Raw genomic sequence first — 230,686 nt, 5'->3', positions numbered from 1 at the left:
TCCGGGAGATGAGTGCCTGACATATCGGTTACAGCGCCTTGGGGGTTTTGATTCCGTTGAACATCGCTGTGGTATATCCCTCAAGACCGGGGGGCGGAAGGCCGGGAGACCATTCGCCGGTGATCCAGTCCGGACGGCCGCGCGTACACAGTCCGGAAATCGCCGAATATCGCCCGTCTGGTCCTGCCTGGAGGTCTTGTGTCAAAATCCGCCCCTGCAATTGTCTGGTTCCGGGAAGACCTCCGTCTGACCGACAATCCGGCACTGCATGCTGCCGTGGCCTCCCACCGGCCGCTGGTCCTGCTCTTCATCCATGACGAGGCCACAGACGGCCTGCGCCCCCATGGCGGCGCCTCGAAATGGTGGCTCGACAAGTCGCTACGGGCGCTTGCAAAGACCATCGACGCCGCTGGCGCACGCCTCACCTTTCGGTCCGGAAAATCGGCCGATGTGCTGGATGACATTATCCGCGAAACCGGCGCCGAAGCCGTGTTCTGGAACCGGCGCTATGACAAGCCCGAACGCGATCTCGACGCCCGCATCAAGGAAGACCTCACCGGCCGCGGCATCGACGTGTCCAGCTACAATGCCCGCCTGCTCAACGAGCCCTGGGCTGTCGAAACCAATGCGGGCGGCTATTACAAGGTCTTCACACCCTACTGGAAACAGGCCCGCCAATGCGTCGATGCGCGCGACACCTATGGCCGACACAAGACGCTGAGCGGCCCGAAGGTCGACAGCGAGTCCCTAGACGATTGGGGCCTGCACCCGACCAGGCCCGACTGGTCGGCCGGCTTTGGAGACTGGACGCCCGGCGAAGACGGCGCCCTCGCCCGGCTGGAAGAGTTCCTCGACGGTCCGATCAATGGCTACAAGGACAACCGCAACCGGCCCGACATGGACTGGTCCACATCCGGCCTGTCGCCGCATCTGCGCTTCGGCGAGATCGGCCCGCTGCAGATCTGGCGCGCCGTCCATGCCGGCATGGAAGCGGGCAGCATCCACGAAAAGGACGGCTTGCATTTCCTGTCCGAGATCGGCTGGCGGGAATTCTCCCACACGCTTCTGTTCTACAATCCGGACCTTGCGACCGAGAACTACAACGACTCCTTCCGGCACATGCCCTGGCGCACCGACAAGGCAGCGCTCAAGGCCTGGCAGACCGGCCAGACCGGCTACCCGATGGTCGATGCGGGCATGCGCCAGCTCTGGCAGACCGGCTGGATGCACAACCGGGTACGGATGATCGTTGCCTCCTTCCTGACCAAGCACCTCCTCCTGCCCTGGCAGGAGGGCGAGACCTGGTTCTGGGACACGCTGGTCGATGCCGACCCGGCCAACAATGCGGCCAGCTGGCAATGGACGGCCGGCTCCGGCGCCGATGCGGCCCCCTATTTCCGCGTCTTCAATCCGATCAGCCAGGGCACCAAGTTCGACGAGACCGGCGATTATGTCCGCCGCTTCTGTCCGGAACTGAAAGACCTGCCGGACAAATATCTGCACGCCCCATGGGAAGCTGATGCAGCCACGCTGAAGAAAGCCGGCATCACGCTCGGCAAGACCTATCCGAACCCCATCGTGGATCATTCCGTCGGCCGCCAGCGCGCGCTCGACGCCTATGACACATTGAAAGAGAAAAGAGACGCCGCATGAAGAAGATCGCTGTCATCGGATCCGGCATCTCGGGGCTCGGCGCCGCTTGGGCGCTGCGCAATTCCGCACACGTAACAGTTTTTGAACAAGCAGGCCGGGCCGGGGGGCACGCATGCACGCATGCGTTCGATTATGACGGTCACCAGACGCGGGTCGATCTCGGCTTCATCGTCTACAATGCACTGAACTATCCGAACCTGATCGGCTTCTTCGAGGCCCTCGGTGTCGAGACCCAGGCCTCGGACATGAGCTTTTCCGTTTCGGATCCGGATGGCTGGGAATGGGCCTCCACCCTGAACGGCATCTTTGCCCAGCGCAAGAACCTGTTCAGCCCGCGCTTCCACCGGTTCTGGCGCACCATCCTGCGCTTCAACGACATTGCCCGGGAGGAACTCGCCGCCGGCCGCATCAATGACACGACGCTTGGCGCCTGGCTCGACCGGCACGGCTTCGACGCGGATTTCCGCAGCAACTACATCCTGCCCATGGGCGCTGCCATCTGGTCGACCTGCGAAGACAGGATGCTGGACTATCCCGCCATCAGCTTCTTCCAGTTCTTCGACAATCACCGCCTGATGCACAAGGAACGCCCGAAATGGCGCACCGTCTCCGGCGGCAGCGAACACTATGTCCGCCGCGTTGCGGACGCGCTCGGCGACCGTATCCGCCTCAATACGGGCGTCGAGCGCCTTTTCCCGTTCGGTCACCAGACCGCGCTGGTCACATCGGATGGCCGCCGGGAAGTCTTTGACGAGATCATCCTCGCCACGCATTCCGACCAGGCCTTGCGCCTGACCGAAGACAATTACGAAGACCAGGCCTTCCTGCTCCGCTCGGTCCGCTACCGTCCGAACCGCATCTATCTCCACCGCGACCCTGCCCTGATGCCGGCCCGCAAGGCCGCCTGGGCCAGCTGGAACGTGCTGAAGCAGGACAGCGGCGACATCTGCCTGACCTACTGGATGAACCGCCTGCAGGGCCTGCCGGACGAGCGCCCGCTGTTCATCACGCTGAACCCGGATACGCCGCCCCGTGACGATCTGATCTTCCATGAGTACGAGTTCGACCATCCCCAGTTCGACGCAGCCGCCGAAGCGGCCGTGCGCGGACTGAAACGCATCCAGGGCCGGGACGGCCTGTGGATCGCAGGCGCATGGATGGGGCGTGGCTTCCATGAAGACGGGCTGAAATCCGGCCTCTCGGCGGCGCTCTCCCTCGGCGGGTCGGTGCCATGGACCCCGGAAGGCGTGGACATTGTCCAGCCAATGCGCAAGCTTCGCCTGGTGGAAGCTGTTGCCGAGGTGTCCGTTTGACCGATCCGCGCGCCCTGCCTGCCCTGACGCTGTGGACAGGCCAGACCGTTCATGTGCGCTACACGCCCTTTGAACGCCGGTTCGCCTACAGGCTGGTCCTGATCGATCTGGACATTGACCGCCTCGACGAGGCAGCCGCCGGCTCGTCCCTGTTCAACGTCAACGCCCCGGGTCTGTTCTCCTTCCGCACGCAGGATCACGGACCGAAACAGGCCGGCGCGCCCTTGCGCCCCTGGGCCGAAGCCCAACTCGCCAGCGCCGGTGTCAGCCTGGATGGCGGGGCCATTCGCCTTGTCACCTTCCCGCGCCACCTGTTCTACAAATTCGCGCCACTGTCGCTCTGGTATGGCTACGGGCCGGAGGGGGATCTGCGCGGCATCATCTATGAGGTCAACAACACGTTCGGCGAACGCCATTGCTATGTCGCGGCCACGAGCGCCGGCCGCAGCAGGCACAGCGCGCCGAAATCCTTTCATGTCTCGCCCTTCTTCGACGTCACCGGAACCTATCGTTTCACCCTGCGTTCGCCGGAGAACAAACTGGGAGTGGTCGTGGAAAGCCTGAAGGACGGAGCCTGCCTGCACATGGCCAACATCACGGCGCGGCGCCTGCCCGCAACGCCCGGCAACCTTCTGCGGCTCGCCCTGTCCAATCCGCTTTCGACGCTTGGCGTTACCGTCGGCATTCACTGGCAGGCCCTGAAAATCTGGCTGCGCGGCGCCGGCTATCGGCGCAAGCCGTCGCCACCGGATTCCGGCACAACGATTGCTTTACCTGAAAAGATACGCAATTCTGAAAAGCGGAAGGACGCCGCATGACCGAGGTCATCAAAGCCAGCAGCCAGTCCATCCGGAACCTGAAGGATGTTCCGGCAAGTTTCCGACTGGCAGCCTTTGCCCTGCTGAACACGCGCGAGGGCAGCATTTCCTTTGTTCTGCCGGATGACCGTGTCCTCGAATACCGGCACGATTCAGATGGTCCGCACGCGACCCTGATCGTGCATGATTATGACTTCGTGAAACGGGCCCTGGCCGGCGGCGATGTCGGCTTTGCCGAGGCCTATATGGACGGTCAGTGGTCCACGCCGAACCTGACCGAAGTGCTCCGCTTCTTCTCGGCCAATTTCGACAATATCGGCAAGCTCGCGGTCGGCGGAGCGCTGGTGCGCTGGATCAACATGGTCCGTCACATGTTCAACCGCAATTCCCGCGAGGGCGCGAAAAAGAACATCATGGCCCATTATGATCTGGGCAATGATTTCTACAGCCTCTGGCTGGACCCCAGCATGACCTATTCCTCGGCCATCTTCGACAATCCGAACATGAGCCTCGAACAGGGCCAGCACAACAAGTACCGGAACATTTGTGACCGGATCAATGCCGGGCCGTCCTCGGAGATCCTCGAGATCGGCTGCGGCTGGGGCGGATTTGCCGAATACGCCGCCAGGCAACGCGGCTCGAAAGTCACCTGTCTGACCATCTCGCCCTCCCAGCGCGACTTCGCCATGCAGCGCATGCAGAAACAGGGCCTCAGCGAGCGCGTCGAGATCCGGCTGGAAGACTATCGCGACCACAAGGGTACCTATGATGGCGTGGCTTCGATCGAGATGTTCGAGGCGGTCGGGGAATCCTACTGGCCGAGCTATTTCGCGAAAATCTTCGAGAGCCTGAAACAGGGCGGCAAGGCTGCGCTCCAGATCATCACGATTGATGACGATCTGTTCCCCAGATACCGCAAGCGCGTCGACTTCATTCAGCGCCACATCTTTCCGGGCGGCATGCTGCCCAGTGAAAAGGCCCTGAAAGGCCAGTTCCAGTCGGCCGGCCTGCGCCATGACGGCGTCACCTATTTCGGCCAGGACTATGCCCGCACCTGCCGCGAATGGGCCCGCGATTTCAACGCCAATTGGGACACGATCTCGAAACTCGATTTCGACGAGCCCTTCCGCCGCATGTGGAATTTCTACCTCTCCTATTGCGAAGCCGGCTTCACCGATGGCCGCATCAATGTCGGCCAGTTCCAGGTTTCAAAGGCCTAGAATCCCTCACCTCCCACGCCTTCGGCGCGCGCCCCTCCTCTTCCGCAAGCGGGAGAGAGATTTGTCCGTGCTCCGCGTCTGACCCCTCTCCCTCCGGGAGAGGAAGGCCCCATTGCGTCAGCAATGGGAGGTGAGGGCCTCGCCTATCCCCGTCTTCCCAATATTTTTCCCAACGAAAACAACACCTCGCGGAATCCCAATCCGCCAGCATTCTGCCGCCCGCATCCTGCCCTCATGTCAGGATTGCACTACACACCTCCCGTCGAAATCCGCTCAGCGGTCTGGGTGATGCTGAATACGCTCAGCCTCGCGGTGATCTCGCTGCGTGACCGGTTCGGCATTGCCGCCTGCACGCCTTTCCTGCCCCGACACGTGTTGACCCGCCTGTCACGTTTCCTCGCCCAGGCCGAACCGGCCCTGCGCCGGTGCCTCTATCTCAGCGCGGCCGAACTCGGCGCCCTGCCCGCGCCAGCGCCCGCCCGGCCCGTGCCGGCGGGAACGCAGCCCGTCAATCGCCCCGCCGGGCGCGCCGCTGCGCCGATGTTCCGCCTGTTCGAAACCGGCACCGGCCGGGCCGGCTCCACGCCGCCACCAAAGACCTTTCGGACAGGCCCCCGCATTCGCTTTCTGGATACGAACGAAATTCCCGACATCCGGGAATATGCGTCTGACCCGGACGATATCCTGCCGGCCCGAACACTGGTGCGCCGCCTGTTTGCACTCGATCACGCACTCGATCATCGCGACCGCTATATCCGCAAGCTGCGCCGGGGGCTGGCCGCGCCCCGAAAAATCCTGAAGCCGCTTGGCCGTCGCCTCTATCGTCGCGGCCCCCTGTCACCCCTTCAGGGCGACACCGCCAGGACCCTCGACATTGAGGCACAGACGATTCAGCCCTGGTTCAATTCTTCCTGATCCGGACAATACGGAAACGCCCTGCACCGGCCGGAGCCCCTCCGCGCCGGGCACGGGTGCTGGTCGCCCCGCCGCGTCACACCCGATGAGCGCAGCTCATCTGGGTGCCCATCTCCCGATCGGGCTGCTGGCGCATGATATAAATGCAGGAGATGGGCCCTCAGACCGCTGCGCGGTCGAGGGTGACGCCACTTCGGAACGTCCCGGAGTACTCATCCCGTACATTTGCTGCGCAAATTCCGGGATGACAGGAGAGGGGCAACTCCTAAACCAGCCGGCTCTGTTTCACCGCTGCACCAATAAAGCTCGCAAACAGCGGATGCGGCTCGAACGGGCGGGATTTGAGTTCCGGGTGATATTGCACGCCAATGAACCAGGGGTGAGACGGGATCTCGAAGATTTCCGGCAACTGGCCGTCCGGCGACAGGCCGGAGAACAGGCCGCCAGCCTTTTCCAGCGCCTCGATATACCCGGCATTCACCTCATAGCGGTGGCGATGGCGTTCGGAAATGTCCAGCGAGCCATAGATTTCGGCCACCTTGCTGCCCGGCTTCAGGCGCGCCGGATAGGCGCCGAGGCGCATCGTGCCGCCCTTGTCGGTATTGGCATCGCGCAGGACCTTTTCATTGCCCTTGGTCCACTCTTCCATCAGGCCGACCAGCGGCGCATCGGTCTCGGGATCATTCTCGGTCGTGTTCGCGTCCTCGATGCCGGCCATGTTGCGGGCCGCCTCGATCACGGACATCTGCATGCCATAGCAGATGCCGAAACACGGCACCTCGCGCTCGCGGGCAAACCGCGCCGCCCGCATCTTGCCATGCGCGCCCCGTTCGCCGAAGCCGCCCGGCAGGATGATGCCGTGCACGCCTTCCAGAATGTCCAGCGGCCGCGCCTCGTCATCGAATTCCTCGGAATTGATCAGGCGGATGTCGACCTTCACCTTGTTGGCCAGGCCCCCATGCGCCAGCGCCTCGGCAACGGATTTGTAGGCATCCGGCACATCGGTGTACTTGCCCACAAGGCCGATACAGACATGGCCATCGGGATGATGGGTCGTGTGGGCAATCTGGTGCCAGCCGGTCAGGTCTGGCTCGGGCGCATCCTTGATGCCGAAATGGGAGAGGACTTCCTTGTCCAGCCCCTCGGCATGATAGGCTTCCGGCACATCATAGATATGGCCCACATCGCGCGCCTCGATGACGCTCGACGGGCGCACATTGCAGAAGCTGGCAATCTTGCCCTTCTCGTTTTCGGGAATCGGCCGGTCGCACCGGCACAGCAGCACTTGCGGCTGAATACCGATGGAGCGCAGCTCCTTCACCGAGTGCTGGGTCGGCTTGGTTTTCATCTCGCCGGCCGCCGGGATATAGGGCAGCAGCGTCAAATGGATGAAGCAGGCGCGCTCCGGACCGAGTTCCTGGCCGAGTTGGCGGATTGCCTCGAAGAAGGGCAGGCCTTCAATGTCGCCCACCGTGCCGCCGATCTCGCACAGGACGAACTCCACATCCTCGCCCGGATCGGACAGGACGAAATCCTTGATCTCGTTGGTGACGTGCGGGATCACCTGGATCGTCGCGCCCAGATAGTCGCCGCGGCGTTCCTTCTCGATGATGTGCTTGTAGATGCGGCCCGTCGTGATGTTGTCCGACTGGCGCGCCGAGACACCGGTGAAACGCTCATAATGGCCGAGGTCCAGATCGGTCTCTGCGCCGTCATCGGTGACATAGACCTCACCATGCTGGCGGGGGCTCATCGTGCCGGGATCGACATTCAGATAGGGGTCAAGCTTGCGCAGGCGGACCTTGTAGCCACGCGCCTGAAGCAATGCGCCGAGTGCGGCGGAAGCGATACCCTTGCCAAGGGAGGACACCACGCCGCCTGTAATGAAAATATAGCGGATCATGGGATCACCCTGATGCCGTGATTCGGTTGGGTTTGGCGCAGGGAAAACACCCGCGCCGCTCATTTACTGGGGATTGCCCTCGGTCGGGGCAGGCTCCTCTGCCGGGTCCGCCGTCGGCAGGTCGGCCGTCGGATCGACCAGTTCGGCCGGGGCATCGGTCGCCGGGGCCGGAGTCGGGGTTGTGCCCAGACCGTCCTGGCCTTCCAGCAGCGGCGCCGTCGGATCCAGCAGGTCGACCGGTCCGCTCGCACCCTCCTCGTCGGCGCCCAGCGCGCGCTCGACTTCGGTGCGCGTGTCATTGTTGCGATTGGCCAGCGTGGTCAGGCCCAGGCTGGTCAGAAAGAAGATGCCGCCAAACATGATGGTCGACCGCACCAGCGCGCCGGCTGCACCGCGTCCGGACATCAACGATCCGGCGCCGCCACCGCCGCCCCCGCCAATGCCGAGGCCGCCGCCTTCGGATTTCTGGATCAGGACCAGGCCCGTCATGACAAGACAGGCAATGATGTGGACGACGAGAATGACATTCTGCATGGCTGGTGGGTTTCCAGTGAAATTCAAGCGGCCCGCATATCGCCATTGGGCACGGACGCCAAGCCTTCGGATTCAGTCTTTGGTTACTTTGCTTGGGCGTAAATGGCGAGGAAATCCTCTGCCTTCAAGCTTGCACCGCCAATCAGGCCGCCATTCACATCCGCCACGTCCAGGATTTCAGCCGCATTTCCGGGCTTCATGCTGCCCCCGTAGAGCAGCGGGATCCGGCTCGCCGCGTCGGCGCCGAACCGGTCTGCCAGACGCGCGCGAATCGCCGTGTGCACTTCATCAATCTGCGCCGGGCTGGCCACTTCGCCGGTCCCGATGGCCCAGATTGGCTCATAGGCCAGCACGATCTGGTCCGCTTCGGCGCCGTCCGGGATAGACCCGGCAATCTGGCTGGCCACGAAATCCAGCGTCTCGCCGGCCTTGCGCTGGTCCAGGCTCTCGCCAATGCAGATGATCGGGGTCAGGCCGGCCCGCAGCGCGGCTTCCGCCTGCGCGGCCACGATCTCATTGGTCTCGCCATGATCGGTGCGCCGCTCCGAATGGCCGACAATCACATGGCTCGCCCCTGCATCGGCCAGCATTTCCGCGGAAATGTCGCCCGTATGCGCGCCGCTTTCGGCGGGATGGCAGGTCTCGCCCCCAATTTTCAGCGCAGAACCGTGGACCGCCTCGGCTGCCAGCGCCAGCAGCGTCGCCGGCACACATAGCAGGGCCTCGACCCCGGCCTTGCCCTGACCCACGCCTGCAGCAGCATCGCGGATTTCCCCCAGGCTGGCCTTCAGGCCGTTCATCTTCCAATTCCCTGCAATAAGTGTTCTGGTCATAAGCTGTCCCTATCTTGAAAGACCTAGCGGGGTCGCCTAGCAAGCACTGGACCATCGCTCAACTGCCAGAAAGACGCTGCCGACATGCTAGCCCTGATGAAAAGCCTGATGAATTCCTTCGTCGGCAAGATTATTATCATGATCATCATCGCGGGGATGGCCTTCTGGGGCGTGGACCAGATGTTTGCCCAGCTGCGCGGCGGACTGGGCTCCGACATGGCCAAGGCCGGCAGCCGCGGCTTCGATGCCGCCGTGTTTGACCGCCGCGTCGAAACCGTGCTGCGGAACATCAATGCCGAGGCCGATGAGCCGATGACCAAGCCGGAATTGCTCGAGGACGGCCTGATCGACCAGATCTTCCAGCTCGAATCCGCCAAGCTGACCCTGCTCGGCTATGCCGATTCGATCGGCGTACGCCCGTCCACCGATGCCGTGGTGGAGGAACTGCGCAACACGGACGCCTTTAAGAACCCGCTGACCGGCTCGCTCGATCTCGATACGTATCGCCAGGCGCTCTACAATGCCCGGATCAGCCAGCAGGAATACGAGCAGCAGCTCTCCGACGATCTCGCCCTCAAGGCGATGCGCGAAGGCACGATCGCGGCCATCAATCCGCCGAGCGCCCTGACCGCGCTGCAGGCGCGTTACCTCACTGAACAGCGCAATGTCGCCTGGTTCGTCCTCGACACGACCAGCCTGCCGGAACCGGCCGCGCCGACCGAGGAGGATGTCCGCGCCTATTATGACGAGAACCTCGAAGCCCTGAAGCAACCGGAACGCCGGATGATCGACGTGCTGCGCATGTCGGCCGAGGATTTCCTGTCCGAGGTCACCGTCACCGACCAGGAAGTGGCCACGGTCTACGAGGCCAGCAAGTCAGAGCGCTATTCCGAGCCCGATACCCGCACCTTTGTCGAACTGCTCTTCTCGACCCGCGAAGCGGCCCGCACGGCCTTTGGCCTGCTGGCAGGTGGCGCAGACCCGGCCAGCCTCGAAGGCGTTGTCTCCCGCGAGACCCGCACAGGCCGCCGGGAAAGCGTCTCCGACCCCATTCTCGCCGAAGCCATGTTCGGCGCCGGCAAGCAGAGCGGCGCCCTGTTCGGCCCCAGCGAGCGCGGGGACCAATGGCTGGTCGCCCGGCTCGTCTCGGTCCAGCCAGGCGCGGTCTTCCCCCTGGAACAGGTTGAAGAGGAAATCCGTGACCAACTCGCCCGCGAGCGGGCCGGCGTGGTCCTCTACGAAAAGATGGAAGCCCTCGATCGCGCCATCGGCGCCGGCTATCCGCTCAGCCAGATTGCCGAGGAAGTCGGCGTCCCGCTGATCACCTATGCCCCGGTCGATCAGTCCGGTCGCACCCGTGAGGGCGTCCTGATGGCAGGCCTCGTCCAGGCAGGCGAAGCGTTCCAGCAGGCCTTCGAAGTGCCGGTTGGCGAAACCAGCAACCGGTTCGACATTGGCGAAGCGAGCTATCTCGTGTCACCCCGCAAGATCATCGAAAGCTACACCCCGGAATTCGAGGAGCTGCGCGAGGAAGTCCGCGAAGGCTTGGTCTTCCAGCGCCAGCAGGATGGCGTGCAATCCGCGCTCGACGATCTGAAGAGACGGATCGAGTCCGGCGAGACCACACTCGAGGCCGAGGCCCGCGCCGCCGGCGAAGTGGTGGAAACGCCCCTCGCGCCGGTCACCCGCCGCACGGCCGGAGAAGCCGGCCTGCCCAATGCCGCGCTCGGTCCGATCTTCACCGGCAAGCAGGGTGACGTCTTCACGCTGCCCAGCCGGGACGGCAATGCCGTCATGGTCATGCAGCTGACGGACATCACCGAACCGAGCGACGAGGAGATGACGGCGCTCTCGTCCATCGCCCGCGCCAGTCTCACCTCGGACCTGTCCTCCGACCTGGCGCAGGCCGTCGATGCCGAAATCGCTGCCGCGATGAAGCTGCGCACCAATCAGGGCGCCCTGAACGCCTACAAGGCCTCGATCTCGTCGGACCAATGAGCACGGCAAGACTGATCGTCCGGCGTCGGATCGGCGACATCGAAACGCCGGTCGCGGCGATGCTGAAACTCGGCGCGGAAGCGCCCGGCAGTTTTCTGTTTGAATCCATCGCCGGCGGCGAGCGTCTCGGCCGCTATTCCTTTATCGGGCTGGAGCCGGACCGCTGGTTCCGCATCCTCGATGGCAAGGCACAGACCGCCAGCAATGCAGGTTTCTCCGACGCCCGGACGCTGGACGGCGAACCGGTCGAGGCCCTGAAAGCCTTCGCCCGTGACGCCCGTGCCGAGGCCGATGAGGCACTGCCGCCCATGGCGTCCGGCGCCTTCGGCTATGTCGGCTATGACATGATCCAGTATGTCGAGCCGGTGGAAATCACCAAGCCGGACATGCTCGGCGTGCCGGAGGCACTGCTGGTCATTCCGCGCATCGTCATCGTGTTCGATCACATCTATCAGGAGATCCTGCTGATCGGCCGCATCGAAGGCGGCAACGAGGCAGAGATCAACGCCCTACTCGATGATGTGGAAACGCGACTGGAGCGCCTGCCCCAGATGCCGCCCAAGGATCAGGAACCGGCCCCGGTCGACCTGCAATCCAACACGTCGAAAGAGCGCTATTTCGAGATCGTTGATCGCTGCAAGGAGTACATTCGCGCAGGCGACATCTTTCAGGTTGTGCCGAGCCAGCGTTTCTCCGCGCCCTTCCCGCGCCAGTCGATCAGCTATTATCGCGCGCTGCGCCGGCTGAACCCGTCAGCCTTCATGTTCCACATGAACCTCGGCACGGTCAGCCTTGTCGGCTCCAGCCCGGAAATTCTGGTCCGTGTCCGCGATGGCCGAGTGGCCATTCGCCCGATCGCCGGCACCCGCCCGCGCAGTGGCAATGACGAGGAAGATGCCCGCCGCGCCGCGAGCCTTCTGGCCGATCCGAAGGAGATCGCCGAACACCTCATGCTGCTGGATCTTGGCCGCAATGATGTGGGCCGCGTTGCCGCCTATGGCAGTGTGACGGTGACGGAGCAATTCATCGTCGAACGCTACTCCCATGTCATGCACATTGTCAGCCATGTCGAAGGCGACCTGCGCGAAGGGCTCGACAGTGTCGACGCCTTGTTCGCAGGCTTCCCGGCAGGTACTGTTTCCGGCGCACCAAAGATCCGCGCCATGCAGATCATCAACGAAATGGAATCCCATCGCCGCGGCATCTATGGCGGCGCTGTGGGGTATTTCGGCTGGAATGGCGATCTCGACACCTGTATCGCGCTGCGCACCGCTGTGCTGAAGGACGGCCAGCTGCACATTCAGGCCGGCGGCGGGGTCGTGCTCGATTCCGACCCCCAGTACGAATATGACGAGACCGTCCACAAGGCAGGCGCCCTTAAGCGCGCAGCCGAACTGGCAGCAGCCTATGAGTTCGACCAATGAGCCGGAAGAAAATCCTCGTCATCGACAATTATGACAGCTTCACCTGGAATCTTGTCCATTACCTGGAAGAGCTGGGCGCCCAGACACGCGTTGTCCGCAATGATGAGCTGACCGTGGAGGAGGCGCTTGCCAGCGGCGCGGACGGCATCCTCCTGTCTCCTGGCCCATGCTCCCCGAACGAAGCCGGCATCTGCGTGGCCCTGATCCAGCAGGCTCCGGACGACCTGCCGATCCTCGGCGTATGCCTTGGCCACCAATCCATCGGCCAGGCCTTTGGTGGCAAGGTCATCACCGCGCGCGAAATCCGTCATGGCAAGCTGTCAGAGATCCGTCAGACCGGCGGAGACCTGTTCGAGGGGCTTCCGGACACCTATCAGGTGGTTCGCTACCATTCCCTCGCCGTCAAGCCGGATGACCTGCCGGACGCGCTGGTCGCAGACGCCTTCACCGAGGATGGCGAAGTCATGGCCCTGCACCACAGGACGCGGCCGGTCTACGGGGTGCAATTCCATCCGGAAAGCATCCTCACCGAACACGGCCACGCCTTGCTGAAGAACTGGCTGGACCGGCTCTAGAAACGCACTTCGAAATGCTCACCAATGTCCGGTTTCTCATCGGTCAGATTGGCCTTGGCAATTTCATACACGAACTTCGCGCCGCCCTTCGACGTCCAGACTTCTCCATGATCGAGTGACAGTTTCAGCAACAGCACGTCCGGGTCCTGCTTGCCGTCTTCGTACCAGCTGGCGGCAATGAAGCTCCAATATTCGTCGAGCTTTTCCTTGTTGATCTCCGGCGTCAGGCGGCCGGACAGGCTGGCATAGAGGCCCTCCTTGTCATTGCACAGGACATAATGCGCCTGCCCGCCCTTGGCGTGTTCGGCCATGTAAGTGCCCTTGGCGGTGATGAACCAGAGTTCGCGCTGGCTCTCATCCACATAGTGGGACATCGGCACCGCCCGGCCATCGATCACGAGCATGCCGGTGCGGCAGTCTTCGAGACGGTCCCAGAAGGTTTCTGTCAGGTCCTTGTCGGCGAGTTGGGTCATTGGGGAAGCTCCATGTGGGGTTTCCTGTCCAACGCCTGCCTGCCTGCGCGGTTCCGCATGCCCGCGGCACCTCATACAGAAAAAGGGCCCCGAAGGGCCCTCTCCCGATACGGATGAAACCGGGCCTATTCGGGCTTGCGGAAGCGCAGTGTCATACGGTCGGATTCGCCAATGGCCGCCATGGCCTCGCGTTCGGGCGTGCCTTCCTCGGTCGTTGCGAAGGACGGCGCCAGACGCCAGACAATGTCTCCCGGTCCGGCATCATCGGCGGGATTGGCGTTGATCTCGCTCGACTCCTCCAGAACGAACCCGGCCGTTTCGAAGGCGTCAACGACGAAGCTGGTCTTCAGATAGCCCGCATTGCCATCGGCCCACTCATCCGGCGTGTCCTCGGACGCCCGGTGCTGGACCACACCCACAATGCCGCCCGGTTTCAGGATCCGGTACGTCTCGTCAATTGTCTGGGACAGCGTCCTCAACTCACCCTCGGTACGGTTCAGATTGTGCAGCGCCCGGATGAACAGGACCGCGTCAGCCGCCTCCTTCTTTTCCGGAGACATGTGAGTCATCTTGTAGTCGAACACCGACGCTCCGGCGTCGCCGAACCAGCCTTGAGCCGTTTCCTTCCACGTTTCCAGGCGTTTGAGAATGCCGTCGACCCGTTCTTCGGTCGCATTTGGCAGGATCAGCATCCAGATCTCGTCCGGATAGTGCGCGCCGATCAGGGTGCCTTCCGGGCCGAGATACGGGATCAGGATCTTGGAATACCACCCGCCCCCCGGCAGGGCCTCGATCACCGTCATGCCGGGCTCGATTTCGAAGAATTCGAGTGTCTCGCCCGGGTGACGCCATTCATAACGCGCCTTCACCTCGTCTGGCTGCATGTCGAGCGCGGTGGCCAGCGCATCGGCCGCAGACGTGTCCATCTCCTCATCGCTGGACTCGGCCGTTTCCGACATTTCGGCTTCAGCGGTCCGGTCAGCCTCGCGAGTCGCTTCAGCGACCAGAACACCAACTTCTTCCTCGATTGTCTCCTCGGCCGCAGCGGCGTCGGCCGGCTCATCGGCTGGCAGCATCTGGCAGGCGCCCAGAAGCGCGAGACCTGCCACGCCGGCAAACATCAGGGATCGTTTCATTGCTCGTCCTCCATCAGGTGTTATTTCTCTCGGAAATTCCCCACTGAGGTGAGCCTACCCCAACATGACCGCCATGGCGACTGCAGGCCGGGCAAATCGGGATGACGGCTTTGTGAACGCGACCGGTGCGGCGAAGACGGGCTTGATCTGGACCGGCCGGACACCCTATTCAGGCCCGGCCCCAAAGACGGATGACGACGCATGACGCCAGACAGCCTTACCCTTGCCCTGCAGGCGATCGCGCGCCGCCAGCCCCTCGCGCCCGATCTGCTTGAGGGCGCCTTTGACGATTTGCTGTCAGGCGAAGCAGCCCCCGAAGAGATCGGCGCCCTGCTGATGGGCCTCGCCGTGCGCGGGGAAACGGCGGATGAACTGGCCGCCGGCGCGCGCATCATGCGCCGCCATGCGCGCAAGGTACATGTCGAGGGACCTGTCCTCGACACTTGCGGCACGGGCGGCCTGCCCTGGAAAAGTCTCAACACATCCACCGCCAGCGCGCTGGTCATCGCCGCCTCCGGTGGCCGGGTTGCCAAGCATGGCAATCGCTCGGTTCCGCCCAAGACGGGCTCCGCAGACGTGCTGGAGGCGCTTGGCGTCAATCTCGACGTCGATGAGGACACATTCCTCGCCTGCCTCAACGGAGCCGGTGTCGCCTTCCTGTTCGCGCGCAGCCATCACAGCGCCATGCGCCATGTCGCCCCCGTCCGCGCGACGCTGGGCATCCGCACCATCTTCAATTTGCTCGGACCGCTCAGCAATCCCGCCGGCGCCGAATACCAGGTGCTGGGTGTGTTCGCGCCGGAATGGGTCCGGCCGATGGCAGAGACCCTGTCGCGCCTCGGCACCAGGCGGGCCTGGGTTGTCCACGGGATGGACGGGATCGACGAGATTTCCATCGCCGGCACGACCCGCGTCTGCGAGGTGGCTGGCGATGATCTGCACGAATTCGAGCTGACCCCTGCAGATGCCGGTCTGGAGACCAGTCCGCTCTCCACGCTTGAAGGCAGCAGCGTCGAGGACAATGCCCGCGCGATCACCGACCTTCTGGACGGGCAGGAAGGCCCCTTCCGGGATGTGGTCCTGCTGAATGCCGCCGCCGGCCTGCACGTCTTCGGCAAGGCCGACAATCTGAAACAGGGGGTCGCCATGGCCGCCGAGGCCATCGACAGCGGTAAGGCCCGCCAGACGCTGCGCACCCTGTCCGCCCTTTCCAACGGGCAGGTCCCGGAATGAGCACCGCGCTGGATCGTATCGTCGCCTACAAGGCCGAAGAAGTCGCCGCGGCCCGTCGGGCGGTGCCACTGGCCGAACTGGAAGCCCGTCTAGCGGAGGCGAGCCCGCCTCGCGGCTTTGCCCGCGCCATGGCCATGGTCAGCGCGCTGGATGAGAATGCGCTGATCTGCGAGTTGAAGCGCAAGAGCCCGTCGGCGGGCGACATCCTGCCGGGCGCCGACCCGGTGGAAATAGCCCGTGAGTACGAAGCCGGCGGCGCAGCCTGCCTGTCCGTCCTGACGGACGGTCCGAGTTTCGGCGGCAGCCTTGAGGATTTCGCGGCCATCCGGTCGGCCGTCGCCCTGCCCATGCTGCGCAAGGATTTCATGATCGACCCCTATCAGGTGGTGGAGTCGCGGGTGCATGGCGCCGATTGTGTCCTGGTCATCATGGCCTGCCTCAGCGACGCGCAGGCCCAGGAACTGACCGACCTCGCCATGCGGCTCGGCATGGATGTGCTCCTCGAGACCCACAATGAGGAAGAGCTGGAGCGAGCCCTTCAACTGCCCTCGCCCCTGATCGGGATCAACAATCGGGACCTCAAACGCATGGTCACCGACCTGTCCACGACGGAGCGGCTCGCCCCGCACGTTCCCGGGGATCGTGTTCTGGTGTCGGAAAGCGGCATATCAACCCCGGACCATATCCGGCGCCTGCGCGCCACCGACGCCCGGCGCTACCTGATCGGCGAAAGTCTTATGAAAATGGGCGCAAACCGTCAGAGCAGCGTTACACAATTGAGGTTGGCCGGCACGAATTGACCCGAAGCATGAACACATGTAGAACATAAGTGAACACAGATTCGCTTCAAGGGAGCCCCCCGTGCTGACTAGTAAACAAAAGGAATTGCTGCTCTTCATCAATGAGCGCATTCAGAAAACCGGCGTTTCGCCCTCCTTCGACGAGATGAAGGATGCGCTGAACCTCGCCTCCAAATCCGGCATTCACCGCCTCATCACGGCCCTGGAAGAGCGCGGCTTCATCCGCCGGCTGGCTCATCGGGCACGTGCCCTGGAAGTGTTGAAACTGCCCGAAGCGGTCTCCTCGGGCGCGCCCCGTGGCCGCAAGGAATTCAAGCCGGCCCTGGTCTCCACCGGTCAGCCCGCCCCCGCGCCCAGCGCCCATACGGTGCCGCTGATCGGGCGCATCGCGGCCGGCCTGCCCATCTCCGCGATCCAGCAGGACAATGGCCAGGTCAACGCCCCGGACGGCCTGTCTGAGGGGGATGAGCATTTCGCCCTCGAAGTCCAGGGCGACTCCATGATCGACGCCGGCATTCTGGAAGGCGACATCGTGATCTGCCGCCGCACCGACACCGCCAATACGGGTGACATTGTCGTCGCGCTGATCGATGGCGAGGAGGCAACGCTGAAACGGCTGCGCCGCAAGGGGGCCTCCGTAGCGCTGGAAGCGGCCAACCCGGCCTTTGAAACCCGCATCTTCGGACCCGACCGGGTTCAGGTACAGGGCCGTCTCGTGGCCCTGATCCGCCGCTACGACTGATCCATCTCCCGAACACAGGGCTTCCAGGGCCGCGCCTGACAGGGTGCGGCCCCTTGTATTGGCGCCCCGTCCACTTTGAGGGTCAGGCCGCCTTGCCGCAGCACATCGCCCCAATCAATGCCTGCGGCGCAAGCTGACGGCCCTTGGGCCGGGCGGTGATGCTCTCCGGGCAACAACACCCAGTCCGCTTCGGATGCCGGCATGCAGACCGGCGTCGTACTGTCCGGCGCCAGCAGGACGATCCGCCCCATCTCCGTTTCCAGCCTGCACGGCCAGGCCTCACACAGGCCGGATGGCTCCAATTCGCTGAAGCGCATCGGCGACAGACCGTCCCCCTCGATATAGCGGATCCGTTCCACCTCGCCGCCCGCCATGCGCACGAACACATCGCCGGAGGGGGACCAGTGCACCCCCATCGCCGGCACTGCCCACCACAGCCAGAGTGCCGGCCCGCTGATCAATGCCGCCAGGATCCACCGCCACAGCCCTCGCGCGAGAATGGCCACTGCCAGCGCTGCGCTGAACAGGACCAGCGCGGCTTCGGGCATCTGCTTGCCCGGTGACAGACCGTCTGGAGCCTGCGCCGTACAGGTCTCGGCAATCCAGAGGATCGCTTCCAGGGAATAGCCGAACACGCGCAGGCCGATATCGCCATAGCCGAATGGCGCTAGGATCAGCGCCGCCGCCGCAGCTGGCGCGCTGACAAAGGTGATGACCGGCATCGCCGCCAGATTGGCGATCAGGCCGAGGCCGGCCAGACGGTCGAAATGGTAAAGCGCATAGGGCGCGGTTGCTGTCCCCGCCACCAGCGATGTCACGGCAAGCGAGGCCCAGCTATAGCTGACGCTGCCCATGATCCGTTCGGACCGGGCCCGTTTCGCGGTCCAGGCCTCATAGGTGGCGATCAGCGCACCGGATGCCGCGAACGACATCTGGAAGCCCGGTGTCATCACGCTTTCCGGCTGCAGCAGGACGACCAGGATCATCGCGATGGCGAAAGAGCGCAGGCTCAACGCGGCCCGGTCGAACAGCACGGCACCAAACACAACCGCCAGCATGATGAAGGCCCGCTGGGTTGAAACGCCTGCACCCGATATCACGAGATAGGCAAGACTGGCGGCCAGGGCGATGATCGCGGCCGGTTTCTGCACGGGCACGCGCAGCGCCAGCGGTTCGACCAGCGCCAGCGCGCGCCGCATCAGATAGAACACCAGGCCCCCGACAATCGCCATGTGCAAACCGGATATGGCCAGCAAATGAGCCAGCCCCGAATTGCGCAGCGCTGTCTGGTCCTCGGTCCGCATATAGCTGCGGTCTCCCGACACCAGCGCCGCCGCAAATCCTCCGGCCCGGTCTCCGGCGGCCAGATTGACATGCGCAGCCAGTTGCCGCCGGAACGCCGCCACCTTCATGCGCAGATCGGCCAGTACCCCGCCGGGTGCCCCCAGCGCCCCGCCCCGGCACCGGCCCTGAACATATCCAACCGCGCCCAATTGCTCGAACCAGGCCTGCCGCCGAAAGTCATACTCCCCCGGCATGGACGGCGAAGGCGGCGGGCGCAGCACGGCCCAGCAGCGCACAAACCGTCCCGACGAGACTTCCAGGCGGGATCGATGGGTCAGGCGCACCGAGTGCGGGGTTGCGTCCGGCGCCAGCCCCGCCACAGCGTGAACATCGATCCGCAGGCGCGGCCCCTTGGTTCCGGTCTCGACATCAGCCAGCCAGCCTTCGACCATTACAGGGCCGGTCTGGCCCGCAATCACGGGCGCGGCCACGCTATGGGCCCGCAGCATGGCAGAGCCAAGGCCGAGCCCCGCCCCAAACAGGACCCAGACCACAATCTGCAGGATTGCCGGCCAGGCAAACCGCCGGGCCACAATGAGTGCAGACACGCCCCCGGAAGGCGCGGCCAGCGCCAGCCAGACCGGTGGTTCGGCCGAGGCAGAGAAATAGGCAGCTGCGCCTGCAGTCATGGCCAGGGCCAGCAACAGGGGCTGTGCATCAATGGCTGACATGGACAGGATATGCGGCCAGCGCACTGCATCCGGAAGGGTCGCCCCCTTGCCATCTGCAAGGGAGTTGTGTTTGTGCGGCGCAAGATCAAATTCCGCAGACATCAACCGGAGCCTGCCTGTCCCATGAGCGTCATCACGCGATTTGCCCCTTCTCCCACCGGCATGCTGCACATTGGGGGGGCTCGGACAGCGCTTTTCAACTACCTTTTCGCGAAAAGATACAACGGGAAGTTTCTTTTGCGGATCGAGGACACTGATCGCGCGCGCTCCACGGACGAAGCCACGGCAGCGATTCTCGAAGGGATGGACTGGCTCGGCCTGACGCCGGACGCCGCACCGGTGATGCAGTTCGACCAGGCTGCCCGCCACACCGAAGTGGCGCTGCAGATGATCGAAAGAGGCACCGCCTTTCGCTGCTATGCCACACCGGAGGAGCTGCAGGCGCGGCGCGACCTTGGCGAGGAGAAACGCCAGGCCGCCAAGGCTGACGGCATTTCCGATGCAGACAGAACAGCGCTTCTGGCCGAAGCCAATGAACTGCTGGCGCCTTACCGGTCCCCCTGGCGCGATGGCGCCCCGGCACCCTCCCCGGATGCCCCCTTCACGGTCCGCCTCCGCGCGCCGGACGGCGGTGACCGGGTTCTCGAAGATGGCGTGCAGGGCCGCGTGACGATCCAGGCCAGCGAGCTCGATGACATGATCCTGCTGCGCGCCGATGGTACCCCCACCTACATGCTGGCCGTCGTGGTCGACGATCACGATATGGGCATCACGCATGTCATTCGCGGTGACGATCATCTGCGCAACGCCTTCCGGCAGATTCCGATCTACGAAGCCATGGGCTGGGACATTCCCGAATTCGCGCACGTCCCGCTAATCCACGGATCGGACGGAGCGAAGCTCTCGAAACGCCACGGCGCGCTGTCCACGCTCGCCTATCGCGACATGGGCTATCTCCCGGAAGCCATGAAGGCCTACCTTCTGCGTCTCGGCTGGAGCCATGGCGATCAGGAAATCTTCACCGAGTCAGAGGCCGTCGCCCTGTTCGACATTGGCGGCATCAACAAGGCCCCCGCCCGTCTGGACCTCGAAAAACTGGGACAGATCAACTCGCACTTCATGCGCCTGGCAGACGATGATCGCCTGTTCGGACTGCTGAAACCGATCCTGGAGCGCGCCGCCCCCCTGACGGACGCCGAAACGGCCCGTATCCGGGCCGCACTGCCGGCCATGAAGGATCGCGGCACGACCCTGCCGGAGCTTGCCGAAGCGTTTGCATTCCTGCGCGACATACGGCCGATCGAGCTCAACAAGAAAGCCCGCAAGGCCCTGTCCGAAGAAGGGCTTGACCGGCTCGCCGGTCTGCGCGACGAACTGCAGCAATTGCGCCAATGGACCGCAGAAACTATATCGCTCGTCATAAGCTCCTATTGCGCTGACCGCGACCTCTCGATGGGACAGGTCGGTCAGCCACTTCGGGCTGCGCTTACGGGCGGACTGCCCGCGCCAGACATCGCTCCAGTCCTTGAATGGCTCGGGCAGGATGAGGCGCTGGGACGAATTGAAGATCAAACGGCGAAGGCCGGGACCTAATCCCGAGCCACGCCGGGTGGAAACATGACTTGGAAGGGCTAGAGCTGATGGAAAACAAGACCAAAGACGCCGGTACGGCGAAGATCGAGATTGACGGGAAGACCTATGACATGCCGGTCCTGTCCGGCACCCATGGACCGAACGTCGTGGATGTGCGCAAATTCTACGCGCAATCCGGCCAGTTCACATTCGACCCGGGCTTTACCTCCACAGCGAGCTGCGAAAGCCAGATCACGTTCATCAACGGCGAAGAAGGCGTCCTGCTGCACCGCGGCTATCCCATCGGCCAGCTGGCAGCGCAGGCAACCTTCCCGGAAGTTTGCTACCTGATCCTGAACGGCGAATTGCCGTCCAAGTCCGAGCTCAAATCGTTTGACGACGAGATCAAGCAGCACACCCTGCTGCACACCCAGATGGACCGCTTCTTTGACGGCTTCCGTCGTGACAGCCACCCGATGGCGATGCTGACCGGCACAGTCGGCGCGATGGCGTCCTTCTATCCGGGCGCCATGGACAGCGAAGACCCGGAGGAGCGCCGCCTCGCCTCGATCCGCCTGATCGCCAAGATGCCGACGCTCTGCGCCCGCATCCTGAAGTACAATCTCGGCCAGAAATTTGTCGATCCGCGCAACGACCTGACCTATGCCGAGAACTTCCTGAACATGTGTTTCTCGGTCACCGCCGAGGATTACAAGGTCGATCCGAAGATCGCCAAGGCGATGGACCGTTTCTTCATCCTGCACGCAGACCACGAGCAGAACGCGTCGACTTCGACCGTGCGCCTTGCAGGGTCTTCGGGCGCGCACCCGTTTGCCGCCGTCGCCGCTGGCGTGGCCTGTCTCTGGGGCCCGAGCCATGGCGGTGCGAACGAGGCCTGTCTCAACATGCTGCACGAAATCGGCACGGTGGACCGCATCCCGGAATTCATCGAGAAGGCCAAGGACAAGTCGGATCCGTTCCGCCTCATGGGCTTCGGTCACCGCGTCTACAAGAACTACGATCCGCGCGCGACCGTGATGCGCGAGTCCGCCCACGAAGTGCTGGACCTGCTCGGCCTGAAGGATCAGCCGATCCTGAAAGTTGCCATGGAACTGGAGCGGATCGCCCTGGAAGACGAATACTTCGCAGAGAAGAAGCTCTACCCGAATGTCGACTTCTATTCCGGCATCATCCTCGATGCGATCGGCTTCCCGAAGCAGATGTTCACCGTGCTGTTCTCGCTGGCCCGCACCGTTGGCTGGATTGCCCAGCTGAACGAGATGCTGGTCGACCCGACCCAGCGCATCGGTCGTCCGCGCCAGATCTATACTGGCGCCGCCATGCGCGACTATGTGCCGATGGACCAGCGCTAGCCGCACATCGGTATCCCGAACAGGAAAGGCCCCGACTTTGCGTCGGGGCCTTTTGCGTTCTGAAGGACTGAAAGGCGAAGGTCGAACCTATTTCGACATCTTCTCCTTCACGTCCCGTGCGGTTTCGGACACGACTTCACCGCCTGCCTGAACATCGCGGCCCACACCTTCGACCGTGTTGCATGCTGTCGCCAGCGGCAGAAGTGTCAGGGCGAGCGCGGCGGCCATCAGTTTCTTCATCTGGTTACTCCCATGAAAGTTGGCAGGCGGGAGAATGTGCCTGAAGCGATCTGCCCGCAAGATACAAGGCGCCGGCAGGTGCATTTTGCCTGCCCGGAACCAGCCCAGCGGCAAATGCCTGTTCCCTTTTGCCCCGACTCCCTGCTAAAGGCCTGCGCATGAAAACCGCTGTGATTGTCTTCCCCGGATCGAATTGTGACCGCGACGCGCATGACGCGCTGGCCAAGGTCACCGGCACGCCACCCGCCATGGTCTGGCACAAGGACGGAACCATTCCGGACGGCACGGATCTGGTCATGGTCCCCGGCGGCTTCTCCTATGGTGACTATCTGCGCTGCGGCGCGATGGCGGGCAATTCGCCGGTGATCTCCCAGCTGCACGCCCATGCAGAGCGGGGCGGCTATGTGCTCGGCGTGTGCAACGGGTTCCAGATCCTGTGCGAAACCGGTCTCCTGCCCGGCGCCTTGATGCGCAATGCCTCGCTCCACTTTGTCTGCCGCCCGCAGGCCCTGAGCGTCGAATCCGCAAACACGGCCTATACCAGCGCCTATTCCGGTACGCCGGAAGTCATCATTCCTGTCGCGCACCATGACGGCAATTATTTCGCCGATGATGCCACGCTCGACACGCTGGAAGGGGAAGGCCGCGTCGCCTTCCGTTACAGCAAGGGCCAGAACCCGAACGGCTCGGCCCGCGACATTGCCGGCATCCTCAGCGAGAATGGCCGCATCCTCGGCATGATGCCTCACCCCGAGCGCGCCATTGGCGGGCATGAGGGGGGCACGGATGGCCTCGGCGTGTTCGAAAGCTTGCTCTCGGCAGCCTGATTGGGCTCTATGGGCCGACCAGTCAGGAGGCCTCTGCATGTCCGCCCATTCCGATCTCATCGCCCGCCTACCCAAGGCGGAACTGCACCTGCACATCGAAGGCAGTTTCGAGCCGGAAATGATGATGCAGCTGGCCGAGCGCAACCGGATCGAAATCCCGTTCAGGACATTGGACGAAGCCAAGGCCGCCTACGATTTCAACAATCTGCAGGAATTCCTCGACGTCTACTATCAGGGCATGAATGTCCTGCGAACCGAACAGGATTTCCACGACATGACCTTCGCCTATCTGCAGCGCGCAAAGGCGGACAATGTCGTGCATGTCGAGATGTTCTTTGATCCGCAGGCCCACACGGAGCGCGGCGTGCCTTTCGGTGCCGTGGCCGACGGCATCCTGTCAGCCCTGGAACGCGGCGAGAAAGAGCTGGGCATCACATCAGAGCTCATCATGAGCTTTCTGCGTCATCTCACCGAGGAGGATGGATTTGTCCTGCTCGATGAGTCGACGCCTTGGCACGAACACTTTGTTGGCGTCGGCCTCGACAGTTCCGAAGTCGGCCACCCGCCCCTGAAATTCCAGCGCCTGTTCGAGCGCTGCCGGGAGCTGGGCTTCAAACTGTGCATGCATGCCGGCGAGGAAGGCCCGCCGGACTATGTCCGCGAGGCCCTGCTGGATATTGGCGTCGACCGGATCGACCATGGCAACCGCTCAATGGAGGACCCGGCACTCATCCAGGTGCTGAAGGACACGCAGACCCCGCTGACCAATTGCCCGCTGTCCAATCTGTCGCTTTGCGTTCTCGGAGATCTCAAGGACAGCCCCGTGAAGGCGCAATTGGAGCAAGGCCTGCTGGTCTGCGTGAATTCCGACGACCCGGCCTATTTCGGCGGCTATATCGGCAAGAACTACGAAGCGATCACCGATGCCCTGGACCTGTCAGCCGATCAGATCATCCAGCTGGCCCGGAACGGCTTCACGGGCAGCTTCCTGCCAGAGGCCGACAAGGCGAGGCATCTGGCCGCAATCGAGGATGTCGCGGCCAGCCTCGCATAACCTATCACGAGCCGCCCGGAGTCTCGGGCGCGCCGCCTGACTCCGCCTCTTCGCCGTCCGGCGCGTCCTCGGCCGCGTTCAACTCCTTGACGACATCCTCAATCGGCGGGCGGCACGCCTCGACAAGGCTCGCGACCTTGGCATCCGTCGGCACGACGTATTCGCTCAGACCCACAACGACCCTCAGGTCGCCGCGCCCGTTCGCCAGCGAACGCGCCGCCTGCGAGCGCGTGTCAAACATGCCGGTCACCGCACCTTCCTCTTCCAGGACCCGGGCCTGTATTGCCCCATTGCCGGCCGAGGTCAGCAGCCCGATCTGTGTCGGGGCCTCATCTCCCTCATAGGGCCGGCTCAGCACCAGCGCCTTCGGGGCGCCTTCCCCCGCAAACGCGTCGGGGTCCTGGCACGTCAGCGAAATGACGTCCTCACCCGATTCCGAGGTAAAAACGATCCGCTGACCATTGGTCGCCTCGGCATCAGACCAGCTTCCCGCAAACTGGGTCACCTGCTTCTCCGGGGCCGGTTCGGCCTTCTCGGCCTTGTCGGAGGCGGCAATCGGTGACGGTGCGGGCATCGCATCCCCGGATGCCTGGGTAACATCTGCCCCACAGGCCACGAGCGCCAGGGGCGCAGCAAGGATCAGAAACTCTTTCATGGTCGCATTCCTTTCAAAAAGCGTCGCAACTGCCGGAAGAAACGCCGTCATGGCGCGGAGGGTTTCCGTTAAATCCTGTTCACGAACCGAAAACCGGTGGGTTCGGCCATCTCAACCGCAATAGAGTCTGGCGACTCGTGGCAATTGCGGCTAAAGCGCCGGGCATGACTGACACATCCGCGATCCTCGCCCACCTCACCGCCGAGCAGGACGATGCTGCCGGCCTGGAACATGGCATCAAGGCCGATGAATGGGAGCGGCTCGTCTCCCGGCTCGGACGCAAGCCGAACCTGGTCGAACTCGGGATCTATTCGGTGATGTGGTCAGAGCATTGCTCGTACAAATCCTCCCGTCGTCACCTGTCCAAATTCCCGACCAAGAATGACCGCGTCATCCAGGGTCCCGGCGAAAATGCGGGCGTCATCGATATCGGCGATGGTCAGGCCGCCATCTTCAAGATGGAGAGCCATAACCACCCATCCTATATCGAGCCCTATCAGGGTGCGGCGACGGGTGTGGGCGGCATCCTGCGTGACGTGTTCACCATGGGCGCGCGGCCGATCGCGCTGGTCAACGCCCTGCGCTTCGGCAGCCCGGACCACCCCAAGACCCGAAGCCTCGTGGCGGGCGTCGTTGCAGGCATTGGCGGCTATGGCAACTGTGTCGGCGTGCCGACGGTCGCGGGCGAGACCCAGTTCGACGAAGGCTATAATGGCAACATCCTCGTCAATGCGATGGCCGTGGGCCTCGCCGATCAGGACAAGATCTTCTATGCGCGCGGCGCAACGCCCGGCAACCCGATCTTTTATGTCGGCTCCAAGACCGGCCGTGACGGCATCCATGGCGCAACCATGGCCTCAGCCGAATTCTCCGAGGGCGACGAGGAAAAGCGCCCAACGGTTCAAGTCGGCGACCCGTTCACCGAGAAGCTTCTGATCGAAGCCTGTCTCGAGCTGATGGCGACAGATGCCATTCAGGCAATCCAGGACATGGGCGCAGCCGGCCTGACCTCCTCCTCCGTCGAGATGGCCGCAAGCGGCGGCGAGAATGGCGAAGGCATTGGCGTGATCATGGATCTTGACAAGGTGCCACAGCGCGAAGACGGCATGACGGCCTATGAGATCATGTTGTCTGAAAGCCAGGAGCGCATGCTCATGGTGCTCTATCCGGACAAGATCGACGTCGCGAAGGCCATCTTCGAGAAATACGACCTCGACGCCGAAGTGATCGGCGAGACAACCGACAATGGCCACCTCGTGTTGAGACAGTTTGGCGAAACGGTTTGCGACATTCCCGTCGCGCCTCTGGCAGACGACGCACCGAATTATGACCGCCCATGGACCGAGCCACCAAAGCGCGCGCCGTTGGATATTTCGAAATATCCCGAGCCGGAAGACTATGGCGAAGTCCTGCTGAAGCTGATGTCCTCGCCCGACATGGCCTCCAAACGCTGGATCTGGGAACAATATGACCGCCACGTGATGGGCGACACGGTCGATTCCTCGCAAAGCCAGGGCGACGCAGCCATTGTGCGTATCCACGGCACGAACAAGGCGCTCGCCATCTGTTCCGACTGCAACCCGCATTATGTGGCCGCAGACCCCTATGAGGGCGGCAAGGCGGCTGTGGCCGAGGCCTATCGCAACCTGTCTGCCGTCGGCGCGACGCCTATTGCGATCACGGACAATCTCAATTTCGGCAATCCGGAAAAGCCCGCCACAATGGGCTATATCGTGAAAGCCATCGAGGGCATGGCCGAGGCCTGCCGCGCGCTCGACTTCCCGGTCGTGTCCGGCAATGTGAGCCTCTACAATGAGACCGACGGCGTGGCGATCCCGCCGACGCCCGTTGTCGGCGGCGTCGGCCTGATCGAGGATGTCAGCAAGATCGCGACGCTGAAAGGCGCACAGGCCGGTGACGTGCTCATCCTGATCGGCGAAACCAAATGCCATATGGGCGCATCGCTGTATGCACGGGAGTGGCTCGGCCTGAAGGACGAGGCGCTTGGCGCTCCGCCGCCGGTTGATCTTGAACTAGAGAAGAAAAATGCAGATTTCGTACGCCGCCTTGTTGAGCTGGGGCTCGTCAACGCCGTCCATGACGTCAGCGACGGCGGTATCGCCTGTGCCGCGGCGGAGATGGCTCTGGCGAGTGGGATTGGCGTACTCATTAATCCTGACTCATCACTCTATGTAGCGACGGGGCAAACTCCGCCAAATGGAGCGGGTGCGGTTCGGCTGCTTTTTGGTGAAACTCAAGGCCGTTACGCAATTGCGTTACCAAAATCGAATCAACAATCCTTCGAACAATTAGTCCAACAGCATAACGTCACGGCGTCCCTACCCAATTTTTCAACAGAGTTCTTTGGAGAGACCATACAGTTGGATTTGGACGAAAGAGGATATTTTGAACTCCCTCTCTCCCGCCTCCGCGAAGCGCATGAAGGCTGGCTGCCGACCTACATGAACTCCGTCGACTGAACGAGAAACACCCCTCCTGCATTCTGCAGAAGGGGTGCTCGCTCTGGTGATCAAGTGTCACGCTAGAATTTGTAGCCAACACCCAGCATCACACCATTCGTGTCAGTGTCTTCGAACGAATAGTAGGTGTAGTCACCGCGCAGCTGCCAGTTCTCGGTGAGGTCGTAAGTCACACCTGCGCCAACAGCCGGGCCTTCCTCGGAATCCTCTACCGTGATGGGAGCGCCACCCGGCGTGGCCAGAGAGGCATCAAGGTCGATATAGGCATAACCAGCACGTGCGAACAGGTCCATGCGCTCCGTCACCGGAAGATCGGCGCGGCCGTACAGGCCCACAAGGTAGTTCAGGCCGATGTCGCCCGAAGCAGCGATCAGGTCATTGAAGTCGCCGTCATTGTTGTCATCGAGATTGAACTCGTCCTCATCGACATTGTAGTCGAATTCGCCATCATCAATACCGGAGGCCAGTTCGCCTTCCAGGCTGAAGACATTGTTGAATTTGTAGCCGAGACGCGCGGCGATACCGTTTGTATCAACACCCTGTTCGGCACCATCCGGTTCGATTTCCAGATACTGATAGCCGCCATCCAGATAGAAGCCGGTGTCGCTGTCATAGGATTGGGCCTGTGCGCCCATGGCCAGACCTGTAGCCGTCGATGCGATCAGAAAATACTTAAACATGTGGTCTCCTTCAAAGACGTGTTCAGCTCCCGCCAGAGCGGCGAGACCACAAGGAAACCGTGTCTGAAGTTTGTCCGTTCCAATGACAAATCCGCAACCTGCACACGTTGCCCGAATGCCACACATTCCTAATGCGGATTAACCACCATTACTGTTGTTTTAGTTGCAGTTTCCGGAGCCCGGTCCTGCTTCAGGCAACGGCGCTGAAGGCCACTCTGCAGTTGTCCCGGAACCCTTCACCCTGACCGGCGTTCGCGCGCCCACATCCTCATTGAAGGGATCAATCAGCCGGGCGTTCCGACAGGCCGATCCAGCCATCGGCGGCCTTCACCGCCATGGCCAGCGTGTCCCCCGACCGCACAAAGAAATCATGGGTGAGGTCGGCATAATCATCCGACGGCTGGTGATAGCCGGGATGATCCTCCACCCCGAAATACAGGAAGGGAATACCCACTTCATGAAAGGCGACATGGTCGGACTGGCTGGTCCAGTCATCTGGCCCGAGCTCCGGCGAGTCGTGCCCGGTCAGCAGGGTTACCGGCGCGGCGGCAGCGACCTCCGCGACCAGGGGCTTCAGCTGCGGCCACGGAGTCGTGCCAGCCGCATACAATTCCCCTGCCTCGGACCGGCTGATCATGTCGAAATTGATGTTCAGTGCCACGCGCCCGAGATCGATCAGGCCGGACTCGACCAGGGCCCGCGCGCCCAGCATGCCCTTCTCTTCCGCATCCAGTGCAGCAAACATGATATCGTGGGTCGGCGGATTGCGGCGGAAATAATCTGCCACGCCGACCAGCGCAGCGACACCGCCTGCATTGTCATCGGCGCCATTGTAGATCTCCCCGTCCCGCACTCCGAGATGGTCATAGTGGGCCGTTACCACGATCATCGGTCCCTTGCCCGGCGTCTTGCCCGCTACCCAGCCGAGCAGGTTCACACCTTCCGGCGGCAGCGACACCTGACCGGCTTCATAGGGTATGATCGCGAATTCGTGCGCATAGGTGCCACCGATGCGGCGCAGGCCCAGGGTTTCAAACCGCTTCAGGATGAAGCCCCGCGCGGCAGCATTCCCCTCGGTCCCGGTCTCGCGTCCCTCAAGGGCGTCGGATGAGAGCGTCTCGGTCAGGTTCAGCATCGCCGGCCCGTCCACATAAAGCGTCTGATATCCGCTCAGACCGTCCACCGCTCCGTCCCCGCGGTTCATGTAAAGGATCACGCCGCCGAGAAAGGTCAGAACCAGCAGGATCTCGGCAAGGATGAAGGCACGCATCTTGGTCATGGCAGGGGTCCGGTAGTCATGTGGGATCAGAACCTTAGAGCGCGGCCGCACAGCCGACAATCGGTTCAGCCGGATGCTTGACGTCGCAGGCAGGACACGCCACCTCTGCCGCGAAACTGGAAGGAACTGCCCATGGCCATGTCACGCGACACTCTGCTCGGCTATCTAACCGATGCATTTCCGGACGCCGAGATCACGCTGACGGACCTGGCCGGCGACGACAATCACTGGCAGGCTGAAATCGTGAGTCCGCAATTTGCCGGCCTGTCCCGCGTGAAACAGCACCAGCTGGTCTACGCGGCCCTGAAAGGCACGATGGGCGGAGAACTGCATGCGCTGGCGCTCAAGACAAAGGCACCGGATTCCTGACGCTCGGGCGTTGACGCCGAAGGCAGTTCGATATTGTTTCATCCGAAACCAAGGATGAGGAACTGCCCCATGAAACGCCTGACCCTAACGACCAGCGCCATTGCGCTCGGCTTCATGGTCGCCGCCTGTGCGGCCCCGGAGGCCGCCGAGACCGCAACCGCCAGCCCGGCTGACACGACCGTCGAGACGGCTGCAACGCCCGATCATTCCGAAGAGATCGCCGCCGCCCGCGCCTTCATGGAACGCGCAGAGGCCGAACTTGCCGCCCAGAGCCACATTGCCGCGCAGGCCTACTGGAACCAGGCCACCAACATCACGCCGGAAACCAATGCCGCCGCCGCCGAGGCAGGCGCCGCCTCGACGAAGCTCGCCGTCTCGCTGGCCAACGAGTCGAAGCAGTATGATGTCAGCGTCCTGCCGGCAGACCTCGCCCGCAAATTCAACATGCTGCGCACGGGCATCACCATTCCGGCCCCGTCGACACAGGGCGCGGCCGAGGAATTGTCACAAATCACGACGCGGCTGGACGCGACCTACAGCACTGGCCGTTACAAGCTCAAGGAAAACACCGATTCCGTCCTGAAACTGCTTGGTGACCTCAGCGAAGCCGAACGGGACGACATCGTCGAGAAAGGTCTCACACTCGACCAGCTGTCCACGCTGATCGAACAGAGCCGCGACCCGGAAGTGCTTCAGCAGGTCTGGGAAGGCTGGCGCACCATCTCGCCGCCCATGAAGGATGACTATGCCCGCATGGTCGACATCGCCAATGAGGGCGCAAACGAGCTTGGCTTTGAAAGTCTCGACCAGATGTGGCTGTCCGGCTACGATATGCCCCCGGAAGAGATGGAAGCGGAAGTCCAGCGCCTCTGGGGCCAGGTGGAGCCCCTCTACAAGGAGCTGCATTGCTACACCCGCGCGAAACTCAATGACCAGTATGGCGACGAGGTCCAGCCGCGCACCGGCCCGATCCGCGCGGATTTGCTCGGCAATATGTGGGCCCAGCAATGGTCATCCATCTATGACATCGTCGAGCCGGAAAATACCGGCGAGATCCCTTATGACCTCACAAAGCGCCTGAACGAGCGTGGCTATGACGCCATCAAGATGGTGGAGACCGGCGAAGCCTTCTTCACCTCGCTCGGCCTCGAGCCGCTACCGGAAACCTTCTGGGACCGCTCCATGATCGTGCGGCCGGAAGGCAAGGAAGTGGTGTGCCACGCGTCTGCCTGGAATCTGGACGATGAGGAAGACGTGCGCATCAAGATGTGCACCGAGGTGAACTCGGAAGACTTCTACACGGTCCACCACGAGTTGGGGCACAATTTCTATCAGCGCGCCTACAAGGATCAGGATTATCTCTACAAGACGGGCGCCCATGACGGGTTCCACGAAGCCATTGGTGACTTCGTGGCCCTGTCCATCACGCCGGAATATCTGGAACAGATTGGCCTGATCTCGGAAGACGAAAAGCCGGGCGCCGATGCCGACACGGCCCTGCTGATGCAGACCGCGCTCGACAAGATCGCCTTCCTGCCCTTCGCCATCACGGTCGATGGCTGGCGCTGGGGCGTGCTGTCGGGCGAAACCGCCCCGGACGCCTACAATACGGCCTGGTGGGATCTGCGCCTGAAGAATCAGGGCCTTGTGCCGCCGGCCCCGCGCCCGGCCGACGCGTTCGATCCCGGCGCGAAATACCACATTCCGGGCAACACGCCGTATCTGCGCTACTTCCTCAGCTTCGTGATGCAGTTTCAGTTCCACAAGGCCGCCTGTGAACAGGCTGGCTGGGACGGTCCGCTGCACCGCTGCTCGATCTACAACAACAAGGAAGTGGGCGAGCGCTTCAATGCCATGATGGAAGCCGGCGCGTCGCAGCCCTGGCCGGACACGCTGGAAGAGTTCACCGGCACCCGCGAGATGGATGGCAGCGCCATCATCGAGTATTTCGACCCGCTGATGCTCTACCTGAAGGACGAGAACGCCACGGAAAGCTGTGGCTGGTAGGACTTTCCCACACTCGGCAGCGTCAGAGCTTGACGCTGCCGGGTATCCACCACACATGCTGAGGCAACAGCGGAGATACCAGTATGACCGACCAAGCCACGCTCGACGCCATCGACAAAGCCGTCAAATCCAATGACGTCGTGCTTTTCATGAAGGGCACACCGACCTTCCCGCAATGCGGGTTCTCGTCGGTCGTGGTGCAGGTGCTGGATTATCTTGGCGTTGATTATGTCTCGACCAACGTCCTCGAAGATCAGGATGTTCGCGAAGGCATCAAGGCCTATTCCGACTGGCCGACCATCCCGCAGCTCTATGTGAAGGGCGAGTTCGTCGGCGGGTGTGACATCGTGAAAGAGATGTTCGAGAGCGGCGAACTGCGTGACTTCATGAAAGACAAGGGCATCGCGCTGGAAGACGCCTGATCTCAGGCAGACAGGATCCCCGCAAGTCCGGCTTCCTGAATGATCACATCCGCATGCACCACGGCCGGGGCCGCAACGAACAGGGCGCTGACGGCCAGACCGGTCATGTAGCTCTTGCGGCGGCGAAACGGCATGGGATGGCAGGCACGCGCCGCGCGGCGCCATTTCTTCAACGTGTAGGCCACCAGAAACAGGCCGAGCATCGCTGCCGACCAGGCCGCTATCATTGCAATCATGTCCGTCATCGCGCTCTCCCCTGGGCGACCGGCATACACTCTACATCCGGCAGCGTTTCCACCCGGCAAAACCGGGCTGTGAATATCGCAAGGTGCCGGAAAGACTTCGCTAACCGCCCTGCCTGTTCATCCGAGTGACAGCCAGGTGTCTTCGCGGCGCATCAGGAACAAGGCCGCGAGCGCGCCCAGAACCGGTATCGCCGCTACAAACAGATGATTGCCGCCCTCATAGGGGGTGATCAGGACTTGCCAGGTCGACAGGGTCCCCAGCGCGTGGATCGTCAGCAAGAAGCCATAGGTCCAGGTCTTGAACAGGCCGAGCGCGAACAGGATCACGACAAGCAACTGGATCGCCCCAATCAGATAGGACATCTCGTGCGGCAGGCCGTCGACGAGATAGAATTTGGACCAGATGGCTGCGGTCGTTTCCGGTTTGACGAATTTCTCAATTGCCCAGACAGCAAAGAAGATGGCGATCGAGGCGCGAAGCGCAAACAGGGCGCGCGGAAGATTGACATGCATGGCGGTAACGTCCTTCATATTTTTGTCTGCGCTGCTGCTATGCGAGGTTCGGAACAACTGCCAATCACGCCTGCGTCAGAAACATTCCCTTCTAGGCAGCTGTGCCTGTTTCCTGTAGCTGACCGCCCATGACCACCTCATCCCTTGCCCCGGCACCCATTCGGCCCGCAAAGACGCCCAAAGTCGGCATCGTGTCCCTCGGTTGCCCGAAGGCCCTCGTCGATTCCGAACGCATCGTCACCCGGTTGCGGGCGGAAGGATACCAGATCGCGCCTGACTATGCCGGCGCAGACCTCGTCCTGGTGAACACGTGCGGATTCCTGGACTCGGCCCGCGACGAAAGCCTGGGGGCGATCGGCGAAGCCATCGAGGCCAATGGCAAGGTCATCGTCACCGGCTGCCTCGGCGCCGAGCCGGACGTGATTGAAAAGGCTCACCCGAAAGTGCTCGCCATTACCGGGCCGCATCAATACGAAGCAGTCATGGAGGCGGTCCACACACACCTGACCCCGCCACACAATCCGCATATGGATCTGGTCCCAGAAAGCGGGCTACGCCTGACTCCGCGCCATTATGCCTATCTGAAGATTTCAGAAGGCTGCAACAATCGCTGCAGCTTCTGCATCATTCCGAAACTGCGCGGCGATCTGGTGTCGCGCCCCATCCATCATGTCCTGACCGAGGGAGAGCAACTCGTCCGCGCCGGCGTGAAGGAACTTCTTGTCATCAGTCAGGACACATCGGCCTATGGCCTCGATGTCCGCTACAAGCCGGAAGTGTGGCGCGGCACCGAATATCAGACCCGCTTCCTGGATCTCGCCAGGGGCCTCGGCAGCCTCGGCGTGTGGACCCGGATGCACTATGTCTATCCCTATCCGCATGTTGACGACGTGATACCGCTGATGGCGGACGGGCTGATCACGCCCTATCTGGATATCCCGTTCCAGCACGCCTCGGCCAATGTGCTCAAGGCCATGAAGCGCCCGGCCAAACAGGACAAAGTGCTCGAACGCATCCTGCAATGGCGCCGCGACGTGCCGGACCTCGCCATCCGTTCCACCTTCATTGTCGGGTTTCCGGGCGAGACCGAAGAAGACTTCGAAATCCTGCTCGACTTCATCCGCGAGGCGAAGATCGACCGGGCGGGGTGCTTCCGGTACGAAAACGTGGCCCATGCGGACAGCCGTGGCCTCCCCGGCCACGTGCCGGATGAGGTCAAGGAAGACCGCTGGCACCGGTTCATGGAGGTGCAGGCTGACATCTCGGCAGCCCGTGCGGCCGCCCAGGTGGGCAGCGTGCAGGACGTCATCATTGACGGTCCGGCAGACACGCCTGGCGAGATGGTCGCCCGCACGAAGGCAGACGCTCCCGAGGTCGATGCCGTGGTCTACCTTCAGGATGCGGCTCACCTGAAACCCGGTGACATTGTTTCGGCTTCGATTGAAGACGCCGACGAATATGACCTCTACGGACGGCCCGCCTGAGCGCGCATTCGCGCACCGGCTTGCTTCGCCTCGGCACGGCGCACCTCCATCAGCCCTTCCATACGGGCATGATAGGCCGCTAGCACTTCAGGCTCCGCCAGTTCCGGACGGCCGCCCGGATAGGGCGGTGACGGCGCATATTCATAGCCGAGCGTCAACGCCTTCGCGTAGGCGTCCCCGGCGATCTCGGCGACCATGGTCAGCGCGAAATCGATCCCGGCCGTGACGCCGCCCCCAGTAAAGATATTCCCGTCACGAACGACACGCTCCTCATCAAGGATCGCGCCGAATTCGGACAGCAGGTCCCGCCAGGCCCAGTGACAGGCCGCCCGCTTGTCCTGCAACAGGCCTGCCGCCCCCAGGATGAGCGATCCCGTACACACCGACGTCACATAAGTTGCGCGCTCTCCAAGCCGCCGAATTTCCTCGACGAACGCCTCATCCAGCGCCCATTGCGTTGCTGTGACGCCGCCCGGCACACACAACAGATCACACCGGTCAATCGACGCGAGAGTCTCAGTCCGCCCAATGACGAGATTGCCCTCAGCGATCACGTCTCCTCCGTCGCGGCTGGCGACCACTGTCTCCGAATTCGGCAACCGGCACAGCACCTGATGCGGTCCGGTAAAATCGAGATGGGTCATGTCATCATAGATGGCGAAAACGGTCCTGAACGGTTTGGACATGGCGACCTCCTTGTCTGCCCTGCCAGTTTTGCCTAGGAGGGATTTGGCTGAAAGGACAGATTTCCGTTGTTTTCCGACAAACCGCCCTCCCGCGAGATTGGCCTGCTGGTGTTCGAGGATTTCCAGCTGCTGGACATGGCCGGCCCGTCGACCGTGTTCGAAATGCCGATGCGCGGCATCGCCCCACCGCCCTATGCCCTGACAGTCTACTCACGGGAGGGCGGGCAAGTGCGCGCCTCCTGCGGCATTCTCGTCCAGACAGCGCCCATCCCGAACAGGCTGGCCTTGGACACGCTGATCGTGTCCGGCGGCGAGGGCACGCGCGCCGCCATGCACGATGAAACCCTGCTCGCAGACATCCGTGCCCTGTCAGATCGCACGCGGCGCACGACTTCGGTGTGTTCCGGCGCGATCCTGCTCGCTGCCGCGGGGTTGCTGGACGGCCGCCGGGCCACGACCCATTGGCGGCGTTGCCCGGACATGGCCCGGCATTTTCCCGCCGTTCAGGTTGAAGCCGACCGGATCTATGTGCGGGATGGCAAATTCTGGACCTCTGCCGGCATCTCGGCGGGGATCGATCTTGCGCTGGCCCTGGTCGAGGACGATCTCGGCGAAGACATTGCCGGGGCGGCAGCCCGCGAACTGGTTGTCCACCAGAGGCGCCATGGCGGGCAGAGCCAATTCTCCGTGATGCAGGAAGTCAGACTCGCCTCGGGCAGGTTCGACACTCTCCTCACCTGGGTCCAAACCCATTTGGATGAAGACCTTGGCGTGGACGCCCTGGCCCGGCGCTGCGGCATGAGCCCGCGGAACTTCACCCGCGTGTTCAAGGCCGAGACGGGCACATCACCTGCCCGCCTGATCGGGAAGTTGCGGCTCGAATCTGCTCGCCACCGGGTGGAAACCTCCACCGCATCGCTGCAGGAAATCGCCAAAGCCACCGGATTTGGCGATCCGGACCGGATGAGACTGGCCTTTTTGCGGGCGTATGGGCAGCCCCCCATGGTGCTGCGCCGTCAAAGGCAGTCCTGACACCGGACGGTGCAGGCACCTGAATTTTATCGAAAAACAACGATTGACATATCGTATTTCGATAATTCATAGTGGCCTTAACGCTTTTGGAGGCTCACATGCACCGCGCACTGATATCCCTTTCCGCCCTGTCCCTCGCCGCTCTGCCAGCCTTGGCGGAAACCCGGGATTATCCAGCCGATACCTTCACCAGACTGGATGTGAGCGAGGCCATCATGGTCGTTTTCGAAACTGGATCCGACACCCGCGTGACCGTCGACCAGGCCGAAGGCGACTTTTCCGACATCCAGATCGAGACCCGTGACGATACGCTTTGGATCGATCGCAAGAGCGCTGGCCGCGGCTGGCGGTCCAACCTCTCGACCGATTTCGACAAGGGCATCCTGCGTGCCAAGGTCAATGGCAAGCGCGTGCCCTCCTACACTGTCCGCATCACGGCACCGTCTCTCGCTGCCATTGATGTATCCCGTTCCGCCATGGTCACGGCCTCGGGTCTCGCGTCCGACAACCTCGACCTCGCGGCCTCGTCCAGCGCGGACCTGTCCGTCTCCGGACGTGCGGGCCGTGTCGACATCGACGCCTCCTCATCGGCCGACATCGACGCGGAAAATCTGGAAGCCACCCGCCTGACCATTGATGCCGCGTCGAGTTCTGATGTGAAGGCGCGCGCCATCTCAGCTGATCAGGTCCGCATCAGCGCCTCCTCCAGCGCGGATGTCGAACTGGACCTGCAGCAGACTGGCGAAGTCTATCTGGAGGCCTCCTCCAGCGCCGATCTCGAGCTCAGCGGCACCTGCGAGCGCATCAAACTGTTCGCCTCCTCCTCCGCCGATATCGAGGGCCGTGACCTGACCTGCAACAGCGCCGACATCAAGGCGTCCAGCAGTGCCGACATCGCCCTGAGCGTGACCGAGTCGGTCAAGGCCTCGGCGTCGAGTGGCGGTGACATCACCATTCGTGGCAACCCTGCCGATCGCGACGTCCGCGAATCCAGCGGCGGCGACATTTCCATCAAATCCTGATCCCCCGAAGGAGCCCGACCATGACAAAGCCCGTCATCCTTGCAACAAGCCTCGCCGCATTGGCGCTGTCCGCCACCCTGTTCACGGCCTCCGCAGACACGACGCAGGTCTACCAGCTGTCCGGCTTCGACGAACTGGACGTGGCCGCCGGTGTGGAAGTCAAGTTCATCCGCGCGCCGGAATATTCGATCACTGCCGACTTTGATCGCGGTGGGCCCGACGATGTGAAAGTCCGCCTTGATGGCGATCGTCTTTATCTGTCCCGCAAGTCGACCAAGGGCTGGGGCAACAAGGTCCGGGTCAAGTTTACCGTCACCGCACCGGAGCTGACCGAGATCGAAGCGAGTTCCGGCTCCTCCCTCCTGGCCGAAGGCGTCGCTGCCGGTGCCATGAAGATCGACGTGTCCAGTGGCGCAGCCGTGTCCGTGCACGGCGAGTGCGACAGCCTGACCATCAAGGCGTCATCCGGTGGCAGCGCCAATGCCAAGGGGCTCGCCTGCGACACGGTCAAGGCGAAGGCCAGCAGTGGCGGATCCGTTTCAGCCCGCGCCAGCGAATCCGCCAGCAGCCGGACCTCGAGCGGCGGCAGCGTGGACATCTACGGCAATCCGTCCGATCGCTCGGCCAACAAGTCGATCAGTGGCGGCTCCACACAATTCCATGGCAGCTAGCCGGGCCGGTTCCCCGACCTAGCCGATGTCGAAATCTTCCGGCTTGAATCCGGGATTCGGCCAGTCGAGATTCATGTCCTCCAGCGCACCACGCACCAGCCGGGCAATCATTGCGTTCCGGCGGGTGCGGCTGTCCGAGGGCACGACATACCAGGGCGCGTGCGGCGTCGAACACCGCTCAACGGCGGTCTCGTAAGCGGCCATGAACTTGTCCCAGTCCCGCCGGTCGTCCAGATCGCCGGGATTGAACTTCCACAGCTTGTGCGGCTCGACGAGGCGTTCGGCCAGGCGCACCCCCTGTTCCTCATAGCCGACATTCAGCATGCATTTCACGATGACCACGCCATTTTCGGTCAGATGCTTCTCGAAGGCGTTGATCTGGTCGTAGCGGCGCTCGACATCCTCGGGGCTGGCAAAGCCGCGCACCTTTACCACCAGAACATCCTCATAGTGCGAGCGGTCGAAAATGCCGACATGACCCTTCTTCGGCACGGCATTGTGCACGCGCCAGAGATAGTCCCGGGCCAGTTCATTCTTGCTGGGGGCCTTGAACGCCTTCACCTCCATGCCCAGAGGCGTCGTGTCTGCGAACACATTGCGGATCGTACCGGACTTGCCAGCCGTATCCATGCCCTGGAGCACAACCAGAACGGATTGTTTCTTGTGGGCGTAGAGCATGTCCTTCAGCTCATTGATGACCGCCGCATCCTTCTTCAGGCTGGTCTTTGCGTCCGCCTTGTCATCGAACAGGACGGGATCGCGCGTGGGCCGGGCCGCCAGGGAAAAGGGGTCACCGGGACGCGCCATCAGGCGGTCGCGGACATCGGCAATCTCGGGAATGTTCATGCAGGCAGAATCTCCAATGAAAAAAGCCGCACCAGTCTGGCGCGGCTTTTCGGAAAGAACAAGAAATCCGGAACTCTTAGGAAGAGTAGAATTCGACCACCTGGGCCGGTTCCATCTGGACCGGATACGGCACGTCAGCCAGTTCCGGAACGCGAACATAAGTGGCCGACATCGCCTTCGGATCGACATCCACATATTCCGGAATGTCGCGCTCGGCGCTGCCGAGAGCTTCCAGGACCAGCGCCATGTTGCGGGACTTTTCTCGAACCTGGACAACGTCACCCGGCTTCAGACGGGCGGACCCGATATTGCAGCGGCGGCCATTGACCATGACGTGGCCGTGATTGACGAACTGACGGGCCGCAAAGATCGTCGGCACGAATTTCGCGCGATAGACGATGGCGTCGAGACGCGATTCCAGCAGGCCGATCAGATTCTCGGACGTGTTGCCCTTCATGCGGTTCGCTTCTTCATAGGTGCGAAGGAACTGCTTTTCCGTGATGTCGCCGTAATAAGCCTTCAGCTTCTGCTTGGCCATCAGCTGCAGACCGAAGTCGGACGTCTTGCCGCGACGGTTCTGGCCATGCTGGCCCGGCTTGTAATTGCGCTTGTTGACGGGGGACTTCGGACGGCCCCAGATGTTTTCACCGACGCGACGGTCGATCTTGTACTTCGCACTATGGCGACGAGACATGGTAGTACCTCATTGTCGACGCAGGCCGGTGGGTGACGCTCATTCGCACCCACGATTTCAACGGCGGCTCTGCACCATCCCGTATCAAGGCGGCGGGTAAACCCCAAAACCGGTGGCAGGTCAAGCCGGTCTGCTGCTACACCTGCTGCATATATAGGGAGGAATGACTATGGGACAGATCGACGGCAAGGTGGCCATCATCACCGGAGCGGGCAGCGGCATCGGACGGGCCTGTGCCCAGGTGCTGGCGCGCGAGGGCGCGGCCATCATGGCGACCGATATCGACACCGACGGCCTGACGGAGACCGCACGTCTCGTCGACAGCGCCGGCGGGCGCATCACGACCCGGCATCAGGACGTGGTGGATGAAGCCGCCTGGGACACGGTCTTTGCCGAAACAGAAGCCGCATTCGGCGCGCCATCCATTCTCGTCAACAATGCCGGCATCGCCATCGCTGGCGCCCTGGCCGACTATTCGCTCGAAGACTGGCGCTTGCAGATGGCGGTCAATGTCGACAGCGTGTTTCTCGGCACGCGGGCCGCCATGCGCGCCATGTCCGGACGGGGCGGATCCATCATCAACATCTCGTCCGTTGCCGGCCTGCGGGGCGCCGCCGGCGCCAGCGCCTATTGCACATCCAAGGGAGCCGTACGCCTGTTCACCAAGGCCGCCGCGGTCGAGTGCGCGCAACTTGGCACCGGCATTCGCGTGAATTCGGTCCATCCGGGAATCATCGACACGCCCATCTGGCAGAAATCCATCACCCGCATGACCGAAGCCATGGACGCTGACCGGATCGCAGCGCTGACCGCACATTCAGGTGCCAATCAGATGGACGCCGACATGATCGCCGCCCAGTCCAGTCCGATGGGGCGGGCCGGCCGACCGGAGGAAGTGGCCGAACTCGTCCTGTTCCTCGCCTCTGACGCTTCCAGCTATATAAGCGGTCAGGAACATGTGGTGGATGGCGCCATGACCGCGCGCTGACGCGAGGGGTGGCGACCGGCGCGTCTCAGTCTGGCCGGATTGTCGTGCGGTATTCGCGGCTCGCATAGATCAGCGAATTGCCGCTGTCGCCCAGCACGGCGTCCACCACCTCGCCGAAGCATACATGGTGCGTGCCGACCTGATTGTGCGAGACCAGCTTGCACTCGAAGGCCACCAGCGCGCCGGCAATGACCGGCTGCCCGAAACGGCCCGGAGCCCAGTCGGTGCAATCGAACTTGTCGGGATACGTGTCACGCATCCGGCTGGCGAACACATCGGCGATCAGCGCCTGGTCATCTTTCAGGACATTGACGCAGAAAGTGCCATTGCCCAGCAGGATCGGCGTCAGTGAGGACATCTCGTTGATGCAGACAAGGAGTGTGGGATTCGGCGTATCGGCACTGACAGAGGACATCGCCGTGGCCGTTGTGCCTGCGCGCCCCTGCGGACCATTGGTCGTGATGACCGTCACCGTGGCAGCCACCTGACTCATCCCCTCCAGGAAGCGCTGGCGCAGGGGCGCCGCGTCGGGGGCGGGTCGGGTCTCGTCAGTCATCATCAATTCTTTCATCCTTGCCGGGTCAGCCACATCGGCCTGCCGGGCAGACCAATAGTAGAATGTGCACGGCGCGCGGCAATGGTCTTGTCTGTGAGCGCACAGTATCGGTCAATCCCATGGCGGAATGACGCGTCGAAACGAGGCTGGCTTTGCACTGAAAATTGGAGCGGGCGATGAGATTCGAACTCACGACCCCAACCTTGGCAAGGTTGTGCTCTACCCCTGAGCTACGCCCGCATCCTTATTGGGGTATTCACGGCGTCTCCGCCGAGAGGCGTGATAAAGCGCATCAGCCCGGCCTTTGCAAGCCGGAAAAACGGCGAAACTGCACAATTTCTTCTGCGGCGGCGAGAGACCTGTGAATACCTATCCGCGCAGCACGGCGCGGATCTGGTCCGGACGCACTTCCCGGCCCTCGACATCGACAAAAGCGGCCCGGATCGCGCTCTTGGATCCGGCCTTGGTGAAGCTGATGGGCGGGGCCTCTCCCTGACCCAGCCAGGCGTCGCCCCATTGTGTCAGGCCGATCAGGATGGGCCGCAAAGACAGCCCCGTCGCAGACAGGACATATTCCGGCCGGGCACGCTTGCCGGGCGCCTTGTAGGACTTCCTGGTGAGCAGGCCGGCATCGACCAGCTTTTTCAACCGGCCGGACAGGACCGTTCTCGGACATCCCAGTTCGGACTGGAAATCGTCGAATCGGCGCACACCGTAGAGCGCCGAACGCAGGATCAGCAGCGTCCAGCGGTCGCCGATCAAATCGATCGCGCGTGCCAGATTGCAGGCTTCGGTCGGAACGGGTGAGCGGCGGACGAGAGGAATCTGGGACATGTTTCCTGTCTGGATGGGTTCGCTTTCTAAATCCAGACCCTTCCCTATTCCTGCCGCAAAATTTCGCTCAAAAGAGACTTCCACCTTCAAGCGGCGAGACCAATTCATGCGGACCTTACTTCAAGTATCTTTTCTCGCGCTGACAGCGGGCGCGCTGGCGGCTTGTACGGCGCCCCGCAAGGCCGCGGACGCGATGAATTCTGCGCAGACCACCGCGCCCGCCTCAGCCCTGCCCGCACCGGACAGGCTGAGCGCGCTGTCCTGCCCGCCAGGCACGCAGCACATTGCGCCGAAACGTATCCAGATCACGGCCGAACCGGTCGCCCTGTCCGACCGGGCCGGCCAGGGCCGGCTTCCGCCCGGAGTACGCTTTGTCGGCGGGTGGGCCCTGACTTCAGATCATGCGGGCTTTGGCGGGCTGTCCGGGCTGGAACACCTTGAAGATGGATCCCTGCTGGCGATCACCGACATGGGTGCCTTTGTCCGGATCGGCCTGACGGATGACGCGCCGGACGGGACCGGAGCGTTCAGCTACATGCTGGGTCCGGACGGGTCCCAATTGAGCGGCAAACGCGATGGCGATTCCGAAGGCCTCGCCGTCAAGCACGGTCTCGCCTTTGTCAGCTTCGAACGCCGCCACCGCATTGCGGCCTTCGATCTCGACAAATGCGGCGCTGCCGCGCGCGCTGCCCCGGTGGCCGACCTTCCGGACCGGATCGACGACACCGAGATCAGGGAGAATTCCGGCGCCGAGGCCCTGTCAGCCGGTGAGGGCCTGCTGGCGGGCTATGAACAGCTTGTCGAAGGACGGTCCCCGCTGGTGAACCTCTCGGCGGAGGCACCGGTCATCTCGTTTCGCGAAGCCATCAAGCCCGGCTTTGGTGGCCCGCTGGTCGGCATGACCAACCGGATCACGCTGGGAGATGCCGCAACGGCCGGCTCGGTGGTCTACAGCCTCCGGCGCGACTACAATCCCGTCTTCGGCAACCGGCTGTCGGTCGAGGCCGAGTACACCGATGCCGGCGGCTCGAGCCGCCGCGGCCTGTTTCGCCTGGCCGCCCCAATGACGGTCGACAATTTCGAGGGCATCACCGTCGAGACGCTGGCAGACGCCACGCACCGGCTCTGGCTGGTCTCGGATGACAATTTCTCAGGCCGCCAGAGAACCCTGCTCTACGCCTTCGACCTGGTGGGAGAAGCCCACTGACGCGAATCCACATCTGACTGCGCGCTCCCCCCTTACAATTGCAGGGGCAGCAGATTACATCTCGATCCAGCATGAAGGCTGTGGCGTTTGCGACGGACTGATCTCCGGCGACCTTAATTTCCGTCAGGGAGCTGGCATTCTGGTTCGGACCGTGGTCCGGGCTCACCCGGCGCCCACCTAGTCTCTAGGTTGACGGGAGTGAATATGCCCCGCGGCGCTCGCGGTCTTCATGCGCGAATTTCCAGGTGCCGCTGCCTGGCGCCGACCCAAATCCGGCATGGGGCCCTGCGATGGACAAGACCGACCTGCGACACCGAATGCGAACCCTGCGCGCTGAAGCGGCCGCGCGGGATCCGGATGCCGCCGACTCGCTGGCCGACCAATTTCCGATGAAGCTGCTGGAGCGCTACGGGCCCGTCGTGGCAGGCTATGTCGCCATCAATGAAGAGCTGGACCCTGCACCGCTCATGAAGCGCCTTGCGCAGGCCGGTGCCGAACTCTGCCTGCCGCGCATCGAGGACTCCGGAGAGCTGACCTGGCGGTCATGGCATTTCGGCGAACCGCTGGAGCGCCGGCCCTTCGGCCTGTCGGAACCCTCCGCCGATGCGCCCCTGGCAGAGCCGACCCTGATCCTGACGCCCCTGCTGGCCTTTGACGGGATGGGCAACCGGCTGGGTTACGGCAAGGGCCATTATGACAAGGCGTTCGAGAAACTGCGCGCCAGGGGCCGGGCCTTTGCCTGCGCGCTGGCCTATCCGGCCCAGCAGATCGAAACCGTGCCCAGCGAACCGCACGATCAGCCGCTCGACTGGGCGGTGACACCTATCGGCTCGGTCCCCCTCTTCATGATGCGAAACATGAAAAGCCTGACAGATACCAGTTCCAGCAGCTGAAACCGGCTTGGCTCTTGCGAATTTGCCTGCGAAGGTAAACGCAAGGTAAAGAAATGTCTCGTTCTGGGTTAGTCAGGTTAATCAAAGGCGCAGGAACTGTCTCAGTTCTGGACGCCATACCCGTTTTTACCGTTTCTGCAGCAGTCCTTGCAGGCCTGGCATGTTGGGCAAGCGGCGGCCAGTCGGTCAGCCCGCCTGACTCCGAAGCGCGCGCGATTTACTATCCCGTCACCGAAGCATCGGTCTCGCTGCGTGGTCGCACGGAGATCGCACCGATTGAAGTCCGGCCGACGCGCCCTGCCGGCAATCCGCCGCCGGTGGCGCAACTGGCGCAGTCCGGCCAGGGCTTCCTCACCAACACTGCCGTATCCGGCATCCAGCGCGAGTTCTGGGCGTCTGAATCGCAGGGGGGACATGATTTCTATGGCGGCCGCTGGGCCCCGGAAAACGTCCGCGAGACATCGGACGGTACCCATCTGGCCGTCGAACGCGGCAATGGGGACGTGTCGAATGCGGAAGTGCGGTCCCGCCAGCGTCTGGGATATGGCCGCTATGAAGCCGTGATGCAGGTCGGCAAGGGGTCCGGCCTCGTATCGGCCTTCTTCACCTATACCGGCCCCTATGAAGGCAATCCGCACGACGAAATCGACATCGAATTCCTCGGCAAGGACACGTCAAAGGTACATTTCAACTATTGGCGCAATGGCCGGAAGGGGCACCACGCCACGTTCGACCTGCCCTTCGATGCCTCGGCCGCGCCGCATCTCTATGCGTTTGACTGGCAGCCCGACCGCATCACCTGGTATGTGGATGGCAAGGCCTATTACACGACCGAACTGGACGATCCGCACATCCCCCAGCATGCCGGCCGCCTGTATTTCAGCCACTGGACCGGCACCCAGAAAATGCAGGCCTGGCATGGCAAACCCGACTTCGCGTCCGGCACGTCAACCATCGTGGAGTGTGCGTCGTTCACACCGGTCAATGAGGATGGCCCGGCCTGTCACGACAGTTTCCGCCCGACCGCAAAGCCGGGCGGCATGGGTCTGGCCCTGCTTACTTTAAGTCCTTGAGGACCTGTTCGCGGGCGACCGGCAGCAATTCCGCCATCTGCTCGCGAATGCGGGCATCCGTGCGGTCAATGCCCGCCGTGTCGAAATCCGCGCGCACCTTGCGGAACACGTCATCATCGCCCGGCTCTTCCAGGTCCGACAGGACAACCGTCTTCGCATAGGCTTCGGCGTCCGAGCCCGTCAGGCCCATCAGGTCTGCCGCCCACAGGCCGAGCAGCTTGTTGCGGCGGGCCATGACCTTGAACTGGGTTTCCTGGTCCAGAGCGTAGCGGGCCTCTTCTGCGCGCTCGCGATCATCAAATGTGCTCATGGTGAAATGGCCTTTCTGAACGGTGGTCTTCGATTCGTGCATATAGGCGCTGACCTGAGGTGTGCGCAATAATTGTTTCTTTGAGCGGATTGGCGTAACAGACTGCGTTTTCCGGGGTGGCTGAAAACGATTCCTGTTGCCGCGATCCCGATTCAGCAGGAGGCCTGTCCGCATGAGCAAGAAGCGCGTAATCTACGAGGGCAAGGCGAAGATCCTCTATGAAGGACCGGAGCCGGGCACACTCATCCAGTACTTCAAGGATGACGCGACCGCCTTCAATGCCCAGAAGCGCGCCGTTCTGGATGGCAAAGGTGTGCTGAACAATCGCATCAGCGAGTTCATGATGACCCGGCTGTCAGCCGTCGGCATCCCGACCCATTTCATCCGCCGGCTCAACATGCGCGAGCAATTGGTCAAGAAGGTCGACATCATCCCGCTGGAAGTGGTCGTGCGGAATGTCGCCGCCGGCACGCTGTCGAAACGGCTTGGCATCGAGGAAGGCCAGGTCCTGCCGCGCCCGATGGTGGAATTCTACCTCAAGGACGATGCGCTCGGCGACCCGCTGGTCACCGAAGAACATATCGCCGCATTCGGCTGGGCTGCGGCGCAGGAATATGAGGACCTGATCTCCCTGTCGCTGCGCGTCAATGATTTCATGTCCGGCCTGTTCGCCGCAGTCGGCATTCGGCTGGTCGACTTCAAGCTGGAATTCGGCCGCCACTATGAGGGCGACAGCGAAGTGCCCCGCATTCTCCTGGCCGACGAAATCAGCCCCGACAGCTGCCGCCTCTGGGATTTCGAGACCGGAGACAAGCTGGACAAGGACCGGTTCCGCCGCGATCTCGGCGGTGTGACCGAAGCCTATGCAGAAGTGGCCCGCCGTCTTGGCATCCTCAAGGAGTCCGGAGAGACCGACAATGTGGTCAGCTTCAATGGCGGCAAATAGCTGTTCGCTGACACAGCATATTCCGGAAGACATGCAGATGCCCAAAGCCCCCCGATCCCGGACCGGCAGCCGACCGCGCCTGATGCCGGTACTGGCGGCCATTTGTGTGCTTATCGCGATGGCATACGCCGTCAGCTTGTTTCAATCGGTCTGAAACCGGGCTAAAGGGGCCCGGTCCAGACTGCGCAGGAGATTCTCATGAAAGCCATTGTCCACGTCGCCCTGAAGAATGGTGTCCTGGACCCGCAGGGCAAGGCCGTTGCGGATACGCTGGCACGCATGGGCTACAAGGAAGTTGAAGCCGCGCGCATCGGCAAGGTGATCGAGCTGGATCTGGAGGACGGATTGTCTTCCGATCAGGCCGAAACCCGCGTCAAGGAAATGTGCGAGAAACTGCTCGCGAACACGGTGATCGAAAGCTATCGGTTCGAACTGGTCGGCTGACCACTCCCCTGAACTTCCGGCCTTCTGGCCGGATCGACCGGACTTCCTGCAGGATACGGCACTCCGAAGATAGTGAGCAAGTAATCACTTGCAAATTCCCGTGGAATTACGTATATTGCCTCCATACTCATGGAGAGCCGAATGCCGAGACCGTCAAGCACCGATCAGTCGAAACCGCGCCCGCGCGCCCGAAATGCCCGGCCGAAGATCGAGCGTGCCGCCCTCAAACTGTTCATTCATGAAGGCGTCGACGCCGCCACGACCCGCGAGATCGCAGAAAAGGCAGGCGTGTCGGAAGGCGCACTCTACCGGCACTACAAGGGCAAGGACGAACTGGCGCTCTCCCTCTTCATGGAGACCCACAATCGTCTCGGGACGATGATGGCCGAAGCCCTGTCGGGCGAGGGCACGCTGGAGCAGAAGGTTCACGCCGCCGTGGCGGCCTATTGCGAGCTGGCCGATGAGGATTTTCTCCTCTTCTCATTCCATCTCGTGTCGCTGAACCGCTTCCTGCCCTATGACAAGCGCCGCGACGACGACCCGGTCACGATCACGGAAAAGATCATCGCCGGGCTCATGTCCGATGGGCACATTCCCCGCGGTGATCCCGCCCTCAAGGCCGCCATGGCGCTGGGCGTGGTCATGCAGGCTGGCCAGAACAAGATCTACAACCGCCTGCCCGGCCCGCTGTCCCAACACGCCGAGGCGCTATCACGCGCCGTGCTGTGTGTCCTGAATTCGTAGAACATCCGGGAAAGGAATTCGCCCATGCGCGGAGTCGTCTTCACCTTCGTCTACTACACCCTGTCCGTCATCTACGTTTTGGCGTCCCTGCCATTTCTCGCGCTGCCCGGCCGTGGCCCGGTGCGCGGGATCATCCGCAGCTACACACGCGCCATGAACCTCAATCTGCGGTTTGTCGCTGGCATCCGCAAGGAAGTCCGTGGGCGGCACAATCTTCCGGAGGGCCCCTTCATTCTCGCGGCCAAGCATCAAAGCTGGGGCGACGGGTTTCTGGTCTATCCGGAAGTGAGGAACCTCGCCTTTGTAACAGGGGACCATCTTGAGAAATTTCCTCTGGTCGGCGGTATTCTGCGCAAGCTTGGCGCCATCGTCATCGACACGTGCGGCGGCGGCGAACGAAAGGCTGCATCACTGAAGGAAGGCATGACGCGCGCCCGCGAGGACGGCCAGCGCGTGCTGATCTATCCGGAAGGCCATCTTGCACCTGTCGGCTACCATTTCCGCTACAAGCCGGGCGTGTGGCACATGGCGCAGGCGATGAACGTGCCGGTCATCCCGGTCGCCACCAATATCGGCCTGTTCTGGCGCCAGCAGGAGCGGGACAAGACCCCCGGCACCGCCATCATCGAATTTCTGCCGGCACTTGATCCTGCGCTGCCGAAACAGGATTTCATGGCCAAGCTGACCGAAACGGTGGAACGCCGGACAGCAGACCTGGTGGCGGAGGCAACCGGCCAGCCGGCGAAACTCGCAACCCTTATTCCCGACCCCCCCAAGGGCATGGAGGCCAAACCCACGGTCGAAGACCTCGCCGCGTACGGCCGCCCGTGAACGAACAGGCGAATTGCGGCTTTACAAAAACGGCAATTATTGATAATCGATAATTTCTCAGGTGATCCCGGGGGCAAATCGGGATTGAGCATTATGACTATCAAGAAACTCGCTGTTGTCGGTATGATCGCGGGCGCTGCAGCAACCGCCGTACTTCCTGCTTCGGCAACAGGCTGGAAGGTCTGGAAAGGTCTGGATGAAGCGTCGCCACGCGCCGTGCTGACAGACACGGATGATCGAGCAGGCGCCGTGCTGGTGTGCGACAAGTCCGGCAAATTGTCGGCAATCCTGTCGCTGAAAGCGGGCAACATTTCGGATCAGCTGGATATGCACGCGACCTACAAGCGCGGCGAAACCGCAACCATTTCAACCGGCCAGGCCGATCCGGTCGAGACCACAGTCCGGTACTCGCCCGCCAACAAGGTCGTTGAAATCGGTGCCCACACGCCTGCTGCCCGCATCTACAATTCAGTGATCAGGGGCGAAGCCGTAACCGTGGCGGTCGACCATGCAGAAGATGTCACGACAACGCTTCCGGAGCCCGATGACATATTCAAGGCGTTTGCCAAAACCTGCATGAAGGCACGCGCAGCCACCAGCGAATAATCCCCGCTTTCCGTGCAGAAGCGTTCGTTTAAGGGTTGACGCCCGATCAAGGGTCGTGCCCTCTTCGAGTCAACAAACTCGAGGAATGGCAACATGTTCAAACACCTGATCCCCGCAGCCGTCATGATCGTGACGGCTGCCTCGGGGCACGCGGATACTCCCGATCGGATATGGGTCCAGCAACCGGACCAATTGATCAGCGTCGACAGTTCCGACGCAGGAAATGATCCAAATTTCAAGAGCCTCATCCGCATCATCAAGGCCGAAGGTGGTGGACACCCGACGATACAGCTAAGCTGTCAAATGACGACCACGGGGGTCAAGGCGTTGAATTTCAGTGTACAGCTGGATCCGGACAACACGTATGAAGACAATGCCGACCGGAGCCCCCGGTTCCACCACATTTCCGGAATCATGGAGATTGACGGCAAGAAATATCCCGAGCGTTACGCTTACCACGCGAAATCGACAAAACTGGTGCCACTGAACCGTGAAGTGCCAAATCGAATCTACAACTCCGTCGTTCGGGGTGATGCCGTTTCCCTGAAAGTAAAAGGCAAGCGCCGCGACCTGGCTTTGCCGGTCGTAGATGACACCTTTGTTGCATTCGCCAAGTTCTGTCCGGTCACCAATGGTGGAAAATTTGATCCGTCCGCGTTCGAATCTCTTAAAAACACTCATCTTGAGCCAAATCTCTGATGTGAGTCTTTATTCCACGGCAAACCCGGACGCATCAGCTGACCAATGCGGTCAATAGACATCTTCCCTGACGCACAAAGGTCACATGGTCCTCGTGATACATGAGCTTCCGGGAAATGCGCGCCCCCAGACGTGTCAAAAGCAATGGGAGTCAGGCTACATGTCTAAAAGAGCCGCCCGCCAGCGACCGAGCTTCTCCTCAAACCGCATCGCAGCGTAGGCGGGGCTCGTTGATGGCACAAGGACGGTCGCCAGACCTGGACGAAGTGAACCGGCATACTTCTTGTAGCAGCGCGCCGCCGTGCCACCATTCAGCAGGACGCGCGAGATGCCCGGATGCATTTCGAAGAGCTTCCTGAAATCATTCGGGATCTCGTCCCGAATTTTCGAATCCAGACTGCCTTCCCGGCGACAATGTTTCAGCACATCCCAGACCGCCACGCCCTGATCGATCAGGATCGACCGTCGTGTCTCATATGGCAGGCCCGGGTGGGCGCCGAACAGGTCACCCATGATCTGCCAGAATGCGTTTCGGGGATGAGCATAATATTGGCCAGCCTCCAGCGATGCGACTCCCGGCATGCTGCCAAGAATCAGCACCCGGGCACCCGGACCGACAATCGGGTCGAAGCTTTGAATTATTCCTTCAGCGCCCACCAGACGATCAGGCAGTCGCGGGAATGATTGTCACGCTCTCGCCGCAGCCGCAGGCATCGGTCTGGTTGGGATTCCTGAATACGAATTTCTCGTGCAGCGGCGTCACCTCGTAGTCGACTTCGCTGCCAAGCAGGAACAGGACGGCTTTCGCGTCGATCAGGATGGTGACGCCATTGTCCTCGACCACCTCATCCAGCGCCTCGGGGGCGGTGGCATAGTCCATGACATATTCCATGCCGGCGCAGCCGCCATTCTTCACGCCGACCCGAAGATATCCGGCGCCTTTCTCTTCCATGATCTCCTTGACGCGCGCTGCTGCGGCGTCGGAGAGTTTCACGGGTTTGGGTCTGGGTCGTCTGGCCATGTCACCAAGATAGGAACGAAAGCGTTCCTGTTCAATTAAAGCATGTTCAGCGCAAGGCGGGCTTCATCAGACATGCGCGACGGGTCCCAGGGGGGATCGAAGGTCAGGCGCACCTCGACATCTTCGACGCCGTCGACCGTGCGCGCGGCGTTTTCCACCCAGCCCGGCATGTCCCCCGCCACAGGACAGCCCGGCGCGGTGAGAGTCATGTCGATGTCCACCTTGCGGTCATCATCAATGTCGACCTTGTAGATCAGGCCGAGTTCATAGATGTCGACCGGGATTTCCGGGTCAAACACCGTCTTGAACGCGGTGATCAGATCGTCGGTAATCCGGTTGAGCTCGTCCTGAGGGATCTTGGACGGCTCTGCTTCACCGGACACGTCGATCATGTCGTGAGAGGTCATGTCATCTGCCATGCCGACACCTATACCAGCATTTCCCGTGCCTTGGCGAGCGCTGCAATGAATGCGTCCACCTCGTCGGCCGTGTTGTAAATCGCGAAACTTGCCCGCGCCGTGGCGCTGACTCCCAGATGCTCCATCAGGGGTTGTGCACAGTGATGCCCGGCCCGAATGGCAATGCCGTACCGGTCCAGGATCTGGGCCAGGTCATGTGGATGCGCCCCCTGCAGGCTGAAGGCCAGCACCGCCCCCTTGTCCGGCGTATCGCCATGAATGGTCAATCCATTGACGCCGCGCAGGCCATCATGTGCGCGCCGGTAGAGCGCCGTCTCGTGCGCCACCACATCCGCATGGTCAAAGGCGCTCATCCAGTCCAGCGCCGCCCCCAGGCCGATGGCCTCAAGAATGGGCGGGGTGCCGGCCTCGAATTTGTGCGGAGCCGTATTGTAGGTGACCCGGTCGCGGGTCACGATCTCGATCATCTCGCCGCCACCCTGATACGGCCGTGCCCGGTCCAGGGCCTCCGCCGTGCCATACAGCGCGCCGATGCCCGTCGGTCCGTACAGCTTGTGCCCGGTCATGACATACCAATCACAGCCAAGCGCCTGGACATCGACCTTCAGATGCACGGCAGCCTGACTGCCATCAGCCAGAACTTCCGCGCCAACCTCATGGGCCAACCGGCAGATTTCCGCCATGTCCGTCACCGTGCCAAGCACATTGCTCATATGGGTCAGGGCAACCATGCGCGTCTTCGGACCGATGGCCCGCGCCAGGTCTTCCATGTCCAGCGAACCATCCGCATTCAGGCCAACCCATTTCAGCACGGCCCCATGGCGCTCCCGCAGAAAATGCCAGGGCACGATGTTGGAGTGATGCTCCATCACGGACAGGACGATCTCATCGCCTGGCTCGATACGCCCTGCCAGCGCGGAGGCAACAAGGTTGATGCCTTCGGTCGAGCCCTTGGTGAAAACTATGTTCTCCGTACTCGGCGCATTCAGGAATGCGCGAACCTTTTCTCGCGCCGCTTCATAGGCCTCGGTGGTCTCGTTCGACAGCGTATGAATGCCCCGATGGACATTGGCATAGGCCGTGCGCGACTGGTCCGCGATCCGGTCAATGACGGCGTTCGGCTTCTGCGCGCTGGCCGCATTGTCCAGATAGACCAGCGGCTTGCCGTTGACTTCCCGCGACAGGATCGGAAATTCAGCCCGAATGGCACCAATGTCGAACGCCCTGCTCATGCGCTTGCCAGCCATGTTTCCGCTTCACCGCGCAGCAATTCCTCAAGCGCGCCAGCCTCTTCCAGGGCCTCGGCCACAAAGGCCTGCGTCAGCAAGGCCCGCGCCGTCTTTTCCGGAATTCCGCGCTGGCGCATGTAGAACAGCTGGTCCTCGTCCAGCGCGCCACTTGTATTGCCGTGCGCGCATTCGACATCGTCCGCATAGATCTCCAGCTCAGGCTTGGCAAAGACAACCGCGCCATCCTCCAGCAGCAGCGCCTTGTGCTGCATGTCGGCATCGGTGTACTGCCCGGCCGTACGCGGTACGAAGAACTTGCCCTGGAACACGCCGGTGCCGCCATCCAGCACCGCACCCTTCGTCAATTGGCGGGTGATACAAGAATTCGCCCCATGGCGCACATGGGTCGTAATATCCGTGTGCAGACCCTTTCCGATCAGATAAGCGGCATTGAGCGTTGCCTTGGCCGTCGGCTCCTGATGCGTGACCCGGGTTTCCAGCCGCGCCAGTTTGGCGCCGAAGGACAGGGTTGTCTGCGTAAACTCCGCCTCTGCATCGAGGTGCACCAGCGCCGTCGAGGCGATCGTCTCCTCGGGCGTACCACGCTGGTAGACAGTGCGGTTGGCCAACGCGCCCGACTGCAGTCCGAATTCGATCACAGAGGCCGCAAGGCCGGCGCCGCCAAGATGGCTTTCAGATACGGTCAGCGACACGCCCGGCCGCACGACAATCACGATACGGGCGAAACTCGCTTCGCCTTCGCCGCTGAACTCGAAATGCAGCCGCGGCAAGTCGCTCGACGTCACTTCCAGCAACAGGGTGGCAGGGCGCGCCTTGCCGCCGGCCAAGGCGGCTGCCAGCGCTCCGAGCGGAACATCCTCCGCCGCGCCCATCGCCTGCGCCTCTTCCTTGGCAAACACGTTCAGACCATCCGGAACATGATCCGGGGGGAAATAGCCGCCCGGCGAGAGTTTGAACACCAGCGCGCCTTCATGCGGAATCGGGTCCTTGGCCGATGGCGCAGCCGGCCGGTCCAGCGCCTTCAGCGCGGCCTTGAAATCAGTCCATTTCCACGCTTCAAGCCGGCGATGCGGCAAGCCGGTCTGCGCGAACGCGCCGAACAGGCGTTTGCGGCGCTCATCTTCCGGCTGCATGCCGTAGCGCGCGATCAGTTCCAGTTCGGCCGCATTCGGATCGGCAATCAATTCCCGCAGGGCTGTGGTCACGCCACCTCCCCGAGGATGCCTTCATATCCTTCCTTCTCGAGCCGCAGGGCCAGTTCAGGGCCACCCGTCGCCACGATCCGCCCCTTGGACAGGACATGCACCTTGTCAGGCTGGATATGGTCCAGCAGGCGCTGATAGTGCGTGATGACCAGCATGCCCCGGTCCGGCGACCGCATGGCATTCACGCCGTCGGCCACCGTCTTCAGCGCGTCGATGTCGAGCCCCGAATCCGTTTCATCCAGGATCAGGAAATTCGGCTCCAGCATCATCATCTGATAGATTTCGAGCCGCTTCTTCTCGCCGCCGGAAAAGCCGACATTCAGCGCGCGCTTCAGCATCTCCGCATCCAGTTTCAGCGCCTTGCCGATCTCGCGGGATTTCTTGATGAAGTCAGGTGCAGAAATCTCGTCCTCGCCGCGCGTCTTGCGCTGCGCGTTCATCGCCGCGCGAACAAAGGTCATCACCGGCACGCCGGGGATCTCGACCGGATACTGGAAGGACAGGAACAGACCCTTGGCAGCGCGCTCTTCCGGATCCATGTCCAGGATGTCGTCGCCGTTCAGCGTCGCGGTTCCGCCGGTGACCTCATATCCGTCCCGGCCGGTCAGCACATAGGACAGGGTGGACTTGCCGGCGCCGTTCGGCCCCATGATCGCGTGGACCTCGCCTTTCGGCACTTCCAGCGACAGACCATTGATGATGGTCTTGGCGTCGTCTTCATCGCCGACAGTGGCGGTCAGGTTCTCAATCTTCAACATGCTGCGCATGTAAGCCCGCTGGGCCTGTGCGAAAAGCCCCGGATGCAGGAAATGCCGTCCGGAATGGCCGGAAAGCCGCTCCGCGGCGCGATTCTCCGAATTTGCCGCACATGTCGCGCCGGTCAGGCGTCCCTTTGGGCCAGCATGTCTGCCTCCCGCACGGACAGCCGCTCGGTCCAGAAAGTCAGGGAGCTGCACCGCCCCTCATCGTCCAGATCCGCTTTCAGGATGCCATTCGACCGCTGCGGCTCGTCGAGCGCCTCGATGATGGCGCCAGACGTCCAGTGCGCCCATCCGTCGGAAATCTTCTCGATCTCGAATGACACATCTGTCAGCCGCGCCCAGACAGCGGCAAACACGTCACTTATGGCCTCGCGCCCCTCAATGGGCGCATGAAACGGGGTTTCGAAGAATTTGGCATTGTCGCTGAACAGCGACCCGAGCAGCGCCACATCGCCGCCATCCTGCGCCCTCGCATAGGCCGCAAGCCAGGCGTCGAAAGCACCGGCCTCAGCCAACACTGCCCTCAAGGCTGACTTTCAGCAGGCTCTGGGCCTCGACGGCAAACTCCATCGGCAGCTCCTGCAGCACTTCGCGGACAAAGCCATTCACCAGAAGGGCGACCGCCTCTTCCTCGCCCATACCGCGCTGGCGGACATAGAACATCTGGTCGTCTGAAAGCTTGGTCGTCGTCGCCTCATGCTCCAGCTGTGCATCGGCCCGGCGGTTCTCCACATAGGGCACGGTGTGCGCGCCGCAGCGATCTCCGATCAGCAAACTGTCACACTGGGTGAAATTGCGCGCCTTGTCGGCCTTGCGGTTGATCGAGACGAGCCCGCGATAGGTATTGTTCGACTTGCCGGCCGAGATGCCCTTGGAGATGATCCGGCTGCGCGTCCGTTTGCCCAGATGGATCATCTTCGTGCCGGTATCGGCCTGCTGTCGGCCATTGGTGACGGCGATGGAGTAGAACTCGCCGACACTGTCATCGCCGCGCAGGATGCAGCTCGGATATTTCCAGGTCACGGCAGACCCCGTCTCGACCTGCGTCCAGCTGATCTTCGACCGGTCGCCCCGGCAGTCGCCGCGCTTGGTCACGAAATTGTAGATGCCGCCCTTGCCGTTCTCGTCGCCCGGCCACCAGTTCTGCACGGTGGAATACTTGATCTCGGCATCTTCCAGCGCGACCAGCTCCACAACCGCGGCGTGCAGCTGATTCTCGTCGCGCATCGGCGCCGTACAACCTTCCAGATAGGACACATACGCGCCTTCATCAGCAATGATGAGCGTGCGCTCGAACTGGCCGGTATTCTCGGCATTCATGCGGAAATAGGTCGACAGTTCCATCGGGCAGCGCACGCCCTTGGGCACATAGACAAAGGTCCCGTCCGAGAAGACGGCGCTGTTCAGCGTCGCAAAGAAATTGTCCGATTGCGGCACCACCGTGCCGAGATATTTCTTCACCAGGTCCGGATATTCATGCACGGCTTCCGAGATCGACATGAAGATCACGCCGGCCTTTTCCAGCTCCTTGCGGAACGTGGTGGCGACGGACACGGAGTCGAACACGGCATCGACGGCCACGCGCGGCGCCTCGCGCGCAGCCGCAGCGGTCTCCGCCGCACCTTCGACGCCCAGCAGGACTTCCGCCTCGCGCAGCGGGATGCCCAGCTTTTCGTAGGTTTCCAGGATTTCCTTCGGGACGTCGTCAATCGACTCATACTTTGCGCCGGTCTTGGGCGCGGCATAGTAGTAATAGTCTTGGTAGTTGATGGTCGGATAATCAACCATCGCCCAGGTCGGCTCTTTCATGGTCAGCCAGCGCCGATAGGCCGCCAGGCGCCATTCAAGCAGCCATTCCGGCTCTTCCTTCTTGGCTGAGATGAAACGGATCGTATCTTCGGACAGGCCCTTCGGCGCCATGTCCATTTCAATGTCCGTGACAAAGCCTGCGGAATAGTTTTCCGACTCGAGCGCCTTCGCGGCCTCGACCGTTTCCTGGTCGATGCTGTCCTTCACCTTCACCTCGGTGCAGTCATCATCATGGTCTTCGATGCCGCCGCAGCAATCCATCAGGCTGTTTCCTTCAATACCGTCCGCCGGGCCGCGTCGAGCCAGGCATCTGCCACACCGGTGAAATCCTCCGGCGTGCTGTTCCATCCAAAGCTGGTGCGGATTGCCGATTCCGCAAGGGCGTCAGATGCGCCCATCGCCAGCAATACGAGCGACCGCTTCACCTTGCCAGACGAACATGCAGACCCGGCCGATATGCACACACCCGCCAGATCCATCGCCATGACCTGCGTTTCTGCCGCAAAGCCCGCTTTGGCGAAGTTCGAAGTGCCGGCCAGCCGCTCGGCGGCCTTGCCCATGATCACCACGCCCGCCTCGCGCTCGAGACGCGCCTCCATATCATTTCGATATCCTGCCAGCATAGCATATTTCGGCAATTCCTTCACGGCGGCCTCCACCGCCGCGCCAAATCCGGCCTGCGCGGCGACATTTTCGGTTCCGGACCGCAATCCGCGCTCCTGCCCCCCGCCATGCGTCACGGCCTTCAGGGGCGCGCCTGCCCGGTGCCACAAGGCTCCGGCGCCCTGCGGGCCGCCAATCTTGTGCGCCGACAGGCTGAGATAGTCGACGCCGAGCAGGCCGACATTCACAGAGATCTTGCCGAGGCCCTGCACCGCATCACAGATCGTCACCCCCCCCGCTTCGCGCACGATGCGGGCTGCTTCCGCGACAGGCTGGATCACGCCGGTCTCATTATTGGCCAGCATCAGGCACAGGACCGGCGTGCCGAGTGTTTCGTGATCCCAGTCCGCAACCTGATCCGACAATTGCTCCAGGTCCAGAAGGCCATCCGGCGTCACATAGGCTGTTTGAACCCTTGCGCCCGAATGCGCCGCCGCCTTGGTCACCGCTTCATGCTCAATGGCCGAGACGAGGAAGGTGCAGTTTCCGTCCAGCGCCGCGACCACACCATGAATGGCCAGATTGTCTGCCTCGGTTCCGCCGCCCGTCAGCACAATATCCTCGGCCCGGCTGCCAATGGCACCACCAATCGCCGTGCGCGCGCGTTCCAGCACGCCGCGCGCCGCCCGGCCGGACGTGTGCACGGAGGACGGATTGGTCGCGCCCATGTCCCAGACGTCCAGCATGGCCTGACGCGCTTCCGGCCTCAGCGGCGAGGTTGCATTGTGGTCGGCATAGATCATGGGGGGGATATACTCGTTTCGCGGCGTTTTTGCAGGTGTAGAAAAATTTGCTTTTCACAGCTCAAATGGCTTATGACCGCGCCCTTCCCCCGTGACCAGCGAGTATGACATGGCAGAACTCATCATTCCGGGCCCGCAGGGCCGCATCGAAGCCCGTTACACAGAGCCGCCGGTTCCCGGCGCACCGATCGCCCTGATCCTGCACCCACACCCCAAGGCGGGCGGCACGATGCAGGATCCCATCTCGATCCTGCTCTATCAGATGTTCGAACGTCACGGCTTCGGCGTCCTGCGCTACAATTCGCGCGGCGTTGGCCGCAGCCAGGGCCAGTATGACCAGGGCATCGGCGAACTGGAAGATGCCGCCTTTGTGCTCGACTATGTCGAGAATTTGGCTGAGAGCCCGCGCTATGTCTGGTGTGCCGGCTACAGCTTTGGCGCCTGGATCACGCTGCAGCTGCTGATGCGCCGTCCGGAGATCGATGGCTTCCTCGCCATCTCGCCGCCAGCCAATCACTACGACCTGTCCTTCCTTGCGCCCTGCCCGGCCTCCGGCCTGATCGTGTCTGGCGACACTGACTCCATCTCGTCTCCGGAAGACGTCGAACGTGCGCTGACCAAGGTGCGCGTCCAGAAGGGCGAGCAGATCGACCGGGCCACCGTGAAGGGTGCCAATCACTTCTATCAGGACAAGCGCGACGAGCTGATCGGGCTTTGTGAAGACTATTTGCTGCAGCGTCTGGCGGACGCCGAGGAAAAGCTGCGCCTTGAAGCTGAAGAAGACTAATCCAGGAGTTTCCCGCCTCCCATGGGGGCGGGAACGCCGGTCGTCGAGGGCCAGCTGATCGGCAGGCCACGAGCCGTCCGCGCGGCCAGAAACGCAAACGCCTCCGCCTCGATGGAATCCCCGCGCCAGTCAACGGCCTCCGCCGAGCGCACCTCACAGGCCACAGACTCTGACAGGGCCCGCATCAGCGCCGGATTGTGGCGCCCGCCGCCGCACACGATCATGCGGGCAGGATATTCCGGCAAATGCGCCACGCCCCGCGCCACCGCGCGCGCACTAAATGCGGTCAGTGTTGCCGCGCCATCCTCGACCGACAAGCCGCGGACCATGCTGGCATTGAAGTCGTAGCGGTCCAGGGATTTCGGCGGGGCCTGATCGAACCAGTCATGATCAAGCAACTGCGCCAGCAAGCCCTCATGGGCGCGCCCGGCAGAGGCGAGCCGGCCGCCTGCATCGTGGGTTCCGAGCCCGTGTCCCTCGACCCATTCGTCTATCGGCCCGTTTGCCGGGCCGGTGTCGAACGCGATCAGCGTGCCATCCCGCATCCGCGCGGTGATGTTTGCGACGCCCCCAAGATTGAGGACACAGGCCGCCTCGTCTCCCAGCCGGTCCAGCAGGGCGGCATGATAGGCCGGCGCCAATGGCGCGCCCTGGCCGCCCGCCGCCACGTCTCGGGTGCGGAAGTCACAGGCCACCGGCACGCCCAGCGCGGCCCGCATCCCCGGCGCGTCAATCAATTGCAGGGTCGCCCCGGGTGCAGCGCCTTTCGGGGCCCTGTGCAACACGGTCTGGCCGTGCACACCGGCCAGTCGGGGCATCGGCCCGGACCAGTCATCCTGTAATTGCGCCCAGGCGGCAGCATGGGTCTGTGTGATCACGCGCCGCGCCGCGTCGAATTCGGTCTCCGGGGCTGGCCCCGTCCAGTTCCAGGCGCGGGCCGCATCGGTCGCGCGCTGCAGGACGACGCGCTCCCCGGCTGTGTATTTCCGTTCTGCCGTCGCGCCAAACTCCAGCACACGGGCGCCATCGGTCAGGATCAGCGCCGCGTCCACCGCGTCCAGCGATGTGCCCGACATGAAGCCGGCGACCCAGAACGGTTCAGAATTTTCACTGATGGAGTTCAAGATGTCTGCTTTCCATGTTACGCGCGGGCGCTTCACGGAGACACGAGAAGATGAGCGAATACAAGTCGGAATTCCTGAAAACCCTGTCCGACAGGGGTTTCATCAAACAGGTCACGCATCCAGCGGAAATGGATGCCTACTGCCAGACGGGCATTCCGACGGCCTATATCGGCTATGACGCAACAGCTGACAGCCTTCATGTCGGCCACCTGATGCAGATCATGATGCTGCGCCACCTGCAAAAGGCGGGCGGCAAACCGATTGTGCTGATCGGTGGCGGCACCACCAAGGTCGGTGACCCGACGGACAAGGAAAAGTCCCGCCCGCTTCTTACCGACGCGCAGATCACCGAAAACATGGAAGGCATCAAGAAGGCCTTCCTGCCTTTCCTCAGCTTCGGTGACGGCCCGACCGATGCGATCATGGTCAACAATGACGACTGGCTCGGCAAGCTCGGATACATCGAGATGCTGCGCAGCGTGGGCACCTATTTCACCATCAACACGATGGTGAAGCAGGACACCGTTGCCCGCAGGCTGGCAGCCGAGCAGCCCTACACCTTCCTCGAATTCAACTACCTGCTGATGCAGTCCTATGACTTCCTGGAACTCTTCCGCCGCCACAATTGCCGCATGCAGATCGGTGGCTCGGACCAGTGGGGCAACATTGTCGGCGGCGTCGACCTGATCCACAAGGCGATCAGCGGCGAGGCCTTCGGCCTGACGGCCCACCTGATCACCACCGCGTCCGGCGGCAAGATGGGCAAGACAGCCGATGGCGCAGTCTGGCTCAATGCCGACCGCAAGAGCCCGTACGAATACTGGCAGTTCTGGCGCAACACGGAAGACGCCGATGTCGGCCGCTTCCTGCGCCTGTTCACAGAACTGCCGCTGGACGAGATCGCCCGGCTGGAAGCCCTTGAAGGCGCAGAGATCAACACGGCGAAAATCGTGCTGGCCAACGAAGCGACGCGAATGCTGCATGGCGACGCGGCGGCAAGGGAATCCGAAGCCGCCGCGGCTGCAGTCTTCGCCGCCGGCGGATCCGCAGAGGCGCTGCCGACGGTGGATGTGGCGACGGCCGATCTTGAAACCGGCATGCTGGTGGCCGCTGCCTTTACCGCCGCAGGCCTGACGGACTCCAATGGGGAGGCCCGCCGCCTGATCAAGCAGGGCGCCGCCAGGGTGAACGATGTTCAGGTGAAGGACCAGAACGCCTCGCTGGCCGCAGCAGACCTTGTCGACGGCACCATCAAGCTGTCAGCCGGCAAGAAGCGTCACGCCCTGATCCGCGCTGTCTAGAATTCCTCTTCGGGAATCGGTGGCAGTTCCGACGGGATCGGCACGTCTTCCGGCCGGGTTTCGGCTTCAGGAATATTCGTCTCCGCCGGGTTCTCGAAGATCCGGCGGATGACCCCCGGCGCAAGCGCCGAGAGCGGATTGACCGAGACATTCGCCTTTTCCAGGCTGCCGCGCACGCTGTAGGTCAGCGAGAAGACGCCCTCGCCGTCCCGCCCGACCACCAGATCCCCGATGATCGGAATTCCTCCGAGGGCGGAGTTCATGCCGAAGCTGGGCACCAGCACGCCGTCGACACTGATATCATTGTCCGCGCCGAGATAGCCATTCACCGTCAGGCCGAGGGCCGGTCCCTGCGCCTTGCCGCCGGTCACCACATACCGGTCCCCGGCAATCGTCAGCGGAATGTCGATGCGCGAGAACAACACGCCGTCCCCGCCCAGCGTGTCGGCCAGCCCGCGCAGCGAGGCGAGCGACAGGATCTGCGTCAGGAACGGCGCATTGTGCAGGCGGCCATTCGTGATCGCGATGTCAAAGCGCGAGGGCTGCCCGTCGCGTGCCAGCAGCCCGTCGAGGTCCAGCCGCCCGCCCTCCAGAAAGTCCAGTTCCAGGAACGCGCTGGCAATGAAGCCCGCATCACTGCTGACCACCTTGATCCGCGTGCCTTCCGGTGACGAGCCATCCAGATCGATATTGAATTCGGAGCCGTCATCGGTCTTGCCGGTCGCCGACAGCTTCTGCATGCCGTTCACGGTCGACAGCCAGGACACATCGGCATTGCGCACATACATGCCCGCGCCCAGCGTCAGCGTGTCGACATCCGCCTCGACGCTCAGCGGCGCGCCGCCTCGCTCATTGGCATCGCCCAGCGCCCCGATGCCCGGCAGCGCGCCGGAAAGATCTAGATAGGCGCCGGTCAGCGCGACCTGCAGATTGCCGTCATCGCTGCGCGTGATCTGGCCAGCCACATCGGCTGTATCAGCCAGGAAGGCGCGGCGCAGGTCCGCCGATACCAGCCGGGAGTCGCCGCCCAGCGTGAACTTGCCGTCGAGATACGCATCCTCGCTGGTGAACAATATGTCGGAGGAAAACCCGTCCGCCACGCGTTCATAATGGACCGACACGTCTCCGCCGGTGCCAGCCGGTTTCATCCAGCCGATCTCTGACAGATCAAGCCGGGCCTCGCCGAGATCCATTTCCACATTGGCGACCGACACTTCCTCATCCTCAATGGAGGCCTGGATTTTTGCCGGCACTTCTCCCGTCAGGTAGGCCCGGCCAGGCAGCCCGAACCGGTTGAGCACGTCCGGCGTCACGATGGCGGTCGCTTCCAGGGCCGAAGGCGCGTCGCCATCCCGGAACCCGTCCGTCCAGGTGAACTGGACGGGAGACGGCCCCAGATCGCCGGTGCCGGTCACGGTCAGGCCGTCCTGCGTCACCTTCACCTGCGCGTCGGCGTTGACCAGATTGATGCCCAGCGCCGCCCGTTTCAGGCCGCCCTCCGTCACCCTGCCAATGGCCGTGAACCGCACATCCTCGTCCGGCACATTGTCCAGCGCCGGGCGGAACATCTCGAAGGTCGCTTCGGCCTCGCCGGTCAGGCGCGTTTCATCAAAGCCGAGCTGCAGCCGCGACTCGTTCAGCGTGGTGATGACATTCGCAGCCGGGCCATGTCCCCGCGCGAAAACCCGGAAATCCTCGCCCTTCGGATTGAAGGCCGGAAAATCGACCAGCGCTTCATCGACCGCCCAGCCGCCATAATCGCCGCGATTCACAATGACCCGGAAACTGTTGCCGGTCAGGCGGCCGCGTCCGACGGCATTGCGGGCCGCCGGCAGGTCATCCAGAAATTTCACATCCGCGGAATTGATGTCGAAGGTCAGGTTGAGATCCTCATCCCGCAGATAGCCCTCGGCAAAGCTGTCCCGCGCCAGCGTCAGCTGCGCCTGCAGTCCGGTGATGTCGGTATTGGTGATGCGTTTGCGCGTGAAGGAGCGCGCGCCGGTGCCGAGCGTTACCGGCCACAGCGCCAGCACGGTCTCCCGGGACACAACCCCCTCCGTTGCCAGTTCCAGCGTGCCGGTAAAGGGAGGCTCGCCCGGCTGACGATCGGCCAGCATCGCGATATCGGCATCCAGCGTGTACACGGCCTCCTCGGACGTGAATTGCAACCGCGTATCGCTGAGACGCCGGGATTCGAAATCCGCCATTCCGCTCATTCGCACATCCAGGAAGGACACCGGCGCCTCCAGCACGGGCGTGACATCCAGGCCGAGCGCAGGACTGGTCAGGCGGAACCGCCGCGCGCCGGAGCCCTTGAGCGCGTCGAAAATCTCCAAATTCAGCTGGCCGGACACGGGCCCAAACCGGCTCGACTGCCAGTCGACCTGCAAATCGTCCTGCGCGGCGGCATAGGTCAGGGCGAGGTCCAGGTCCGACACCGGCGTGCCCGACTCGCCGAACGGCAGGATGCCCTCTTCCAGCTTCGCCTTGATGATGATTTCCTCGACGCCCTGCGCCGCAGACGTGTCGAATTCCACAGTGATGTCTGCCGGCACGCCGGACAGCGACTCTCCGCGCGCACCGAGCCGCGCTGACAGGTCTGCCAGAGACCATTGGGCGGCAGCCAGCGAGGCCTGCATGCGGCTGCTCAGCTCGCTTGTCCGGATGTCCAGGGCCATGCCGCCGGGCAGACCGGTTCCAACCCCGCTGCCGGACATCGACAAGGCCAGCCCGTCCTCGGTGACCGACAGGGCCCCGCGCGACTCGGCCAGCTTGAAGAGCGGTGCGCCGTCCGCGCCGAACACCCGCATCTCGAATTCTTCGTAGGACAGCCGCTCCAGGCTGAACTCCTGCTGCTCTTCCCGCAGCACGGTCAGGATCATCGGCAGGACGACATTGACCCGCTCAAGCCATTCGCCCGGCGTCTGCGGCATCTGCCCGGCCGGGATGTCGGGCAAGGGGTCCCCGGCAATGTACCATTTGCCCTCGTCGGTCTGGGTGACATCGACCCAGCCTTCCGCGAGGCTCAGTCCCAGTACTTCGACATCCCCGAGCACCAGCGCCGACCCGGACAGCACGATCCGCGCCCGCTCCGCCTCGGCGGCCACATTGCCCTCCTCGTCGAGCATCCGGATATCATATCCAGTGACCAGGACCCGGCGATCCTCTGCCGACCATTCCAGAAAGACATCATCCACGGTGACCGGCCGGCCATCCCGCGAATTGGTCAGGGCGCGCTCGATATCGTCCCGGAACATTTCCAGTTCGATCGGGCCGCTGGACAGGCGGAAGACAAGAAGCCCTGCCAGGAGCAGCACCACAAGTATCAATCCGCCGAGTATTTCAAGGATGATGAGGGCAGCTGGCTGGCGGACCAATTCGGAAACTCCGGAAATCGACTAAAAATTGCGTTCCATAGTGATATATGCACACGGACCTGACCGCACCATAGGAGGAAAACATGGCGAAATCCCTGCAGGAAGGTGACAAGGCCCCCGACTTTTCCATGCCGTCAACCGATGGCCCGATCCAGCTCAAGGATTTCAAGGGCAGCTATCTCGTCCTCTACTTCTATCCGAAGGACGACACGCCCGGCTGCACCACGGAAGCCAAGGACTTCACATCTCTGGCTGCCGAGTTCGCCAAGCGGAATGCCAAAATCGTGGGCGTCTCCCGCGATCCGATGGCCAAGCATGAAAAATTCGCGGCCAAGCATGAACTCGACGTGATCCTGGCCAGCGACGAATCCGGCGAGACCACCGAATCTTATGGCACATGGGTCGAGAAAAACATGTACGGCAAACGTTATATGGGCGTCGCACGGGCCACATTCCTGATCGACCCCTCGGGCACAATCATTAAATCTTGGAAAAAAGTCCGCGTGAAAGGGCATGCAGAGGCCGTTCTGGAAGAACTCCCCGCCTGAATAAAAGCCTTGAATGACAAGGTTTAGCCCCCCGGAAGTTATTGTTAACGGCAGGTTTACCCTGTTGAGCGAATTATTTCAGGAATTGTGCGCGTTAGGGGTTTCGTCCCTTAGTGTTTCCGGTATTAATTCCCTACGGGTTTGGGAACTTGCTGTAGGTGGTGTTGCAGTAAGCGGTGTGATTCCAGTCGACGGGTGGCGTGAATGGCGAAATGGAGTGCGAATCTCAAAGCGACGTTTGATCGCGCATTTCCCGAACGGCAAATCTATCATCGCAGCGGCGGCACGGTCCGCTACATATCCATTTCTCCCTGGCAGCAGGCCATCTTCGCCGTCGGCGCAACCGCGCTTGCCGGCTGGACCCTTTTCCTGACCGGAACCTTTGCGCTTGGCGGCTCGTCAGGCTCCCTCACGGGCAGCTCGGATGATCGCGAACTCGCCAAGTATGAGCGCTGGGTTCAGGATCTGCGCGCAAAGGATGCCCTGTCCCGCTCGCTGCTCGAGGAGCGCACCGATGCGTTCCAGCGCGAGACCGCCGAATGGGAAGATCGCCAGAAGGCGCTTGAGGAATTGTTCGAGCAGCTCAAGGGCGATGAAGACCTCGAAGTTTCCGCCCTCAAGGGCGATGGCGCCGACCTGCTGGTTCAGGCCTCGATCGAAGAGGCAGATGACCGTCAGTCGCGCGACGGCTTCCGCATGACGGCGTCGCTGGATGCGAGCGGCAACCGCGTCAGCGTCAGAAAGCTGAAATACAATCAGGAGCGCATGCTGGATGAGGCCGAGGATCTGGCCATCGAGCGCGCCGAACGCGCCCGCAGCGTGATCCAGCTGACCACAATCGGCAGCGACCGGATCATGGAGAGCGCCGAAATGGGCGGCCCGCTTGTGTCCATGGCCAATCTGACCTCCGGCACCGGCAACGGCCTGTCGGATCAGGATGCCAGCTTCTACAACCGCCTGACGGAAACACAGGCCCGCGTGGCCGAAATGCAGTATTATGAACAGATTGTTGAAAGCCTGCCGCTTGGCGCGCCCGTCGGCGTGCCTTTCCGCTACACCAGTCCGTACGGAATTCGCGTAGATCCTTTCATCAAGCGCCCGCGCTGGCACAATGGCATTGATGTGGCCGCCTATGGCGGAGCACCGATCATTGCGTCCGGTCCGGGCAAAGTGAGCTTTGCCGGCGCACGCTCCGGCTACGGTCGTGTGGTCGAGATCGACCATGGCTACGGGTTCAAGTCGCGCTATGGCCACCTTCGGTCCATCACGGTATCAAAAGGCGATACAGTGGAAGTTGGTGACCTTGTGGGGAAAATGGGCACGACCGGACGGAGCACCGGATATCACCTCCATTTCGAGGTGCTGTTCAACGGCAAAGCATATGATCCAGTAAAGTTTTTGAAAGCAGGCCGCCATGTTCACGAAGAATAACAAATCCAGTGACACCACCCCCACCCCGTCGGAACCCATGAAAGCCGCACCGGCCCAGGACGCCATCCGTGGCGCGTCGTCCAAACCGGCAGCCCGTGCCGCCTCCATCATTTGTGCCGACATGAAGATCAACGGCTCCGTGTCGTCCGAAGGCGCGCTGCAGATTGACGGAACCGTCGATGGCGACGTTGCTGCCAGCGACATCACGATCGGCGCCAGCGGCCACATCACCGGCGAAGTGAAGGCAGAAGTCGTTCGCGTGAAGGGCCGTATCAAGGGCTCCATTCGCGCGCGCAAGGTCGAACTGGAGACCGGCGCCCATGTGAAGGGCGACATCGTCCATTCGTCGCTGCAGATCCAGTCGAATGCGGTCTTCGAGGGCCAGGTCAAGCATGCCGACGATCCGCTGAAAGACACGGCACCCAAGGCTGCGGCTGCCGCCAATGAGAGCAAGCCACTGGCCTCGTCCGGGCCGGCAGGCTACGGCATCTCGCCATCCGCCTCCTGAGGCCGGCGCCACACGCCCATCAGAAAAGCCGGTTCCGAAGGGAACCGGCTTTTTCATTTCAGGCATGGAAACAAGTGCGTCATGCGGTGGCGCGGCGGACAAGGGCCGTCGTCATCCGGGCCCCTTCGACAACCACCGTATCCCCGGTCCGGATCATTTCGCCTTCTACGGCTTCGGCGCGCCAGACCGTATCCCCGATACGGACCTGACCAGACCCGGAGAGGAAATCTCCCATGGCCATGCCGCGTTCACCGATCAGGGCCGCCATCCGCCGATTGAGCGTCGGATGGTCCGGCGAACTCTTGCGGATACCGGACAGGACCGTACGTCCAAAAACGATCAGCGCCGTGGAGGCGATGCCGAAGATCACCATCTGCCACTGCCACACCGTCCAGGCATCGGGCGCGAAATAGGCGAAACCGGCGGTCAGCCAGGCGGCGATCGCGACCATGAGCAGGTCGAAGGTCCCGGTCATCATCTCGATCCCGAACAGGATCAGTCCAAGGACCAGCCAGTGCCAGAAGGTCAGTTCGGAAAAGACCTGTTCCATCTGATCAGCTTCCTTTCTTGTCGCTCAGCCCCTTGATGCCCTCAATGGTGCCGATGATGCTCGAGAATTCTGCCGGAATGATGACCGTCTTCTGCTGCTCGGACGAAGCCAGCTTCGCAAAGGCGTCGACATAGGCCTGGCCGAGGAAGTAGTTGACGGCATTCACGTCGCCACGGGCGATCGCCTCGGACACCATGGCAGTGGCCTTGGCCTCGGCCTCGGCTTCACGCTCACGGGCCTCGGCATCGCGGAAGGCAGCCTCGCGGCGGCCTTCAGCCTCCAGGATCTGCGCCTGCTTCTGGCCTTCCGCCTTGAGAATGGCAGACTGCTTGTCGCCTTCGGCCGTCAGGATTTCCGCACGCTTCAGGCGCTCGGCTTTCATCTGCCGGGCCATGGCTTCGGTGATGTCGGCCGGCGGGCTGAGATCGGCGATCTCGATCCGCGTGACTTTCACACCCCAGGGATTGGTGGCCGAGTCGATCACGGTCAGCAGGCGGGCATTGATGTCGTCGCGATTGGACAGGACCTCGTCCAGATCCATGGAACCGACCACGGTCCGGATATTCGTCAGGGCGAGATTGGTAATGGCGTGATGGAGATTGTTGACCTCATAGGCCGCCGCCACGGCGTCCACCACCTGGATGAAGACCACGGCGTCACACGACACCATGGCGTTGTCCTTGGTGATGACTTCCTGCTGCGGCACGTCCAGCACGGTTTCCATCATGTTCATCTTCCGGCCGACCCGGTCGACAAATGGCGTGATGATGGACATGCCGGGATTCAGGGTCCGCGTGTAACGGCCAAACCGCTCAACCGTGAAATTGTAGCCCTGTGGGACGAACTTGAACGCAGACATCAGCCCGATCAGGCCGACCACGGCGATCAGTATGAAAGCGGCAAAACTCGGATCCATATATTCCTCTCCTTCTGTTACCCAGAATTAATGTGGGAGAGGTTTTCCGTTTTTCAATAAGAATTTAATGAAAAACGGCGCGCCCAGCCCCACCAGACGCGCCGTAGATCGCACAACTTGCTTAAGAAACCTTCTCAGGATTAAAGTTGATTCAGCATGTAGTCGGCGCTGGACACCTTGAATTCTCCGCCATCTTCCACGTTGAGTTCGGAAACCGTACCGTCCTTGACGATCATGGAATAGCGCTGCGAGCGCTGGCCCATGCCGAATCCGCTGGCATCCATTTCCAGGCCGATCGCCTTGGCGAAAGCGCCATTGCCGTCTGCCAGCATGCGCACGGTCTCGCCCGCGCCGGCATCCTTGCCCCAGGCGCCCATGACGAAGACGTCATTCACGGACGTGCAGACAATCTCGTCCACCCCCTTCGACTTCAGGTCGCCGGCCTTGTCGACAAAGCCCGGCAGGTGGCGGGCCGAACAGGTCGGCGTATAGGCGCCGGGCACGGCAAACAGCGCGATCGTCTTGCCGCCGAACACCTGGTCCGTCGTGCGCGGCTGGGGGCCGTCGGCGGTCATTTCCATGAAGGTGGCGTCCGGAAGCTTGTCTCCGACTTTGATGCTCATCAGCTGGTCTCCTTGATGCTGTCCTGCCCAATTAGACCGCCAGCGGCCCGGCGACAAGCGGGCACGCCCTTGCCAAGCCCCGGGATTTCGCCCAGCATCGGTCTGGAAAGGTAGCCCTCATGGATGTCGACCTGACAGGCAAATTGCTGATCGCCTTGCCCGGCATAGGCGATCCCAGATTTACCCGGTCTGTCATCCTGGTCTGCGCGCATTCCCCCGAATTCGCGATGGGCATCGTCCTCAACAAGCCCATGCAGGGCCTGACCCTGCCCCAATTGCTCGATCAGCTGGACGTGCCGGTCGAGATCGACATTCCCGAAGACCTCGTGCTGGATGGCGGACCGGTCAGCAGCGACCGGGGCTTCGTACTGCACACGGATGATGTCATCAGCGAGGGCGCGACGCTCGAGATTGATGGCACATTCTGCATGACGGCCACACGGGACATCCTGACCGCGATCGCCTCTGCCCATCGGCCGGCCCGGTCGGTGCTCGCGCTGGGCTATTCCGGCTGGGGCGCCGGCCAGATCGAATATGAACTGGCGGAAAATGCCTGGCTGGTCGCCGATCCCAGCCCGGACCTCGTCTTCGGCGCAGACCATGATGACAAATGGGACGCCGCGCTGCACCAGCTCGGCATCGACAGCGGACGCCTGCAGATTCACCCCGGCACAGCCTGATCAGGACGTCAGGAAGGCAATCGCATTGGCCTCTTCCATCGGGCGGGCGAACGCAAAGCCCTGCGCATAGTCGAATCCCAGGCTGCGCAGGCGGGCCGCATCATCCTTGTGCTCGACTCCTTCGGCCGTCGTGGTCATGCCGAGGCGCGCTGCCAGCAGGGTCAGGGTGCCCAGAATGGTGTCGGTGCGCTGCTGGCCCAGCCGCCGGGTCAGGCCGTGATCGATCTTCAGACTGTCCGCCGGGAAATCGGCCAGCCAGGCAAAGGAGGAATGCCCCGTGCCGAAATCATCCAGCACCAGGCCCGCCCCCACGGCCTTCAACGCCATCACGGCGGCCAGCGCGTCGGTCTCGTCCCGGAGGGCGGCCTGCTCGGTCAATTCGATGCGCAGCGCCTTCTCCGGCAGGTCATAGCCCTGCATCAGCGCCTCCACCAGCGCCGGCAGCGTGCTGCGCGCCAGATCCCGCGCCGTCAAATTCACATGCATGAACAGGTCCGCCCGGCCGGACGCTTCGCGCAGCTTCGACAGGGTCTCCGCCGACCGGATCAGCATGTTCGAGGCCAGCGCCTCGTCCTCATAGCGGCTGGGCGGATTGCGATGGGCGCCATCATCCCAACGGGCCAACGCCTCAAATCCCGCCACATGGCCATTGCCCAGCGAAACGATGGGCTGGAAGACGGGATAGAGATCCGGACCGGGCTGCAGGTCCGATGGATCGATATCGGCAAAATCGCTGCCGGCCAGCACCATGCCATGTGCTTCGTCTTCCCCGACAAAGGCTCCAACCAGATGAATGTCCTGCCCGCTCGACAGGGTGAGATTGCACCGCACGGGCCCGTCGGCGGTGTCGAACGCCTTGTCCAGCCGCCCTCGGCTGAGCCCCTCGAACATCTGCTCCAGCGCGGCAATCGACCAGTCGCCGTTCAGGTCCGACAGGGCGCTGCCCCGCGGTGTGTCGATCACCAGGTGCCGGTTGCTGGCGGTCCAGTGCCAGCTTCCCTGCGGCTGGCTCGCCTCGTCTGGCAGCATTTTGCGAACCTCCTGCAATCGGTCAGGACCGGGTAAGGGCGAAGAGGACATGATCGCGGCGAACGCCGGCAATCTCAAGGTATTCCTTCGCATGTCCTTCCTCCAGGAAGCCGCACGCCTCCAGCACTTTCCGCGAACGCAGGTTTGATGCCAGAATGCCGGCCTCGACCCTGTGCAGCTGCAGTTCGGACAGCGCCCAGTCACACACCGCCTTCACGCTCTCCTGCATGAAGCCATGGCCCTGATAGTCCTCGCCCAGCCAGTAGCCGAGGCTGGCACTGTTGGCGGGCCAGGCCCGCACATTGGTCAGCGACACGCCCCCCACCAGCCGGCCGTCCTTCAGCCGGCGAACCAGGAAGACATAGGCCCGCCCCCGTTTCCAACCGGCTTTCCAGGCATGCAGGCGCCGGGCCCAGTCCGCCCGGGAATTGGCATCCTTCGGCCAGCTCGGCTCCCAGGGCTGGAGATGTTTCCGGCTGCGCCGGCGCAGGCTGGACCAGTCCTCGAAATCCTTCTTCCGCGCCGGTTCGATCACCAGCCGGCGGGAGACGATAACCGTGTCCTTGCGCGAGACAGCCATGACCTAGCGGGCCAGCTTCCCGACCCGTTCGTGCACGGCGCCCAGGCTCGGCTCGATCCGCTCGAAGATTTCCGAAGCCGCCAGCACGTCCGAGGCATGGTCCGGCAGGCCGGCATCGCGGCCGGTCGCTTCGCGCACCGTCTCCGGGAATTTCGCGGGCGACGCCGTGGCCAATACCACCGTCGTGACGCCGTCGTCTGCCACCGTGTTGCGCGCGACATGCGTACCGACAGCCGTATGCGGACAGATCAGCCAGCCTGTTTCGCGCTCGAACCGGCGCATCTCTTCCATCGTGTCGCCATTGCTGACGCTGATGGCGCGGATGCCGGAGCAGGACAGACGGCTGGTCGCCGCATCCGGCAAGTCGGCCTCTCCGGACTGGGCGAACCGGTCATATACGCTGCGCACCGCGTCACTGTCCCGTCCGGACATCTCGAACAAGAGCCGTTCGAAATTGGACGGGATGGAAATGTCCATGGCCGGGCTGGGCGTGGCCACCGTCGGACGGCGGGACATCACACCGGTCGTGAACAGGCGCATCAGCGCGTCGTTTTCGTTCACGGCACAGATGATCTCCAGTCCCCCCGGCAACAGGCCGCAACGGGCCGCCACATAGCCTGCCAGGGCATCGCCCATATTACCACTCGGCACGATGAACCGGATCTTCTGCCCGGCAAGCGCCGCCTGCGACGTTGCATAGTACACCATCTGCGCCGCAATCCGGGCCCAGTTGATGGAATTGACCCCGGACAAGCCGACCCGTCCGACAAACTCACGGTCGGCGAACAGGGATTTGACGATGGACTGGCACTGGTCGAAATCCGTATCGAGCGCGAGGTTCAGGACATTGGACGCGCCCGTCGTCGTCATGAACAGGCGCTGGATCGGAGACACACGCTCGAACGGGTGCAGGATCACCAGGTCGGCATGGCGGGCCCCGGCAAAGGCCGCCGCCGCCGCGCCGCCCGTATCGCCGGATGTGGCGCACATGATCGTCATGTGCCGGCCCGTCTTGCCCAGCACCAGATCATAGAGCTGGCCGATCAGCTGCATGGCCACATCCTTGAAGGCCAGTGTCGGCCCGTGATGCAGTTCCAGCAACCAGTTGGCAGGTCCGGTCTGGGTCAGCGGCGTGACGGATTGGTGGGCAAAACGGGCATAGGCCCGGTCACACAGGCCCTGAACCTCCTCCTCCGTCAGCGTGTCCCCGGCAAAGGCGGAGATCACGCGCGCGGCCACCCGGGCATAGGGCTCATCCGGACGGGCCGGTGCAATCGCGGGAAAGGTTTCCGGCACATACAGCCCGCCATCCGGCGCGAGCCCGGCAAGGCATGCGCCCAGGAAATCGACCGGCTCCGCCTGTCCCCGTGTGGAAATATACTTCATGCCCCGTTCCTTCCGCGCAGCCGCAACCGGCCCTTCTGATAGTGAAAGGCCAGATACACACCGAGCAGCGCAATGGCGAGCCCCCACCACGTGATCGCATAGCCAAAATGCCTCTGCGGCGGCAAATCATCATCCATTCTCAGCCGCGCGAACGGGTTTGGCCCCGCCTGGGCCCGGCCATTCTCTGACAGGCGCAGGGTCTGCGGTTCGAACACGTCGGGCGCAACGCGTGCGGCCACATCCGCCGCCAGCAGGCCAGCCAGATCATTCGGGCTGTAGGCATAGAATACGCCTTCGGCAGGCCGATCCTCGCTGGCAAAGGCGTTGCGGTTGCCCGGCTGCTTGTAGAGACCGCGCGCCTCAAATTTCAGGCCGGCGCCACAGCTTGGCCCCTGACACGGCACCGGAGGCTCGACCTGATAGATCAGTTCGATTGTGGTGAAGAAAACCCGGGTCCCGTCATCGATGGCCACAACCCGCCGCCAGGACGCTGCGCCATCGGCATAGGCATACACCATCGCCTCGCTGCCCGGCACGACCCGGCCGTCCAGTTGCTGCCAGGCCGGTTCCGTCTCGTCCAGCGCCATTTTCTCGCTGAAACGTCCATATTGCCAATTGCCCAGCATCACCAGAATGGCCAGCGAAACCAGCGTGAACAAGGTCAGGACGGGATAGGGGCGAAAGCGCATGGCGTCTCATCTGGTCCTTGAAAAAAGGCCCGCCAGGCATGCGCCGGCGGGCCCGAAACAATTCGCACCAATGGCAGGTGCCGGTCTATCCGCCGTAAACCAGGTGCGGCACGACATAGACGAAGGCGAACAGGAACAGCCACACCACGTCCACAAAGTGCCAGTACCAGGCCGCAAATTCGAAGCCGAGATGCTTCTCGGACGACATGCCGCCCATCAACAGGCGGATCAGGCAAACCGCCAGGAAGATCGTACCGATCACGACGTGCGCGCCATGGAAGCCGGTCGCCATGAAGAAGGCCGACCCGTACAGCGTGCCGTCGAAGGTGAACTGCGCGTGGCTGTACTCATAGGCCTGCAGCAGGGTGAACACGAAGCCGAGGATCACGGTCAGGACGAGGCCGAGCTTCGCACCGGAACGGTCATCGTGCTGCAGCGCATGGTGGGCCCAGGTCACGGTGGTGCCGGACAGCAGCAGGATCAGCGTGTTGATCAGCGGCAGGTGGAACGGATCGAAGGTCTCGACGCCAACCGGCGGCCAGTCCGCAAAACGCGACAGGCCTTCGGCATAGAGCGCATTCGCCGAATCCCAGGTCGAACCGACACGGGCGCTCTCATAGATCGCGAATTCGAAGAAGCTCCAGAACCAGCCGACGAAGAACATGACTTCGGAGGCAATGAACAGGATCATGCCATAGCGCAGGCCGATCTGGACAACCGGCGTGTGGTCGCCAACCTGGCCTTCCTTGATGACTTCACGCCACCAGCCGAACATCACCCACATGACCATGGCCAGGCCAACGGCAAGCAGCCACCAGGTGCCCTGTTCCATGCCGAACAGGCCCTTCATGTAGGTCACTCCGCCCAGCGCGGTGACGACCACAGCGATGGACCCCAGCAGCGGCCAGGGTGACGGATTAACGAGATGGAAATCGTGTTTGACTTCGTCGTGAGCCATGGCCCTTTTGACCCCTCTAAAAAATCACTTGAATCAGACCGCTGTTTAGACCGCTCCGGCCTGCAAACGCAACTCTGTCAGCCTGCATTGGCTGAATTCGCCGCACCCTTTTCCGCCGCCTTCTTCTCGCCGGTATAGCTCGAACTGTCGAAGAAGGTGTAGCTGAGCGTGATGGTCTCCAGCGATTTGGCGACTCGATCCTCGATCATGTCGGCGGAAACGAAATAGACAATCGGCAGTTTCTTGGTCTCTCCGGGCGCGATGACCCGCTCCTCGAAACAGAAACATTCCAGCTTGTTGAAGTACGGCCCCGCATAGTGCGGCGTCACATTGTAGCTGGCGATCACCCGGATTTCCTGGTCGGTCGGGTTGGTCACCTCGTAAAAGGCCAGGCCGTGCTGCCCCAGATTCAGATCCTGCTCGGTCTGCAAAGGCCGGAACTGAAGCGGCGTATCGGCCACATTCGCGTCGAACCGCACGGTGACGGCCTGGTCAATCATCTTGTCGGGGGCCGCCGTGGCGATACGGGTTGTGCCGCCAAATCCGGTCACCTTGCAAAACGTGTCGTAAAGCGGGTCTGCCGCAAAGCCGAGGCCCAGCATGCCGGTGAACACGCCAAGGGACAAAAGCGCAACTTTCGTGTTGGACAGTTTCATGGCGTTTCGCCTTCGGTCGGCGCGTCTTCCACCGGGGTCAGGTTCGGCGGCGGCGCGGCCTGCTCCGGGCTCATCCCCTCCGGCAGGGTCTGCACCTTTTCGCCCTTGTCATCCATTGTGTAATAGAAACCGCTCTCGCTGAGATCAGACGAGGACAGGCGAATGAAGGTGATCACGCCGACCAGGATAACAAACACGGCCAGCGCCACGCCCAGCCAGCGATTGCGGCTGTTGCGCGCCTTCACCTCTGCGGGGTCGGGCGTGTAGGCCTGCGCGAACTGGCCGGCATACTTTTCCTTGTCGTCCGACATGTCAGCCTCCGGTGACCGGGAAGTGAAGCCCCGCCGCATGTTCCACGATCAGCGCGGCGAAGACGAGGAACAGGTACAGGATCGAAAAGAAGAACATGCCGCGCGCGAGTTTCATGTCCGCAGCGCTGGCGCCGGCATCCCCGGCGCTGGAGCGCCAGACCCGCACGGCATAGGACAGGAAGACAAGGCCAAGCGCCAACGCCGTGGCACCATAGATCCAGCCGCCAAGTCCCGTCAGCAGCGGCGTCAGCGCCAGCGGCACCAGCAGGACGGTGTAAAGCAGGATCTGGTTGCGCGTGGTCTTTGCACCGTGCGTCACCGGCAGCATCGGCACGCCCGCCTTTTCATATTCACCATGCGCCAGCAGGCTGAGCGCCCAGAAATGCGGCGGGGTCCAGAAGAAGATGATCGCGAACAGGATCCAGGCGTCCAGCGGCGTGTTGCCCGTCACCGCGGCCCAGCCGATCACCGGCGGGAATGCCCCGGCCCCACCCCCGATCACGATGTTCTGCGGCGTCGAACGCTTCAGCCACATCGTGTAGATCACGCCATAATAGAAGATCGAAAAGGCCAGCAGCGCAGCGGCGAGCCAGTTGGAGGCCAGCCACATCAGCATCACGGACACGCCGCTCATGATCAGGCCCATGGCCAGCGCCTCGTCCTTCGGCACAGCGCCGGACGGAATCGGGCGCGTGGAGGTCCGGCTCATGATCTGGTCGATATCGGCATCATACCACATATTGATCGCGCCGGCCGCGCCGGAGCCGAGCGCGATGGCCAGCGTCGCGATGGCCGCCATGACCGGATTGATCGCCATGCCGGTCACGCCGACAGCCGCGATCAGGCCGGCCACGGCCGTGAACACGACCAGCATCATGATGCGCGGCTTCAGCAGCTGCACATAATCGCCAGCAGTGGCGTAGCGCTTCGGCGCCATGTCAGAAGTGGCGGACGGCTCGGTCATGCGTCTCCGGGGGCTCCTTGCCCGTCTTGATGCGGCGGTAAATAGCTTCTCCAATGCATATGGCAAAGGCCAGCACTGAGATCAGCGTGACAAAATACCCGATCAATTGCAGCGTCTGAAGCCGGGCAAACACCTCGTCATACGCTGCGTAGCGTTGTGGCATGCCGGCCTCCAGCGACAGGCCCGGCCAGATCAGCAGCGCCACACTGGCTGACCAGGCGATCCAGTGGATCACGCCCAGCCACCGATTATACCTCACGCCGATGATCGCCCTGAACCAGCGATACAGCGCCCAGAAGACCAGCGTGATGCCCAGCAGCGCGGCGAGAAACCGGTTGCGCGCGGCGATGTAATAGGTGTCGTGATACAGGGTTGCGGAATCCATCGCCTGCCCCAGGCCGGCAATCATCAGGGCGCCCGCCACCGACAGGAACAGGAAAAGCACCGAGACAGGGTCGCGCACAAATCTCCGGCGTGCCACCAGGAACAGGCTCGCCAGAAGCAGGCCGGCCACAACCATCATCACTTCCGGTTGGCCCGCCATCCAGATGGCATGCTGTGCCCAGAGCGGCAGGGCCGCGTCGGATGGTTCATTCATGATCGCCTCCCCTGATCATCGCGCCGGGTCCTGACAGAGCCTCTACGAAAATGGCCCCGCGACACGTCGCAGGGCCATTCTTCAGGTCAGGCAGGTGCCAGTCTAGTGGCCGCCCTTGTTGGTAACATGCGGCAGTTCGTTGAACTGGTGGAATGGCGGCGGCGACGGCAGCGTCCATTCCAGCGTCGTGGCACCTTCGCCCCACGGATTCGCTGCGCCCTTGCGGCGGCGGATCATCGCTTCCACCAGGCCGACGAAGAAGATCAGCGTGGCAACCAGCGTGATGGCATAGCCGATCGAGGACCACATGTGCCAGGTGGCGAAGCCGTCCGCATAGTCGATATAGCGGCGCGGCATGCCCTGCAGGCCCAGGAAGTGCTGCGGGAAGAACAGCACGTTCGACCCGATGAACATCAGCCAGAAATGCAGGCCGCCGATCATGCCGTTGTACTTGATGCCGAACATCTTCTCGAACCAGTAATACCAGCCGGCGAACAGGCCGAACACGGCGCCGAGCGACAGCACATAGTGGAAATGCGCGACGACGTAATAGGTGTCGTGCAGGGCATGGTCGATACCGGCATTGGCCAGAACGACGCCCGTCACACCGCCGACGGTGAACAGGAAGATGAAGCCGATGGCCCAAAGCATCGGCACCTTGAACTCGATCGAGCCGCCCCACATGGTCGCGATCCAGGAGAAGATCTTGATGCCGGTCGGCACCGCGATCACCATCGTGGCGGCCACGAAATAGGCCTTCAGGTCCACGTCCATACCGACCGTATACATGTGGTGCGCCCACACGACGAAGCCGATGACACCGATGGAGACCATGGCATAGGCCATGCCGAGATAGCCGAAGATCGGTTTCTTCGAGAAGGTCGACACGATGTGGCTGATGATGCCGAAGGCCGGCAGGATCATGATGTAGACTTCCGGGTGGCCGAAGAACCAGAACAGGTGCTGGAACATGATCGGGTCACCACCGCCGCCCGGCACGAAGAATTGCGAGCCGAAATTGCGGTCGGTCAGCAGCATGGTCAGCGCAGCGGCCAGAACCGGCAGCGACAGCAGCAGCAGCACGGCCGTGATCAGGACGCCCCAGGCGAACAGCGGCATCTTGTGCAGCGTCATGCCCGGTGCGCGCATGTTCAGGATGGTCACGATGAAGTTGATGGCGCCCAGGATGGAAGCGATACCGGCCGTGTGCAGCGACAGGATCAGCACGTCCATGGCCGGTCCGGCATGGCCCGTCGTCGACGAGAGCGGCGGGTACAGCACCCAGCCTCCGCCGAAGCCATTGCCCGGTCCGCCCGGCACGGTCATCGAGATACAGGCAAGCACGAATGCCGCCACGGTCAGCCACAGCGAGATATTGTTCATCCGCGGGAAGGCCATGTCCGGCGCGCCGATCATCAGCGGCACGAACCAGTTGCCGAAGCCGCCGATCAGGGCCGGCATGACCATGAAGAAGATCATGATCAGGCCGTGATAGGTGATCACCGTATTGTAGAAATGCTTGGCATTCTGGATCGCCACATCGCCTTCACCGGCAACGAAGCGCGTCAGGACGCCGATGCCCGGCTCGGCCAGTTCCCAGCGGATCAGGCCGGACAGGGTGTAGCCCACGATTCCCGCGATCAGCGCGAAGATCAGGTAGAGCGTCCCGATATCCTTGTGGTTGGTCGAAAACAGCCAGCGCGTAAAGAAGCCCGGCTTGTGATCGTGTGCGTCATGATGGTCGATGGCGACTTCATCCATAGGCATGGCGATTCACTCTCTCTTGATTATTGCTTGGCGGCGAACTGGGTCGCCTGCTCATTGGATGCAAACACGTCGACGGCGGCATAGGCAGCTTCATAGTCCCCGGCGAGCATAAGTTCGCCCCAGGTCTGGTACTGTTCTTCGCTGACCACGCGCACCTCGATCGGCATGAAAGCGTGGTTCACACCACACAGTTCGGAACACTGGCCGTAATAGATGCCCGGCTCCTCCACCAGGAACCAGCCCTCGTTCAGGCGGCCCGGCACCGCATCCGTCTTCACGCCAAAGGCCGGCACGGTCCAGGAATGGATCACGTCGGCGGCGGCCGTGTAATAGCGGATGTAGCGGTCTTCGGGGATCACCATCGGATAGTCGACGGCCAGATTGCGCGGCTTGGCGGCATAGTCCGAACGGCCCGTGGCGCCGGCATAGTTTTCCGCATCGGTCGACACGCCAACATGGACCGGATTGGACACGAATTCCAGCGCATAGCCCGCATCATCCACGAGGTCCGGATAGGTGTAGGTCCAGTTCCACTGGTTGCCCTGTGCCTTGACGTTCACGAAGCCCTTCTCGGCAGCGTCCGGAAAATAGTCTTTCGCGAAGCGCTCATGCTGGGCCGTCTTGCCGTCCGCGACCAGCTTGTCCGATTTCTCGGTGATCTGCTGCAGATTCGGCACAACGTCCTGATAGTACAAATTCGGGAAGGACTGGCTGGCAATCGCCACCAGGATCAGCGCGGGCACGACGGTCCAGATGACCTCGATCAGCGTGTTGTGGCTGAACTTCTTCGGCACCGGATTGGCCTTGCGATTGTGGCGCACGATGATCCACAGCAGCAGGCCCAGCACCAGAAGCGTGATCAGGGTGATGATGACCAGCACGAAATCATGGAAGACATGAATGCGCTCGGCAATGCGCGTAGCAGCCGGCTGGAAGCCCAGCGCACCATCGGTCGGTTCAAAGGCCAGCGCCGGTCCGGCCATAACGGCGGCGCACATGGCGGCAAGAAGGTGTCGCACGAAGTTATCCTCGTCTCATTGGAATCTGTGTCCCTGTATCTACAATACGTACTAGCCGCAACCTACCACTTTCCGCGCTCAATATTGTCGCAGGTTGTCGGTGCCATGCCGCTTCCATGGTATGTCTGAGTGCAATTGCAGAGGAATCCGAAAGGCCGAATCCCATGAAGAACACGATATGTATGGCGTCCCTGCTGCTGGGCCTCACCCTGGGCACGGCGGAAGCGCAGGTCATGGTCCTCGGGGGCGGAATCGCCAAGGACTGCTACGAAGCCGCCCGATTCGAGACCGTCTCGCCGCGCCAGGGCGCCGAAACCTGCACCCGCGCCATCGAACTGGAAGCCATGAATGCCGGCAACCGCGCTGCCACCTACACGAATCGCGGCGTGCTGCGGATGCGCGCAGGCGACTATGATGCTGCCCTGTCCGACTATGAAAAGGCCAAGCGCATCCGTCCGGAAACCGGAGAGACCTGGCTCAATGAAGGCGCGGCCTACATCTTCCTGAAAGACTATCCCAGCGCCATGGCATCGCTCGACCAGGCCATATCGCTGGACTCCAGCGACCTGCACGCCGCCTATTACAACCGCGCCATCGCGAAGGAAAAGCTCGGCGATGTCGAAGGCGCCTATTACGACTTTCGCAAGGCGCTGGAGCTGAAACCCGACTGGGACCTGGCCGAATGGCAGCTGTCGCGCTTCGAGGTCACCACGAACTAGACCATCCGGAGCGATTTGTGCGGGCGCGCCCTTGCAGCCGGCGAGGGCGTCACGCATCTAGGAATCATGACCCAGACTTCCCTGCCCTTCGATCTCGCCAAGACCTCCGAAATCCTCGCCAATGCCGCGAAAGGCGCCGATGATGGCGACCTGTTCGTCGAGCGGTCGCGCTCCGAAAGCTTCGTCTTCGATGATGGCCGGCTGAAATCGGCAGCCTTCGACACCGATCAGGGCTTCGGCCTGCGGGTCGTGGCCGGTGAGACCACGGGATCGGGCTACGCGTCCGAACTGTCGCTGGATGCCATCGGGCGCGCCGCAGAAACCGCCGCCCAGGCCAAGCGTGGCTATTCCGGTCACCTCGCCACCGGCCCGACGCCGACAAATCGCCGCCTCTACGATCCCATCGATCCGACCTCCGCGCCGGACTTCACGATGAAAACGGGCCTTCTGGCCGAAATCGACGCTTGGGCACGCGCCTGTGATCCGCGTGTGGTGCAGGTATCCGTCTCGCTGGCCGGCAGTCACAAGGAAATCGACATTGTCCGCCCCGATGGCGCGGTCTTTTCTGAAATCCGTCCTCTGGTGCGCCTGAACGTGTCGGTCACGCTGGAAGAGAATGGCCGGCGCGAATCGGCCGGCGCCGGGGCCGGTGGCCGCGCCGCTTATGAAGACTGGATCCAGCCGGACCGCTGGCAGGCCATGGTCAGGCGCGCGATCAAGAAGGCCTCCGTCAATCTCCAGTCCATCCCGACCCCGGCAGGCCAGATGGAAGTCGTGCTCGGGCCGGGCTGGCCGGCCGTGCTTCTTCACGAAGCCGTGGGGCATGGCCTTGAAGGTGACTTCAACCGCAAGGGCACCAGCGTCTATTCCGGCCGCATCGGCGACCAGGTCGCCGCAAAGGGCGTCACGGTCATTGATGATGGCAGCATCGAACGCCGCCGCGGCTCCCTCTCCTTCGATGATGAAGGCACACCCACCCAGCGCACGGTCCTGATCGAGGACGGCATCCTGAAAGGCTACATGCAGGACCGGATGAATGCCCGCCTGATGGGTCAGGCCCCGACCGGCAATGGCCGCCGCGAGAGCTATGAATCCGCCACCATGCCGCGCATGACCAATACGGTGATGCTCGGCGGCGACAAGGATCCTGACGAAATCGTCGGGTCCATCAAGCGTGGCCTGTGGGCAGTCGATTTCGGCGGCGGCCAGGTCGACATCACGTCCGGCAATTTCGTGTTCCAGTGCACAGAGGCCTATCTGGTTGAAAACGGGAAGGTCGTCGCGCCGGTCAAGAATGCCACCCTGATCGGGCATGGCCCCACCGTGCTGCAGGATGTGACCATGATCGGCAATGACTTCGCCATGGATGACGGCGTCGGCGTGTGCGGCAAGGCTGGCCAGTCCGTGCCTGTCGGCGTCGGACAACCCACCCTGAAAGTGGGTGCCCTGACCGTGGGCGGTGCCGGCTAAATTTGTTGTCATCGTGGTTAACCGCCCTTGCAGTGACTCGCTCGCTTTGACACTTTGTCGCCACAATCGGGCTCCGGCCCGATGCGATGAAGCAGAAGTCGAGTATTCCAATGGCCCGTTTTGCCACCGCTTTCGCCGCCACGGCCCTGGCCGCCTTGGCGTTCACCCTGCCCGCCACCGCTGATGTCAAAACCCTGTCGGCCGATGCGGCCCATTCCCTGGTGCAGCGCGGCGAACTGATCCTGCTGGATGTGCGCACTCCGTCCGAATGGGCCATGACCGGCATGCCGCGCGACAGCGTCGGCGCGAATGTTCAGGATGTGGACTTTCTGGCCCAGGCGCGCGGCGCCGTGTTGGGGGATCTGCACTATCCCGTCGCCGTCATCTGCCGCACAGGCAATCGCTCGGCCATGGCAGCAGAGAAACTCGACTCTGCCGGCTTTGCGGAGATCTATCTGATCGCCGAAGGCATGATCGGGCTGGACGGGATCGGGGATGGCTGGATCAAGCGCGGCCTGCCGACAGACCAGTTCCTGCCGCCTGACCGGTAAGCCCCCGACGCACCCGAAATGAAAAAGGGGCGGCCTCCCATGGAGCCGCCCCTTCTGATTGGATCAGGGATGATCGTGTCAGAACATCTCGTCGGAAACCATCGAGGATTCGGCCGGCAATTGCTCGCTGCCCTTCATCCAGTGTTTGATGATCGGCGAGATGATCAGCATCAGGACGCCAATGCCCATCGCCACATAGCCGACATTGGAATAGACGCTGACATAGGTCGCCTTGGCGGCTGCCACATCGGTAATCTGTCCACCAATCGTTTCTGCGCCGGTTGTGCGGGCAATCACGCCTGCCAGATAGTTCGACAGACCGGAATACAGGAACCAGGCGCCCATCGTCATGCCGACCACGCGGGCCGGGGCCAGCTTGGTCACCGCCGACAGGCCGACCGGCGACACCATGAGTTCCCCCATCGTGTGCACCCAGTAGATCAGGAAGATGAAGCCGACGGCGGTCATGCCCGCTCCGGACATGCCAATGCCACCCACCAGCGACAGGAAGCCAAGTCCTGCCAGGAAGACGCCGATGGCAAATTTCACCGGGGTTGAGGGCTCCATGTTCCGCTTGGACAGGGCAATCCACATCCAGGCAAAGATCGGCGCGAAGATGACGATGTAACCCGCATTCAGGAACTGGAAGACCGGCGTCGGCACGTTCATGCCAAACATTTCCTTGTCCACCAGACGGTCTGTGAACAGGGTCAGCGACGAACCGGCCTGTTCGAACAGCGCCCAGAACGGGATCTGCGCCAGCACGAAATAGATTGCCGCAAACATCCGGTTGCGCTCCGTGCCCTTCAGCTGGATGAAGGCATAAAGCAGCAAGCCGATGAAGATGGCGATGCCGAGCGAGCCCACGAACCAGTCCGGGATCACTTCCGCATTCATCACCAGCAGCATGGCCACGGCGATCACGATCGCACCTGCCAGATAGCAGGCCATCTCGACATTGATCGGGCCGAGGAAGGATTTCTTCAGCGTTTCCGGATTTGGCGGCTCGGCCTTTCCTTCCAGGAATTTCTGTCCCCACAGGAACACGGCAAGCCCTGCAAACATGCCGATGCCCGCCAAGCCAAACCCGTATTTCCAGCCCCAGACAATGCCGATGATGCCGCAGGTCAGCGACGACAGGAGTGAGCCGAGATTGATGCCCATATAGAACAGGCTGAAGCCCGAATCCCGGCGCGGATCGTCAAAGTCGTAGATCGCCCCGACAATCGTGGAGATGTTGGCCTTGAGATAACCGACCCCGGCAATGATGAAGGCCAGCGAAAGGAACAGGATGTTTGTGTAAAGCTCCTGCTGTTCGATGCGCGTCGTATAGTCGGCCTTGGCGATCTGCTGGTAGACCGGCGCTGTCGGTTCCTTCGCATCATCTGCGCTTTCCAGGATCTGAAGGTCTCCGCTGCCCTGTTCGAACACGACGCGGCGGGTCTCGCCATCCACATCGACAAACAGCTGGCGATTGTCGCCGCGGCCTTCATGCGCAATCTCGATTTCCGCGCCATTGGTCACCAGGTATTCCTTGGACCCGGATCCTTCGAAGGCCATGCCGAAATGGCCAAGACAGAGCAGGATCGCCCCGAAGGTCACGGCCTTGCGCTGGCCAAGATACCGGTCGGCCAGCGTGCCGCCGATGATCGTCATGACGTAAACGAGCGCCGTATAGGCGCCGTACATGATCGATGACTTCTCGTCCGAGAACAGGAAATGCTGGGTCAGGTACAGCACCAGCAGGCCGCGCATGCCGTAATACGAAAAGCGCTCCCACATCTCGGTAAAGAACAGGATGGCCAATCCTTTTGGATGGCCGAAAAATGACGTGTCACGAGGCTTGCCCGTTTCACCCGTCGCAGTGATATCCGTCACGCGTTCAACTCCCCGGAAATTCTTACGAACCGGTACTTTGATCACGCAAACGCAATTGCCTCAAGGCAGCTTGTGCCAAATCCGAACGCGGTGGCAAGGAGAATTTTGCCCCTAATAGGCCTGGTCGGCAAAAATGTGACTCAGGTCGCGCTGCCAGGCCCCATGATACTTTTCCAGAAGCCGCTCGGCGGGGGTCAGGCCCGTCCGGGCAATCTCGTCCAGTTCGGTGAGATAGCCGGTCTCGTCATCACCGGCGACCGACAGGTTTGCCCGGCGTTTCAAACCGGCGCGGGAAATGTCCAGCACGTCGATGGCCAGATCCTGCATTGAGCGGCCACCAGGCACCGGCGTTTTCAGGCCCAGCGTGCGAACACCCTGGCGCATCGCTTCGCGATCGGCCGCCGACCAGTCCTTCACCAGATCCCAGGCCGCCTCAAGACTGTCGCCGCAATACAGCAGCCCCGTCCAGAAGGCTGAGAAGGCACAGAGATGACTCCACGGCCCGCCATCAGAGCCGCGCATCTCCAGGAATTGCTTCAGCCGCACTTCCGGGAAAATCGTCGACAGATGGTCTGCGAAATCGTCCATGGCCGGCTTTTCGCCCGGCAGGATCGGCAATTTGCCCTCCAGGAAGTCGCGGAAGGACAGGCCGCTGGCATCAAGATATTTTCCGCCACGCCGCACGAAATACATCGGCACGTCCAGCGCATAGTCGACATAGCGCTCAAAGCCGAACCCGTCCTCGAACACGAAGGGCAACATGCCCGTCCGGTCGGGATCGGTGTCGGTCCAGATCTGCGAGCGATAGGACAGGAAGCCGTTCGGACGCCCGTCCATGAAGGGCGAATTGGCAAACAGCGCCGTGCCCAGCGGCTGCAGCGCCAGCGACACGCGGAACTTCTTCACCATGTCGGCCTCGGATTCGAAATCCAGGTTCGACTGCACGGTGCAGGTGCGGAACATCATCTGACGGCCCAGCCGCCCGACCTTGTCCATATAGTCCATCATGATCTTGTAGCGGCCCTTGGGCATGACCGGGGTCTCGGCCATGCTCCAGACCGGGCTGGCGCCCAGACCCATGAAGGCCACGCCCAGCGGATCGGCAATCTCGCGGACTTCGCGCAGATGGCTGCCCACCTCATTGCAGGTCTCGTGCATGGTGCGCAGCGGCGCGCCCGATAGTTCAAACTGGCCGCCCGGCTCCAGCGAGACGCTCGCGCCATCCTTTTTCAGGCCGATCAGCTTGCCCGCCTCGAGGATGGGCTGCCAGTCGAACCGGTCGCGCAGGCCCTCGAGTATCGCAAGAACGGATGCCTCGCCTTCATAGGGCAGCGGCCGCAGCCCCTCGCGCAGGAACCCGAACTTTTCATGCTCGGTGCCCACGCGCCACTGGTCGCGGGGCTTGTTGCCGGCTTCGAAATATTCGATCAGCTCGGATTTGGAGGCGATACGACGGGAAGTCTCGTCGATGTCCGACGTCGGCGTGGTCAAAACAGAGGCTCCCTCAATCTCTTCGTGCCTGTGCACATAGGGATGTTTCTCTTGAGCGCCAACCGGGTTATTCTCACAAGTTCGTTTATTCACTCAGGCAAGACCGATGACGCGATTTACAACAGAAGAACGCGACGACCTGAAAGTCTGGGCCCGCATCCATGTGCGCGGCGGCTATGAACCGGTCGACGAGATCGAGGACATCCTGCTCGACATGACCGAGGAATTCGACTCCCGGATTTCCGAACGCGACCGCCAGTCCGAAGTCCGCTCCGCCGTGATCCAGGAGATCGAATCCCTGCGCGCCGACCAGACCGGCTGGCCGATCCTGACCGATTTCGACCGGCTGGAACTGGCCTTCGACATGCTGGAGGATGCCGACATCGTCGCGCGCCAGAACTTCACCTGCTGCGGCACGTGCGGGGCGGCGGAGATCAGCGTCGAGATCGAGGACTTCGAAACCCTCGGCCGCCGGGCCCGGGGCTACGTCTTCTTCCACCAGCAGGACACCGAAAGTGCGGTCGAGACCGGAGAGCTCTATCTCAGCTATGGCGCCGCCAACAACACGGCCGACGCCGTGTTTCTCCAGATCGGACAGGAAATCGCCGACACGCTCGCCGCGGTCGGACTGAAAGTGCACTGGGATGGCAAGCTGGAGCGCCGCATCGGCGTCACGCTGAACTGGCAGCGCCGCTGGGAAGGCGCCGTGCCGACGCCGATGAAGCGCTGGCCGTTCTAGGTCCAGTCCCCGCACACGGCCTGCCACAGGGTCAGCGCTGATATCGCTGCCGTCTCGGCGCGCAGGATCCGCGGCCCCAGACTGACCGGATAGGTCTCGTCCCGCCCGCGCAGGAAAGCCCGCTCCTCCGGGCTGAAGCCGCCTTCGGGCCCGATCAGCACCGCCGCCGCGCGGCCTTTCAGCCCCGTCAGCACGTCCAGCGCTGCGGCCGCCCGGCCGGTCTGCCCGCCCCAGGGCTGGGACTCATCCTCGCCCGCCTCATCGCAGAAGATCACCGCCGTCCCGCCCGGCAGGGCCGCCAGCGCCGCGTCCAGGCTGGCCAGGTCTGCAATGACCGGCAGGTCCAGCCGTTCGGTCTGCTCGGCAGCCTCCAGCGCAATCTTCTCGAACCGGTCGCGCCGCACGGTGCGCGTCTGGGTGAACTGCGTCAGCACGGGCTGGATCACCCGCGCGCCCAGTTCGGTCGCCTTCTCGACGATGAAATCCGTTTCCGACTTCTTCACCGGCGCAAACAGCAGGATCAGCTCCGGCGCGCCCGCCTCCGCCTGCGCCCGCATCTGTTCAGCCGGCACAATCACGGCGATCTTTCCGTCCGGCGCATCCAGATGGCACAGCCATTCGCCGTCCCGGCCATTGAAGACCCGCACCGCGTCGCCTTCGCCGAGCCGCATCACCCGCATCAGGTATTTCGAGGCATCCGCGTCCAGCCGGACCGGCTCGGATGCGGCGAGCGTGGAACGAACATAAAGTCTTGGTATTGAACTCATGCGACCGACATACCCTGTAACAGCGACCACTCAGCAAGAGGCGAACATGGCCGACCAGACCATCAAATCCGTGAATCCGGCGAATGGCACACTCATCGAGGAATTCAAACCCCATACAGCCGGAGAGGTGGACAGCGCCATCGCCCGCGCCGATGCCGCCTTTGCCTCATGGCGCAAGACCGGTTTCGACGCCCGCGCCCGGCTGATGCAGGCCGCCGCCGGTGTGCTCGAGGCCAATTCGGACCGTTATGCCGCCACCATGACCGCCGAAATGGGCAAGCCGCTGAACCAGGCAAGGGCCGAAATCCGCAAATGCGCTTGGGTCTGCCGCCATTATGCCGAACATGCCGCCACCTATCTGGCCGACGAAGAATTGCAGAGCGACGGCCGCAGGGCCTTCGCGCGCCACCTTCCCCTCGGCGTCATCCTGGCCGTGATGCCATGGAATTTTCCGTTCTGGCAGGTGTTCCGCTTTGCCGCCCCCACACTGATGGCGGGCAACACCGCCCTTCTGAAACACGCTTCCAACGTGTTCCGCTCGGCGCTCAACATCGAGGAAGTCTTTCGCGAGGCCGGATTCCCCGACGGAGCCTTCCAGACGCTGCTGATCGGGTCGAACCAGGTCGAGCACGTGATCAAGGACGAGCGCGTCCGGGCCGTCTCGCTGACCGGGTCAGGTCCCGCCGGCGGCGCCGTCGCCGCCACGGCCGGCAAGGCCCTGAAACCCTCCCTGCTGGAACTCGGCGGATCGGACGCCTTCATCGTCATGCCCTCGGCAGATCTCGACTCGGCGCTCGATACGGCGCTCACCGCCCGCACGCAGAACACTGGCCAGTCCTGCATCGCCGCGAAGCGGTTCTTCGTCCACGAAGACGTGTTCGATGCCTTCCGGCAAGGCTTCGAGACCCGGTTCCGCCAGCTCAAACTCGGCGACCCGATGCAGCCAGACACCGATATCGGGCCGCTTGCCACGCCCGATATACGCGATGATCTCGTGGCCCAAATCGACGCGTCCGTCGCGGCCGGCGCACATCTGTTCAAGGCGGGCAATGCATTGCCGGACACCGGCAGCTGGTTCGATCCCTGCATTCTGACAGGGGCCCCGGACGGCACCCCCTCCACTGATGAGGAAATGTTCGGCCCGGTCGCCAATCTCTGGAAAGTGTCCGGCCTCGACGATGCGATTCGCCGCGCCAATGCCAGCGTGTTCGGGCTCGGCTCCGTGATCTTCACAAAGGATCCTGGCGAAATGGAGCAGGCAGTGAATGATTTGCAGGCCGGAGCCACGTTCATCAATGCCATGGTGGCGTCAGACCCGCGCCTGCCCTTTGGCGGCATCAAACAGTCGGGCTATGGCCGCGAACTGGCAGCCGACGGCATCCGCGCCTTCGTCAACCGCAAGACCGTTTTCCAGGCCTGATCCGACCGGTCGCATCCCGTCAAATTCCCCCAATGCTTGTCTCCGGCTGTTGGAAACAGGGAAATTCGGTATAAGCCCCAGCGATGGACGACACACGCAGAATCCCGGCGGACAGCGCCCTGCCCGGCTGGCTGGCCAGTTTGCCGCCCGGCTGGCAGCCCTATGCCATGCTGGCGCGGTGGGACCGGCCGGTCGGCATCTGGCTGCTATACCTGCCCTGCCTGATCGGCCTGATGTTCCAGCGCCTGATCACCGGCGTCTATGTCATGGATCTGGTCTGGGCCGTGCTGTTCCTGCTCGGCGCCACCGCCATGCGCGGGGCCGGATGCACCTGGAATGACATCACCGACCGGGACATCGATGCCAGCGTCAGCCGGACGGCCTTGCGCCCGATCCCGTCCGGCGCGGTCACGCTGCGCCAGGCCTATCTGTTCCTGGGCGCCCAGCTGGTCGTCGGCTTCGGCGTCTGGCTGGCCCTGCCGCTGGACGCCAAACTCATTGCCCTCCTGTCGGTGCCGCTGGTCGCAGCCTATCCCTTCATGAAGCGGGTCACCTGGTGGCCACAGGCCTGGCTCGGGCTCACCTTCAATTGGGGTGTGCTCGTCGGCGCAGCCGTTGCCACAACGATCACCCTGCCGGTGCTCGTGCTCTATGCCGGCCTGATCCTGTGGACCATCGCCTATGACACGATCTATGCGCTGCAGGACCGGGAGGATGACGCCCTGATCGGCGTGCGCTCGACCGCGCGCCTGTTCGGCCAGCGCGCTGTCCTGATCAGCTTCTGCTTCCATATGGGCGCCACCGCGCTGATCGCGCTCGCCGCGGCCCTGAACGAGGCCGGACGGATCGGCGCATTGACCGCCATCCTCTTCCTCGCCCATGGCATCTGGCAGGCTGCCCGCCTCAAATCCAGCCGCGAACAGGCCGCCCTCGCCGTCTTCAAGTCAAATGTCTGGGCCGGCCTGATTGTCGTGCTCGGCTTCGCCCTCTCCGCCATGGCCCCGGAACCGAAAAGCCGGTCCCTGTTCGCCCATCACGAAATCGTCCTCGACACGCCGCCCTCGACGCTGGACCTGCCCTTCGGCTTCAAGGTGAAACGCCCCGGCCCGTCCCCCGCAGACCCCGGCGAAACCTGGTTCGCCAGCGCCGCCATGCGCGCCCTCCAGCGCGAAGGCATCATCGGTCCGTCCCCGGATGACATCACCGCCTCCGACACCCCCTAGGTCAGCCCCGCCCCTACGCTCCGCTCACCCCGGCCTCCGCCGGGGACACGGTGTTGGAGGCAACGGACACGCCCTCTCCTCCTGACGTCACCCCCGACGCGCAGCGTCTGGGGGCCCATCACGGAACGATGCGGCAAGTACGTCATGCGCAATCGGAGGACCACCCCCAATCGTCCCCTTTCTCCGCATCTCCGGCGTACGCCGGAGCCTCCCTCGGCTGGCTCCGCGCTCTAACGGCAGGAGACCCCGGCATCCGCCGGGGACACGGTGTTGGAGGATGAAGATCATGCTCTCCCCCCGCAGGCCCCTGCGCAGGCAGGGGCCCATCTCTGGCTGTATCCTCAGGCGCTTCAGGTGATGGCGGGAGATGGATACCTGCCTCCGCAGGTATCTTCGGAACAAACGAATCCGGCGCACAGCCCCTCATGCGATGATGGTGACCTGCCCTTCCGGGAGCCGGATCAGGTACCGTTCTGGTCGGGAGTGCAGGGACAGGAGGGTGCAGGCCGGAGCAGCGGTCCGGTCCGCACCTAGGCAGGTCAGGCCAGGGTGAGCCTGCGAAAGCAGGTAGGGAACCCGCCTCGTCCGGCAGCCCGGGAGACATCCCCGGATGGACTTCCCGTGTGAAAAGCACGGAAGACCCGTTCGTGCGGCGCCGGTAACGAAGACCCGGGACCATGGGCCCCCATGAGGGTGTCCCGCCGAAGACCCTGTCCGGCGCGGCGGGCGGTAACGCTCCATTCCGTAGCCTTGTTCAGTTCCAGGCGGAGCGCCACGGCGCCCGCCGCGCCCGGCTCTTTGAGCCGACTATGAGATCCCCGGATGGCGAAAGCCAGTCCGGCTGTGTGTGCAGGAGGAACCCCCGCAGACCCCCACCTGTCCTCCCCCTTGCAGGGGGAGGAACGCAGACAGCAGCCGCCTTGCTTGAGGGGCCGTTCTCCCCCTTGCAAAGGGGGAGTTAGAGGGGGATCGCGATGGCATGGCCATCGCCCTTCGCCAGCTCAGGCGGGGGAGGAGTGCCTCCTCCGCATCTCCGGCGCTGCGGAGGGACAAAGCGACTGCACGGCATTCGCCCCGCTTCGAGGGACAAGCGAATGCACTGCATTCGCCCCGAGAAGGCCCAAGCGCAAGCACAAGGCGCCGGAGCCTCCCTCGGCTGGCTGCATGGAGAAACCGCACGAGACCCCGGCATCCCCCGGGGACAAGGGGGGGGGGACAAGGCAAGGGTGCGACCGAAGCGCTCGATTGGCACGGGGCTGATTGCAGTCGGCGCCAAAAGACCGGATCGATAGATATGCTTTCACATGATCCCGACACGTCGCCCCGGACCGCCCTCTCCCTTGATCCGGAAGACTGGGCTGCCTTTCGCGCACGCGCCCATGCCATGCTGGATGCCGCCATCGACAAGATGGCCACCGCCCGGGAGGGCCGCGTCTGGACCCCGTTTCCGGACGAGGTAAGGGACCGCTTCGCGCTGGAGGAGACCGGCCTGTCGCCGGACGAGGTCGACGAGACGCTGCGCGCCCTGCTGCCCTATGGTGTGGGCAACACGCATCCCCGCTTCTTCGGTTGGGTGCATGGCTCCGGCACGCCGTCCAATCTGCTCGCAGACATCACGGCCGCCGCCCTCAACGCCAATACAGGCGGGCGCAATCACGCGGCGATCGAGGTCGAGCGGCTCCTGGTCGACTGGTGCCGGCGCCTGTTCTCCTTTCCCGATGCGGCCAGCGGCCTGATCGTGTCCGGCACGTCGATGGCCACGATCATTGCCCTGAAGACGGCGCGGGATGCGCGGCTGGGCTTTGCCAGCCGGACCGACGGCGTGTGTGGCCGCAAACTGGTCGGCTACACTTCCGCCGAGGCGCATGCCTGTATCGCGCGCGCCTTCGACATGATCGGCCTCGGCACGGACGCCTTGCGCAAGGTTCCGGTCACCCGGGACCATCGCATGGACATCGCCCTCCTGACGCAGGCCATTGCCGAGGACCGGGCTGCAGGCTTCGACCCCTTCCTGGTCGCCGGAACGTGCGGATCGGTGAATGCCGGCACAATTGACGACCTGGAGGCCCTGGCAGACCTGGCGCGCGCCCAGCAGCTCTGGTTCCATGTGGACGGGGCCTTCGGCGCGCTGGGCATGCTCAGCGACCGGTTGCGCCCGCGCCTGAAGGGGCTGGAGCGGGCCGATTCCCTTGCCTTCGATTTCCACAAATGGCTGCACGTGAACTATGATGCCGGCTGTATCCTGACCCGGTCGGAACGCGACCATCTCGGCGCCTTTTCCGACCGGCCGGACTATCTCAAATCCGCTGACCGGGGCCTTGCTGCCGGGGGTACCTGGCCCGTCGAACTAGGGCCCGAATTGTCGCGCGGATTTCGCGCCCTGAAGGTCTGGGCGCAAATCGCCGAACATGGCGCGGACAAGCTGGGCGCGCTGATCACCCGCAATTGCGATCAGGCGGCCTATCTGGCTGATCGCATCGTGGAGACGCCCGCGCTGGAACTGCTCCTGCCGGTCTCCATGCAGATCTGCTGTTTCCGGCTGGTGCGCGACGGACTGAGCGCGACTGACCTCGACCGCCTGAATGCGGAAATTGTCGTGCAACTCCAGCTGCAGGGCATCGCCGCACCGTCCACGACCCGGATCGACGGCAAACTGGCCATCCGGGTGAACATCACGAACCATCGCACGCGCCGGGAAGATCTGGACCTTCTGCTGCGCGAAACGCTCCGGATCGGGGCAGAGCTTTGACCGCCTCACTGAGGGTTTATTTGCACCGGAGGCAAAGCCTTCCTAGGTTGGGATCATGACACTCGTAATCGAAATGGTATCGGACCTGGTTTGCCCCTGGTGTTGGCTTGGCAAGCGCAGGATGGACGACGCAATCAAACTGGTCCCGGACCTGGAGGTGGAACTCATCTTCCGCCCGTTCGAGCTGGACCCGACGATCCCCGCCGAGGGCGTCGACTACAAGGCGCACATGAAGGAGAAATTCGGCTCCGATGCCGGCAAGGACCGCGCCAATGCGATGCGTCAGGCGCTGATCGACTATGGCGAGGCGGAAGGCATTCCCTACCGGTTCGACCAGATCACGCGCCGTCCCAACAGTTTCAACGCCCATCGCCTCGTCCGCTGGGCGCAGGGCCAGCAAAAGGGCGCAGCCGCCAAGGAAGCCCTGTTCAAGGCCTATTTCAGTGACGGACGGGACATTGGCGAAACCGATATCCTCGTCGACATTGCGCGCGAGATCGATCTCGATCCGACCATCGTCGCCGAATTGCTGCCGACCGATGCCGACGTCCAGAATGTCCGCAATGAGGAAGCCCTCTTCCAGCAGATGGGAATCAGCGGCGTGCCGACCTATATCGCCAACCGCCGGGTGGCCGTGCAGGGCGCCGAGACCGCCGAAAAGCTTGCCCGCTTCCTGCGCGATGCCGCCGCCCGCCTGCCCGAGGAACGCCCGGCCGAAGGCTGAGTCTGGCCCGAAAGAAAAGCGCCGCCCTGGATCAGGGCGGCGCGTTCGGGTCCGGACTATGTCGGGCGCACTAGTGCATCATCGCGGCCTTGAGGCTTTCGAGATAGTCATAATGCTCCTGAAGCGTGATCCGCGTCGCATCGCCCTTGTCGAGCGACTGGATCTTCAGATGCGTTTCCTCGAGCTCTTTCTGGACGTCCTCAACCTTGAGCTTGTCCAGCATGCGGGCTTCTTCCGCCAAGATGGTCAGGCCTTCCGGCGTGACGTCCGCAAAACCGCCGCGCACAAAGATGCGCATCTTGACGTCGCTGCCTTCCAGCACGCGCACAACGCCATTCTTCAGCGTTGTCATGAACGGAGCATGGTTTGCCAGCACGCCGAACTCACCTTCCGAGCCGGGGGCGATCACATGGTCCACCTCGCCAGAGAACAGCTCCCTGGCGGGTGACACGAGTGAGAAGTGGAGTTTATCGGCCATTCGTCCCTGTCCGTTCTCGCTTAGGCGTCAGCCAGCATCTTTTCGGCTTTGGCTTTCGCCTCTTCCATGTTGCCGACCATGTAGAAGGCCTGCTCCGGAAGGTGGTCATACTCACCGGCGATCAGACCCTTGAAGCCCTTGATCGTGTCTTCGAGCTTGACCTGAACGCCCGGAGACCCGGTGAAGACTTCTGCCACGTCGAAGGGCTGGGACAGGAAGCGCTCGACCTTGCGGGCGCGGGCCACGGCCAGTTTGTCTTCTTCCGACAGCTCGTCCATGCCGAGAATGGCGATGATGTCCTGAAGTTCCTTGTAGCGCTGCAGGATTTCCTGCACGCCACGGGCAACATTGTAGTGGTCTTCGCCAACGATCATCGGGTCCAGGATACGGCTGGTGGAGTCCAGCGGGTCCACGGCCGGATAGATGCCCTTCTCGGCGATCGAACGGTTCAGAACCGTCGTGGCGTCAAGGTGGGCAAACGAGGTGGCCGGGGCCGGGTCGGTCAGGTCGTCCGCTGGAACGTACACGGCCTGAACCGAGGTGATGGAGCCCTTGGTCGTGGAGGTAATGCGCTCCTGCAGGCCGCCCATGTCGGTGGCCAGAGTCGGCTGGTAGCCCACAGCCGACGGAATACGGCCGAGCAGAGCGGACACTTCGGCACCCGCCTGGGTGAAGCGGAAGATGTTGTCGACGAAGAACAGAACGTCCTTGCCTTCTTCATCCCGGAAGTATTCTGCCTGGGCCAGACCGGTCAGGGCGACGCGGGCACGGGCGCCCGGAGGCTCGTTCATCTGGCCATAGACCAGCGCGATGCGGCTCTCGCCGTCGAGGTCGATCACCTTGGATTCGATCATCTCGTGATAGAGGTCGTTGCCCTCACGCGTCCGCTCGCCAACGCCGGCGAACACGGAGTAGCCGCCGAACAGTTTCGCGATGTTGTTGATCAGCTCCATGATCAGAACGGTCTTGCCAACGCCGGCACCGCCGAACAGGCCGATCTTGCCGCCCTTCACATACGGGCAGAGGAGGTCGACGACCTTGATCCCCGTGACAAGCACTTCGGATTCGGTCGACTGATCGACGAATTCCGGAGCTTCGGCATGGATCGGACGGCGCATGTCGGTATCGACCGGGCCGCGCTCGTCGATCGGCTCGCCGATGACGTTCATGATGCGACCAAGGGTGGCCGGGCCAACCGGAACCGTGATCGGTGCGCCGGTGTCGCTGACGGACTGACCGCGGACCAGACCTTCGGTGGAGTCCATGGCGATCGTGCGGACCGTGTTCTCACCGAGGTGCTGGGCAACTTCCAGCAGGAGGCGGTTGCCATTGTTGTCTGTTTCAAGCGCGTTCAGAATGGCGGGCAGTTCGCCGTCGAATTCGACGTCGACAACAGCACCGATCACCTGGGACACGCGGCCATTTGCGTTTGCGGGAGTGCTCATGCGGGTCGTCTCCTTTGGAGCGGGAATTTGAATACGGTCTGGGCCATCACAGCGCCTCTGCACCGGAGATGATCTCGATCAGCTCCTTGGTGATCTGGGCCTGACGGGCACGGTTGTACTGAAGGGACAGCGAGTCGATCATCTCGCCGGCATTGTTGGTGGCGTTGTCCATCGCGGTCATGCGGCTGGCCTGTTCACCGGCGGCGCTTTCAAGCATCGCGGACAGGATCTGCGTGTTGATGTAACGCGGCAGCAGCACTTCCAGGATGCCTTCCTCGGACGGCTCGTAGATGTAGAGCGCATTGCCGAGATCGACAGTTTCGGCCTCTTCCGGCGCGGAGGCCGGGATCAGCTGCTGGGCCGTCGGCACCTGGCTGAGCACGTTCTTGAACTGCGAATAGATCAGTGTGGCGACATCGAACTCACCGGCGTCGAACCGGCGCGTCAACATCTTGCCGAGGGCGATTGCGGACTCGGAGAAGTCGCCGCCCTTCACGCCGGACAGATCGACATGTTCGACGAACAGATCGCCATATTCGCGGGACAGTTGCTCGCGGCCCTTCTTGCCGACGGTGATGATCTGGACCGTCTTGCCTTCAGCCCGAAGCTCACCGATCTTCTGCTTGGCCAGCTTCACCACATAGGAGTTGAAGCCCCCTGCCAGACCGCGCTCGGCAGTCAGCACAACAATCAGATGGGCCTTGTCCTCGCCGGTGCCGGTGAGGAGTTTCGGGCCGCCAGCCCCGGCAGAAGCGGAAAGATTGGCCAGAACCGAGGCCATGCGTTCGGCATAGGGCCGCGCAGCCGTTGCGGCGTCCTGCGCGCGCTTCAGCTTCGCCGCCGCGACCATCTGCATGGCCTTGGTGATCTTCCGCGTGGATTTCACGCTTCCGATCCGGTTCTTGAGGTCCTTCAAGCTGGGCATGTCAGGCCTTCTGGTTCATCAGTCTCAATGTCGGGCGAAATCAGGCGAATTTCGCCGTGAAATCGTCGAGCGTCTTCTTGATCTCTGCTTCGATATCGTCCGTGAGGGCTTTCTCCTCGCGGATTTTCTTCAGCAAGTCCGCCTTGGCGCCACGCACATGAGCCAGCAATTCCTTCTCGTAGCGGGTGACATCCTTCAGATCGACCTTGTCGAGGTAACCCCGCGTACCGGCATAGATCACGATGACCTGCTCTTCCATCAGAAGCGGCGAGTATTGCGGTTGCTTCAGGAGTTCCGTGAGACGGGCACCCCGGTTCAGCAGGCGCTGTGTGGCGGCGTCGAGATCGGAACCGAATTTCGCAAAGGCAGCCATTTCGCGATACTGGGCAAGTTCGCCTTTCATCGAGCCGGCAACCTTTTTCATCGCCTTGGTCTGGGCTGCGGAGCCCACACGGGACACCGACAGGCCAACGTTCACGGCCGGGCGGATGCCTTGGTAGAACAGGTCGGTTTCGAGGAAGATCTGACCATCCGTGATCGAGATCACATTGGTCGGAATGTAGGCCGACACGTCATTGGCCTGAGTTTCGATGATCGGCAGGGCCGTCAGCGAGCCATTGCCGGCCGCATCGCCCATTTTCGCCGCGCGCTCGAGCAGGCGGGAGTGCAGGTAGAACACGTCACCCGGATAGGCTTCGCGGCCCGGCGGACGGCGCAGCAGCAGGGACATCTGGCGATAGGCCACAGCCTGCTTGGACAGGTCATCATAGATGATCAGGGCATGCATGCCGTTATCACGGAACCACTCACCCATGGCGCAGCCCGTGAACGGCGCGAGGTATTGCATCGGGGCTGGCTCGGACGCAGTCGCAGAGACGACGATGGTGTAGTCAAGCGCGCCGCGCTCTTCGAGCGTCTTGACGACCTGGGCCACGGTGGACCGCTTCTGGCCGATGGCGACATAGACGCAGAACAGCTTCTCGCTGTCGCTCTTGGCGGCGTCATTGGTCGGCTTCTGGTTGAGGATCGTGTCGACGCAGACAGCGGTCTTGCCGGTCTGACGGTCGCCGATGACGAGTTCGCGCTGGCCACGGCCAACCGGGATCATGCCGTCGATGGCCTTGATGCCGGTCATCATCGGCTCGTGGACCGATTTGCGGGGAATAATGCCCGGCGCCTTGACGTCCACACGGGCACGCTCAGCGATGTCGGCGATCGGGCCCTTGCCGTCGATCGGCTCGCCCAGCGGGTTGACGACGCGGCCCAGCAGGCCCTTGCCAACCGGCGCAGCAACAATCTCGTCCAGGCGCTTGACGGTGTCGCCTTCCTTGATCGAGCGGTCATCGCCGAAGATCACGACGCCGACATTGTCGTTCTCGAGGTTCAGGGCCATGCCCTTGATGCCGCCATCGAATTCGACCATTTCGCCAGCCTGAACGCTGTCGAGACCGTAGATGCGGGCGATACCGTCGCCGACTGACAGAACCTGGCCGACATCGGAGACTTCGGCTTCAGCGCCGAAATTCTCGATCTGCGACTTCAGGATGCCCGAAATTTCTGCTGGTGAGATGTCCATCGAGCTACTCATGCTCCCTTCATGGCGGTGTTCATGCGATCCAGTTTGGCGGCGAGACTGGCGTCAACGAGCTTGGAGCCGATGCGCAGCTGAATGCCGCCGATCAGCGAGGGGTCAACCTCGCTGGACAATTCGACCTCGCCGCCAACGGCCTTGGCGAGGATTGATTCGATGCGCTGACGCTCTGCGCCAGACATTTCCTTCGCGGTACGAACCACGGCGCGCTTCACGCCGCGTTGCTTCGCGTACAATTCATCAAAGGCGACCTGAGCGCCGAGAATGTCATCTGCGCGGCCGTTGCGCGCCATCACGCCGACGAAATTCGCCAGCAGGCCGGACACGCCGGCCTTCTTCATCACTTCGGCCAGGCCGGCCATTTTTTGCTCTGCCGAAAAGGCCGGGGATGCCAGCAGGATCGCCAGATCCTTCGACTGTTTCGGCAGTTCTGCAAAAGCCTGAAAATCCTTGTGGACGTCCGCGAGTTCGCCCTTGTCCTGGGCAAGCTCGAACAGGGCGCTGGCATAGCGCCGGGCAGCTTCACTCGCCTGTGTCACTTTAGTTGCAGCCAAGGTGGTATCGTCCATCATTGAGCGGGCCAAATCGGCCGGAAATACAAAGCAAGGCGGCATGCCTCGATGCACGCGCCCTTACAAAACTGTGCGCCGCTTAGCATCAGTCTTTCGGCCTGACAACACAGCCAAAGAAGCAATGTATGCGGCGAAATGGCATTCACTGCAAAACCACAGGCCTACAGGAATGAGTATGGATCGATGTCGACTGACATCCGGACAGGGTTCGGCAGCTTCAACCGGGCGGTCCATGCTGCCATATAGGCCGAAAGATCAATGTTCTTGGGGGATTTTACAAGGAATCGCCGGCGATGCCGCCCCCGCAGCACGGTGATGGGGGCCGGCGCCGGGCCGAACACCTCGATTCCCTCCCCGTTCGGGGCGTTCCGGATGATGTCCTGCGCGGCCTCGTCAACCATCTGGGCGGAGGGGGCAGACAGAATCATTGCGGCCAGACGGCCGAAAGGCGGCAGACCCAGCTCGGCCCTCACATCCCGCTCGATCTGGAGGAAACCGTCACGATTGTTGTCCGCCAGCGCCATCATGGCCGGATTGTCCGGCGCATAGGTCTGGACGAGCGCCCGGCCCGGCCGCTCTGCCCGCCCGGCCCGGCCCGCCACCTGACTGAGCAATTGGTAGGTGCGCTCGCCTGCCCGCAGATCCCCACCCTTCATGCCGCTATCGGCATCGACGACCCCGACCAGCGTCAAATTCGGGAAATTGTGCCCCTTCGCCACGATCTGCGTGCCGATCAGCACATCGATCTCGCCACGCTCCATGCGATCGACAATGCCGCGCGTGGCTTCACCGCCCTGCGCGGTGTCGGACGAGAAAATCTCGATCCGGGCCTCCGGCATCAGCACGCGCACTTCTTCCGCCACGCGCTCCACTCCGGGCCCCACCCCCATGAGGGAATCGGCTGCGCCACACTGCGGGCAGGTCTTCGGCTTCGGTATGGAATACCCTGTCACATGGCAGACCAGGCGCCCTGTATAGCGATGCTCGGTCAGCCAGTTTTCGGTCCCGGGCGTCTTGAGCCGTTCGCCGCATGATTTGCAGATGACCAGCGGCGCATATCCGCGCCGGTTGAGAAACAGCAGCGTCTGCTCCCCGGCGGCCAGGGTCTCCTGCATGGCGTGTATCAAATGGGGTGACAGCCAGTGATTGCGTTCCGGCGGTGCCTTGCGCAGGTCGACCAGATCGACATCCGGCAGCCTTGACGCGCCCGGACGCGCTGACAATTGCAGACGCTGATACCGGCCGGTCTCGGCATTCACCACCGTTTCCAGGGCTGGGGTAGCCGATGCAAGCACGACGATGGCATCTTCCAGCTTGGCGCGCATCACTGCCATGTCGCGCGCATGATAGGTAACGCCGTCTTCCTGCTTGTAGCTGCCATCATGCTCTTCATCGATGATGATCAGCTTCAGCTTGAGGAAGGGCAGGAACAGGGCAGACCGCGCCCCGATCACAATTCGCGCCCGGCCATTGGCCACTTCCCGCCAGGTACGGCGGCGCTCCCTGTCTGACAGGCCAGAATGCCAGGGCGCCGGCGTCGCTCCAAAACGCGCCTCGAACCGTGACAGGATTGCCTGGGTCAGCGCAATTTCAGGCAGGAGAACAAGGATCTGCGAATCAGGATCCGCGCGCAGCGCCTCCGCGATGGCTTCGAAATACACTTCCGTCTTGCCGGAACCGGTCACGCCATCAATCAGGAATGTGGCAAACGCGCCGGCCGCAACCGACTGCTTCAGGGCGTCTGCAGCCTCGGCCTGCTCTGCGGTCAGCACAGCGCCCTTCCGGTCGGGATCCGGCGGATCGAAAGGCAAATCCGTTGCCACGGATCGGGCGCGCAAGGCACCCGCATCCGCCAGCCCCTTCACGACGCCAGCGGAGACACCCGCTGCTTCCGACAGCACGGACGCGCTCTGTGGTCCGAGCCGGCGCGAGGCTTCGAGTAGTTTTGTCCGCGCCTCCGTAATCCGGGCAGGCGCGGCATCTGTTGCCTCATAGACGGTTTCGGTCGGCGAAGGTGACAATCCCCCGCGCGAGCGCAACGCCATGCCCAGGACGTGTCCGGGATGGGACACGGTGTATCTGGCAGCCCAGAGGATGAAATCGCGCATCGCCGACGACATGGGCGGCGTCGGATACACCGCGGCCACCTCCTTGAGCGTCCGGCCCTCTCCGGCACTGTCTGGCAGCAATTCCAGCACGACACCCAGCCGTTCATGCTTTCCCAGAGGCGCAGAAACGTAAGACCCTGCCTGCACATCCAGTCCCGGCGGAACCGCATAGTCAAAGGGTTCCGGCAAAGGCAGGGGAAAGAGAATCCGCGCAACGGGCATGCCGGAATCCCTACCGTTTCGTACCGGACGTGTCGAACCTTTCAGGCATCGCGTCGTCCCATGGCCGTTCAGTTTTGTTCAGAACGTCTCAGGGCGTTTCAACCCCGTTTCCAAACGCCGGATGGCCGCCTCGATTTCCTGCATCTGTGCCGCCGTGCTCGGACCGGTCATGCCCTCATCATCTGCCACTTCCAGCGCCTTCACATCATACTCCCAGCGCTTGAGCAGTTCGAGCTTCACGGCATCGTCGCAATCGGAAGAGAGGAGATGACCAACGGTCGGGAACACATCTGCCGGGTCAAGCAGGGCGGCATCCAGGTCCACGTCCAGAGACCGGCCTGCCCTGTAGAGGCTGTCGAGATAGTGCTGACGCTCGAGATACGCTTCCGCGGTGGCCCTGTCCGGAAACATCTTGCCGGAAGTGTAGAAGACTTCGCCGTCCCTGCCCGATATGTCATCAGACCCTGACGCGTCGGCGCCAACCGACATGACGGGCCGGGCCGGCGCATAGGCATGGTCGGCAAGTCCATGCACATGGACGTCCTTTCCGGAATGCGCTTTCAGGATCTGCACCGCCCGCCGTTCATCGCCCGCATTCCAGGTGCGCACCCAGAGCGCCAGCCCGCCATGCGCGATCTGGTCGGCAATATAGTCGCCATGATCCTTGCCGATCAGACGGGCCAGGGCCGCCCCGAGTGCAGCGCCGCCGCTTCCGCCAAGCACCAGCCCGGCCAGAGCCGCCGCGAGCGCGCCGCCGGACGCGACCACAGGTACCAGTCCCGCCAATGCGCCGACATAGATCAATCCGCCAATGACCGCCCCTTCCGCAGCGCCGACATCTTCTTCGGCCACATAGGCGATCCGCGGTGCGGACATGTCATCCTCGACCTCGGCGACCTTTCGATAGGCATGACCGAGCACGCGTTCGACGCTGTCTGATGCGGCAAGCAGGGAAATCTCTGCCCTGTCGAACCCGTTGCTCAGCAAATCATCAATGGCTGCCTGCAGCGCGTCTTCCGAGGCGAACACACCTACAGCTTCCCTCACTTGAACCGACGCCTGATCCGTCATGCTGTGCCTCCTCGAGATTTCCGGCAGTCTAACCGGTCACCGGAGGCCGCACCAATTCGGCAAACTACGTAAGCCGTGTCCTGCCCCGGCGATACGGCTTGCCAGCCTCCGCCGGCCGCCCTACCCCTTGTGGGGATGACTCAGACACTTCTTACCGGCTACGAGCCCATGACGTCGATCGACGCGATCACGTCGGGCCTTGAATCTGTTGGCTATATTTCGACCCGCCAGATATCGACCGCCGTCTTCCTGGCGCTCGGCCTGCGCAAGCCCATCCTGATCGAAGGCCCGGCTGGCGTCGGCAAGACAGACCTCGCAGCCTCCCTGTCGCGCTGGCTTGATGTGCCATTGCTGCGCCTGCAATGCTATGAGGGCCTCGATGAGGGCAAGGCGCTCTATGAATGGAAATACGGCAAGCAGCTGCTCTACACGCAGCTGTTGAAGGAAAAGCTGAACGAAGTGGTAGGGGACGAGCAATCCCTGGAATCCTCCCTCGGAAAGCTTGGCTCGTTCGAGGACCTCTTCTTCTCGGAGCAATTCCTGGAAGCCCGTCCGCTGCTGACAGCGATGCGGCAGGCGGCGGGCAGTGTCTTGCTGGTCGACGAAATCGACAAGTCGGACGAGGAATTCGAAGCCTTCCTTCTGGAAGTCCTGTCGGACTATCAGGTGACCGTGCCTGAAATCGGCACGATCAAGGCGAATGTCCCGCCCATTGTCATTTTGACATCCAACAATGTGCGCGAACTCGGCGACGCGCTGAAGCGGCGCTGCCTGCACCTCCATATCGGCTTCCCGGATCACAAGCGCGAACAGCGCATTGTTCAGGCCCGCGTGGATGGCATCTCCGAGGATTTGCTGAACCAGTTGGTCAGTTTCGTTCAGTCCGTACGCGACATGGACATCAAGAAGCGCCCGTCCATTGCCGAAACCGTCGATTGGGCGAAGACGCTTCTGCTGCTGCACGCCAATGCGCTGGATGAAGCCTTTGTGCGGGACACATTGAACGTGTTGCTGAAACATGAAAGCGACATCGCCGCCGTGTCCGGGGACGTGCCGAAACTTGTGCGGCAAGCCACCGACGGCAAGCCCGCCCTTTCAGGACATATGGCACGCTGACCGAGGCAGGCATGGACCGTCAGATCACCAGCTTCATCCGTGCCCTGCGCGCATCTGATGTGCGGGTGTCCACGGGCGAGGCGCTGGACGCCACACGCGCCGTTTCCGTGACGGGTTATTCGGACCGCACACTGATGAAGGATGCCCTGCGGTGCACGCTGGCCAAGTCCCCGGAAGAGAAAATCACGTTCGACGATCTGTTCGACGCCTTCTTTGCCAGCCGCGACATACCTGGCGAGGCGGCTCAGCAGGACAGCGACGCCCCGGATGCGGCATCAGGCGGCCAGGATACGGACCCCGTGGCGCTGATGGAATCCGGCGATGAGGCCGCCCTCGCCGCCGCCCTCGAACAGGCAGCAGACGCTGCGGACATCGACGACATCCGGTTTTCGACGCAAATCGCCTATTATGCGCAGCAAATGGTTCGCCAGATGGGCGGCGACCAATTGCAGCAACGCCTGATGCAGGCCTTCGAGGCACGAAGCGAGGAAGGCGACGCCGAAGCCGAGCGCCTGATCGAATTGCGCCGGGACCTGACAATGCGGGCCCGCGAGCGGGTCCAGCGCAGCTATGACATTTTCGGCAAGGGAGAGACCGAACAGTTCCGCAACGAGTTTGCCGAAAGCAAGAAACTCTCCGCCATCGAACTCGGCGACATGGCACGCATGAAGATTCTCGTGGCACGCATTGCCAAGCGGCTGGCCGTGAAACATTCCCGCCGTCGCCGCAAGAAGAATCGCGGCCAGTTGGACGTGCGGCGGACCATGCGCGCGAATGCCGGTGTGGACGGCGTGCCCTTCAATGTTGTCTGGCGGCAGAAACGCCGCGAGCGACCCAAGATCGTCGTGGTGTGCGACGTGTCCGGATCAGTGGCGCGCTATGTCCGCTTCCTGCTGTTGCTGCTCTGGTCGATGAAGGACGTTGTCCCGGACCTGCACGCCTTCGCCTTCTCGAACAAGCTTGTCTCTGTCGATGGCTTTCTGGAAGACCTGCCCTTCGATCAGGCCATGGACACCATCCTCCGCGAGGCAGGCATGGGGTCAACCGATTACGGACAGGCCCTGGCCGATCTGAAGCGCGAGCATGAGGCCTTGATCGACCGGCGCACCACGCTGATCATTCTGGGCGATGGCCGCTCCAATTATGACGATCCGCGAACAGATTTGTTCAGGGACTTTGCGGCCCGCGCCAAGCGCACCATCTGGCTGAACCCCGAACCCATGGCGGCCTGGGGCTCGGGGGACAGTGAAATTCCGCGCTACCGCCCCTATTGCTCCACGCTCAGCCATGTCGCCACGCTGAAGGATCTGGAACGCGCTGTGGATGACGTGCTCAGCGCTTATGGCTGAATCAAAAAGCCCCGGCACGCCGGCCGGGGCTTTCCTTGAAATTTCAAAGATCCGTTACGACCGCTGGGCGCGGCATTCCGGCGTGCTGTTGAACTTCTCTTCGGCAGCCTTCAGGCGCTCCGGCACCGTCTTGCAGCTTTCCGGCACGTTCTCTTCGCCGAGAACCGCGAGGCGCTTACAGATCTTCGCTTCGTTCTCGATGTTCAGATAGGCAGACTGGACTTCGAAGCAGACCAGGGCATCGGCTGTTGCCTCTTCGGAGTCCATGAACTGCAGCCAGCCGCGGCCACCGCGATTGTTTGCCTGACGGAAGGCTTCGCGGGCACCGGCACGATCGCCACGCTCATAGCGGGACTGGCCGATCATGACATAGGCCGTGCCGCGATCCTTGATACCGCCTGCATTCAGGGCCTGGGTGAGTGCACTCTCGGTCTCTTCCCATTTCTGCAGGTCAGCATAGGACCGGCCAAGACGCTCGAGCATCGCACCGCCGCCACCGGCCGCTGCAGCCTGCTGGATCACTGGAATGGCTTTCTCGTGCTCACGGGCAACCTGATACAAGTTGGCCAGCAGTTCGAGGTTCTTCAGCGACTTGCTGATGCGCCCGGCATTCATTTCCTTCTCGAGGATCTGGGCGGCGTGATAGGGCGCGTTGAAGCGGTTGTAGAAGTTCACAACCCGCATCAGCTCGTCTTCCTTGGTCAGGAGACCGGCCAGATACATGGCTTTCTGGACCTCAAACGCCTTGCGCTCTTCATTGGCGGCAAAATAGTTGCCGGCAATGGCGTCCCAATACTTCCGCTCGGTGGGATTGCGGACCAGGACTTCTTCCAGGATCTGGGCCAGCTTCGCCTTGTCGTCGACCTGATTGTACAGGTAGATCAGCAGGTCGTAGACTTCCTGCTTGTAATTGCTGCCATCGTCGCGCTTGACCTCTTCGGCCCATCTGATGGCGGTGCGGAAATCATCCACGCGCTGATACAGAACGGCCAGCTGCCATTTCTGCTGGCGGTCCGGCTTGCCACCGGCTTCCTGCCATTTCTTCATGAATTCGAGTGCCTTCTCGACATTCTCTTCCTGAAGATAGATCTGGGCGATGTTGTAATAGGTCTGCGGCGCATCCTTCGGCGGAATATAACCCTTGTTGAGGGCTTCCATCAGATCGCGGACAGCGCCCTGGCGGTCGCCGCGCTCAATATTGATGTAAGCCGACAGTTTCAGCACAGCGCCTTCTTCATAGCAGTTCAGGCCGGCTGCCTTCAGCTGGCTCATGAACTGGGCGGCCTTGCCGAAATCCTTGTCGGTCATCGCGGCCTGTTCGGCCTTGAGGTAGATCTCACCCGTTTTCGACGAGAACTGCGTTTCTTCACAAGCGGCCTGCGCCATCGCGGCACCGGCACCGAAAACTGCCATCATGCCGGCGACAACCGCGCCTTTCAGGGTAGCTTTAAATCCCATAATTCCTCTCCTGTCCGCATGGACCGCGGGGTTCAGCTCTTTCAACCGGAATTGACCGGACGGATCAAGGACTTCCACACGCTTTATGAGGCTTTTTCTGCGCGCGGGCCGCCCCAGTGTAAATCTGTTACGTTTCGTGCCGAATATGGGTGCAAGCGACACGTTGCGTCAACGATGTACTACAGGGTTTTAATCATTATCCCTCCTCGCTGAGCCGGAATTCAAGCGGGTAGCTCAGCCCGTGACTTTCCATGGCCTGTCCTTCGACAATGCGTGGCAGGAATTCAGCTTTGCTGACCGCGCGGCGCGCCTCCGATTCGAAACCACGATGGCTGCATTCGGCCGTGACATCAAAGGGAAGGCCGCGTGCCGTGAGGCTGAACCTGACAAGACAATCCCCCTCGACATTCCGGGACGCCATCGCCGACGGATAAACCGGGATCGGCGGTCGCACAGGTGTAGCAATCCGGTCGCCGACCGGCTGCGCGGTGGTCATGACCATGCTGAGTTCCCCGACGGGTGTCTGGGCCGGGACCTGACCAAGATCCGTGATGACAGGAAATCCAACCTCCTGGCCCGATATCCGGATCGCGGGGGGTGGCGGAGGCGTTTCGGAGGAAATCGGCTCGAAGACCGGACGCTCGTTCTGCACCGGTGAAGACGTCTCTTCCTCATATACGATCGTTTCCAGGATTCGCTCTATCGGCGCGGCAAGGGTGACTTCCTCGACCTTCACCAATTCGGTCATCATCAGGAACAGACCGGTGGTTACAGCCGCGGCCGGAAGGAAAGCCATGGCGAACCGCCGAGAGTCCGAAGCCAGCACTGAATGGGCGGCAGCGGCGCCTGCATCGTCCGGACCGGTGGCGTGGGAAAGCTTGAACATCATGTGGTTTCCTCCTATTTATTGTTATTTTATATCATAACCTTTACGTAGGGGCAAGACCACAGGTATCCATCCACGTTCAACGCAAAAAGGGCGCTCCGAAGAGCGCCCTTTTCGATTGTTCCGCACGGAAGTCGGCCTAGTCGGCCAGCTTGAATTCCAGCGGATAGACCACGTTCTTACGCTCGGCGGCCTGGCCCCGAATGATCTTCGGCGCGAACTCCACCTTGCTGACAGCCCGTTCCGCTTCACGTCTGAACACATTATCCGTGCACGTTGCGCTGATATTGTACGGGCGACCGCGGGTGTCCACGTCGAAGCGAACCTCGCAGGAGCCTTCCGTGCCCCGCTCTGCCGCGCGTTGCGGATAGGACGGGGTCGGCGGACGGATCGGCTGGGCGTCACGGTCGGAAATGGCGACCGGATCGATGGCCAGCGAGTCCATCCGGCCAAGGTTCAGGTCGGTCGGCGCGGCACCCTCGATACGGGGGGTCGGCAGATCGATCTGCGACTTGGTCGCGGACACTTTCGGCGGCGGCGGCGGCTTTTGCGCAGAGTCGAGGCGTTTCGGCTTCGAACGCTGGCGCACCCGGACGTCTGAATCCTGCTGTTGCGGCGTGATCGCCGACAGGACGCGCTGCTCGCTCTGGTCGAGCTTCACTTCCTTCACGCTGATGAGATAGTTCATCAGCATGAACAGGGCATAGACGATCGGAACCGCGATCCCGAGCGCAATGACGAGGCGAAGAAGGGGATTATTGAGCATATGTCTGTCTCCTAGTCTCTCTTCGCCGACACATCGATCACCGTCGTGCCATCAAGCTTGTTGATGGTCTCCATCAGGTCCACCAGCACTTCGGCCTCTGATGCAACATCGGCCTGAATGACGATCTTACCACGGGGATTGTCTTCGCGCATCTGTTTGATGGTGAAGGCAACCTCGTCGGAAGCGACTTCCTTCTTGTCGATGAAGACCCGGCTCTCTGCATCAATGGCGACCAGGATGGCCAGCGGCTTCGCAGCCGCCTTGTTGTCCACCTCGGGGCGGACAATGTCCACGCCCGGCTCCTTGATGAACTGTGCCGTCACGATGAAGAAGATGAGCAGGATGAAGACCACGTCGAGCATCGGGGTGAGGTTGACATCATCCTCTGCCCCACTGCCACCGGCGGCCGATTGACGTTTTCTGCGTGCCATGTGGTGCTCCTCTACTCGGACTGGGACAGGACAAGGTTCACCCCTGTCGTGTAGCCAGCGCTATAGGCTGCGTCCCGGATGAGGACGATGACGCCGTTTCTCGACTTCGGATGCGCCTGGATCACAACCTGGCTTTCCGGGTTCTCGGCCCGCACACGCTCGATATTGGCGCGGACGGATCCGATGTCGGTGACACGACCATTGACCGTGATCAGGTTGGATTCATCGACATAAATCAGAATGGCGGGAACCTGCTGCTGCTGCTGGTCCTGCGGAGCAGGCGGCGGCGGCGGTTCAAGACCAATCGTCTCTTCCTGGGCGAAGGTCGACGTCACGATGAAGAAGATGAGCAGGATGAAGACCACGTCCAGCATGGGCGTGAGGTCGACATTCGCCTCTTCGGGGGCTCTGTGGGTACGTCCTCGCATCAGCTAATCTCCATCGCATCTTCGACCTGCTGGACCGAGCGGTTGACCCGGCGGTCCATGCCGGAGGTGAACAGAATGCCTGAGAGCGAGGCGACCATGCCTGCCATCGTCGGGATCGTGGCGCGGGACACACCGGCCGACATGGCCTTGGCATCCGCACCGCTGGTGATCGCCATGATGTCGAACACGGCGACCATGCCGGTCACGGTGCCGAGCAGGCCGAGCAGCGGCGCGAGCGCCACCATGGCCTTGGTCAGCTGGACATTCTGTTCCGCTTTCATGCGGACTTCGGAGACCAGCTTGTCTTTTACCCAGTGCGCGAGTGTGGATTTCCGGTCGGAGCGCGAACGCCACTCCGCAATCGCATCGGCAGCGACCTGCTTATGTGCGAACCTGAAATAGAACACGCGTTCCAAAATCAGGCCCCACATGAAGAATGTTGCGAGCATAATCACCAGCAACACTGGTCCGCCACGATCGAGGAAAGCCTGTAAGTCTGCAAAACCCATATCGGGTTACTCCTCGGGTGTACGAGGGGGGTGGCTTACGCCACCACCCCGCGCGTGGATTCCGCTTTCTCGGCGACCAGGCCGGCAGCCTGTTCGTCAAGCATCTGCTGGTTGCCGCGTGCCATTGCGGACACGACTGCGTGGACCAGAAGAAGCGGGATAGCCGCGACCAGACCGAACACGGTGGTCATAAGGGCAACGGAGATACCACCAGCCATCAGCTTCGGATCGCCGGCACCGTAGATGGTGATCGACGTAAAGGTGATGATCATACCGATAACGGTACCGAGCAGACCCAGCAGCGGTGCGACAGCGGCCAGAACCTTGATGATGTCGTTGAAACGCTCGATGCGCGGGCTCTCGCGGAGGATCTGTTCGTCCAGCTTGAGTTCCAGCGTCTCGATGTCGTTCTGCTTGTTCTGCTCATAGGCTTCGAACACGCGAGCCAGCGGGTTGCCGTCGCCAGCCTGACGGGTTTTCGCCGTCTTGCGCATGGCACCACCCATCGTGAACAGGGTGAAGATCTTGTACAGACCGAGCAGCAGGCCGACAGCCAGCAGGAACATGATGACGGCGCCAACCGGGCCGCCCTGCTTCAGGCGGTCGCTGAATTCCGGCAGATCGCCGAGAATGCCGAACAGGTTACCCTTGGACGGATCGACCGGGGCGCGGACGATCTGGTCCGGACCGGCATTGACCAGGCTGCGCATGGAGGATGCGAAGGCACCGCTCGGCTGCTTCGTGAAGGCCTGGAGGAAGGTTTCGCCATCGTCCTTCTTGCGGACTTCGACGAACTTGGTGCCATCGACCGTTGCTGCGGTGAACACGCCAACGCGCATCACTTCAGCTTCAGCGTTCGAGCCATTGTCACCAATGCCGTCGACGGTGGCGGTGAAGGTCTTCACTTCGGACTGGGCAATCATTTCCTGCAGCATGGCTTTCGGAAGACGCTCCAGCTGGGCGCGGTTCGGAAGCGTGCGGGCTTCGGCGATTTCGGCAATACCTTCCACGCGGCCCTGATAGTCGAAGTTCGCGAAGGAGTTCGCGATTTCCGGCATGGTTTCGCCGGCTGCGGTCCGGAACTGGCCGAGCAGCTCCTGGAAGTCGCCTGCCTGTTCGGAAACCTGAGCTTCCAGATCAGCCAGCGTGGCTTCATTCGCATCGAACTGCGCGCTCAGGGCGCGACCACGGGCTTCTGCCGCAGCGAGGGCGCCGCGGGCATCTGCCATTCTCTGTTCCTGGGCCGCCGTGTCGGACTGGAACTCACGCAGGCGCTGCTGGTCTTCAGCAGACATCTGGTTTGCGTCCTGACGCACTTTGGCGAGAACATCCTGGAGCGATTGCGCGGAGGCCGGAGCGGACACCGCGATTGCGCCGAGGCCGAGCAGCGTTGCTGCACCGAGAGCCTTCAGCGAGGAATTGAATTTCAACATCTATACTACCTCTTTAATCCCTGGTGCGTGCCGCTTACTGCACGGAGAATTTCTGGACCGGGGCGAACAGAACGTCTTGCTGGGCCTTGGCCTGGGCAACACGGATCGCCTTGTCGATGTCAGCGACATAGCCGCCTTTCAGGGCTTCCCACTCGCCGGTTGCGCGGTTGTAGCGGGCAGCCTTGCCGTTCGGCGTCGTGTAGACGAGGGCGACGCGGCCATAGAGGAACATGTCGACCGTGGTCGGGTTGCCGTCGACGGTGATCTCTTCCTGCCAGGTGCTGATCGTGCGGCCGTATTCCATTTCAGCCTGGTAGGCATCCATGATGAGGCGGTATTGTTCGGCCGGCGTCACGTTCGGCGTTTCCATGACGGCGTCGAGACCGTCGAGGCGGGCCTGACGCTCTTCTGCCTTGAACGGCAGGTCGGCAGCCACGAAGGCCTTCAGGTCTTCGATCATGCCGAGCAGCATCGGGACCGTTTGGGCGGTGATGTCATCGATCGAACCGAGCTGTTCGGTCAGCGACTCGATTTCCTGCTCCTGGCTCTGCACGACCAGTTCCTGCTGCTTGGCATACAGGTCGGCGGCGTCGCGGCGCTGCAGAAGCGTGCGGTACTCGCGCACCATGTCCGTGCGCTGGTCGTCCAGCTGGTTGATTTGCTCTTGAACCTGCTCGGCGCGCCGGGTGGCCTGCTCGCCGGTGTTGAGCGCTTCGCGCAACTGGGCCTGGGCCGGCACGGCCAGGCTCACAATCAGCGCAGCGGCGAGCACGCCGCGAGCTGGTGACAGAAGTTTCATCATGAGGTTTGCCTCTCACTCTCCAAACGGTCGCGCAGGAATTGCGCGTAAGAATTCGACAGTCAGGCGCCCTGCTCTTGAGGACGTCCCGGTTTCAATGCCACGGCCACACACACAATTGGCCTGGAAGTTCTGACTGGAAGCCGAAAGGCGCGTGAGACGCCCGACCTCTCCCCTGAGCTTTGGAGCGTGGGCCGCTCTCTGATTATACCCTTTGCCACTCAGACGCCGGGTACGCAACGCCCTTACTTTTGATCCCCAAGGCTTAACAACCCTCAATTCGGGATTCAATAAGTTGCTTTACGATTCCGTTAGGAAAATATCCGGCGCATGCCCGAACGCAACCGGGGTGATACAGTAACGAGAGTCTTTTTGTCTTTCGTTGTCGTCCCGCGTGGCGAGTGATCCGGGAGACGGTGGCTGGGGTGCCAGGATTCGAACCTGGGAATGCCGGTACCAAAAACCGGTGCCTTACCACTTGGCGACACCCCAATGAAGGCGCCGAGATAGCCACTCTTGCGGTTGCTGGCAACACCCGATCTCATCCTTTGCACCGGGTTTGTGCAGGTAATGCGACGAACGCGCGCATTTTCACACGCCCTGATATGCCCGCCTTTGCTTTTTATCGATAATCGGCAATATCGAATTTCATAAAACCGAGTCCCGACCCGTGCGCATGGAGACCGCTCCTAAATGAAGACCTTCTTTCTATCCATGGCTGGCGCACTTGCCGCCATGTTCATATTCATCCTTCTCATGTTCGGATTTCTCATGATGCTCATCATGGGTGCCGCCAGTTCCGCGCCCGAGCGCCCGGACAATGTCGTGCTCTCGCTCGACCTCAACGCGGAAATGACCGACCAGGCCCCGACCGGCGGCTTTGCGGCCCTGTCCTCATCGCCGGGATTCATCGACCTGCTGACCAAGTTGAAAGCTGCGGAATCTGACGAGCATGTGAAAGGCCTCTTTATTCGCGGCGCCTTCATCGGCACCGGCAGCTCCCGCGCCGAGGAATTGCGCCAGGCGCTGCACAGCTTCCGGGATTCCGGAAAATTCGTCATTGCCCATTCCCAGGGCACGCTGGGCGTGCGCGGCCCGTCTGCCTACTGGTCGATCGCCGCCGCCGATGAAATCTGGATGCAGCCGGGGTCCGACCTCGTCGTCCCGGGACTGACCTTCGAAACGGAATTCTTCAAGGGACTGTTCGAGAAGATCGACGTCACTCCGGAAATCTACCCGTTCTACGAATACAAGAACGCACCCAATTCCTACAAGGAGACCTCCTATACCGAGCCACACAAGGAAGCCCTGCTGACCCTGGCAGAATCCGTCTGGTCGACCGGCATCGACGCCATCGCGGAAGATCGCGGCCTGAAGGCGGCCGATGTGCGCACAGCCCTTGAGAGCGGGCCGCTGCCGGCCGAAACCGCCATATCGATGAAGCTGCTCGACAAGACTGGCTATCCTGAAGAGGCATCGGCCGCCGCGCTGGAACGGGCCGGCGAAGACGCCGAACTGGTTGATCTGGCTTATTATGACGCGCCAACCCCTGGCCTGCGTGCGCCGCAGATTGCCGTGGTCGGCGGCGAGGGTGCAGTCGTGACCGGCGGCGGCGAAAGCGACTCGCCCTTCTCCTCTCCGCCCGGCTTTGCATCCGACACGATTGCACGCGCCATTCTGGACGCAGGCAAGAACGACAAGATCAAGGCCATCATCTTCCGCGTCGACAGCCCCGGTGGCTCGCCGGTCGCGGCCGACCAGATCTGGAACGCCATTGAACGCGTCCAGGCCGATGGCAAGCCCGTTGTCGTTTCCATGGGCTCGCTCGCGGCGTCGGGCGGCTATTATGTCTCTGCGGGCGCCGACTACATCATCGCCAACCGCGCCACCATCACCGGCTCGATCGGCATCTATGGCGGCAAATTCGCCGTCGAAGGCGGCTTCAACAAGCTCGGCATCACCTTTGACCGGGTGAGTGTGGGCGGTGAGTTCGCCGATGCCTATGGCGCGGACACGTTCACCGACACACAGGCCGAAGCCGTGAAGGACATGCTGAAGCGTGGCTATGACCGCTTCCTCGGCATCGTCGCCGAGGGCCGTGGCATGACCTATGACGAAGTCCACGAAATCGCCCGCGGCCGTATCTGGAGTGGTGAAGATGCTCTGGAAGTGGGACTTGTCGATGAGGTCGGCACATTCATCGACGCCATCGAAAAGGCCAAGGAACTGGCCGGCATCGAGGCTGATGAGACACCGCGCCTCGTCTACTATCCGCACCGCCCCACCGGACTGGAAGCGCTGGAAGCCCTGTTCGGCGTGTCCGCCGAAGGGGCCGAGGCGGCCATCACCCTGAACCGTCTGGCTTCCGATGACCGCGTGCAGGTCCTGATGGAACAGCTGGCAGCCATGGAAGCAGTGAATTCCGGCCAGACGCAGGCCATCGTCCCGCGGTTCCGTGAACGCTGATCTCCGGCGAAACTGTCAAATGTCAAAAGCCCTCCGGAAACGGAGGGCTTTTTCTATGGCTGGACGGAAACATCCAGATCGAGTTCGCCGGCCAATGCCAGGAATTCGGAAGGCACAGGGGCCGTGAACTGGCGCCGCCCGCCTCCCGGCACTCCAATCTCCAGCGACTGGGCGTGCAGCATCAGCCTGTCTGCTGACGTCCGACCGGTCCCATAGAGATGATCCCCGAGAATGGGACAGCGCGCCGACATCAGATGCGCCCGAATCTGGTGCATGCGGCCCGTTTCGGGTTTCATCTCCATCAGCGCATACCCGCCTGATCTGGAAAGGATGCGCCACCCGGTGACGGCCTGCTGGCTGCCCTTGCGCCCCGGACGCGCGGCCAGCATGCGGGGCCGCCCGCCCTCTTCCACCTTGACCAGTGGCTGGTCGAATACGCCCTCCCCGGCTTCAGGCAGGGTTCCCTGAACCAGAGCGAGATAGGTCTTCATCGCGCGACGGGCTGAAAACTCTTCCGACAGGAACGCCGCTGCGGGCCGGGTCCGCGCGACAATCAGCACGCCCGATGTGCCGCGATCCAGGCGATGCACCAGTCGTGGCTTCTTGCCGTTCGACTTGGCAAAGGCGACGAGAAGGTCATCCAGGGATTTCGTCACGCCGCCGCCGCCCTGCACGGCCAGGCCGGACGGCTTGTCGAACACGATGATGTCTGAATCCTCGTACAGGACCAGGCTTTCGGCGAAGGCACGATCTTCGTTGCTGATGGGTGGCAGGGGCCGGTTTCGCATGGTGTCAGCGCTGAGTCCGCTTCCGGATATCGGACACATGCCTCATCCGCTCCAGCACGGCACGTTCGCGGCCATGTCCCTTGGGATCATAGAATACCGGCCGGTCCATCTCATCGGGAAAATAGTTCTGTCCGGACACGCCCTCCTCCGTGTCATGATCATAGATGTACCCCTCGCCATAGCCCTGCGCCTTCATCATCCCGGTGGGCGCGTTGAGGATTGTCTTGGGCGGCATCAGGCTGCCGGTGGCCCGTGCCGCTGCGCGCGCCCTCTTCAGCGCCATGTAGGCAGCATTGGATTTCGGCGCCGTGGCCAGGTGCACAACACAATGCGCCAAGGGGATCAGCCCCTCCGGCTCGCCCAGGCGCTCGAATGCCCGCGCGGCCTCTCCGGCCACCAGCATCGCGGTCGGGTCCGCCAGCCCGATATCTTCACTGGCCATCACCACCAGGCGGCGCGCGATGAAGCGGGGATCCTCTCCGCCTTCGAGCATGCGCGCGAACCAGTACATCGCCGCGTCCGGATCCGATCCGCGCACGGACTTGTGAAGGGCGGAAATCAGGTTGTAGTGCCCGTCACCAGTCTTGTCATAGGCAGGGGCGCGTTTCTGCAGGGCAGCAGACATGGCCTCCACGGTGAGCGGCACGCCCGTACCGGCGAACGTGTAGACCTGCTCGACCAGATTCAGAAGATAACGCCCGTCGCCATCGGCCATGTCGATCAGGGCGTCCCGCGCGGCCGGCTCCAGAGGCAGATCCTTTTTCTCCAGAGTTTCCGCCCGCGCAATCAGCCGGCCAAGACCGTCCTCGTCCAGCCGTTTCAGCACCATGACCTGGCAGCGGGACAAAAGGGCCCCATTGATCTCGAAGCTCGGATTCTCGGTTGTCGCCCCGACCAGGGTCACGACGCCGCCTTCCACGAAAGGGAGGAACCCATCCTGCTGCGCCTTGTTGAACCGGTGGATCTCGTCGACGAAGAGCAATGTGCCCTTCCCTGTTGAACGCCTTGCCTCAGCCCGGTCAAACGCCGCGCGCAAATCCTTCACACCGGAGAAGATGGCACTGATCGCTTCGAATTCGAGATCGGTCTCGGCCGCCAGCAAGCGCGCGATCGTGGTCTTGCCCACGCCCGGCGGGCCCCAAAGGATGATCGACGACAAGCGACCGGCATCGAGCATCCGGCGCAATGGCCCGTCCGGCCCGAGCAGGTGGTCCTGGCCGACGACTTCGGACAGGCTTTTCGGGCGCAGACGGTCCGCGAGGGGCTGCGGCGCCCCTTCAGACAGGCCGGAAGCGGAAAACAGGTCATTCATGCGCACGTTCTAGGCGCGATTGCGTGGCGTGATAAGGTGCCAAGTGGAGGAGACACATATAATGACACTGGAGATCATACCGACCGGTCAGGCTTGCGGCGCAGAAATCCGCGGCGTGGACCTGACAAGCGAGCTGGACACTGACACGGTGGCAGCCATTCGCGCTGCCTGGCTGGACCATCAGGTCCTGTCCTTTCCGGACCAGAAGATGAGCGATGAGGACCTGGAACGGTTCACGCAATATTTCGGCCCGTTTGGCGACGATCCATTCATCGCGCCCATTCCCGGCCATGAACATATCATCGCGGTCCAGCGCGCGGCCGACGAAACCGCGCCGATCTTCGCTGAAAGCTGGCACACGGACTGGAGCTTTCAATCGTCCCCGCCCAGCGGTACGTGCCTGTTCGGAATCACGATCCCGCCCATGGGCGGCGACACGCTGTTTGCAAACCAGTATCTGGCATACGAGCGGATGCCGGATGATCTGAAAGCCCGGCTCGATGGCCGCCGCGCCATCCATTCGGCCCGGAACGCCTATGCCCCGGACGGCATGTACGGGGACGCCGACAAGGCCAGCGGCCGCAGCATGACCATCATCGCCTCGAATGAAGCGCAAGCGAGCCAGACCCATGACATCATCCGGGTGCATCCGGAAACAGGCCGCAAGGCGGTGTTTGGCTCCGCTGGATATATCACCGGGTTTGAAGGCATGAGCGCGGAAGATGGATGGGATTTGCTGACCGAACTCTATCGCTGGCAGACCCGTCCTGAATTCCAGTATCGCCACACCTGGCAGCCGAACATGTTGCTTATGTGGGACAATCGCTGCCTGCTTCACATGGCAACCGGAGGGTATCCCGGCCACGCACGCCTGTTGCACCGCACAACAATTGGCTCTGCCTGACCGCTAGCCCGCCACCAGTTTCGCACGTACAGTGAAAGAAAAAACGGGAGGAAAGCATGGCCGATACTGAGTATGAGGCGGAAGGCACGATTCCAGATCCCTGGAGCCTGCCGCTGGACACGTTCGATGTGTCGAAAGCAGAGATATTCCTGAACAACCGGCAGGGCGAATACTTCCGCCGATTGCGGCAGGACGCTCCGGTGCACTACTGCCCCGAAAGCGCGGTTGGGGCCTATTGGTCCGTCACGAAGTATCACGACATCATTGCCGTGGACTCCAATCACAAGACGTTCTCGTCAGAACCCAGCATCGTCATCGGCGACCCGAGCGATAACTTCCAGCCGCCCATGTTCATCGCGATGGACCCGCCAATCCATGACATCCAGCGCAAGGTCGCGCAGCCTGCCGTTGCGCCGTCCCAATTATCGGAACTCGAAGACCTGATCCGGCAGCGCGTCTGCACCATTCTGGACAGCCTGCCGGTTGGCGAGGAATTCAACTGGGTCGACAAGGTCTCGATCGAGCTGACCACCCAGATGCTGGCAACCCTGTTCGACTTCCCCTTCGAGGACCGCCACAAGCTGCCTTTCTGGTCTGATGTGGCCACCACCAGCGATGCGGTGGGGGTCGTCGGCACGGACATGGAATGGCGGATGAAACACCTCAATGAGTGCGTCGCCTATTTCACCCAGCTCTGGCATGAACGCGCCGCCCAGCCGCGCAAATTCGATTTCATCTCCCTGCTGGCCCACAGCGACGACACAAAGCACATGGTGGACAATCCGATCGAGCTGCTCGGCAATCTCATGCTGCTGATTGTCGGCGGCAATGACACGACACGGAACTCGATATCCGGCGGTGTGTACTTCCTGAACAAGTTCCCCGCCGAGTATGACAAGCTGCGGGCCGACCCGTCCCTGATCCCGAACATGGTGTCGGAAATCATCCGCTATCAGACGCCGCTGGCGCACATGCGCCGGATCGCCACCGAAGACACAGAACTCGGCGGCCAGAAGATCCGCAAGGGCGACAAGGTCGTCATGTGGTACGTCTCCGGAAACCGGGATGAGGACGTGATCGAGGACCCCGATGAATTCCGCATAGATCGGGACAATGCACGGCGGCATCTATCCTTTGGTTTCGGTATCCATCGCTGCATGGGCAACCGGGTCGCGGAAATGCAGTTGCGCATCCTCTGGGAGGAGATCCTGAAACGGTTTGACCGGATTGAAGTCACCGGTGAACCGAAACGGGTCCTGTCCAATTTCGTGCTGGGATATGAACAGCTGCCGGTAATCCTTCACCCGAAACACCCGGCCTGACCGCCCACGCAACGCGCAAGCCTGCCAGCGATCCTTCACCTGTCCTCTCGCAGCTGCTGAGGGCGGCCTGCGCAATCGACATATGGCCCGTTTCATGCATTAAATCGGCGATCAGCGCAGAAGGCGCCTGGTCGCGAGGGGACATTGGACAATGACGTCAGATTACAAGACAGGACCCATTCTCGTTCTGGAACTGAATGAGCTATGCCCGCCCATCCTGAACCGCATGATGGACGCCGGCGACCTGCCGAATTTCAGGAAGCTGCATGACAGCGCCGACGTCTATGTCACTCATACCGACGATCCGACCCTTGAGCCCTGGGTCCAGTGGCCCAGCTTCCACACGGGCCAGCCCGAAAGCGTGCATGGCGCCCAGGAACTCGACGAAGGCCATATCATCCAGACGCCGCGCATCTGGGACCGACTGGCCGAAACCGGAGTGGACAGCATTGTCTTCGGATCGATGAACGCCGACTCTGCGCACAAGGACACTGTCTTTCTCGTTCCGGATCCCTGGTCCGCAGGTGTCCGCCCAAGCGACCCGGCCTATGACGCGTTTCACAAATTCATCAGCTTCCATGTCGCCGAACACACCAATCCGAACGCCCGGCCGACGCGGGCAGATGCCCTCAACTTCGTGAAGTTCATGCTGGGCCACGGCTTGTCCCTGAAGACGATCACAACCGCCATGAGTCAGATTGCCGGCGAAAAGACCTCGTCCGGAGACCGCAAGTGGCGCCGCGCGCTTGTGCTGGACTGGATGCTCTGGGACGTGTTTGCCAATACCTGGTCATCGCGCCGCCCGAAATTTGCGACCTTCTTCGCGAACTCGACAGCGTTCCTGCAGCACCGTTACTGGCGCCATATGGAACCGGATGCCTATCAGGTGAAACCCTCTGAACGGGAAATGGTGGACTTCGGGGACGCGGTTGAAGACTCCTATCGCCATATGGACACGATCGTGGGCAAGGCGTTCGATCTCGTCGGGCCGAGCGGCCGCATCGTTCTGGCCACGGCGCTCAGCCAGGAAGCCAATACACGCTACGAACATATCGGCGGCAAATTCGTCTACCGGCCCCACAGCTTCAAGGATTTGTTCGCCTGGGCCGGCGGCCCGCAACCGACCAGTTTCGAGCCCGTGATGACCCATCAGGCCTGGGCCAGTTTTGACAGCGAAGACGCAGCCATCGAGGCCGAAGCGACCCTCGACGCCCTGCAGTCAAACGGCAAGACGATCATGGAATGGCGCCGCACCGGAAATCGCGTGATGTTCTGGTGCGGGTTGATCTCAAGGACAGAGCCCGGCTTCGAACTCACGCACGCCAAGACGGGCAAATCCATCGCCTTCGACGATCTGTTCATGCTGGTCGGTCAGGTGAACAATTCCCAGCACTGCCGCGACGGGGCCTTCTGGGTGCAATCCCGTGACGGCAGCAGCCGTGTCCATGCGGACAAACTTCCACTGGAACATGCCTATGGGATCATGATGGACATGTTCGACGAAGCACCTCCGGCGGGCACGCGGGTGGCTGCGGAATAAGCAGGTCGCCGCTTAAAGGCGAACGGTGCCCCGCACCACGCGGCCGTTGCGCTCGATTTCGATATCCCAGCTGCTGGAATCCTGCGCCAGTGCGTTTTCCAGATCCTTGACGGTCTTCGTCTGAACGCCGTTTACCGTCCGGATGATGTCACCGGGCCGGAAGAAATTCCGTGCGATCGACCGGCGCATGACCGAATAAACATATATGCCCGACCCTTTCTGGAACGGGTCCAGCCCGTTTTCCTCGGCCAGACGCGGAGACAGTTCGACCACGCGCGCGCCGGAAAACGCGGTGCGCCCTTCCAGCAGGACCACATCGGCTTCACGCGCGCCCGGAGGCGGCTCAACGGTGACGCCGATATTTTGCGTCTTGCCGCCGCGCAGCACGGTCAGCATCGCCTCTTCTCCGGGATTGCGGACGGCGGCGAGGAATTTCAGGCCCCTCTCGTCATACACTTCGCGCCCGTCAATGGCCGTAACGAGGTCGCCGCGGCGCAAGCCGGACTGGTCCGCCGGACCGTCATCGTAGACTTCCGTGACCATGACGCCGACCGGCCTGTCCAGCCCTTGCGCCTTGGCGATATCATAGCTGACCGATTGGGCGGCAAGCCCAAGCCAGGGCCGAACGAAAGTTCCCTCATTCATGGCCGCATCGACCACGCGTTTGACCATTTCGGCAGGAATGGCAAAGCCGATTCCGTTCGAACCACCCGACCGCGAGAAGATCGCAGTGTTCACACCGACAAGCTCGCCCCTGGTGTTCACCAAGGCACCACCGGAGTTTCCGGGGTTCACTGCGGCGTCCGTTTGCAGGAAAAACGCATAGTCGGTAATGCCCACATCGGTCCGGGCGGTTGCGGAAATAATGCCGCTCGTGACGGTCTGGCCCACGCCAAACGGATTGCCGATCGCCAGGACGAGGTCGCCAACCTGCGCCGCCCGCGTGTCTGCATAGGGCAGCGTGGGCAAGACAACGCCTTCCGGATCAATCTTCAGAACTGCCAGATCGGTGCGCTCGTCCGCCAGGACAAGTTCAGCCGGAAATTCGCGCCGGTCATTCAGGACAACGCGGAAGGAGTCGGCTCCGTCGATGACGTGATTGTTGGTGACGATCACGCCATCGGGCGAGACGATCACACCGGACCCGAGCGAATTCTGACGCCGCTGCTTCGGGATCATGTCTCCAAAGAACAATTGCTCCATCGGCGAGACACGATTGGACACCATGCGCTCGGTGAACACGTTTACCACGGCGGGAGAGGCCTCCCGGACAAGCGGGGCGAAACTGAGATCTATTTCCGTCTGCGACTGCGGCAGGCGCTGGGCCTGTGCGAACAGTGGCATCATGGCCAGCGCAAGCAGCGCCAGCACCGAAAGCCCGGCGAGAACCAGGAGTTTCGAAACGTGTTTTGTCATGCGGAGTGTATGGGCCATGACTATGGCTCTATTGCGGCGCGCAGATGGGCGCAATTCCTCACTTCATGAAAAATCAGTGAGATTTTTCAGGGCGTTGTCTCTGTCCCGTCCCGCGCGGCCAGCGCCGCCAGATTGGCCTCGTGGCTCTCCCGGCTGATCCGGTAAAACGAAACACACAACAGCATCAGCGTCCAGGCGGTCAGCAGGCTCGCGGCGTAACCAATTCCCAGCTGCCGGATCGACTCGCTGGAGGGCGCCTGCGCCGCGACGCCCTGGCTGAGGCCGGCAACCGCGAGCACGAAGGAGGCCGTGACCACACCTGCCCCTTGCGACAGTTTCCGGATGAAGCTGATCCCGGCGAAGAATATGCCTTCCGACCGCCGACCTGTCTGAAGTTCGCTGTCCTCCACGATGTCGGCAACCATGGCGCCCATCAACATCTGAGTGGCGATGATCAGCGCGACATCGAACACGGTGATGACCAGTATGATTGTATAGAGCGCCTCGGTGCCGTTTGGAGGCAGCAGACCGAACAGACGCAGAATGACCGGCAATGGCGCTATCGTGAATGCGAATATGCCAATCAGGATCGCGGCGCGCTTCTTGCCCAGAACTCGCCCCGCCAAGGGCGCCACGACCAGGGCGAGGATGGCGGAAACATAGACGCCGACCGTCAGCCCAGCGATCTGTTTCGGCGAAAAGCCCCAGAAGATGGTGTTGATATACTGGTTCAGCGTGGCCGAAATTCCGGTCGCCAGCAATCCGAACAGGGTCGCGAGAAACAGGGCCCGAAAAGACCGGTTTGAAACGGTCTCGAAGATTTCCCGGAAGATCCGGGTCAGGGTGAGGTTGCGCGCCTGGGGCGGTGCTTTCAGATGCTTGATGTGACGATGCGTGCCGCCCGCGCAGACGGCGACCGCTATCAGGATGCAGACCGCCGCGACGAGGCCATAGGTATGCCAGCCCTGAAGGTTGAAGAAGCCATTCGGCACCTCTTCGGTGGGGGTCAGCAGGAAGAACAGGAGAAGGATCTGGATCGAGAGCCCGCCCATCCAGGCGAAGAAATAGCGGAATGACATCAACCCGGTCCGGGCGTCATAGTCGGAGGTCAGCTCCGCCGCCAGCGCATTGCTGGGCACCTCATAGAAGGTAAATCCCAGCCTCACGGCGATGGTCACACCCACTAGCCAGGGAAAAAGCTCATTACCTGTCAGGTCACCGGGCGGGTTCCAGGCGAGGAAATACGCGACCGCGACCGGTATCAGCGCGCCGTACATGAATGGATGGCGCCGCCCCAGCCGGGTTCGCAGATTGTCCGACCAGTAGCCGACGACCGGGTCCGAGATCGCATCGACCACCAGCGCCACGAGCAAAGCCAGTCCGACCTGGCCAGCATGCACACCCAGAATGTTGCTGTAGAAGAACAGCAGGAAATAGTCGAACCCGTTATTCTTGATGCCTTCGGCGGTTCCCCCGAAGCCATAGGCCAGCTGTGTCAGCAGGCCGGGCCGGCGAGTCGCGGGAACCGCCGCAGAGGTCACAGACCCAGCACCATCTTGGCCATGATGTTGCGCTGGATCTCATTCGATCCGGCATAAATGGATGTCTTGCGGTAATTGAAATAGCTCGGCGCAACGGGAACGGCGTACTCCGGCATGGGCAGGTTTGCATTCGCGCCAGCCCGGGCCACGGCAAAACTGTCCTGGATGAAGGGCGCCGCATAGGCTCCGGTCGCTTCCAGAACCAGTTCCGTGATTGCCTGTTGCGTGTCGGACCCTTCGCATTTCAGCATCGAGCTTTCCGGGCCGACAGCCTGACCGGCCGACAAGGCAGAGAAAATCCGCTGTTCGGTGGCATCCAGGCTGTCCACCTTGATTTCCAGATTGGCCATTTTCCGCGAGAAGTCGTGGTCTCGGATCAGGGCCGCTCCATCATTTTGTTCCACGCTGGCAATCTTGCGGGCCTTGCGCAGCATGTTGCGCAGTCCGGGCGCGTAGGCATTTCCCCGCTCGAACTGCAGCAGGTACTTGGCGTAGGTCCAGCCCTTGTTCTCCTCGCCCACCAGCGCTTCGGCCACCGGCACACGCACATTCTCGAAGAAGACCTGATTGATTTCCTGCTGGCCTTCGAGCGGACCATCCAGGGTCGGCAGCGCGGACACCGTGATGCCGGGCAATGTCATCGGAAACACGATGAAGCTGATGCCTTCCTGTGGCTTACCTTCCTTCGAGGTGCGCACAAGGCAGAAGATCATGTCCGCCCATTGGGCGTGCGTCGTCCAGATCTTGGAACCGTTCAGCACGTAGTCGTCACCGTCCCGCACCGCGCTCATCTGGAGGGAGGCGAGGTCCGACCCGGCACCCGGTTCGGAATAGCCCTGACACCACCACACATCGGACCTGAGGATGGGAGGAAGGTATTTTTCCTTCTGCTCTTCGGACCCGAATGCCATCAGAACGGGCGCAACCATGGAAATGCCCATCGGGCTGACCGTCGGCGTTCCGGCCGCCGACAATTCCATGTTCAGGATATAGCGCTGGGACGGGGACAGGCCCGGTCCGCCATGCTTTTCGGGCCAGTTCGGAGCGACCCAACCTTTTTCATATAGCTTTTTCTGCCATTCAACCTGGCCTTCCTTGTCGAGATAACCATTCTTCGACATGGCCATTTTTGCACGCAATTCAGGCGTGTAGGCTTCAGCGATCCAGTCTCGCACTTCCTGCTGGAAGTCGAGATCTTCCCGGGTAAATGAAAGATCCATTGACCAGTCCCCGCTCAGTCGATGCTGTCAAAGTAGGAAATTTCCGGTGCCCCCGCGAGACAGGCGCCCAGCTTCGGGCCGGCGGCGGCGAAATACTCGGTCTTGCCGTGAGAATCGAGATCAGCCTGGCTCGCATACTGTTCCATGAAGATATAGGTGTTCGCCTCTTTCTTGGACTTGTAGAGCTGGTAGGTCAGGCAGCCCGGCTCATTGGCCTTCACCTTCGCCATCAAATCCTTGGCGACCTGCTCGAATTCCGCTTCCTTGCCATCGCGGATGGCCAGTTTGGCAATCACACCAATCATGTCGTTTTCCTCCTGTGTCGGCATCATCCTTAGGACTTTCGGAGCCCACGGCAAGATTTACGTTAGGTCGGGTCCGGGTGTGTCGTATACCGTTTCTGCCGGGCTCCGGCAGGCAGGCGGGGAAGTGGAACGCTTCTTGCTGAAACACTTGCGATCAATGGTTCCAGAGGCCCCTATGTTTGGCGATGTCATGGAAAAACGTGCCGACCGTCCGGTGAGAGAGGCTGCAGCACATACAGTGCTGGCAGTGATTCCCACATTGAACGAGGAACGCCACATAGAGACATGTATCCGCTCCCTGATGCATGGAGACGCCCGCCTGCGCGAAATTCCGCTGACCGTTGCGGATGGCGGAAGTTCGGATCGCACGGTCGAGATCGTCAGGGGCTTGATGGCGGAGTTCCCGAACCTGCGGGTCCTGCACAATCCGAAGCGCCTGCAATCGGCAGCGCTCAATCTGGCCGCCGACCGGCATGCCGATGAAAGCACCCGCTATCTGATCCGGTGTGACGCACACTCGATCTATCCCCGGAACTTCATTCTGGACGTCGCAGACTCCCTGGAATCGACCAAGGCCGCCTCGGTCGTCGTTCCAATGGATGCAATCGGCCAGACCTGCTTCGAGAAAGCGAACGCCTGGATTGTCGACACGCCGCTCGGATCGGGCGGATCGGCCCATCGCGGCGGCCGCAAGTCGACCTATGTCGATCATGGGCACCATGCCGGCTTCGACATCGATGTCTTTCGCATGGTGGGCGGCTATGACGAGACGTTTTCCCATAACGAAGACGCTGAATATGACCAGCGGGTGGTCCAGGCAGACGGACGCATCTTCCTGAATGCCGACATCCGCATCCAGTACATCCCGCGGGGCAGCGTGCGCGCGCTGGCCCGACAATACTTCAATTACGGCAAGGGACGGGCGCGAACCGTCAGAAAGCACCGTCACAAGCTGAAAATCCGGCAGGCTTTGCCCATTCTGGCCCTCTTGGGCAGTACATCGGGCCTGTTGGCAGCTCCTATATTCTGGCCTGCACTGATCCTGCCTGCGGGCTATCTGGGCGTCCTTTTTGCTGCCTCGCTGGGCGTTGCAGGCTGGAAGCGCTCGCCCTGCGGACTTCTGGCAGGTCTTGCATCGGGGACGATGCACATGAGCTGGGCGGCAGGATTCTTGCGTGAGACCTTGTTTCCGACGTCCGGAAAACGCGCGTTCCCGTTGGTTTCTGGGCAAAAATCACTATAAACGAGTCATTAATTACAGAGCCGCAATGACGAAACTGCCGCAACAGATCCAGAAGTCCTTCATTGCGAGACTGGGCCAATTGACCCGCTCGGCGACTTCCCTGCGCGCGCGCATGCGGAAGAATTTCGAGCGCGGCCCTGTTCAGGTCGAGACACCGACCCGCTCCGAAGCCGCTCCAATTGTCGACCGGGTTACCCACGCCCCGGAAGGCGAATGCCTTTATGCCATCGGCGATATTCACGGCCGCCGGGACCTTCTGGAACGCCTCATCGAGCAGATCGAGGAAGACAGCGCCTCGCTGCCCGAAGGCACGAAGCGGACGCTCGTCTTCCTGGGAGACTACATTGATCGCGGTTTGCAGTCCCGGGATGTGATCGACCTTCTGGTCAGCGACCGGCTGAAGGATTTCGAGACCGTATTCCTGATGGGCAATCATGAAGAAGCGTTGCTGCGCTTCCTTCAGGACGCCAGCTTCGGCAAGCAATGGGTCCGCTATGGCGGCGGCGAGACGCTTTACTCATATGGCTTCCAGCCCCCGAATACGCGCACCAGCCTGACATCGCACGAGGCAATGCAGGCTGCGCAAAAGGCCTGGGAAAAGGTCTGGCAGGAGTTTCGCGCCCGCCTGCCGCAGGAACATCTGGCATTCTACAGCTCGCTTCTGCCCTATCACGTGGCCGGAGACTACATGTTCGTCCATGCCGGCATGCGTCCGAACGTGCCGCTGGATCAGCAATCCGAACGGGACATGCTGTGGATCCGCGACGAGTTTCTCGACGACACGCAACCCTTTGAACATCTGGTTGTTCACGGGCACACGCCGGCTGATGGCATTTTCCGGGACAATCGCCGCATCGGCCTTGATACTGGCGCCTTTATCAGCGGCCGCCTGTCCGCTGCGAAACTTTTCAAATCGGAAATCAGCTTTCTGGAAACCAGTCCCGTCTAGGGATCACCCTGAATGGCGGCCCAACCGCCCAACTACGGAGAATATGGGGACATGATGACTCTTCGCACACTCGGCACGGTCCTGCTTGCCGCTGCATTCCTGGCCTTGTCGGCCTGCCAGAGCGGTACCGGCGTTCAGAGATCGGACGCGCCGGACGCCTCCTTTCAGCAACGGTCCGCGCCTGCCTATGTCCTTGGCAATGGCGACCGCTTGCGCGTCACCGTTTTCGGCCATCCCGATCTTTCCGGCGAATTCGATGTGGACGGCACCGGCGCGATCTCCCTGCCTCTGGTCGGCCAGGTCGAGGCCCTTGGCCTGACCACACCCGAACTGGAATCCAAGATCGTTGAAACACTGGATGGCGACTACATCCTGAACCCGCGAGTGAGCGCCGAAGTGATCAACTACCGGCCCTATTACATTCTCGGCGAAGTCGGCTCTCCGGGCGAATATCCCTACACGTCCGGCCTGACCGTGCTGAATGCGGTTGCCGCTGCCGGGGGATTCACCTACCGGGCCAACAAGAAAGTGGTCTACATCAAGAGCGTCGAAGCCGGCGATGAGCAAACCTATACGCTCGACACGAATACGGCCGTGAAGCCAGGCGACACGATCCGCATCGGCGAACGCATTTTCTAAACGAAGTTTATAAGAGAATCACCCAAGGGCGGCGTTAACCAGACGTCGCCCTTTTGCTATTCTGGGTGTCCCGGCGTGGCACGCGCCTGTGCAAAAATCGGTCACCTTCGAACGTCGCGGCAAAAATTGCCTCGAACCTGCCAGTTTTGTGTAGCGAAAGGCCGATTATTTGCTCTTTACTTTCCCCAACGGCGCGAAATTTGAGCCCAACCGTTAATTATTTTAAGAATTCGCGGTACAGAGATTGCAAACGTCCCCGAAAGAAATAAACATCCAAGCAATCTTCCGAGTTAACCGCTCGTTAGCAATTGCACTGGGTGAGGCAGTAAGCCCTTTGCAAGAGTGTAGATTCTAGGGGACGAAAATGGGTTTGAGACTTTCTAAAGAGTCACGAGAAGTGGAGATGTCGACGTACGCCACGCTCCGACGCCAGCCTGATCATTCGGGCACGGAACAAGTCGCGAAGCGTCTGTTCGACGTCGTAGTGGCGAGCTGCGCTCTGGTCTTCACCGCACCGCTGATCCTGGTCGTTGCCCTGCTCATTCGTCTTCAGGACGGCGCCCCGGCTGTCTTCGCACAGACCCGCCAGGGCAAGGACGGCAAGACCTTTGCCTGCTTCAAGCTGCGTTCGATGGTGCCCGACGCCGCTGAACGTCTGCAGGTCCTGCTGGCGACGGATCCCGATGCCCGGCGCGAATGGGCAGAAACGCAGAAGCTGACGCACGATCCCCGCATCACGCCTCTGGGCCAGTTCCTCCGCAAGAGCTCCATCGACGAGCTGCCGCAGCTGATCAATGTCATTCGCGGGGACATGTCCCTCGTCGGCCCGCGCCCGATTGTCGAGACCGAGATCGCCAAATATGGCGAGCACTACAAACATTATTGTGCTGTTCGTCCGGGCCTGACAGGCCTGTGGCAGGTCCGCGGACGCAGCGACACGTCCTATGAGACCCGTGTGGCGATGGATGTGGAATATGCCCGCACCCGGTCCTTCCTGACCGACGTCAAGATCCTGTTCTTGACCGTGCCGGCTGTGCTCAATTCGAAGGGTGCCCGCTAGAAGCCGCCGCCCTGACGGCCGAGTGCCGGGAAGGACTTCAAAAGTCTCCGCAAAAGAAAAAAGGCCGGGCAAGAAATGCCCGGCCTTCTCCTGTTTGTTTGCAAAGCCATGCCCTTGCCTATGAGGCCCTCAGGCGTTGGCGCGAAACCAGTCGATCGTATCAGCAACGCCCGATTCCAGCGTGAAGCGCGGGGCCCAGTCCAGTCCGGATGCCCGCGTCTTCGCCATGTCGGCAACGATCAGCGGCGGCTCATGGGCGGGCGCTTCCCGAGCACCCAGTTTCACGAGTTCCGGACGACCGATCGCCTTGGCGATCTCCAGGATGACATCCTTTACCCGAACAGCTTCCCCGGTTGCGATATTGTACTCGCCCGCCAGATTGCTGGCAGCAAGCGCAGCCATGCCCCGGCCAACATCGGCCACATGGCTGTAGTCGCGCAGCTGCATTCCGTGCGAACAGGCTGCCTCTTCGCCTCTCATCAGGCACTGAATCACATAGGCTGTCAGACGGCTTTCATGCTCTCTGGGCCCGTAGATGAAGAAGGGACGACCCGTGGCCAGCGTTGCGCCGGCCGTCTGGCACATGGCCGAGAGGCCGTGCATGACGGACACTTTGGCGGTTCCATAGATCGTGTTGGGGCGTAGCGGAGTCTGGTCCTCGATGCACATGCCGGACGTCCAGTCATATTCGCCACACGACCCGCAGAGCGTGATCCGCTGGCCGCCCGCATCCAGAAAGGCCCGGCCAAGTGCCAGGCTGGACTGGAGCCAGTCAATATTCTCTGGAGCGCCCCACAAACCGCTGACGGCGGCGCGCCAGGCAATGTGCAGAAGGCCGGAGGCATTGGCCTCGCCGATCAGCTTATCCCGGTCTGCCGCATCGGTCAGATCACAGGTAAGATAGGTGGCCCCGTCGACTCCATCCGTAATGTCACGGCTGGTGGGAACGATGACCTTGAAGCCGCGCGCCACGAGGTCTTCAACTGCGTGCCGCCCGATGAATCCGGTTCCGCCGGTAACAATAATGGTTTCAGCCATGTTCAATTCCGTTCATCTGGTTTCAGGTCAGATCACGAGATCTGGCCAATTGCGGTCTTTCTCGGACACATCGGTCACCGGCCCCGGGGGTCAGAGCCAGATAGGCATGCGCGAACAGGGGGGGAATCAGAATGGCTTTCCGGTTCTCGGCGGTCAGTTCGACGCCGAACCATTTGTGCCGGGTTGGCGAGTCGGGGCGCATGTCGACGATGACATCGAAGATCGCCCCGGTAATGCAGCGCAGAAGCTTGGCTTCGGGCGCGGTCTCGTCCTGATAGTGCAGTCCGCGAAGCGTGCCGGCGGCGACGTTTCCGGACATGTTGGCCTGTACGAAATCGTAGTCCGCCCCCACGCCGGCGAGTTCGTCCTTGCAATAGGCGCGGGCAAAATAGCCGCGCGCATCGGAAAATGGCTCCTGCTCTACCACGAACGCGCCTTTCAATGGCGTCTCGACAAATTTCATGTCAGTCCCCTGAAGTGATGTGCAATTACTGGATTCCGGTACACGGCTTGCAAATGGCATTCCGAGATTAACAATCTTTTCCTTGCGGTTTCATCGTATCGAAACTTCCAGATTCTAAGGGCTGCGCTGACAGGCGGGGCCAACCGGCCCCGAAACCGGGACAAGACACGGAGATCCTCATGAGCGACGGCAATCACACCGACAGCGGCGTACGCATCCTGGGTGCTGGATGCGCCGGCTTCGGCGCCGCCCACCAATTGCATTCCCAGGGCGTCAAGCCGGTCATCTATGAGGCCCGCGACCATATTGGCGGCCACACGGCCAGCTTTGATTACAAGGACGGGTTCATCTTCGACGAGGGCCCGCACATCTCCTTCACCAAGAATGAGCGCATCAAGACCCTGTTCGCCGAAAGCGTCGGCCAGGATTTTCAGGCATTTCCGTCCCGCGTGAACAATTACTGGCAGGGCCACTGGATCAAGCACCCGGCTCAGGTGAACCTGGCCGGCCTGCCCCGTCAGTTGATCGTCGATTGCATCAAGGATTTCGTCCACGCCCAGAACAATGAGTATGGCGAGATCCGGAATTATCAGGACTGGCTGCACGCCGCATTCGGCCCGACCTTCGGCGACACGTTTCCGGGCGAGTACACCAAGAAGTACCACACGACTGAAGCAAAGAACCTGACCACCGACTGGCTGGGCCCGCGGCTTTACCAGCCGGACCTTGAAGAGGTGCTTCACGGCGCGCTCGACAAGGATACGCAGGATGTCCACTACATCCCCGATTTCCGCTATCCCACCAATGGCGGCTTCGTGTCCTATCTGGACATGTTCGCGCAGCGCTCCGAGGTTCATCTCAATCATCGCGTGACCGTGATCGACACGAAGGAAAAGATGCTGACCTTCTCGCATGGCGGACAGGCCCCGTACGAGAAGCTGATCTCGTCCATTCCGCTGCCTGCCCTGATCCCGCTGATCAAAGACGCCCCGGCTGAAGTGCGCGAGGCGGCCGCGCTGCTCTCCTGCAGCCAGGTTGTGCTGATCAATATCGGCGTGAACCGGGCGAACGTGTCCGATTGTCACTGGACCTATTTCTACGACGCGGACATTCCGTTCTCGCGCCTGTCCTTCCCGCACATGTTCTCGCCCCACGTTGCGCCGGACGGGTGTGGTGCGATCCAGGCCGAGATCTATTTTTCAGACAAATGGAAGCCGATGACCGGCACGCTGGAAGACTGGATCGAGCCCACGATCCAGAGCCTGATGAAGATCGGCTATATCCAGGACCGCGAGGAAATCATCCACACCTCCACTCTTTATGCGCCATGGGGCAATGTGATCTTCGATCATGACCGGCCGAAATGCCTGAAACTGGTGCATGACTATCTCAAGGATGTCGGTGTGGCCTATTGCGGCCGGTACGGCGACTGGGCCTATATCTGGACCGATGAAAGCTTCATCTCCGGCGAACGCGCCGCCAACATGGTCATGAACTACGCGGCTGAAGCCTAGCGCAGCATCGCCTCGACTGCCCCGGCTATGGCCAGACTGGACGTCAGGCCGGGGCTTTCGATGCCGAACAGGTGCACTTGCCCGTCGAGGCCATGCGTCTCGGGTCCCATCAGGCAGAAATCGGCATTCGGCTCGCCCGGTCCGGCAATCTTCGGACGGATGCCGGCATAGGCCGGCGCAAGGGATTCGTCCGGCAGACCCGGCCAATACCTGCGAATGGCGGCGTAGAAGCCGAGCGCGCGCGCCGGATCCACTTCATAATCCATCCGCTCAATCCATTCGACATCCGGCCCGAAGCGGGCCTGCCCACCCATGTCCAGGGTCAGGTGAACCCCCAGGCCGCCGGGTTCCGGCACCGGATAGATGAGGCGGGAAAAGGGCGTCCTGCCGACAAGAGAGAAGTAATTGCCCTTGGCGAGATAGGCTTTCGGCACATGCACCTTCGGGAAGCCCTCCATCCCGGCGGCCAGCGCGGGTGCCGCCAGCCCCGCCGAATTGACCAGAAGGCGGGTCGTGATCTCGCTTGTCTCGTCTCCCTCGCAGACCAGACGGCAGCGGCCATCCGGCAGGATTTCGCTGGACACGATTTCCGTCTTGAACGCGATCATGGCGCCATGATCCTCGGCCTCGCCGCGCAGGCTGACCATGTAGGCGTGGCTGTCCAGAATGCCGGTCGACGGCGAATGCAGGGCCCGCATGGCGTTCAACGCGGGCTCCAGCTGGCGCGCCTGCGCGCCGTCGATGATGCCAAGGTCCTCCACGCCATTTTTCCAGGCATGGCGGGCAATGCGTTCGAGATCCTCCGCCTGGGCCTCACTGGTGGCAACGATCAGCTTGCCGCATTTGCGATAGGGCAGCGAGCGGGAGTCCAGATAGGCGTACAGATCATGCCGGCCTTCCACGCAGGCCTTCGCCTTCATGGATCCTTCGGGATAGTAAATGCCCGCATGGATGACTTCGGAGTTCCGGGAACTCGTTTCCATCCCGATATCGGCCGCCTTTTCAATGATGAGGACATCACGTCCGGCGCGCGCCAGCGCCCGGGCACAGGCCAGTCCGACCACGCCTGCCCCCACAATGACGCATTCGATTTCAAATCCTGATTCCATATGGGCTAGTTAAAACAAAACAATCGACCACGCTAACCGGGATTCCGTTTTATTTGCGGCCCGGATATTGCTACTTGGCCCCTATATTCAAGCCAATTGCGGCAGGATCGCGTGTCTGGGTCAAAACAGAACACTCCCGCCAAGGTTGGAGCCACAGATTATCCTAGGGGACTCTCATATGCGTGTTTTGTTTACTGGAGCGGATGGCTATATCGGCGCCCTGCTCGGTCCGTACCTCCTGAGCCGCGGCATCGATGCGGTCGGCCTGGATACCGGCTTCTACCGTGAAGGCTGGCTATGCGGCGGAAGACCTGCAGGGCTTTGACGCCATCGCGCACCTTGCAGAATTGTCCAATGACCCGCTCGGCCAGCAAAATCCGGAACTGACCTTCCAGATCAACCATCAGGGCTCTGTTCGCCTCGCCAATGAAGCCCGCAAGGCTGGCGTGAAGCGCTTCGTCTACATGTCATCCTGCTCCGTCTACGGAGTCGGGAAGAATGACGAAGTGCTGGATGAAACCAGCGAAGTGAACCCGCAGACCGCGTATGCGGAATGCAAGGTGAAGGTCGAGAATGACCTGACGCCGATGAATGATGCAAACTTCACCACCTGCTTCATGCGCAACGCCACCGCCTATGGTGCAAGCCCGCGCCAGCGTTTCGACATCGTTCTTAACGATCTGTGCGGTCTCGCCTGGACAACGAAGGAAATCAAGCTGCTGTCCGACGGCAAGCCCTGGCGTCCGCTCGTCCACGCGCTCGACATGTGTCAGGCGGTATATTGCGCCCTCAAGGCCGATCAGGACAAGATTGCCGGCCAACGCATGAATGTCGGTTCCACCGACCAGAATTATCGCGTGATCGACATTGCGAAGATCGTTGCCGCAGAATTCCCGGACTGCAAACTGACCGTGGGCGAGCCGTCCGCAGACAATCGGTCCTATCGCGTGAATTTCGACAAGATCCGCAAGCTGATGCCGGATTTCGAGTGTCAGTGGACCGCCGAAAAGGGCGCCGCGCAGTTGCACAAGGTCTTCAAGGCCATCGACATGACTCCGGAAGTATTCCAGGCACCTCCCTATACCCGCCTCAAAATGTTGATGAAATATAAGGCAAATGGACTGTTGAGCGACGATTTGTACTGGTCCGCGCCTGATCTTTGAGGAATTATACTCGGGGGGATAAGTAACCGAGATGTTCATCGAGCATGCACCTGCAGACAACACCTATGATCTCGTCGTGGTCGGCACGGGCTTTGGCTCGCTGTTCTATCTGCAAAAATACCGGGAGCTGAATCCCCGCGCCCGCATTCTGGTTCTGGAATGGGGCAAGCACCATACGCGCGACTGGCAGATGGAGCATGGTCACAATTCCGACGTCGGATACACGGATTCCTATGTCCGCGTGTCCGACGACCAGAAGACCTGGCGCACCACGATCGGTCTTGGCGGCGGCACAAATTGCTGGTGGGGCCTCACGCCGCGCATGGGGCCGAACGATTTCAAGATGAAGTCCCGCTATGGTGTCGGGGTCGACTGGCCGGTGACCTATGAGGATCTGATCTCCCACTATCGGGAAGCCGAAGACATCATGCGGATTTCCGGCCCAAGCGACCTGGAATATCGCTACAGCGGCACAGCGCCCTATCCGCAGCCGTCGCATCGTCTGTCCACACCGGACGAGATAATCAAGGCGGCAAACCCGGACAGGCATTTCGCCATTCCATCCGCCCGTCTGCGCATTGCCGAGAATGGTCGCGGACCCTGCTGCTCGACCAGCCGGTGCAATCTGTGCCCGGTGGATGCCAAGTTCACCGCCCTCAATTCGATGATGCATCTACTTGAGGCGGACAACACTTTCGTGATGGTCGAAGCGCGGGTCACCCATTTCGACATCGAAGGCAACACGGTCAAGGCCGTGCACTACACTCATGGCGGACAGGATCACACAGCCATCGGCGACCAGGTAATCCTCGGCGCCAATGCCATTCAGAGTCCGCACATCCTCATGAAGTCGGGCATGGACCACCCCGCACTCGGCCGCTACCTGCATGAAAAGCTGCCGGCTGTGTACGAACTCCTTCTGGACGGCGTGGACTCGTTTGACGGCGGGCAGGCCTCCACCGGGATCAATTATACCCTCTACGACTCGGCAGACCGGTCACGGCACGGCGCAGCGGCCATCTTCACGGAGAACCGCTGGACCACCGGTTTGCGTACAGAGTATGGCCGATGGCGACAGGTCCTGCCGGTCCTGGTCGTGGTCGAAGACATTCCGCAGAGCACCAATCGGGTGGCGCTGGGCGAAGGCGACTTGCCACTGGTCGATCATCCGGACTGGTCCCCCTATGCCTATGAAGGCTTGAAAATCGTGGAGAGCCAGCTGGAAGCGGCGCTTGCGCCCCTGCCGATCGAGGGCATCAATCTGGTGCGCAAGGGCGGCACGAATGCGCATATCCAGGGAACGCTGAGAATGGGTGATGATCCGGCTCAATCCATTGTCGACAAGGATCTCGTCCACCATTCCGTGAGAAACCTGACCTGCGTCGGCACCTCTGTCTGGGCCAGCTGCAGCGTGTCCAATCCCAGCCTGACGGCTGCCGCCCTGTCCCTGAAGGCGGCACAAGCCGCCCATGCCAATCTGGGAGTTCTGTGATGTTCGAACTGTCGAGACGCAATTTCCTGAGAGCCGGCGCTGGGGCCGGAGGCGTTGCCGTGGTCGGAGGGGGCTGGGCCCTGTTCCGCACACGAGAGCAATTGCTGGAAGATGTGCTGAGACGTGCCCTGCCCGGCGTCAGCTTCGACCCGGATGGTCTCGAACTCTTCAAGCAGGATTTCTTCCGGCTGCAGTTTTCCGACCTCAAGGCGGACATCAAGCTGCGCGCAACCTCCATCCTGAGCGGCCTGATCGGCGTCAAGCGGGTCATGGGCATCGGGGCGTTCCGCCAGAAGCTGGCCGACATTGAAGACCTGGCCGTGACACAATTCCTGACCTATTCCGACTTCTTTCTCTTCGACGACCCCCGCGAAGACACCATTACCTATTGGGGCATCGACCCCGAACGTCCCTGCCCGAACCCGTTCGCCCGGTTCGGATTTGATTGACCCCCCCATTCTGATCCCAGGATTTCCATGTCTACAGAAACTTCAGAGACTGTCGCGGCGACGCCGCCAAAAGTTGCCATCATCACCCCCGTCTACAATGGCGCGGAGTTCATCCGCGAAACGCTGGATTGCGTCCAGGCACAGGACTATCCAAACCTCGTCCATGTCGTACTCGACAATTGCAGCACGGATGGAACGGCTGAAATCCTGGCTGCGTACGAAGCCAGGAATGTGCCCATCATCCTGCACAGGAATGACGAGGTGCTGCCGCTCTACTCCAACTGGAACACGGCGATGAGCCACGCACCGGCGGACGCCAAATATGTCCGCCTGCTGTGTGCGGACGATACGATGTCGATCACCTGCACCAGCAAGATGGTCGAGATTGCCGAGTCCGATGACGATATCCTTCTCGTCGGCACCAACATCTCCAAGAATGACGATCCGATCCCCTTCGTCTGGCCGGAAGGACAGAAGGTCATGGAAGGCAATGAAGTCGTGCGGCGTTTCTTCCTCAATGAAATGGGATTCTTCGCGGTGCACATGCTGATGCGCCGGGATGTGATGGACTGGCGCAATCCGGTTTATGATGACCGCTACACCGGCGCGGATTTCGAATCCGTGCTGGCCATTCTGAAACGTGGAAAGTTCGGGATGGTGCATGAGCGGCTGGGATGGGTCCGCATTCATGAAGGCTCCCAGACGGCTGCAACCATCGTGAAGAAGAACACCCATTTCGTCGACTGGCTGAACACGCTGTACGAACATGGCCCGGACGTGTTGTCGAACGAGGAATTCGACCGCGTGTCCCGTCGCTATTGCCGTCATTATTTCCGCCGCGCCCTGCGCTGGAAGAAGGAATATGGTCCGGAAGCGGTCGAGCGGCATTTCGAAGCCCTGGAGCAACAGAGAGGCCCGACCAATCTGCTGACCTATGCCGATGCCTGGATTGACTGGGCCCTGATCCGGCTGGGCGTGCGCAAATACTGGTCCGGCTGGCCCAGCTAAACCGAGCAGGATCGAGACATGCCCTCCTCCCCCCCGCAACCGCCCGGCAAGCCCCTGAATATCGGATTCCGTGTCGGGACTTTTCCGAAACTGTCCGAGACCTTTGTCCTGAGTCAGATCGAGGGCATGATTGCGCGCGGCCACAATGTCTCCATTCTGGCGGACCAGAGATCCGGGCCGGAAGAGATCGGCGCCGCACCGGAGGGACTGGCGGGGCTGGACTATGTGCTGCCCGCGTCGCCGGTTCTGGCCGGACTGCGCGCAAAATTGCCGTATCGGGTACGGAGATTTCTGACACGCCGGCATGAACGGGCGCTGTGCGGGGACAATGACGTCGTCATCTGCAATTTCGGCTGGTTCGGGGCACAAGTCCTGGCCAGCGCCCGCGACATGCCGGACCGCGCCCGTATCCTGACCATCTTCCATGGCGATGACATGTCCCGCAGCCTGCTGCGCAATGATGTCCATCAATATGACGAGCTTATTGCGTCAGGTGAATTGCTGATGCCGGTCAGTGACTTCTGGGCCGGACGCCTGAAGGAGTTCGGCGCCACGCCGGACACAATTCATGTCCACAGGATGGGGGTAAAGGTCGACGAATTCCGCTTTCAGCCTCGCACACGGGAAGCTGACGCGCCGTTGAATCTCGTGACTGTGTGCCGGTTTGTCGAGAAAAAGGGACTCGAATACGCCATTCGCGGCGTAGGCCGGGCGCTTGAGCGCATGCCCGACGCGCCGATCCGGTTTGAACTCATCGGGTCCGGTCCGCTGGAACAGCCGCTGGCGGACCTTGTCCGGGATCTCGGCCTCGAAGACCGGGTCCTGTTTTCCGGCGCCCTGCCCCACAAGGATGTGGTCAGCGCGCTTGAGCGCTCCGACGCCCTGATCCTGCCCAGCGTCGTATCCTCCGACGGGGATATGGAGGGAATTCCGCTGTCCCTGATGGAAGCCATGGCCAGCGGTGTCAGCGTGATCTCGACCTATCATAGCGGCATTCCGGAATTGATCGAGCACGGCGTCTCCGGCCTCCTGTCGGAAGAGCGCAATGTCGACCAGGTCGCCGACAATATCCTCACGCTGCTGCAAAATCCGGAAGACGCCGCAAAAATGGCGCAGCAGGCCAGGCTGGTCATAGAATCTAAATTCAATTCGGACATGCTGAACGATCAGTTGGAGAAGCTTTGCCGGGAGGCGGCGGACCGGTCGCAGCCGGCTGCGGAACCGGGCGCATAAGAGGTCCGGATGAGCAACGGCGTTTCCGTCATCATTCCCACTTACAATAGGGCGGCTCTGCTTCGCGAGACGCTGGACTCCGTGTTGCAGCAAAGCCGCCCGGCCGAGGAGATCCTCGTCGTTGACGATTGCTCGCCGGATGAAACCGTGCAGGTCGTGGCGCAGTACGCAGACCGGGTCCGGCTGATCCGGAAAACCGAAAACCGGGGCAAGGCCCATTCAATCAATCTTGCCCTGGCCGAATGCACCCAGCCGCTGGTCTGGATCGTGGATGATGACGACCTGATCGACCCGACCGCCCTGGAAACGCTGGTGGGCCTTCTGGCCGACAAGCCGGAAGCCGGCTTTGCCTATGGGCGCCACGCCCGGTTCTCGATTGATCCGGAGGGCAACCGGACGGACATGGGCACCGGTTACTGGACCGCGTGCAGCGAGGATGACTTCTTTGTGCGCACGCTGGAAGATTTCTTTGTCCACCAGCCGGGCATGATCGTCCGGCGGTCTGTCATCGACAAGGCTGGCGCACTGGATGAGAGTCTGGTGCGGTCGCAGGATTATGACTTTCTCGTCCGCATCGCCCGCCTGTCCGATTGTGCGAAAACGGAGAATGTCGTGTTCTTCCAGCGCCAGCATGACGGCATGCGCGGCACGAAGGACACCAGCTTCTCGGCCGCCCAGCGCGACGAAAAATGGATCGCCTATGACCAGAAGATCTTTTCCGGCCTGCGAGACAGTCTGACACTGGATGAGTACCTGCCGGGACAGGGTGACATTCAGTCGGACCAGGACAGGCGCCGGGCGCTGCTGCAGCGCGGCGTGATCATGGGCCGGAAGAAGATGTGGAGCCTTGCTGCCGAGGATTTCATGGCCGCAGCCCGAATTGCCCCCTCACAGCTCACATCGGATGAGCTCGCCATCCTGAAACGGGCCTTCGGTTCCAAATATGGCTGTGGCGAAGTGCTAGCAGCGCCCTTCCCCAGAAAGGCGTTTCGTCAGCTGTACCGTACATCTCCGTCCGGCCGGACGATCTCGCGGGCGCTTGCCGCCGGCCTCAAATGGCGGATCCGCCAGGCCGCCCGGAATGGCGCCTACCGGGACGCCGTCGGATATGCCCGACAGGTCTTCAATCTGCATTTCGGCCTTTAGGAAATTCGCGTGTCACGGGTGCTCGCTGGCGTGCTTCTTGCTATGGGTAGAGCGGATTCACTAATCACTCTGACGGGACAGAACCGATGAAAGTAGTATTGCTCGCGGGCGGATTTGGCACACGCATCAGCGAAGAAACCAGCATTCGCCCGAAGCCGATGGTCGAAATCGGCGGCAACCCGATCCTGTGGCACATTATGCGCCAATATGCGGCGCACGGCCTGACGGATTTCGTGATCTGCGCCGGATACAAGTCTGATTATATTAGAAATTATTTCCTGAACTATCGGAACACACGGTCCGATTTCACGATGAACCTGCGTTCCGGAAAGGTCGAATTCCACGAAACCGAGGCGGAAGACTGGAATGTGACGGTGGTGGATACAGGTCTGAACACGATGACCGGCGGCCGGATCAAGGCTGCACGCCAGTATATCGGCGACGAGCCCTTCTGCGTGACCTATGGCGACGGCGTTTCAAATGTGAACATCACCGACCTGATCCAGAAGCACAAGGAATCCGAGGCCTATGCCACGCTGACCGCTGTGGTACAGCCGGGCCGTTTTGGTGGGCTCAGCCTGGACTCGAATACGGGCGCTGTGCGCTCCTTCCGGGAAAAGGCGGCCGAAGACGGCAATGTCATCAATGGCGGATTCTTCGTGTGCGAACCTGAAGTGTTCGATTATATTGACGGACCGGAGACGATCTGGGAACGCGATCCGCTCGAACGCCTCGTGGCCGACAACAAGCTGAACGCATACCGCCATTTCGGTTTCTGGCAGCCCATGGATACGCTGCGCGACAGGAACTATCTGGAAGGCCTCTGGGAAAAAGGCGATGCCCCCTGGGCCCCCGAGCAACTGAAGCGAGACGCCTGAACCGCCGGAGCCAATCCGGCTTCCTGAATGCCCCCGGCGCGCAGCCATTGAAAGACCGCGCGCCGGAAACCCGGTCCGCCGGCAAAGTCGAGATGAGTGAATGTCGCCACGCGCAATGATGAGTTCAGCTGGAAAGGCGGCCGCATGGAGCGCCATGGGCAGCTGGTTCGGCCTTGCCGGCAGCATGATTTCGCTGGTCGTGCTGGCGCGCCTGCTCGACCCGACGGATTTCGGCATCTACGGCTTTGTCCTGGTCACGCTGGCGATCCCCGAGGCCATTGCCTGCAACAGCCTGAATGAATCGCTGATCCAGCGCGCCGACCTCAGCCGCGGGCATTCCAATTCCGTATTCGGACTCTCCCTGTTCTTCGCGGTCATATTCTTTACCGCCATCATATTCGGGGCGCCCTATATCGAGACCTTCTTCAACCAGGATGGCCTCGCCCCCTATCTCTGGGTGATGTCTGCCGGGCTGTTCGTGGGCGCGTTGACGGCCGTCCCGGCCGCCCACCTGCAAAGACGCCTGGCCTTCAAGCAGATAGCCATGGTCGACATCATCGGCACTGTCACAGCCGCAATAGTTGGCGTGGCACTGGCATTGTGGCTCAAGAACGCCTGGGCATTGCTGATCATGGAATTGTCCCGGCGGGTGGTCAGGATGCTGGCATTCAGCTGGATGGATCGCTGGCTGCCCTCACTGAAATTTTCCCTTGGCAACCTGAAAGACCTCGCAGCTTTCAACATTGCCTCTGTCGGCATCCGCTTGGTCACGGTTCTCGAGCTGAACATCCCCCGCGCCGCGGTCGGCATCTTTCTGGGCCCGGCGGCGCTCGGCATGTTCAATCTGGCGCTGCGCGTGCAGGACCAGGCAGGTGCGGCCTTGATCTCTCCTTTCGGTGCCATCGCCCTGCCCTTTGCATCGAAATCCCAGTCGAACCGCGAATTGCTGCACAAGATGTTGCGCGGCGCGATCACGGTTGCGACCTTCATTGCCTATCCGGCCTTTCTTGGCGCCGTCGCGATTGCGCCGCTGGCCGTACCAATCGTGTTCGGGGAAAAGTGGGTGGGCGCCGTTGCGGCCATCCAGATTTCCCTCCTGATCGGCATCCGCAAGCCAACTGCCACATTCGATGCAGGCGTGCTGAAAGGGGTCGGACGGCCGGACCTTGTCCTGAAAATCGCTCTCTTGTGCCTGCTGCCGCTTGCGGCCCTGCCTCTTGCCGCCAATCAGAGCCTCGAAGCAGTGATGTGGCTGACCTGGTTCCAGAAAATGCTTGGATGGGTGCTCGGGGCCCTGGCCGTTCAGAAAGTGGTGGGTTTCCAGATCCGTCAGCAGGTATTTGCGGGCGCCTCTGCCCTGCTGGCATCCATCATCATGGCTCTGGCCGTCTTCTTCGCCTCGCCCCGGCTGCCGGCCGAATATAGCGATATCACCAAGCTGCTGATGATGATCGGCCTTGGCGGGATCGTGTATCCGCTGGTCCTGTTCATTGTGTCGCCGAAGACCACCTATCGCCGGATCCGTGCCCTGATCCTGCTGTTCTCAGGCAAAAAGGAACAGGCGATCCGCACAATGGTTGCCAGCACGTCACCAGATGCGCCGCCAGCCGCCGATGCACCGGAGGTGACCCATGCCGCGAAGCCTTGACCCCCACAAGATCGCCATCGTCATTCCGCTCTACAATGACGCCCCGAACATCGAGCGAGCGATCACCAGTGCCCTGGCCCAGACATTGCCGGCGCCTTACACGCGGGAAGTCTTTGTCGTGGACGATTGCTCGACCGACAATGGATGTGATCTTGCCGAGCGCATGGCAGAAACCCATCCCGACCTGACCATTATCCGCCAGCCGGTCAATCAGGGGCCGTCTGCCGCCCGAAACGCAGCGCTGGCCCTGACAGACGCCGGCTGGTTCACACCGCAGGACAGTGACGACTTCGTTGAACCTGACCGGCTGTCAAAACTCCTGACAATCGCTCTCGACAATGAGCTCGACTGGGTCGCGGACAATCTCCTGATCTCGATGCAGGCGACGCCGCAACAGGTGGAGCGTCCCCTCTGGCCGGAAAAGCCGGACGGACCGGTCGTGCTGACGGCACCATTCTTTGTCCGTCGCTCTTTCGACAATGAGACCGCGCGATCCGAACTCGGATTTCTGAAGCCCCTGTTCAACCGGCAGGCCCTTGCCGGCGGGCCTGAACCCTATCGAAATGATCTGCGGTTTGGCGAGGATTTCGAACTCTATACACGGCTGTTGCTGGACGGCACGACGGCGTGGCTGGTTGACCCTTGCGGTTACTATCTTGTGCAGCGTGAGAATTCCGCGTCCCACTCCCAGGCCGGGCGCGATCACCGTCGCCTGGCCCGGATCTCCAGTGACATGTCGAAACTGCCGGGCCTGCCACAGGATACGCGGCGCGCCCTGCGCGACCATGCCGAATATTCCCGCAAGGAAGCCGCAATGTGGTCTCTCATTGATGGCGTACGCGCCAGGAATCCACGGCTTGCCCTGTCGGCATTCGGCTTTTCTCCGGGCGCATCCCTCCATGTGCTGCGCGAACTCACCACCACCGCGTGGCGCCGGCTGACTGCCAGCTAGAATACCTCGAAATGCGCACACTCTTGCCAGATTCCCCCGTAGGATGAGTGGATCAGGGAACGCATGTTTTGGAGCCTGTTTTTAAACCGGTCTTAAGGTTTGACGCGGCTATATGCACTCCATGAACGAGGTGAATACGTCTCTTGCGAGGACACGGCCCATGATGAATCTGGCCACCGAAACCGGTGTTATCCGGAACTTTCAAGACGACACGAATGCCGACATCGAGAATTTCGGCAAATGGCCCGTCTGGCTGCGCATTGTTCTGATTGTCGGGCTCAGCTCGGCCCTCTGGGCCGGCATTATCCTGGCGATTTCCGCCATTCTCTAGGCTCACCGCGCCGACCTGATCCAGCCATTGCGCGGCTCTCAGGCCTTCACATATCCCATACCTGAATTCACATAGACCGGCGCCTGCCCGACCAGCTTCCTGCGGACCGGAGACAGGGTTGCCAGCGCGCCCAGATACAGCAGGTTCAGGGGTGTATTGAAGGTCGACCAAGCGAAGGATTCCGTGAAGGTGGAGATGAACACGATTCCCCCGAAGACCAGCATGGCCGACATTTCCAGAGACGACTTGCGGAAGAACTGGCTAAACAGCCGGTAGCCGCACCACGCCCACATCAACAGGTACAAGGCGAGACCGATATAGCCGAGGTGCACACGCACTTCGAGATAGGCATTGTGGAAGGTCAGCTTGGTGCCATAGGGCTTGTAGTCCAGCTCGTTGATCGACTGGGCTGCCCCGTTCGAAATGTTCCAGAATCCCTCCAGGCCAGTCCCCAGAATGGGGCTCTGTTCGGCCGCGTGCCGGCCGGCAGCCCAGATCGTCGTGCGCCCGGTAAAGGTCGTGTCCTTGCCCAGTGCGGCCAGGAAGTCGGTCAGATAATTCTGGTTGGTCTCATTGACCACGATCATGCCCCCAAGCAGGACCAGCCCGCCGACCATGATCAGCAGCAGGGATCGCAAGTGCCGCACGCGGCTGATGGATCCCCACACGAATTTGACTCCGAGCAGACCGGTGATGCCGACGGCGGCAAACACGATGGCGGTGGCCGAGGGGGCCCGCAACATGAACAGCAACGCCACAGGAAAGGCCACCGCGGCCAGTGCACGGGTCCAGGGCCAGGATTTCTCGTTCAGGAGTGTGGTGAAACTGAGCAAGGCTGCAAACAGCATTTGCTGGGCAAAATAGTTCTTCTGCGGGAATGGTCCGCCCCAATACATCGTGCTGTAGTAAGGCGCACAGATGACCAGCGCCAGAACGCTTGCGAAGAACAGGCATCGCAGCACGGTCGAGATATCGAACCTTGAAATGATGATCACCGCCACAAGCGGCGTCAGCATCAGCAGGACACCCGCCCGGACCGCCGCGCCAAAATAGGGCGCCCAGACGACAGAGGCCAATCCGAATATCGGCAACAGGAACAGAGGCCACGCTTTCAGAACGACCGGAATGATCTGTTCCTTGAACAGGACAAACTGGTAGAGAAACCACAGCACGATGAGATAGCGCAGCGGCGTTTCCAGCGGCAACGGCACGAACGTGTTGAGGAACCAGACCGACAACAGGGCCTGTTCCCAATAGGCCGGCTTGCGCGGCTCCTCGTACACATTGGCCATGACGAGGGCGGAATCCTTGTCGGTGGGAATGCGGCTGATGATGTTCATGCGGCGACCTCCCGGCCGAGGCTGTTGGCAATCATCTCCCGCATGAAACCGGCAGGCTGGATAAAGAGGTCCGAAGGCAGGTCTGCCAGACGGGCTGAATACGTCGCGATGGGACGCCGATCGGCCAGCAGGCCCGAGATCAGGTCCGGCAGGCTCTGTTCCAGCGGCTCGTCAATCACGAACCCGCATTCATGCCGGGCGATCCAGGCGGCTGTCTCCGTGCCTGCCGGGGCTATGGACGGCGTGGCATAATAGCCGCCTTCATAGATCCGGTTCGGCAAAAGCCAGACCGAATTGTAGCCAGCCTCCATGAAGTCTCCGGCCCAGACCACATCGAGGGATGCGTAAATGCCGGCAAGGTCTTCCGGTGAACGGAACCGGCCAAAGAAGTGCATGTTGGCCCGGCGGTCGATCTCGGGTTCGAACACCTCGATCTCGGTGCGCGCCGGTATGCCATGAAGGTGAATCTCCAGCGTGTCCGGGAACCGGTCCGCCAGGGCACAGAGCAGATCGAACGAGCGCTGGCACCTCAACATGCCGACCCAGCCAAGGACCAGTTTTCCGTCCGCTTCCATCTCGACGGCACTCTCGGCCATCGGACGCGGCCCGAAATCACTGTCCGCACACAACCGGTTTTCGACAAGGAACGCCCTGAAGTCGCCGTCATAATGGCGGTTGAAGTGATTTTTCAGGAAGCCCGGCGAGCTGACCACGAGCGCCCGGCTACGCTTGAGAAGGGTCCGTTCCAGGCGGCGCAGCAGCTTGCCGACCAGGTCTTCCCGAGTCAGGAGACGATGCACGTCCAGGCTTTCATAGATTACGGGCGTGTCCAGCCTGGCATGGCGCTTGGCCAGAAACGCGCAGGCCAGCATGTCCAGATTACGGGCATAGATCACGTCGGCTTTCGCAAGCAGCTTGCGATGGGCGGCGGCTTTTCTGGCCCCGGCAAAGACTTGCCGGATGCGCTGAATGAAGGCGCCATCCCGGGTCATGCCCAGATCGACATTCTGCCATTCAGGGTCCACATCCCGGCGACGCATCATGAAGCCGACCACATCGAGCCCGTCCCCCGCAAAGGACTTGACCCGACGGCGCACGGCCGCGTCAGCCGCGTCGTGTCCGAAGAAGGCAATCGTGGTCATGCGTGCGTCCCTATCGAGTTCGCCGGAGCGCCGCAGGGGTGCAGCGCTCCGATACCGGGATCAGTTCGCGTCCATCTTCTCAGGCTCGTCCGAACTGTGCTCAGCGAGGCTTGGCGGCGTCTGGATGGCCGTCGGGCGGATTTCGCCTGGCTTGGTCTTGTCCGAATTACGACGCAGGAAGCCGAACAGGGAGGGTTTGGTCTCCATCTGGTAGTACTTCCGATAGGCATCATAGCCTGCGCCGGGATCGCTGTAATGACGGCGACGGTTCAGGTTCACCATGTTCAGCGTCACGCCCAGCAGGTCTGCCTTGAAAGATTTCAGCAGCGCGAGTGACTGGCGGGCGGCCGACCGGGTCGTATGACGCCAGCGGACGACAAGAATGGTCTTGTCGGTCTTGCCGGCAACGACCCGCGCCTCTGCCATCAGCAGCAACGGACCGGTATCGATCAGGATGAGGTCATACATCGACCGCAGACGGACCAGCAGGTCATCGAAGGCACGCGTCCCGAACACGTCATGCGGCGTGTGCCCGGTCAGGGACAGCGGCAGGATGTCCAGCATGCTCTTCGGATCCTTGGTGATGGCGTCCGACAGCTGACCGGCTCCGAACAGGTATTCGATGAAGCCGATTTCCGGCTTCAGGCCAGCAGCATCCGTCAGCTGGCGGCGGCGGAAATCTCCGTCGATGACCAGGGTACGGGCACCGGACATGGCCGACATCCGTCCCAGGGCCAGGGTCAGGCTGGTCTTGCCTTCATCCGGAAGGGACGATGTGATCGCCACGGTCTTGGTTTCGCTGTCGAGATCCGAGAACGCAATCGCCGCGCGCAAGTATCGAATACTCTCCGCAAAGGCCGACAATGGATTCTCTATCAGATATTCGGCGGGGTTGGTCTGGGTGAAGCCGAGTGCATTCGTCGTGCGGATCAGCGGTACCGATCCGAGTGCGTTCTGGCCCAGCTTCTTCTCGATATCCTCCGAAGAGGAAATCTTCATGTCGAACATCTCGGCCAGCAAGGCCAGCGCCCCGCCCAGCATGCCGCCCAGAATGGCACCAATGAAGAGATTCAGCTTGGTACGTGGGGAGCTCGGGAATTTCGGGACCGATGCCTTGGACAGGATCACGGCGTCCGGCTGAACCAGACCATCCTGTTCACGGGTCTCCTTGGAGCGGGAAATGAACTCCTCATACAGCACACGGCTGGTCTCGGCGTCCCGCTCAAGCTCGCGCAGGCGCACCATGGCCAGGCTGTTGCCGCGGAGTTTGGCGTTCGAATTGTTGATCTGGGATTGCAGTCGGCTGACCTGGTCCTGGCGTACACGCACCTCATTCTCGAGATTGGACGCAATCCGGTTCATCTCATTCTCGATCTGGCGCTCGATATCGGCCTGTTCCGCCCGCGCACCGATCAGCTCCGGGTGCTGGGGACCGAGCCGCGTCTCGAGATCTCCCACTCGTCCGCGGATGGTCGACAATTGCTGTTTCAGGCTCGTGATCAGCGGAGATTCCAGAACTTCGGAAATACCGTCGACGCCCGACCCGCTGGAAATCTGGCGACGCATGCTGTCATAGCGCGAGCGCACCCGGTTGAGTTCAACCTCAGCCTGGGTCTTCTGCGTGGTGAGATAGGCAATGTTCTGCTCTGTGAGCGTGTTGCCCATCGCCGTTTCCATGTCGTTGTCGGCAATGAACTTCGCGACCCGGTTTTCCTTTTCCTCGACTTCCTCGCGCAGGGCGAAGACGCGGTCGGACAACCATTCGGTGGCACGGCGGGTCGCATCCAGCTTGGTTTCCAATTGCTGGACCCGGTACTGGTCCGCAATGGCATTTGCCAGACGTGCCGCAGTTTCCGGCGACTCGCTGGTAACCTGAACGTCGATCAGATAGGTCGTGCCGACGCGAGAGACGCCTACCCGGCCCATCAGCGTGCCGACAACGCCATCCAGAATGGCCGCGTCACGCTCGTCCACGCTCATCCCTTCGAACGGGTCAACCTGCCGGGTGTCCATCCCCAGCATCGACTTGACGGATTTCTTCACGCCTCCGAGCAGGCTCGGCTGCGGCTCGCGCAGGGTCCAATTGAATTCCGGATCCTCCACCAGCTTCTGCTTCACAGCCACCTTTGTCAGCAGCGACTTCGATTTCATGATCATCACTTCCGTGTCGATCACGGCCGTGCTGACAGCCAGTCCGCTGAGAACGCTGCCAAGGTCGATAACGTTCTGCTGTTCGGTATCGAGCTGAACCACCGAACTCGCCTTGTAGAGCGGAGTCTGGTTGAAGGTCATGTACGCAACCAGCGTGAACACACCGAGGAAGCTGAGCGCGATCAACCAGAAGCGCCGATACACGGTGCCCAGCAGCGACTTCAGATCCGTCGGCATGGCATTGCCGTCGGATTCCGCTTCTGCGGGTACCTGGGACGGGAGTTCGAAACTGAATGTCTTGGTCAAGTTACTATACCGCTGGCTTGGGTTGCGAGGGAACTGGCGGCCGGACAAACCGGCCGCCATTCAGATCAGGGGAAAATGCGGACAGAAACGCCGAGCAGGTCGGCTTCGAAATTCTGGTCGCCGATGATGGCGGCGCCGCTCCGGTCACGCTCGACATGGCGAGCAAAGGCATTCAGATGGACGCGCTTGTTCATCTTGTAGGTGCCCATGACGCCGAATTCGGTGACGTCGTCATCGCGATCAATCTCGTCATACTCGTAGGAGGTAAGCTCTCCGTATCCAGACAGGATGATGTTGCGATAGAGTTCGTGATCGACCCGCGCGCCATACTGCGTCTGGATCGAGCCGGCACTGTTGCGAATGCCGCTGTCGACCGTCTGGCGTCCAGCATTGAAGGACACCGTGGTCAGCCGGGTCGGGAACCACTGCACGTTCGCATCCACTGCGAGGCCGTCAGACCCCTCATAGAAGCTGTCATCCTGGTCTTCGGACAGATAGCCAATGGCAATATCACCGCGGATCAATGTGGTCAGTTCGAAATCCACACCACCATATACAGCGTAGTTGTCGGAGTCGCGGGACCGCGGCGCTCCATCGACCACAACGAGATTGTCATATTCACGCTGCTCGATCTGGCCTTGACCAAACACTGCCACATTCGGGGTCAGGGCATAGCTCAAACGGGAGAAGAAACGCGTATCCGTGCGGTCGCGGAAATCCTCATCAATGGGCGTTCCGTCAAGCGCGACGGAATCGTCATAGTCGATCTCGGCGATGGTGACGGTGTTGTACCAGCGCACGCGATCATTGGTGTAGTTTGCGTTCAAATCCACGCCCGAACGGGTGAACTGGATCGGCTCACCCAGCCCGTTGGCGTTCGACGGATCAGACTGCTTGTCGGTGGACTGCTGATAGAAAGCAGCGGCGCCCAGTGAAAAATCGCGGCGAACATCGAGACGACCGCGCAGGCGCGTGCGGAATTCCGTCGAGGACTGGTCGCTGAAGTCCTGATACTCGTCACGTGCTGCAGAGACATCCAGTCCGACTTCGTGCACACTCCAGTTTGTGCGGGCAGACACATCTGCGCCGATGCGCGCCAACGTGTCCGCTTCCTCGTTCGTGCTCGTGCCAAACGCGTTGCTGGTGTAGCCCAGCCCGGCGAACAGGCTGGAGTTCACCACAAAAGCCCCCAACCGGACCGGTTCCGGATCGAACTCCGGCTGCTGACGCTCGGTCACGGCCTCGTACTTGTCGCGGCTGTAATAATCGCTCGTTTGCGCCAGTGCCGTTCCCGACACCGCCGTCATGAGGGCTCCCGTTGCGACACTCGCAAGGCTCACCCGCTTCAATTCCAACATGTCCACCTCTTCCCAGGATTATGAATTCCGGCGCGTCCCGCCGTCATGTTTACCAAAACACTCAAGCAAGACCCATACCACTTTTATTGCCAAGAGTGAGGGCCTGTTTAGCGAAATACGATGTGAATCAAGTAATCAAACTCCGGCAAATTCGATTGAATTCGTACGGAGTTTGAATTGGTCCTGCCAAACCTGCCCGTCCCAGGGCCATAATCCCCCAAGAATTCAAGCCACAAGAAGAAGCCCGGAACGCCAACGAGACGTTCCGGGCCACTCCGGCAGGTCCTGCCTGCCCGCGTGATGCATTTTCGGACAGGCCGACCCGCAACAGGCCTGCCTGTGCCTTTTCGGGGGCTATTCCGCGGCGGCCGGCAAATCGGCTTCCGACAGGGCCGTGTAACGCTTCAAATGATGATCCACATTGCCGAATTCGGCATCGATCATCGTCAGGCGCTTGAAGTAATGCCCCACGGCCAGTTCGTCCGTCATGCCCATGCCACCATGGATCTGGATGGATTCCTGGCCGACAAACCGCCCAGCCTGGCCGATCCGGACCTTGGCAGCAGATGCTGCCTTCTTCCGGGTCACTTCGTCCTCATCGAGTTTCAGCGTGGCCATATAGGTCATCGAAATGGACTGCTCATGCTCCATGAACATGTCGACCATGCGGTGCTGCAGCACCTGGAACTTGCCGATGGCAACCCCGAACTGCTTGCGCTGACGGGAATATTCCACCGTCATGTCATGCGCCACCTTCATGGCACCACACGCTTCAGCGCAGAGTGCGGCGATGGCCTCGTCCGAAACCAGCTCCACCAGTGGAAGGCCATTGTCGACATCGCCAATGACGGATTCAGCGCCGACGGCAACATTCTCGAAATAGACTTCCGAAGCTCGGCGACCATCGACCGTGGGATAGTCGCGCGTAGAAACGCCCTGAGCATCCTTTGCAACAACGAAGACCGTCACGCCATTGCGGTCGCGGCGGTCACCGGACGTGCGTGCAGTCACGATGAAATGGGTCGCCCATGGCGCACCGATCACAACAGCCTTGTGGCCGTTCAGGACAAAGCCTGCTCCGTCACGCTTCGCTGTTGTTTCCAGATCGGCAAGATTGTACCGGCCACGCGGTTCAGCGTAAGCGAATGCGAAGATCGCTTCGCCGGACATAATACCGCTGAGATATTCTTCCTTCTGGGCATCGGAACCGCGCTTCAGGAAGCCTCCGCCGCACACGACGCTCGGCACGTAGGGCTCGACGACAAGCCCCTTGCCAAATTCTTCCATCACAACCATGGCGTCGATCGGTCCGCCACCGAGGCCGCCATCCTCTTCGCTGAACGGTGCCATCAGCAGGCCGAGCTCGGCGAATTGCGCCCACATTTCCGGACGCCAGCCCGCCTCGGACTCAACGACCTTGCGGCGCGTGTCGAAGTCGTACTGCTCCCGGATCAGCCTCGAAAGGCTGTCGCGGATCATTGTCTGTTCTTCTGTGAAATTAAAGTCCATCTTGGTCCTCCCTGCCTCGTTCGCCTTACAGGCCGAGGATCATCTTGGTGATAATGTTGCGCTGAATTTCGTTCGAACCGCCATAGATCGACGTCTTCCGCATGTTGAAATACGTCTCGGCAGCGAAATTCGCATGGTCCGGGCCGACGCCGAAGCCTTCATTTCCTGTGGCTTCCATGCCGTATCCGTACGGCGCGCCATAATAGCCAACCGCTTCGAGCGTCAGTTCCGTCAGACGCTGCTGGATTTCGGTACCCTTGACCTTCAGGATCGAACTTTCCGGTCCCGGTCCCTTGCCGGCCGCTTCCGACGCGAGGGTCCGGAGTTCGGTGAACTCAAGCGCCGTCAGATCGATTTCGAGCTGGCTGATCTTGCGGGCGAAATCCTGAGATTCCAGAAGCGGCTTGCCGTCGACCAGTTCTTCGGACGCGATATTGCGCAGGCGCTCCACGCCGCGCTTGGACCGGGCCACGCCTGCAATGCCGGAACGCTCGTGCGCCAGCAGGAACTTGGCATAGGTCCAGCCTTCATTCTCCTTGCCAACGAGGTTTTCCACGGGCACGCGGACATCGGTCAGCCACGTCTCGTTGACTTCATGCGTCCCGTCGATCAGCTTGATCGGCTTCACTTCGATGCCCGGCGTGTTCATGTCGACGAGAATGAAGCTGATGCCTTCCTGCGGCTTTTTCGCATTGGGATCGGTACGGCAGAGGAAGAAGCCCCAGTCGGCATGCTGCGCGAGCGTCGTCCAGGTCTTCTGGCCATTGATGACATAATGGTCGCCATCGCGAACGGCCGTTGTCTTCAGGCTGGCCAGATCGGACCCGGCGCCCGGCTCGGAATAGCCCTGACACCACCAGACTTCACCCGACCGGATACCCGGAAGGTGACGGGCCTTCTGTTCCTCATTGCCGAACGTGTAGATGACCGGTCCAACCATGGACACGCCAAACGGCAGCGGCATCAGGGCATCGACACGGGCATTTTCCTCGGACCAGATATAGCGCTGGGTCGAGGTCCAGCCGGTGCCGCCATATTCCTTCGGCCAGGCCGGCGTGGACCAGCCCTTCTTGCCGAGCACCTTGTGCCAGGCCAGGAATTCTTCGCGCGTGAGATCCTCCCGCGTTCCAATTCCTTCCAGTTCCTTGGGATAGTTCTCGCGAATGAATTCGCGAACCTCATTGCGGAAGGCAATTTCTTCCGGCGAAAAATCGAGATTCATGACGGCTCCTCACTGTGCGCTCCCTGCGCATCATTCTTGCCCCCTCTATTTCCGCCATTTTCCGGCAAAGGCAAGGTGACGTGAGCGTAAACGTCAGGTTCTCGTCGCGTCAGGTCGCAGTGCCGTCTGCCGGCTCGGCAATGAAGGGGGCGCAGGCGGTTTTCAATAGACCGATGGCGGTGGCAGAGCCCAGTCCGCCCCCGGTCTGGAATTCAAGCTGGAGCAGCGGCTGCAAGCCCAGCCGCTCAATGGCCGCCTCGTGCGCCGGGCGGCGCGTCACATGCGAAGCGATGCAGTGGCTGATCGCTTTCGGCTCGATGGCATGAACGATTGCAGCCGCAATCGTGGTCGCAAATCCGTCCAGCACGACCGGAATGCCCTGATGGCGCGCGGCGATGATGGCCCCGACGCATGCGGCAAGTTCACGACCACCAAGATTGCGAAGTGCCTGCAGCGGGTCGGACAAATGGCCACGATGCAGGGTCAGGGCCCGCGTGACGACTTCCACGCGACGACTGACCAGATCGGCGGTTTTCTGGTTGTTCGGTCGCACCCAATAGTCCGGAGCGCCACCATAAAGCGCACACGCCACAGCCGCCGCAGCGGTGCCGACACCGGCGCCGGACACAGCAAGCGCCAGAAGATCGGGCTTCTCCTCTGTTGCTTCAAAACCGTACGCGATCGTCGCAGCACATTCCCGTTCAGACATGGCCGCATCTTCGGCAATGCTGGGCGTGGGACTGTCGATCGCAAGGTCGAACACGCGAATGGCAGCGCCCGCCTGTGTGGCGATGGCAGAAAGCGGCGCCCGGCCAGCCCGCAATGCCTCGACATGCGCCTTCGTATCGCCGGAACTCGACAGGGATACCCCTTCGGTCTGGACGCCGTGCGAACTGGCGAAAACGGCAAGGGTCGGAGACTCGATGCGTGGCGGGAACCGGCCCTGCCATTCCGCCAGCCAGGCCGCGGCTTCGCCAAGACGTCCGAAATCGCCCTCCCGCCCCATTTGCAGCAGGGCCTCACGCACTTTCTGCGCCGGCGCCGGATCGCGCTCGACCGCGGTCCGGATCAAGGACCGGGCGTCTTCCAGGGGGGATACTTTCTGGGCCGACTCGCTCAAATCCTGCGCTCCTTCTCCATCGCTTGATGCCTATACCTTATATCAGACAACCTTGTGTCACTGCGACAAGGTTTTGTTACCTCGTTCATGAGACAACTTGCGCACTGTGCTGCGCTGATTAACCTAAAACAATGACCACTCAAGCCATAAAGTCCCCATGCATTAAAGTGTGCGCCGTTGATGCCTCGACCGGCCTGTGCCTCGGCTGTGGCCGCTCGCTCAAGGAAATCGGCGGCTGGGTCAAAATGGGCCCGGATGCCCGGGATCTGGTCATCGCCGAACTGCCGGAGCGCATCGCGCGCCTGGAAAAGCTTGGCAAGCGATAGGAAGGACATCCATGTCGGTTGGAAAGATCTTCGCATCGGGCCTTGGGACGGCGGTCCTGATTTCCGCAACCGTGGTGTTCTTTCTCGTGCCGCGCGTCGAACGCTACCAGGCAGAGGCTGCGATGGTCGAAGGCCGGCCTGCGCCGGCTCCGACAGAGAAACGAACATCGGTGAACTTCGCCAGCGCCGCGATCATCGACCGGGAGTCCGACGGACACTACTGGACACGAGCCGATGTCGACGGCACCGCCGTGAAGTTCATGGTCGACACCGGTGCCAGCACTGTCGCCCTCACCTACAGGGATGCCCAGAGGATCGGGTTGAATCCGGAGACCCTGGACTATCGATGGGAAATCCGTACGGCCGGGGGCATCACGCATGGCGCGGCCACCACGCTGCAGAGTATTCGCATCGGGCAGGTCGAAGTGGAACACGTCGATGCCATGATCCTGAAGGACGGGCTCGAACAGTCGCTGCTCGGCATGACCTTTCTCGGCGAACTCTATTCGTATGAGTTCAAGCAGAGCCAATTGATCATACGCCGGTGATCTTCTCGCCATTCGGCCCCTTGCCGATTCCAACTTCCCAGGCGAACCGTTCAGAGTCGCCAGCCCAGCGCGCATAGGCGACGCGGCCCTCCAGCCCGGCGGCGTCCATCAAATCCCTGTACCAGTAATCCGCGCCGGCGTTCAGCCGCTGGGGATGCACGCCCCAGAGCAGGCAGGCCGTGCGCAAACGCTGATCGTCAAGTGATCCGTAGATAATGGGTGCCTTGCCGCGCACCCGGGCAAACCGCGCGAGACGCTCAAATGCGCCGGTCCGCAACGCCAGAGCCGTCGCACCTTCCGCCTCGGCCATGCCCTGGGCTGTCTCGGCAATCACATCTATGGCGGTCTGAGCAGGCACATCGCCCGAGAATTGCTCCAGCGACCGGCGATAATCTTCTGCGCCTTCCGTGGCGCGTATGATGCGCGACATGATCGACACGGTGGTCGCCGGATGGCGCCCGACAGCCGTCTCCCCGGACAACATGACCGCGTCCGCGCCCTGATAAATGGCCGTCGCAACGTCCGAGGCCTCCGCGCGGGTCGGCGCGGCATTCTCGATCATGGATTCCAGCATTTGCGTCGCCACGATGACCGGTCGGCCCAGCCCCCGTGCGCACCGCACGATCCGGCGCTGGATGACCGGCACATCTTCCGGCGCATATTCCACGCCCAGATCGCCCCGTGCCACCATGACCGCATCCGCGGCTGCAACGATCGGCTCCAGATTGGCAATGGCCGCCGGCTTTTCCAGCTTGGCCACAAGCGGTGCCCGTCCGGCTATGATCGCCTTCACCTCTTCGATGTCCTCGACCGTCTGGACAAAGGACAAGGCGATCAGGTCAACGCCGATCTCAAGGGCGAAGTCCAGATCCTTGCGATCCTTCTCCGTCAGCGCGCGGACCGGCAGCGCCTTGCCGCGCACGGTAAACCCCTTCTTGTCTGTCAGCTTGCCCGGAACGTCCGCGCGCACACGTGGCTCCACGCCAGCCTCTGTCACGGTGAAGATCAGCTTTCCGTCATCAACGAGGATGACATCCCCCGCCTCGAGCGCATCGACGATCTCCTTGTGCGGCACCGGGATGGTTGCGTCCCGGTCCGTGGCGTCTGCGGCAATCACGGCATATTCCTGCTGGTAGCGCAGCCGCAACTCTCCGCCTGGCAGCGATCCGACCCGTACCTTGGGCCCTTGAAGATCTGCGAGCGCGGCGAGCGGACGGCCCGTTTCCGCTTCTGCCGCCCGGACCGCATCCAGAGCTTCCTTGTGGGCGGCATGTTCACCATGACTGAAATTCAGGCGGAAAACGTCCACCCCGGCATGGGCAAGCGCCAGAACTTCCCGTGGCGCACGGCTACCTGGGCCCAGCGTCGCCACGATCTTCGCATTCTCGCTAACCAGTCTCTGTCCAGTCATTCCGCCCTCCCGGTGACAAGGTTGACATTCCTCCTATACGAGTCCCGGCGGCGAGGCCAGCCAGAGTTTGTCGGCAGGACGGGATCGCAAAAAAGCAGGTACGCCTGCATCCATTCAACCGAGTCGGCGCATCCTCCCATGCAAAAGGAGAAATTGAACATGAAGTCTGCCCTCTTGGCCCTGTCTCTGCTGGCCGCCTGTGCCATGCCCCTGTCGCAGGCTGAAACGCCGCCCACCGAAGAGCCGGTCGCGCCAATTCAGGTCATGGTGCTCGGCACATATCATTTCGGAAATCCGGGACTCGACCTGGTGAACACGGATTCAGACGACGTGCTCGCGCCACACCGTCAGGCCGAACTGGAAGATCTGGCTGAAAGGTTGATGGCGTTTCGCCCCACCGCCATCGCGGTGGAACGCATCCGGCGCACCGAAGATGCGCTGGACCCGAATTTCGCAGACTTCGTGCCAGAGGATCTGAGCCGCCAACGCGACGAGCGGGTCCAGATTGGCTACCGGGTCGCACATGAAGCGGGACTCGACCGTGTCTATGCAGTCGATACGCAAGAGGGTGAAATTGCCTATTTCCCGTTCGACCGGGTCGAGGCCTTCGCGGCCCGCACGGCGCGCGAAGACGAGATCGCGGGTCTGATTGACACGATCAAGACCCAGGCCGGAAGCTTGATGCAGGATCAGGCAACAACCCCGATTCCGGAATTGCTGGCCCGCCAGAACGACCCGGCCATTATCCGCACCATGCATTCCGATTTCTATTACGGCCTGCTCGACATGGCGGACATGGAAGATCCGGCGGGGGCCGTGCTGAATTATGGCTGGTATGCCCGCAATGCCGAAATTTTCTCGAACATCGCCGAATTCGCCGAACCGGGAGACCGCATCCTCGTCATCTACGGATCCGGCCACAGTTACTGGCTGCGTCACTTCGCACAGGAAACACCCGGTTTTGAACTGGTCGAAGCCGTCTCCTATCTCAGGGACTAATCCACCGCGAACGGATCGTAATTGAGGATTGGCGCCAGCCAGCGCTCGGCCTTGCGGGTATCCCACCCCTTGCGCCGGGCGTAATCCTCGACCTGATCCTTCTCGATCCGCCCCACTGCGAAATACACGCTGTCAGGATGTGCGAAATAGAGACCGGATACGCTGGCGGCCGGCGTCATGGCAAAGCTTGAGGTCAGCGATACGCCAATGCGGCTATCGGCCTCCAGCAAGCGGAAAAGGGTTTCCTTCTCCGTATGCTCAGGCTGGCTCGGATAGCCCGGTGCCGGCCGGATGCCTCGATACTTCTCCTTGATGAGATCGGTGTTCGAGAGGTCTTCATCCGCTGCGTATCCCCAATATTCCTTGCGGACCCGCTCATGCATGTACTCCGCCATCGCTTCGGCAAAGCGGTCCGCCAGCGCCTTCACCATGATCGAGGAATAATCATCGCCCTTCGCGGCGAAGTCCTGCGCAATGGTTTCTGCCTGCGGCCCCGCCGTGACGCAGAATCCGCCGACCCAGTCGTCGCCTTCCGGCGCCACGAAATCTGACATGGCAAAGTTCGGACGAGAATTGTCCTTGACCATCTGCTGACGCAAGGTGTGGAACACGTCCCCGGTCTGAAGCCTTATGTCGTCTCCGTCTGAATTGGCTTTCCAGAACCCGATCACCGCTTTCGGGGAGAACCAGGCTTCGCCGACCAATTGCTGCAACATGGCCTGGGTGTCGTTCCAGAGGCTGGTTGCCGCTTCACCGACGATCTTGTCGTTCAGGATTTGCGGATACTGTCCGGCCAGGTCCCAGGCTGAAAAATAGGGCGTCCAGTCGATATAGCGCGCCAGTGTTGCGAGATCGAAATCCTCGAATGTCCGCACACCCTCAAATTCCGGTTGTGGCGGCGTGTAGGAAGACCAGTCGAGCTTCAGTCCGGCAGCGCGAGCCTGGTCGATCGGCAGGCGCGGTTTCGGCACACCGCCAGCACGGGCTTCCCGCATCCGCTCATATCGCGCCTTGGTCTGCGTTACGAAACCCGGTTTGTCATCTTCGCTCAACAGGGCACTGACAACACCGACGGCACGGCTGGCATCGGCGACATGTACGACCGGGGCGCTACGGATGACCGGGTCGATCTTCACAGCCGTATGCGCCGGACTCGTCGTTGCGCCGCCAATCAGGAGAGGCTGTTTCATGCCGCGCCGCTCCATTTCGGCGGCGACGTAGACCATCTCGTCAAGGCTCGGCGTGATCAGGCCGGACAGGCCGATCACATCGACCTGTTCCGTCTCCGCCGTGTCCAGAATGGTTTCTGCCGGTACCATGACGCCGAGATCGACGATGTCGTATCCATTGCAGGCCAGCACCACGCCGACAATATTCTTGCCGATATCGTGAACATCCCCCTTCACCGTCGCCATCAGCACCTTGCCATTGGAAGTATCCACAGTGCCCAGCCGCTGCTTTTCCTCTTCCATGTAAGGTTCGAGCCAGGCGACAGCCTGTTTCATGACCCGGGCCGACTTGACCACTTGGGGCAGGAACATCTTTCCGGAGCCGAACAGGTCGCCGACCACGTTCATGCCGTCCATCAGCGGCCCTTCGATGACATGCAGCGGCCGTTCCGCAGCTTGCCGGGCCTCTTCCGTGTCGGCATCGATATATTCTGTTATGCCATGCACAAGGGCGTGCTCAAGCCGCTTTGCAACCGGCGCCTCGCGCCAGGACAAATCCTTTTCAGCGGTCTTGCCTTTCTGGCCCTTGAAGCCTTCGGCGATCTCGATCAGGCGCTCAGTCGCATCTTCGCGCCGGTTCAGGATCACATCCTCGACGCGCTCACGCAGTTCCGGCTCGATATCGTCATAGATGTCGAGTTGGCCCGCATTGACGATGCCCATATCCATCCCTGCCGGAATGGCGTGATACAGGAACACCGAATGCATCGCCCGACGCACGGGTTCATTGCCCCGGAAACTGAACGACACATTCGAGAGGCCGCCGGAAATGTGGCAGCCCGGACAGGTCGCGCGGATTTCGCGCGCAGCCTCAATGAAGTCCACGGCGTAATTGTTGTGTTCTTCGATGCCTGTCGCTACCGCAAACACGTTTGGATCGAAGATGATGTCTTCGGCCGGGAAACCAACCTCTTCAGTCAATATACGGAAGGCCCGCTGGCAGATTTCGACCTTGCGGTCCTCTGTATCCGCCTGCCCGACTTCGTCGAACGCCATGACGACAACCGCAGCGCCATAGGCCAGGCACGCGCGCGCCTGTCTGCGGAACGTTTCTTCGCCCTCTTTCATCGAGATCGAATTGACGATCGCCTTGCCCTGAACGCATTTCAGGCCCGCCTCGATGACCTCCCATTTAGAAGAATCGATCATTACGGGAACGCGGGCGATATCCGGTTCCGCCGCAATCAGGTTCAGGAAAGTCCGCATGGCCTCGGCACCGTCGAGCATGCCTTCATCCATATTGATGTCGATCACCTGCGCGCCGTTTTCGACCTGCTGGCGCGCCACTTCGACCGCGTCGGCATAGCGGCCTTCCGTAATCATTTTCCGGAATCGCGCGGAACCGGTGACGTTCGTGCGCTCACCGACATTTACAAAGGATTGGGAAGCTGAAGTCGTCATTTTCTCGATTTCCCCGCATCAAGGGGCCAGTTGCCATCAGCCACGGGCGGGAATCCGCCCACCGGCCGGTTGTACCAATAGATCCAGGCCGTTTCGCCCGTTTCTTTGCCTACAGCGTCACACAGGGGAATGCGCTTGCGGAGGTAAAGGCTTGTGGCGGGATCATCCGTCATGTCTTCGAACGCGTCCATGGCGGGCAGAATGGAGACGTCTCGGATTTCCCACCGAACGCCGTGACACAACGTGTCGCCATCCACCACCCCAGGAAAGCCTCCCAGATCGACCATGTGTGCCCGGAAACGACACGGCGGACCGAAAGCCCCGGCTGTCGCCAGAGGCAGATCGGCCGGTTGCCCGGCGGCGCCCTGCTTCAAGAGGCCGTAAAAGACGAACAGATCGCCGGCCTCCACATTCCGAAGAGTCACGAGGCCACCTCGAAGGGCTCGAGACCCGCCAGGCGCATCGTGTGCTTTGTCGGCGCTGGATCACGCGGTTTCACCCCTTCCACCGACTTTGCAATGGCGGCGATATGTTCCGGCGTCGTCCCGCAGCAGCCGCCGAGAATGTTCACCAAGCCTTCCTTTGCCCAGCCACCTACAGCGCCCGAGGTTTCATCGGGTTCTTCGTCATACTGACCCATCTCGTTGGGCAGGCCCGCATTCGGATAGGCCGCCACCAGCGTGTCGGCCACCCGGGAGAGCGCCGCTATGTGCGGACGCATCAGGTCCGCCCCCAGCGCGCAATTGAATCCGATGGCAAAGGGCTTGGCATGGCGGACCGAATTCCAGAAGGCTTCAACCGTCTGGCCGGACAGAGTGCGGCCGGACCGGTCGGTGATCGTGCCGGATATCCAGATCGGCAGCGCTTCCATTCCTTCCGCTTCAAGGTCCATGATCGCCTTGATGGCGGCCTTGCAATTCAGCGTATCGGTTATGGTTTCGATCAGGTAGAGATCCACACCGCCCTCATTCAAGGCCCGGATCTGCTCTCGATAGGCCTCGTAGACCTCATCGAAGGTCACCGACCGTGCCCCCGGATCGTTCACATCCGATGACATGGACAGCATCTTGTTGAGCGGGCCGATCGATCCTGCAAGGAAGCGGGGTTTGTCCGGAGTCTTCGCCGTCCATTCATCTGCGGCGGCGCGGCCCAGCCGTGCGCCTTCCAGATTGATGTCCCGCACCGACTGCGGATCGAGCTTGTAGTCATCCTGGGCGATCACGGTTGCGCTGAATGTGTTGGTTTCCGAGATGTCTGCCCCCGCCTCATAATAGGCATTGTGCAGATCGGTCACGATATCCGGCCGGGTCAGGCAGAGAATATCGTTGTTGCCTTTCATCTGTCCCGGATAGTCGGCCTCGCTGAACCGGTCCGCACGATAGTCGGCCTCGTCGAGACCGCGCCGCTGGATCATGACCCCCCATGATCCGTCCAGAATGAGGATCCGTTCTCTTGCGGCCGCTTTCAGGGCCTTGATGCGATCTTGTCGTGTCATGGATCAGGCAGCCTCGCTGGTATTCGGTTTCAGGCCCAACAGTCGACAGGTCGACAAGGCGAGGCCGGCACGGTTGAGCGTGTAGAAATGGAAACTGTTCACACCTTCGTCGGACAATTGGCGGCAGAGGTCCGCGGCGACATTGGCGGTGACGAGTTCCCTCGTCTCCTCATCCTCATCCAGCCCGTCATAAAGCTCATGCAGCCAGTCCGGCAGCGATGCGCCGCACAGACCGGATATCCGTTTCAGCCCCTTGAAGTTGGGCTGCAGCATGATGCCGGGCACGATGGGCATGGTGACACCGCCTGCCCGCGCCTTTTCGAGGAAGTTCAGATAGATTTGCGGCTCGAAGAAGAATTGCGTGATCGCCCGGTCGGCCCCCGCATCCTGCTTGGCTTTCAGGAACGCAATCTCGGCATCCCACCCCCGGTTTTCGGGGTGGAGTTCCGGATAGCATGATACCGAAATCTCGAAACAGCGGCCAAGCTCCGGACGATGTTCACGAATGCCCCGGATCAGATCGATCGAATCCTCGAACCCGCCCGGAAACTGTTCAAACGTCTCGCCCATGCCGGCAGGCGGGTCCCCGCGCAGGGCAACAATATGCTTCACGCCCGCTTCCCAGTAGTCCTCGGCAACGGAGAGAACCTGCTCCTTCGTTGCGCCGACACAGGTAAGGTGTCCAGCCGGGCGCAGATGCGTTTCCTGCGCAATCCGGCGCACCGTGTCATGCGTCCGCTCGCGGGTTGAACCACCAGCGCCATAGGTGACGGACACGAAATCCGGCGCCATGGGCTGCAGCCGCTCGACCGTGTCCCACAACCGGGTGGCCATGGCTTCGCTCTTGGGCGGAAAGAATTCGAACGAGACAGACGGCTGGGCGCCCGGACGCGAGGTTGAAAGCGGGCTCATGCGACATTCTCCAGGGATGTTTCCGGCTTCACGGCCTTCCAGATGTTTACGGTCAGGCCTTCCTGGGCGCCTTCCGGCGGCGCAAAGGAACGTGGTGCCTTGAGGTTGAGCCCGGCGTCCTGGGCCCAGGCTGCCATGGCGTCATGCGACATGCCGAGACGATGATGTCCGTACTCGGTACGCAGGAATTCGAGGTCATGCGGCGCGAAATCGACGATCAGCAATTGTCCGCCGGGTTTCAGAACGCGCGCTGCTTCGGAAATTGCCCGGTTGGGCGTGTCCATATAGTGCAGGACCTGATGGATGATCACGACATCTGCACAGGCGGAGTCAAACGGCACCGCCGTGACATTCCCCTGCCGAACCCGCGCGCGCTCAACGCCCTGTCGCTCCAGATTCGCGCGGGCAATCGTCAGCATGTTGTGGCTAAGATCTATTCCCTCGGCCTCTTCGGCCAGCGGGGCGAACAGGCTGAGCATGCGCCCGGTGCCGGTTCCGAAATCCAGCACACGCCCGAACGGGCCCGGTCCGGACAGGTCCAGCAAGGCAGACTCGATAAGGTCATTGGGGTAATGCAGGGACCGCAGCCTGTCCCAGTTTTCCGCAATGCTGGAAAAGAAGGCTTCGGCCGACTCGGCACGAGCGGCACTCACTTCCTCGAGCCGCTGGCGATCACGCGCAAAATCTGCTTCGTCCATATCGAGCAGGGCAAACAGGGATTCCAGCAAACTGCGTCCCGGCTCTCCCGTAGCTGCCCGGTAAAACACGAACGACCCTTCCGGCAGGCGTTCCACAAGACCGGCGGAAGTCAGCGCCTTCAAATGATGCGACAGGCGCGGCTGCGACTGTTCAAGCACCTGGACAAGTTCGCCGACCGACAGATCGCGCTGGCGCAACAGGGCCAGCACCCGCAGGCGGGTCGGCTCTCCGGCGGCGCGCAGGCAGTCGATCATGGAAGCAGTCTGCATCTTCATTTAATCACATAAACATTGATTTATATGTTTTTGCAACATGCTTTAGCCGTAATTTCACCTATGCGTGATGAAGTATGTTTAAGAGTTGAAGCGCACCGCCTTAACCACCATCTAGCGAAGTCCAAAACGGGGTTATCCAGATATGACACAGCGATTTGTTGCTGCGGCGCTTGCCATGGGACTGGGCGCCTGTGCGTCCACGCAGACCACGGAAACCGGCATGGTGCACGACCCCTATGAAGGGTTCAATCGCCAGATGTTCGCCTTCAACAATGAGGTCGACAAATATGCGCTCGGTCCGGCCGCGGACGTCTATGAAACCGTGACCCCGGAATTCGCCCGGGACCGGGTGGGCGATTTCCTTCACAATCTGAAATCACCGGTCATTTTCATCAATGACGTCCTGCAGGGCGAAGGCGACCGGGCTGGAGACACGTTCGCGCGATTCCTGGTCAATTCCACAATTGGCGTCGCCGGCTTGTGGGATGTAGCGGGATATAATGGTATCGAGCGACACAGCGAGGATTTCGGCCAGACCCTGGCCGTCTGGGGTGTCGACAGCGGCCCCTATCTCGTTCTGCCCCTGATGGGACCCACCACGCCGCGAGACCTGTTTGGCGGCGGCATTGATCGCGCCATGGATCCGCTGACCTGGACCGAGTTTGCCAACAATCCGGATCTGGATGACCATATCGCCATTGGTCGCAGCGTCCTTGGCGGCCTGAATGCCCGCGTCGCGCTGGATGAGCAGATCGACCAGTTGAACGCGCAGCCGGAACCTTATATCGCGCTGCGCCGTATTTATTCATCCCAGCGTCAGGCTGAGATTCGTAATGGACGTATCAATGAGGCGGAGGCGTACGACGATCTCCCTGATTTTGACGAATTTGAAGAATAGGTCCGGGGGCGAGACCATCCACAGGAGCAATGAAGTGAAACGCCGACATCGATTCCTTGCCTTCGCCGGGGCCGCGATGCTGATGACAGTGACCAGCGCCCACGCCGACGCGAAGACCGAAGCCTATGTTCAGGAGAATGCCAGCGAAGTGCTGGCCTCGCTGAACGATCCGACCCTCGACGCGGATGAGCGGACAGAAAAGTTCAACACCTATATGGACGAGTTCACGGACATGACTGCCGTCTCGAACTTCGCCATTGGCAAATATGCCCGCCGTTTTTCGGAAGACGAACTGGCGCGCTACCGCAAAGTGTTCCGCGAATACGCCCTGGCCGTTTACGAGAACGAACTGGACGCCTATCGCGGCGAATCCGTGGTCGTGAAGGACTCGGTGGACCGGTCACCGACCGATTCCATCGTCAACACGGTTATCAAGCGTCAGGACGGCAAGGATATGGATGTCCGCTGGCGGGTCCTGACACGAGACGGAGAGTACCAGGTCGTGGACGTGGCTCTGAACCTTGATGGCAACCTGATCTGGCTGGCCATCGAACAGCGCGCACAATTCCTGGCCCTTCTGGACCGGTCGAACGGCTCGGCCGAAGCGCTGATCGAGAAAATCGAAAGCATGAAACGCAATCTGGAATCGGAAAAGCGCTCCTGATCCGGACGCGATCCGGATATGGAAAGCCCCCGGCCGGTCATCCGGTCGGGGGCTTTTCGATTCTGTCTGAACACTTGCGCGTCAGCGTGCGAACTTCTTGAATTTCAAGCGCTTGGGATTCACCGCATCCTCGCCGAGACGGCGCTTCTTGTCTTCGAGATAAGACGAGAAATCGCCCTCGAACCATTCGACATGCGAATCGCCCTCAAACGCCAGAATGTGCGTAGCCATACGGTCCAGGAACCAGCGGTCGTGGCTGATGATCACGGCGCAGCCCGGAAAGGCGTCGAGCCCCTCTTCCAGCGCCTGCAGCGTTTCCACGTCCAGATCATTCGTCGGTTCGTCCAGCAGCAGGACGTTGGAACTCTCCTTCAGCATCTTTGCCAGGTGGACGCGGTTGCGCTCACCGCCGGACAGAAGGCCGACTTTCTTCTGCTGGTCAGACCCCTTGAAATTGAAGGCGCCGACATAGGCCCGGGAATTCACTTCCACGCCACCCAGATCAATCACGTCTGTGCCGCCGGAAATCTCTTCCCAGACATTCTTGTTGTCATCCAGCTTGTTGCGGCTCTGGTCGACATAGCCAAACTTGACCGTATCACCGACGCGGAGCGTGCCGGCATCCGGCTCTTCCTGGCCGAGGATCATCTTGAACAGCGTGGATTTACCGGCGCCGTTCGGGCCAATCACGCCGACAATGCCGCCGGGCGGCAGTTTGAAATCAAGATCCTCAATGAGCAGATTGTTGCCAAAGCCCTTGCGAAGATTTTCCGCTTCCAGCACGACATTGCCGAGACGCGGCCCCGGGGGAATGCGGATCTGCGCGGTCGAGACCTTCTCCTTCTCGGCCTCTGCAGCCTTCTGTTCGTAGGACTGGATACGTGCCTTCGACTTGGCCTGCCGCGCCTTGGGGCTGGACCGGACCCATTCGAGTTCCTTGGCCAGCGCGCGCTGCTTGCCGCGCTCTTCACGAGCTTCCTGCTCCATACGCTTGGCCTTCTGTTCCAGCCAGTCGGAGTAATTGCCCTGATAGGGAATGCCCCGGCCGCGGTCGAGCTCGAGAATCCAGGTTGTGATGTCGTCCAGGAAGTAGCGATCATGCGTCACGAGAATGACGCAGCCCTTGAAATTGATCAAATAATTCTGGAGCCAGGCCACGGTTTCGGCATCCAGATGGTTGGTCGGTTCGTCCATCAGGATCATGTCGGGCTTGGACAAGAGCAGCGCACAAATGGCGACGCGGCGGATTTCCCCCCCTGACAGTTTCGACACGTCAGCATCGTCCGGCGGACAGCGCAGGGCCTCCATCGCCATCTGAATCTTGGAATCAATGTCCCACGCGTCCGCCGCATCGATCTTCTCCTGCAGCGCGGTCATCTCTTCCATCAGCTCGTCGGAATAGTCCTCGCCGAGCTTGCCGGAGATTTCGTTGAACTTGTCCAGCATCTGCTTCTCGGGACAGGCCGCAGCGACGTTCTCGAAGACTGTGAGCGACTCGTCGAGTTTCGGCTCCTGCGGCAGGTAGCCGACCTTCACGCCATCTGCCGCCCAGGCTTCGCCATTGAAGTCCTTGTCCTGCCCGGCCATGATCCGCAACAGGGTGGATTTACCGGCACCATTGACGCCGACCACACCGATCTTGGCATCCGGCAGAAAGCTCAGATGGATGTTCTCGAACACCTTCTTGCCGCCGGGATAGGTCTTTGACAGACCTTGCATGTGGTAAACGTATTGGGGACCGGCCATGAACAGCGTCTCCTGAAAAATGGGGAAAATACGTCGCCTCAGTTACGCGGGAACAGGCGAAAATCAAGCGGGAAGCGCAATGGGCAGCCAATCGACTGTCTGGCAACCCGCCAACCACGCTTTGAATAATGGCAGGTCCTAGCTCTCGATTTGACGGCGTTCGTCTTCGGTCAGCACGCTGGCAAGCCGTTCAAGCTCAGACCCTGCATTGCTGTTTCCCATATCCTGCGCCCGGCTGAACCAGCGCCACGCTTCGACAAAATCAGGCTGTTCCCGGCCGTGACCGCCGGCATGGGCAATCCCGAGATTGAAGGCGCAGCGATTGTCGCCGAGTTCGGCGCCCTTGTCCCACCAGGATTGCGCCGTCTTGAATTCCTTTGGCCCGCCGGCGCCTGTCATCATCATGACGCCGAGAAAGGTCATGGCATTGACGTCGCCAAGATTGGCCGCCTGCTCGAACAGGCGACGGGCCTGTTCCTCGTCTGTCTGGCCGCCAAGTCCGCGCAGCTTCATGAAACCGAGATTGAACATGGCCTGGGGAAGACCGGCATCGGCCGCCTGCGCGTAATAGGCCCGCGCGGCTGCGAAATCCTGATGGACGCCGCGTCCATGATGCAGCATGGCACCGAAATTGTTGGCTGCACCCGAATGGCCGAGGTCTGCGGCACGTCTCATCAGCGCCGCAGATTTGATCAAGCTCTCTCCGCCTTCACCCTCAAATAGCAAAGCGACCGCTTGTTCGAACAGAACGTCCCCTTCCGCCATGCTCGGTACGATATGCAAAAACGGCCGTCTGCCTAGCGTATTTTGTCAGCTTGGCCCCCATAAAAGTTGAAACGCCCGTTTACTTTCCTTGAAGATGACCTGTGGACGCGCGCGCTCGCCCCGGTGCGAGCGTTACCACCGGATCCACCCTGTCAGCACCACATGTTTTCCACCCGAAACCGCGTTGCGCCTCGGCTTTGCTATGGCCAATCCGGCCGCCTGACGGCATGTGGAGGGCTTTCTCGCCACCCGAATTCGAGACGCAGCATGATCAAACCCTGGAAAATCCTGAGCAGCCGAAAAACGTTCAAGGACCCGTTCCTGTCTGTCCGAACCGACAGATGCCAGCGTGAAGACGGACACATCGTGCCGAATTATCATGTCCTGGAGTTCACCGACTGGGCTACGATCGTTCCAGTGACCGATGAGGGCAATATTGTTCTCATTCGCGAGTACCGTCATGCCGGGCAAGTCGTGCTTCTGGGTGTCCCGGGCGGCGTGCTTGATCCCGGCGAAACGGACCCGGAAACTGCGGCCCGGCGCGAATTGCGGGAAGAAACCGGATACACGGCACGTGAAATGATCCCAGTCGGGTCGTGTTTTCCGAACCCTGCGATCCAGAACAATCATCTGCACTATTTCCTCGCCACGGGATGCCGAAAGACAGATGTCCAGGCACTGGACCCGAACGAGGAAATCGAAGTCGTCGAAATGCCCTATAAGGACTTCCTCGCCTATGACACGCTGGATACCCAGCACGCGCTTCACGCGGCGGCATTGTTTTACACCGAACGCTATTTCGGCAAGCATCCGGAAAAACGCCCCTGAGGAGACGCACAATGCCAGCTTTCCAGCCAAATGCAGACCAGTTCCGTGCCTTTCGCGATGACCCGCATGACGGCCCGGTAGCCCAAGTCAATCTTCTGAAATTCCGGATCAAGGCAGAATACCGCCCTGACGATCCAGAGCATGGAGAGGATATCAGCGGACGGGAGGCCTATATCCGGTATTCCGAGGCTTTCACCGCCGCGGCTGCAGAAGTTGGAGGCTCCACAACGCTTCTCGCCACGACCGAACGCTATTTCATTGGTCAGGGAGATTGGGATGGAGTGCTGGTCAATCACTTTCCGGATCGCAAGGCCTTCATCGCCACGCTCAACCACCCCGACTACAAGGCCATGTCCCGTCATCGTGATGCCGGCCTGCTCTGTCAGGAGTTGATCGTGACCCGTCCAATCTGGCTCTGCGGAGAAAAGACATGAGCCCCTATGAGGTATACGGAGCGCTCGGGTCACCTTATTCCATGAAGGTGCGGGCCGCGATGAGGGCGAAACGCCTGGTTCACACATGGACGGGCATGACCGCCGAAGATCGGCTGGCCATCCTGCCGAATGTCCGCGCGCCGGTTATCCCCGTTATCCGCCGCCCTGACGGCAGCTGGACAAATGATTCCACGCCCTTCCTGCTGTCGATTGAGGATGAGGGAGTATCGCTCTTGCCGACCGATCCGGTCGCGAGGTTCGCCTGTCTTCTGCTGGAGGACATGGCAGACGAATGGTTCATGAAAGCCATGTTTCACTATCGCTGGGCCTATGCGGCGGACGCCGAATGGTGTGCAAACTGGCTGATGTTCGACACGCTGCCCAATACCGGCCGAACCGGCGTCGAAGATGCTGCGGCCACCATCCGTGAGCGGCAGACTGGCAGAATGGCTCTGGTAGGGTGCACACCGGAGACCGCCCCCTTGATCGAGGCCAGCTGGAAAAGGGCCTGTCGTCTGCTGGAAGCCATGGCGACCGGAAAGACCCGCTTTCTGTTTGGGGACCGCATTTCACTTGCAGACCTCGGCTTTTATGGCCAGCTCAAGGTGATGAGTGTCGACCCCACACCCATGGCCTGGCTGAGACAGGATACGCCCTATCTTTATCGATGGTTGGACCATGCGGACGATGCCAGCGGCATCGAGGGGGAATGGTTGGACGCGCTGAGCGCCCCGGTTCAGGCGCTGCTCGGTCTGGCCGGAGACACCTACCTGCCCTTCCTGGGGGCCAATGAACACGCTATCGGCAGTGGTGAGGAGACCTTCTCGCTGGAAATCGAAAACGGCCGCTACGCTCAGGGCGTGTTCAAGTACCAGCTGAAATGCCTCGCCGCGTTGCGGTCGGAATGGAGTGCATTGTCGGCTCCTGAACGGGATCGCCTGGCGACCTGGATCGGGCCGAATGCGTCGCTCCTGTCTGCGAAAATCTGACCGGTTTCATTGTTTTGATAGTTTCCAAATGTCTGTCACCAGCGCAGACTCCCCACGAATCCCATTCAAGGACTTACCGTTCGTGACACGCAAACCGTCTCCCATGTCTGACCTTCTGCACCATCGCGGGCGCAGTTTGTCGAAGGGCCAACCCGTTTCGCTGCCCATCATGGCCAGCACGACCTTCCACCTGCCCGGTGATCCGGACGGCAGTCATTTCTATGGTCGGAACGGCAACCCGACGGTCGAATGCGTGGAAGCGGAAATCGGTCTGCTGGAGGCGGCAGAAACGGTGCTCTTTCCCTCTGGCATGGCCGCAATTGCAGCTGTCTTCCACACGCTCCTGCGCCCGGGCGACAAGGTGCTGGTCCATGCGGACGGCTATTACAATGTGCGAAGCCTGCTGGAGGAGCACTTCGTCCCGCGCGGGATCGAAGTCGAAACCTGCCCGACCGCCGGAATGGACCAAGCGGACATGTCTGGCTGCCGGCTGGTCATGATTGAGACCCCGTCAAATCCCGGCCTCGACGTTTGCGACATCGCAGCGGTTGCGGACCGGGCAAAGTCTGCGGGGGCGTTCCTCGTCGCCGACAACACGACCGCAACACCACTATGCCAGCAGCCATTGGATTTCGGCGCGGACATGGTGGTCATGTCCGACACAAAAGCCATGGCAGGCCATTCGGATGTGCTGTGCGGACATGTCTCAAGTCGGCACACTGCCTTGATCAACCAGGTGCGCACCTATCGCCGGCTCGGTGGTGCGATTGTCAGTCCATTCGATGCATATCTGCTGCATAGAGGGCTGGAGACGCTCGAACTGCGCGTTTCCCGGGCAAATCAGAGCGCATTGCAGGTCGCAAAATGTCTTTCCGGGCACCCCGCCGTTTCCGCGGTCCGATACCCAGGCCTCCCGCAGGACGCGAGCCATGACATCGCACTTCGCCAGATGCGCGGCTTTGGGCCCATTGTCAGTTTTACCCTGAAAGACCGCGAAGCAGCGGAAAACTTCATAAGTAACAATGAACTGATCGTTCCAGCGACCAGTTTCGGGGGCGTGCACACCTCGGCGGAGTGCAGAATCCGATGGGGCGATCAGGTAGCCGACGGATTCGTGCGATTGGCGTGTGGAATTGAGCCCACCGAAGACCTTGTAATTTCAGTGGAAAATGCACTACGAGATTTGCGTCCCGTTTGACCTCCGCGTGAGTGACTTTACCGGGCAAGTGGTATAGCGTTTGCCTTGACGGGCAGGGGTCTCGTTTCATGAAGCGTCTGAGTATAGTTTTCTTTTTTGCGCTGCTTGGGTTCAGCGCGTGGGTCTGGTTCCGCATGAACCAGCCCGAACCACCCATGGCGCTGACAGAGCCGCTTCGTATCGACCAGGGTGAAATCCAGGGCGGCGTGGACCTCGACAATCCGGAAATCCAGGTGTTCAACGGCATCCCCTATGCCACGGCCCGACGCTGGTCGGCGCCCACATCCCCACCCCAATGGGGCGCAATCACGCGTGACGCGCGCGCGTTCGGCCCTGAATGCCTGCAGCCGCGCGGCCATATGAACCATGTCGTTGAGCGCATCATCGACGGCAACGGACTGCCCTGGTGGAAACGGCTGGTCGCCAAACAATACATCTCATCCCAGCCAGCCCCGCCGGAAGCTGAAGACTGCCTCTTCCTGAATGTGCGGACAGCCAATCGCGGCAAGGCGCGCCTTCAGCCCGTGATGGTCTGGATCCATGGCGGGTCCCATCAGGCCGGCGCGGGCTCGTCCGCCTATTATCAGGCCAACGGGCTGGTCGAGAACGGCGTGGTGCTGGTCACGATCAATTACCGCCTCGGACCATTCGGCTATCTGGCCCACCCTGCCCTGACCGAGGAATCCGGAACCTCCGGCAATTATGGCCTTCTGGACCAGGTGGCCGCCCTGCGCTGGGTGAAGCAGAACATCGCCCGCTTTGGCGGCGACCCGAACAATGTGACCATTTTCGGTGAAAGCGCCGGCGCACAATCCGTCAGTGAACTGATGGCAACGCCTCTTGCGGACGGCCTGTATGAAAAAGCCATCCTGCAGAGTGGCGTCAGCAGCTACAATGCACTCCATCTTTCCCGGTCTGCCCTGCCCAATGTGCGCAGCTCGGAAGATGTCGGCGAGGAATTCCTGTCGACGCTTGTAGACTCCACCGCAACGGCCGATCGCCTGCGCGCGATCCCCTCCGGAGCCATCATCGATCGCGTTCAGGTGCGGCAGGATCTGGTGAAATACTTCCTGCCCACCGTCGATGGCCGCGTGCTGCCTTTGCCGATCGGCGAGGCCATTCGTGATGGTGGCGCCAACCGCGTGCCGATCCTGGCCGGCTACAATGCCGATGAAGGCACGCTGTTCTACGATGAAACCAGGTCGCCGACCCTATTGCTGCCAAACATATCCGGCTCGCTTGAACAACGCGAAGCAATGCTCGAGGGCGTCTTCGGCGTGAATTCCGCCAAGGCGCTGCAGGCGCTCTATGGCATGACCTCGCTGGAGAGCTGGGATCGGGGCGCCCGGAAAATGCTCGGCGATGACTGGTTCGGGGTACACACACGCTTTCTCGCCCGTGCCAATGTCGAGGCCGGCCAGCCAACCTGGCTGTATCATTTCACGCGGACCCCCATCGGCAATTCCCAGACCCTGGGCGCGCACCATGCGGCGGAGATTCCCTTCGTCTTTGACAGCCATATCAGCCTGCTGCCGACCAATGCGGACGACCGCGACCTGACCGACGCCATGATGGCCTACTGGACGAATTTCGCCCGCACCGGCAATCCGAACGGACCTGGCCTGCCGGACTGGCCGGCCTATGAGCCCGACAGCGATCTGTGGCTGGAACTCGGCCGCGAGATCAAGCGCATCAGCAGCCTGCGCGCGCGCAAGCTGGACATTCTTGAAGACCATCTGAACCTGCGGATCGATGCCATTCGGCAATCCAGAACGCCGCTGGAGCTGATAGAGAACACAGCCCTGCTGTCGACGGCGGCGGGCCTAGGCGGTGAGGAGCGTCTCGCAGATAGCAACTAGGCCTTCGCGGTCCACTTCATCGAACGCGTCGAGTTCCGTGGAATCGACATCCAGCACGGCCGCGAGGTTTCCCTGTCCGTCGAGAACCGGCACAACGATCTCGGAATTGCTGGCGGAGTCACAAGCAATATGGCCCGGAAACGCGTGCACGTCCGGCACGATGATCGGCTCGCCTGTCGCCGCTACATGGCCACACACGCCCTTGCCGAACGGAATTCGCAGGCAGCCCAGCGTGCCCTGGTAGGGCCCAACGACCAATTCCTGCGTCTTCAGCGGATCCACGACATAGAAGCCCGTCCAGAAGAATCGGGGCTTGAAAGCCTGGGCCAGAATGCAGGACGCCGTCGCATAGCGCGCCGTCACGGACGTCTCGCCCGCAACCACGCTGTCGATTTCCGTCTTCAGCTCCCGGTAACGCGCTGCCTTGTCCATGTTCTGCCTCATCTATGCCTGATGGCCGCTATATCGGGATAATGGAGGCAATAGGCAATAGGCCGTTGAAGCGGCACGCAACCTCTGAAATAGTCGGTCGAGTCAAGGCGGTAGTCCGTTCCGCAGCCTAGAGGGAGACGCTCATTGAGCCTGACGGTCCGCTTGTGCGCCGCCGCATTGATCGCCGCCAGTCTGGCTGCGCCCGTTGTGGCGCAGGACAGCCTCCGGATCGATCCTCCGGTGGAGTTCGAAGAGGCTGACACGCCCTACGATACGGCCATTCCGGAGTACAATGAGGATACATTCGAAGCCGCGCATGCGGCCTATCTGCGCAACTCGACCCTCCAATTGGAACGCCCTGAAGCCGACCCGCTCGAACTGCCTCCCCCCTCTGTCTCCTCGCCGCCGAACTGGTTGCGGGCGATCTGGGATTTCCTGTCCCTTCTGCGTCCCCTCTTCACCCTCCTGTTCTATGGCGTGATCGTGCTCGTGAGCCTTGGCGTCCTCTATTTCCTGTTCGGAGAGGCAGCCCGGATCCGGTTCAGCCGCGACAAGGGAAAGAAGGACACTCCCGAGGACGATGTCCTGACCGACTTCCGCCCGGAAGCCGCAGTCGCCCGGTCCCTGCTCGAGGAAGCAGACGCCCTGGCCCGGGCCGGCAAGTTCGCCGAAGCGGTGCACCTGCTCCTGTTCCGCTCGATCGAGGACATCCAGACCCGGGTCGAAACCGGCGTGCCCCGCTCCCTGACCGCGCGGGAGATTGGCAGCCTCGGTTACCTGCCGGGACGCGCCCGCTCGGCGCTCGGCCCCATCATCGCCATTGTTGAACGCAGCTTCTTCGGTGGCCGGGATGTCGATGAATCCGGCTGGCAGACAGCGCGCGCCTCCTATGAGGACTTTGCCTTCGGGGAGGGATGGACATGACCGATCCAACCGCCTCATCCCCGTTCAGCGGCAGGATGGTAGCCATCCTGATCACCATTGCCCTGTTCTCCTTCGGTGCGATCATGGTTCTTGCGGGCTGGGCCCCGGAATTGCGGGACCGCAATGTCGCCGGATCCCACCCCTTCTCCACCTCTGCACTCGGCTATAACGGTTTTGTCCAATTGCTCGAGGCGCAGGACTATCCCGTCAGCATATCTCGCCTTGAACGCACACTGACAGAAGACGATTGGGGCCTGCTCGTCGTGACTCTGCCCGGCTGGGGCGCCAGCCGGGCCGTCGAAGACCTGGACACCAACCGCACCACGCTGCTTGTCCTGCCCAAATGGGTTGGCATGACGGACCCGACCAACCGCGCGCGGCAGCGCGACACCCGGTTCATTGACGCCAGCTCGGTCAATGATGTGCTGGACACGCTCGGCCTGGAAGCGGAGATCGGCCGGATCGACATTCCCGACACCATACGGACCGGGGCCGCCCGCCTTGCCTTGCGCCCTGACGTCAAGATGCAGGTGATCCGGGGCAACAATCTGGAAGCCATTGTCGAAACACCGGACGGCATCCTGCTGGCGCGGGACCCTGCCACCGGCATGTTCATCCTGGCCGACCCGGACATGATCAACACGTTCGGCCTCTCGCGTATCGAAAATGCGCGTTTCGCGATGCAAATGATTGACCTGATCCGATTCGATCGCGACCAACCCATAATCTTCGACGCAACGCTTCACGGCTTCATTCGCTCTGAAAACCTGCTGCAGATGGTGTTCGACATCCCGTTCATCGGCGCAACCCTCACAGCCCTCGCTGCAGCCCTTCTGCTGGGCTGGGCCGCGCTCATGCGGTTCGGACCGCCGGCCCGCGAACACCGCGTGATCGCCTTCGGCAAACAGGCACTGACAGACAATTCGGCGGGCCTGGTTACCATGGCGCGACGGGAAACGCGCATGGCGCCGGGATACCTGCACCTGATCCGGCGACGGGTGGCCCGCGATATTGGCGCGCCCCGCACGATGACTGAAACCCAGCTTACGGCGCTTCTGGATCGTCTTGGTCCGGAAGAAGGGTCCGGCAAGCGGTTTACCGACATGGCGTCCGGGCTGCAGGAACCTGCAGCAAACCGGGACGACCTCATGAACAAGGCACGCGAGCTTTTCCGCTGGCGCAAGGGAATTATCGGGAGATCCATGAATGAACGTGAATGACATCAAGGCACTGGCGGACCGGATCCGCAATGAGGTTCGCAAGGCCGTGGTCGGTCAGGACACGACGGTGGACATCCTGCTGACAGCCCTGTTCTCCTCAGGTCACGTCCTGCTGGAAGGCCCGCCCGGTACGGCCAAGACCTTGCTGGCCCAATGCTTTGCGCGTTCCATCTCCCTCGAATTCGGGCGCATCCAGTTTACGCCTGACCTGATGCCCGGCGACGTACTGGGTACGAATCTGTTCAATTTCCAGACAAACCAGTTTGCGCTGACCAAGGGGCCAATCTTCACCGATCTGCTGCTGGCAGACGAGATCAACCGCACGCCACCAAAGACCCAGGCCGCCCTGCTGGAAGCGATGCAGGAACGCAAGGTGACCATTGATGGCGATACCTATGCCCTCAATGACCGTTTCACCGTGATCGCGACGCAAAACCCTATCGAACAACAGGGCACTTATCCCTTGCCGGAGGCCCAGCTAGACCGTTTTCTCTTCAAGCATACGCTGGATTATCCGAGCCGCGAGGAAGAACTTGCCATCGTAGCCCGGCACGGCACACGGACCGGCATGAAGACGGCAGAAGGGTTCGGAATCGAAGCCGTCGTGTCAGTCGAGGAACTCGGTGACGCCGTGATGTCGGTATCGGGGGCGCGTCTGCAGGACGACATCATCTCCTACATTGTCGATATTGTCCGCGCGACGCGCATGTCTCCGGCACTTGAAACCGGTGCATCTCCCCGTGCTGCGGCAGCGCTGGCCACTGCCTCGCGCGCGCGCGCAGCGCTGGATGGTCGGGATTTCGTCATTCCGGACGATGTGAAATTGCTCGCCCTGCCCGCCTTGCGGCACCGTGTCCTTCTCTCCCCGGCCGCCGAGATCGAAGGAAAAACCACGGACGAAACCCTGGCCGCCATCATCGAGCAGACGGCAGCGCCGCGGTGATTTTTCCAACCTCTCGCGCCATCTTCCTGATGCTGCTCGGCGTGCCGGTGATGATCGCCATTGCCTTGCTGCGCCCGGATTTGTGGGTCGTGTCGGCGGGCTGGATCGGCGGCGTCGCGGGGCTGGTGCTGATGGACGCGATGATCGGGGCGCGGCTTCGCGCATTCGAAATCGACGTGGAGGCGCCCTCAATTCTCTATGTCGGCGGATCGGATCCGGTGGACGCCGTCTTCCGGTTCAAGGAGGGTCCGCTGCCGCACCGTGTCGAAACACTGCTTGAAGTGAACGACTTTCTGGAGCCGGTCCCTCAGGCTGGCCTGCGTGGATGGTCTGACCGAACCCACCCCTACGCATTCCCGGTTTCTCCCACACGGCGCGGCCTCGCACGGCTCGTCAGGATATGGACGCGCTGGAAAGGCCCCCTCGGCTTGATCCAGAAACGCCATATCCAGCCGCTGGATATCGACATTCCCATCACGCCCAATATCCGATGGGTCAAGGACGAAGCCATCCGAATCTACTCCCGCGATGCCGATTTCGGGGTGAAGGTCCAGATAGATCGCGGCGATGGCAGCGAATTCGACGCGCTGCGCGAATTCACCACCGGCATGGACCGGCGTGCCATTGACTGGAAACACTCCGCTCGCCATCGCAACCTCCTGGCAAAGGAATTCCGGACGGAACGCAATCACAATATCGTCTTTGCTTTCGATACCGGCCGGCTGATGAGCGAGCCGTTAGGCGGAGTCCCCAAGATCGACCGGGCCATCAATGCCGGCTTGCTGCTCTCCTTTGTGTCCCTGCGCAGCGGCGATCGCACCATGATTTATGGATTTGATGCCCGCCCCGGACTGGTCAGTGGCTTCCTGTCTGGCCAGCGCAGCTTCACCAAGGCCCAGGATTTCGCGGCCAAACTCGATTATTCGAGTGAGGAATCAAACTTCACACTGGCCTTGTCCTCGCTCGCCAGCCGGCTGGAGCGGCGCAGCCTGATCATCATCTTCTCCGACTTTGTCGACACGATCTCCGCCGAGTTGATGCTTGAGAATGTGAAACGGCTCACGGATCGCCATCTCGTCCTGTTCGCCACGTTCGAGGATGAAACCCTGTCCAGTATCGTGGATGCCCCGCCCAATACGACGGAAGACGTGACCCGCGCCGTGATCGCCGACACCTTGCTCGCCGAACGCGATACCGTGTTGTTGCGGCTCCAGCGCATGGGTGTGCAGGTGCTGGAAACCCGACCCGAAGCATTCGGACCGGAGCTGATTTCCCGGTATCTCCAGATCAAGCAGAGGAACATGCTGTGAGTGACCTCTTGAAATCATACCGGTTCCGGGAGGAACGCGAGAGCGACTGGCGCAAACTGGACCTGATCCTGACTCGCGCGGAGAATTCCGGCGTGAAGGCTTTGAGCGATGAACAGATGACCGCCTTGCCCCACCTCTACCGGCAGGCCGTTTCTTCCCTTTCGGTCGCGCGGGCGATTTCCCTTGACCAGAACGTCATTGCCTATCTCGAAAGCCTTTGCACCCGCGCCTATTTCTTTGTCTATGGCGCGCGCACGTCCCTCGGTGAGCGGATGATGGACTTCCTCCGTCGGGACTGGCCGGCCTGCGTGTCCTCTGCGCTCGGCCCGACGATCCTGGCGGCCCTGTTCCTGTTCGGCGGATGGGCGCTGGCATTCTTCCTGTGCATGCAGGACATGGAATGGTTCTGGACCTTTCATGGCCAGAATTTCTGGGATGGCCGCAATCCGGACGCCACGGTCGACTATCTGCGGTCAACGATCTACACGGAAGAAGGTGAATTGAGCGACGGACAGCTGACCTCATTCGCCAGTTACCTTTTCAACAACAACGCGCAGATCGCACTGTTCGCCTTTGCGCTAGGCTTCGCCTTTGGCATCCCGACCGCCTGGCTGCTTGTCTATGATGGCGTCATGATGGGGTCGCTCCATGCTGTGTTCTGGAGCAAGGGACTGGGCTATGAGTTCACCGGCTGGCTGCTCATTCACGGGACAACCGAATTGTTTGCCATCGTGCTGGCGGGCGCTGCCGGCTTCGTTATTGGCGGCGCGGTCGCCTTTCCCGGCCAGATGACGCGTCTCAACTCCGCTCGCAAGGCTGGGCAGACAGCGGCGAGCATCGCCATGGGCTGCGTGATCATGCTGATCATCGCAGCCTTGCTGGAAGGCTTCGGACGCCAGCTGATCAACAGCGATGTCATCCGATACGGAGTGGCCTTCAGCATACTTGGGCTCTGGTTTGCCTATTTCTACCTGCCCCGAAAAGCAGACCCGCTATGAACCAGACTGTCCCATCCGCCCCGGGCCGTGTGGATCCGGCCAATGTCGAGGCGGCGCGTCGGCGGCGCGCCCGGATGCAGGAGGAAGAGCGCCGGTCGAAACTCGTCCGTCGATTGGTCACGCCGGAAGGCGCGGCCATCCGCTTGAAGCTGGCAACCGCAACCGAGCGCGCAGGCGCCTTCCTGATTGATGTTGCGATCCAGTGGGCCATCGTGGTTGCTACGGCGCTGGGATTGCTGTTCGCCATGCGCGCGATGGATCCGGGCAGCCGCAACATGGCCTGGGCCATGTGGCTGGTCTTCTACTTTTTCGTCCGCAATTTCTACTACATCCTCTTCGAACTCGGCACGAAGGCCGCGACGCCTGGCAAGCGGGCCCTCGGCATCCGGGTCGCCTCGCGGGATGGCGGGCGACTGACAGCCAATTCCGTGCTCGCCCGAAACTTCATCCGGGAAATCGAGGTCGGCCTGCCGATACAGTTTCTGTTGATGGGCGGTGACCGCGTTCAGGGCTGGGTGGCCTTGCTGGGATTGATCTGGTCCGGCATCTTCCTTCTGTTCCCGATCTTCAACCGGGACAAGATGCGCGTGGGGGATCTGATTGCCGGCACATGGGTGATCCGCAATCCAAAGACCAAGCTGATGGGAGACATTTCCTCCTCGACCAAGACCGCCGCTCATGAACGTTTCACCTTTACGCCAGCGCAAGCCGATGCCTACGGCATCCACGAACTCCACGTGCTTGAGGACGTACTGCGCCAGTCGACACAGGATGTGAAGGCGCAGGTGGCCCTGCGAATCCGTCACAAGATCGGCTGGCAGCCAGACCCCGGAGAAACGGACACGGCCTTTCTCGAAGCCTATTACGCCGCCCTTCGCCGGCGACTGGAACAGCGAATGCTGCTGGGAGATCGCAAGACCGACAAGTTCGATACGCGCTAGCGCTGTCAGAGTCGGCCTTTCACCCAATCGCGCGTCAGGAAACCATCAATCAGGTCGCAAACCAGCCCCAGTTCCACCAGGGCTGAAGCATAGCGCCGCGGATCAACCAGCGGCTGGAAGATGGAGCCGGCCTCGAACTGGTCGTCCGCTTCCAACGCCAGCGTCATGTGGCCATCCTCGAAAATCCCGCGCAGCTTGCCGCCTGCGAAATGCCGCTCGAGCGCAATCAACCGCTCCATGCGATCCGGCGACAACAGGGCGCGCGCCTCGACCTGGTCGTTCGAATAGACCGTAAAAGCGGCGTCGAGCTCCCGTGAAATCAGGTCCACCTTCTTCAGGTCGCCTGATTGCTTCCCGCGCTTCCACCATCCTGACCTCGCCATCACCGTGCGACCGAGAAACCGTTCGGGATATTCAACATGCAGCAGGATGCCCTGGAACACGGTCGTGCTGTTCTTCCCGCCGGACTCCAGAGTGGCCTCGACCAGCGAAAATTGCGTCCCGGCCCGTTCCCCGGAAATCAGGTCCTCGAACTTGCGGCGTGCATGCCCCGGAAGAAGTTTGGCCGCTTCCAGCGTGTCATAGGCCGGCGTTGGCGCATCCGGTCCGCCCATGGAACCGAAAGATATCGCGCCGAAAGGCGTGCTCATCGTTGACTGGGCTCCACTGGAGTAAGCTGCAGACAGATCCCGGGTACGCGTCGCCAGCGTCTTCAAATCCTCGATCCCCGACAAGTCCGGATGCAGTGTGTCGTACGTGAACCCGAACGGCTCACAGGCCGCCGTCAGCACCAAGTGCTTGGTCTGCGACTTCATCGTGAAGACCTTTATCCAGGCGGTGGCGGAAATCAGCGCCGCGGAAACAAAGATCACGAACAGGTACCAGGGAAACAGGAAACTGACCGTGGCCAGGGTCGAAATGGTCAGCAGAATGGCAATGAAGATGGGGATGCCCGCCCCGATGATCGTGCGGGTCGTGGCTTGCCGGATCGCGGCCTTGCGCGCGATTTCACGACGCGCCAGTTCCGGCGCCAGCACATCCGACCAGACCTGCGGGGCATGCGTGAATTCGCGGCGCTGCCCCGCCAGCACGGCAAGCGACGGGACATGTGCCAGCACATGGTCATATTTCTTCGGATTGAGTTTGGCCACGCGCTGTCCCCCTCAGTTGGCCGGCATCCCTTGCCCGCCAGACCGCATCATGCGGCGAGCGTAAGCTCCCGGACGGCGGTCACGCAATTGCGTCCCTTGGCCTTTGATTCATACAGCGCAGCGTCCGCCAGTTCGAGCATGCCGTCGAAATCGGAGCCCGGCGGCAGCATGGACAGGCCAAAGCTGGCCGTCACGCTGACCGGCTGGCCATCAATCATCACGACATGGTTCTCGATCGACGCCCGCAGCCGGTCGCAGACGCTCCGGGCCTGTTCGGTGTCGACATTGCTGAGCAGGATCACGAATTCCTCGCCGCCCCAGCGTCCCAGGCGGTCGAACGGTCCCCGCAGTTCCGAATAGGCAACAGCCGCGATTTCCCGCAGCACGCGGTCTCCGGCGGCATGGCCATGTTCGTCATTGACCATCTTGAAATAATCGATGTCGAACAGTGCCACGGCGGAGGTCATCTCCGTCCGGCTCATGCGGGCCAGTTCCTCGCAGGCAAATTGCTTGAAGAATTTGCGGTTCAGCAGGCCTGTCAGCGCATCCGTGGACGCCATGTCCTCCAGCGTGCGTTGGTAAATCCGCATCTTGTATTCATGCTGTGCGGCAATCGCAGCCGTCGGCACCGCCACACAGGCCGCAATGAACAGATTGGCCACAATGAAATTGTGTGGATCGCTCGGGAAGCCCATCGAATACACAATGACCGAAAAGGTGAAGCACAGGCACAGCGCGGTAATCGCCACGAAGGCGAAAAAGGTCAGCGATTCGACCACATCTTCGAACTTGCCCTGCAATGCCCTTCTCCCGGTTACTGGCCCGTTTGTCTCACAGGAGTGATATTTTACCGTCAATCCAATGCGGAATTTTCCGGTGGCAATGTTCATATTTTGGCAATGAGTGCACCGCGCCTCCGGCCAGCGCCTGCAGCAGGATGCCGTCCGTGATAGTCAGGCCGGACCGCAAAAATTTCGCAACATTCCGGTTGACGCTCCGCGACGGCGCTCTTAACTCCGCTCCATCGCTAGCAGTCGGGCATGGTGAGTGCTAATACGCGCCATTCCGCCCTGCATGGCGGACTTTTTCAATTGAACTCGTCAATGAGACAAGAGGGCTAAATCCAATGAAACTTCGTCCCCTGCACGACCGTGTCGTCGTGCGCCGCGTCAAGGAAGAAGAGAAAACCAAGGGCGGGATCATCATCCCCGACACCGCCAAGGAAAAGCCGCAGGAAGGCGAAGTCGTCGCTGTCGGCGCCGGTGCTTTCGGTGATGACAATGAGCGCATCGCACTCGACGTCAAAGTCGGCGACCGCGTGCTCTTCGGCAAATGGTCCGGCACGGAAGTGACCGTCGACGGCGAAGAACTGCTCATCATGAAAGAGAGCGATATCATGGGTGTGCTCGAGGCGTAAGCCCGCACCCGTTCGCTTTCCACCAGACAGAATTCTCAAAAGAGGTAATCAACAATGTCAGCCAAACACGTAGTTTTCGGCGCAGACGCCCGCGAGCGCATGCTGAAGGGCGTCGACACGCTCGCCAACGCCGTGAAGGTCACGCTGGGCCCGAAAGGCCGCAACGTCGTCATCGAGAAATCCTTCGGCGCACCGCGCACCACGAAGGACGGCGTCACCGTCGCAAAAGAGATCGAGCTTGAGGACAAGCTGGAGAACATGGGCGCACAAATGCTGCGCGAAGTGGCCTCGAAGGCCAATGACGTTGCCGGCGACGGCACGACGACCGCCACCGTGCTCGCCCAGGCCATCGTTCGCGAAGGCATGAAGCGCGTTGCCGCCGGCATGAACCCGATGGACCTGAAGCGCGGTATCGACAAGGCCGTGACCGAAGTCCTCAGCGACCTTGCCCACCACTCCAAGAAGGTGAAGTCGAACGAAGAGATCGCCCAGGTCGGCACCATCTCCGCAAACGGCGACACCGAAGTCGGCGCCATGATCGCCGAAGCCATGGCGAAAGTCGGCAATGAAGGTGTCATCACGGTCGAGGAAGCCAAGTCGCTCGAAACCGAACTCGACGTCGTCGAAGGCATGCAGTTCGATCGCGGCTACCTGTCGCCGTACTTCATCACCAACCCGGACAAGATGATCGCGGAACTCGAAGATCCGTTCATCCTGCTTCACGAGAGCAAGCTGTCCTCCCTGCAGCCGATGCTGCCGATCCTGGAAAGCGTCGTTCAGAGCCAGAAGCCGCTGCTCATCATCGCCGAAGACGTCGATGGCGAAGCCCTGGCAACCCTCGTGGTCAACAAGCTGCGTGGCGGCCTGAAGATCGCTGCCGTGAAAGCTCCGGGCTTCGGCGACCGCCGCAAGGCCATGCTGCAGGACATCGCTGTCCTCACCGGCGGCCAGGTCATCTCCGAAGACCTCGGCATCAAGCTCGAGAACGTGTCCATGGACATGCTCGGCACCGCAAAGCGCGTGTCGATCTCCAAGGATGACACGACCATCGTGGACGGCGCCGGCGCGAAGAAAGACCTCGAAGCGCGCGTTTCCCAGATCCGCAAGCAGATCGAAGACACGTCTTCCGACTATGACCGCGAGAAACTGCAAGAGCGTCTCGCCAAACTGGCCGGCGGCGTGGCTGTAATCAAGGTTGGCGGCGCTACCGAAGTGGAAGTGAAAGAGCGTAAGGACCGCGTCGATGACGCCCTGAACGCAACCCGTGCGGCTGTCGAAGAAGGCATCGTTCCTGGCGGCGGCACGGCCCTCCTGTCTGCTGCTGGCAACATTGACGTCAAAGGCGCCAATGATGACGAGCAGGCCGGTATCGACATCGTTCGCAAGGCTCTGGAAGCTCCGGTTCGCCAGATCGCCGAGAACGCCGGTGTTGAAGGTTCGGTCGTTGTTGACCAGATCCGCCGCGGCAAGGGCAAGGGCTTCGGCTTTAACGCCCAGACCGAAGAATATGGCGACCTGGTCGGCATGGGTGTGATCGATCCGGTGAAAGTTGTTCGCTCTGCCCTGCAGAACGCAGCATCTGTCGCCGGCCTGCTGATCACCACCGAAGCCTCGATCGCCGAAGCACCGAAGAAGGAATCCGCTGGTGGCGGCATGCCCGACATGGGCGGCGGCATGGGCGGAATGGGTGGCATGGGCTTCTAGGCCCGGCCCTCAAACCCGGAATGTGGGAGGCAGCACTTCGGTGCTGCCTCTTTTTTTGGGTTCGACGGCCCCGCCACGCTCCGATTTCTCTTCTCTGCCCCGGCGGCAACCGCCTAGACTTGCCGAAAAACAAACCGGGAGAAAACGCTGTGACAGCTGCAGAGGAACTGAATTTCGGAGACATGCTCGACGCGGTCGGGGAACTCCTTGGTCCGCAAGACCTGGCCCTGGCGCATGGGAGCCGCCGCACATACTGGCCGGACTTCACGGCCCGCTCCAATCGCCTGGCCCGCAATCTGCGCGCCATGGGGGTCGAAACCGGAGACAAGGCCGGCTTCTATCTGCGCAATCAGCCGGAATACACCGAAGCCCTCGCGGCGAGCTTCAAGGCGCGTTTCACGCATGTGAATGTCAATTATCGCTATCTTGCGGATGAGTTGTTCTACATTTTCGACAATTCGGACTCCGCAGTCGTGTTCTATGACGCGCAATTCCTCGATCAGGTCGAACTCGTTCGTGCGCGTCTGCCCAAGGTGAAGGTCTGGGTTCAGATCGGTGACGGCGAAATACCTGACTGGGCGGAAGACTATGAGCGTCTGGCAACAGAGGGAGACCCCGCCCCGCTCGCGATTGAACGGTCCGCAGACGATCTGTTCTTCCTCTATACCGGCGGCACGACCGGCATGCCCAAGGGAGTGATGTGGTCGCAATCCGTATGGCGCCAGGCTGCGCGCGAAGGCGCTGAAAAGGCCGGCCTGCCCTACCCGTCGACCATGGAAGAGTTCAAGATGGCCGTGCAACTCCTGGGGCGCACCGCACGCCAGGTGCCCGCCTGCCCCCTCATGCACGGCACCGGCCTGTTCACCGCAATGGGCGCATTCCTGGCAGGCGGCGCCATCATCACGCTGGAACAGAATGCCAGTTTCGACCCGGAAAACCTGTGGGACACGGTCGACGAACATGGCGTCACCAGCATGGCCATTGTGGGTGATGCGTTCGGCAAGCCGATGCTGAAGGCGCTTGATGAAAATCCCGGACGCTGGGACGTCAGCTCCGTTCAGACCATTGTATCCTCTGGCGTCATGTGGAGCGCCGAAGTGAAGCAGGGCTTGCTGAAGCATATGCCACAGGCCGCCATGATGGACAGTTTCGGCTCGTCCGAAGCGGTCGGGTTCGGATCTTCCACAACCACCGCTGAAGGAGGCACCCAAACCTCGAAGTTCGAAATCGGTCCGAACTGCAAGGTGTTTTCCGAAGACGACCGCGAAATCGTGCCGGGCAGCGGAGAAGCCGGCATCATTGCACGCGGCGGCGCCGTTCCGCTGGGATACTACAAGGACGAGGAGAAGACGGCCAAAACGTTCAAGACGATCAATGGTGTGCGCTATGCCATTCCCGGGGATTGGTGCACAGTTGAGGCTGACGGAACGATCACCCTGTTGGGCCGGGGGTCAAACTGCATCAATACCGCTGGAGAGAAAGTCTACCCGGAAGAGGTGGAAGAAGCCCTGAAGGAGCATGCAGCGGTCAGGGACGCTCTCGTCGTGGGCGTACCGGATGACAAATGGGGCAGCGCAGTCACAGCCGTGGTTACGACAGACACCGATGTGAGCGAGGATGAGTTGCGCAGTTTCGTGCAGTCGCGAATTGCCCGGTACAAGGCTCCAAAATCCATTCTGTTCAAGGATGACCTTGGCCGCGCACCGAATGGCAAGGCAGACTACAAATCCATCAAGGCCTACGCTCTCGCCCGGCTGGGCATCAGCCAATAAGCAGAAACCCTCTCAGCGTGTAGGCAATGGTCGCCACAACCAGCATCGACACTAGCGCGATGCCGACGAACCAGAGGAGCCGCTTTGCCAAAGGCGGCTCTTCTCCGTTCTCCTGCGGCTGGACCGGGTCAATGCGCATGATAGCCATCCCCGGGCTTCACCTTGCCCCAGAACAGGCTGTAGACATAAGCCGTATATGCCAGGATGATCGGCAACATGATGACTGCACCGACCAGCATCAGCCCAAGCGCATTGTCTCGCGCCGCAGCTTCCCAGATCGATATCTCGTACGGCACGATGAACGGGTAGAGGCTGACGCCAAGCCCGACATAGCCGCTGGCAAATATGCCCGCCGCCAGAAGGTAAGCACGCCATTCCGGCGCCGTTCCGACAGCATCCTGCTTCATCGACAGGTCCCGCCACAGCCAGACGACCAGCGCCATGCCGATCAGCGGCACCGGCGCCAGTGGAAGGAACCGCGCCGGTTCGATATGGGTCATGGAGAATCCCCACCGTTCGCCGATCGACGGGTCTACAGACAGGGTCGCGAAGCTTACGGCCAGGAAACAGACAGCAACGGCCCCGAGAGCCATACGGCCCCATTTGCGGGCCTTGGCGTTCAGGGCGCCTTCCGTCTTCAGCACCAGCCAGCATGCGCCGAGCAGTAGATACCCGATCACGACGGACAAACCGGTCAGCAGGGCAAATGGGGTCAGCCAGTCGAAAGGTCCACCGGCAAAGGCGCCGCCTTCAACCCGGATCCCCTGCACCATGCCGCCCAGCATGATGCCCTGCGCGAAGGCAGCCGTGAACGAGCCGCCATAAAACGCGCCGTTCCAGAACAGACGCGTGGGCCGCCGAACCGCCTTGTGCCTGAATTCGAACGCAACGCCCCGGAAGATCAACGCAGCCAGCATGATCAGCACGGGCAGATAGAAGGCCGGCATGATGATGGCATAGGCCGTCGGGAAGGCCGCGAACAGACCGCCCCCGCCGATGATGAGCCAGGTCTCGTTGCCGTCCCAGACAGGTTCGACCGTGGCGGTCATCATGTTGCGTTCTTCTTCGGACTCGGCGAATGCCGTGAACATGCCGACGCCGAGGTCGAACCCGTCGAGCAGGACATACATCATGACGCCGATGGCCAGGATGATGGCCCAGATAAAGGGAAGGTCGATTGCCATGTGGGCCTCCTATTCCGCCGCCACGATGTCTTCGGGGGTTTCGGCCTTGTCATCCACGGCCCCCATCGGAGATCCGGGCGGTCGCCGCTCGCGGCCCGCCGGATCGGTCGGCTTGTCGTCAAATCCGCGCGTGGCGATGCGGGCCATATAGACCACACCCGCCGTGAAAATGATGGCGTAGACGATCATGAAAACAAGAAGCGATGTCGCCACCTGTCCGGCCGAAACCGGCGACAGACTGTCCGCCGTGCGAAGGTGTCCGTACACTGTATAGGGTTGGCGGCCGACCTCTGCTGTGATCCAGCCCGTCACGACGGCAAGGAAACCGAATGCTCCGGCAGGCACCGCCGCAATGTGAAACAGGCCCGGCGTGTCGAGTTTCTTGCGCCACCAGAGGAAACAGCCCCAGAGACCCATTGCCAGCATGCCCAATCCGGCCGCCACCATGATGCGGAAGGAATAGAAGACCAGCCAGAGTGGCGGGCGTTCGGATTCCGGATAATGGTCCATCCCGTGCAGCATCTCTCCCTCTTCCAGTCCGGGGAACAGGAACGGGCTTGTGCCGGGAATGGTAATGCCGGCATGGCCACACTCGGAACCGTCCGGCCAGGCCAGGAGAACCGTGCCCTGCACCTCTTTGGTCTCGCACCAGCCTTCGACCACGGCAATCTTGGCCGGCTGGTATTTGTGCGCAACCTCGCCAGACCAGTGACCGGCCAGGATCTGCAGGGGCAGCAGAACCGCCAGCGTGCCCGATGCCATCCGGATCTGCCACTTGGTGGGCTCCGTGATGCGGCCCTTGATAACCTGCCAGGCGCCGGCCGCCAGGATCACGGCTGCCGTCGTCGAATACGCGGCCAGCAGCATGTGGACAAACCGGCTCGGCAGGCTCGGATTGAAGATCGCCTCGATCCAGCTTGTGGCGTAGAAATTTCCGGTCTCGGCATCGATCGCGAACCCTGCCGGCGTCTGCATCCAGCTGTTTGCCGCCAGGATCCAGAAGGCGGAAATTGTCGTGCCGATCGCGACGGCAAGCGTCGCAATGAAATGCAGCTTGCGCCCCACCTTTTGCCAGCCGAACAGCATGACACCCAGGAATGTCGCTTCCAGGAAGAAGGCGGTCAGGACTTCATAGGCCAGCATCGGCCCCATGACGCTGCCCGTGATTTCCGAGAACAGGCTCCAATTGGTCCCGAACTGGTAACTCATCACCACGCCGGACACGACGCCCATGGCAAAGGCCAGGGCGAAGATCTTCACCCAGTGCAGATAAAGCCGCTTGAAGACCTCCCGTCCGGTTTTGAGCCACAATCCCTCGCACACGGCGAGAAAGGCGGCGAGACCGATCGTGAAGGCAGGGAAGAGAATGTGAAAGGCAACAACGAACGCAAATTGCAGCCGCGACAAGATAAGGGCGTCAAATTCCATGAGACCTGCTCCGGATTGTATATGCGTCTTTCCTAAAATGCTTCGCGCAAAAATTAAAGCGTACGGTCTGACGCGCGCCCGTGTGACGCAGGCGCGTCAATCGGTCAGGCCTTCCGTCGCAGGGTCCTGAATATGGCGTCGGCGCGTGCAGCAATGCCCCCATCATCCTTCACCAGGTTCGCGGTTACATGGACAAGGTCTCCATCAACCAGCGTAACATGCGGGTGCGCTTCCAGCCAGCTGCCCTCCCGGACAATGTCCATGAACTCGGTGGTCAGCTTGAGAGTCAGAGACATCTTTCCGGTCTCGGACCAGACCGCCCAGGCCAGGGCACTGTCGGAAAAGGCGCAGATCATGCCGCCATGCAGGAAGCCCATGCCGTTGCAGTGACGGTCCAGCACCCACATGCCCGTGCGCAAATCGCCGGACGCCGTGGCGCGATAGGTCGGACCATTGTGCAGCGTGAATTTTCCGCGGGACGGCGTTGGTGCAAATCCCGGCGGCGGTTGTGTCAGCGGACCGGCCGCGTCACTCACCCAGGTTCCCGAAAATCTCGTGATGGACGGTGTCGCCCGGCTCGATGCCCAGCTCCTCGGCCCGGCCACCGGCCAGTTCCAGCACAGCCTTGACCGGGAACCCCGGATTGATCCGGCGCAGCGATCCCGGCACGGCGTCCCGGGCAATCGCCAGCACTTCGCCATCGGTGTCGATGAACAGCATGTCCAGCGGGATCAGCGTGTTCTTCATCCACATATTGGCTTCGCGCGGCTGTCCGAAATCGAACAGCATGCCGGCGTCGGGACCAAGCTCTTCCCGGTTCATCAGCCCGGTCTGGACCTCTTCGGGATCGTTCGCCAGTTCGACAGTGAAACGGTGTTCGGTGTCACCGGACGTCACGGTGAGCGGGCCGGTCTCCAACTGGGCGAACGCCGCAGGCAGGAACACGATGAGGGACGCAAGCGCGAGAACAATGGAACGAAGCATGCGTCGTGTTTAGACGGCTGCCCGGGTCGCGGCAAGCGGTCATGGCTGTCGTCTAGTCGTGTTTGATGTGACTGACATGTTCGCCCTTGGCACCGGTCTCGATGCAGGCCTCCAGAACGGTGCCCGGCTCGACATCCTCCAGCCCGGCTTTCCGCAGCACGACGGCATGGACGAAGATGTCCGTCTCGTCATTCTGGCGCTGGACGAAGCCATAGCCGCGCGTGCGATTGAACCATTTCAGCGTGACCCGCTCGTATTCGCGCTCGACGCCCTGCTCCTTGGCCACGGTGGCCCGCGGACGCTCCATTTCGATGATGTTGGCGGTCTGCCAGCCCCGGTCACTTTTCACGGCGTCGCACACGATGCGCGCGCCTTCATCGGCATGGGATTCCCCATAGCCGCGCAGGCAGGTCACATGCAGCATCACATCCCCGGTCAGGCCGGGGTCCGACATCGACTCCGCCACGATGAAGCCGTAGCCCTTCGCGCTGTCGAACCACTTTACATGTCCGATGACTCGCACGACATCTTCCATCGGCGAGGTCTCTGATTCCGGTTTCGCGGCTATTCTCGTCATCAACCCATATTCCCCAATCAGGCAACCTAAAATGTGTTAACGCGCTTGTCACGCGATCTTCACACCTGTGCCCGGCTTTCTGCGACCCTGCCCGTCGCTTAACCCCGCAATGTGGACAGAAAGGGGCAGACCGGCTGAGACGCTGCAACAAGGCGCGATCAGATGCCCGGCGCCGTGATCTGCGTCACAGTGCATCTACCAAGAATATGCTTGCAACGTTAAGTAACCGCTAGCTATATGTTGCTGCCAAACTTGGCGCGTAGATTGGAATATATGAGCATTCATACCCTCGATACTTTCAAGGAATTGCTCCTCGAAGGCTTGTGCGACAGTGATGTCCTGCCCAAGGCACTCCAGCTGGTAAACGCGCATTGTGGTGCGGACACGGCACAACTCATCTCGGTCAGTGACGCCACTTTCATCCTCGATTCCGCGGTCGAAGGCACGCTGGACCGCCACCTCTTCGAAAATGAGCAGGACTATCTTGCCGTCAATCCGCGCACCCGGATTCTCGCCTCACGCGAAATCGGCCGAATCGTTCGCGACCATGAAGTGGCCGATGAAGATACGGTCGCCACCAATGCCGCCTATCAGGAACTCCTGATCCCGGCCGGGGTCGGCCAGTTCGCCGGCACGGTGCTGGCCAGCAATGACTCGACCGTTGTGGCCTTGGCCATCGCCCGCCCGCGCGCCGATGGTCCGTTTTCGGACGATGCCATTTCCCGCTTTGCAGACCTGGTCCGCGTCGCCATCCCGGTCACGGATCTGGCAGGCCGCATTGTGAGCCGGCAGGAATCTTCCCTCTTGGACATGTTCGGCAGCCAGGCCAGCGTCGCCATCCTGCACAAATCCGGCACCATCATCCGCCAGTCCGATCAGTTCGAGAAACTGCTCGCGGCCGGCGTGATCCGCACAGACGGGCTCGGCCGCCTGGACCTCCTGTCCGACGAGAGCAATCGCAATCTGGCCCTCACCCTGCGCGGCAAGAGCAACGCCATTGGCGGACGCTTCTCCTTTGCGCGCCTGCGTCCGGAATGCACCTATATCTGTTCGGTGTCGCCCGTCCCGCCCGTCGGTCATTTCGGCGCCCGCTCCGGCCATGCGGTCCTGTTCATCGACAAGCTCACCTCCGTGAAATCCCTGGACCGGAACCTGTTGCGCCAGACCTACTCCCTGACCGCAGCAGAATGCGATGTCTGCGAGCGGCTCTATGCCGGACAGACCGTGGCGGAAATCGCCACCGCCCGGGCTGTCGCCACCAGCACGGTCAAGACACTTCTCAAGTCGATCATGCTGAAAATGGCGGTCAATCGTCAGGCCGAGATTGTGATAAAATCGTCACGTTTTGCGTTCGATTCCGGTATGTCCGTGCCCGTGCAAACGTCTGCAAGCGATAAACTTTACGGATAAATTGACCCTTCCCTCGTTTGGGGGATGACAGCCCATTTTCTTAATGTTTCGTTAGCACTCACAAAGGGTGAAACGTTCGCTGAACGCGAGCCGGGAATGGGGACACGCCCGCAACATCCGGCCAAATTCGGTGAGCTGTTGCTGTAAGATTGGCAGGGCAGAATGCGTGCGACAAAATCAGGTAAGCCACGGGCGGCATCGTATGCGGCAGTTGGCCTTGTGATCGCATTTCTTGTGCCGGCCAGCGCATCAGCGGGACACCCGTCCACGGGGCATGATGCGATGACGCTGGATATTGAAGATTATGTCGGCACGCTTCGGATCATCCCGAACACCGAGGACAAGATCGAAATCATCTCCGTCGAAGACGGTGTCGGCGCACTCGGAACACTCACCGTCAGCACCGATGAAGAGGGCGGCGTTTCGGTTCGCGGGGCCCCTGCTTCCCTCGCCATGAATTGTGCGCGCACCAATGGCACGCTCAGCATCGCGTTCGACAATGGCGACATGCATCCGATCGGCGACTTTCCCAGTGTGGTGATTTCCGCGCCAGCCTCCGCCAATGTCCGCATTTCGATGCGCGCCGGTGATGCCGACATCTCCGACACTGGCAATCTGGAAATCATGGCCGGCGGGTGCAGCCGCATCGTCGCCGGCAATGTCAGCGACACGTTCCGGCTTACAACAACCGGTGCCTCCGCCCTGGAAATGTCAGGCGCAGAGATCGCCGAAATAGACGCCAGCCATGGCGGGCACATTCGCATCAGCGAGGTGCGCAACCGCCTGCATGCCTGCCTCGGCCGCACGTCCCGCCTGATGAGCGAACATGTCACCGGCACGGCTGAGATCTACCAGTCGGGAACCAGCCGCATCACGCTCGACTCCGTGACGCTTACGGACATTACCGCCGAGCTCGACGGGACCGCCATGCTTCAGATGGCTGGCACCGCATCTGATGCCCGCATGTCTCTTGCGGGTGCCTCCCAGGCCAAGGTGTCAAAAGGCATCACACTTGCACATGTCGATCTGCGACGCGCGGGCCGCCTCATGGTGGACGGCGTGCGTTGGAAAGGAACAGGAAATGACTAGTCACCCAATCAGGATGATCCGTACCGGAGCGTGCGCCGGCATTGTCGCACTCGCCCTAGCCGGCAGCGCCACCGCTCAGGAACTCGTCTACACACCGGTCAATCCGTCGTTCGGCGGCAACCCGTTCAATTCCGCCCATCTTCTCGGCATTGCAAACGCCCAGGATGATACCGAAGCACCGTCTGCCAGCAGCAGCGGTGATCCGCAGGCTGACCTGTTCATCCGGCAATTGCAAAGCCGCCTTCTGTCCGGTCTCGCTTCCGAAGTTGCCAATGCCATTTTCGGTGAAGACCCGCAAGATTATGGACGGGTCGTCTTCGGGGACCAGACGGTCGAATTCGTGAGGGGTCTCGATTCGATCACTTTGACTATTTTTGACGCAACCACAGGGACGACGACGGAAGTCGTGGTGCCGATTTTCACCACCGGCGGCTAACCGGAATTTTGTAGGGGACACACACTGTATGTGGGGACAATCTGGCCTCAAGCGTTGGCTGGCAACGCCTGTACTGACACTGCTGCTCGCCGCGTGCGGCACTCCGCCAAAGGCGTCGATGGACATGGCGGAACCGACCGTGAATCCGCGGACGCAGACCGAATATGCGCTGATCTGGCTGCCAGAGCCGTCAGAGCAGATCCCGGTCGCCGTGTACGGCGTTGCCGACGAGACCGGCGCGTTCAAGCCGAGCGATTCCGTCCAGACCCTGTCACGGGCTGTGACCCAGGGGGCGACACCCATTCTGATAAAGGCCCTGCAGGATGCAGGCGATGGCAGCTGGTTCAAGGTGATCGAGCGGGAAAAACTGGACAATTTGCTCAAGGAACGCCAGATCATCCTGGAAATGCGTCAGCGCTATCTGGGGGAATCGGCAAAGGATTCCGTAGCCCTTCCTGCGCTGCTTTTCGCAGGCATCCTGATAGAGGGGGCCATCACGGGCTACGATACGAATACGCAAACGGGTGGGGCCGGCGCACGTTATCTGGGTATTGGCGCGAACACGCAGTACCGGGAGGATGCCGTCTCGGTGTATCTCCGGGCTGTCAGCGTCAAGACAGGCGAAGTCCTGATTTCGGTGACGACCGAACAACGCGTGGCTTCCGTCGCCTGGCAGGCCAACGCCTTCAAATATGTCGCCTATCGGGAACTTCTCGAAGCCGAGGCCGGCATCACCCTCAACCAGCCGCGTCACGTCGCCGTCCGACAGGCGCTCGAAAAAGCCGTTTACGGACTTATTGTAGAAGGTGTAAAGTCGGGACTCTGGAATTTCGAGGACCCCGAACTCGGCAAGACGGCGGTCGACTTCTACGATCAGAAATACCGCACAGAGTTCCCGAAAGACGCCCTGAAAGGCGTGCCGAAGGAATTACTGGAAATGGGCGAAAACTGGGAGGTCAATGACGCAAGTTGAGCTGATGCAACCTTGATCCTGCCTCCGCAAGGGGACCAGGCAAAGACATGATCGCGCGGCGCAAGCCGCAAACAGGGTGGGGAGAGGCCGACTTCAAGTTGGCGCTCGGACCGGTCTCTCCCCGGGGATCTGCCAATTGGCGGATCTCCCGACCAATACTGCCTCACGTTGAGGCAAGCAACTCGGGAGCGGCACTTTATGTTGCCACATATTGCAATCGCATCTGCACGTAGGCCTGCTGAGGAAGCGCGCAGACACTCGACGCGCAAATCATTCGGCGTCCTGTCCATCTTGCTGGGCCTGGCCCTGCCCGCCGGGGCCGACACGGGCTCATTCGCTAATATTGAACAGATTTCCGATATTCTCGAGCGCGCGCGGCAGGCCGAATCACAACGCAACAACACGTTGGAAGTCACCCAATCGGGGCGCAACCTGGTGGTGGACGCTTATGTTCAGGGCCAGATGAACCGGGCCAACACGATCTCCCAGACCGGAGACAATGCTGCAGCAACCGTGTCCGTGACGGGCGACGCGAACAACTTTTCGATTCGTCAGCATTCCTCCCCCGTGGGCGGACAGCCTGCGGGCCGCAACGATGCGACCCTTACTATAGAAGGCGACTCAAACGACGCCCTGATCCAGCAGACGAATGATTTCGGCGAACTCTACTACAATTCCGCCTCACTCACACAGCAGGGATACGGCAACACCGCCGCCATCTATCAGACCGTCTCGCCGGGCGATCTGATGGAAGGCGGCAATGTCGCCTCCATCGCGCAAACCGGAAACGACAATGACGCACTGATCGAGCAGACCGGCGCCGGAAACACCGCGTCAATCGAGCAGGACGGAAACAACAACCAAGGCAGGATCTACCAGGACGGCGAAGGCTTGTCCGCCCTGCTCGTCCAGACCGGCGATGCGCTGGAATACACAATCAACCAGACCGGATGTGTCGTCGCCTCGGGCTGCGGCACCATCACAGTGACGCAAGGTGCATACTGATGCGCGCCCGGTCTGAAACCAAACATGCCTCCAGCTGCACAACAGCGGGGCGTGGCAGAAGCCATCGGGGGGACGCACTCAGCTTCCAGAATGGCCTTTGAACAAGCTGATCCGAGAACGGATCAGTGCGAAATGTGCAATGACAAGGAGACATCTCATGCGCACGAAACTTCTCGCCACCGCCGCCATCGCGGCACTCTGCTTCGGGGGACCTGCCTTCGCAGACGAATCAGAGGCGCTCATCAACCAGAGCGGCGTTTCAAACAATGCTGACATTGATCAGACCGAAGGTCTCGAAAACGAGGGCTATATCGACCAGACGGGCGACGAAAACTCGGCGTCCATCACCCAGAAGCACACACCTCCCGGCTCCCAAGTCTACAACATCGCGACCAATACGGCCGACATTGACCAGACCAGCGCCACCGGCGCTTCGGTTGGCAACTCTGCAATCGTGACCCAGACCGCTGATACCGCTGCCGGGGCCGCCCCGAATTCGGTTGACATCGACCAGAACACCGCCGGTTCGCTCGCGCAAACGGCTTCGGTGGACCAGGTTGGTGGCCAGGGCAACAGCGTGACCGTCGCACAAGGACTCAGCGACAATACTGCTGGCGAATCCGCCACGGTCAGCCAGGAAGGCAACGACAACAGCGCAGTCGTCGCCCAGGACGGCACAGGCGACAATACGACGATTGCCCAGCTCGGTGATGCCAACGCGGCTTCCGTGACGCAGACCGGCAGCGACAACAATTCGACCGTTGACCAGATCGGTAACGACAACGACTCCACTGTCACCCAGAACGCCATCGGCGCCTATGCCGACAACGACCAGACAGGCAACAGCAACTCGTCTGTGATCACGCAGACGGATGATTCCCCGAATGGCTCGATCAACATTCCGAATGCCGACCCGGAATCAACGGTCATTCAGGCTGGTGACAACAACACCTCCACGGTGGATCAGACGAATACCGGCGGTGGTTTCAACCAGGTTGCCAACGTCAACCAGAGCGGAAACACCAACGTATCTGCCGTCACGCAGGAAGGCACCGGGCCCGGCTTCACCGGCACGCTGCGCACCAATGTCACCCAGGAAGGTGGCTCCCAATCGACGGTCAGCCAGACGGCAACGGGAAACAAGGCCAACAACGCCTTTGCCACGATCAATCAGTCCGGTGCTTCGACCTCCAGCGTCACCCAGTCTCTGGATGGCACCGGCTATGCTGGCGCCACCGGCGTTACGGCAAACGTCACGCAGGATGGCGGCTCGAACGCCATTGTGGACCAGAGCATCGTCGGCAACGATTCTTCCAACATTTCTGCAAACATCTCGCAGAATGGTGGTTCGATGGCAGCCGTCAATCAGGGCATCAATGGTGACAGTTCCACCGACATTTCTGCAAGCATCACGCAGGATGGCGGCGCAACAGCGAATGTCGACCAGTTCATGAATGGCAATGGCCAGTCCGGCCTCAGCGCCACGATCCTGCAGGACGGTATCAGCACGGCCAACGTGTCCCAGTCCTTCAACATGGATGGCTCGCAGAATTTCGACGCCACTGTCACCCAGTATGGTGATGGCAACACGGCCAATGTCGACCAGTATGACAACGCGCCGGAAGTCGCCGGTCAGCGGACTGACAATAATGTGATGGCAGACGTCATGCAGGACGGCTCCGGAAATCTGGCGAACGTTACCCAGGCCGGCCGTGCATGGGGCGACAACTCCCTGAACACCTATGTCACGCAAATCGGCTCTGACAACGAAGCCAACGTCTTCCAGGACGGCAAGAACAGCACAGCAGCCATCGACCAGATTGGTGGTGCATCGTTCAACGTGGCCAGCATTGACCAGAGCGGCTTCGCGAATGATTCCTACATTCTGCAGACCGGCCATGGAAACACGGGCGCCATTTCCCAGAATGGTGGCCGCGGAGATGCCGATATTGATCAGAGCGGGGACGACAACACCGCAACGGTCACTCAGGGCAGCAGCTCCGGCCGTGACCTGACCGCCAGCATCACGCAGAGCGGAAACGACAATACCGGTGAAATCACCCAGACGGGCGGCGAATTCTCCACTGCCTCGATCCTGCAGTCGACCGACGACAACATGGCGACGATCTCGCAGAGCGGCGGTGACTTCAACGACGCGGCGATCAATCAGACGGTGACCGCCGGCAACATGGCCTCCATCGTCCAGACCGGGTCCTACAACTCGGCCACGGTCAACCAGTAACCCCTGCCGTCCCGGGCCGGTTCGCCGGCCCGGGATATTCCATTTCCATCACCGGAAGGACAAAGCCATGACGAGCCACACATCCTCGTCGATCCATGCGCGCCCCGCGATCCTGGCTGGCGCCCTGCTCGTCCTTGCCCTCTGCACCGGCTGCGCAACCCCGTTCGAGCCTCCCAAAATATTCACCATGCCGGCGACCGGCCTTGAAGCCGACACGCCGCCCCCGCCCCGCCCCGAAGGCCAGCGCAAGGATGCGAACGCCGCTGCCTACGCCATCAGCGCGGAACAGGTCGTCCCTGCCTCGGACGACACCCCATCCGACGCTGCAAGCTCAAGCCTCGGCCAGATCCCTGCCGACCCGGCCGCAGCGCGCCTGTCCCCCGTCTCGGATGCTGACGATCCCTGTGTCGGCGACCTTGCGGCGACCGAGCGTTGCCGCACCAGCCTTGAGCCGGGCCAGGGCCTCACCCTGTCCTCCGGTGAAGGAGACGGCACGCTGACCGTCGTCGTGCCCAGCGCGCGCGCCGTGACCGTCATAGACCCCGCCAGCGCCGTCAACGAAATCGGGCGCGGCAAGGCCGTGTCTCAGGCTGCGCAATCGGCCGGCAGCGACTTCCTCATGGGCAATCCCGGCGATGGCATGCAGCCGCCTCCGGACGAGGATGACATGCTGCCAGACCTTGGCACGGACGGTCTGCCAGTCGACGTGCTGATTCCCGGAACACAGCAATAAGCCCTGCAACCTCCGGCCCGCCCGGGCGGCACAGCATGAAACGGGCTGACACGATCTGACATGCGCTGAAACAGGGGCCAACGCCGGCTTCAACGGCTCGAAACGCGCCGCGTTCTATCGCTGATGCGCGGCCAAAATTCTTGTAATTTCAGAGAAGTAAGCCGTGGCAGTCCCTAGGGGAAGAACTAAGCTCGTTATTCCAAGAGCTTGATACCAAACAAGTTATTGAAAATCAAAGAATTAAAGTAACAAGCGTGTTGAAATACGTGTTGAAAATTGCCGCTTCAACGAAGCCCCAACGGCCTTCGAAGGACCGTTGAATCCAAACCCCCTTTCTTCACGCATGACTTTGAGAAAGGCGACAAAAAGTGGTATAATAACGAACGCGGCAATGAGTGCTGCACTTCACCCAAAATCTATTCTTTGCAAGCGCATATGTAGCGACAACACCACCGATGACATACACCCCATCGACCTGCAGACCGAGTGAAGAAAGTTGCTCTTGGATCCACGCGACTCCATTTGCGGCGCGATCCACAGATCCAGTCAAACATTCATTTCACGCTTATCGCGAGCTCCGAAACATCGGAAACCAGCATCCTGTTAAGAAGCTGGAGCATGCTGGACTTCAAGCAAGCAAAACAAAAGCGAACATGGCGCACAAGAATGGTGGGATGGGCGCTCACTCCCTGAAGCCAGGTATCGAAGACACATATGAACCAATTTTCAGTGCCGTCTGGCACACAGGTCTTAAGGTTGGGACTCTGGGACGAAGCTAGTCTGGGCGACCAGACCAACAACATCCTCGACAACCAAGGAGCTCGAAGTTGGGTAAAAAATTTCGCAAGCGCAACCCCCGCATATCGCGCCAGTTCGAACGCATAACGTCTGATATCATTAAGTATTTTGGCAAGAACCATTTCTTCGACGAAGAGGGAAAATTGGTAGCCCCAGTTATAATAGATTATCTTATAGAAAATAGCAGCGACTTCAGGACCTTTCCCCACCCCTACACAAAGAAATTGACGGCAAAGGGAGAAGGCAAAATGAAGCGTCATCCCATCGATGCCCTTTTGGACAATCCGAAGGAGTTTTCGATTGGCGGAGAGCGACTGCCACTTCCCCAGCGCTGGGCAGATACATCTGCTGAGTTGAAACGGGACATGTACTTGCATTCGCTCGTCTACTGCCGGATTCCGCATCGTCCTATCTGCTTTTGGATTGGCGAAGAGCTCGTCGCAGAGGCAATCTCCGAGAAGAAGGATTTGGCTGCCTGGATGCTGAAACGCATTTCGGATCGTTTGAAACGCCTGCTCGGCGATACCGAATTCGGACTTTGGTTTCACATTGAACACATTCCGGGAGAACCGGACAAACTCCATGCTCACGGCATCATCTACGCAGTGGATGAATCCTGGCTCGCGTCCGGCAACACACAATACACTAAGCTGCGGGACGAAATTCGGAAAGCTACTGGTTTCAAACCCGAAATTTGCGGCAAAGGTATCCGCAAGGAAAATTGGGTCCACATGCAAAAAAAGAGTCTCAACCAAGGCTATGTTGCCTACTCCACAAAGTCGAGCCGTGTGACCACTCGCAACCCCAGATTCGATATCGCGAAAATGATGCCGGACTACATTGGAGTACCTTCTGAAGAGATTGGAGATCGGATCGAAGCCGTGAGTCACTCTCTGACCAAACGCGCCAAGAATTTCTATGAAAGTGCACGCCCGATTGTGCGCGGGTTCATGACCGGCAAAGTGTTTGATTGGGATGACGATGACTGGAAAAAAGCAGGCGCCACATTCGATGACGGTTCAATCGATATTGATGAAGTTGACGTTACTATCCTCGAATGAACCCTGGCCGTTCTCCGGGCGAGAGTTGATCAGTTTGGATCCCAACTCTCGCCTGGGACAGCGGGAAGAAACGCGCCGGCTCCTGAACATCTCCGCCGCCGTGATCGCCCCTCACCTGCAAAAGCGCTCATAATCGACTCAGATTGCTCGCTGGCGCGCTTTCTTGGAATCTCCGGAACCCAACCACCAGACACGCAAAAACGACTCTCCTGCGCGTTCTGAGAGCGCACTCGCCTCATGGGCGAAGTCTTAGGGTTTCACCGGCCTCTTCACTGGGGTGCGTCGGCATTTTTCGAGAGGTGGCAACAAACTACCCATACCCTTTTCCGGCTGGCCCAGAAATGCGAAAGCCCCACCCTCACTGCCTGCACGCTAGAAATGGGGAGCAGGTCATCTGAAGTCGGACTGACGTCTCGGCTGTCGAACACTCGCCGGCCATGCCTCCCAAGACAGTGTGGATCTTCTCTTCGGCTGAATATTTTTGTCGGGTACGGCGCTTAATCGATTTCATGAGCTGCTTGGCCCTTTCGGGCTTTTTGTCAATCCTCACTCTTCGAGCCAGTTGCAATGAGCCAGAAATCCTCCGCGAGCAATTTTCCCGAGCTATCTCACGGCCGCTGATTCACTACACTTGAGGAATTTCAATGCGGAAGCTTTGTCGCGCCTCTACGTGACGAAGTACTCCAGAACCTCACTCTCACAGTCGTCGGCGCGTCTTAACTAGTGAGTCTTCCCACGGATCTTCACGAAGACTTCAACAAGGTGCCACTGCCATTGAGGTGATTGCCTCACCCATTTTGATCGACGTTTCCGGATCTCGTGGGCGAAGTAGGTGTCGAACTGGTCCATCCAATGCCACACCGGCTCATGGCAAATGTCGATCCCTCGCTCGTGGAGCAGGTCGTAGATACTACACAATGATTGCGGAAATCGAACTTACAGCGTAACGGCAAGTTGGACGATGCCTTGAAATACCAGAACGGGGCTCTTTTCATTCTCCCAAGCTAAACGCTAGGGATGGCTGCCTCCAAGCCCAGTATATCTGACATTCCCTTCGACAACTCAAGAAGGGATTCTACCCCCGAATGTCTGTCGTCATCGCATCGAGCAGCCAGGCACGGGCAGCGCGCCAGCCGCGCTTAACGGTGGATTCCGAGGTGCCGGTCACCTCGGCAATCTCCTGATGACTCATGCCGCCGAAATAGCGTAGTTCGACAATATCAGCTTTCTCCTTGTCGATCGCTGCAAGCCGGATCAGAGCCTTTTCAAGAACATCGAAATCGATCCGGTCCGCCGTAACACCCGGCAATCGCGTAACGAGCGTTACTTTCTGGTGGCGGCGCTTGTCTGACAGTTTCTTGCGGGCATTGTCTATGAGAATCCGCCGCATGGCACGGGCCGATAGGGCCAGAAAATGGGTCTTGTCAGCCCATTCTATCTGGTCCAGGTGGATCAGGCGCATGACGGCCTCGTTCACTAGGTCGCCAGTGGCGAGGGAACTGTTCCGCTCGGCGCGCAACAGCGCCGCCGACACCTGATTCAATTCGCTATAGAGCAATGTGAATAAACGGTCGCGAGCCGCAAGGTCACCGTCCCTCCAAGCATCAAGCAATCGCTTGGTTTCCAGTCCATCTGTATCCGCCACGTGCCTTTTCCTATCCCACCGGCAGGGATTGGATCACAGAGGAACAGCCAAATCAAAGTCGAAAATAATTCTGACTTGTCTGAACCGATATGTCCCTGTCCCGCGCCTCTTGCATTGAACCCCTGATGCAAGGAGCAAGCCATGGACGAGACCCTACGATCGATACCGGCTGATGCATGGCCCCTAATTGACGTACTTTTCAATGCAACCTGCGCCATTACAGCGGTCTGGCTCGCCACGACCGTTTTCGTATTGTGGCGCCGGCATTCGTCAAATCTGACCACTTCCAGTTCCGCGACCCCCAACAGGAAGGCGACGCCGGATTTTTTGACCGTCGACGAGAAGGCCCGCAAGAAGACCATCAAGCGCGGCGAACAGTTCGAAAAGGAATTGGACAAACAGGACCGCGACGACGAGCGCGCGGCCCGACGACTCGCCCGTTCCAAGGAAACGCGCACGGGACGGATCGCCCGTCTCATTTCGCTGTTCATGGCCCTGTTTTCCCTCGCTACCGTGGTGTCCGGAACCGTGTTCCAAGTGACCTTTATGGGGCGCATCTGGGAACAGTATTCGGCCTCTGAACGCTTGCTGGGCGTCATCAAGACTCACCCGATCGGTGTTGCCGTCACGATCATCGTCATCCTCTACAACCTCGTCACCTTCGTTACCAACCGCAAATGGGAGGACAACTAATCATGGCATCCGAGCCCATCATCCTAAGTGATCCGCGCATGCTGGCCGAGTTCATGCGGCAATCTGAATTCAAATCCTTTTTCGAAAGAAGGTTCGCCGTCCCGCCAGATTATGCCGCCCTCCTGTTCAAGAACGGCCAACTGATCGATGCCTTCAAGGGCGGTCATTTCTCCGTTGGCGGCGTTGTCGACAAGCTGAAAGGGATCGTCGGCGGATCCACACACATCGGTATGATGATCGCTGACCTGAAGCCGTTCTCGGTACAGACCGCTTTGAAGGCCCTGTCCAAAGACAAGGTCGAGATCGCCGGCGTGGCAACACTGGAACTGCAGGTCGATCCCGACAAACCGTCGAACATTCTCGGCATGATGCATGGAATTACACGCTCCGGCGGGGCCCCGGAAACACCCGGACGCAAGGCCCTCGCAAAGGACGATGTACTAGACCGTATCCGTCCGCACCTCAGCGACCGCGTCTTCGAAACCGCTATCGGCCGTATGGATGCCGCCGAAGTCCGTGGACAAACCGGCCTGCAGGACATGATCCAGGCCGAGATCATGAAGGAAGTCGAGCGTATCGTCGGTGATCTCGGCCTGATTGTTCGCGCAGTCTCCGTCGAATGGGCGATCAGTTCCGATGAAGTGGCCGAGATGCAGCGGGCGGAAGCCGACCGTCGCCAAGACGCGCTTGATCACCAGCTTGAACTCATCAAGCGCGAAATTGAACGCGAACAAGACGCCACTGAGATCACGCTGAAATCCCAGACTGATCTCGCCAAGCTGCAGAACGCGTCAGAAGACGAACTGAAGCAAATGGCACTCAAGAGCGAGATCGAGTTCCTCGATGCGCGCGAGAATGCAAAGCGGCGGCAGGAACTGGAAGCACTTGCACACGAAATCAAGTCGCTTGAGATCGAACGCAAGGCCCGCTTCGACGACGCGCTGGCAACGGCGCGGAACGAGTCAGACCTTCTGGACATCCGAAAGCGTCAAGCGTCCGTCGAGCGCGATATCGCCCTTATTGAGCAAAATCAAGCCGACCAGATGCGCAAGTCAGGCGCCTTCACAGAGGTGGAAATCACCGCCGCCGTTCAAAGACAGCAGGCCGATCACATCGCACGTCTGCAAGAAATCGAGATCCGCGGCGATGAGGCCGAAGCTGGCCTGAAGATCAAACTGGCCGGAGCCGATACACAGAACGAGGTCTCGCTTCTGGATGCCAAGGCTCGCGCCAAGACCAGCGAGATCAATGCCTTCAAAAACATGTCACCTGAACAGATCCTAGCCATCAATGCCGGCTTGTCGGCAGACGTGGCGCAGGTGTTAGCTGAACAGGCGCGCGCCGAGAGCACTTCATCTGCGGAGACCATGGTCGCGATGCGCGACATGGTAGAAGCGGCAACAGCCGCGCAGATCCGCTCGGAAGAACAGGCCCGGGAAATGTTCCGCATGGGCATGGATGGTGCCGTCGGAGTCGCACATGGCGCGGGGGGAAAAGAAGGTGGCCCCGTCTCGGTCTCCACTGGCCCTGCCGCCGAGACATCCGCGACGGTGGAATGCCCGAAATGCCGTGCCGTGAACAACGCCAAAGCCAATTTCTGCAAACAGTGCGGTCACAAGCTCCGGACATGATCGAGATGGCCCCGTCCCCCTCCTCCACCTCCTATCCAGAAAAGTGCTGCTTCCGGACTTCTCTCGACCGGAATGCGACGTTTTGTGATGAGTGCGGCGCGCCGCTGATGCGGTGCATGGCGACGGACGAGTGCGGCGGCCTGCTGGACGATTCGGGACGCTGCCCGGTCTGTGTCGCCCCCGGAATGAGCCTCAACGCTGGCTCGGCGTCGAGCATCCGGGTCGGCGGCACTCTGGCCTTGCCCCTGATCGTATCCAATGCGTCGCCGGTCGGACGACCCCTGTTCATCGATGAAATATGGATTAGGGGAGACCATTCCGAACTCAAGAAGATCGACCTACCCTTCCAACGGCTGATGTCGGGCTCGACCGGCGAGGTGGGCCTACGGACGGGCGTGCTCGACACCGAAGGCCTGCACAGGTTCGATATCATCGCGGTTGTGGCGACTCGGTATCTTTGGCGGGAAGAACGCTATGCCTTCACCACCTCGATCGCCATCCCAGTCGCCCCGGAAGGGCCTTCGGAAATTGTCCAGAATTACAACATCCAGGCCGACGCCATCGGCGCCGGCATGACCATTTATAACCCTACCCGCATCCAGCAGGAACGTGAGGCCGGCATCGCTACGCATGCCGAGCCGATACAGCTCACCCTTCGCCGTGCGGACACACTGGAACGCAGGCTGGGCCATCGCGGCTACAAGGGCTCTTACGCGGTGCGCCGCTCCACCTGCCTGGTCTGGCAAGGCTTCGACAAGGGACAGGCACCACTCGACGGCCCGATCCGGACAGTAAGTGGCGTGCTCAGCCTCGGGCGGGCCTCGAATGCGCCAGAAGGCGGGCTCAACGATGTCCGCCTCGTCATCAGCCAGGACGGCAAGATCGACGAGGCCGCATCGGTTCACATTTCGCGGCGGCATTTCCAGCTATTCATCCAGAATGATCGCTTCAAACTAAGGGTGGAAAGTCAGAATGGCATCCGGATCAATGAGAAAGCGCACAAGCGTGGCGTGGTTCTCACACTGAATGATGGAGACGTTATCCACCCGCTTGTGCGGACCCAAGACGCCGTGTCCGTCGCGGTTCGCTTTGAAATCCAGCACGATGAAGTTGACCGGATTGTCCTGACACGACGGGTCGGAATCTCAGGAAGTTTATCATGATCACTTGCAAGGCATGCGGCGCGAATCAACCCGGAGGCAGTACCTTCTGCGATCAATGCGGCCACCGGCTCAGGGGCGATGACGTTGACGGGTACGACAAGCCATTCCGCGGCGATGATGTCGACGGCTACAGCAAACCATTCCGCGGCGACGATGTCGACGGCTACGGCAACCCATCTCGCGGCGATGACGTTGACGGATACGACGAGCCATCCCGAGGTGATGATGTTGATGGATACGAATCCGGGGCGGTCGCGCAAGTAACTCCGATGACGGGCCTGATCACGCCAGACCCAGACCGGCCGACCGGACGGGAAACCAAGGCCAGCCCGGCCCTGGCTCCTGGTGAAACCTTCGCCGACCGCTACAAGGTCGAGAAGGTTGTCGGCCGCGGTGGAATGGGCACTGTCTACAAGACCGTTGATACGATTTCTGACAAGCCGACCGCGCTGAAACTTATCAATACAAGCTATGTTGGCGGCGAGAAGGCTATTCATCGCCTGATTGAAGAAGGCGTGACGGCGCGCGACATCCGCCATCCGAATGTCGTCGCAGTCTACGATGTTGGCCTGTCAGCCGGCCAAGCTTATGTTGCGATGGAATATCTAGACGGTATTTCGTTACGCGAATGGCATGGGCGAACTGTGCAGCGCGGTGAGACCATACCGCTTCGCGTTGCCGCGCGGATCACAGTGGAAATTCTTGCCGGCCTGAACGCCGCACACGAGGCCGGCGTTATCCACCGCGACCTGAAGCCGGAAAACATCATCCTCCTGCAGGACCCGACCGAAAAGTCCGCACCGCTGAAATTGCTCGATTTCGGAATCGCCCGGGCGGCTGGCGGGGCATCGTCAACATCCAGCCATACAGGCCTTGGCACGCCGGACTACATGGCGCCGGAACAACGCACCAATCCCGACTCGGCGGGTCCGCCAGCTGATCTCTATTCGTTGTCGGTGATGTTGTATGAATTGCTCGTCGGCGTGGTTCCCGGGCGCCATTGGCAACCGCCATCCGGCGGACGCTCCGATGTTCCGCAGGAGGTCGACGCGCTAATCCTGAAAGGCATGTCCGACAACCGTGCGCTGCGCCCGCAAAACGCGGAACAATACCGCAAGGAACTCATCGCGGCGGTAAACCGCGTTCCCGTGCCGCTGCCGCCCTCTTCCCCGGGGCCCGCTGGCCGTACGCCATCGGCCGCGAATGGCTCACTGATTGCGTGGGTCATTGGCGGCTCGGCTGCCACGCTGCTGGTGATCATCGCGATCGCCGCGGCACTCTTTGGTACTGATCCTGGCCCGAATCCTAACCCGAATCCGGAGCCCGTTCCGGTTCCCAATCCCTCCAACCCCTATGCCTATTATTCCGGCGAGTGGGCCGACGGCTATGGTGGCTACTATGCTATCACGGTCAGCCCGAACGGGTCGTTTACCGGGGCCGGAGCCAGCGGCGACGGAACGCCGGTCAACATCCGCGGCGGAATCAGCGGGAATAGCCTGCAGTACACGCTCAATGTGCGCGGGCAGGATCTTGCGAGCGGTCGCGGTACAAAGGTCGACGCCTGCCACTTTAATTTCCAAACCTTTGATCTCTATGGAAATCTCAACCTGACGGGGCAGTTTCACGTTAATCACGAACCGGGAGCCCCCTGCCCATGAGACGCCTGTTCTTTTTGGCCACCGCTCTGATGGTATCGTCCTGCAAGCCCAGCCAGATGTTTGGTCCGGACAGCCAAAAAGGCGAAATTGACGGCGGAACGACAGCGCCTGCCAGCGATGCCGTCATCGGCGATTACCCTTCCGGCACATGGGAAGACGGCCTTGGCAATGCCTGGGTCATGACCATCACCGAGGACCGGCTGACCGGTAAGGCAGGATCGGAGAGCATTCGTGGTCTGAAGATGACAGGCACTATCATCGGCGGCGAGTTGGCCTATGCAATCGGTTTTCCCGGCCAGCCCGCCCTCACCCACGGCACGGCGCGCCTGATTAATTCGAACCATGCCTATTTCGAGACACCGAACACAGACGGAGTGCTCAATGCGCACGGCCTGCTTCATTTCAACCATTCCGCCCAAGTGCCGGTCGGCCAGCCAATAGACCTGCGGCCCAAAATCGATTGCGCCGGCCAGGCGATCAAAGGAGACTGAGAATGCCTCACGACTATTCCAATTATCGCACCGACGGGTGCCTGATCGAGGAAGTACCGAGCGAAGCGCCGACGCTGAAGACCGAAAATGCCGGCCCGCTGCCCGAACGCATCGACCTGCGGGGGATGTGCTCGCCCGTCGAGGATCAAGGACTTATCGGCTCATGCGCCGCAAACGCTGTCGTCGGCGCGCTGGAATACCACCAACGTCTCTCCGGACAAGCCGTAACGGACCTGTCCCGACTCTACGTCTATTATAATGCCCGCAAGATCGGTGGCACCGTGAACCAGGACGCAGGCACATTCATCCACCATGTGATGGCCTCCGTGTTGGCATTCGGCGCGTGTCCGGAACGTATGTGGCCCTATCAGCAAGCCATGTGGGCCACAGAACCCGTTAGTGCCTGCTATCAGGCGGCCGAGCAGTTCAGCGCCATTACCTATGCCCGGACGGATCAGGGGCTAGGAAGCAAGGTCGCGGTAGCCAACGGGCTTCCGGTCGTATTTGGCGTAAGCCTGCCCACACAGATGTTGCACGTCGAGGCCCCCGAAACAGGCAAGATCGAGAGCCCGCGCGGCAATTGGCCGGCGCCGTCCGGAGGACACGCCATGTTAATCGTCGGTTATGACGAGTCGCGCCAATCTTGGCTCGTCCGTAATTCATGGGGCGCTGACTGGGGCCCGGAAGGCGGCCACCTTTGGATCCCCTATGACGTCATGGCCCATTACAGTCACCCTCATGCGTTCTGGACTATCGGTGCGATCGATAGTCACCCGACTCTTGGCGTCAGTGGACCGTCTCAGCAGCAAGCTCTCGCCGCGGTGCAATCTCAGGGGCCGGTCCAGGTATCCAAAGCCCTGTCGCACCTCAAGCGGGATCTCGGCGCCGACCTGGAAAGCAGTCTTGAAATGGCCAAGCGAGGTATTCGCAACCGCCTGCGCGGGCCGGGCGCCGGTGGCGGCTATTGACCTGGCGAAATTCGCGCGGGAAAAGCCACTATCCGTATGCCGCAGAGTGCTGCATGCCGGATAGTGGCCGGGCAGCGGTCCCCACCCAGCTGCCGTCGGTCTATGCATTTATAAGCGCGACTTCGCGGCGAAATGGGTCAAGGCATGCACGGCTATTGTAAAAGATGCCGACGGGCTGGTACGTTCTGAGCGTGAGAAAGTGCCTGGCGGTGGCGTGGGGTCGGGGCTGCCAACCACACCTTCATAACTGGGGATCGTGCAAATGGACTCATCTGATCTTGAAAGACAGGCCGTTGCACTGTTCACCGAAGCACTCGATCAGCCCTCTACCAAGCGGCATGAGTGGGTCCTGAACAAGGCTGGCGAGAACCAAGCTTTGCTCGACCGTGTCTTGGTTCTGCTCACCGCAGACTCCTCCGGCGGCGCGTCGCTGAAGACCGGTGGTGCTGCGGCTGATGCCGCCCCGCCGAAAGCACCAGAGCGTATCGGCGCATACCGGATCACGAGCCTGATAGGACAGGGTGGCATGGGTGCCGTCTATGAGGGCGTACGCGACTCGGGGGACTTCACCCACAAAGTGGCCATCAAGATCATCAGGCCGGGCGTCCTGTCCGAAGCACTGATCGACCGTTTCCGGCGCGAACGGCAGATCCTGGCGGATCTCGGCCATGCCAACATCGCTCGCCTGCTCGACGGCGGCGAGCTGGAAGACGGCTCGCCTTACATCATCATGGAATACATCGACGGTCATCCGATCACTGTCTGGGCCAACGAGCAGGAACTGCATACAGGTGACCGCTTGGAACTCTTCAGCGAAGCCTGCGCTGCCGTACGATTTGCGCACCAGAACCTGATCGTCCACCGAGACATCACCCCGACCAATGTGCTCGTCACGCATACCGGACAGGTAAAGCTGATCGATTTCGGCATTGCCAAGCCGAACGAAACCGATGAAACGCGCTCTCACAGGGAGGCGGGCTCCGAATCCTTGGCCAGCCTCAGTTTTACACCGGGCTTCGCCGCCCCCGAACGCGCGCAAGGCGTCGCCACCAATACGCTGTCCGATATCTATTCCCTGGGCAAGCTGCTCGAAGCGCTGATGAAAGGGCTGAGAACGCCGGAAGACATTCGCGCGATTATCCGGCATGCTACCAAAACAGACCCGGCAGCCCGCTATGCCTCCGTCGATGCCTTGATGGAAGACATCCAGAACTACCGCACGGATCACGCTGTTGACGCGCGTGCCGGCGGGACAGGATACCGTATCGGCAAGTTCCTGAAGCGTCGCCGGCTTGTCGTAGCTGGCACCAGCCTCACCTTCCTGAGTCTAACCGGTGCGCTTGGCGGCTCGACTTGGCAATATCAGCGTGCGGAAGCCGCCCTCAGGGATTCCGACTATCGTTTCCAGCAGGTGCGTACGCTGGCGAAGTCGCTCATGTTCGACGTCTACGACAAGATCGACCAAGTGCCCGGATCGACGCGCGCAAAAGTCGAACTTGCCGAGGCGGCGCAGAACTATCTTGACTCACTGGCCGACGATTCTCGCGCCTCTGACGAGTTGAAGATCGAGACAGCGCGCGGACTGGTGCGCCTCAGCGAGATCCAGGGCACGCCAGCCTTCAGTTCTCTGCAGGAAAACGACCTGTCCGAACAGAACCTTGATCGGGCAGAGGCAATTCTCAAACCGCTGGAGGACAGCGAGCCGAAATCCGACGATCTTCTTATCGCGCTGGGCGACCTATATTCCGGACTAGCGGATACATCGTTCTACGTTGAGTCAGATCTTGATAAGGCATTCGAGCAGAACGCGAAAGCGCAAGCCAGCTACGCCGCCTATCTCGAACGCCATCCGGACGACCTGCACCAGCGCTTCCAGCTGCTGTCGATGCAGGGTAATCGAGGCATACTGCAATATCGCGCGAACGACCGCGCTGCGGCAATCGAGATTTTCGACTCTGTGATTGCAACGTTCGAGGAGTTGCTGGCCGACAATCCTGAAGACCTAGATCTGCTTTACGGTCTCGCGCGGACGCAGCGATCGAAATCAGAAGTTCTTGTGAACTCCGACCGGGCGGTGGAAGCGGTCGAGGCAGCCTCCGCCGCGATTGAGACCATGGCGCAGATCCGGGCGGCGATCCCGGCAGAAACGGTGTCCTACTGGCGCGCATTGACCTTCACCTATTGGCGGCGGGCTTACGCCTATTATCGGACAGGGCAGCCGGAGCTCGCCGTAGAGGATTACAAGAGCGCCAAGGCGTTGGCCGAACGGCGTATCCTTCTGGATCCGGACGATGCCGATGCGCGCCAGAACCTAGCGACCTATAATGGCGAAATCGTTTACCCGCTTATCGACCTTGGCCGCCGCGAGGAGGCCGCGACAAGCCTTCTGGGGGCGACGAAATGGTTCCACGACCGCTACCTACAAGACTCAGGGCGCGGGGCATATCAGCGCAATATGCTCGTGCAGCATGTGCAGCTGCACGAGCTCTACAAGAGCTGGGATGGTCACGAGGCGCAGCGGTGCCATCATTTGGACGAGATCAATCGCTTCGCCGATATCATGGAAGAAGCTGGTACGATGCTGGAAAGCGACCGTTCGGAGTTGGCCGCCTATTTCGAACAAAACCCGGTCTGCGGAACGCAGTAGGCAGGATCATAGGACAGGGGCCTGTAGATGTTCGGCCGGGACGACGATGAAAGCAACGCTACCCGTAGTGGCGGCACAGGCCCACAAGGCCTTTCGCCGGGCAGCTAACAGGCTGAGCATAACCCAACGCCACACCGGCGCGAACAGAATACTTTGGAAGCCGTTTTTCCTACCACCATACCGAGATCACGCAGCGGTAGGCCGGTCTTGAGGACAATCAACACTGACCATTCGGCGCATTGTGTGATCGTCTAGGCCAAAGGCAAGTATCCTAGCCTGATGCTCTCTTCGGATACAGACGCAGGACTTGGTTGCGCTGCATATCGAACTTGCCGAAAAGCGATAGGCATCCAGTCGCGTGTCGATGGCGGCAATTTCAATAAATCTGCGATCACGATGCCTGGCCTGCGTCAGGGAGCGTTGGGCCGGCATGTCCAGCAACATCTCGCCCGGCTTGATCTTTACCCGCTGGACGCGTTTCGCCCAGCAATCTCGCCAGAGATAATCTGTGAGGGTGTATATCCACGATGGTGCCAATGCCGAGGGCCCATGCCCATCTACCCTGATTGAAGAAGGCGTCGGCGAGCATGCAAAAGCCCACGCCGAGCGAGCCTATCGAAATCGTGGCGCACAGCCTGCCGATCCAACCAACTGCGCGCCAATGAAGCACGGTCTTTTGATCGCCCGTCACAGCTATCGCCCATTTACCTTGTCAGTTGCCAATTCCCGGATGGATTCCAAAATCGCGGCGGGCAGCCACAATGGTCACCATGAATCCGGCTACGACATCGAGGAGCATCATCGTAATCAGCAGAAAAAATTCGGACGTGTCGAATCCTCTGAACAACATAAACATGACAAGTGAGATCACGAAAATCCCCATGGACAGGCCATGATTGATCAGCGCAAAAGTTTTCGTGTTGGTCGATTTGATAATCTCGATGAATAGTATGATCAGACCAAAGAGGAGAATGCTGTCTCCCACGCGGAAACGCCAGTGACCGCCTGAAATCATTGGCATGTTGAAGATTGCCACATCCAGCATATGCCTGATTGGGTCAGCTGCCGCGCCATCAGCCTTTCCAGCAGCTACCGCGACCAATGTGTAAAGGATGACCGGAAATACCAGTAAAGGTGCCGCAATAAACAGCTTTCTCATGATGTTTCACCTCGACGTACAAAACACTCAGATTTCGGTGGCACTTGGATAGGCGCAGGTATCAGGAGAAAGGGGTCAAATGGCACGGGAATAAGGTCAAGATGAACACCACGGATGGATGGCGACGGTGTCATCAATGCTGTCAGACGATCTGGGGCATAACACCATGACAGCACTGCGGAGATTGCCTTCAGCTGGAGTCAAGTCATGAACAAATAGGTTGATTGCTGGATCTGCATTCTGCGAACAGAAAGTCGCCCATGCGAACTAGCTCGTGCTGCAATCGACTAGAAGCGGGCCACAATCAAATCAGTTTGCTCGCTGGCGCGCTTTCTTGGAATCTCCGGAACAACACCAGACACGCAAAACGACTCTCCTGCGCGTTCTGAGAGCGCACTCGCCTCATGGGCGAAGTCTTAGGGTTTCACCGGACCCTTCACCGGGGTGCTTCGGCATTTTTCGGGAGGTGGTAACAAACTACCCATATTCGTGCCGCATGCCCTCAAGGGCAATGCGGATATTCTCTTCAGCTGAACATTTACGCCGGGCGCGGTGCTTCACCGACTTTTCGTGCTGGTCGGCACTTTCGGATTTTTTGCTCATCTTCACTCCTTGAGTCAGTTACGATGAGCCAAAAATCCTCCTTAAGCAAAACCACCAAAGTGTCTCACGGTCGCTGAACCGCTACAGCGGAGCAACATAACGTCAGTCCAGCAGCAATTGCAGATACTATCTTAAGCATATTCTTCCCCTGTTATTCCGCCTTTAATGGATGAAGGCGGCCACGCCAATGGTTACTTCAGCGCGTCTGCGATCATCGCTTCATATTCATAAAACGGCATGCTCTGCGCGTAGAGCGTCGGATGTCGCAGAGCGTCCTCTAACGTCATCCATGTCCACATACCTTCCTCTTCATAGTGCCCCAAAAGAAAATGAATGCCAGGCTCCATGGCGAGGAGTATTTTTTCGACGTCCTCGCGGGCGTCCTCAATAGGGTGTTCCCGCGCATAGGCCGGCTCGCTAAAGGGTGCCCAATAGGCGCTCAAGAACTCGCGATAAACCCCGAAATCAACCCGGAGCACGCGGAAGCTATAATGCATCGTATCGCCGTATCGGTGGGGATAAGGGTCGTATCCAGCAACGTACTGTGTTTTTGAATCATCAGAGAAATGCACAAACGATGCGTATTCACTGTTCCAGTTATTCTTGCTGCGCGCCTTCCGCCAATTATCGAATAAACGCGCGACATCTCTCGCCGATACCAAACCATTGCTGGAGCGGAAGCTAAGGTCTTCCACCCCTTCTGCCCACTGGACTTTGTGTTGCGGTAACGGTCCGAGTTCTAATACTTCGATGCCGACGAGCGAGCATGCGTCTTGTTGGCGTGGCGCGACTTCGTTCATCATATCAACAAAGTCTGCGCGTCCGGTTTCAGGTAATTCTCTATGGTTGCCTTGCGCCCTCCAGCATGTAGTTTGCGTATCGCTTAATGTTTTTTTTAGCTCACGATTATCCGCAAGCATTCGATCAAAGTTTTGTTCCCATCCCTCGATGGAAGACATCAATCGCCTTAATCGCTGCATACGATCTGAATTGGTGAGACGCCAATAAAGCCCGTTTTCGAAATACTGCTTTTCTCCAAAATTCACCGCCCAAAGATCGGCCAAGAAGCCAGCCGGTTTAGCGCCGAACTCGCCGGAGGTTAGCAGCGCATCCATCACCCATTCCGGACTTGGCGTCCCATAAACCCAATCATTCTCGATACGGTCCAAAACCAGCACCAGGATGGCAAGCCCGTCTTTTTTCATGGCGCAATCGCGCAGCGGATTACGTTGCTCCCACCCCAAATCAAGTTCGGCGCGGCCCAAAAGATGCCAGTAGATCTCCTGATAGGTTTTGCCGCCCATAATCGCGTTGGTCAGCGCCACACATTCGGCACTGCGATTTGCGTCGTCAACGTCGCCCAATCTGCTATCAGAAATAAAGCGGTTGCGGGCCTCTTCCATCTCAAGATCGAGCGCTTTTTGTGTCGCATCAATTTCTGCAAGCGATACGCTAGCTTTAGCCCCCAGCGCATCGAGGCGGCGGATAAATTCTTCCTTCTCCGCCTCAGTCATCTGTGATTGACCGCTCGGCGCGGCGTCCCCCATCGCGCGCTCTCTGTTCAAGGGGGGCGCACCCAGCCCCAGATCGCCACCCGATGGCGCTTGCGGTGCATCTTCGTCCACGCTTTCGTTGAGAAGCTCAAGCGTCAGGTCGATGTCGTCCGATTCCGCACTTGCTTCCCTTTTCGCTTTCGCTTCGTCAAAGGCCTGAGCAAAAAGTTCTGCCTCTAGATCATGGTCGGCCTGACGCGTTTCACTCGAATATCGACTTTCTTCCTCGCTGCTCTCTCGAGCACACCCGTTGCACCAGACCAACGCGATCAAGATGACGGTGAAAATTCGAACATACTCCATCTTTAAATTTCTCTCCCTTGCGGGGACCGAGTTCAACTCACTTGGACGGTATATCTAAAGTCTTCTCAGGTGAATGTCGAAATCTGTTCCCCGTCAGCGACCATGAGACAGATCGGCCAAATTGCTTAAGGAGGATTTCTGGCACATCGTAGCCCGCCAAGGGAGCGAAGATGAGACAGAAATCCGGGCCGGAAGGATCGGCCGAAAAACATGTGAAAGAGATACGCCGTAAGACCCGGCGCAAATTCTCTGCCGAAGAGAAGATCCGCATTGTTCTGGAAGGCCTGCGCGGAGAATATTCGATTGCCGAACTGTGTCGGCGTGAGGGGATCGCCCAGGGCCTTTATTACACCTGGTCGAAGGAATTCCTCGAAGCGGGAAAGAGGCGGCTCTCCGGCGATACCGAGCGCCAGGCGACGTCCGGTGAGGTGAGCGGCTTGAAGCGCGAGATGCGGGATCTGAAGGAAGTCGTGGCCGACCTGACGCTGGAAAACCGCATTCTGAAAAAAAGCGTGATCGGGGATGGGGAGGATACCGAATGAGATACCCTGCCTCTGAGAAGCTGGAGATCATCCGGCTGGTCGAACAATCACACCAGCCGGTGAAGAAGACACTGGAACAGATCGGCGTGTCACGTCCGACCTTCTATCGCTGGTATGACCTTTACCGGCGGTTCGGTGAAGCCGGGCTTGAGGATCGGCGCAGCGGCTCCGGCCGGGTCTGGAACCGCATCCCGAACGAGGTGCGTCAGCAGGTACTGGAAATGGCCCTGGATCAACCGGAACTATCTCCCCGGGAATTGGCGGTGACGTTCACCGATGAGAAGCACTACTTCGTCTCCGAGGCCAGTGTTTACAGGCTTTTGAGGGCGCACAACCTGATCACGAGCCCGGCTTTCATCGTGATGAAAGCGGCTGATGAGTTCAGGGAGAAGACCACCGGGCCGAACCAGCTCTGGCAGACCGACTTCACCTATCTGAAAGTGATCGGCTGGGGATGGTTCTATCTCTCCACCGTGCTTGACGACTTCTCCCGCTACATCATTGCCTGGAAGCTCTGTACCGGCATGGCGACGAGCGATGTGCAGGATACGCTGAACCTGGCGCTTGAGGCTTCCGGACTCGATGAAGTAAACGTGATCCATCGCCCAAGACTACTCTCAGACAACGGACCTTCCTACATCTCTGGCGATCTGGCTGAGTATCTTGCCGACAAGGGAATGAAGCATACGCGCGGCGCGCCGTATCATCCCCAGACCCAGGGCAAGATCGAGCGCTGGCATCAGACCCTGAAAAACCGCATCCTGCTGGAAAACTACTTCCTGCCGGGAGACCTCGAAGCGCAGATCGACGCGTTCGTTGGCTACTACAACCACCAGCGCTATCACGAGAGCCTGAACAATCTCACTCCGGCAGATGTCTATACGGGCCGCGGCCAGACCATTCTGCTGGAACGTGAGAAAATCAAAAGGAGGACCATGAAACTACGGCGCTTGCAGCACGCCCAATCCGCTGCTTAACTCAACCCAGATGCGCCAGACCCTCCTTAAGTCAGGCAGCCTGAAGTCTCAAATACCTGACGACGGACACTACAACGAATAGCTTCAGGAAGCTCTGTGAGAGTCACCAGAGCGTGTTTAACTACTTGAGGATGCCCAACCTGGCCCTGAAGGGTGAAACGCGCTCTACGGACTCCTGAGACGCTTCCGGCAAAGCGCCGCCAACCTAAAACCAAGGACTCAACTTGTTGCCCCTGAACCCAGACGACACTTGATGGGTTTCGATCTCAATTCTTGCTCACCCCAAAAGGAATAAAGTTGGTTTTCTGGTGCGATGCCCCCCCTCGCCTGAGTGCTCACCATCAGCTCAGATTGCTCGCTGACGCGCAATCGGAATATCTCCACCCCATCGCACTGAGAGTGCTCAATCGACTCTCCTGCATGCTCCGAGACCAAATTCTCAGAGAGGAAGTCTTAGGGAGCCTAGATCACCCTCACCATGATGGCGCCTGTTCGTTCGATTTAAAATTTCTTGAAATACCCGTACCGAGATCACCTAGCATCAGCACTACAAGTATTTTTCCTGGGAAGTGTCACGGGCTTGAATTCGGTGACTGAACTCGAAATTTTGATCGACTTCGTAAATTGAAATCCCCGCACCTGATCCGCTGGATGTGATTGGCACTATCTACTAGAATCCTCGTTCTTATTAGGGTTTTCACAGCACACGACCTCTCGCTCGAGAGTAACCACAAGCTGGGCTCAATTTGGGGCTTGTTGGGCCAGGAATTTCAGCGCCAAAGCCTCCAGACAAAGAAATACCTCAAGAAACCGTCGCACTTTCAAAACCGGCGGACCATCTCTGTAGAGCAGAGCAACTCTACAACGAGATCAATTGCGGTTGGTCTGACTTTTCCAGAGTGCTAAACTTTGGTCCTGCCCCCGCAAAAGTGGTCATCGAATAAACAAAGTCCAGCGACGCAGAGCTCAAACAAGAAACCACAACGCAGTCAGTCACACAGACGTCACACAACCTGTCACACAAGCGCACTATGGCAGAGGCGGCGCAATCCCATTTTTCATGTATTATCAAAAGGTTGCACGATGTCGCCCGGAGCTGGCGGAGAGAGAGGGACTCTCCGCCAGCTCCGCAAAGTCACGCTTTAAGGTGATCCAAAGAAAGACCCTCGAAACAAATCATGGCTACTGCTTTAGCCAGATCCGGCAATTGAAGAAGGCGATTGTAATCATCAACGCTACCGCCCAATGACCGCCCAGCCAGCCTTCTTGCGATCCGTTCTGAAATGACCGACGCGCTCAACGCATTTTCGAACGTATGCCGGAACGTATGGGTATCGGCCGGAAAATCTCGATCCGGAAACAACCTTTTGAGGTGACGGTTGAAACGTCGGCGTGACGCACTTTCTGACGGCTTCTGGCCTTTTCGAAACTCCCATTCAGGAAAGAGTTCGTCACCCTTCGCGCGCATTCGTCGACAGTAGTCCAGAAACCCCAGCTCAACTAGCTGCGGATGGATCGGAATTATTCGCTCTGAAGCTCGATTCTTCAAACTCCGTTCCTTGTAGTCAACAACACAAATATGGGGATGTTCATCATCTTCGAAAACATCTTCCATGCGGAGATATAACTCACTCGCACGCGCTCCCATGAACAACCCAAGCAATGGAACCCAAAACGTGTCGTTCTGCTCTTCTAGTTGCCATGCCTTATCATACGGCTCGGACGAGAAGATCATCTGCAACTCTTCTGTCGTATAAGCCTTTCTATGCGGCTTGCTCGTCAAGCTGGATTCAGTGACACCTCTCGCCGGATTGTTCGCCAGGTGTCCTCGATCCACAGCCAGCTGGAACACAGCCTGGATCTGCCTAAGTCGGTCAGCAATGGTTCCTCGATCCAGCCTGGCATAATTTCCCTCGTCTGCCTTTTTGAGCTTCTCAGGAAAACTCAAGTCTCTGAGTTCAATGATTGAACCAGATCGAGCCGGCGCCTTGGTGAGCGCATCTCGATAGGCCCAGATGTGAGATTTCTGCACTTTGAACAGCGAAAGGGACGAGCCGGTTAGCTGATGAAATTCTTTCCATGCAGTTTGCCTGCGCGCCAATGTCTTTGCCTGCACAGGCGACGAAGAAGCCTGCTTGATAGTTTCATAGACCTCCCAATACTGTTCGAGAGATTTATGACCTTCTGACGTCAACGGGATATTGTCTCCGACTGCGGGTGCGTCAGCTGGCTCAGTTAGCAGATAAGGAGACTTTGGTTTCGGAGTTTTTGTTATACCACGGACCGTCGCCAAGCCTTGAGTGTAGGCGTCCAAGAGTACGCTAGCAGCTGCCATGAGCATAGCGTTGCGAGCCGGTGTATCCTTTGGGACCGTCGCGCAATTATTGGTTGTGGCACTCAAAAAGTGATCGACTAGCCACCCTGCAACCGCTTCCAATTGTTCGACATCAGTTCCATTCAACGCGCTCCTCGTTTCCGCCAGTCTCTCGCCGACGCGTCGCTCTTTCCCAAACTCAGCATTGAGGAAGCTATCCGCGATAATTGCAGTTTCTTGTTCATATGCGATGCGGCAAAAGGCTTTGAATTCATCGGAAGCCACGCCGTCTCTCAGAGCAGAAAAAACGGCCTCGATTTCCTTGACGCGTTCAACCGCCGCCTTGTTGGCCTCTTTCTGATCCCTTGTCCCGAGGGATTTGATAATGTGCGACCTGACCCCTTTACCTTTGGGCTTTGGAAAGTAGCTCACAACATCGGCAGGGATCGGATACCGGATTTCAAACAGACCGTTGGCTCTCCTATAAACATAGCTCATAGAACGATACCTTCTCGCACACATATTGAACCCTTCCGGCGATCAAAAGACCCCCGGGGAGATGCGTTCTAGCGGCACCGAATCGTGTTGAAAACTGTGTTGAAAACCGACGATCTGGTATCGCACAACACCTTGTTTTCAAAGGAGATTCAAGCCGTGGCAGTCCCTAGGGGAATCGAACCCCTCTTTCCAGGTTGAAAACCTGGCGTCCTAACCGATAGACGAAGGGACCGCATCGGCTCGAAGACAGGCGATATAGCCGCTCAATTCTGACTCGTAAAGCGGTTTGGACGGGGTTTCTGCAGATAATTCATGCCTCAGCTGCATCGCTGACATCGAGCTGCACACGGCGGCGTCCATTCCACTCATCCGCCTTCAGTTTCCCCACCAGATGAAGGCGCGCATTCGGCCGGATGACCTCGCCCAGCGGCTGGTCCGCACTGCGCCAGGCAATGCAGTCGAGCCGTCCGCTGGAATCCTCGGCAATGAATTTCAGATGGTTCGCGCCCACCTGCCGGACGCCTGTCACATGTACGGACTGAAGCGCGAAAACTGGCTCCGGCGAGCCCACGCCGAAGGGGCCGATGCCCGCAATCTGGTCCACCAGCCCGGGCGAAGCGGCGCCGGGAGACAGAACCGCGTCCACCGGCAATTCCAGCGCAGCGGCCCGCTCCGCCGTGAACTGCGCCATATGGCTCACCATCCAGGCGTCGAAGGCGGGGATCTGCTCCGGCTCGAGGCTCAGGCCGCCTGCCATGGCGTGACCACCCCCTGACAGGATGACGCCTTCGCGCGCTGCGGCGGCAATCGCATCGCCGATATTTACGCCGGTCACCGAACGCCCCGATCCCTTCGCGACCGGCCCGAGGCCCTGCCCCCATCCGATCACGATGCTCGGCAGGTGAAACCGCTCCTTCAGGCGCCCGGCCACGATTCCGATCACACCCGGATGCCAGCCTTCGCCTCCGGCGATCAGGATGCCGCGATCCGGATTCTTCTGCAGGGCCTGCTCAGCTTGCGCGGTCGCCTGATCGAGAATGGCTGCCTCGACCGCCTTGCGCTCGTCATTCAGCGCGTGCAGCCGCTCGGCCAGAGCAATGGCCTCCGCCCGGTCGTCTGTTGCGAGCAACTTGGCGGCCAGCCATGGGTCGCCGACGCGTCCGCCCGCATTCAGACGCGGCCCCAGCATGAAGGTCGCATGATAGACGCTGTCCACCTTGCTGATACCCGACACATCCGCCAGCGCGCGCAGCCCCTCGTTCTGACCGCGCGAAAGAATGGTCAGGCCCTGACGCACAAAGGCGCGGTTTACGCCGCGCAGCGGGGACATGTCACACAGCGTACCAAGTGCCGCCAGATCGAGAAAGGACATGATGTCGGGCAAGCCTTCGGGCGGTGCGATGCCGCGCTCCCGTGCCAGCCGGTTCAGCGCCGCCGCAAACACGAACACAACGCCTGCTGCAGCCAGGTGTCCACAGCCCGAATTGCAGTCAGGCCGGTTCGGATTGACCAGCGCTGCGGCGGGCGGATGATGTCCGGCCATCAGATGGTGATCAATAACCACGATGGGCAAGCCGATCGCCTCGGCCTCTTCCAGCGCGCTGACCGCAGCCGCCCCACAATCCACCGTGATGACCAGTTCCGCCCCTTTGGCCCTCAGGTGCCGGAAGGCTTCTGGAGATGGCCCATAGCCTTCCTCGAGCCGGTCAGGGACGTAGAGGCCCAGTTCCTGCCCCCACGCACGGAAATAGCGTGTCAGGATGGCAGAGCTGGTGCCGCCATCGACATCATAGTCGGCGAACACGGTGACCTGCCTTTTCTCCAGAATGGCGTCCAGAACGATTCCGACAGCGGCATCCATGTCGGCGAAGCTGGATGGATCGGGAAAGGTCTCCCGCAGGGTCGGCGAGAGATAGGCGGCTGCCGCCTCCGGCGTGACGTCGCGAGTGGCCAGCAGCCGGGCGAGCAGATCGGAGCCCCCGACGCTTGGCTGCAGACGCCGCACAAGCGCCTCGTCGACCGACGCCAGGGTCCAGAACCGGCCAGTCGCCGATCCTGAGACGTCAAACAGGGTGTTGTCTTGCCTGAGGGCAGGATCAGCCATGATCACTCCGGGAATCGCTTCCCGGTGATTCTAGCCCATCTGTGACACGACGTGAAACGCCCTGATCAGACCTTTCGGTCAGACCGGACATACCGAACCATGCCGTCTGTCGACGTCATCACCAGCGTGTGGGTGTGCACCCGGCCATTGGCGGATTTGACCCCGGTCAGCATGGAGCCGTCGGTAACTCCGGTCGCGCAGAAAACCGTGTCGCCCGAGGCGAGTTCGTTCAGGGAGTATGTGCGGTCGAAATCCGTGATTCCGGTGCGCTCGGCACGCTTGCGCTCGTCATCATTGCGGAAGACGAGACGGCCATACATCTGGCCGCCGACGCATTTCAACGCAGCAGCCGCCAGAACGCCTTCCGGCGCGCCTCCCTGGCCAACATACAGGTCGACACCGGTATGCGGGTTCGTGGTCGCGATCACGCCAGCGACGTCTCCATCGGTGATAAGAGCCACGCGTGCACCGACCGAGCGCAGGCTCTCGATGATGCCTTCATGGCGCGGGCGATCCAGAACACAGGCCGTCATGTCGGACACGTCGACGCCCTTGTGACGGGCCAGCGCCTGGATGTTTTCGGCCGGCGTGGCATCAAGGCTGATAATGCCTTCCGGATATCCCGGTCCGACCGCAATCTTGTCCATATAGGTGTCGGGCGCATACAGCAGGCCGCCGCGCGGTGCGATCGCCAGCACGGCCAGCGCATTCGCCATGGCCTTGGCCGTCAGCGTGGTACCTTCCAGCGGGTCGAGGGCAATGTCGATCTCGGCGCCTTTGCCGGTGCCGACTTCCTCGCCGATATACAGCATGGGCGCTTCATCGCGCTCGCCCTCGCCAATCACGACGCGCCCCTGGAAATCGACTTCGTTAAACGCCGTGCGCATCGCATCGACAGCGGCGGCGTCGGCTTTCTTCTCATCACCACGACCAACCAGTTTGGCGGCGGCAATGGCAGCGGATTCCGTCACGCGGACCATGGAATCGGCGAGGCTGGGCGTCAGAACGCTATTTTTCATGAGTTCTCAAATCTCCGAACGCGCAAAACATGTTGGCTCTACGCCTGATTAAAGCAATTAGCTTGCCGACTCGATCCTGATCAGGCGCGGCGGGTCGACAGCAATTGCAAATTTTTCCAGCCGCGCCAAGGCAGCATCCATGTTCGACCGTTCGCACCGGTGTGTGACAATGGCAATCGGGCTGGCGCCGCTGTCATCTGCAGAATCCTGCAACAGCTTGTCGACGGAGACCCCCTCGGCCGCGAGCGATTCAGACAGGGCCGCAAGCGCGCCCGGCTTGTCCGCCAGCCGAACCCGCAGGAAGAAGGGCGCAACCTCATCCTTCCGACCGGTGGTGAACGGCCTTGCCAGATGGTGCTCTGCACGGCCGAACGCCGGCCGGATCGCCGGTCGGAACAGCTTCGCAACATCCCCCATGACGGCACTGGCCGTCGGGCCAGCGCCCGCCCCCGGGCCTGTCAGCGTCACCGCACCCACCGGATCTCCCTCTATACGGACCGTGTTCAGCGAACCGTCAATCCGTGCCAGGGGGTGCGCTACCGGAAGGGCCATTGGTTCAACCCGGCACACCACACCGCCCTCGGTCAAAACACCTTCCGCGATCAGCTTGATCCGGAACCCCAGACGGTCGGCAAGGCGAAGGTCCAGAAGTTCGATCCCGTCCACACCGGACACTTCGACCTTCGAGAAATCGAGGTCTGCCGAAAAGGCAATGGCGGACAGGATCGCAGCCTTGTGGGCCGCGTCCATGCCCGACACGTCCAGAGTCGGATCGGCTTCCGCATAGCCCAGCTTCTGGGCTTCGGCGAGCACCTCGTCATACGACCGGCCGGTGGCGAGCATTTCGGTCGTCAGGAAGTTGCAGGTTCCGTTCAGGATACCCGACACACGATTGATCTCGACCCCTGCCAGACTGTCCCGCAGCACCCGCACAACCGGAATGCCTCCGGCGACAGCTGCCTCGAACAGGAGGTCGACCTGTTTTTCCTCGGCCAGCTTGGCCAGGGCCATGCCATGCTTGGCAATCAGCGCCTTGTTTGCGGTCACGACAGGCTTGCCCGCCTTGAGGGCTTCTTCCACCGCAAATTTGGCGGGCCCGTCGGAGCCACCGATCAATTCGACAAAGACGTCGACTTCCGGATCCTCGGCCAGCGTGGCGGCATCGTCGAACCAGCGATACTTGCTGGTATCGACCGGGCGGTTGCGCGACTGGCTGCGCGCGCTGACGCCGGTAATCTCGATCTGTCCCGGAATTCGCAGGCGCTCCTGCCGCTCGACCAGTTCGATGAGACCACAGCCAACATGACCGAGCCCTGCGATACCTATCCTCAATGGCGCCACTGAAGTGCCCCTTCTGCTTCCCGAGTTTACGTCAGGGGCAGCGCATAGCGGGTTTGGCGCATAGGCGAAAGGGCTGACGGCTAAAACCTATCGCCAGAATTCACTCTAGCTTCCAACTCTTCGAGTTTTGCCGCTATTTCTTTCTGAAACGCGGCTAACTCTTCCAAGCGCCGGGAGAGTTTGTGGAGTTCTATAGATACAACCACAACTCCAAACACCATCGCGGCAGCCAATCCCGTTAGCGAAACATTTGAAAAAAGAATGTCAGAGACGCCGTGCAAGCTGCGAGCCTACTCTGCCGCGGCGGGCTGGATGTCCTTGATCCCGCGAGCCTGAAGAAATTTGCGGATATTCCGGGCGGCCTGGCGGATGCGTTGTTCATTCTCGACGAGAGCAATCCGGACATGTCCGTCGCCCTGCTCGCCAAATCCGGCTCCGGGGGCGACCGCCACATGCGCTTCATTGATCAGTTGAAGCGAGAATTCCAGACTGCCCATGTCCCGAAGCGGTTCCGGGATCGGCGCCCAGGCAAACATGGAGGCCTTCGGGGACGGGATGGGCCATCCGGCGCGCGTGAAGCTTTCGACCAGAACATCCCGGCGCGCCCTGTAAATCTGCCGGAACTCGTCCACACAATCCTGAGGGCCATCCAGGGCGGCAGCGGCGGCAACCTGAATCGGCGTGTAGGCGCCATAGTCCAGATAGGATTTCACCCGGGCCAGCGCACCGACAAGCTTCTCGTTGCCGGCAACGAAGCCGATCCGCCAGCCGGCCATGGAATAGGTTTTCGACATGGTGGTGAATTCCACCGCAATATCCTTGGCACCGTCGACCTGCAGGATGGAAGGCGTCGGCTCATCGAAATAGATTTCATTGTAGGCCAGGTCTGACAGCACGATGAGATCATGCTTGCGTGCGAACTTCACCGCTTCCTTGTAGAAATCGAGATCGCATACTTCGGCAGTCGGGTTTGACGGGAAGCAGAGAACCATCGCTGTTGGCGGCGGGACACAATATTTCACGGCCTTGCCGAGATTGGACAGATACTCCTCCGGCGTATGCGCCGGTACGCTTCGGATCGATGCTCCGGCAATAATGAAGCCGAACGAGTGCAGCGGATAGGAGGGATCCGGCGACAGGATGACATCGCCCGGCGCCGAGATTGCCTGCGCCAGATTGGCAAAGCCCTCCTTCGAACCCAGCGTCACGATCACTTCGCGGTCCATGTCGAGCGATACGTCAAACCGGCGCTGATAATAATTCGTGACGGCGCGGCGCAGGCCCTTGATGCCACGGGAAGCGGAATACCCGTTCACGTCCGGACGGCGGGCCGTCTCGCACAGCTTGTCGACAATATGCTCTGGCGTCGGCATGTCGGGATTGCCCATGCCGAGGTCAATGATGTCGGCCCCTTGCGATCGCAGTGTGGCCTTGGTGCGGTTCACCTGCTCAAACACATAGGGTGGCAGGCGGCGGATCTTGTGGAAATCTGTATTCATCGGCTGGCGGCGCGGCGGCCCCTTGTAACTCGTGGAACATCGAAAGCGGAACGGATTGCCAGGATTTCCTCATCCGTGAGGAAATCAGAACTGGCGTCGAAGCCCGCAAATTCGCGCCGCACCGTGTCCCTGAAGGTTTCGATCTCGGCAGCGACATTTGCGGGCCCGGCCGCTCGTTCGCTTTCGGTGAATACCGCGCGCAGTGTTTCGCTCCGCGACCTGGACGCTTCCAGCGTCTGTCCCGGCGCCTGCCCTTTCTCGATGGTCGGAACGTCAATGATTTCCGGATAGCCCTCGCCCCGGATTTCAACACGGCGCGCATCATACCACTCGGGTGCCTGATCGATGGCCGTGCGAACTTTCGCAAACGACCCCGAACAGGCCGCCAGAAGCAGGCAGGACACACTTATGAGGGGAATCGCCGTGTTTTTCATGGTTAAACTCATTAAATCACAATTATTCCGTAGAATACTAAGAGGCGGGTAAACAAGGCGATATTGGGACGAATGGTCGACCGCAAGGATAATAAAAACAGCCTTCCGACGCTTGCAGAAATTCTTGCCCAGCAGGACCCGATGCGAATGCAGGCGCTGATGAGCATGCTCGCCTTGGCGAATACAGAGTCTCACGCACTCTTGCTAGATGTGCTGACAGGGTCCGGCCCGCTGGGCACGGTGACCAATGGCGACCCGATGGGGGTCGGCGAGGCCTTCCGGGCTGTCGGTCACGGATTTGCGCGCAATCCCGCAGCCCTGATGAAAGCCAATATGGAATTGATGCAGGGCTGGATGGAGCTCTGGCAGGAAATGGCCCTGGAGGGCATGACAGGTGCCGCTACCCAGAAACGTGACAAGCGTTTCTCCGATCCGGAATGGCAGCGCAATCCCGGGTTCAAATTCATGCGCAAGGCCTATGACCTGAATGCCAACTGGCTGATGGGCCTCGCCGATCATGTGCGGGATGACATCCCCGACAACATTCACGTGCGCGCCAAATTCTTCAGCCAGCAACTGGCCGACAGCCTGGCCCCGACCAATCATCTCGGCAGCAATCCGCAGGCCCTTCGCACATTCCTGGAAACAGGTGGTGAAAGCATCCTGGCAGGCATCCGCATGGCCCGCGAGGATGTGCGCAAGGGCGGCGGCAAGCTCTACATCACGCAGACTGACGAAACGCCGTTCAGCCTCGGGGACAACATCGCCACGGCGCCGGGACAGGTCGTGTTCCGCAATGACCTGATCGAACTCATCCAGTACTCCCCGCCGGGCGAGGAAACCTATTCCCGCCCGCTTCTGATCTTTCCGCCCTGGATCAACAAATTCTACATCCTCGACCTGCGCGAGGAGAATTCCATGATCCGCTGGCTGCTGGACAAGGGCCTGTCCGTATTCGTGGTATCCTGGCGCTCCGCAGACGAGGTCACGCGCGACCACACCTGGGACGATTACGTCCAGAACGGCATCTACGCAGCGGTCGAGGCAACGCTGCAAGCGACCGGCCAGAAGGGCCTCAATGCCGTGGGGTATTGCATCGGCGGGACGCTCCTGTCCTCCGCTCTGGGCCACATGGCCCTGCACGGCGACGACCGGATCAAGTCAGCGACCTTCTTCGCCTCACAATCCGACTTCAGCCTGGCCGGCGACCTGAAAGTCTTCACCGACGACAATGGACGGGCCTATATCGACTCCATCATCGAGGAGCATGGTGGAATCATGCCGGGCTCGATGATGTATGAAACCTTCAACTGGCTCCGCCCCATCGACCTGGTCTGGCGCTATGTGATCGACCAGTACATGCTGGGCAAACCGCCCAGGCCATTCGACCTGCTTTACTGGAATGCCGACCAGACCAACATTCCCGGTGAGGTCCATCGCAAATACCTGAAGGATTGCTACGCCGACAACAAGCTGGCCCAGGGCCAGTTCGAGGTCCTCGGCGATGTTGTAGACCTCAAGCAGGTAGACATCCCCGTGATGGTGCAGGCCAGTCGGGACGACCATATCTGCCCGATGGAAAGTGTCTATCGAACGGCAAAGGTCTATGGTGGCAAGACGCAGTTCATCCTGGCCGCCTCCGGACATATTGCCGGCGTGGTGAACCACCCGGATGCCAACAAGTATTGTCACTGGACAAATAATGCTGTCCTGCCGGAAACCGGTGCAGAGTGGCTGGAGGGCGCCGAGGAACATGCCGGTTCCTGGTGGCCGACATGGTGGGCTTGGTTGCGCCCGAAATCCGGTCGCAAGGGCGCTGCCAAACAACCGAAGGACATGGGCCTCGGAGCCGCTCCGGGCCGTTACGCCCGGGTCCGGCTGGAAGATATCAAGCTCGGCTGAAACAACGGCGTTATGCCGTCAGGCCGGCATCCTCTTCGAGCCCGAGCGCAATGTTGAGATTCTGGACTGCCGCCCCCGACGCGCCCTTGCCGAGATTGTCGAACCGCGCGACAAGCCGCGCTTGATCGTCCGAGCCAAAAACGAACAGATCCATCCGGTTTGTGCCGTTGCAGGCTTCAGGTTCGACACCCTTCATCATGTCGGTGTCGGCCAGCGGCACCACATTCACAAACCGCTCACCAGCATAGGCTTCGGACAAGGCAGCATGCAGCTGTGCCCGTTTCGGCTTTCCGGAAACCGCCCACAGAGGCAATCCGATCTCCACGATCATGCCCTGTGCGTAGCGTCCCACGGACGGCATGAACAAGGGGAGCTGTTCCAGCCGCGCATAGGCCTTCATTTCGGGCGGATGCTTGTGGGTCTGGCCCAAGGCGTAAATCCGGTGATTGTCGCGGGTGTAGGATTCGGAGGACGAATCCTCGAACTCGGCGATCATCGCCTTGCCGCCGCCGGAATAGCCGGACACTGCGGACACCACGACCGGCCAGGACGCGGGCAGCAAGCCTTTCATCACCAGTGGACGCAACAACGCGATTACTCCGGTCGGATAGCAGCCCGGATTGGAAATGCGGCGCGAGGCCTGAATGGCAGCACGCTGGCCCTTGTCCATCTCGGGGAAACCATAGGTCCAGCCATTCGCAACCCGGTGGGCGGTCGATGCGTCGATGATGACCGTATTCGGACTGGTCACCAGTGACACGCCCAGGCGGGCAGCATCATCCGGCAGGCACAGGATGACCGCATCCGCGGCATTCATCAGGCGCGCGCGTTCCTCATTGTCCTTACGCTTCGCGGGATCGATGGACACGAGTTCCAGATCGGTGCGCGCACGGAGGCGTTCGGCAATCTGCAGGCCCGTCGTGCCGGCTTCGCCATCGATGAAAACCTTGGGCAGCATGGCCGACCCTTTCCCAATTCCGGACAAATGAAACGGGCGCTCCGTCTCCGAAGCGCCCGCCTGAACAATCGTATTCGGTGTGCGGTCTAGCGCTTCGAGAACTGGAAGCTGCGGCGAGCTTTCGCACGACCGTACTTCTTGCGTTCGACGACGCGCGGGTCGCGGGTCATGAAGCCGAACGGCTTCAGAACCTTGCGCAGGCCCGGCTCGTAATTGACGAGAGCGCGCGAGAGGCCGTGGCGCACAGCGCCAGCCTGACCGGACAGGCCGGAGCCCTTCACGGTTGCAACAATGTCAAACTCGCCTTCACGGCCGGCTTCGACCAGCGGCTGGGCGATCACCATGCGCAGCACGGGGCGCGCAAAATACTGTTCCTGATCGCGGCCATTGATCGTGATCTTGCCGGTACCCGGCTTGATCCAGACGCGGGCGACAGCCTCTTTCCGGCGGCCGGTGCCATAGGCGCGGCCCTGGGCATCGATCTTCGGCTCGGCCGGAACAACCGGGGCGTCAGCTTCCGTAGCGCCGGAAATGGCGCCGAGGTCCTGGAGGGAGTTTGCAGTGTCAGTCATGTTGATCAGGCCGCCTTGGTGTTCTTGCGGTTCATGGCTTTGAAGTCGACAGTGTCGGGCTTCTGGGCTTCGTGCGGGTGCTCGGCGCCGCCATAGACGTGCAGTTTGGAGAACTGCTTGCGGGCCAGCGGGCTTTCCTTCGGCATCATGCGCTTCACGGCGAGCTCGATTGCGCGCTCCGGGAAACGGCCGTTCAGAATCTTCTCGGGCGTCGTGGACTTGATACCGCCCGGATAACCGGTGTGACGGTAGTAGACCTTGTCGGTCATCTTGCGACCGGTGAATTTCACCTTGTCGGCATTGATGATCACGACGTGATCGCCGGTATCGATATGCGGTGTAAAGTCAGCACGGTGCTTGCCGCGCAGGCGCTTGGCAACATATGAAGCAAGGCGTCCGACGACGACATCGGTCGCGTCGATCACGACCCAGTTGTGCTCTACGTTGGCTGGTGCGTTATAGGTTTTCATCGCTCTACTTAGAGCCTCTCGCTTTCGGAGTTCATGGAATGCAATTCAAGCGCTGGCGTTTAAGCGCCACTTCCCCGGTTGTCAACGCAGGGCTTGGCCTCGCCCTGCTTTTTACAGCAGTTGGGTGCTCGAAGAAAGCCGAGGCGCCGGAACCACAGCCCGACACCCCTGAAATATCCGGAAATCTGGAGCTTCCAGCCGTCTGGTCGACACGCCCCCTGGCCGGCCCCGTCAACGCAGTAGCGCTGTCGGGTGGACTCGGCGGCCTGATGGCGGTTTCCTTTGAGCAGGGCGGCCTGCAATTGTTCAACATGAATGGCGAAATTCTGGGTGAACCGGCGAATTTCCGCGTCACGGCCCTGGGAAGCGGCCAGAGCGCGACCCTTTCGGGCAGCACGGTCACCATTTTCCCGGGAATCACACGCCAGGGAGAACTCAAGGCCTATCTGTATGGTGAAGGCCTGGTGGCACCGGCCCAGGTCGACTTGCCCGCTCCGGTCAACGGGTCAGTTGCAGGTCTGTGCGCCAGTCCGAATGTGACATCCGGCATCATGCGGCTTGCCTACTGGACCGCCACCAATGACCGGGTCCTGCAGACAGGCATCCTGCACGAGGCAAACGGCGAGTTCTCCTGGGATGCCGGCGAGTCGACGTTTACCGACTTCAATATCAGGTCCTGTGCCTTCACCAGCGACACGCTCGTCGCCTCCCCACGTGCCACAAGCGCCGTTGCGCTGACACGCGGTGAATTCGACGCCTTGTTGTCGATCGAGACGGACACCGGTCTGCAGATCTCGACCGATATGGGCATGACGAACACACCGGTCATTGTGCGGGATGGAATCACGGTCATCGCACCAGACAGTCCGGACGCCATGACCGCGCACGGCACGATGATGAATGGGGGCTATCCGGGCGGCGTAATCGTCATTGCCGGCGAGACGGCCCCGGACCAGCATCAGGCTGTGTTCGTGGACCCCAGTGCGATTACCCTTGCGGGGGCGCACTAGGCGCCTGCCCTGAGGCCCGCCAGACCAGCCGGACCGCTGCCAGAGTCACAATGACCCCCAGTCCCTGATGAACCAATGCGAGGTTCATCGGGGCGGCGTGCACCAGAGTCAGGATCCCCCACACGGCCTGCAGCGTGACAAGCGCGGCCAGCCAGCGAAAGTCCCGGCAAAGTGGGGTCTTGCGGAAGCCCCATGCCGCCGCAACCGCACCGATCCAGATTGCATAGGCCAACAGGCGGTGATTGAACTGCGTCGCGGCACGTCCCTCGAACAGGCTGCGCAGGCCGAGCCCCTCCTCGAGATAATGAGACGGCACCAGTTCTCCCGCCATCAAAGGCCAGTCATTATAGGATCGGCCCGCGTCCAGACCCGCCACGAGCGCACCGGCGGCCATCTGAACGAAAATGGCCCCAAGAAGCACCAGCGACGCTGTGCGCACAGAGCGCGCAACGCCCGGACGCGCTTTTTCGCCCAGATCCAGCCAGAGCCAGGTGACATAGGCGATGATCAACAGGGCAAGCGTGAAGTGGGTCATCAGCCGGTAAGGCGCGACATCGACCCGCGTCGTCTCGCCTATGCCGCTGGCCACCATCCACCAGCCGATGGCACCCTGAAGGCCTCCCAGGCCGATCAGGGATACGAGATGCCAGCCCAGACGGCGTGAGAGCCATCCCCGCACGGCAAACACAGCGGCCCCCAGCACCGCGACCAAGCCGATCATCCGGCCGAAGAAACGATGCCCCCATTCCCACCAGAAGATCTTCTGGAACTCGGCCATCGACATGCCCTGATTCACCAACTGGTATTCTGCCGTCTCGCGGTACTTTGCGAACTCGACCTCCCAGGCCGCGCTGGACAGCGGCGGCAGCGCGCCGCTGACCGGGTTCCACTCGGTGATGGACAGGCCGGAATCGGTCAGTCTCGTGGCACCGCCGATCAGGATCATGGCGTAGACCATCAAGCCGACCAGAACGAGCCAGCGACGTATCCAGAGGGCGGAAGGACTGATTTTTGACGTTTCGCTCATGCGCGATACATGATCCAAGCACGAGCCGGTGCAAGGGGCAGCGGAGTCGCATGTGCACCTGGAAGAGAAGACGATGAGCTATCCGGTCCGAAAAATCATTGCCAGCATATTCCTGCTCGGTTTCATGATCGGCTGGATCGTCATGATCGGCACAGTCGGGCCGATGGTCTCGGATTGGCCGAAATGGGCCGTCCTGCTGTTTTATGTCTTCGCAGGAATCGGGTGGATTCTTCCCTTCAAACCGATCTTTGCCTGGATGAACCGGAACGCGCCGCAGCAGGAAGACTAGTCGTCGACCGGCTTCTTCTTGGCGGCTTCCTTCAGTCGGGCGAACAGAACGGCCGGGTCGTCCGGCGTTTCCGCCTCGTCCGGCTCCGGATAGGTCTCATCCTCGAAATCATCATTCGTCACGCCAAGCGGCAATTCGCCAGCCTCACCGGACGTGAATTCCTGAGAGGCAGCATCTTCGCTGGATTTCAGTCGCCCGAGAACGGTTTCACCGCCCACCAGGGTCTGTCCCGGCCAGACCAGCTGTCCCGCCGATGCCGGCAGATAGATATCGCACCACCCGCCCAGCCGGCGCTTTCCGATGACCCGTCCCATCCGCAGAATGTCACCGCTTTCAGCTTCGAGTTCCTGACGCGGGCCAAGTCCGCCGGTCGCGAGCCGGACACCCACTTGCTGGCCACGGCTTTCGAACAGGAAATAGGATACCGCCAAACCGTCGGCATCCGGCCGCATGGCGACAGGTACGCTCGGCTCGCCCTCTTCGGTGATCAGGCTCTCGAGCTTGCCGGCAATCGGCGCGTACAGCCGGTTGGTGGTGGCCGGTGACGAGGAGATTCGAATCCGCAGCGTCGGTCCGTCCGACATGCGCAGTTCGCTCGGCGGATCGGCCGGCACCGCCGAAACGACAACCCCGTCGCACGGCGCGATGATTCCATTTGCCAGGTCCGGGCTGAAGCGCGTGTCCCAGCGTGCCGCCAAGAGCATGGCGACCATCACGGCAAACCACAGCCAGAACAATGGTGGCCAGAACCAGCCAAACAGCAACGCAAACAGGAAGGCTGCAAGCGCCGCAGCCACTCCTTCCCAGTCCAGCCCGCCGGTCAACCAGGGCGCGGTTCTTCGCTCAAGGTCATCACTCATGTCCGTCCCCATTCCTATTCAGCCGCAAGCGCACTTTCTGTGTTCTTGGCCTGACGTTCCCACATTTCAGCATATTTGCCGTTCTGGGTCAGCAGGTCCGAGTGTCCCCCACGTTCCACCACGCGTCCAGAGTCCAGAACCAGTATCTCGTCAGCAGAACTCACTGTGGACAAACGGTGAGCCACCATCAGCGTGGTGCGCCCCTGCGCCGCCTCATCCAGCGCGTCCTGTACGGCGGCCTCGGTCGCACTGTCGAGCGCCGATGTTGCCTCATCGAGCACCAGAATCGACGGATCCGCCAGAATCACCCGGGCGATTCCGACACGCTGTTTCTCTCCGCCGGACAGTTTCAGCCCCCGTTCACCCACACGCGTGTTCCAGCCTTCGGGCAAGGATTCGATGAAATCGAGCAATTGCGCACGCCGCGCGGCGTCCCGCAGGTCGGCCTCGGTGGCATCCGGCCGTGCGTACGCAATATTGGCGCGCAGCGTGTCGTTGAACAGCACAACATCCTGCGGCACGAGGCCGAGGGATTTCCGCAAGGATTCCTGGGTCAGGGAACGCACATCCCGCCCGTCAACCAGGACCGAGCCCGAGTCGACATCGTAGAAGCGGAACAGCAGTTTGAGCAATGTGGACTTGCCGGCGCCGGATGTACCGACGAAGGCGATCTTTCGTCCGGGCTGAACAGTGAAGCTGATATCCTGCACGCCGATGGCCCGGCCTTCATGATTGAAGCCCACATCGCGGAATTCGACCTTGCCTTCCGGCCGCTTGAGTTCTGCGGCATCCGGCGCATCCGCGACTTCGGTC

Annotated in this window: 217 protein-coding genes, 3 tRNA genes and 1 pseudogene (2 of these 221 cut by a window edge); 107 read left to right on the top strand and 114 right to left on the bottom strand. The window is 61.1% G+C overall.

The annotated features are described in order from the left end of the window. Positions 1-23, bottom strand: the start of a protein-coding gene (gene rfaE2 / locus HF955_RS14370) for a D-glycero-beta-D-manno-heptose 1-phosphate adenylyltransferase (protein ID WP_291076002.1). 1,444 nt of this gene lie to the left of the window's left edge; the window shows 23 of its 1,467 coding nt (coding positions 1-23); it begins with the start codon at positions 21-23; its stop codon lies off the left edge, out of view. A 175-nt stretch (positions 24-198) separates the two neighbouring features. On the opposite strand from rfaE2, the gene HF955_RS14365 reads away from it, so the two are divergent. From HF955_RS14365 to HF955_RS14345, 5 genes are all read left to right on the top strand, one after another. Next, the gene (locus HF955_RS14365) at positions 199-1,653 is read left to right on the top strand and encodes a deoxyribodipyrimidine photo-lyase (RefSeq protein WP_291076000.1); all 1,455 of its coding nucleotides are present in this window, start codon (positions 199-201) and stop codon (positions 1,651-1,653) included. Beyond that, on the top strand, positions 1,650-2,966 hold the full coding sequence (locus tag HF955_RS14360) for an FAD-dependent oxidoreductase (protein ID WP_291075998.1): 1,317 nt from the start codon (positions 1,650-1,652) through the stop codon (positions 2,964-2,966). Before HF955_RS14365 ends, HF955_RS14360 begins: the two co-directional genes overlap by 4 nt. Then, positions 2,963-3,784: a DUF1365 domain-containing protein gene (locus HF955_RS14355; RefSeq protein WP_291075997.1), complete on the top strand. Its 822-nt coding sequence runs from the start codon at positions 2,963-2,965 to the stop codon at positions 3,782-3,784. Before HF955_RS14360 ends, HF955_RS14355 begins: the two co-directional genes overlap by 4 nt. Further along, a complete protein-coding gene (locus HF955_RS14350) occupies positions 3,781-5,004 on the top strand; it encodes a cyclopropane-fatty-acyl-phospholipid synthase family protein (RefSeq protein WP_291075996.1) in 1,224 nt (407 codons plus the stop codon). Before HF955_RS14355 ends, HF955_RS14350 begins: the two co-directional genes overlap by 4 nt. A 234-nt stretch (positions 5,005-5,238) precedes the next feature. Continuing rightward, positions 5,239-5,919, top strand: coding sequence for a hypothetical protein (locus HF955_RS14345; protein WP_291075994.1), 681 nt, complete (start codon positions 5,239-5,241; stop codon positions 5,917-5,919). Positions 5,920-6,184: 265 nt separating this feature from the next. Here HF955_RS14345 and HF955_RS14340 read toward each other — a convergent pair whose 3' ends face one another. From HF955_RS14340 to tpiA, 3 genes are all read right to left on the bottom strand, one after another. Further along, the gene (locus tag HF955_RS14340) at positions 6,185-7,822 is read right to left on the bottom strand and encodes a CTP synthase (RefSeq protein WP_291075992.1); all 1,638 of its coding nucleotides are present in this window, start codon (positions 7,820-7,822) and stop codon (positions 6,185-6,187) included. Positions 7,823-7,885: 63 nt separating this feature from the next. After that, a complete protein-coding gene (secG, locus tag HF955_RS14335; protein WP_027839948.1) occupies positions 7,886-8,356 on the bottom strand; it encodes a preprotein translocase subunit SecG in 471 nt (156 codons plus the stop codon). A gap of 83 nt (positions 8,357-8,439) precedes the next feature. Next, positions 8,440-9,189 carry a triose-phosphate isomerase gene (gene tpiA, locus HF955_RS14330; RefSeq protein WP_291075990.1) on the bottom strand — a complete coding sequence of 250 codons (750 nt, stop codon included), beginning with the start codon at positions 9,187-9,189 and terminating at the stop codon, positions 8,440-8,442. A gap of 96 nt (positions 9,190-9,285) precedes the next feature. On the opposite strand from tpiA, the gene HF955_RS14325 reads away from it, so the two are divergent. The 3 genes from HF955_RS14325 to HF955_RS14315 are packed head-to-tail and all read left to right on the top strand — an operon-like array spanning position 9,286 to position 13,186. Beyond that, complete coding sequence (locus HF955_RS14325) at positions 9,286-11,187, top strand: SurA N-terminal domain-containing protein (RefSeq protein WP_291075988.1); 1,902 nt, start codon at positions 9,286-9,288, stop codon at positions 11,185-11,187. Next, a complete protein-coding gene (gene trpE / locus HF955_RS14320; protein WP_291075987.1) occupies positions 11,184-12,611 on the top strand; it encodes an anthranilate synthase component I in 1,428 nt (475 codons plus the stop codon). The genes HF955_RS14325 and trpE overlap by 4 nt, the downstream gene beginning before the upstream one ends. Then, on the top strand, positions 12,608-13,186 hold the full coding sequence (locus tag HF955_RS14315) for an aminodeoxychorismate/anthranilate synthase component II (protein WP_291075986.1): 579 nt from the start codon (positions 12,608-12,610) through the stop codon (positions 13,184-13,186). Before trpE ends, HF955_RS14315 begins: the two co-directional genes overlap by 4 nt. On the opposite strand, the gene HF955_RS14310 is transcribed toward HF955_RS14315, so the two are convergent. Together HF955_RS14310 and HF955_RS14305 are read right to left on the bottom strand one after the other, a co-directional pair. Next, complete coding sequence (locus HF955_RS14310; protein WP_291075984.1) at positions 13,183-13,659, bottom strand: pyridoxamine 5'-phosphate oxidase family protein; 477 nt, start codon at positions 13,657-13,659, stop codon at positions 13,183-13,185. The two genes, HF955_RS14315 and HF955_RS14310, sit on opposite strands and share 4 nt — an antisense overlap. 125 nt (positions 13,660-13,784) lie before the next feature. After that, entirely contained in the window at positions 13,785-14,795 is a 1,011-nt protein-coding gene (locus HF955_RS14305; RefSeq protein ID WP_291075983.1) for a hypothetical protein, read from the bottom strand. Between the two features lie 73 nt (positions 14,796-14,868). Between HF955_RS14305 and HF955_RS14300 the strand changes: the two genes are divergently transcribed. The 4 genes from HF955_RS14300 to lexA all read left to right on the top strand — a co-directional run bounded on the left by HF955_RS14300 (position 14,869) and on the right by lexA (position 17,570). Then, the gene (locus HF955_RS14300; RefSeq protein ID WP_291075981.1) at positions 14,869-15,000 is read left to right on the top strand and encodes a hypothetical protein; all 132 of its coding nucleotides are present in this window, start codon (positions 14,869-14,871) and stop codon (positions 14,998-15,000) included. Next, a complete protein-coding gene (gene trpD, locus HF955_RS14295) occupies positions 14,997-16,028 on the top strand; it encodes an anthranilate phosphoribosyltransferase (RefSeq protein WP_291075980.1) in 1,032 nt (343 codons plus the stop codon). The genes HF955_RS14300 and trpD overlap by 4 nt, the downstream gene beginning before the upstream one ends. Then, positions 16,025-16,828 carry an indole-3-glycerol phosphate synthase TrpC gene (gene trpC / locus HF955_RS14290; protein WP_291075978.1) on the top strand — a complete coding sequence of 268 codons (804 nt, stop codon included), beginning with the start codon at positions 16,025-16,027 and terminating at the stop codon, positions 16,826-16,828. The genes trpD and trpC overlap by 4 nt, the downstream gene beginning before the upstream one ends. Before the next feature lie 61 nt (positions 16,829-16,889). Then, a complete protein-coding gene (gene lexA / locus HF955_RS14285; RefSeq protein ID WP_291075977.1) occupies positions 16,890-17,570 on the top strand; it encodes a transcriptional repressor LexA in 681 nt (226 codons plus the stop codon). Here the strand turns inward: lexA and HF955_RS14280 are convergent. Further along, positions 17,561-19,687 carry a ComEC/Rec2 family competence protein gene (locus HF955_RS14280; protein WP_291075975.1) on the bottom strand — a complete coding sequence of 709 codons (2,127 nt, stop codon included), beginning with the start codon at positions 19,685-19,687 and terminating at the stop codon, positions 17,561-17,563. The genes lexA and HF955_RS14280 overlap by 10 nt on opposite strands. 21 nt (positions 19,688-19,708) lie before the next feature. Between HF955_RS14280 and gltX the strand changes: the two genes are divergently transcribed. Both gltX and gltA read left to right on the top strand, forming a co-directional pair. Further along, positions 19,709-21,178 (top strand): glutamate--tRNA ligase, encoded by a 1,470-nt coding sequence (gene gltX / locus HF955_RS14275; RefSeq protein ID WP_291075973.1) that lies wholly within the window; start codon positions 19,709-19,711, stop codon positions 21,176-21,178. A gap of 47 nt (positions 21,179-21,225) precedes the next feature. Then, positions 21,226-22,530 (top strand): citrate synthase, encoded by a 1,305-nt coding sequence (gltA, locus tag HF955_RS14270; RefSeq protein WP_027839959.1) that lies wholly within the window; start codon positions 21,226-21,228, stop codon positions 22,528-22,530. Positions 22,531-22,617: 87 nt separating this feature from the next. On the opposite strand, the gene HF955_RS14265 is transcribed toward gltA, so the two are convergent. Beyond that, entirely contained in the window at positions 22,618-22,770 is a 153-nt protein-coding gene (locus HF955_RS14265) for an entericidin A/B family lipoprotein (RefSeq protein ID WP_027839960.1), read from the bottom strand. Between the two features lie 158 nt (positions 22,771-22,928). Between HF955_RS14265 and purQ the strand changes: the two genes are divergently transcribed. Both purQ and HF955_RS14255 read left to right on the top strand, forming a co-directional pair. Then, on the top strand, positions 22,929-23,597 hold the full coding sequence (purQ, locus tag HF955_RS14260) for a phosphoribosylformylglycinamidine synthase subunit PurQ (RefSeq protein WP_291075969.1): 669 nt from the start codon (positions 22,929-22,931) through the stop codon (positions 23,595-23,597). Positions 23,598-23,634: 37 nt separating this feature from the next. Further along, the gene (locus HF955_RS14255) at positions 23,635-24,651 is read left to right on the top strand and encodes an adenosine deaminase (RefSeq protein WP_291075968.1); all 1,017 of its coding nucleotides are present in this window, start codon (positions 23,635-23,637) and stop codon (positions 24,649-24,651) included. Positions 24,652-24,655: 4 nt separating this feature from the next. On the opposite strand, the gene HF955_RS14250 is transcribed toward HF955_RS14255, so the two are convergent. Beyond that, positions 24,656-25,306 carry a hypothetical protein gene (locus tag HF955_RS14250; RefSeq protein WP_291075967.1) on the bottom strand — a complete coding sequence of 217 codons (651 nt, stop codon included), beginning with the start codon at positions 25,304-25,306 and terminating at the stop codon, positions 24,656-24,658. Between the two features lie 164 nt (positions 25,307-25,470). On the opposite strand from HF955_RS14250, the gene purL reads away from it, so the two are divergent. Continuing rightward, positions 25,471-27,786: a phosphoribosylformylglycinamidine synthase subunit PurL gene (purL, locus tag HF955_RS14245; protein WP_291075965.1), complete on the top strand. Its 2,316-nt coding sequence runs from the start codon at positions 25,471-25,473 to the stop codon at positions 27,784-27,786. Between the two features lie 62 nt (positions 27,787-27,848). Here the strand turns inward: purL and HF955_RS14240 are convergent, their stop codons facing one another. Together HF955_RS14240 and HF955_RS14235 are read right to left on the bottom strand one after the other, a co-directional pair. Then, entirely contained in the window at positions 27,849-28,466 is a 618-nt protein-coding gene (locus HF955_RS14240; RefSeq protein WP_035553593.1) for a porin family protein, read from the bottom strand. A gap of 280 nt (positions 28,467-28,746) precedes the next feature. After that, entirely contained in the window at positions 28,747-29,745 is a 999-nt protein-coding gene (locus HF955_RS14235) for a M20/M25/M40 family metallo-hydrolase (RefSeq protein ID WP_291075962.1), read from the bottom strand. Positions 29,746-29,877: 132 nt separating this feature from the next. On the opposite strand from HF955_RS14235, the gene HF955_RS14230 reads away from it, so the two are divergent. From HF955_RS14230 to grxD, 3 genes are all read left to right on the top strand, one after another. Further along, positions 29,878-30,114: a BolA family protein gene (locus tag HF955_RS14230; protein ID WP_367279740.1), complete on the top strand. Its 237-nt coding sequence runs from the start codon at positions 29,878-29,880 to the stop codon at positions 30,112-30,114. A gap of 69 nt (positions 30,115-30,183) precedes the next feature. Continuing rightward, a complete protein-coding gene (locus HF955_RS14225) occupies positions 30,184-32,121 on the top strand; it encodes a M2 family metallopeptidase (RefSeq protein ID WP_291075958.1) in 1,938 nt (645 codons plus the stop codon). Positions 32,122-32,204: 83 nt separating this feature from the next. Further along, the gene (gene grxD, locus HF955_RS14220; RefSeq protein ID WP_027839968.1) at positions 32,205-32,543 is read left to right on the top strand and encodes a Grx4 family monothiol glutaredoxin; all 339 of its coding nucleotides are present in this window, start codon (positions 32,205-32,207) and stop codon (positions 32,541-32,543) included. Positions 32,544-32,545: 2 nt separating this feature from the next. On the opposite strand, the gene HF955_RS14215 is transcribed toward grxD, so the two are convergent. Both HF955_RS14215 and HF955_RS14210 read right to left on the bottom strand, forming a co-directional pair. Continuing rightward, positions 32,546-32,788 (bottom strand): hypothetical protein, encoded by a 243-nt coding sequence (locus HF955_RS14215; RefSeq protein ID WP_291075955.1) that lies wholly within the window; start codon positions 32,786-32,788, stop codon positions 32,546-32,548. A gap of 117 nt (positions 32,789-32,905) precedes the next feature. Continuing rightward, positions 32,906-33,319, bottom strand: a complete 414-nt coding sequence (locus HF955_RS14210; protein WP_291075953.1) for a hypothetical protein — start codon at positions 33,317-33,319, stop codon at positions 32,906-32,908. A 110-nt stretch (positions 33,320-33,429) separates the two neighbouring features. On the opposite strand from HF955_RS14210, the gene rimO reads away from it, so the two are divergent. Further along, complete coding sequence (gene rimO / locus HF955_RS14205; RefSeq protein WP_291075951.1) at positions 33,430-34,785, top strand: 30S ribosomal protein S12 methylthiotransferase RimO; 1,356 nt, start codon at positions 33,430-33,432, stop codon at positions 34,783-34,785. Here the strand turns inward: rimO and HF955_RS14200 are convergent. Next, complete coding sequence (locus HF955_RS14200) at positions 34,767-35,471, bottom strand: DJ-1/PfpI family protein (RefSeq protein ID WP_291075949.1); 705 nt, start codon at positions 35,469-35,471, stop codon at positions 34,767-34,769. The two genes, rimO and HF955_RS14200, sit on opposite strands and share 19 nt — an antisense overlap. A 66-nt stretch (positions 35,472-35,537) precedes the next feature. Between HF955_RS14200 and HF955_RS14195 the strand changes: the two genes are divergently transcribed. The 3 genes from HF955_RS14195 to HF955_RS14185 all read left to right on the top strand — a co-directional run bounded on the left by HF955_RS14195 (position 35,538) and on the right by HF955_RS14185 (position 38,196). Then, entirely contained in the window at positions 35,538-36,503 is a 966-nt protein-coding gene (locus tag HF955_RS14195; protein ID WP_291075947.1) for a GlxA family transcriptional regulator, read from the top strand. Positions 36,504-36,601: 98 nt separating this feature from the next. Continuing rightward, on the top strand, positions 36,602-37,525 hold the full coding sequence (locus HF955_RS14190) for a DUF2807 domain-containing protein (RefSeq protein ID WP_291075945.1): 924 nt from the start codon (positions 36,602-36,604) through the stop codon (positions 37,523-37,525). A 20-nt stretch (positions 37,526-37,545) separates the two neighbouring features. After that, complete coding sequence (locus HF955_RS14185; protein WP_291075943.1) at positions 37,546-38,196, top strand: DUF2807 domain-containing protein; 651 nt, start codon at positions 37,546-37,548, stop codon at positions 38,194-38,196. Between the two features lie 18 nt (positions 38,197-38,214). Here HF955_RS14185 and HF955_RS14180 read toward each other — a convergent pair whose 3' ends face one another. Continuing rightward, entirely contained in the window at positions 38,215-39,042 is an 828-nt protein-coding gene (locus tag HF955_RS14180) for a PPK2 family polyphosphate kinase (protein WP_291075941.1), read from the bottom strand. Positions 39,043-39,118: 76 nt separating this feature from the next. After that, on the bottom strand, positions 39,119-39,736 hold the full coding sequence (gene rpsD, locus HF955_RS14175; RefSeq protein ID WP_291075940.1) for a 30S ribosomal protein S4: 618 nt from the start codon (positions 39,734-39,736) through the stop codon (positions 39,119-39,121). A 169-nt stretch (positions 39,737-39,905) separates the two neighbouring features. On the opposite strand from rpsD, the gene HF955_RS14170 reads away from it, so the two are divergent. Next, a complete protein-coding gene (locus HF955_RS14170; RefSeq protein WP_291075938.1) occupies positions 39,906-40,724 on the top strand; it encodes an SDR family oxidoreductase in 819 nt (272 codons plus the stop codon). Between the two features lie 25 nt (positions 40,725-40,749). Here the strand turns inward: HF955_RS14170 and HF955_RS14165 are convergent, their stop codons facing one another. The 3 genes from HF955_RS14165 to HF955_RS14155 all read right to left on the bottom strand — a co-directional run bounded on the left by HF955_RS14165 (position 40,750) and on the right by HF955_RS14155 (position 42,114). Further along, on the bottom strand, positions 40,750-41,280 hold the full coding sequence (locus HF955_RS14165; protein WP_291075936.1) for a flavin reductase family protein: 531 nt from the start codon (positions 41,278-41,280) through the stop codon (positions 40,750-40,752). 165 nt (positions 41,281-41,445) lie between these two features. Then, positions 41,446-41,520 (bottom strand) — tRNA-Gly (locus HF955_RS14160). Between the two features lie 129 nt (positions 41,521-41,649). Beyond that, positions 41,650-42,114, bottom strand: coding sequence for a helix-turn-helix domain-containing protein (locus HF955_RS14155; protein WP_291075935.1), 465 nt, complete (start codon positions 42,112-42,114; stop codon positions 41,650-41,652). A gap of 193 nt (positions 42,115-42,307) precedes the next feature. Between HF955_RS14155 and HF955_RS14150 the strand changes: the two genes are divergently transcribed. From HF955_RS14150 to HF955_RS14140, 3 genes are all read left to right on the top strand, one after another. Further along, positions 42,308-43,321, top strand: coding sequence for an esterase-like activity of phytase family protein (locus tag HF955_RS14150; protein WP_291075933.1), 1,014 nt, complete (start codon positions 42,308-42,310; stop codon positions 43,319-43,321). A gap of 290 nt (positions 43,322-43,611) precedes the next feature. Continuing rightward, on the top strand, positions 43,612-44,214 hold the full coding sequence (locus HF955_RS14145) for a 5-formyltetrahydrofolate cyclo-ligase (protein WP_036263483.1): 603 nt from the start codon (positions 43,612-43,614) through the stop codon (positions 44,212-44,214). Between the two features lie 317 nt (positions 44,215-44,531). Then, on the top strand, positions 44,532-45,287 hold the full coding sequence (locus HF955_RS14140; RefSeq protein WP_291075930.1) for a family 16 glycosylhydrolase: 756 nt from the start codon (positions 44,532-44,534) through the stop codon (positions 45,285-45,287). On the opposite strand, the gene HF955_RS14135 is transcribed toward HF955_RS14140, so the two are convergent. Continuing rightward, positions 45,271-45,597 carry a DUF1476 domain-containing protein gene (locus tag HF955_RS14135; RefSeq protein ID WP_027839983.1) on the bottom strand — a complete coding sequence of 109 codons (327 nt, stop codon included), beginning with the start codon at positions 45,595-45,597 and terminating at the stop codon, positions 45,271-45,273. The two genes, HF955_RS14140 and HF955_RS14135, sit on opposite strands and share 17 nt — an antisense overlap. Before the next feature lie 172 nt (positions 45,598-45,769). Between HF955_RS14135 and purC the strand changes: the two genes are divergently transcribed. From purC to HF955_RS14105, 6 genes are all read left to right on the top strand, one after another. After that, positions 45,770-46,543: a phosphoribosylaminoimidazolesuccinocarboxamide synthase gene (gene purC, locus HF955_RS14130; protein ID WP_291075928.1), complete on the top strand. Its 774-nt coding sequence runs from the start codon at positions 45,770-45,772 to the stop codon at positions 46,541-46,543. 198 nt (positions 46,544-46,741) lie between these two features. Then, positions 46,742-46,987 carry a phosphoribosylformylglycinamidine synthase subunit PurS gene (purS, locus tag HF955_RS14125; protein WP_291075926.1) on the top strand — a complete coding sequence of 82 codons (246 nt, stop codon included), beginning with the start codon at positions 46,742-46,744 and terminating at the stop codon, positions 46,985-46,987. A 141-nt stretch (positions 46,988-47,128) separates the two neighbouring features. Beyond that, the gene (locus tag HF955_RS14120) at positions 47,129-47,731 is read left to right on the top strand and encodes a TetR/AcrR family transcriptional regulator (RefSeq protein ID WP_291075924.1); all 603 of its coding nucleotides are present in this window, start codon (positions 47,129-47,131) and stop codon (positions 47,729-47,731) included. Between the two features lie 24 nt (positions 47,732-47,755). After that, positions 47,756-48,562: a 1-acyl-sn-glycerol-3-phosphate acyltransferase gene (locus HF955_RS14115; RefSeq protein ID WP_291075922.1), complete on the top strand. Its 807-nt coding sequence runs from the start codon at positions 47,756-47,758 to the stop codon at positions 48,560-48,562. Positions 48,563-48,655: 93 nt separating this feature from the next. Beyond that, on the top strand, positions 48,656-49,168 hold the full coding sequence (locus HF955_RS14110; RefSeq protein WP_291075921.1) for a hypothetical protein: 513 nt from the start codon (positions 48,656-48,658) through the stop codon (positions 49,166-49,168). A gap of 93 nt (positions 49,169-49,261) precedes the next feature. Next, positions 49,262-49,867, top strand: a complete 606-nt coding sequence (locus HF955_RS14105; protein ID WP_291075919.1) for a hypothetical protein — start codon at positions 49,262-49,264, stop codon at positions 49,865-49,867. A 156-nt stretch (positions 49,868-50,023) separates the two neighbouring features. Here the strand turns inward: HF955_RS14105 and HF955_RS14100 are convergent, their stop codons facing one another. The 9 genes from HF955_RS14100 to HF955_RS14060 all read right to left on the bottom strand — a co-directional run bounded on the left by HF955_RS14100 (position 50,024) and on the right by HF955_RS14060 (position 57,738). Beyond that, on the bottom strand, positions 50,024-50,524 hold the full coding sequence (locus HF955_RS14100; protein WP_291075918.1) for a DNA-deoxyinosine glycosylase: 501 nt from the start codon (positions 50,522-50,524) through the stop codon (positions 50,024-50,026). A 7-nt stretch (positions 50,525-50,531) separates the two neighbouring features. Next, entirely contained in the window at positions 50,532-50,888 is a 357-nt protein-coding gene (locus tag HF955_RS14095; protein ID WP_027839990.1) for an iron-sulfur cluster assembly accessory protein, read from the bottom strand. 35 nt (positions 50,889-50,923) lie between these two features. Further along, on the bottom strand, positions 50,924-51,307 hold the full coding sequence (locus tag HF955_RS14090) for an SUF system Fe-S cluster assembly protein (protein WP_027839991.1): 384 nt from the start codon (positions 51,305-51,307) through the stop codon (positions 50,924-50,926). An 8-nt stretch (positions 51,308-51,315) separates the two neighbouring features. Continuing rightward, entirely contained in the window at positions 51,316-52,554 is a 1,239-nt protein-coding gene (locus HF955_RS14085; RefSeq protein ID WP_291075914.1) for a cysteine desulfurase, read from the bottom strand. Beyond that, a complete protein-coding gene (locus HF955_RS14080; RefSeq protein ID WP_291075912.1) occupies positions 52,536-53,762 on the bottom strand; it encodes a SufD family Fe-S cluster assembly protein in 1,227 nt (408 codons plus the stop codon). The genes HF955_RS14085 and HF955_RS14080 overlap by 19 nt, the downstream gene beginning before the upstream one ends. Continuing rightward, the gene (gene sufC, locus HF955_RS14075; RefSeq protein WP_291075911.1) at positions 53,759-54,520 is read right to left on the bottom strand and encodes a Fe-S cluster assembly ATPase SufC; all 762 of its coding nucleotides are present in this window, start codon (positions 54,518-54,520) and stop codon (positions 53,759-53,761) included. Before sufC ends, HF955_RS14080 begins: the two co-directional genes overlap by 4 nt. A gap of 122 nt (positions 54,521-54,642) precedes the next feature. Next, entirely contained in the window at positions 54,643-55,041 is a 399-nt protein-coding gene (locus HF955_RS14070; RefSeq protein ID WP_291079310.1) for a nuclear transport factor 2 family protein, read from the bottom strand. Further along, the gene (gene sufB, locus HF955_RS14065) at positions 55,031-56,593 is read right to left on the bottom strand and encodes a Fe-S cluster assembly protein SufB (protein WP_291075909.1); all 1,563 of its coding nucleotides are present in this window, start codon (positions 56,591-56,593) and stop codon (positions 55,031-55,033) included. Before sufB ends, HF955_RS14070 begins: the two co-directional genes overlap by 11 nt. Beyond that, positions 56,593-57,738: a cysteine desulfurase family protein gene (locus HF955_RS14060; RefSeq protein ID WP_291075908.1), complete on the bottom strand. Its 1,146-nt coding sequence runs from the start codon at positions 57,736-57,738 to the stop codon at positions 56,593-56,595. The genes sufB and HF955_RS14060 overlap by 1 nt, the downstream gene beginning before the upstream one ends. Positions 57,739-57,847: 109 nt before the next feature. Between HF955_RS14060 and HF955_RS14055 the strand changes: the two genes are divergently transcribed. After that, positions 57,848-58,525, top strand: a complete 678-nt coding sequence (locus tag HF955_RS14055; RefSeq protein WP_291075906.1) for an alpha/beta hydrolase — start codon at positions 57,848-57,850, stop codon at positions 58,523-58,525. Here the strand turns inward: HF955_RS14055 and HF955_RS14050 are convergent. Next, complete coding sequence (locus HF955_RS14050) at positions 58,522-59,640, bottom strand: anhydro-N-acetylmuramic acid kinase (protein WP_367279799.1); 1,119 nt, start codon at positions 59,638-59,640, stop codon at positions 58,522-58,524. The two genes, HF955_RS14055 and HF955_RS14050, sit on opposite strands and share 4 nt — an antisense overlap. Positions 59,641-59,699: 59 nt before the next feature. On the opposite strand from HF955_RS14050, the gene tyrS reads away from it, so the two are divergent. Continuing rightward, a complete protein-coding gene (tyrS, locus tag HF955_RS14045) occupies positions 59,700-60,950 on the top strand; it encodes a tyrosine--tRNA ligase (RefSeq protein ID WP_291075902.1) in 1,251 nt (416 codons plus the stop codon). On the opposite strand, the gene HF955_RS14040 is transcribed toward tyrS, so the two are convergent. After that, complete coding sequence (locus tag HF955_RS14040; RefSeq protein ID WP_291075900.1) at positions 60,947-64,327, bottom strand: AsmA-like C-terminal region-containing protein; 3,381 nt, start codon at positions 64,325-64,327, stop codon at positions 60,947-60,949. The two genes, tyrS and HF955_RS14040, sit on opposite strands and share 4 nt — an antisense overlap. An 83-nt stretch (positions 64,328-64,410) precedes the next feature. On the opposite strand from HF955_RS14040, the gene HF955_RS14035 reads away from it, so the two are divergent. The 3 genes from HF955_RS14035 to HF955_RS14025 all read left to right on the top strand — a co-directional run bounded on the left by HF955_RS14035 (position 64,411) and on the right by HF955_RS14025 (position 66,814). Beyond that, complete coding sequence (locus tag HF955_RS14035; RefSeq protein WP_291075898.1) at positions 64,411-64,875, top strand: peroxiredoxin; 465 nt, start codon at positions 64,411-64,413, stop codon at positions 64,873-64,875. Positions 64,876-65,079: 204 nt separating this feature from the next. Then, positions 65,080-66,306, top strand: a complete 1,227-nt coding sequence (locus tag HF955_RS14030) for a peptidoglycan DD-metalloendopeptidase family protein (RefSeq protein WP_027840002.1) — start codon at positions 65,080-65,082, stop codon at positions 66,304-66,306. Continuing rightward, a complete protein-coding gene (locus HF955_RS14025; protein WP_291075896.1) occupies positions 66,290-66,814 on the top strand; it encodes a polymer-forming cytoskeletal protein in 525 nt (174 codons plus the stop codon). The genes HF955_RS14030 and HF955_RS14025 overlap by 17 nt, the downstream gene beginning before the upstream one ends. Before the next feature lie 79 nt (positions 66,815-66,893). Here the strand turns inward: HF955_RS14025 and HF955_RS14020 are convergent, their stop codons facing one another. From HF955_RS14020 to HF955_RS14010, 3 genes are all read right to left on the bottom strand, one after another. After that, positions 66,894-67,364, bottom strand: coding sequence for an NfeD family protein (locus HF955_RS14020; RefSeq protein WP_291075893.1), 471 nt, complete (start codon positions 67,362-67,364; stop codon positions 66,894-66,896). Positions 67,365-67,368: 4 nt separating this feature from the next. Continuing rightward, positions 67,369-68,280: an SPFH domain-containing protein gene (locus tag HF955_RS14015; RefSeq protein ID WP_291075891.1), complete on the bottom strand. Its 912-nt coding sequence runs from the start codon at positions 68,278-68,280 to the stop codon at positions 67,369-67,371. Between the two features lie 140 nt (positions 68,281-68,420). Then, positions 68,421-68,903, bottom strand: a complete 483-nt coding sequence (locus tag HF955_RS14010) for a peroxiredoxin (RefSeq protein WP_027840005.1) — start codon at positions 68,901-68,903, stop codon at positions 68,421-68,423. 119 nt (positions 68,904-69,022) lie between these two features. Here HF955_RS14010 and HF955_RS14005 point away from each other — a divergent pair, with 119 nt between their 5' ends. Further along, positions 69,023-69,583, top strand: a complete 561-nt coding sequence (locus HF955_RS14005; RefSeq protein ID WP_027840006.1) for a YqgE/AlgH family protein — start codon at positions 69,023-69,025, stop codon at positions 69,581-69,583. Here the strand turns inward: HF955_RS14005 and HF955_RS14000 are convergent, their stop codons facing one another. From HF955_RS14000 to coxB, 11 genes are all read right to left on the bottom strand, one after another. After that, complete coding sequence (locus tag HF955_RS14000; protein WP_291075888.1) at positions 69,584-70,612, bottom strand: EAL domain-containing protein; 1,029 nt, start codon at positions 70,610-70,612, stop codon at positions 69,584-69,586. A gap of 22 nt (positions 70,613-70,634) precedes the next feature. Then, entirely contained in the window at positions 70,635-71,192 is a 558-nt protein-coding gene (locus HF955_RS13995) for a GNAT family protein (RefSeq protein WP_291075887.1), read from the bottom strand. A gap of 3 nt (positions 71,193-71,195) precedes the next feature. After that, on the bottom strand, positions 71,196-72,578 hold the full coding sequence (gene thrC / locus HF955_RS13990) for a threonine synthase (RefSeq protein ID WP_291075885.1): 1,383 nt from the start codon (positions 72,576-72,578) through the stop codon (positions 71,196-71,198). Then, positions 72,575-73,267: an SURF1 family cytochrome oxidase biogenesis protein gene (locus tag HF955_RS13985; RefSeq protein WP_291075883.1), complete on the bottom strand. Its 693-nt coding sequence runs from the start codon at positions 73,265-73,267 to the stop codon at positions 72,575-72,577. The genes thrC and HF955_RS13985 overlap by 4 nt, the downstream gene beginning before the upstream one ends. Before the next feature lie 85 nt (positions 73,268-73,352). Continuing rightward, the gene (locus HF955_RS13980; RefSeq protein ID WP_291075881.1) at positions 73,353-74,225 is read right to left on the bottom strand and encodes a cytochrome c oxidase subunit 3; all 873 of its coding nucleotides are present in this window, start codon (positions 74,223-74,225) and stop codon (positions 73,353-73,355) included. A 77-nt stretch (positions 74,226-74,302) separates the two neighbouring features. After that, positions 74,303-74,881 (bottom strand): cytochrome c oxidase assembly protein, encoded by a 579-nt coding sequence (locus HF955_RS13975; protein WP_036263474.1) that lies wholly within the window; start codon positions 74,879-74,881, stop codon positions 74,303-74,305. Further along, a complete protein-coding gene (locus HF955_RS13970; RefSeq protein WP_291075878.1) occupies positions 74,878-75,192 on the bottom strand; it encodes a hypothetical protein in 315 nt (104 codons plus the stop codon). The genes HF955_RS13975 and HF955_RS13970 overlap by 4 nt, the downstream gene beginning before the upstream one ends. Position 75,193: 1 nt before the next feature. After that, a complete protein-coding gene (locus HF955_RS13965) occupies positions 75,194-76,156 on the bottom strand; it encodes a heme o synthase (RefSeq protein ID WP_291075876.1) in 963 nt (320 codons plus the stop codon). Beyond that, the gene (locus HF955_RS13960) at positions 76,131-76,754 is read right to left on the bottom strand and encodes a hypothetical protein (protein WP_291075874.1); all 624 of its coding nucleotides are present in this window, start codon (positions 76,752-76,754) and stop codon (positions 76,131-76,133) included. The genes HF955_RS13965 and HF955_RS13960 overlap by 26 nt, the downstream gene beginning before the upstream one ends. A 102-nt stretch (positions 76,755-76,856) precedes the next feature. Then, complete coding sequence (ctaD, locus tag HF955_RS13955; RefSeq protein ID WP_027840015.1) at positions 76,857-78,515, bottom strand: cytochrome c oxidase subunit I; 1,659 nt, start codon at positions 78,513-78,515, stop codon at positions 76,857-76,859. Between the two features lie 26 nt (positions 78,516-78,541). After that, positions 78,542-79,540 carry a cytochrome c oxidase subunit II gene (gene coxB / locus HF955_RS13950; RefSeq protein WP_291075870.1) on the bottom strand — a complete coding sequence of 333 codons (999 nt, stop codon included), beginning with the start codon at positions 79,538-79,540 and terminating at the stop codon, positions 78,542-78,544. Between the two features lie 164 nt (positions 79,541-79,704). Between coxB and HF955_RS13945 the strand changes: the two genes are divergently transcribed. The 3 genes from HF955_RS13945 to HF955_RS13935 all read left to right on the top strand — a co-directional run bounded on the left by HF955_RS13945 (position 79,705) and on the right by HF955_RS13935 (position 82,280). Continuing rightward, positions 79,705-80,259, top strand: a complete 555-nt coding sequence (locus tag HF955_RS13945) for a tetratricopeptide repeat protein (RefSeq protein WP_027840016.1) — start codon at positions 79,705-79,707, stop codon at positions 80,257-80,259. Positions 80,260-80,325: 66 nt separating this feature from the next. Further along, positions 80,326-81,729 (top strand): metalloprotease TldD, encoded by a 1,404-nt coding sequence (gene tldD / locus HF955_RS13940; protein ID WP_291075869.1) that lies wholly within the window; start codon positions 80,326-80,328, stop codon positions 81,727-81,729. A 110-nt stretch (positions 81,730-81,839) separates the two neighbouring features. Continuing rightward, positions 81,840-82,280, top strand: a complete 441-nt coding sequence (locus HF955_RS13935; protein WP_291075867.1) for a rhodanese-like domain-containing protein — start codon at positions 81,840-81,842, stop codon at positions 82,278-82,280. 78 nt (positions 82,281-82,358) lie between these two features. Here HF955_RS13935 and HF955_RS13930 read toward each other — a convergent pair whose 3' ends face one another. Then, a complete protein-coding gene (locus HF955_RS13930; RefSeq protein WP_367279798.1) occupies positions 82,359-84,062 on the bottom strand; it encodes a peptide MFS transporter in 1,704 nt (567 codons plus the stop codon). Positions 84,063-84,269: 207 nt separating this feature from the next. Next, positions 84,270-85,649, bottom strand: a complete 1,380-nt coding sequence (locus HF955_RS13925; RefSeq protein WP_291075863.1) for a glutamate--cysteine ligase — start codon at positions 85,647-85,649, stop codon at positions 84,270-84,272. Between the two features lie 106 nt (positions 85,650-85,755). Here HF955_RS13925 and HF955_RS13920 point away from each other — a divergent pair, with 106 nt between their 5' ends. Next, positions 85,756-86,388, top strand: coding sequence for a hypothetical protein (locus tag HF955_RS13920; protein WP_291075862.1), 633 nt, complete (start codon positions 85,756-85,758; stop codon positions 86,386-86,388). Here the strand turns inward: HF955_RS13920 and HF955_RS13915 are convergent. Further along, a complete protein-coding gene (locus HF955_RS13915; protein ID WP_291075861.1) occupies positions 86,385-87,155 on the bottom strand; it encodes a 16S rRNA (uracil(1498)-N(3))-methyltransferase in 771 nt (256 codons plus the stop codon). The genes HF955_RS13920 and HF955_RS13915 overlap by 4 nt on opposite strands. A 46-nt stretch (positions 87,156-87,201) precedes the next feature. Here HF955_RS13915 and HF955_RS13910 point away from each other — a divergent pair, with 46 nt between their 5' ends. The 4 genes from HF955_RS13910 (at position 87,202) to HF955_RS13895 (ending at position 93,271) form a co-directional block, all read left to right on the top strand. Further along, on the top strand, positions 87,202-88,575 hold the full coding sequence (locus HF955_RS13910; protein ID WP_291075859.1) for an NAD-dependent succinate-semialdehyde dehydrogenase: 1,374 nt from the start codon (positions 87,202-87,204) through the stop codon (positions 88,573-88,575). 83 nt (positions 88,576-88,658) lie between these two features. Next, positions 88,659-89,798, top strand: a complete 1,140-nt coding sequence (gene ubiA, locus HF955_RS13905; protein ID WP_291075858.1) for a 4-hydroxybenzoate octaprenyltransferase — start codon at positions 88,659-88,661, stop codon at positions 89,796-89,798. A gap of 1,294 nt (positions 89,799-91,092) precedes the next feature. Then, positions 91,093-92,547, top strand: a complete 1,455-nt coding sequence (locus HF955_RS13900; RefSeq protein ID WP_291075856.1) for a pyridoxal-dependent decarboxylase — start codon at positions 91,093-91,095, stop codon at positions 92,545-92,547. A gap of 55 nt (positions 92,548-92,602) precedes the next feature. After that, the gene (locus tag HF955_RS13895) at positions 92,603-93,271 is read left to right on the top strand and encodes a DsbA family oxidoreductase (RefSeq protein WP_291075855.1); all 669 of its coding nucleotides are present in this window, start codon (positions 92,603-92,605) and stop codon (positions 93,269-93,271) included. A 70-nt stretch (positions 93,272-93,341) separates the two neighbouring features. On the opposite strand, the gene HF955_RS13890 is transcribed toward HF955_RS13895, so the two are convergent. The 7 genes from HF955_RS13890 to HF955_RS13860 all read right to left on the bottom strand — a co-directional run bounded on the left by HF955_RS13890 (position 93,342) and on the right by HF955_RS13860 (position 101,683). After that, a complete protein-coding gene (locus HF955_RS13890) occupies positions 93,342-93,749 on the bottom strand; it encodes a F0F1 ATP synthase subunit epsilon (protein WP_027838564.1) in 408 nt (135 codons plus the stop codon). Between the two features lie 20 nt (positions 93,750-93,769). Further along, the gene (gene atpD / locus HF955_RS13885) at positions 93,770-95,194 is read right to left on the bottom strand and encodes a F0F1 ATP synthase subunit beta (protein ID WP_291075854.1); all 1,425 of its coding nucleotides are present in this window, start codon (positions 95,192-95,194) and stop codon (positions 93,770-93,772) included. A gap of 46 nt (positions 95,195-95,240) precedes the next feature. Beyond that, positions 95,241-96,119 carry a F0F1 ATP synthase subunit gamma gene (locus HF955_RS13880; protein ID WP_291075852.1) on the bottom strand — a complete coding sequence of 293 codons (879 nt, stop codon included), beginning with the start codon at positions 96,117-96,119 and terminating at the stop codon, positions 95,241-95,243. Between the two features lie 40 nt (positions 96,120-96,159). After that, positions 96,160-97,695 (bottom strand): F0F1 ATP synthase subunit alpha, encoded by a 1,536-nt coding sequence (atpA, locus tag HF955_RS13875; protein ID WP_291079309.1) that lies wholly within the window; start codon positions 97,693-97,695, stop codon positions 96,160-96,162. Positions 97,696-97,703: 8 nt separating this feature from the next. After that, entirely contained in the window at positions 97,704-98,282 is a 579-nt protein-coding gene (gene atpH, locus HF955_RS13870; RefSeq protein ID WP_291075850.1) for an ATP synthase F1 subunit delta, read from the bottom strand. A 161-nt stretch (positions 98,283-98,443) separates the two neighbouring features. Next, entirely contained in the window at positions 98,444-100,612 is a 2,169-nt protein-coding gene (locus HF955_RS13865) for a primosomal protein N' (RefSeq protein ID WP_291075848.1), read from the bottom strand. A gap of 78 nt (positions 100,613-100,690) precedes the next feature. Beyond that, positions 100,691-101,683, bottom strand: coding sequence for a hypothetical protein (locus tag HF955_RS13860; protein ID WP_291075847.1), 993 nt, complete (start codon positions 101,681-101,683; stop codon positions 100,691-100,693). 135 nt (positions 101,684-101,818) lie between these two features. Here HF955_RS13860 and HF955_RS13855 point away from each other — a divergent pair, with 135 nt between their 5' ends. Then, on the top strand, positions 101,819-102,799 hold the full coding sequence (locus tag HF955_RS13855; RefSeq protein WP_291075846.1) for a MoxR family ATPase: 981 nt from the start codon (positions 101,819-101,821) through the stop codon (positions 102,797-102,799). Positions 102,800-102,810: 11 nt separating this feature from the next. Next, positions 102,811-104,148 (top strand): VWA domain-containing protein, encoded by a 1,338-nt coding sequence (locus HF955_RS13850; RefSeq protein WP_291075845.1) that lies wholly within the window; start codon positions 102,811-102,813, stop codon positions 104,146-104,148. 54 nt (positions 104,149-104,202) lie between these two features. Here the strand turns inward: HF955_RS13850 and HF955_RS13845 are convergent, their stop codons facing one another. The 9 genes from HF955_RS13845 to HF955_RS13805 all read right to left on the bottom strand — a co-directional run bounded on the left by HF955_RS13845 (position 104,203) and on the right by HF955_RS13805 (position 111,350). After that, positions 104,203-105,606, bottom strand: coding sequence for a lipopolysaccharide assembly protein LapB (locus HF955_RS13845; protein ID WP_291075843.1), 1,404 nt, complete (start codon positions 105,604-105,606; stop codon positions 104,203-104,205). 196 nt (positions 105,607-105,802) lie between these two features. Continuing rightward, a complete protein-coding gene (locus tag HF955_RS13840; RefSeq protein WP_291075842.1) occupies positions 105,803-106,495 on the bottom strand; it encodes a TonB family protein in 693 nt (230 codons plus the stop codon). A 136-nt stretch (positions 106,496-106,631) separates the two neighbouring features. Then, positions 106,632-107,258, bottom strand: a complete 627-nt coding sequence (locus HF955_RS13835) for an energy transducer TonB (RefSeq protein WP_291075840.1) — start codon at positions 107,256-107,258, stop codon at positions 106,632-106,634. 11 nt (positions 107,259-107,269) lie between these two features. Next, a complete protein-coding gene (locus HF955_RS13830) occupies positions 107,270-107,689 on the bottom strand; it encodes a biopolymer transporter ExbD (protein ID WP_027838573.1) in 420 nt (139 codons plus the stop codon). Positions 107,690-107,700: 11 nt separating this feature from the next. Beyond that, entirely contained in the window at positions 107,701-108,117 is a 417-nt protein-coding gene (locus tag HF955_RS13825; protein ID WP_027838574.1) for a biopolymer transporter ExbD, read from the bottom strand. Continuing rightward, entirely contained in the window at positions 108,117-108,626 is a 510-nt protein-coding gene (locus HF955_RS13820) for a MotA/TolQ/ExbB proton channel family protein (RefSeq protein ID WP_027838575.1), read from the bottom strand. Before HF955_RS13820 ends, HF955_RS13825 begins: the two co-directional genes overlap by 1 nt. Positions 108,627-108,661: 35 nt before the next feature. Continuing rightward, positions 108,662-110,059: a MotA/TolQ/ExbB proton channel family protein gene (locus HF955_RS13815; protein ID WP_291075837.1), complete on the bottom strand. Its 1,398-nt coding sequence runs from the start codon at positions 110,057-110,059 to the stop codon at positions 108,662-108,664. A 34-nt stretch (positions 110,060-110,093) separates the two neighbouring features. Beyond that, positions 110,094-110,861 (bottom strand): DUF3450 domain-containing protein, encoded by a 768-nt coding sequence (locus tag HF955_RS13810; RefSeq protein WP_027838577.1) that lies wholly within the window; start codon positions 110,859-110,861, stop codon positions 110,094-110,096. Between the two features lie 414 nt (positions 110,862-111,275). After that, positions 111,276-111,350, bottom strand: a tRNA-Gln gene (locus HF955_RS13805). 201 nt (positions 111,351-111,551) lie between these two features. Between HF955_RS13805 and sppA the strand changes: the two genes are divergently transcribed. Next, complete coding sequence (sppA, locus tag HF955_RS13800; protein ID WP_291075835.1) at positions 111,552-113,324, top strand: signal peptide peptidase SppA; 1,773 nt, start codon at positions 111,552-111,554, stop codon at positions 113,322-113,324. 53 nt (positions 113,325-113,377) lie between these two features. Here the strand turns inward: sppA and HF955_RS13795 are convergent, their stop codons facing one another. Both HF955_RS13795 and HF955_RS13790 read right to left on the bottom strand, forming a co-directional pair. Then, complete coding sequence (locus HF955_RS13795; RefSeq protein WP_291075833.1) at positions 113,378-114,112, bottom strand: RluA family pseudouridine synthase; 735 nt, start codon at positions 114,110-114,112, stop codon at positions 113,378-113,380. 4 nt (positions 114,113-114,116) lie between these two features. Then, the gene (locus HF955_RS13790) at positions 114,117-115,424 is read right to left on the bottom strand and encodes a replication-associated recombination protein A (protein WP_291075831.1); all 1,308 of its coding nucleotides are present in this window, start codon (positions 115,422-115,424) and stop codon (positions 114,117-114,119) included. Between the two features lie 61 nt (positions 115,425-115,485). Here HF955_RS13790 and HF955_RS13785 point away from each other — a divergent pair, with 61 nt between their 5' ends. The 3 genes from HF955_RS13785 (at position 115,486) to HF955_RS13775 (ending at position 119,190) form a co-directional block, all read left to right on the top strand. Beyond that, entirely contained in the window at positions 115,486-116,328 is an 843-nt protein-coding gene (locus HF955_RS13785) for a TauD/TfdA family dioxygenase (protein WP_291075829.1), read from the top strand. A gap of 56 nt (positions 116,329-116,384) precedes the next feature. Then, the gene (locus HF955_RS13780) at positions 116,385-117,650 is read left to right on the top strand and encodes a cytochrome P450 (RefSeq protein WP_027838582.1); all 1,266 of its coding nucleotides are present in this window, start codon (positions 116,385-116,387) and stop codon (positions 117,648-117,650) included. Between the two features lie 151 nt (positions 117,651-117,801). Continuing rightward, positions 117,802-119,190 carry a hypothetical protein gene (locus HF955_RS13775; protein WP_291075826.1) on the top strand — a complete coding sequence of 463 codons (1,389 nt, stop codon included), beginning with the start codon at positions 117,802-117,804 and terminating at the stop codon, positions 119,188-119,190. Between the two features lie 12 nt (positions 119,191-119,202). On the opposite strand, the gene HF955_RS13770 is transcribed toward HF955_RS13775, so the two are convergent. From HF955_RS13770 to HF955_RS13755, 4 genes are all read right to left on the bottom strand, one after another. Continuing rightward, positions 119,203-120,606, bottom strand: coding sequence for a Do family serine endopeptidase (locus HF955_RS13770; protein WP_291075824.1), 1,404 nt, complete (start codon positions 120,604-120,606; stop codon positions 119,203-119,205). An 86-nt stretch (positions 120,607-120,692) separates the two neighbouring features. After that, on the bottom strand, positions 120,693-122,147 hold the full coding sequence (locus tag HF955_RS13765) for an MFS transporter (RefSeq protein WP_291075822.1): 1,455 nt from the start codon (positions 122,145-122,147) through the stop codon (positions 120,693-120,695). After that, positions 122,144-123,367, bottom strand: coding sequence for an acyl-CoA dehydrogenase family protein (locus HF955_RS13760; protein WP_291075820.1), 1,224 nt, complete (start codon positions 123,365-123,367; stop codon positions 122,144-122,146). Before HF955_RS13760 ends, HF955_RS13765 begins: the two co-directional genes overlap by 4 nt. A gap of 14 nt (positions 123,368-123,381) precedes the next feature. Continuing rightward, positions 123,382-123,672, bottom strand: a complete 291-nt coding sequence (locus HF955_RS13755) for an antibiotic biosynthesis monooxygenase (protein WP_027838587.1) — start codon at positions 123,670-123,672, stop codon at positions 123,382-123,384. 175 nt (positions 123,673-123,847) lie between these two features. On the opposite strand from HF955_RS13755, the gene HF955_RS13750 reads away from it, so the two are divergent. The 4 genes from HF955_RS13750 to HF955_RS13735 all read left to right on the top strand — a co-directional run bounded on the left by HF955_RS13750 (position 123,848) and on the right by HF955_RS13735 (position 127,563). Next, entirely contained in the window at positions 123,848-124,915 is a 1,068-nt protein-coding gene (locus HF955_RS13750) for a glycosyltransferase family 2 protein (protein ID WP_291075816.1), read from the top strand. Positions 124,916-124,940: 25 nt separating this feature from the next. Further along, positions 124,941-125,864: a metallophosphoesterase family protein gene (locus HF955_RS13745; protein ID WP_291075814.1), complete on the top strand. Its 924-nt coding sequence runs from the start codon at positions 124,941-124,943 to the stop codon at positions 125,862-125,864. A 51-nt stretch (positions 125,865-125,915) separates the two neighbouring features. Continuing rightward, positions 125,916-126,503 carry a polysaccharide biosynthesis/export family protein gene (locus HF955_RS13740; RefSeq protein ID WP_291075812.1) on the top strand — a complete coding sequence of 196 codons (588 nt, stop codon included), beginning with the start codon at positions 125,916-125,918 and terminating at the stop codon, positions 126,501-126,503. Positions 126,504-126,906: 403 nt separating this feature from the next. Then, the gene (locus HF955_RS13735; RefSeq protein WP_291075811.1) at positions 126,907-127,563 is read left to right on the top strand and encodes a sugar transferase; all 657 of its coding nucleotides are present in this window, start codon (positions 126,907-126,909) and stop codon (positions 127,561-127,563) included. A gap of 129 nt (positions 127,564-127,692) precedes the next feature. On the opposite strand, the gene HF955_RS13730 is transcribed toward HF955_RS13735, so the two are convergent. Next, a complete protein-coding gene (locus tag HF955_RS13730) occupies positions 127,693-128,601 on the bottom strand; it encodes an NAD(P)-dependent oxidoreductase (protein ID WP_291075810.1) in 909 nt (302 codons plus the stop codon). Positions 128,602-128,623: 22 nt separating this feature from the next. After that, positions 128,624-129,064: a dTDP-4-dehydrorhamnose 3,5-epimerase family protein gene (locus HF955_RS13725; RefSeq protein ID WP_291075808.1), complete on the bottom strand. Its 441-nt coding sequence runs from the start codon at positions 129,062-129,064 to the stop codon at positions 128,624-128,626. 179 nt (positions 129,065-129,243) lie between these two features. On the opposite strand from HF955_RS13725, the gene HF955_RS13720 reads away from it, so the two are divergent. Next, positions 129,244-130,578: an FAD-dependent oxidoreductase gene (locus HF955_RS13720; protein ID WP_291075806.1), complete on the top strand. Its 1,335-nt coding sequence runs from the start codon at positions 129,244-129,246 to the stop codon at positions 130,576-130,578. Here the strand turns inward: HF955_RS13720 and HF955_RS13715 are convergent. Continuing rightward, positions 130,575-131,687, bottom strand: coding sequence for an NAD(P)/FAD-dependent oxidoreductase (locus tag HF955_RS13715; protein WP_291075805.1), 1,113 nt, complete (start codon positions 131,685-131,687; stop codon positions 130,575-130,577). The genes HF955_RS13720 and HF955_RS13715 overlap by 4 nt on opposite strands. Before the next feature lie 178 nt (positions 131,688-131,865). Between HF955_RS13715 and HF955_RS13710 the strand changes: the two are divergent. The 10 genes and pseudogenes from HF955_RS13710 (at position 131,866) to HF955_RS13665 (ending at position 141,987) form a co-directional block, all read left to right on the top strand. Continuing rightward, positions 131,866-132,850, top strand: a pseudogene (locus tag HF955_RS13710) (SDR family oxidoreductase). A gap of 31 nt (positions 132,851-132,881) precedes the next feature. Further along, positions 132,882-134,342: a GMC oxidoreductase gene (locus tag HF955_RS13705; RefSeq protein WP_291075801.1), complete on the top strand. Its 1,461-nt coding sequence runs from the start codon at positions 132,882-132,884 to the stop codon at positions 134,340-134,342. Further along, positions 134,342-134,791: a twin-arginine translocation signal domain-containing protein gene (locus HF955_RS13700; RefSeq protein ID WP_291075799.1), complete on the top strand. Its 450-nt coding sequence runs from the start codon at positions 134,342-134,344 to the stop codon at positions 134,789-134,791. Before HF955_RS13705 ends, HF955_RS13700 begins: the two co-directional genes overlap by 1 nt. 27 nt (positions 134,792-134,818) lie before the next feature. After that, positions 134,819-135,799: a glycosyltransferase family A protein gene (locus tag HF955_RS13695; RefSeq protein WP_291075797.1), complete on the top strand. Its 981-nt coding sequence runs from the start codon at positions 134,819-134,821 to the stop codon at positions 135,797-135,799. 18 nt (positions 135,800-135,817) lie between these two features. Then, positions 135,818-137,032, top strand: coding sequence for a glycosyltransferase (locus HF955_RS13690; protein WP_291075796.1), 1,215 nt, complete (start codon positions 135,818-135,820; stop codon positions 137,030-137,032). A 9-nt stretch (positions 137,033-137,041) separates the two neighbouring features. After that, positions 137,042-138,178 (top strand): glycosyltransferase family 2 protein, encoded by a 1,137-nt coding sequence (locus HF955_RS13685; protein WP_291075795.1) that lies wholly within the window; start codon positions 137,042-137,044, stop codon positions 138,176-138,178. An 86-nt stretch (positions 138,179-138,264) separates the two neighbouring features. Next, positions 138,265-139,056 carry a glucose-1-phosphate cytidylyltransferase gene (gene rfbF / locus HF955_RS13680; RefSeq protein ID WP_291075793.1) on the top strand — a complete coding sequence of 264 codons (792 nt, stop codon included), beginning with the start codon at positions 138,265-138,267 and terminating at the stop codon, positions 139,054-139,056. A gap of 100 nt (positions 139,057-139,156) precedes the next feature. Then, entirely contained in the window at positions 139,157-140,704 is a 1,548-nt protein-coding gene (locus tag HF955_RS13675; RefSeq protein ID WP_291075791.1) for an oligosaccharide flippase family protein, read from the top strand. After that, positions 140,688-141,656: a glycosyltransferase family 2 protein gene (locus HF955_RS13670; RefSeq protein WP_291075789.1), complete on the top strand. Its 969-nt coding sequence runs from the start codon at positions 140,688-140,690 to the stop codon at positions 141,654-141,656. The genes HF955_RS13675 and HF955_RS13670 overlap by 17 nt, the downstream gene beginning before the upstream one ends. Before the next feature lie 160 nt (positions 141,657-141,816). Continuing rightward, complete coding sequence (locus HF955_RS13665) at positions 141,817-141,987, top strand: hypothetical protein (RefSeq protein WP_291075787.1); 171 nt, start codon at positions 141,817-141,819, stop codon at positions 141,985-141,987. 38 nt (positions 141,988-142,025) lie between these two features. Here HF955_RS13665 and HF955_RS13660 read toward each other — a convergent pair whose 3' ends face one another. The 7 genes from HF955_RS13660 to HF955_RS13630 all read right to left on the bottom strand — a co-directional run bounded on the left by HF955_RS13660 (position 142,026) and on the right by HF955_RS13630 (position 152,135). Next, positions 142,026-143,327 (bottom strand): O-antigen ligase, encoded by a 1,302-nt coding sequence (locus HF955_RS13660; protein WP_291075784.1) that lies wholly within the window; start codon positions 143,325-143,327, stop codon positions 142,026-142,028. After that, on the bottom strand, positions 143,324-144,469 hold the full coding sequence (locus HF955_RS13655) for a hypothetical protein (protein WP_291075783.1): 1,146 nt from the start codon (positions 144,467-144,469) through the stop codon (positions 143,324-143,326). The genes HF955_RS13660 and HF955_RS13655 overlap by 4 nt, the downstream gene beginning before the upstream one ends. Before the next feature lie 60 nt (positions 144,470-144,529). Beyond that, a complete protein-coding gene (locus tag HF955_RS13650) occupies positions 144,530-146,926 on the bottom strand; it encodes a polysaccharide biosynthesis tyrosine autokinase (protein WP_291075782.1) in 2,397 nt (798 codons plus the stop codon). A gap of 65 nt (positions 146,927-146,991) precedes the next feature. Continuing rightward, positions 146,992-148,284 (bottom strand): outer membrane beta-barrel protein, encoded by a 1,293-nt coding sequence (locus HF955_RS13645; RefSeq protein WP_291075780.1) that lies wholly within the window; start codon positions 148,282-148,284, stop codon positions 146,992-146,994. 354 nt (positions 148,285-148,638) lie between these two features. Beyond that, entirely contained in the window at positions 148,639-149,793 is a 1,155-nt protein-coding gene (locus HF955_RS13640) for an acyl-CoA dehydrogenase family protein (protein WP_291075778.1), read from the bottom strand. Between the two features lie 25 nt (positions 149,794-149,818). Further along, complete coding sequence (locus tag HF955_RS13635; protein ID WP_027838606.1) at positions 149,819-151,015, bottom strand: acyl-CoA dehydrogenase family protein; 1,197 nt, start codon at positions 151,013-151,015, stop codon at positions 149,819-149,821. Between the two features lie 109 nt (positions 151,016-151,124). Then, complete coding sequence (locus HF955_RS13630) at positions 151,125-152,135, bottom strand: nicotinate-nucleotide--dimethylbenzimidazole phosphoribosyltransferase (protein WP_027838607.1); 1,011 nt, start codon at positions 152,133-152,135, stop codon at positions 151,125-151,127. Between the two features lie 131 nt (positions 152,136-152,266). Here HF955_RS13630 and HF955_RS13625 point away from each other — a divergent pair, with 131 nt between their 5' ends. Continuing rightward, complete coding sequence (locus HF955_RS13625; protein ID WP_027838608.1) at positions 152,267-152,461, top strand: DUF1289 domain-containing protein; 195 nt, start codon at positions 152,267-152,269, stop codon at positions 152,459-152,461. 11 nt (positions 152,462-152,472) lie between these two features. Next, a complete protein-coding gene (locus HF955_RS13620; protein ID WP_291075774.1) occupies positions 152,473-153,009 on the top strand; it encodes a TIGR02281 family clan AA aspartic protease in 537 nt (178 codons plus the stop codon). On the opposite strand, the gene pyk is transcribed toward HF955_RS13620, so the two are convergent. Then, positions 152,996-154,420: a pyruvate kinase gene (gene pyk, locus HF955_RS13615; protein WP_291075773.1), complete on the bottom strand. Its 1,425-nt coding sequence runs from the start codon at positions 154,418-154,420 to the stop codon at positions 152,996-152,998. The genes HF955_RS13620 and pyk overlap by 14 nt on opposite strands. 159 nt (positions 154,421-154,579) lie before the next feature. Here pyk and HF955_RS13610 point away from each other — a divergent pair, with 159 nt between their 5' ends. Continuing rightward, on the top strand, positions 154,580-155,419 hold the full coding sequence (locus HF955_RS13610) for a DUF5694 domain-containing protein (protein ID WP_291075771.1): 840 nt from the start codon (positions 154,580-154,582) through the stop codon (positions 155,417-155,419). Here HF955_RS13610 and metH read toward each other — a convergent pair. The 5 genes from metH to HF955_RS13585 are packed head-to-tail and all read right to left on the bottom strand — an operon-like array spanning position 155,416 to position 161,409. Next, positions 155,416-158,049 (bottom strand): methionine synthase, encoded by a 2,634-nt coding sequence (gene metH, locus HF955_RS13605; RefSeq protein ID WP_291075770.1) that lies wholly within the window; start codon positions 158,047-158,049, stop codon positions 155,416-155,418. The two genes, HF955_RS13610 and metH, sit on opposite strands and share 4 nt — an antisense overlap. After that, positions 158,046-158,474 (bottom strand): gamma-glutamylcyclotransferase, encoded by a 429-nt coding sequence (locus HF955_RS13600; protein ID WP_291075768.1) that lies wholly within the window; start codon positions 158,472-158,474, stop codon positions 158,046-158,048. Before HF955_RS13600 ends, metH begins: the two co-directional genes overlap by 4 nt. After that, positions 158,471-159,544 carry a homocysteine S-methyltransferase family protein gene (locus HF955_RS13595; protein WP_291075766.1) on the bottom strand — a complete coding sequence of 358 codons (1,074 nt, stop codon included), beginning with the start codon at positions 159,542-159,544 and terminating at the stop codon, positions 158,471-158,473. The genes HF955_RS13600 and HF955_RS13595 overlap by 4 nt, the downstream gene beginning before the upstream one ends. 3 nt (positions 159,545-159,547) lie before the next feature. Further along, a complete protein-coding gene (metF, locus tag HF955_RS13590; protein ID WP_027838612.1) occupies positions 159,548-160,456 on the bottom strand; it encodes a methylenetetrahydrofolate reductase [NAD(P)H] in 909 nt (302 codons plus the stop codon). Continuing rightward, the gene (locus tag HF955_RS13585; protein ID WP_291075763.1) at positions 160,453-161,409 is read right to left on the bottom strand and encodes a metalloregulator ArsR/SmtB family transcription factor; all 957 of its coding nucleotides are present in this window, start codon (positions 161,407-161,409) and stop codon (positions 160,453-160,455) included. The genes metF and HF955_RS13585 overlap by 4 nt, the downstream gene beginning before the upstream one ends. A gap of 163 nt (positions 161,410-161,572) precedes the next feature. Between HF955_RS13585 and HF955_RS13580 the strand changes: the two genes are divergently transcribed. Further along, positions 161,573-162,328 (top strand): VacJ family lipoprotein, encoded by a 756-nt coding sequence (locus HF955_RS13580; RefSeq protein ID WP_291075761.1) that lies wholly within the window; start codon positions 161,573-161,575, stop codon positions 162,326-162,328. Between the two features lie 34 nt (positions 162,329-162,362). Continuing rightward, a complete protein-coding gene (locus HF955_RS13575; protein WP_291075759.1) occupies positions 162,363-162,992 on the top strand; it encodes a phospholipid-binding protein MlaC in 630 nt (209 codons plus the stop codon). Between the two features lie 81 nt (positions 162,993-163,073). On the opposite strand, the gene ettA is transcribed toward HF955_RS13575, so the two are convergent. Then, the gene (gene ettA / locus HF955_RS13570; protein ID WP_291075758.1) at positions 163,074-164,738 is read right to left on the bottom strand and encodes an energy-dependent translational throttle protein EttA; all 1,665 of its coding nucleotides are present in this window, start codon (positions 164,736-164,738) and stop codon (positions 163,074-163,076) included. Positions 164,739-164,876: 138 nt separating this feature from the next. Continuing rightward, a complete protein-coding gene (locus tag HF955_RS13565) occupies positions 164,877-165,413 on the bottom strand; it encodes a tetratricopeptide repeat protein (RefSeq protein ID WP_291075757.1) in 537 nt (178 codons plus the stop codon). Positions 165,414-165,770: 357 nt separating this feature from the next. On the opposite strand from HF955_RS13565, the gene HF955_RS13560 reads away from it, so the two are divergent. The 5 genes from HF955_RS13560 to HF955_RS13540 all read left to right on the top strand — a co-directional run bounded on the left by HF955_RS13560 (position 165,771) and on the right by HF955_RS13540 (position 170,811). Then, positions 165,771-166,331 (top strand): NUDIX hydrolase, encoded by a 561-nt coding sequence (locus HF955_RS13560; RefSeq protein WP_291075756.1) that lies wholly within the window; start codon positions 165,771-165,773, stop codon positions 166,329-166,331. 11 nt (positions 166,332-166,342) lie between these two features. Continuing rightward, positions 166,343-166,765, top strand: coding sequence for a DUF1330 domain-containing protein (locus HF955_RS13555; RefSeq protein WP_291075754.1), 423 nt, complete (start codon positions 166,343-166,345; stop codon positions 166,763-166,765). Next, positions 166,762-167,754, top strand: coding sequence for a glutathione S-transferase family protein (locus tag HF955_RS13550; RefSeq protein WP_291075752.1), 993 nt, complete (start codon positions 166,762-166,764; stop codon positions 167,752-167,754). The genes HF955_RS13555 and HF955_RS13550 overlap by 4 nt, the downstream gene beginning before the upstream one ends. A gap of 103 nt (positions 167,755-167,857) precedes the next feature. After that, positions 167,858-168,952 carry a cystathionine gamma-lyase gene (locus HF955_RS13545; RefSeq protein ID WP_291075751.1) on the top strand — a complete coding sequence of 365 codons (1,095 nt, stop codon included), beginning with the start codon at positions 167,858-167,860 and terminating at the stop codon, positions 168,950-168,952. Between the two features lie 68 nt (positions 168,953-169,020). Further along, positions 169,021-170,811, top strand: a complete 1,791-nt coding sequence (locus HF955_RS13540) for a carboxylesterase family protein (RefSeq protein WP_291075749.1) — start codon at positions 169,021-169,023, stop codon at positions 170,809-170,811. Here HF955_RS13540 and HF955_RS13535 read toward each other — a convergent pair. After that, entirely contained in the window at positions 170,776-171,243 is a 468-nt protein-coding gene (locus HF955_RS13535) for a GAF domain-containing protein (RefSeq protein ID WP_367279797.1), read from the bottom strand. The two genes, HF955_RS13540 and HF955_RS13535, sit on opposite strands and share 36 nt — an antisense overlap. 144 nt (positions 171,244-171,387) lie before the next feature. Here HF955_RS13535 and HF955_RS13530 point away from each other — a divergent pair, with 144 nt between their 5' ends. The 6 genes from HF955_RS13530 to HF955_RS13505 are packed head-to-tail and all read left to right on the top strand — an operon-like array spanning position 171,388 to position 177,579. After that, positions 171,388-172,167, top strand: coding sequence for a hypothetical protein (locus HF955_RS13530; protein WP_291075745.1), 780 nt, complete (start codon positions 171,388-171,390; stop codon positions 172,165-172,167). Next, positions 172,164-173,387, top strand: a complete 1,224-nt coding sequence (locus tag HF955_RS13525) for a hypothetical protein (protein ID WP_291075743.1) — start codon at positions 172,164-172,166, stop codon at positions 173,385-173,387. The genes HF955_RS13530 and HF955_RS13525 overlap by 4 nt, the downstream gene beginning before the upstream one ends. Then, complete coding sequence (locus tag HF955_RS13520) at positions 173,374-174,330, top strand: MoxR family ATPase (RefSeq protein ID WP_291075742.1); 957 nt, start codon at positions 173,374-173,376, stop codon at positions 174,328-174,330. The genes HF955_RS13525 and HF955_RS13520 overlap by 14 nt, the downstream gene beginning before the upstream one ends. Further along, entirely contained in the window at positions 174,327-175,640 is a 1,314-nt protein-coding gene (locus HF955_RS13515) for a DUF58 domain-containing protein (protein WP_291075740.1), read from the top strand. Before HF955_RS13520 ends, HF955_RS13515 begins: the two co-directional genes overlap by 4 nt. Then, positions 175,637-176,638 carry a stage II sporulation protein M gene (locus HF955_RS13510; protein WP_291075738.1) on the top strand — a complete coding sequence of 334 codons (1,002 nt, stop codon included), beginning with the start codon at positions 175,637-175,639 and terminating at the stop codon, positions 176,636-176,638. Before HF955_RS13515 ends, HF955_RS13510 begins: the two co-directional genes overlap by 4 nt. Continuing rightward, complete coding sequence (locus tag HF955_RS13505; RefSeq protein ID WP_291075736.1) at positions 176,635-177,579, top strand: RDD family protein; 945 nt, start codon at positions 176,635-176,637, stop codon at positions 177,577-177,579. The genes HF955_RS13510 and HF955_RS13505 overlap by 4 nt, the downstream gene beginning before the upstream one ends. 5 nt (positions 177,580-177,584) lie before the next feature. On the opposite strand, the gene HF955_RS13500 is transcribed toward HF955_RS13505, so the two are convergent. Beyond that, positions 177,585-178,730: a DUF3137 domain-containing protein gene (locus HF955_RS13500; RefSeq protein ID WP_291075734.1), complete on the bottom strand. Its 1,146-nt coding sequence runs from the start codon at positions 178,728-178,730 to the stop codon at positions 177,585-177,587. A 47-nt stretch (positions 178,731-178,777) separates the two neighbouring features. Next, positions 178,778-179,530 (bottom strand): GGDEF domain-containing protein, encoded by a 753-nt coding sequence (locus HF955_RS13495; protein ID WP_291075732.1) that lies wholly within the window; start codon positions 179,528-179,530, stop codon positions 178,778-178,780. A gap of 326 nt (positions 179,531-179,856) precedes the next feature. Between HF955_RS13495 and groES the strand changes: the two genes are divergently transcribed. From groES to HF955_RS13480, 3 genes are all read left to right on the top strand, one after another. Next, on the top strand, positions 179,857-180,147 hold the full coding sequence (gene groES / locus HF955_RS13490) for a co-chaperone GroES (protein WP_027838627.1): 291 nt from the start codon (positions 179,857-179,859) through the stop codon (positions 180,145-180,147). Positions 180,148-180,201: 54 nt separating this feature from the next. After that, positions 180,202-181,851 (top strand): chaperonin GroEL, encoded by a 1,650-nt coding sequence (gene groL / locus HF955_RS13485; protein WP_027838628.1) that lies wholly within the window; start codon positions 180,202-180,204, stop codon positions 181,849-181,851. A gap of 149 nt (positions 181,852-182,000) precedes the next feature. Next, positions 182,001-183,623 (top strand): acyl-CoA synthetase, encoded by a 1,623-nt coding sequence (locus HF955_RS13480; protein WP_291075729.1) that lies wholly within the window; start codon positions 182,001-182,003, stop codon positions 183,621-183,623. Here the strand turns inward: HF955_RS13480 and HF955_RS13475 are convergent. The 6 genes from HF955_RS13475 to HF955_RS13450 all read right to left on the bottom strand — a co-directional run bounded on the left by HF955_RS13475 (position 183,613) and on the right by HF955_RS13450 (position 187,796). Further along, positions 183,613-183,762, bottom strand: coding sequence for a hypothetical protein (locus tag HF955_RS13475; RefSeq protein WP_291075727.1), 150 nt, complete (start codon positions 183,760-183,762; stop codon positions 183,613-183,615). The genes HF955_RS13480 and HF955_RS13475 overlap by 11 nt on opposite strands. After that, positions 183,752-184,807, bottom strand: a complete 1,056-nt coding sequence (gene cydB / locus HF955_RS13470; RefSeq protein ID WP_291075725.1) for a cytochrome d ubiquinol oxidase subunit II — start codon at positions 184,805-184,807, stop codon at positions 183,752-183,754. Before cydB ends, HF955_RS13475 begins: the two co-directional genes overlap by 11 nt. Positions 184,808-184,816: 9 nt before the next feature. Beyond that, the gene (locus HF955_RS13465; RefSeq protein ID WP_291075724.1) at positions 184,817-186,235 is read right to left on the bottom strand and encodes a cytochrome ubiquinol oxidase subunit I; all 1,419 of its coding nucleotides are present in this window, start codon (positions 186,233-186,235) and stop codon (positions 184,817-184,819) included. A gap of 104 nt (positions 186,236-186,339) precedes the next feature. Continuing rightward, positions 186,340-186,771, bottom strand: coding sequence for a PaaI family thioesterase (locus HF955_RS13460; protein ID WP_291075722.1), 432 nt, complete (start codon positions 186,769-186,771; stop codon positions 186,340-186,342). Then, complete coding sequence (locus tag HF955_RS13455; protein WP_291075720.1) at positions 186,764-187,219, bottom strand: DUF192 domain-containing protein; 456 nt, start codon at positions 187,217-187,219, stop codon at positions 186,764-186,766. The genes HF955_RS13460 and HF955_RS13455 overlap by 8 nt, the downstream gene beginning before the upstream one ends. A 52-nt stretch (positions 187,220-187,271) precedes the next feature. Continuing rightward, positions 187,272-187,796 carry a cold-shock protein gene (locus HF955_RS13450; RefSeq protein ID WP_291075718.1) on the bottom strand — a complete coding sequence of 175 codons (525 nt, stop codon included), beginning with the start codon at positions 187,794-187,796 and terminating at the stop codon, positions 187,272-187,274. A 273-nt stretch (positions 187,797-188,069) separates the two neighbouring features. Between HF955_RS13450 and HF955_RS13445 the strand changes: the two genes are divergently transcribed. From HF955_RS13445 to HF955_RS13410, 8 genes are all read left to right on the top strand, one after another. Beyond that, complete coding sequence (locus tag HF955_RS13445; RefSeq protein ID WP_291075716.1) at positions 188,070-189,206, top strand: LuxR C-terminal-related transcriptional regulator; 1,137 nt, start codon at positions 188,070-188,072, stop codon at positions 189,204-189,206. A 219-nt stretch (positions 189,207-189,425) separates the two neighbouring features. Then, positions 189,426-190,295 carry a hypothetical protein gene (locus HF955_RS13440; RefSeq protein WP_291075715.1) on the top strand — a complete coding sequence of 290 codons (870 nt, stop codon included), beginning with the start codon at positions 189,426-189,428 and terminating at the stop codon, positions 190,293-190,295. Further along, positions 190,288-190,731: a curli assembly protein CsgF gene (locus tag HF955_RS13435; protein WP_291075713.1), complete on the top strand. Its 444-nt coding sequence runs from the start codon at positions 190,288-190,290 to the stop codon at positions 190,729-190,731. The genes HF955_RS13440 and HF955_RS13435 overlap by 8 nt, the downstream gene beginning before the upstream one ends. Before the next feature lie 28 nt (positions 190,732-190,759). Next, positions 190,760-191,704: a CsgG/HfaB family protein gene (locus HF955_RS13430; protein WP_291075712.1), complete on the top strand. Its 945-nt coding sequence runs from the start codon at positions 190,760-190,762 to the stop codon at positions 191,702-191,704. Between the two features lie 198 nt (positions 191,705-191,902). Further along, positions 191,903-192,709: a hypothetical protein gene (locus tag HF955_RS13425; RefSeq protein WP_291075710.1), complete on the top strand. Its 807-nt coding sequence runs from the start codon at positions 191,903-191,905 to the stop codon at positions 192,707-192,709. A gap of 157 nt (positions 192,710-192,866) precedes the next feature. Then, the gene (locus HF955_RS13420; protein WP_291075708.1) at positions 192,867-194,951 is read left to right on the top strand and encodes a hypothetical protein; all 2,085 of its coding nucleotides are present in this window, start codon (positions 192,867-192,869) and stop codon (positions 194,949-194,951) included. 67 nt (positions 194,952-195,018) lie between these two features. Beyond that, positions 195,019-195,684, top strand: coding sequence for a hypothetical protein (locus tag HF955_RS13415; protein ID WP_291075707.1), 666 nt, complete (start codon positions 195,019-195,021; stop codon positions 195,682-195,684). Between the two features lie 827 nt (positions 195,685-196,511). Next, positions 196,512-197,543, top strand: coding sequence for a hypothetical protein (locus HF955_RS13410; protein ID WP_291075705.1), 1,032 nt, complete (start codon positions 196,512-196,514; stop codon positions 197,541-197,543). Positions 197,544-198,618: 1,075 nt separating this feature from the next. Here HF955_RS13410 and HF955_RS13405 read toward each other — a convergent pair. Next, positions 198,619-199,188, bottom strand: a complete 570-nt coding sequence (locus HF955_RS13405) for an ECF-type sigma factor (protein WP_291075703.1) — start codon at positions 199,186-199,188, stop codon at positions 198,619-198,621. 141 nt (positions 199,189-199,329) lie between these two features. Here HF955_RS13405 and HF955_RS13400 point away from each other — a divergent pair, with 141 nt between their 5' ends. From HF955_RS13400 to HF955_RS13370, 7 genes are all read left to right on the top strand, one after another. Further along, positions 199,330-199,881: a hypothetical protein gene (locus HF955_RS13400; protein ID WP_291075702.1), complete on the top strand. Its 552-nt coding sequence runs from the start codon at positions 199,330-199,332 to the stop codon at positions 199,879-199,881. A 2-nt stretch (positions 199,882-199,883) separates the two neighbouring features. Further along, positions 199,884-201,512 (top strand): hypothetical protein, encoded by a 1,629-nt coding sequence (locus HF955_RS13395; RefSeq protein WP_291075700.1) that lies wholly within the window; start codon positions 199,884-199,886, stop codon positions 201,510-201,512. Beyond that, positions 201,509-202,675, top strand: a complete 1,167-nt coding sequence (locus tag HF955_RS13390) for an FHA domain-containing protein (RefSeq protein WP_291075699.1) — start codon at positions 201,509-201,511, stop codon at positions 202,673-202,675. The genes HF955_RS13395 and HF955_RS13390 overlap by 4 nt, the downstream gene beginning before the upstream one ends. Further along, positions 202,672-204,333, top strand: a complete 1,662-nt coding sequence (locus HF955_RS13385; protein ID WP_291075698.1) for a serine/threonine-protein kinase — start codon at positions 202,672-202,674, stop codon at positions 204,331-204,333. Before HF955_RS13390 ends, HF955_RS13385 begins: the two co-directional genes overlap by 4 nt. After that, a complete protein-coding gene (locus HF955_RS13380) occupies positions 204,330-204,824 on the top strand; it encodes a hypothetical protein (RefSeq protein ID WP_291075696.1) in 495 nt (164 codons plus the stop codon). Before HF955_RS13385 ends, HF955_RS13380 begins: the two co-directional genes overlap by 4 nt. Positions 204,825-204,826: 2 nt before the next feature. Then, positions 204,827-205,792: a C1 family peptidase gene (locus tag HF955_RS13375; protein WP_291075694.1), complete on the top strand. Its 966-nt coding sequence runs from the start codon at positions 204,827-204,829 to the stop codon at positions 205,790-205,792. 262 nt (positions 205,793-206,054) lie between these two features. Continuing rightward, on the top strand, positions 206,055-208,439 hold the full coding sequence (locus HF955_RS13370; RefSeq protein WP_291075693.1) for a serine/threonine-protein kinase: 2,385 nt from the start codon (positions 206,055-206,057) through the stop codon (positions 208,437-208,439). Between the two features lie 712 nt (positions 208,440-209,151). Here HF955_RS13370 and HF955_RS13365 read toward each other — a convergent pair. The 3 genes from HF955_RS13365 to HF955_RS13355 form a co-directional block, all read right to left on the bottom strand. After that, on the bottom strand, positions 209,152-209,598 hold the full coding sequence (locus tag HF955_RS13365) for a hypothetical protein (protein WP_291075691.1): 447 nt from the start codon (positions 209,596-209,598) through the stop codon (positions 209,152-209,154). A 477-nt stretch (positions 209,599-210,075) separates the two neighbouring features. Then, entirely contained in the window at positions 210,076-210,201 is a 126-nt protein-coding gene (locus HF955_RS13360; protein ID WP_291075689.1) for a hypothetical protein, read from the bottom strand. A 191-nt stretch (positions 210,202-210,392) separates the two neighbouring features. Next, positions 210,393-212,057, bottom strand: coding sequence for a hypothetical protein (locus tag HF955_RS13355; RefSeq protein WP_291075687.1), 1,665 nt, complete (start codon positions 212,055-212,057; stop codon positions 210,393-210,395). Between the two features lie 170 nt (positions 212,058-212,227). On the opposite strand from HF955_RS13355, the gene HF955_RS13350 reads away from it, so the two are divergent. Next, positions 212,228-213,576, top strand: a protein-coding gene (locus HF955_RS13350; RefSeq protein ID WP_095380815.1) for an IS3 family transposase whose coding sequence is annotated in 2 segments (ribosomal slippage) — positions 212,228-212,561 and positions 212,561-213,576 — 1,350 coding nt in all. Because the reading frame shifts where the segments join, the coding sequence is not laid out codon by codon here. Between the two features lie 1,135 nt (positions 213,577-214,711). On the opposite strand, the gene HF955_RS13345 is transcribed toward HF955_RS13350, so the two are convergent. From HF955_RS13345 to HF955_RS13315, 7 genes are all read right to left on the bottom strand, one after another. Beyond that, on the bottom strand, positions 214,712-216,388 hold the full coding sequence (locus tag HF955_RS13345; RefSeq protein ID WP_291075685.1) for a site-specific integrase: 1,677 nt from the start codon (positions 216,386-216,388) through the stop codon (positions 214,712-214,714). A gap of 157 nt (positions 216,389-216,545) precedes the next feature. Next, positions 216,546-216,620, bottom strand: a tRNA-Glu gene (locus tag HF955_RS13340). A 78-nt stretch (positions 216,621-216,698) separates the two neighbouring features. Beyond that, positions 216,699-218,492 carry a single-stranded-DNA-specific exonuclease RecJ gene (gene recJ, locus HF955_RS13335; RefSeq protein ID WP_291075683.1) on the bottom strand — a complete coding sequence of 598 codons (1,794 nt, stop codon included), beginning with the start codon at positions 218,490-218,492 and terminating at the stop codon, positions 216,699-216,701. Positions 218,493-218,557: 65 nt separating this feature from the next. Then, on the bottom strand, positions 218,558-219,511 hold the full coding sequence (gene glpX, locus HF955_RS13330) for a class II fructose-bisphosphatase (RefSeq protein WP_027838642.1): 954 nt from the start codon (positions 219,509-219,511) through the stop codon (positions 218,558-218,560). A 57-nt stretch (positions 219,512-219,568) separates the two neighbouring features. After that, entirely contained in the window at positions 219,569-220,852 is a 1,284-nt protein-coding gene (locus tag HF955_RS13325) for a homoserine dehydrogenase (RefSeq protein ID WP_027838643.1), read from the bottom strand. Between the two features lie 290 nt (positions 220,853-221,142). Beyond that, the gene (locus HF955_RS13320; protein ID WP_027838644.1) at positions 221,143-222,351 is read right to left on the bottom strand and encodes an LL-diaminopimelate aminotransferase; all 1,209 of its coding nucleotides are present in this window, start codon (positions 222,349-222,351) and stop codon (positions 221,143-221,145) included. Beyond that, complete coding sequence (locus HF955_RS13315) at positions 222,348-222,785, bottom strand: hypothetical protein (RefSeq protein WP_291075680.1); 438 nt, start codon at positions 222,783-222,785, stop codon at positions 222,348-222,350. Before HF955_RS13315 ends, HF955_RS13320 begins: the two co-directional genes overlap by 4 nt. Before the next feature lie 72 nt (positions 222,786-222,857). Here HF955_RS13315 and HF955_RS13310 point away from each other — a divergent pair, with 72 nt between their 5' ends. After that, positions 222,858-224,687 carry a class I poly(R)-hydroxyalkanoic acid synthase gene (locus HF955_RS13310; RefSeq protein WP_291075678.1) on the top strand — a complete coding sequence of 610 codons (1,830 nt, stop codon included), beginning with the start codon at positions 222,858-222,860 and terminating at the stop codon, positions 224,685-224,687. 10 nt (positions 224,688-224,697) lie between these two features. Here HF955_RS13310 and argC read toward each other — a convergent pair whose 3' ends face one another. The 3 genes from argC to rplM all read right to left on the bottom strand — a co-directional run bounded on the left by argC (position 224,698) and on the right by rplM (position 226,687). Continuing rightward, complete coding sequence (argC, locus tag HF955_RS13305) at positions 224,698-225,645, bottom strand: N-acetyl-gamma-glutamyl-phosphate reductase (RefSeq protein ID WP_291075676.1); 948 nt, start codon at positions 225,643-225,645, stop codon at positions 224,698-224,700. An 86-nt stretch (positions 225,646-225,731) separates the two neighbouring features. Continuing rightward, positions 225,732-226,217, bottom strand: coding sequence for a 30S ribosomal protein S9 (gene rpsI / locus HF955_RS13300; protein WP_027838648.1), 486 nt, complete (start codon positions 226,215-226,217; stop codon positions 225,732-225,734). Positions 226,218-226,222: 5 nt separating this feature from the next. After that, positions 226,223-226,687 carry a 50S ribosomal protein L13 gene (gene rplM / locus HF955_RS13295; RefSeq protein ID WP_027838649.1) on the bottom strand — a complete coding sequence of 155 codons (465 nt, stop codon included), beginning with the start codon at positions 226,685-226,687 and terminating at the stop codon, positions 226,223-226,225. Between the two features lie 38 nt (positions 226,688-226,725). On the opposite strand from rplM, the gene HF955_RS13290 reads away from it, so the two are divergent. Next, on the top strand, positions 226,726-227,697 hold the full coding sequence (locus HF955_RS13290) for a hypothetical protein (protein WP_291075673.1): 972 nt from the start codon (positions 226,726-226,728) through the stop codon (positions 227,695-227,697). Here HF955_RS13290 and HF955_RS13285 read toward each other — a convergent pair. Beyond that, entirely contained in the window at positions 227,675-228,724 is a 1,050-nt protein-coding gene (locus HF955_RS13285) for a COX15/CtaA family protein (protein WP_291075671.1), read from the bottom strand. The two genes, HF955_RS13290 and HF955_RS13285, sit on opposite strands and share 23 nt — an antisense overlap. 73 nt (positions 228,725-228,797) lie before the next feature. Here HF955_RS13285 and HF955_RS13280 point away from each other — a divergent pair, with 73 nt between their 5' ends. Beyond that, a complete protein-coding gene (locus HF955_RS13280) occupies positions 228,798-229,013 on the top strand; it encodes a DUF2842 domain-containing protein (RefSeq protein WP_291075669.1) in 216 nt (71 codons plus the stop codon). Here the strand turns inward: HF955_RS13280 and HF955_RS13275 are convergent. After that, positions 229,010-229,873: a phosphatidylserine decarboxylase gene (locus tag HF955_RS13275; RefSeq protein ID WP_291075667.1), complete on the bottom strand. Its 864-nt coding sequence runs from the start codon at positions 229,871-229,873 to the stop codon at positions 229,010-229,012. The two genes, HF955_RS13280 and HF955_RS13275, sit on opposite strands and share 4 nt — an antisense overlap. 14 nt (positions 229,874-229,887) lie before the next feature. Beyond that, on the bottom strand, positions 229,888-230,686 hold the 3' end of the coding sequence (locus HF955_RS13270; RefSeq protein ID WP_291075665.1) for an ABC transporter ATP-binding protein/permease. The gene runs 1,040 nt beyond the window's last position; 799 of the gene's 1,839 nt are visible here — the last part of the coding sequence; its start codon lies off the right edge, out of view — the gene reads right to left on this strand; its stop codon occupies positions 229,888-229,890.

It is taken from the genome of Hyphomonas sp. (assembly GCF_017792385.1).
Classification (GTDB): Bacteria; Pseudomonadota; Alphaproteobacteria; order Caulobacterales; family Hyphomonadaceae; genus Hyphomonas.
This window is presented reverse-complemented; position numbering and strand designations above follow the sequence as displayed.

Coding starts and splice junctions, on each gene's coding strand:
- HF955_RS14340 (WP_291075992.1), bottom strand. CDS start 7,822: ATGATCCGCTATATTTTCATTACAGGCGGCGTGGTGTCCTCCCTTGGC.
- HF955_RS14030 (WP_027840002.1), top strand. CDS start 65,080: ATGGCGAAATGGAGTGCGAATCTCAAAGCGACGTTTGATCGCGCATTT.
- HF955_RS14345 (WP_291075994.1), top strand. CDS start 5,239: ATGTCAGGATTGCACTACACACCTCCCGTCGAAATCCGCTCAGCGGTC.
- metH (WP_291075770.1), bottom strand. CDS start 158,049: ATGACGACTTCAGCTTCCCAATCCTTTGTAAATGTCGGTGAGCGCACG.
- HF955_RS13400 (WP_291075702.1), top strand. CDS start 199,330: ATGGACGAGACCCTACGATCGATACCGGCTGATGCATGGCCCCTAATT.
- HF955_RS13375 (WP_291075694.1), top strand. CDS start 204,827: ATGCCTCACGACTATTCCAATTATCGCACCGACGGGTGCCTGATCGAG.
- HF955_RS13275 (WP_291075667.1), bottom strand. CDS start 229,873: ATGAGTGATGACCTTGAGCGAAGAACCGCGCCCTGGTTGACCGGCGGG.
- HF955_RS13825 (WP_027838574.1), bottom strand. CDS start 108,117: ATGCGAGGACGTACCCACAGAGCCCCCGAAGAGGCGAATGTCGACCTC.
- HF955_RS13685 (WP_291075795.1), top strand. CDS start 137,042: ATGAGCAACGGCGTTTCCGTCATCATTCCCACTTACAATAGGGCGGCT.
- HF955_RS14145 (WP_036263483.1), top strand. CDS start 43,612: ATGGACAAGACCGACCTGCGACACCGAATGCGAACCCTGCGCGCTGAA.
- groL (WP_027838628.1), top strand. CDS start 180,202: ATGTCAGCCAAACACGTAGTTTTCGGCGCAGACGCCCGCGAGCGCATG.
- HF955_RS13705 (WP_291075801.1), top strand. CDS start 132,882: ATGTTCATCGAGCATGCACCTGCAGACAACACCTATGATCTCGTCGTG.
- HF955_RS14115 (WP_291075922.1), top strand. CDS start 47,756: ATGCGCGGAGTCGTCTTCACCTTCGTCTACTACACCCTGTCCGTCATC.
- HF955_RS13565 (WP_291075757.1), bottom strand. CDS start 165,413: ATGAGACGTGCCGCAGACCTCGGCCATTCGGGTGCAGCCAACAATTTC.
- HF955_RS13935 (WP_291075867.1), top strand. CDS start 81,840: ATGGCCCGTTTTGCCACCGCTTTCGCCGCCACGGCCCTGGCCGCCTTG.
- atpD (WP_291075854.1), bottom strand. CDS start 95,194: ATGAGCACTCCCGCAAACGCAAATGGCCGCGTGTCCCAGGTGATCGGT.
- HF955_RS13795 (WP_291075833.1), bottom strand. CDS start 114,112: ATGCGAAACCGGCCCCTGCCACCCATCAGCAACGAAGATCGTGCCTTC.
- HF955_RS14020 (WP_291075893.1), bottom strand. CDS start 67,364: ATGGAACAGGTCTTTTCCGAACTGACCTTCTGGCACTGGCTGGTCCTT.
- HF955_RS13715 (WP_291075805.1), bottom strand. CDS start 131,687: ATGGAATCAGGATTTGAAATCGAATGCGTCATTGTGGGGGCAGGCGTG.
- metF (WP_027838612.1), bottom strand. CDS start 160,456: ATGAGCCCGCTTTCAACCTCGCGTCCGGGCGCCCAGCCGTCTGTCTCG.
- HF955_RS13665 (WP_291075787.1), top strand. CDS start 141,817: ATGATGAATCTGGCCACCGAAACCGGTGTTATCCGGAACTTTCAAGAC.
- HF955_RS14120 (WP_291075924.1), top strand. CDS start 47,129: ATGCCGAGACCGTCAAGCACCGATCAGTCGAAACCGCGCCCGCGCGCC.
- HF955_RS13900 (WP_291075856.1), top strand. CDS start 91,093: ATGCTTTCACATGATCCCGACACGTCGCCCCGGACCGCCCTCTCCCTT.
- trpE (WP_291075987.1), top strand. CDS start 11,184: ATGAGCACGGCAAGACTGATCGTCCGGCGTCGGATCGGCGACATCGAA.
- thrC (WP_291075885.1), bottom strand. CDS start 72,578: ATGAAGTATATTTCCACACGGGGACAGGCGGAGCCGGTCGATTTCCTG.
- trpC (WP_291075978.1), top strand. CDS start 16,025: ATGAGCACCGCGCTGGATCGTATCGTCGCCTACAAGGCCGAAGAAGTC.
- HF955_RS14315 (WP_291075986.1), top strand. CDS start 12,608: ATGAGCCGGAAGAAAATCCTCGTCATCGACAATTATGACAGCTTCACC.
- HF955_RS13985 (WP_291075883.1), bottom strand. CDS start 73,267: ATGCGCTTTCGCCCCTATCCCGTCCTGACCTTGTTCACGCTGGTTTCG.
- HF955_RS14010 (WP_027840005.1), bottom strand. CDS start 68,903: ATGAGCATCAAAGTCGGAGACAAGCTTCCGGACGCCACCTTCATGGAA.
- HF955_RS13820 (WP_027838575.1), bottom strand. CDS start 108,626: ATGGGTTTTGCAGACTTACAGGCTTTCCTCGATCGTGGCGGACCAGTG.
- HF955_RS13700 (WP_291075799.1), top strand. CDS start 134,342: ATGTTCGAACTGTCGAGACGCAATTTCCTGAGAGCCGGCGCTGGGGCC.
- HF955_RS14230 (WP_367279740.1), top strand. CDS start 29,878: ATGGCCATGTCACGCGACACTCTGCTCGGCTATCTAACCGATGCATTT.
- HF955_RS13380 (WP_291075696.1), top strand. CDS start 204,330: ATGAGACGCCTGTTCTTTTTGGCCACCGCTCTGATGGTATCGTCCTGC.
- ubiA (WP_291075858.1), top strand. CDS start 88,659: ATGGACGACACACGCAGAATCCCGGCGGACAGCGCCCTGCCCGGCTGG.
- HF955_RS14110 (WP_291075921.1), top strand. CDS start 48,656: ATGACTATCAAGAAACTCGCTGTTGTCGGTATGATCGCGGGCGCTGCA.
- HF955_RS14215 (WP_291075955.1), bottom strand. CDS start 32,788: ATGACGGACATGATTGCAATGATAGCGGCCTGGTCGGCAGCGATGCTC.
- sppA (WP_291075835.1), top strand. CDS start 111,552: ATGAAGACCTTCTTTCTATCCATGGCTGGCGCACTTGCCGCCATGTTC.
- HF955_RS14135 (WP_027839983.1), bottom strand. CDS start 45,597: ATGAGCACATTTGATGATCGCGAGCGCGCAGAAGAGGCCCGCTACGCT.
- rpsI (WP_027838648.1), bottom strand. CDS start 226,217: ATGACTGACACTGCAAACTCCCTCCAGGACCTCGGCGCCATTTCCGGC.
- HF955_RS13395 (WP_291075700.1), top strand. CDS start 199,884: ATGGCATCCGAGCCCATCATCCTAAGTGATCCGCGCATGCTGGCCGAG.
- HF955_RS13505 (WP_291075736.1), top strand. CDS start 176,635: ATGAACCAGACTGTCCCATCCGCCCCGGGCCGTGTGGATCCGGCCAAT.
- HF955_RS14180 (WP_291075941.1), bottom strand. CDS start 39,042: ATGAACATTCCCGAGATTGCCGATGTCCGCGACCGCCTGATGGCGCGT.
- HF955_RS13370 (WP_291075693.1), top strand. CDS start 206,055: ATGGACTCATCTGATCTTGAAAGACAGGCCGTTGCACTGTTCACCGAA.
- HF955_RS13445 (WP_291075716.1), top strand. CDS start 188,070: ATGAGCATTCATACCCTCGATACTTTCAAGGAATTGCTCCTCGAAGGC.
- HF955_RS14280 (WP_291075975.1), bottom strand. CDS start 19,687: ATGTCTGCGGAATTTGATCTTGCGCCGCACAAACACAACTCCCTTGCA.
- HF955_RS13730 (WP_291075810.1), bottom strand. CDS start 128,601: ATGGCTGAAACCATTATTGTTACCGGCGGAACCGGATTCATCGGGCGG.
- tpiA (WP_291075990.1), bottom strand. CDS start 9,189: ATGACCAGAACACTTATTGCAGGGAATTGGAAGATGAACGGCCTGAAG.
- HF955_RS13780 (WP_027838582.1), top strand. CDS start 116,385: ATGGCCGATACTGAGTATGAGGCGGAAGGCACGATTCCAGATCCCTGG.
- HF955_RS13690 (WP_291075796.1), top strand. CDS start 135,818: ATGCCCTCCTCCCCCCCGCAACCGCCCGGCAAGCCCCTGAATATCGGA.
- atpH (WP_291075850.1), bottom strand. CDS start 98,282: ATGATGGACGATACCACCTTGGCTGCAACTAAAGTGACACAGGCGAGT.
- HF955_RS14105 (WP_291075919.1), top strand. CDS start 49,262: ATGTTCAAACACCTGATCCCCGCAGCCGTCATGATCGTGACGGCTGCC.
- HF955_RS13525 (WP_291075743.1), top strand. CDS start 172,164: ATGACCGATCCAACCGCCTCATCCCCGTTCAGCGGCAGGATGGTAGCC.
- gltX (WP_291075973.1), top strand. CDS start 19,709: ATGAGCGTCATCACGCGATTTGCCCCTTCTCCCACCGGCATGCTGCAC.
- HF955_RS13995 (WP_291075887.1), bottom strand. CDS start 71,192: ATGGCTGTCTCGCGCAAGGACACGGTTATCGTCTCCCGCCGGCTGGTG.
- HF955_RS13355 (WP_291075687.1), bottom strand. CDS start 212,057: ATGGAGTATGTTCGAATTTTCACCGTCATCTTGATCGCGTTGGTCTGG.
- HF955_RS13960 (WP_291075874.1), bottom strand. CDS start 76,754: ATGAATGAACCATCCGACGCGGCCCTGCCGCTCTGGGCACAGCATGCC.
- HF955_RS13930 (WP_367279798.1), bottom strand. CDS start 84,062: ATGTGGGAGCGCTTTTCGTATTACGGCATGCGCGGCCTGCTGGTGCTG.
- HF955_RS13580 (WP_291075761.1), top strand. CDS start 161,573: ATGACACAGCGATTTGTTGCTGCGGCGCTTGCCATGGGACTGGGCGCC.
- HF955_RS13365 (WP_291075691.1), bottom strand. CDS start 209,598: ATGAGAAAGCTGTTTATTGCGGCACCTTTACTGGTATTTCCGGTCATC.
- HF955_RS13450 (WP_291075718.1), bottom strand. CDS start 187,796: ATGACGAGAATAGCCGCGAAACCGGAATCAGAGACCTCGCCGATGGAA.
- HF955_RS13945 (WP_027840016.1), top strand. CDS start 79,705: ATGAAGAACACGATATGTATGGCGTCCCTGCTGCTGGGCCTCACCCTG.
- HF955_RS13635 (WP_027838606.1), bottom strand. CDS start 151,015: ATGAATCTCGATTTTTCGCCGGAAGAAATTGCCTTCCGCAATGAGGTT.
- HF955_RS13695 (WP_291075797.1), top strand. CDS start 134,819: ATGTCTACAGAAACTTCAGAGACTGTCGCGGCGACGCCGCCAAAAGTT.
- HF955_RS13420 (WP_291075708.1), top strand. CDS start 192,867: ATGCGCACGAAACTTCTCGCCACCGCCGCCATCGCGGCACTCTGCTTC.
- HF955_RS13965 (WP_291075876.1), bottom strand. CDS start 76,156: ATGACCGAGCCGTCCGCCACTTCTGACATGGCGCCGAAGCGCTACGCC.
- glpX (WP_027838642.1), bottom strand. CDS start 219,511: ATGAAAAATAGCGTTCTGACGCCCAGCCTCGCCGATTCCATGGTCCGC.
- HF955_RS13980 (WP_291075881.1), bottom strand. CDS start 74,225: ATGGCTCACGACGAAGTCAAACACGATTTCCATCTCGTTAATCCGTCA.
- HF955_RS14005 (WP_027840006.1), top strand. CDS start 69,023: ATGGATGTCGACCTGACAGGCAAATTGCTGATCGCCTTGCCCGGCATA.
- HF955_RS13435 (WP_291075713.1), top strand. CDS start 190,288: ATGACTAGTCACCCAATCAGGATGATCCGTACCGGAGCGTGCGCCGGC.
- HF955_RS13655 (WP_291075783.1), bottom strand. CDS start 144,469: ATGACCACGATTGCCTTCTTCGGACACGACGCGGCTGACGCGGCCGTG.
- HF955_RS13640 (WP_291075778.1), bottom strand. CDS start 149,793: ATGGACTTTAATTTCACAGAAGAACAGACAATGATCCGCGACAGCCTT.
- HF955_RS13430 (WP_291075712.1), top strand. CDS start 190,760: ATGTGGGGACAATCTGGCCTCAAGCGTTGGCTGGCAACGCCTGTACTG.
- HF955_RS14235 (WP_291075962.1), bottom strand. CDS start 29,745: ATGACCAAGATGCGTGCCTTCATCCTTGCCGAGATCCTGCTGGTTCTG.
- gltA (WP_027839959.1), top strand. CDS start 21,226: ATGGAAAACAAGACCAAAGACGCCGGTACGGCGAAGATCGAGATTGAC.
- HF955_RS13850 (WP_291075845.1), top strand. CDS start 102,811: ATGGACCGTCAGATCACCAGCTTCATCCGTGCCCTGCGCGCATCTGAT.
- HF955_RS14155 (WP_291075935.1), bottom strand. CDS start 42,114: ATGTCCCAGATTCCTCTCGTCCGCCGCTCACCCGTTCCGACCGAAGCC.
- HF955_RS13890 (WP_027838564.1), bottom strand. CDS start 93,749: ATGGCCGATAAACTCCACTTCTCACTCGTGTCACCCGCCAGGGAGCTG.
- HF955_RS13670 (WP_291075789.1), top strand. CDS start 140,688: ATGCCGCGAAGCCTTGACCCCCACAAGATCGCCATCGTCATTCCGCTC.
- HF955_RS13790 (WP_291075831.1), bottom strand. CDS start 115,424: ATGAATGACCTGTTTTCCGCTTCCGGCCTGTCTGAAGGGGCGCCGCAG.
- HF955_RS14095 (WP_027839990.1), bottom strand. CDS start 50,888: ATGGCCAGACGACCCAGACCCAAACCCGTGAAACTCTCCGACGCCGCA.
- purC (WP_291075928.1), top strand. CDS start 45,770: ATGAGCAAGAAGCGCGTAATCTACGAGGGCAAGGCGAAGATCCTCTAT.
- HF955_RS13840 (WP_291075842.1), bottom strand. CDS start 106,495: ATGATGTTCAAGCTTTCCCACGCCACCGGTCCGGACGATGCAGGCGCC.
- HF955_RS13835 (WP_291075840.1), bottom strand. CDS start 107,258: ATGCTCAATAATCCCCTTCTTCGCCTCGTCATTGCGCTCGGGATCGCG.
- HF955_RS13280 (WP_291075669.1), top strand. CDS start 228,798: ATGAGCTATCCGGTCCGAAAAATCATTGCCAGCATATTCCTGCTCGGT.
- HF955_RS13815 (WP_291075837.1), bottom strand. CDS start 110,059: ATGTTGAAATTCAATTCCTCGCTGAAGGCTCTCGGTGCAGCAACGCTG.
- HF955_RS13735 (WP_291075811.1), top strand. CDS start 126,907: ATGTCGACGTACGCCACGCTCCGACGCCAGCCTGATCATTCGGGCACG.
- HF955_RS13415 (WP_291075707.1), top strand. CDS start 195,019: ATGACGAGCCACACATCCTCGTCGATCCATGCGCGCCCCGCGATCCTG.
- HF955_RS14250 (WP_291075967.1), bottom strand. CDS start 25,306: ATGAAAGAGTTTCTGATCCTTGCTGCGCCCCTGGCGCTCGTGGCCTGT.
- HF955_RS13750 (WP_291075816.1), top strand. CDS start 123,848: ATGTTTGGCGATGTCATGGAAAAACGTGCCGACCGTCCGGTGAGAGAG.
- HF955_RS14060 (WP_291075908.1), bottom strand. CDS start 57,738: ATGATCTATGCCGACCACAATGCAACCTCGCCGCTGAGGCCGGAAGCG.
- secG (WP_027839948.1), bottom strand. CDS start 8,356: ATGCAGAATGTCATTCTCGTCGTCCACATCATTGCCTGTCTTGTCATG.
- HF955_RS13620 (WP_291075774.1), top strand. CDS start 152,473: ATGTCGGTTGGAAAGATCTTCGCATCGGGCCTTGGGACGGCGGTCCTG.
- HF955_RS14090 (WP_027839991.1), bottom strand. CDS start 51,307: ATGGCAGATGACATGACCTCTCACGACATGATCGACGTGTCCGGTGAA.
- tldD (WP_291075869.1), top strand. CDS start 80,326: ATGACCCAGACTTCCCTGCCCTTCGATCTCGCCAAGACCTCCGAAATC.
- HF955_RS13555 (WP_291075754.1), top strand. CDS start 166,343: ATGCCAGCTTTCCAGCCAAATGCAGACCAGTTCCGTGCCTTTCGCGAT.
- HF955_RS14000 (WP_291075888.1), bottom strand. CDS start 70,612: ATGCTGCCAGACGAGGCGAGCCAGCCGCAGGGAAGCTGGCACTGGACC.
- HF955_RS14350 (WP_291075996.1), top strand. CDS start 3,781: ATGACCGAGGTCATCAAAGCCAGCAGCCAGTCCATCCGGAACCTGAAG.
- purS (WP_291075926.1), top strand. CDS start 46,742: ATGAAAGCCATTGTCCACGTCGCCCTGAAGAATGGTGTCCTGGACCCG.
- HF955_RS13785 (WP_291075829.1), top strand. CDS start 115,486: ATGACACTGGAGATCATACCGACCGGTCAGGCTTGCGGCGCAGAAATC.
- HF955_RS14185 (WP_291075943.1), top strand. CDS start 37,546: ATGACAAAGCCCGTCATCCTTGCAACAAGCCTCGCCGCATTGGCGCTG.
- HF955_RS13425 (WP_291075710.1), top strand. CDS start 191,903: ATGTTGCCACATATTGCAATCGCATCTGCACGTAGGCCTGCTGAGGAA.
- HF955_RS14035 (WP_291075898.1), top strand. CDS start 64,411: ATGGCGAAATCCCTGCAGGAAGGTGACAAGGCCCCCGACTTTTCCATG.
- HF955_RS14305 (WP_291075983.1), bottom strand. CDS start 14,795: ATGAAACGATCCCTGATGTTTGCCGGCGTGGCAGGTCTCGCGCTTCTG.
- HF955_RS14190 (WP_291075945.1), top strand. CDS start 36,602: ATGCACCGCGCACTGATATCCCTTTCCGCCCTGTCCCTCGCCGCTCTG.
- HF955_RS13880 (WP_291075852.1), bottom strand. CDS start 96,119: ATGCCCAGCTTGAAGGACCTCAAGAACCGGATCGGAAGCGTGAAATCC.
- HF955_RS13855 (WP_291075846.1), top strand. CDS start 101,819: ATGACTCAGACACTTCTTACCGGCTACGAGCCCATGACGTCGATCGAC.
- HF955_RS13535 (WP_367279797.1), bottom strand. CDS start 171,243: ATGGACAAGGCAGCGCGTTACCGGGAGCTGAAGACGGAAATCGACAGC.
- HF955_RS13775 (WP_291075826.1), top strand. CDS start 117,802: ATGACGTCAGATTACAAGACAGGACCCATTCTCGTTCTGGAACTGAAT.
- HF955_RS13970 (WP_291075878.1), bottom strand. CDS start 75,192: ATGTCGGACGACAAGGAAAAGTATGCCGGCCAGTTCGCGCAGGCCTAC.
- rfbF (WP_291075793.1), top strand. CDS start 138,265: ATGAAAGTAGTATTGCTCGCGGGCGGATTTGGCACACGCATCAGCGAA.
- HF955_RS13345 (WP_291075685.1), bottom strand. CDS start 216,388: ATGAGCTATGTTTATAGGAGAGCCAACGGTCTGTTTGAAATCCGGTAT.
- HF955_RS13560 (WP_291075756.1), top strand. CDS start 165,771: ATGATCAAACCCTGGAAAATCCTGAGCAGCCGAAAAACGTTCAAGGAC.
- HF955_RS13975 (WP_036263474.1), bottom strand. CDS start 74,881: ATGAAACTGTCCAACACGAAAGTTGCGCTTTTGTCCCTTGGCGTGTTC.
- HF955_RS13290 (WP_291075673.1), top strand. CDS start 226,726: ATGCAATTCAAGCGCTGGCGTTTAAGCGCCACTTCCCCGGTTGTCAAC.
- HF955_RS13770 (WP_291075824.1), bottom strand. CDS start 120,606: ATGACAAAACACGTTTCGAAACTCCTGGTTCTCGCCGGGCTTTCGGTG.
- HF955_RS14085 (WP_291075914.1), bottom strand. CDS start 52,554: ATGGCTGGCAAGCGCATGAGCAGGGCGTTCGACATTGGTGCCATTCGG.
- cydB (WP_291075725.1), bottom strand. CDS start 184,807: ATGGCAATCGACCTTCCCTTTATCTGGGCCATCATCCTGGCCATCGGC.
- HF955_RS13585 (WP_291075763.1), bottom strand. CDS start 161,409: ATGATCGACTGCCTGCGCGCCGCCGGAGAGCCGACCCGCCTGCGGGTG.
- HF955_RS13320 (WP_027838644.1), bottom strand. CDS start 222,351: ATGAATACAGATTTCCACAAGATCCGCCGCCTGCCACCCTATGTGTTT.
- HF955_RS13610 (WP_291075771.1), top strand. CDS start 154,580: ATGAAGTCTGCCCTCTTGGCCCTGTCTCTGCTGGCCGCCTGTGCCATG.
- HF955_RS13675 (WP_291075791.1), top strand. CDS start 139,157: ATGTCGCCACGCGCAATGATGAGTTCAGCTGGAAAGGCGGCCGCATGG.
- rplM (WP_027838649.1), bottom strand. CDS start 226,687: ATGAAAACCTATAACGCACCAGCCAACGTAGAGCACAACTGGGTCGTG.
- HF955_RS13385 (WP_291075698.1), top strand. CDS start 202,672: ATGATCACTTGCAAGGCATGCGGCGCGAATCAACCCGGAGGCAGTACC.
- HF955_RS13740 (WP_291075812.1), top strand. CDS start 125,916: ATGATGACTCTTCGCACACTCGGCACGGTCCTGCTTGCCGCTGCATTC.
- HF955_RS14300 (WP_291075981.1), top strand. CDS start 14,869: ATGGCGACTGCAGGCCGGGCAAATCGGGATGACGGCTTTGTGAACGCG.
- HF955_RS13625 (WP_027838608.1), top strand. CDS start 152,267: ATGACCACTCAAGCCATAAAGTCCCCATGCATTAAAGTGTGCGCCGTT.
- HF955_RS14200 (WP_291075949.1), bottom strand. CDS start 35,471: ATGTCCAAACCGTTCAGGACCGTTTTCGCCATCTATGATGACATGACC.
- HF955_RS13360 (WP_291075689.1), bottom strand. CDS start 210,201: ATGAGCAAAAAATCCGAAAGTGCCGACCAGCACGAAAAGTCGGTGAAG.
- trpD (WP_291075980.1), top strand. CDS start 14,997: ATGACGCCAGACAGCCTTACCCTTGCCCTGCAGGCGATCGCGCGCCGC.
- purQ (WP_291075969.1), top strand. CDS start 22,929: ATGAAAACCGCTGTGATTGTCTTCCCCGGATCGAATTGTGACCGCGAC.
- HF955_RS13595 (WP_291075766.1), bottom strand. CDS start 159,544: ATGACACGACAAGATCGCATCAAGGCCCTGAAAGCGGCCGCAAGAGAA.
- HF955_RS14360 (WP_291075998.1), top strand. CDS start 1,650: ATGAAGAAGATCGCTGTCATCGGATCCGGCATCTCGGGGCTCGGCGCC.
- HF955_RS13830 (WP_027838573.1), bottom strand. CDS start 107,689: ATGGCACGCAGAAAACGTCAATCGGCCGCCGGTGGCAGTGGGGCAGAG.
- HF955_RS13720 (WP_291075806.1), top strand. CDS start 129,244: ATGAGCGACGGCAATCACACCGACAGCGGCGTACGCATCCTGGGTGCT.
- HF955_RS14150 (WP_291075933.1), top strand. CDS start 42,308: ATGAATTCTGCGCAGACCACCGCGCCCGCCTCAGCCCTGCCCGCACCG.
- HF955_RS14165 (WP_291075936.1), bottom strand. CDS start 41,280: ATGACTGACGAGACCCGACCCGCCCCCGACGCGGCGCCCCTGCGCCAG.
- HF955_RS13865 (WP_291075848.1), bottom strand. CDS start 100,612: ATGCCCGTTGCGCGGATTCTCTTTCCCCTGCCTTTGCCGGAACCCTTT.
- sufC (WP_291075911.1), bottom strand. CDS start 54,520: ATGTTGAAGATTGAGAACCTGACCGCCACTGTCGGCGATGAAGACGAC.
- HF955_RS14025 (WP_291075896.1), top strand. CDS start 66,290: ATGTTCACGAAGAATAACAAATCCAGTGACACCACCCCCACCCCGTCG.
- HF955_RS13455 (WP_291075720.1), bottom strand. CDS start 187,219: ATGCTTCGTTCCATTGTTCTCGCGCTTGCGTCCCTCATCGTGTTCCTG.
- HF955_RS13745 (WP_291075814.1), top strand. CDS start 124,941: ATGACGAAACTGCCGCAACAGATCCAGAAGTCCTTCATTGCGAGACTG.
- recJ (WP_291075683.1), bottom strand. CDS start 218,492: ATGGCTGATCCTGCCCTCAGGCAAGACAACACCCTGTTTGACGTCTCA.
- HF955_RS14310 (WP_291075984.1), bottom strand. CDS start 13,659: ATGACCCAACTCGCCGACAAGGACCTGACAGAAACCTTCTGGGACCGT.
- HF955_RS13540 (WP_291075749.1), top strand. CDS start 169,021: ATGAAGCGTCTGAGTATAGTTTTCTTTTTTGCGCTGCTTGGGTTCAGC.
- grxD (WP_027839968.1), top strand. CDS start 32,205: ATGACCGACCAAGCCACGCTCGACGCCATCGACAAAGCCGTCAAATCC.
- tyrS (WP_291075902.1), top strand. CDS start 59,700: ATGAGCGAATACAAGTCGGAATTCCTGAAAACCCTGTCCGACAGGGGT.
- HF955_RS13550 (WP_291075752.1), top strand. CDS start 166,762: ATGAGCCCCTATGAGGTATACGGAGCGCTCGGGTCACCTTATTCCATG.
- HF955_RS13755 (WP_027838587.1), bottom strand. CDS start 123,672: ATGATTGGTGTGATTGCCAAACTGGCCATCCGCGATGGCAAGGAAGCG.
- HF955_RS13860 (WP_291075847.1), bottom strand. CDS start 101,683: ATGACGGATCAGGCGTCGGTTCAAGTGAGGGAAGCTGTAGGTGTGTTC.
- HF955_RS13285 (WP_291075671.1), bottom strand. CDS start 228,724: ATGAGCGAAACGTCAAAAATCAGTCCTTCCGCCCTCTGGATACGTCGC.
- HF955_RS13845 (WP_291075843.1), bottom strand. CDS start 105,606: ATGGGATTTAAAGCTACCCTGAAAGGCGCGGTTGTCGCCGGCATGATG.
- HF955_RS13310 (WP_291075678.1), top strand. CDS start 222,858: ATGGTCGACCGCAAGGATAATAAAAACAGCCTTCCGACGCTTGCAGAA.
- HF955_RS13390 (WP_291075699.1), top strand. CDS start 201,509: ATGATCGAGATGGCCCCGTCCCCCTCCTCCACCTCCTATCCAGAAAAG.
- HF955_RS14170 (WP_291075938.1), top strand. CDS start 39,906: ATGGGACAGATCGACGGCAAGGTGGCCATCATCACCGGAGCGGGCAGC.
- HF955_RS13315 (WP_291075680.1), bottom strand. CDS start 222,785: ATGAAAAACACGGCGATTCCCCTCATAAGTGTGTCCTGCCTGCTTCTG.
- rpsD (WP_291075940.1), bottom strand. CDS start 39,736: ATGTCTCGTCGCCATAGTGCGAAGTACAAGATCGACCGTCGCGTCGGT.
- rimO (WP_291075951.1), top strand. CDS start 33,430: ATGACCACCTCATCCCTTGCCCCGGCACCCATTCGGCCCGCAAAGACG.
- HF955_RS13920 (WP_291075862.1), top strand. CDS start 85,756: ATGACGCGATTTACAACAGAAGAACGCGACGACCTGAAAGTCTGGGCC.
- HF955_RS14225 (WP_291075958.1), top strand. CDS start 30,184: ATGAAACGCCTGACCCTAACGACCAGCGCCATTGCGCTCGGCTTCATG.
- HF955_RS14015 (WP_291075891.1), bottom strand. CDS start 68,280: ATGGATCCGAGTTTTGCCGCTTTCATACTGATCGCCGTGGTCGGCCTG.
- sufB (WP_291075909.1), bottom strand. CDS start 56,593: ATGGATTGCTGCGGCGGCATCGAAGACCATGATGATGACTGCACCGAG.
- HF955_RS14210 (WP_291075953.1), bottom strand. CDS start 33,319: ATGAAGGACGTTACCGCCATGCATGTCAATCTTCCGCGCGCCCTGTTT.
- atpA (WP_291079309.1), bottom strand. CDS start 97,695: ATGGACATCTCACCAGCAGAAATTTCGGGCATCCTGAAGTCGCAGATC.
- HF955_RS14255 (WP_291075968.1), top strand. CDS start 23,635: ATGTCCGCCCATTCCGATCTCATCGCCCGCCTACCCAAGGCGGAACTG.
- pyk (WP_291075773.1), bottom strand. CDS start 154,420: ATGACTGGACAGAGACTGGTTAGCGAGAATGCGAAGATCGTGGCGACG.
- HF955_RS14265 (WP_027839960.1), bottom strand. CDS start 22,770: ATGAAGAAACTGATGGCCGCCGCGCTCGCCCTGACACTTCTGCCGCTG.
- ctaD (WP_027840015.1), bottom strand. CDS start 78,515: ATGGATGAAGTCGCCATCGACCATCATGACGCACACGATCACAAGCCG.
- ettA (WP_291075758.1), bottom strand. CDS start 164,738: ATGGCCGGTCCCCAATACGTTTACCACATGCAAGGTCTGTCAAAGACC.
- HF955_RS13895 (WP_291075855.1), top strand. CDS start 92,603: ATGACACTCGTAATCGAAATGGTATCGGACCTGGTTTGCCCCTGGTGT.
- HF955_RS13660 (WP_291075784.1), bottom strand. CDS start 143,327: ATGAACATCATCAGCCGCATTCCCACCGACAAGGATTCCGCCCTCGTC.
- argC (WP_291075676.1), bottom strand. CDS start 225,645: ATGCTGCCCAAGGTTTTCATCGATGGCGAAGCCGGCACGACGGGCCTG.
- HF955_RS13475 (WP_291075727.1), bottom strand. CDS start 183,762: ATGCGCATTGACCCGGTCCAGCCGCAGGAGAACGGAGAAGAGCCGCCT.
- purL (WP_291075965.1), top strand. CDS start 25,471: ATGACTGACACATCCGCGATCCTCGCCCACCTCACCGCCGAGCAGGAC.
- groES (WP_027838627.1), top strand. CDS start 179,857: ATGAAACTTCGTCCCCTGCACGACCGTGTCGTCGTGCGCCGCGTCAAG.
- HF955_RS13760 (WP_291075820.1), bottom strand. CDS start 123,367: ATGGATCTTTCATTTACCCGGGAAGATCTCGACTTCCAGCAGGAAGTG.
- HF955_RS13465 (WP_291075724.1), bottom strand. CDS start 186,235: ATGGAATTTGACGCCCTTATCTTGTCGCGGCTGCAATTTGCGTTCGTT.
- HF955_RS13810 (WP_027838577.1), bottom strand. CDS start 110,861: ATGATGAAACTTCTGTCACCAGCTCGCGGCGTGCTCGCCGCTGCGCTG.
- HF955_RS13915 (WP_291075861.1), bottom strand. CDS start 87,155: ATGAGTTCAATACCAAGACTTTATGTTCGTTCCACGCTCGCCGCATCC.
- HF955_RS13645 (WP_291075780.1), bottom strand. CDS start 148,284: ATGTTGGAATTGAAGCGGGTGAGCCTTGCGAGTGTCGCAACGGGAGCC.
- HF955_RS14240 (WP_035553593.1), bottom strand. CDS start 28,466: ATGTTTAAGTATTTTCTGATCGCATCGACGGCTACAGGTCTGGCCATG.
- HF955_RS14055 (WP_291075906.1), top strand. CDS start 57,848: ATGGCAGAACTCATCATTCCGGGCCCGCAGGGCCGCATCGAAGCCCGT.
- HF955_RS13520 (WP_291075742.1), top strand. CDS start 173,374: ATGAACGTGAATGACATCAAGGCACTGGCGGACCGGATCCGCAATGAG.
- HF955_RS13545 (WP_291075751.1), top strand. CDS start 167,858: ATGTCTGACCTTCTGCACCATCGCGGGCGCAGTTTGTCGAAGGGCCAA.
- HF955_RS14325 (WP_291075988.1), top strand. CDS start 9,286: ATGAAAAGCCTGATGAATTCCTTCGTCGGCAAGATTATTATCATGATC.
- HF955_RS13725 (WP_291075808.1), bottom strand. CDS start 129,064: ATGAAATTTGTCGAGACGCCATTGAAAGGCGCGTTCGTGGTAGAGCAG.
- HF955_RS13910 (WP_291075859.1), top strand. CDS start 87,202: ATGGCCGACCAGACCATCAAATCCGTGAATCCGGCGAATGGCACACTC.